At 44.9% G+C, this 230686-nt stretch carries 211 protein-coding genes and 1 riboswitch (1 of these 212 running past the window's edge); of the genes, 176 read left to right on the top strand and 35 right to left on the bottom strand.

What is annotated here, in order from left to right:
* Positions 1 to 8 precede the first annotated feature (8 nt).
* The 4 genes from aroA to ptsP all read left to right on the top strand — a co-directional run bounded on the left by aroA (position 9) and on the right by ptsP (position 5773).
* Entirely contained in the window at positions 9 to 1304 is a 1296-nt protein-coding gene (gene aroA, locus MH215_RS02390) for a 3-phosphoshikimate 1-carboxyvinyltransferase (protein WP_239287678.1), read from the top strand.
* A 36-nt stretch (positions 1305 to 1340) separates the two neighbouring features.
* Entirely contained in the window at positions 1341 to 1775 is a 435-nt protein-coding gene (locus MH215_RS02385) for a CoA-binding protein (RefSeq protein ID WP_145045498.1), read from the top strand.
* A 360-nt stretch (positions 1776 to 2135) separates the two neighbouring features.
* On the top strand, positions 2136 to 4016 hold the full coding sequence (locus MH215_RS02380) for a glucose PTS transporter subunit IIA (RefSeq protein ID WP_056696302.1): 1881 nt from the start codon (positions 2136 to 2138) through the stop codon (positions 4014 to 4016).
* Positions 4013 to 5773, top strand: a complete 1761-nt coding sequence (gene ptsP, locus MH215_RS02375; protein WP_056696304.1) for a phosphoenolpyruvate--protein phosphotransferase — start codon at positions 4013 to 4015, stop codon at positions 5771 to 5773. Before MH215_RS02380 ends, ptsP begins: the two co-directional genes overlap by 4 nt.
* Before the next feature lie 159 nt (positions 5774 to 5932).
* On the opposite strand, the gene MH215_RS02370 is transcribed toward ptsP, so the two are convergent.
* On the bottom strand, positions 5933 to 6466 hold the full coding sequence (locus tag MH215_RS02370; protein ID WP_056696928.1) for a type 1 glutamine amidotransferase domain-containing protein: 534 nt from the start codon (positions 6464 to 6466) through the stop codon (positions 5933 to 5935).
* A 269-nt stretch (positions 6467 to 6735) separates the two neighbouring features.
* Between MH215_RS02370 and MH215_RS02365 the strand changes: the two genes are divergently transcribed.
* The 4 genes from MH215_RS02365 (at position 6736) to MH215_RS02350 (ending at position 9537) form a co-directional block, all read left to right on the top strand.
* A complete protein-coding gene (locus tag MH215_RS02365; protein ID WP_239287676.1) occupies positions 6736 to 7149 on the top strand; it encodes a hypothetical protein in 414 nt (137 codons plus the stop codon).
* Positions 7150 to 7271: 122 nt separating this feature from the next.
* Positions 7272 to 7619, top strand: coding sequence for a bacillithiol system redox-active protein YtxJ (gene ytxJ, locus MH215_RS02360; RefSeq protein WP_056696307.1), 348 nt, complete (start codon positions 7272 to 7274; stop codon positions 7617 to 7619).
* A 92-nt stretch (positions 7620 to 7711) separates the two neighbouring features.
* A complete protein-coding gene (ccpA, locus tag MH215_RS02355; RefSeq protein WP_056696308.1) occupies positions 7712 to 8719 on the top strand; it encodes a catabolite control protein A in 1008 nt (335 codons plus the stop codon).
* A gap of 122 nt (positions 8720 to 8841) precedes the next feature.
* Entirely contained in the window at positions 8842 to 9537 is a 696-nt protein-coding gene (locus tag MH215_RS02350; RefSeq protein ID WP_239287674.1) for a 5'-methylthioadenosine/adenosylhomocysteine nucleosidase, read from the top strand.
* 255 nt (positions 9538 to 9792) lie between these two features.
* On the opposite strand, the gene MH215_RS02345 is transcribed toward MH215_RS02350, so the two are convergent.
* Entirely contained in the window at positions 9793 to 10425 is a 633-nt protein-coding gene (locus MH215_RS02345; RefSeq protein ID WP_239287672.1) for a GNAT family N-acetyltransferase, read from the bottom strand.
* A 239-nt stretch (positions 10426 to 10664) separates the two neighbouring features.
* Between MH215_RS02345 and acsA the strand changes: the two genes are divergently transcribed.
* The gene (gene acsA, locus MH215_RS02340) at positions 10665 to 12389 is read left to right on the top strand and encodes an acetate--CoA ligase (RefSeq protein WP_239287670.1); all 1725 of its coding nucleotides are present in this window, start codon (positions 10665 to 10667) and stop codon (positions 12387 to 12389) included.
* 163 nt (positions 12390 to 12552) lie between these two features.
* Here acsA and MH215_RS02335 read toward each other — a convergent pair whose 3' ends face one another.
* Complete coding sequence (locus MH215_RS02335; RefSeq protein ID WP_239287662.1) at positions 12553 to 15657, bottom strand: penicillin-binding protein 1A; 3105 nt, start codon at positions 15655 to 15657, stop codon at positions 12553 to 12555.
* A 293-nt stretch (positions 15658 to 15950) separates the two neighbouring features.
* Between MH215_RS02335 and MH215_RS02330 the strand changes: the two genes are divergently transcribed.
* Complete coding sequence (locus MH215_RS02330; protein WP_239287651.1) at positions 15951 to 16160, top strand: helix-turn-helix transcriptional regulator; 210 nt, start codon at positions 15951 to 15953, stop codon at positions 16158 to 16160.
* 494 nt (positions 16161 to 16654) lie between these two features.
* On the opposite strand, the gene rpsD is transcribed toward MH215_RS02330, so the two are convergent.
* Positions 16655 to 17254, bottom strand: a complete 600-nt coding sequence (gene rpsD / locus MH215_RS02325; RefSeq protein ID WP_056696322.1) for a 30S ribosomal protein S4 — start codon at positions 17252 to 17254, stop codon at positions 16655 to 16657.
* A 461-nt stretch (positions 17255 to 17715) separates the two neighbouring features.
* Between rpsD and MH215_RS02320 the strand changes: the two genes are divergently transcribed.
* From MH215_RS02320 to MH215_RS02300, 5 genes are all read left to right on the top strand, one after another.
* Positions 17716 to 19695 carry a sensor domain-containing diguanylate cyclase gene (locus tag MH215_RS02320; RefSeq protein WP_239287649.1) on the top strand — a complete coding sequence of 660 codons (1980 nt, stop codon included), beginning with the start codon at positions 17716 to 17718 and terminating at the stop codon, positions 19693 to 19695.
* A 128-nt stretch (positions 19696 to 19823) separates the two neighbouring features.
* Positions 19824 to 20681 carry a hypothetical protein gene (locus MH215_RS02315; protein ID WP_239287639.1) on the top strand — a complete coding sequence of 286 codons (858 nt, stop codon included), beginning with the start codon at positions 19824 to 19826 and terminating at the stop codon, positions 20679 to 20681.
* Positions 20682 to 20949: 268 nt separating this feature from the next.
* Positions 20950 to 22065: an aminopeptidase gene (locus MH215_RS02310; protein WP_056696328.1), complete on the top strand. Its 1116-nt coding sequence runs from the start codon at positions 20950 to 20952 to the stop codon at positions 22063 to 22065.
* A gap of 96 nt (positions 22066 to 22161) precedes the next feature.
* Entirely contained in the window at positions 22162 to 22407 is a 246-nt protein-coding gene (locus MH215_RS02305) for an HPr family phosphocarrier protein (RefSeq protein ID WP_056696330.1), read from the top strand.
* 224 nt (positions 22408 to 22631) lie between these two features.
* Complete coding sequence (locus tag MH215_RS02300) at positions 22632 to 22925, top strand: Fpa/YlaN family protein (RefSeq protein WP_056696331.1); 294 nt, start codon at positions 22632 to 22634, stop codon at positions 22923 to 22925.
* A 287-nt stretch (positions 22926 to 23212) separates the two neighbouring features.
* On the opposite strand, the gene cax is transcribed toward MH215_RS02300, so the two are convergent.
* A complete protein-coding gene (gene cax, locus MH215_RS02295; RefSeq protein WP_239287629.1) occupies positions 23213 to 24283 on the bottom strand; it encodes a calcium/proton exchanger in 1071 nt (356 codons plus the stop codon).
* 238 nt (positions 24284 to 24521) lie between these two features.
* Between cax and MH215_RS02290 the strand changes: the two genes are divergently transcribed.
* Positions 24522 to 24884, top strand: coding sequence for an Asp23/Gls24 family envelope stress response protein (locus MH215_RS02290; RefSeq protein WP_056696336.1), 363 nt, complete (start codon positions 24522 to 24524; stop codon positions 24882 to 24884).
* Positions 24885 to 25006: 122 nt separating this feature from the next.
* Here MH215_RS02290 and ftsW read toward each other — a convergent pair whose 3' ends face one another.
* On the bottom strand, positions 25007 to 26287 hold the full coding sequence (gene ftsW, locus MH215_RS02285) for a putative lipid II flippase FtsW (protein WP_239287619.1): 1281 nt from the start codon (positions 26285 to 26287) through the stop codon (positions 25007 to 25009).
* 13 nt (positions 26288 to 26300) lie between these two features.
* Positions 26301 to 26648, bottom strand: a complete 348-nt coding sequence (locus MH215_RS02280; protein WP_239287608.1) for a YugN family protein — start codon at positions 26646 to 26648, stop codon at positions 26301 to 26303.
* Between the two features lie 209 nt (positions 26649 to 26857).
* Here MH215_RS02280 and MH215_RS02275 point away from each other — a divergent pair, with 209 nt between their 5' ends.
* From MH215_RS02275 to MH215_RS02240, 8 genes are all read left to right on the top strand, one after another.
* Complete coding sequence (locus tag MH215_RS02275) at positions 26858 to 28030, top strand: amidohydrolase (protein ID WP_239287606.1); 1173 nt, start codon at positions 26858 to 26860, stop codon at positions 28028 to 28030.
* Positions 28031 to 28208: 178 nt separating this feature from the next.
* Positions 28209 to 29897, top strand: a complete 1689-nt coding sequence (locus tag MH215_RS02270) for a DNA repair helicase XPB (protein WP_239287594.1) — start codon at positions 28209 to 28211, stop codon at positions 29895 to 29897.
* Positions 29884 to 31683: a helicase-associated domain-containing protein gene (locus MH215_RS02265; protein ID WP_239287584.1), complete on the top strand. Its 1800-nt coding sequence runs from the start codon at positions 29884 to 29886 to the stop codon at positions 31681 to 31683. Before MH215_RS02270 ends, MH215_RS02265 begins: the two co-directional genes overlap by 14 nt.
* A gap of 169 nt (positions 31684 to 31852) precedes the next feature.
* On the top strand, positions 31853 to 32290 hold the full coding sequence (locus MH215_RS02260) for a YlbF/YmcA family competence regulator (protein ID WP_056696347.1): 438 nt from the start codon (positions 31853 to 31855) through the stop codon (positions 32288 to 32290).
* 75 nt (positions 32291 to 32365) lie between these two features.
* Entirely contained in the window at positions 32366 to 32629 is a 264-nt protein-coding gene (locus MH215_RS02255; RefSeq protein WP_056696929.1) for a YlbG family protein, read from the top strand.
* Between the two features lie 214 nt (positions 32630 to 32843).
* Positions 32844 to 33281, top strand: a complete 438-nt coding sequence (locus MH215_RS02250; RefSeq protein WP_056696348.1) for a hypothetical protein — start codon at positions 32844 to 32846, stop codon at positions 33279 to 33281.
* 132 nt (positions 33282 to 33413) lie between these two features.
* Positions 33414 to 34322 carry a selenium metabolism-associated LysR family transcriptional regulator gene (locus tag MH215_RS02245; protein ID WP_239287574.1) on the top strand — a complete coding sequence of 303 codons (909 nt, stop codon included), beginning with the start codon at positions 33414 to 33416 and terminating at the stop codon, positions 34320 to 34322.
* 30 nt (positions 34323 to 34352) lie between these two features.
* A complete protein-coding gene (locus MH215_RS02240; protein WP_239287564.1) occupies positions 34353 to 35222 on the top strand; it encodes a PHP domain-containing protein in 870 nt (289 codons plus the stop codon).
* Positions 35223 to 35369: 147 nt separating this feature from the next.
* On the opposite strand, the gene MH215_RS02235 is transcribed toward MH215_RS02240, so the two are convergent.
* Together MH215_RS02235 and MH215_RS02230 are read right to left on the bottom strand one after the other, a co-directional pair.
* Entirely contained in the window at positions 35370 to 35816 is a 447-nt protein-coding gene (locus MH215_RS02235; RefSeq protein WP_239287555.1) for a GNAT family N-acetyltransferase, read from the bottom strand.
* Positions 35817 to 36016: 200 nt separating this feature from the next.
* Complete coding sequence (locus MH215_RS02230; protein ID WP_239287553.1) at positions 36017 to 37783, bottom strand: Rqc2 family fibronectin-binding protein; 1767 nt, start codon at positions 37781 to 37783, stop codon at positions 36017 to 36019.
* A 390-nt stretch (positions 37784 to 38173) separates the two neighbouring features.
* Here MH215_RS02230 and MH215_RS02225 point away from each other — a divergent pair, with 390 nt between their 5' ends.
* The 19 genes from MH215_RS02225 to spoVM all read left to right on the top strand — a co-directional run bounded on the left by MH215_RS02225 (position 38174) and on the right by spoVM (position 60240).
* Positions 38174 to 40984, top strand: coding sequence for a calcium-translocating P-type ATPase, SERCA-type (locus MH215_RS02225; RefSeq protein ID WP_239287544.1), 2811 nt, complete (start codon positions 38174 to 38176; stop codon positions 40982 to 40984).
* Between the two features lie 207 nt (positions 40985 to 41191).
* Positions 41192 to 42025 carry a diaminopimelate epimerase gene (gene dapF / locus MH215_RS02220; RefSeq protein ID WP_145045452.1) on the top strand — a complete coding sequence of 278 codons (834 nt, stop codon included), beginning with the start codon at positions 41192 to 41194 and terminating at the stop codon, positions 42023 to 42025.
* A gap of 219 nt (positions 42026 to 42244) precedes the next feature.
* On the top strand, positions 42245 to 44134 hold the full coding sequence (locus MH215_RS02215; protein ID WP_239287534.1) for a bifunctional homocysteine S-methyltransferase/methylenetetrahydrofolate reductase: 1890 nt from the start codon (positions 42245 to 42247) through the stop codon (positions 44132 to 44134).
* A 19-nt stretch (positions 44135 to 44153) separates the two neighbouring features.
* On the top strand, positions 44154 to 45053 hold the full coding sequence (locus tag MH215_RS02210) for a YicC/YloC family endoribonuclease (protein ID WP_239287522.1): 900 nt from the start codon (positions 44154 to 44156) through the stop codon (positions 45051 to 45053).
* A gap of 51 nt (positions 45054 to 45104) precedes the next feature.
* On the top strand, positions 45105 to 45365 hold the full coding sequence (remA, locus tag MH215_RS02205) for an extracellular matrix/biofilm regulator RemA (RefSeq protein ID WP_006209218.1): 261 nt from the start codon (positions 45105 to 45107) through the stop codon (positions 45363 to 45365).
* A gap of 13 nt (positions 45366 to 45378) precedes the next feature.
* A complete protein-coding gene (gene gmk, locus MH215_RS02200; protein ID WP_056696363.1) occupies positions 45379 to 45951 on the top strand; it encodes a guanylate kinase in 573 nt (190 codons plus the stop codon).
* Between the two features lie 225 nt (positions 45952 to 46176).
* Complete coding sequence (gene rpoZ, locus MH215_RS02195; RefSeq protein ID WP_056696365.1) at positions 46177 to 46392, top strand: DNA-directed RNA polymerase subunit omega; 216 nt, start codon at positions 46177 to 46179, stop codon at positions 46390 to 46392.
* Between the two features lie 167 nt (positions 46393 to 46559).
* Positions 46560 to 47846 (top strand): bifunctional phosphopantothenoylcysteine decarboxylase/phosphopantothenate--cysteine ligase CoaBC, encoded by a 1287-nt coding sequence (gene coaBC / locus MH215_RS02190; RefSeq protein WP_239287503.1) that lies wholly within the window; start codon positions 46560 to 46562, stop codon positions 47844 to 47846.
* A 1-nt stretch (position 47847) separates the two neighbouring features.
* A complete protein-coding gene (priA, locus tag MH215_RS02185; RefSeq protein ID WP_239287482.1) occupies positions 47848 to 50397 on the top strand; it encodes a primosomal protein N' in 2550 nt (849 codons plus the stop codon).
* A gap of 107 nt (positions 50398 to 50504) precedes the next feature.
* Positions 50505 to 50993: a peptide deformylase gene (gene def / locus MH215_RS02180; RefSeq protein WP_056696370.1), complete on the top strand. Its 489-nt coding sequence runs from the start codon at positions 50505 to 50507 to the stop codon at positions 50991 to 50993.
* 6 nt (positions 50994 to 50999) lie between these two features.
* Positions 51000 to 51956, top strand: coding sequence for a methionyl-tRNA formyltransferase (gene fmt / locus MH215_RS02175; protein WP_239287472.1), 957 nt, complete (start codon positions 51000 to 51002; stop codon positions 51954 to 51956).
* Positions 51953 to 53467, top strand: a complete 1515-nt coding sequence (gene rsmB, locus MH215_RS02170; protein ID WP_239287461.1) for a 16S rRNA (cytosine(967)-C(5))-methyltransferase RsmB — start codon at positions 51953 to 51955, stop codon at positions 53465 to 53467. The genes fmt and rsmB overlap by 4 nt, the downstream gene beginning before the upstream one ends.
* Positions 53468 to 54007: 540 nt before the next feature.
* Positions 54008 to 55048: a dual-specificity RNA methyltransferase RlmN gene (rlmN, locus tag MH215_RS02165; protein WP_056696377.1), complete on the top strand. Its 1041-nt coding sequence runs from the start codon at positions 54008 to 54010 to the stop codon at positions 55046 to 55048.
* Positions 55049 to 55055: 7 nt separating this feature from the next.
* Positions 55056 to 55832 carry a Stp1/IreP family PP2C-type Ser/Thr phosphatase gene (locus tag MH215_RS02160; protein ID WP_056696378.1) on the top strand — a complete coding sequence of 259 codons (777 nt, stop codon included), beginning with the start codon at positions 55056 to 55058 and terminating at the stop codon, positions 55830 to 55832.
* A complete protein-coding gene (pknB, locus tag MH215_RS02155; RefSeq protein WP_239287451.1) occupies positions 55829 to 58045 on the top strand; it encodes a Stk1 family PASTA domain-containing Ser/Thr kinase in 2217 nt (738 codons plus the stop codon). The genes MH215_RS02160 and pknB overlap by 4 nt, the downstream gene beginning before the upstream one ends.
* Positions 58046 to 58161: 116 nt before the next feature.
* On the top strand, positions 58162 to 59079 hold the full coding sequence (rsgA, locus tag MH215_RS02150; RefSeq protein ID WP_056696381.1) for a ribosome small subunit-dependent GTPase A: 918 nt from the start codon (positions 58162 to 58164) through the stop codon (positions 59077 to 59079).
* A 1-nt stretch (position 59080) separates the two neighbouring features.
* Complete coding sequence (gene rpe / locus MH215_RS02145) at positions 59081 to 59740, top strand: ribulose-phosphate 3-epimerase (protein ID WP_056696383.1); 660 nt, start codon at positions 59081 to 59083, stop codon at positions 59738 to 59740.
* Between the two features lie 2 nt (positions 59741 to 59742).
* Positions 59743 to 59994, top strand: coding sequence for a hypothetical protein (locus tag MH215_RS02140; protein WP_056696385.1), 252 nt, complete (start codon positions 59743 to 59745; stop codon positions 59992 to 59994).
* 165 nt (positions 59995 to 60159) lie between these two features.
* Positions 60160 to 60240, top strand: a complete 81-nt coding sequence (gene spoVM, locus MH215_RS02135; RefSeq protein WP_019424875.1) for a stage V sporulation protein SpoVM — start codon at positions 60160 to 60162, stop codon at positions 60238 to 60240.
* 192 nt (positions 60241 to 60432) lie between these two features.
* Here spoVM and rpmB read toward each other — a convergent pair whose 3' ends face one another.
* A complete protein-coding gene (rpmB, locus tag MH215_RS02130) occupies positions 60433 to 60621 on the bottom strand; it encodes a 50S ribosomal protein L28 (RefSeq protein WP_024631107.1) in 189 nt (62 codons plus the stop codon).
* A gap of 638 nt (positions 60622 to 61259) precedes the next feature.
* Here rpmB and MH215_RS02125 point away from each other — a divergent pair.
* The 9 genes from MH215_RS02125 (at position 61260) to glsA (ending at position 73157) form a co-directional block, all read left to right on the top strand.
* Positions 61260 to 63068 (top strand): DAK2 domain-containing protein, encoded by a 1809-nt coding sequence (locus MH215_RS02125; protein WP_239287441.1) that lies wholly within the window; start codon positions 61260 to 61262, stop codon positions 63066 to 63068.
* A gap of 30 nt (positions 63069 to 63098) precedes the next feature.
* Positions 63099 to 63962, top strand: coding sequence for a DegV family protein (locus tag MH215_RS02120; protein WP_056696389.1), 864 nt, complete (start codon positions 63099 to 63101; stop codon positions 63960 to 63962).
* A 10-nt stretch (positions 63963 to 63972) separates the two neighbouring features.
* The gene (gene recG, locus MH215_RS02115) at positions 63973 to 66018 is read left to right on the top strand and encodes an ATP-dependent DNA helicase RecG (RefSeq protein ID WP_239287439.1); all 2046 of its coding nucleotides are present in this window, start codon (positions 63973 to 63975) and stop codon (positions 66016 to 66018) included.
* A 286-nt stretch (positions 66019 to 66304) separates the two neighbouring features.
* Positions 66305 to 66592: a stage VI sporulation protein F gene (locus tag MH215_RS02110; RefSeq protein WP_056696392.1), complete on the top strand. Its 288-nt coding sequence runs from the start codon at positions 66305 to 66307 to the stop codon at positions 66590 to 66592.
* Between the two features lie 811 nt (positions 66593 to 67403).
* Positions 67404 to 69047: a sensor histidine kinase gene (locus MH215_RS02105; protein WP_056696933.1), complete on the top strand. Its 1644-nt coding sequence runs from the start codon at positions 67404 to 67406 to the stop codon at positions 69045 to 69047.
* Positions 69048 to 69062: 15 nt separating this feature from the next.
* Positions 69063 to 69890 (top strand): LytR/AlgR family response regulator transcription factor, encoded by an 828-nt coding sequence (locus MH215_RS02100; protein WP_239287429.1) that lies wholly within the window; start codon positions 69063 to 69065, stop codon positions 69888 to 69890.
* Positions 69891 to 70010: 120 nt separating this feature from the next.
* Positions 70011 to 71306 carry an L-lactate MFS transporter gene (locus MH215_RS02095; RefSeq protein WP_239287427.1) on the top strand — a complete coding sequence of 432 codons (1296 nt, stop codon included), beginning with the start codon at positions 70011 to 70013 and terminating at the stop codon, positions 71304 to 71306.
* A 335-nt stretch (positions 71307 to 71641) separates the two neighbouring features.
* Positions 71642 to 72124 (top strand): GNAT family N-acetyltransferase, encoded by a 483-nt coding sequence (locus MH215_RS02090; RefSeq protein ID WP_056696397.1) that lies wholly within the window; start codon positions 71642 to 71644, stop codon positions 72122 to 72124.
* Between the two features lie 91 nt (positions 72125 to 72215).
* Positions 72216 to 73157 (top strand): glutaminase A, encoded by a 942-nt coding sequence (gene glsA / locus MH215_RS02085; protein ID WP_239287425.1) that lies wholly within the window; start codon positions 72216 to 72218, stop codon positions 73155 to 73157.
* 280 nt (positions 73158 to 73437) lie between these two features.
* Here the strand turns inward: glsA and MH215_RS02080 are convergent, their stop codons facing one another.
* Positions 73438 to 73779, bottom strand: a complete 342-nt coding sequence (locus MH215_RS02080; protein WP_056696401.1) for a YolD-like family protein — start codon at positions 73777 to 73779, stop codon at positions 73438 to 73440.
* The gene (locus tag MH215_RS02075; RefSeq protein ID WP_239287415.1) at positions 73776 to 75020 is read right to left on the bottom strand and encodes a DNA polymerase IV; all 1245 of its coding nucleotides are present in this window, start codon (positions 75018 to 75020) and stop codon (positions 73776 to 73778) included. Before MH215_RS02075 ends, MH215_RS02080 begins: the two co-directional genes overlap by 4 nt.
* An 858-nt stretch (positions 75021 to 75878) precedes the next feature.
* Between MH215_RS02075 and MH215_RS02070 the strand changes: the two genes are divergently transcribed.
* The 6 genes from MH215_RS02070 (at position 75879) to MH215_RS02045 (ending at position 83990) form a co-directional block, all read left to right on the top strand.
* Positions 75879 to 78104, top strand: coding sequence for a hypothetical protein (locus tag MH215_RS02070; protein WP_239287413.1), 2226 nt, complete (start codon positions 75879 to 75881; stop codon positions 78102 to 78104).
* A gap of 26 nt (positions 78105 to 78130) precedes the next feature.
* Positions 78131 to 79339 (top strand): HEAT repeat domain-containing protein, encoded by a 1209-nt coding sequence (locus MH215_RS02065; protein ID WP_239287411.1) that lies wholly within the window; start codon positions 78131 to 78133, stop codon positions 79337 to 79339.
* A 22-nt stretch (positions 79340 to 79361) separates the two neighbouring features.
* A complete protein-coding gene (locus MH215_RS02060) occupies positions 79362 to 80762 on the top strand; it encodes a glycosyltransferase family 2 protein (RefSeq protein ID WP_239287409.1) in 1401 nt (466 codons plus the stop codon).
* Positions 80763 to 80793: 31 nt separating this feature from the next.
* The gene (locus tag MH215_RS02055) at positions 80794 to 81597 is read left to right on the top strand and encodes a response regulator transcription factor (protein WP_056696407.1); all 804 of its coding nucleotides are present in this window, start codon (positions 80794 to 80796) and stop codon (positions 81595 to 81597) included.
* Positions 81598 to 81690: 93 nt separating this feature from the next.
* On the top strand, positions 81691 to 83058 hold the full coding sequence (locus MH215_RS02050) for a nucleotide sugar dehydrogenase (RefSeq protein ID WP_056696409.1): 1368 nt from the start codon (positions 81691 to 81693) through the stop codon (positions 83056 to 83058).
* Between the two features lie 8 nt (positions 83059 to 83066).
* Positions 83067 to 83990, top strand: a complete 924-nt coding sequence (locus MH215_RS02045) for a hypothetical protein (RefSeq protein WP_239287407.1) — start codon at positions 83067 to 83069, stop codon at positions 83988 to 83990.
* 282 nt (positions 83991 to 84272) lie between these two features.
* Here the strand turns inward: MH215_RS02045 and MH215_RS02040 are convergent, their stop codons facing one another.
* Positions 84273 to 85145 carry a helix-turn-helix transcriptional regulator gene (locus MH215_RS02040; protein WP_239287405.1) on the bottom strand — a complete coding sequence of 291 codons (873 nt, stop codon included), beginning with the start codon at positions 85143 to 85145 and terminating at the stop codon, positions 84273 to 84275.
* A gap of 552 nt (positions 85146 to 85697) precedes the next feature.
* Here MH215_RS02040 and MH215_RS02035 point away from each other — a divergent pair.
* The 6 genes from MH215_RS02035 (at position 85698) to MH215_RS02010 (ending at position 92757) form a co-directional block, all read left to right on the top strand.
* Positions 85698 to 86882, top strand: coding sequence for an LLM class flavin-dependent oxidoreductase (locus MH215_RS02035; protein ID WP_481857422.1), 1185 nt, complete (start codon positions 85698 to 85700; stop codon positions 86880 to 86882).
* A 260-nt stretch (positions 86883 to 87142) separates the two neighbouring features.
* On the top strand, positions 87143 to 88417 hold the full coding sequence (locus tag MH215_RS02030) for an ABC transporter substrate-binding protein (RefSeq protein WP_239287401.1): 1275 nt from the start codon (positions 87143 to 87145) through the stop codon (positions 88415 to 88417).
* Between the two features lie 3 nt (positions 88418 to 88420).
* On the top strand, positions 88421 to 89293 hold the full coding sequence (locus MH215_RS02025) for a carbohydrate ABC transporter permease (RefSeq protein WP_239287390.1): 873 nt from the start codon (positions 88421 to 88423) through the stop codon (positions 89291 to 89293).
* A gap of 34 nt (positions 89294 to 89327) precedes the next feature.
* Positions 89328 to 90143 (top strand): carbohydrate ABC transporter permease, encoded by an 816-nt coding sequence (locus MH215_RS02020; RefSeq protein ID WP_056696418.1) that lies wholly within the window; start codon positions 89328 to 89330, stop codon positions 90141 to 90143.
* A gap of 173 nt (positions 90144 to 90316) precedes the next feature.
* The gene (locus MH215_RS02015) at positions 90317 to 91534 is read left to right on the top strand and encodes an MFS transporter (protein ID WP_239287388.1); all 1218 of its coding nucleotides are present in this window, start codon (positions 90317 to 90319) and stop codon (positions 91532 to 91534) included.
* Between the two features lie 437 nt (positions 91535 to 91971).
* Positions 91972 to 92757 (top strand): cell wall hydrolase, encoded by a 786-nt coding sequence (locus tag MH215_RS02010; protein ID WP_239287377.1) that lies wholly within the window; start codon positions 91972 to 91974, stop codon positions 92755 to 92757.
* 107 nt (positions 92758 to 92864) lie between these two features.
* Here the strand turns inward: MH215_RS02010 and solA are convergent, their stop codons facing one another.
* Complete coding sequence (gene solA, locus MH215_RS02005) at positions 92865 to 94022, bottom strand: N-methyl-L-tryptophan oxidase (protein WP_343224515.1); 1158 nt, start codon at positions 94020 to 94022, stop codon at positions 92865 to 92867.
* 186 nt (positions 94023 to 94208) lie between these two features.
* Here solA and yaaA point away from each other — a divergent pair, with 186 nt between their 5' ends.
* From yaaA to cdiI, 9 genes are all read left to right on the top strand, one after another.
* Entirely contained in the window at positions 94209 to 94964 is a 756-nt protein-coding gene (yaaA, locus tag MH215_RS02000) for a peroxide stress protein YaaA (RefSeq protein WP_239287373.1), read from the top strand.
* Positions 94965 to 95387: 423 nt separating this feature from the next.
* Complete coding sequence (locus MH215_RS01995) at positions 95388 to 95546, top strand: hypothetical protein (RefSeq protein WP_239287371.1); 159 nt, start codon at positions 95388 to 95390, stop codon at positions 95544 to 95546.
* A complete protein-coding gene (locus MH215_RS01990) occupies positions 95524 to 96402 on the top strand; it encodes a prohibitin family protein (protein WP_239287369.1) in 879 nt (292 codons plus the stop codon). The genes MH215_RS01995 and MH215_RS01990 overlap by 23 nt, the downstream gene beginning before the upstream one ends.
* A 462-nt stretch (positions 96403 to 96864) precedes the next feature.
* The gene (locus MH215_RS28995) at positions 96865 to 98049 is read left to right on the top strand and encodes a WXG100 family type VII secretion target (RefSeq protein WP_275445941.1); all 1185 of its coding nucleotides are present in this window, start codon (positions 96865 to 96867) and stop codon (positions 98047 to 98049) included.
* Between the two features lie 29 nt (positions 98050 to 98078).
* Complete coding sequence (locus tag MH215_RS01975) at positions 98079 to 98612, top strand: hypothetical protein (RefSeq protein ID WP_239287367.1); 534 nt, start codon at positions 98079 to 98081, stop codon at positions 98610 to 98612.
* Between the two features lie 226 nt (positions 98613 to 98838).
* Positions 98839 to 99426: a hypothetical protein gene (locus tag MH215_RS01970; RefSeq protein WP_239287365.1), complete on the top strand. Its 588-nt coding sequence runs from the start codon at positions 98839 to 98841 to the stop codon at positions 99424 to 99426.
* 120 nt (positions 99427 to 99546) lie between these two features.
* Positions 99547 to 100044, top strand: coding sequence for a hypothetical protein (locus tag MH215_RS01965; RefSeq protein ID WP_239287363.1), 498 nt, complete (start codon positions 99547 to 99549; stop codon positions 100042 to 100044).
* The gene (locus MH215_RS01960) at positions 100028 to 100519 is read left to right on the top strand and encodes a hypothetical protein (RefSeq protein WP_239287361.1); all 492 of its coding nucleotides are present in this window, start codon (positions 100028 to 100030) and stop codon (positions 100517 to 100519) included. Before MH215_RS01965 ends, MH215_RS01960 begins: the two co-directional genes overlap by 17 nt.
* Before the next feature lie 184 nt (positions 100520 to 100703).
* Entirely contained in the window at positions 100704 to 101054 is a 351-nt protein-coding gene (gene cdiI / locus MH215_RS01955) for a ribonuclease toxin immunity protein CdiI (protein WP_239287359.1), read from the top strand.
* 224 nt (positions 101055 to 101278) lie between these two features.
* On the opposite strand, the gene MH215_RS01950 is transcribed toward cdiI, so the two are convergent.
* Both MH215_RS01950 and MH215_RS01945 read right to left on the bottom strand, forming a co-directional pair.
* Positions 101279 to 102643 (bottom strand): right-handed parallel beta-helix repeat-containing protein, encoded by a 1365-nt coding sequence (locus MH215_RS01950; RefSeq protein WP_239287357.1) that lies wholly within the window; start codon positions 102641 to 102643, stop codon positions 101279 to 101281.
* A gap of 779 nt (positions 102644 to 103422) precedes the next feature.
* On the bottom strand, positions 103423 to 105015 hold the full coding sequence (locus MH215_RS01945) for a catalase (protein ID WP_239287355.1): 1593 nt from the start codon (positions 105013 to 105015) through the stop codon (positions 103423 to 103425).
* Between the two features lie 184 nt (positions 105016 to 105199).
* Between MH215_RS01945 and MH215_RS01940 the strand changes: the two genes are divergently transcribed.
* Entirely contained in the window at positions 105200 to 107164 is a 1965-nt protein-coding gene (locus MH215_RS01940) for an ATP-dependent DNA helicase (RefSeq protein ID WP_239287353.1), read from the top strand.
* Positions 107165 to 107970: 806 nt separating this feature from the next.
* Here MH215_RS01940 and cysK read toward each other — a convergent pair.
* The 4 genes from cysK to MH215_RS01920 form a co-directional block, all read right to left on the bottom strand.
* A complete protein-coding gene (gene cysK, locus MH215_RS01935) occupies positions 107971 to 108921 on the bottom strand; it encodes a cysteine synthase A (RefSeq protein ID WP_239287351.1) in 951 nt (316 codons plus the stop codon).
* A gap of 334 nt (positions 108922 to 109255) precedes the next feature.
* Entirely contained in the window at positions 109256 to 109639 is a 384-nt protein-coding gene (locus MH215_RS01930) for a YhjD family protein (RefSeq protein ID WP_239287349.1), read from the bottom strand.
* A 578-nt stretch (positions 109640 to 110217) separates the two neighbouring features.
* Positions 110218 to 110451 (bottom strand): hypothetical protein, encoded by a 234-nt coding sequence (locus tag MH215_RS01925; RefSeq protein ID WP_056696440.1) that lies wholly within the window; start codon positions 110449 to 110451, stop codon positions 110218 to 110220.
* Positions 110448 to 111485, bottom strand: a complete 1038-nt coding sequence (locus MH215_RS01920; protein WP_056696443.1) for a nucleotide-binding protein — start codon at positions 111483 to 111485, stop codon at positions 110448 to 110450. Before MH215_RS01920 ends, MH215_RS01925 begins: the two co-directional genes overlap by 4 nt.
* An 863-nt stretch (positions 111486 to 112348) precedes the next feature.
* Here MH215_RS01920 and MH215_RS01915 point away from each other — a divergent pair.
* On the top strand, positions 112349 to 113077 hold the full coding sequence (locus tag MH215_RS01915; protein ID WP_056696445.1) for a YitT family protein: 729 nt from the start codon (positions 112349 to 112351) through the stop codon (positions 113075 to 113077).
* 113 nt (positions 113078 to 113190) lie between these two features.
* On the opposite strand, the gene MH215_RS01910 is transcribed toward MH215_RS01915, so the two are convergent.
* Positions 113191 to 113658, bottom strand: coding sequence for a DUF2188 domain-containing protein (locus tag MH215_RS01910; RefSeq protein ID WP_239287347.1), 468 nt, complete (start codon positions 113656 to 113658; stop codon positions 113191 to 113193).
* Between the two features lie 198 nt (positions 113659 to 113856).
* Between MH215_RS01910 and MH215_RS01905 the strand changes: the two genes are divergently transcribed.
* The gene (locus MH215_RS01905; RefSeq protein WP_056696449.1) at positions 113857 to 114660 is read left to right on the top strand and encodes a lipid II flippase Amj family protein; all 804 of its coding nucleotides are present in this window, start codon (positions 113857 to 113859) and stop codon (positions 114658 to 114660) included.
* A gap of 166 nt (positions 114661 to 114826) precedes the next feature.
* Here the strand turns inward: MH215_RS01905 and msrA are convergent, their stop codons facing one another.
* Both msrA and MH215_RS01895 read right to left on the bottom strand, forming a co-directional pair.
* Positions 114827 to 115798 (bottom strand): peptide-methionine (S)-S-oxide reductase MsrA, encoded by a 972-nt coding sequence (msrA, locus tag MH215_RS01900; RefSeq protein WP_239287345.1) that lies wholly within the window; start codon positions 115796 to 115798, stop codon positions 114827 to 114829.
* Positions 115799 to 116059: 261 nt separating this feature from the next.
* The gene (locus tag MH215_RS01895; protein WP_239287343.1) at positions 116060 to 116671 is read right to left on the bottom strand and encodes a TVP38/TMEM64 family protein; all 612 of its coding nucleotides are present in this window, start codon (positions 116669 to 116671) and stop codon (positions 116060 to 116062) included.
* Between the two features lie 443 nt (positions 116672 to 117114).
* Here MH215_RS01895 and MH215_RS01890 point away from each other — a divergent pair, with 443 nt between their 5' ends.
* Both MH215_RS01890 and MH215_RS01885 read left to right on the top strand, forming a co-directional pair.
* Positions 117115 to 118053 (top strand): Gfo/Idh/MocA family protein, encoded by a 939-nt coding sequence (locus tag MH215_RS01890; protein ID WP_239287341.1) that lies wholly within the window; start codon positions 117115 to 117117, stop codon positions 118051 to 118053.
* A gap of 34 nt (positions 118054 to 118087) precedes the next feature.
* Entirely contained in the window at positions 118088 to 118402 is a 315-nt protein-coding gene (locus MH215_RS01885; protein WP_239287339.1) for a hypothetical protein, read from the top strand.
* Between the two features lie 49 nt (positions 118403 to 118451).
* Here MH215_RS01885 and MH215_RS01880 read toward each other — a convergent pair whose 3' ends face one another.
* Positions 118452 to 119270, bottom strand: coding sequence for an AraC family transcriptional regulator (locus MH215_RS01880; protein WP_056696458.1), 819 nt, complete (start codon positions 119268 to 119270; stop codon positions 118452 to 118454).
* Positions 119271 to 119439: 169 nt separating this feature from the next.
* On the opposite strand from MH215_RS01880, the gene MH215_RS01875 reads away from it, so the two are divergent.
* The 8 genes from MH215_RS01875 to MH215_RS01840 all read left to right on the top strand — a co-directional run bounded on the left by MH215_RS01875 (position 119440) and on the right by MH215_RS01840 (position 126905).
* Positions 119440 to 120555: a Gfo/Idh/MocA family protein gene (locus tag MH215_RS01875; RefSeq protein WP_239287337.1), complete on the top strand. Its 1116-nt coding sequence runs from the start codon at positions 119440 to 119442 to the stop codon at positions 120553 to 120555.
* 23 nt (positions 120556 to 120578) lie between these two features.
* The gene (locus MH215_RS01870; RefSeq protein WP_239287335.1) at positions 120579 to 121343 is read left to right on the top strand and encodes a sugar phosphate isomerase/epimerase family protein; all 765 of its coding nucleotides are present in this window, start codon (positions 120579 to 120581) and stop codon (positions 121341 to 121343) included.
* Complete coding sequence (locus MH215_RS01865; protein WP_239287333.1) at positions 121336 to 122421, top strand: Gfo/Idh/MocA family protein; 1086 nt, start codon at positions 121336 to 121338, stop codon at positions 122419 to 122421. Before MH215_RS01870 ends, MH215_RS01865 begins: the two co-directional genes overlap by 8 nt.
* A 119-nt stretch (positions 122422 to 122540) precedes the next feature.
* The gene (locus MH215_RS01860; protein WP_056696464.1) at positions 122541 to 123509 is read left to right on the top strand and encodes a sugar phosphate isomerase/epimerase family protein; all 969 of its coding nucleotides are present in this window, start codon (positions 122541 to 122543) and stop codon (positions 123507 to 123509) included.
* 24 nt (positions 123510 to 123533) lie between these two features.
* The gene (locus MH215_RS01855) at positions 123534 to 124262 is read left to right on the top strand and encodes a ThuA domain-containing protein (protein WP_056696951.1); all 729 of its coding nucleotides are present in this window, start codon (positions 123534 to 123536) and stop codon (positions 124260 to 124262) included.
* 321 nt (positions 124263 to 124583) lie between these two features.
* The gene (locus tag MH215_RS01850; protein WP_164848841.1) at positions 124584 to 124880 is read left to right on the top strand and encodes a winged helix-turn-helix transcriptional regulator; all 297 of its coding nucleotides are present in this window, start codon (positions 124584 to 124586) and stop codon (positions 124878 to 124880) included.
* A gap of 313 nt (positions 124881 to 125193) precedes the next feature.
* Complete coding sequence (locus MH215_RS01845; protein WP_239287331.1) at positions 125194 to 125925, top strand: hypothetical protein; 732 nt, start codon at positions 125194 to 125196, stop codon at positions 125923 to 125925.
* Between the two features lie 269 nt (positions 125926 to 126194).
* Positions 126195 to 126905 carry a hypothetical protein gene (locus MH215_RS01840; RefSeq protein ID WP_239287329.1) on the top strand — a complete coding sequence of 237 codons (711 nt, stop codon included), beginning with the start codon at positions 126195 to 126197 and terminating at the stop codon, positions 126903 to 126905.
* 212 nt (positions 126906 to 127117) lie between these two features.
* Here the strand turns inward: MH215_RS01840 and MH215_RS01835 are convergent, their stop codons facing one another.
* Complete coding sequence (locus tag MH215_RS01835) at positions 127118 to 127831, bottom strand: Crp/Fnr family transcriptional regulator (protein ID WP_239287327.1); 714 nt, start codon at positions 127829 to 127831, stop codon at positions 127118 to 127120.
* Positions 127832 to 128256: 425 nt separating this feature from the next.
* Between MH215_RS01835 and adhE the strand changes: the two genes are divergently transcribed.
* The 11 genes from adhE (at position 128257) to MH215_RS01780 (ending at position 144805) form a co-directional block, all read left to right on the top strand.
* On the top strand, positions 128257 to 130869 hold the full coding sequence (adhE, locus tag MH215_RS01830; RefSeq protein ID WP_239287325.1) for a bifunctional acetaldehyde-CoA/alcohol dehydrogenase: 2613 nt from the start codon (positions 128257 to 128259) through the stop codon (positions 130867 to 130869).
* 866 nt (positions 130870 to 131735) lie between these two features.
* Complete coding sequence (pflB, locus tag MH215_RS01825) at positions 131736 to 133994, top strand: formate C-acetyltransferase (RefSeq protein WP_056696476.1); 2259 nt, start codon at positions 131736 to 131738, stop codon at positions 133992 to 133994.
* Positions 133995 to 134086: 92 nt separating this feature from the next.
* Entirely contained in the window at positions 134087 to 134839 is a 753-nt protein-coding gene (pflA, locus tag MH215_RS01820) for a pyruvate formate-lyase-activating protein (RefSeq protein ID WP_239287323.1), read from the top strand.
* Positions 134840 to 135159: 320 nt separating this feature from the next.
* Positions 135160 to 137421: a stalk domain-containing protein gene (locus MH215_RS01815; protein ID WP_239287321.1), complete on the top strand. Its 2262-nt coding sequence runs from the start codon at positions 135160 to 135162 to the stop codon at positions 137419 to 137421.
* Between the two features lie 413 nt (positions 137422 to 137834).
* Entirely contained in the window at positions 137835 to 138299 is a 465-nt protein-coding gene (locus MH215_RS01810) for a Fur family transcriptional regulator (protein WP_056696483.1), read from the top strand.
* A gap of 2 nt (positions 138300 to 138301) precedes the next feature.
* On the top strand, positions 138302 to 138553 hold the full coding sequence (gene yidD, locus MH215_RS01805; RefSeq protein ID WP_082560397.1) for a membrane protein insertion efficiency factor YidD: 252 nt from the start codon (positions 138302 to 138304) through the stop codon (positions 138551 to 138553).
* A 433-nt stretch (positions 138554 to 138986) separates the two neighbouring features.
* Positions 138987 to 141005 carry a methionine--tRNA ligase gene (gene metG / locus MH215_RS01800; protein WP_239287319.1) on the top strand — a complete coding sequence of 673 codons (2019 nt, stop codon included), beginning with the start codon at positions 138987 to 138989 and terminating at the stop codon, positions 141003 to 141005.
* Between the two features lie 334 nt (positions 141006 to 141339).
* Positions 141340 to 142365, top strand: a complete 1026-nt coding sequence (locus MH215_RS01795; RefSeq protein ID WP_239288668.1) for a metal ABC transporter solute-binding protein, Zn/Mn family — start codon at positions 141340 to 141342, stop codon at positions 142363 to 142365.
* Positions 142366 to 142422: 57 nt separating this feature from the next.
* Positions 142423 to 143181, top strand: a complete 759-nt coding sequence (locus MH215_RS01790) for a metal ABC transporter ATP-binding protein (protein WP_056696487.1) — start codon at positions 142423 to 142425, stop codon at positions 143179 to 143181.
* 57 nt (positions 143182 to 143238) lie between these two features.
* Positions 143239 to 144042 (top strand): metal ABC transporter permease, encoded by an 804-nt coding sequence (locus MH215_RS01785; protein ID WP_056696488.1) that lies wholly within the window; start codon positions 143239 to 143241, stop codon positions 144040 to 144042.
* A gap of 49 nt (positions 144043 to 144091) precedes the next feature.
* Positions 144092 to 144805: a cytochrome c biogenesis CcdA family protein gene (locus MH215_RS01780; RefSeq protein ID WP_056696490.1), complete on the top strand. Its 714-nt coding sequence runs from the start codon at positions 144092 to 144094 to the stop codon at positions 144803 to 144805.
* A 170-nt stretch (positions 144806 to 144975) separates the two neighbouring features.
* On the opposite strand, the gene splB is transcribed toward MH215_RS01780, so the two are convergent.
* Positions 144976 to 146046 (bottom strand): spore photoproduct lyase, encoded by a 1071-nt coding sequence (gene splB, locus MH215_RS01775; RefSeq protein WP_239287317.1) that lies wholly within the window; start codon positions 146044 to 146046, stop codon positions 144976 to 144978.
* Between the two features lie 224 nt (positions 146047 to 146270).
* Here splB and mntR point away from each other — a divergent pair, with 224 nt between their 5' ends.
* From mntR to MH215_RS01760, 3 genes are all read left to right on the top strand, one after another.
* Positions 146271 to 146699, top strand: a complete 429-nt coding sequence (mntR, locus tag MH215_RS01770) for a transcriptional regulator MntR (RefSeq protein WP_056696954.1) — start codon at positions 146271 to 146273, stop codon at positions 146697 to 146699.
* A gap of 235 nt (positions 146700 to 146934) precedes the next feature.
* Positions 146935 to 148554: a family 10 glycosylhydrolase gene (locus tag MH215_RS01765; RefSeq protein WP_239287315.1), complete on the top strand. Its 1620-nt coding sequence runs from the start codon at positions 146935 to 146937 to the stop codon at positions 148552 to 148554.
* Between the two features lie 92 nt (positions 148555 to 148646).
* Entirely contained in the window at positions 148647 to 149648 is a 1002-nt protein-coding gene (locus MH215_RS01760) for a patatin-like phospholipase family protein (RefSeq protein ID WP_239287313.1), read from the top strand.
* 90 nt (positions 149649 to 149738) lie between these two features.
* Here MH215_RS01760 and MH215_RS01755 read toward each other — a convergent pair whose 3' ends face one another.
* Positions 149739 to 150074, bottom strand: coding sequence for a hypothetical protein (locus MH215_RS01755; RefSeq protein WP_239287311.1), 336 nt, complete (start codon positions 150072 to 150074; stop codon positions 149739 to 149741).
* Positions 150075 to 150079: 5 nt separating this feature from the next.
* Positions 150080 to 151072, bottom strand: a complete 993-nt coding sequence (locus tag MH215_RS01750) for a DUF1385 domain-containing protein (RefSeq protein WP_056696501.1) — start codon at positions 151070 to 151072, stop codon at positions 150080 to 150082.
* Between the two features lie 237 nt (positions 151073 to 151309).
* On the opposite strand from MH215_RS01750, the gene MH215_RS01745 reads away from it, so the two are divergent.
* The 36 genes from MH215_RS01745 to MH215_RS29180 all read left to right on the top strand — a co-directional run bounded on the left by MH215_RS01745 (position 151310) and on the right by MH215_RS29180 (position 186864).
* Complete coding sequence (locus MH215_RS01745) at positions 151310 to 151885, top strand: YqhR family membrane protein (protein WP_239287309.1); 576 nt, start codon at positions 151310 to 151312, stop codon at positions 151883 to 151885.
* Between the two features lie 77 nt (positions 151886 to 151962).
* On the top strand, positions 151963 to 152406 hold the full coding sequence (gene aroQ, locus MH215_RS01740) for a type II 3-dehydroquinate dehydratase (RefSeq protein ID WP_056696502.1): 444 nt from the start codon (positions 151963 to 151965) through the stop codon (positions 152404 to 152406).
* A 39-nt stretch (positions 152407 to 152445) separates the two neighbouring features.
* Positions 152446 to 153519, top strand: a complete 1074-nt coding sequence (locus MH215_RS01735) for a M24 family metallopeptidase (RefSeq protein WP_239287307.1) — start codon at positions 152446 to 152448, stop codon at positions 153517 to 153519.
* A gap of 312 nt (positions 153520 to 153831) precedes the next feature.
* Positions 153832 to 154389, top strand: a complete 558-nt coding sequence (efp, locus tag MH215_RS01730) for an elongation factor P (RefSeq protein ID WP_056696506.1) — start codon at positions 153832 to 153834, stop codon at positions 154387 to 154389.
* 190 nt (positions 154390 to 154579) lie between these two features.
* A complete protein-coding gene (locus MH215_RS01725; protein WP_239287305.1) occupies positions 154580 to 155833 on the top strand; it encodes an aspartate kinase in 1254 nt (417 codons plus the stop codon).
* A 269-nt stretch (positions 155834 to 156102) separates the two neighbouring features.
* The gene (locus MH215_RS01720) at positions 156103 to 157152 is read left to right on the top strand and encodes a substrate-binding domain-containing protein (RefSeq protein ID WP_239287303.1); all 1050 of its coding nucleotides are present in this window, start codon (positions 156103 to 156105) and stop codon (positions 157150 to 157152) included.
* Positions 157153 to 157401: 249 nt separating this feature from the next.
* Positions 157402 to 158319, top strand: coding sequence for a carbohydrate ABC transporter permease (locus MH215_RS01715; RefSeq protein ID WP_239287301.1), 918 nt, complete (start codon positions 157402 to 157404; stop codon positions 158317 to 158319).
* Positions 158316 to 159149 carry a carbohydrate ABC transporter permease gene (locus MH215_RS01710; RefSeq protein ID WP_239287299.1) on the top strand — a complete coding sequence of 278 codons (834 nt, stop codon included), beginning with the start codon at positions 158316 to 158318 and terminating at the stop codon, positions 159147 to 159149. The genes MH215_RS01715 and MH215_RS01710 overlap by 4 nt, the downstream gene beginning before the upstream one ends.
* Positions 159150 to 159200: 51 nt before the next feature.
* A complete protein-coding gene (locus tag MH215_RS01705; RefSeq protein ID WP_239287297.1) occupies positions 159201 to 160490 on the top strand; it encodes an ABC transporter substrate-binding protein in 1290 nt (429 codons plus the stop codon).
* Positions 160491 to 160539: 49 nt separating this feature from the next.
* Positions 160540 to 163074 carry a beta-mannosidase gene (locus MH215_RS01700; RefSeq protein ID WP_239287295.1) on the top strand — a complete coding sequence of 845 codons (2535 nt, stop codon included), beginning with the start codon at positions 160540 to 160542 and terminating at the stop codon, positions 163072 to 163074.
* A gap of 279 nt (positions 163075 to 163353) precedes the next feature.
* Positions 163354 to 164358 carry a stage III sporulation protein AA gene (spoIIIAA, locus tag MH215_RS01695; protein WP_239287293.1) on the top strand — a complete coding sequence of 335 codons (1005 nt, stop codon included), beginning with the start codon at positions 163354 to 163356 and terminating at the stop codon, positions 164356 to 164358.
* The gene (spoIIIAB, locus tag MH215_RS01690; RefSeq protein ID WP_239287291.1) at positions 164351 to 164869 is read left to right on the top strand and encodes a stage III sporulation protein SpoIIIAB; all 519 of its coding nucleotides are present in this window, start codon (positions 164351 to 164353) and stop codon (positions 164867 to 164869) included. Before spoIIIAA ends, spoIIIAB begins: the two co-directional genes overlap by 8 nt.
* A 29-nt stretch (positions 164870 to 164898) precedes the next feature.
* Positions 164899 to 165102 carry a stage III sporulation protein AC gene (spoIIIAC, locus tag MH215_RS01685; RefSeq protein ID WP_056696521.1) on the top strand — a complete coding sequence of 68 codons (204 nt, stop codon included), beginning with the start codon at positions 164899 to 164901 and terminating at the stop codon, positions 165100 to 165102.
* A 32-nt stretch (positions 165103 to 165134) separates the two neighbouring features.
* Complete coding sequence (gene spoIIIAD, locus MH215_RS01680; protein WP_056696523.1) at positions 165135 to 165524, top strand: stage III sporulation protein AD; 390 nt, start codon at positions 165135 to 165137, stop codon at positions 165522 to 165524.
* A 21-nt stretch (positions 165525 to 165545) separates the two neighbouring features.
* Positions 165546 to 166736 carry a stage III sporulation protein AE gene (spoIIIAE, locus tag MH215_RS01675; RefSeq protein WP_275445988.1) on the top strand — a complete coding sequence of 397 codons (1191 nt, stop codon included), beginning with the start codon at positions 165546 to 165548 and terminating at the stop codon, positions 166734 to 166736.
* Positions 166737 to 166767: 31 nt separating this feature from the next.
* A complete protein-coding gene (spoIIIAF, locus tag MH215_RS01670; protein WP_239287289.1) occupies positions 166768 to 167643 on the top strand; it encodes a stage III sporulation protein AF in 876 nt (291 codons plus the stop codon).
* A 15-nt stretch (positions 167644 to 167658) separates the two neighbouring features.
* Positions 167659 to 168297: a stage III sporulation protein AG gene (gene spoIIIAG / locus MH215_RS01665; protein WP_056696528.1), complete on the top strand. Its 639-nt coding sequence runs from the start codon at positions 167659 to 167661 to the stop codon at positions 168295 to 168297.
* Positions 168298 to 168365: 68 nt separating this feature from the next.
* A complete protein-coding gene (locus tag MH215_RS01660) occupies positions 168366 to 169202 on the top strand; it encodes a SpoIIIAH-like family protein (RefSeq protein ID WP_056696530.1) in 837 nt (278 codons plus the stop codon).
* 138 nt (positions 169203 to 169340) lie between these two features.
* Positions 169341 to 169805 carry an acetyl-CoA carboxylase biotin carboxyl carrier protein gene (gene accB, locus MH215_RS01655; RefSeq protein WP_145045310.1) on the top strand — a complete coding sequence of 155 codons (465 nt, stop codon included), beginning with the start codon at positions 169341 to 169343 and terminating at the stop codon, positions 169803 to 169805.
* A 55-nt stretch (positions 169806 to 169860) separates the two neighbouring features.
* The gene (gene accC / locus MH215_RS01650) at positions 169861 to 171204 is read left to right on the top strand and encodes an acetyl-CoA carboxylase biotin carboxylase subunit (RefSeq protein WP_239287287.1); all 1344 of its coding nucleotides are present in this window, start codon (positions 169861 to 169863) and stop codon (positions 171202 to 171204) included.
* Between the two features lie 220 nt (positions 171205 to 171424).
* The gene (locus MH215_RS01645) at positions 171425 to 171835 is read left to right on the top strand and encodes an Asp23/Gls24 family envelope stress response protein (protein WP_056696536.1); all 411 of its coding nucleotides are present in this window, start codon (positions 171425 to 171427) and stop codon (positions 171833 to 171835) included.
* A 138-nt stretch (positions 171836 to 171973) separates the two neighbouring features.
* A complete protein-coding gene (gene amaP / locus MH215_RS01640; protein ID WP_239287285.1) occupies positions 171974 to 172513 on the top strand; it encodes an alkaline shock response membrane anchor protein AmaP in 540 nt (179 codons plus the stop codon).
* Positions 172514 to 172527: 14 nt separating this feature from the next.
* Positions 172528 to 172761 (top strand): DUF2273 domain-containing protein, encoded by a 234-nt coding sequence (locus tag MH215_RS01635; protein WP_056696540.1) that lies wholly within the window; start codon positions 172528 to 172530, stop codon positions 172759 to 172761.
* A 218-nt stretch (positions 172762 to 172979) separates the two neighbouring features.
* Positions 172980 to 173432: a transcription antitermination factor NusB gene (nusB, locus tag MH215_RS01630; protein ID WP_239287283.1), complete on the top strand. Its 453-nt coding sequence runs from the start codon at positions 172980 to 172982 to the stop codon at positions 173430 to 173432.
* A 44-nt stretch (positions 173433 to 173476) separates the two neighbouring features.
* Positions 173477 to 174334, top strand: coding sequence for a bifunctional methylenetetrahydrofolate dehydrogenase/methenyltetrahydrofolate cyclohydrolase FolD (folD, locus tag MH215_RS01625; protein WP_239287281.1), 858 nt, complete (start codon positions 173477 to 173479; stop codon positions 174332 to 174334).
* A gap of 8 nt (positions 174335 to 174342) precedes the next feature.
* A complete protein-coding gene (gene xseA, locus MH215_RS01620; protein ID WP_343224501.1) occupies positions 174343 to 175704 on the top strand; it encodes an exodeoxyribonuclease VII large subunit in 1362 nt (453 codons plus the stop codon).
* Positions 175694 to 175942, top strand: coding sequence for an exodeoxyribonuclease VII small subunit (gene xseB / locus MH215_RS01615; RefSeq protein ID WP_056696546.1), 249 nt, complete (start codon positions 175694 to 175696; stop codon positions 175940 to 175942). The genes xseA and xseB overlap by 11 nt, the downstream gene beginning before the upstream one ends.
* Positions 175935 to 176840: a polyprenyl synthetase family protein gene (locus MH215_RS01610; protein ID WP_397339169.1), complete on the top strand. Its 906-nt coding sequence runs from the start codon at positions 175935 to 175937 to the stop codon at positions 176838 to 176840. Before xseB ends, MH215_RS01610 begins: the two co-directional genes overlap by 8 nt.
* Before the next feature lie 282 nt (positions 176841 to 177122).
* Positions 177123 to 179030, top strand: a complete 1908-nt coding sequence (dxs, locus tag MH215_RS01605; protein WP_239287277.1) for a 1-deoxy-D-xylulose-5-phosphate synthase — start codon at positions 177123 to 177125, stop codon at positions 179028 to 179030.
* Positions 179031 to 179143: 113 nt separating this feature from the next.
* Complete coding sequence (locus MH215_RS01600; RefSeq protein WP_239287275.1) at positions 179144 to 179989, top strand: TlyA family RNA methyltransferase; 846 nt, start codon at positions 179144 to 179146, stop codon at positions 179987 to 179989.
* A gap of 84 nt (positions 179990 to 180073) precedes the next feature.
* On the top strand, positions 180074 to 180559 hold the full coding sequence (locus MH215_RS01595) for a hypothetical protein (protein WP_239287273.1): 486 nt from the start codon (positions 180074 to 180076) through the stop codon (positions 180557 to 180559).
* 32 nt (positions 180560 to 180591) lie between these two features.
* Complete coding sequence (gene ahrC, locus MH215_RS01590; protein ID WP_056696556.1) at positions 180592 to 181041, top strand: transcriptional regulator AhrC/ArgR; 450 nt, start codon at positions 180592 to 180594, stop codon at positions 181039 to 181041.
* A gap of 53 nt (positions 181042 to 181094) precedes the next feature.
* Positions 181095 to 182831, top strand: coding sequence for a DNA repair protein RecN (recN, locus tag MH215_RS01585; RefSeq protein WP_239287271.1), 1737 nt, complete (start codon positions 181095 to 181097; stop codon positions 182829 to 182831).
* Positions 182832 to 182933: 102 nt separating this feature from the next.
* A complete protein-coding gene (spoIVB, locus tag MH215_RS01580) occupies positions 182934 to 184265 on the top strand; it encodes a SpoIVB peptidase (protein ID WP_239287269.1) in 1332 nt (443 codons plus the stop codon).
* Between the two features lie 192 nt (positions 184266 to 184457).
* Positions 184458 to 185273, top strand: a complete 816-nt coding sequence (gene spo0A, locus MH215_RS01575; RefSeq protein ID WP_239287267.1) for a sporulation transcription factor Spo0A — start codon at positions 184458 to 184460, stop codon at positions 185271 to 185273.
* A 616-nt stretch (positions 185274 to 185889) separates the two neighbouring features.
* On the top strand, positions 185890 to 186864 hold the full coding sequence (locus tag MH215_RS29180) for a diguanylate cyclase domain-containing protein (RefSeq protein ID WP_239287265.1): 975 nt from the start codon (positions 185890 to 185892) through the stop codon (positions 186862 to 186864).
* 179 nt (positions 186865 to 187043) lie between these two features.
* Here MH215_RS29180 and MH215_RS01565 read toward each other — a convergent pair whose 3' ends face one another.
* Positions 187044 to 187847, bottom strand: a complete 804-nt coding sequence (locus MH215_RS01565; protein ID WP_239287263.1) for a hypothetical protein — start codon at positions 187845 to 187847, stop codon at positions 187044 to 187046.
* Positions 187848 to 188039: 192 nt separating this feature from the next.
* Here MH215_RS01565 and MH215_RS01560 point away from each other — a divergent pair, with 192 nt between their 5' ends.
* The 4 genes from MH215_RS01560 (at position 188040) to MH215_RS01545 (ending at position 193092) form a co-directional block, all read left to right on the top strand.
* Positions 188040 to 190016 carry an AraC family transcriptional regulator gene (locus MH215_RS01560; RefSeq protein ID WP_239287261.1) on the top strand — a complete coding sequence of 659 codons (1977 nt, stop codon included), beginning with the start codon at positions 188040 to 188042 and terminating at the stop codon, positions 190014 to 190016.
* Positions 190017 to 190174: 158 nt separating this feature from the next.
* Positions 190175 to 191212 (top strand): NAD(P)/FAD-dependent oxidoreductase, encoded by a 1038-nt coding sequence (locus tag MH215_RS01555; protein ID WP_056696569.1) that lies wholly within the window; start codon positions 190175 to 190177, stop codon positions 191210 to 191212.
* Between the two features lie 229 nt (positions 191213 to 191441).
* Complete coding sequence (locus tag MH215_RS01550; protein ID WP_239287219.1) at positions 191442 to 192086, top strand: hypothetical protein; 645 nt, start codon at positions 191442 to 191444, stop codon at positions 192084 to 192086.
* A gap of 529 nt (positions 192087 to 192615) precedes the next feature.
* A complete protein-coding gene (locus tag MH215_RS01545; protein ID WP_017687614.1) occupies positions 192616 to 193092 on the top strand; it encodes a hypothetical protein in 477 nt (158 codons plus the stop codon).
* 183 nt (positions 193093 to 193275) lie between these two features.
* Here MH215_RS01545 and MH215_RS01540 read toward each other — a convergent pair whose 3' ends face one another.
* A complete protein-coding gene (locus MH215_RS01540; RefSeq protein WP_156395444.1) occupies positions 193276 to 193869 on the bottom strand; it encodes a thymidine kinase in 594 nt (197 codons plus the stop codon).
* A gap of 230 nt (positions 193870 to 194099) precedes the next feature.
* Between MH215_RS01540 and MH215_RS01535 the strand changes: the two genes are divergently transcribed.
* Entirely contained in the window at positions 194100 to 194312 is a 213-nt protein-coding gene (locus MH215_RS01535; protein ID WP_239287217.1) for a hypothetical protein, read from the top strand.
* Between the two features lie 8 nt (positions 194313 to 194320).
* Here the strand turns inward: MH215_RS01535 and MH215_RS01530 are convergent, their stop codons facing one another.
* Together MH215_RS01530 and MH215_RS01525 are read right to left on the bottom strand one after the other, a co-directional pair.
* The gene (locus MH215_RS01530) at positions 194321 to 194668 is read right to left on the bottom strand and encodes a potassium channel family protein (protein ID WP_056696576.1); all 348 of its coding nucleotides are present in this window, start codon (positions 194666 to 194668) and stop codon (positions 194321 to 194323) included.
* A 148-nt stretch (positions 194669 to 194816) separates the two neighbouring features.
* Complete coding sequence (locus MH215_RS01525) at positions 194817 to 195134, bottom strand: DUF2627 domain-containing protein (protein WP_056696578.1); 318 nt, start codon at positions 195132 to 195134, stop codon at positions 194817 to 194819.
* A gap of 245 nt (positions 195135 to 195379) precedes the next feature.
* Here MH215_RS01525 and lpdA point away from each other — a divergent pair, with 245 nt between their 5' ends.
* The 5 genes from lpdA (at position 195380) to lipB (ending at position 201472) form a co-directional block, all read left to right on the top strand.
* A complete protein-coding gene (lpdA, locus tag MH215_RS01520) occupies positions 195380 to 196804 on the top strand; it encodes a dihydrolipoyl dehydrogenase (RefSeq protein WP_239287215.1) in 1425 nt (474 codons plus the stop codon).
* Positions 196805 to 196942: 138 nt separating this feature from the next.
* Positions 196943 to 197971 carry a thiamine pyrophosphate-dependent dehydrogenase E1 component subunit alpha gene (locus MH215_RS01515; RefSeq protein ID WP_239287213.1) on the top strand — a complete coding sequence of 343 codons (1029 nt, stop codon included), beginning with the start codon at positions 196943 to 196945 and terminating at the stop codon, positions 197969 to 197971.
* Positions 197972 to 197973: 2 nt separating this feature from the next.
* Positions 197974 to 198960, top strand: coding sequence for an alpha-ketoacid dehydrogenase subunit beta (locus MH215_RS01510; protein ID WP_056696583.1), 987 nt, complete (start codon positions 197974 to 197976; stop codon positions 198958 to 198960).
* Positions 198961 to 199136: 176 nt separating this feature from the next.
* Positions 199137 to 200594 carry a dihydrolipoamide acetyltransferase family protein gene (locus tag MH215_RS01505; protein ID WP_239287211.1) on the top strand — a complete coding sequence of 486 codons (1458 nt, stop codon included), beginning with the start codon at positions 199137 to 199139 and terminating at the stop codon, positions 200592 to 200594.
* A gap of 170 nt (positions 200595 to 200764) precedes the next feature.
* Positions 200765 to 201472, top strand: coding sequence for a lipoyl(octanoyl) transferase LipB (gene lipB / locus MH215_RS01500; RefSeq protein ID WP_239287209.1), 708 nt, complete (start codon positions 200765 to 200767; stop codon positions 201470 to 201472).
* A 24-nt stretch (positions 201473 to 201496) separates the two neighbouring features.
* Here the strand turns inward: lipB and prli42 are convergent, their stop codons facing one another.
* Positions 201497 to 201598, bottom strand: coding sequence for a stressosome-associated protein Prli42 (gene prli42 / locus MH215_RS01495; protein ID WP_128102605.1), 102 nt, complete (start codon positions 201596 to 201598; stop codon positions 201497 to 201499).
* Positions 201599 to 201680: 82 nt separating this feature from the next.
* On the opposite strand from prli42, the gene MH215_RS01490 reads away from it, so the two are divergent.
* The gene (locus MH215_RS01490; RefSeq protein WP_239287207.1) at positions 201681 to 202817 is read left to right on the top strand and encodes a M20/M25/M40 family metallo-hydrolase; all 1137 of its coding nucleotides are present in this window, start codon (positions 201681 to 201683) and stop codon (positions 202815 to 202817) included.
* Between the two features lie 123 nt (positions 202818 to 202940).
* Here the strand turns inward: MH215_RS01490 and MH215_RS01485 are convergent, their stop codons facing one another.
* A complete protein-coding gene (locus tag MH215_RS01485) occupies positions 202941 to 203075 on the bottom strand; it encodes a Z-ring formation inhibitor MciZ (protein ID WP_239287205.1) in 135 nt (44 codons plus the stop codon).
* A 140-nt stretch (positions 203076 to 203215) separates the two neighbouring features.
* Between MH215_RS01485 and MH215_RS01480 the strand changes: the two genes are divergently transcribed.
* The 14 genes from MH215_RS01480 (at position 203216) to MH215_RS01415 (ending at position 214467) form a co-directional block, all read left to right on the top strand.
* Positions 203216 to 203800 (top strand): NUDIX hydrolase, encoded by a 585-nt coding sequence (locus tag MH215_RS01480; protein WP_239287203.1) that lies wholly within the window; start codon positions 203216 to 203218, stop codon positions 203798 to 203800.
* Between the two features lie 2 nt (positions 203801 to 203802).
* The gene (locus MH215_RS01475) at positions 203803 to 205026 is read left to right on the top strand and encodes an endonuclease Q family protein (protein ID WP_239287201.1); all 1224 of its coding nucleotides are present in this window, start codon (positions 203803 to 203805) and stop codon (positions 205024 to 205026) included.
* 165 nt (positions 205027 to 205191) lie between these two features.
* Entirely contained in the window at positions 205192 to 205821 is a 630-nt protein-coding gene (spoIIM, locus tag MH215_RS01470; protein WP_056696594.1) for a stage II sporulation protein M, read from the top strand.
* A gap of 108 nt (positions 205822 to 205929) precedes the next feature.
* Positions 205930 to 206397, top strand: a complete 468-nt coding sequence (gene fur / locus MH215_RS01465) for a ferric iron uptake transcriptional regulator (protein WP_024630961.1) — start codon at positions 205930 to 205932, stop codon at positions 206395 to 206397.
* Between the two features lie 210 nt (positions 206398 to 206607).
* Positions 206608 to 206850, top strand: coding sequence for a DUF4227 family protein (locus tag MH215_RS01460; RefSeq protein WP_056696595.1), 243 nt, complete (start codon positions 206608 to 206610; stop codon positions 206848 to 206850).
* A gap of 73 nt (positions 206851 to 206923) precedes the next feature.
* Positions 206924 to 207814 carry a tyrosine recombinase gene (locus MH215_RS01455; protein ID WP_239287199.1) on the top strand — a complete coding sequence of 297 codons (891 nt, stop codon included), beginning with the start codon at positions 206924 to 206926 and terminating at the stop codon, positions 207812 to 207814.
* Positions 207815 to 207988: 174 nt separating this feature from the next.
* Complete coding sequence (locus MH215_RS01450) at positions 207989 to 208813, top strand: purine-nucleoside phosphorylase (RefSeq protein WP_239287197.1); 825 nt, start codon at positions 207989 to 207991, stop codon at positions 208811 to 208813.
* Positions 208814 to 209114: 301 nt separating this feature from the next.
* Positions 209115 to 210290, top strand: coding sequence for a D-alanyl-D-alanine carboxypeptidase family protein (locus MH215_RS01445; protein WP_145045256.1), 1176 nt, complete (start codon positions 209115 to 209117; stop codon positions 210288 to 210290).
* A gap of 142 nt (positions 210291 to 210432) precedes the next feature.
* Complete coding sequence (spoIIAA, locus tag MH215_RS01440; RefSeq protein WP_036663380.1) at positions 210433 to 210786, top strand: anti-sigma F factor antagonist; 354 nt, start codon at positions 210433 to 210435, stop codon at positions 210784 to 210786.
* Positions 210783 to 211238: an anti-sigma F factor gene (gene spoIIAB, locus MH215_RS01435; RefSeq protein WP_239287195.1), complete on the top strand. Its 456-nt coding sequence runs from the start codon at positions 210783 to 210785 to the stop codon at positions 211236 to 211238. Before spoIIAA ends, spoIIAB begins: the two co-directional genes overlap by 4 nt.
* An 11-nt stretch (positions 211239 to 211249) precedes the next feature.
* A complete protein-coding gene (gene sigF, locus MH215_RS01430) occupies positions 211250 to 212005 on the top strand; it encodes an RNA polymerase sporulation sigma factor SigF (RefSeq protein ID WP_056696605.1) in 756 nt (251 codons plus the stop codon).
* 316 nt (positions 212006 to 212321) lie between these two features.
* A complete protein-coding gene (locus tag MH215_RS01425; RefSeq protein ID WP_239287194.1) occupies positions 212322 to 212627 on the top strand; it encodes a hypothetical protein in 306 nt (101 codons plus the stop codon).
* Positions 212628 to 213154: 527 nt separating this feature from the next.
* On the top strand, positions 213155 to 213691 hold the full coding sequence (locus MH215_RS01420) for a hypothetical protein (protein WP_239287192.1): 537 nt from the start codon (positions 213155 to 213157) through the stop codon (positions 213689 to 213691).
* Positions 213692 to 213930: 239 nt separating this feature from the next.
* Positions 213931 to 214467, top strand: a complete 537-nt coding sequence (locus tag MH215_RS01415) for a hypothetical protein (RefSeq protein WP_239287190.1) — start codon at positions 213931 to 213933, stop codon at positions 214465 to 214467.
* A gap of 197 nt (positions 214468 to 214664) precedes the next feature.
* On the opposite strand, the gene MH215_RS01410 is transcribed toward MH215_RS01415, so the two are convergent.
* Positions 214665 to 215609, bottom strand: a complete 945-nt coding sequence (locus MH215_RS01410) for an EamA family transporter (RefSeq protein ID WP_239287188.1) — start codon at positions 215607 to 215609, stop codon at positions 214665 to 214667.
* 115 nt (positions 215610 to 215724) lie between these two features.
* On the opposite strand from MH215_RS01410, the gene MH215_RS01405 reads away from it, so the two are divergent.
* The 15 genes from MH215_RS01405 to MH215_RS01335 all read left to right on the top strand — a co-directional run.
* Entirely contained in the window at positions 215725 to 216639 is a 915-nt protein-coding gene (locus MH215_RS01405) for an AraC family transcriptional regulator (RefSeq protein ID WP_239287186.1), read from the top strand.
* A gap of 728 nt (positions 216640 to 217367) precedes the next feature.
* Positions 217368 to 218024 carry a stage V sporulation protein AA gene (locus MH215_RS01400; RefSeq protein ID WP_239287184.1) on the top strand — a complete coding sequence of 219 codons (657 nt, stop codon included), beginning with the start codon at positions 217368 to 217370 and terminating at the stop codon, positions 218022 to 218024.
* Entirely contained in the window at positions 218005 to 218433 is a 429-nt protein-coding gene (locus tag MH215_RS01395) for a stage V sporulation protein AB (RefSeq protein WP_239287182.1), read from the top strand. The genes MH215_RS01400 and MH215_RS01395 overlap by 20 nt, the downstream gene beginning before the upstream one ends.
* Before the next feature lie 26 nt (positions 218434 to 218459).
* Positions 218460 to 220127 (top strand): spore germination protein, encoded by a 1668-nt coding sequence (locus tag MH215_RS01390; protein ID WP_239287180.1) that lies wholly within the window; start codon positions 218460 to 218462, stop codon positions 220125 to 220127.
* A 101-nt stretch (positions 220128 to 220228) separates the two neighbouring features.
* Positions 220229 to 221560: a diaminopimelate decarboxylase gene (lysA, locus tag MH215_RS01385; RefSeq protein ID WP_239287178.1), complete on the top strand. Its 1332-nt coding sequence runs from the start codon at positions 220229 to 220231 to the stop codon at positions 221558 to 221560.
* Between the two features lie 306 nt (positions 221561 to 221866).
* The gene (locus MH215_RS01380; RefSeq protein WP_239287176.1) at positions 221867 to 222298 is read left to right on the top strand and encodes a peptidylprolyl isomerase; all 432 of its coding nucleotides are present in this window, start codon (positions 221867 to 221869) and stop codon (positions 222296 to 222298) included.
* Between the two features lie 256 nt (positions 222299 to 222554).
* A riboswitch (FMN riboswitch) is annotated at positions 222555 to 222715 on the top strand.
* Positions 222716 to 223120: 405 nt separating this feature from the next.
* Positions 223121 to 224224 carry a bifunctional diaminohydroxyphosphoribosylaminopyrimidine deaminase/5-amino-6-(5-phosphoribosylamino)uracil reductase RibD gene (gene ribD, locus MH215_RS01375; RefSeq protein ID WP_056696968.1) on the top strand — a complete coding sequence of 368 codons (1104 nt, stop codon included), beginning with the start codon at positions 223121 to 223123 and terminating at the stop codon, positions 224222 to 224224.
* Between the two features lie 54 nt (positions 224225 to 224278).
* Entirely contained in the window at positions 224279 to 224947 is a 669-nt protein-coding gene (gene ribE / locus MH215_RS01370; protein WP_239287174.1) for a riboflavin synthase, read from the top strand.
* Positions 224948 to 225015: 68 nt separating this feature from the next.
* Positions 225016 to 226248: a bifunctional 3,4-dihydroxy-2-butanone-4-phosphate synthase/GTP cyclohydrolase II gene (locus MH215_RS01365; protein ID WP_275445940.1), complete on the top strand. Its 1233-nt coding sequence runs from the start codon at positions 225016 to 225018 to the stop codon at positions 226246 to 226248.
* Between the two features lie 91 nt (positions 226249 to 226339).
* Positions 226340 to 226807, top strand: coding sequence for a 6,7-dimethyl-8-ribityllumazine synthase (gene ribH, locus MH215_RS01360; RefSeq protein ID WP_056696627.1), 468 nt, complete (start codon positions 226340 to 226342; stop codon positions 226805 to 226807).
* Between the two features lie 102 nt (positions 226808 to 226909).
* Positions 226910 to 227710 (top strand): segregation and condensation protein A, encoded by an 801-nt coding sequence (locus MH215_RS01355; protein ID WP_056696629.1) that lies wholly within the window; start codon positions 226910 to 226912, stop codon positions 227708 to 227710.
* On the top strand, positions 227679 to 228362 hold the full coding sequence (gene scpB, locus MH215_RS01350) for an SMC-Scp complex subunit ScpB (protein WP_239287172.1): 684 nt from the start codon (positions 227679 to 227681) through the stop codon (positions 228360 to 228362). Before MH215_RS01355 ends, scpB begins: the two co-directional genes overlap by 32 nt.
* Before the next feature lie 220 nt (positions 228363 to 228582).
* On the top strand, positions 228583 to 229308 hold the full coding sequence (locus MH215_RS01345) for a DUF2953 domain-containing protein (protein ID WP_239288651.1): 726 nt from the start codon (positions 228583 to 228585) through the stop codon (positions 229306 to 229308).
* A gap of 135 nt (positions 229309 to 229443) precedes the next feature.
* A complete protein-coding gene (gene ytfJ, locus MH215_RS01340) occupies positions 229444 to 229914 on the top strand; it encodes a GerW family sporulation protein (RefSeq protein ID WP_056696635.1) in 471 nt (156 codons plus the stop codon).
* Between the two features lie 136 nt (positions 229915 to 230050).
* Positions 230051 to 230686, top strand: the 5' portion of a protein-coding gene (locus MH215_RS01335; protein ID WP_239287170.1) for a D-alanyl-D-alanine carboxypeptidase family protein. It continues 552 nt past the right edge of the window; 636 of the gene's 1188 nt are visible here — the first part of the coding sequence; its start codon is at positions 230051 to 230053; its stop codon lies beyond the right edge, outside the window.

Raw genomic sequence — 230686 nt, 5'->3', positions numbered from 1 at the left:
ATTCATTCATGGACGTTATCGTAACACCTACTCCCTCCCTGAAAGGGGAAATTGGAGCCTTGTCCTCCAAAAACTACACAACACGTTATTTGCTAGCTGCTGCATTGGCAGAAGGCACAAGCACCATCCATTTCCCTGCGCATAGTGAAGATAGTGACGCGATGCGTAGATGTATTCGTGATCTAGGTGCAGTTCTGGAAGAAGACGATAGCAAAATCGTAATCCAAGGTTTCGGTAGTCGCCCAAGCGATGTACGTGAACTGAATGTAGGTAATGCAGGTGCTGTTTTACGTTTTCTGATGGGTGTAACGGCATTATGTCCTGAGGTTACTTTTGTTAATACGTATCCAGATTCCCTCGGCAAGCGGCCACATGATGATCTGATCGATGCTTTGGGACAACTTGGTGTGGAGGTTCAGCATGAACAAGGACGTCTACCTATTACAATCAAAGGTGGCAAGCCCAAAGGTGGACATATCCGTGTGTCCGGTTCTGTGAGCTCCCAATATCTCAGTGCATTACTCTTTGTAACACCTATGCTAGTAGAAGACAGCACGATTGAAGTGCTGAATGACCTGAAATCCAAGGTCGTGATCGGACAAACGCTGGAGGTTTTGGAGCAAGCAGGAATCGTGATCCATGCGAGCGATGATTATATGTCCTTCCGTGTACCTGGTGGCCAGTCATACCAACCACAGACGTATACCGTTCAAGGAGACTACCCAGGTTCAGCAGCAGTTCTCGCGGCGGCAGCGGTGACACAATCGGATGTGAAAATCTTGCGTTTGATGGAACAGAGCAAACAAGGGGAACGTGCTATCGTGGATGTGCTGCGCATGATGGAAGTGCCTCTGACGCATGAGAACAATGTTGTACACGTGCAAGGTAACGGAAAATTAAAGGCAATTGAATTCGACGGAGATGCTGCAACAGATGCTGTTCTGGCCATGGTAGCAGCGGCTGTATTTGCGGAAGGAACCTCACGGTTTTATAATGTAGAGAACCTACGCTATAAGGAATGTGACCGAATTACGGATTACTTGAATGAGCTCCGTAAGGCGGGGGCGAACGTTGAAGAGCGTCAGGCTGAGATCATCGTGCATGGACGTCCAGAAGGCGTCGAAGGTGGCGTTGAGATTAATGCTCATTATGATCATCGGGTCATCATGGCTCTAACCGTTGTTGGACTTCGTGCCAAGCAACCGCTCCGCATTCGGGATGCACACCATGTAGCCAAGTCTTATCCACAATACTTTGATCACTTGCAGGCGCTTGGTGCCTCTGTACAATGGGTAAAAGAGTAAAATAACACGTTGAGCAGAAAAGGATGGTGCTTGAACATGGAATTTAACAACCCTACTCGTGAAGAAATTGGACAAATTTTGCGTAATGCAGGCAACATCGCAGTCGTTGGTTTGTCAGACAAATCAGATCGCACATCCTACATGGTTGCTGAAGCTATGCAGAGCAGAGGATATCGCATCATTCCTGTGAACCCTCAGGTGCAAGGTGAGATTCTTGGAGAAACGGTGTACGCCACGCTCGCAGATATTCCAGAGCCAGTAGATATCGTTAATGTGTTTCGTCGCGAAGAGTATTGTGCTGATGTAGCACGAGAGGCGGCGGCGATCAAAGCTAACGTATTGTGGCTGCAGCTGGGCATCCATAATGATGAAGCAGTGCAGATTGCGGCTGAGAACGGTCTGAAGGCTGTTACGAATCGTTGTATCAAGGTCGAAGATTCCATCGTTCTGCGCGGTGCTGGACGCGACTAAGTGCTATTTCCGTCGTTTTGTGGCGGTCTTGATATTATGCCAGGTGTTAGGAAAGACCATTCTATAGGATCAGGCTATGCACGTAGAGAATCCCGTTAACGGAAGAATAAGTTAACGGGATATTTCTTTTTTTTATAGCATAACTGCATTAGGTTGATCGGAATATAGCACCAGTGGCTTAGATGAGCATCTTGTCTTTCTAGAGACTATATAACGTTTTGTTATTGTTATGGCCACATCAACATGTGGTCTTTTTGGTATGTGATTGCGGAGTCTAATTAACTTTCCAACAGGTTGCTGTTTTGCTTTGACAAAACGTTTCTTAAAGCTTACCATCAAGGATAGAAAGGAGAGGTCGCCATGAATTGGCTCGGATCCTTGCAGCAGCTCGGAAGAGCGGTAATGCTGCCTACAATGGTCCTGCCCGCCGCCGCAATATTGCTTAGTGTTGGCAGTTTACCCTGGGACGCCTGGGGCATAAAAGTTGTTGGTGAAGTGTCTACCGTGGCTGGACACGGTATTTTTTATTTTTTGCCCTATTTATTTGCGGTCGGTGTAGCGCTGGGACTCTCCAACCAGGCCGGACAAGCGGGACTCGCTGCACTGGCTGGTATCGTCATATATGATCAGGTGACTCGTAATTTCGGTGATGGCACCGTTCAGCCTGCTTCCTTAATCGGAATTATACTCGGCGCACTGGCTGGCGTAATGCATAATCGATTTAAAAGCATTAAGCTGCCAGAGATTTTGCAATTTTTTGGCGGTTCGAGGTTCGTTTTACTCATCGTTGGGCTCTGCTCGGCGTTGTTCTCCTGTTTTATGTTATGGATCGCTCCAATACTACAGCATGGATTGAATGCGGTTGCCACATGGGAATACAGTCTCGGTGGCTTTGGATTGTTCATCTATGGCGTGCTCTACAGGGTATTGGTTGCTTTTGGCTTACATCATCTGCTGAATAATGTATTCTGGTTTCAATTGGGAACGTTCGAAACGCCTGACGGAAACATTGTACAGGGGGATTTGCCCCGTTTCTTTGCAGGTGATCCATCGGCAGGTTTCTTCATGGCCGGGCTGTTCCCAATCATGATGTTCGCTATTCCAGCGATTGCTTTTGCCATTATTCAGGAAGCTCGGGAAGACTTGAAGCCGAAGATTAAGAAAACATTTCTTACTTCAGCATTAGTCTGTTTCCTGACAGGAGTTTCCGAGCAAATTGAGTTTGCTTTTTTATTTGCAGCTCCTTATCTGTTTATTGTGCATGCGGTTATGTCTGGTGTTGCGATGTGGATTAGTTATTGGCTTGATATACGCCATGGGTTCTCGTACTCGGCAGGTATAATTGATTACATACTCAATTTCCATCTATCAGAGAATGCTTGGAAGCTTATCCCGATTGGCATACTATATGGGCTAGTTTATTACTTCTTATTCCGCTGGGCGATTCGTACATTTAAGATTCCTACGCCAGGACGTGAAGAAGGTTCGATGTTAGAGGATTGGGTAGGCAATATTCCTTATCAGGCTCCTTTGATTTTGGAAGCATTGGGTGGCAAGAGTAACATTGTGCAGGTGGAGGCGTGTATCACACGTCTGCGTCTGACGGTGCACGATGATCGCCTGATTGACACGGGGGCGATGAAGAGCATGGGCTCGGCTGGGTTAATTAAGCTGGGTGGAGGCAATGTGCAGGTGGTATTCGGTACCTATTCCGAATTGATCCGTGAGGAGATTGCGAAGCTACTGGAACGAGATCTGCCACAAGTGCTGTTCTGTGCGCCTGTACAAGGGAAAATGCTGCCGATCGAAGAGGTTCCAGATCAGATATTCGCAGCCAAGCTTGTTGGGGATGGGGTAGCCTTTGTCCCAGAGCGGGGAGAGCTGGTTTCTCCTGTCTTCGGTACCATTATGCACCTGTACCCAACGATGCATGCGTTAGGCATTTCCACCCGAGAAGGGCTTGAGGTTCTGCTCCATATCGGGATTGATACTTCACAATTGAAAGGTCATTTTGAAGCTTTTGTTCAGGAAGGCGATACGGTTGAGCCAGGACAATTGCTGATTAAATTCGATCTTGCGGTTTTGCGGGAACAAGCAGCATCATTGACAACGCCGATGGTAATTACCAATCCGGATCGTGTCAAATCATGGAGTTTTGCTCCATTCAAGCAAGTCAAGAAAGGTCAGGCATCCGTTATGTCCGTGGTGCTCTATGACAGGAACGTTGGAGGGGTAGAATGAAGATACAAGGCATCAACGGCGCTGCAGGCATAGCCATCGGCAAAGCATTTGTCCTGCCCAGTTGGGAATGGGATCTGCCGGATCAGAAGATGGATTCGGTGGATCTCGCCCAGGAATTCGAACGGCTGTATGAGGGCATCCGGACTTCACGGGATGAGATAGAGTACATCAAGAATGAATTCAAGGAAGTTGTGGGTCCAGAAGAGTCAAGCATCTTTGATGCGCATCTAGCGATTTTGGAAGACCCTGTGTTTATGAACGAGATTCGAGGCATTATTGAACGGCAATATAAGGCTGCCGAAGTGGCGGTAAAAGAAGCGATTGACCACTTTGTAACGATGTTTGACTTGTTGGATGATGAGTACATGAAGGAGCGGGCGATCGACATCAAGGATGTCGGCAATCGATTGTTGAAGCATCTATTGGGTGCACCAGAGATTACCCTTCCTTCAGATACTCAGCCATATATCCTTGTAGCGAAGGAGCTGTCGCCTTCACAACTGGCGCATCTCAATCCTACGCATGTGCTTGGCATCGTTACTCTAATTGGTGGCAAAACATCTCATTCCGCTATTATGGCTCGTGCCTTGGGTATACCTCTCGTTTCCGGTCTGGAGGCGAGTCTTGGCATGCCAGTTGAGACAGGTGATATGCTTGTAGTAGATGGGGACAACGGACTTGTATTTACTGAGCCGGATCGCAAAACGATTGAGCGTTACACGATGATTCGTAGCAAACAGCTTCAGAAAAAAGAACAATTGCAGGTGCTTGCTACAGTTGATGCCGTGACCAAAGACGGTTCAGTACTTCATCTAGCATCCAATATCAGTTCTGTGAAGGAATTGGATCTCGCTCTGAAGCATGGGGCGAAGGGGGTAGGGTTGTTCCGTACGGAGTTCCTTTATATGGATCGTGCTACGTTCCCTGGTGAGCAGGAACAGTATGAGGTATACAGATTGGTCGCTGAAAAAACTGCTGGTCAGTCTGTCGTCATTCGCACACTGGATATTGGCGGAGATAAGCAACTTGATTATTTCGAGCTACCTGAAGAGGATAATCCGTTTCTTGGATACCGGGCCATCCGCATCAGCTTGGATCGTAAGGATCTATTCAAAACACAGCTTACGGCAATTCTGCGCGCAAGTGCTGCAGGGAATGTGAAGATTATGTACCCTATGATTTCGTCAGTCGAAGAACTTCAACAGGCGAATGAAATCTTGCGTGAAGCTATGGCCGATCTGGATGAGCGTAAATTGCCATATGATCCACATATCCAAGTGGGTATTATGATTGAAGTGCCTGCAGCGGTGATGATTGCAGACTTATTGGCAGAGGAAGCGGATTTCTTCAGCATCGGTACGAATGATCTTGTTCAATACGTCTTGGCTGTCGATCGGATGAACGAACAGATCGCTCATATGTATCATCCATATCACCCAGCCGTGTTGCGTATGCTGAGAGCAACGGTAGAAGCAGCCCACACTGCTGGGATTGAGATTAGTGTATGTGGAGAGATGGCAGGGGACGAGCGTTCGATTCCACTATGGCTTGAGCTAGGCATACGCAATCTAAGTATGTCTCCTCAATCACTTTTGCGTGTGAAGCATAGAGTGTTGAACACAACTGCAGCAGCGGCCAAAGAAATAGCACACGAGTGCTTCACGTTGCGAACAAGCCTAGATATCGAACAACGTTTACAGACGTTTAATGACGGAGCAGGCAGTCCGGATGAACAGAGTGGCTCGAATGCCTCTTAATGGTCTGAATTTAGTAAAAATATCTTAAATGGTTTTAACTAATAGGTTAAACATCAATCCATCCTCACGTATTCTGTTAAGTGGATTGATGAGAAGAGTTCCATCTAAACCATGAAACCCCCACGCCACAGAGCGAGGGGGTTTTTGGTGATTCAATGATTATTCCGTTTTGGCTGTAGCTAGCGCATCACAGAACGCTTTTCCATAAGGGGGAAGGTCTGGAGGACGACGCGCCGATATGATATGTCCATCCACAACAACAGGTTCGTCTTTCCAAATTGCACCTGCATTCTCCATATCGTCTCGAATGCCTGGAGTGGAGGTCACGGTAACACCTTCCAGAATTTTGGCGGAGATCAGCACCCAGCCTGCGTGACAGATTTGTCCGATCGGCTTGCGATCTGCATGCATCTCCTTCACAAGTTCAAGCACTTTAGGATAGCGGCGGAGCTTGTCCGGCGCCCAACCGCCAGGCACAAGAATACCATCATATGCAGAACTGTCCAACTCGTCGAAGCTGTATTCCGCTTCGGCGGGAACACCGTATTTTCCAATGTAGGTTTTACCTTTTTTCTCCCCAGCTAGATGCACCTCGGCACCTTCTTCACGTACACGATGTACGGGATACCATAGCTCCAGATCCTCGAATTCTTCATCAACTAGAGCGATAACTTTTTTACCTGTTAATCTCATATCCATCTCTCCTTTTGAGGTAGCATGAATCGACTCCATTGTAACAGATTCCTAGCCTTGCTTCACGGAACACACCATCTCCAGATCAAGTAACCGATTTCAAAGGTTGTTAGCATACGTGGATAACCTTAACCTGGCGTCAGTGGTAATTTGTGCAACCTTTGGTTTGCAGCAGGATTTAGGCGGAAAAAGGTCGAATGGTAACAGTATACGAGTATAGAACGAATGAGGTGATGAATGTGCGCAAATCGTGCAGATGCGGACATGTAATGGAATTAGAATTAAGAACGGTTGTGTACGCCAAAAAAGTAGAGATTCGTAACGTACCTGTATTTGCATGTACAGATTGTATTTCATACGAAGTGCTTCAACCGGTCAAGCCTGACCTGAAAGAATGTATTAGTAAATTGGGTGAAGAGCCCAATAAGCAGGATGTCTTATTTGGTGAACAAAATGAGCTTGCAGACCTGTTCCACGAGCAATTGCTTGCTAGACCCAATGCAACGGATCAAGAGATGCAGGATCAGATGCAGCAGGCTGTGAAGGAACGGATTAATTTATTGCTTGATATTTTGGGTTATGCTCAAAAGTCGGGTGATGCAGAATGGATTGAGACAACGCAGCGTAGACTGGGTCAGTTATCGGGGTTCGTTTGGCAGGCGCATTTCTCGAATGCTGTCTAATTTTGACGTGTAAAATGCTTGTTTTCATGAAAATTGGCTTTTTCGCGCGCTTTTTGTTAAGATATCGAAGAGTGAAAACGCTCAACATAGCGGTATTCCTGAAAAAGGGGGATGTATATCCAATGGCTGACATGACTAAAATGACAAGTATTGAACAGCTAAACTCCGCAGTGGAGGCTACCGAGGAACAACCTTTGCTTCTGTTTAAGCATAGTACACGTTGCCCAATTAGCGCGAATGCTTATCAGGAGATGAACAACTATTTGCAAAACAATCCGAATGAACAAGTGAAATACGGCATTATTTATGTTGTGGAAGACCGCCCTGTATCAAACGAAGCAGCAGAAAAACTGGGTGTTAAGCATGAATCTCCACAGGCAATTCTAGTTAAAAAGGGAACGCCTATATGGCATACTTCCCATTCTGATATTACTTCGACCACGCTCACGCAGGTTTTAAGTGAGTCCTAGAGCCTATTTTAATTGATTAATGCAAAAATTTGTCGTAATATAATTCTTAATGAAAATGGGTTGAAAATTTACTGGTAATGGAGAGAAGTACTGTGACGGTAACCATTTATGATGTGGCACGCGAAGCTGGGGTGTCCATGGCAACGGTATCACGGGTAGTTAACAATAACCCTAATGTGAAGCCACAAACACGTAAAAAAGTATATGAAGCCATTGATCGGTTGGGATATCGTCCAAATGCTGTAGCCAGAGGTTTGGCTAGCAAAAAGACGACAACAGTCGGTGTGGTAATTCCTGATATTTCGAACTCGACTTTCGCTGAGATTGCTCGCGGAATTGAGGATATTGCTAATATGTATCACTACAATATCATTCTATGTAATGCGGACAAGAAGAAAGAAAAAGAAATTCGTGTTATTAACACGTTGCTAGAAAAGCAAGTTGACGGTTTGCTTTTCATGGGCGGTACAGTAACGGATGAACATATCCAAGCCTTTCAATCCGCAGCAGTACCTATCGTGCTCTGTGCGACAAGTGACGAGAAGGGAACATATCCTTCTGTAGATATCGATCATGAATCTGCAGCATTTGATGCGGTGAATACATTGATTCGTCATGGTCATAAGGAAATTGCGATGATTAGTGGCACGTTACAAGATCCTGCTAACGGCTACGCGCGTTTCCAAGGGTACAAGAAAGCTCTTGAAGCAGCAGGTATGGACTATCAGGAGGATCTGGTGCGCATCGGTAACTATCGTTATGAGTCCGGCGTGGAAGCCATGAAATATTTCCTCGGACTGAAGAAGAAACCAACAGCAATCTTCGCTGCAACAGATGAGATGGCTATTGGCGCGATTCACAGCATTCAGGATGAGGGTCTGAAAGTACCGGATGACTTCTCCATCATTAGTGTGGATAACATTCGTATGGCTTCTATGGTGCGTCCGCAATTGACAACGGTCGCTCAGCCAATGTATGACCTTGGTGCTGTTGCGATGCGTTTGTTGACGAAGCTGATGAAAAAAGAAAATGTGGAGAACCCACGGGTTATTCTACCGCATGAAACGATTCTACGTTTGTCTGTAAGCCATGCTGGATAAGTAAATATAGCATTGGAAATGGTATAGGGCAGGGAGAAGACATTCTCTCTACATATCGAATTAGCAGAAGCTCCGGAGACGGAGCTTTTGTGCTGAATAGAATCTACTGGAGGGCTTAGGACATGCGCGAAACAATCGGTATTATTGGTGCTATGGATGAGGAAGTAGAACTGTTACTTGCGGGTATGAAGCAATTGGAAACGGTCAAACAGACCGGAATAACCTATGTTGCAGGCGAGTGGTTAGGTAAACAAATCGTTGTCTGCAAATCGGGTGTAGGTAAAGTTAATGCGGCAGTAACTACGCAGATTTTGATTGACCGCTTCCAAGTGGATCGAATTATTTTTACAGGTGTTGCAGGTGCAGTTCACCCTGAGCTAAATATCGGAGATATCGTCATTTCTTCGGTATGCGTGCAGCATGATATGGATGTTACTCCACTTGGGTTTGAACGGGGTGTTATCCCGTATCAAGAAACCTCTGCATTTCCTGCCGATGCTTCACTGATTGCTCTTGCTGAAGAAGCATGTAGGGCGCAAGGGGCGAAGTACTTGATCGGAAAAGTTCTGTCTGGAGACCAATTCATCGCGAGCAAAGAAACGGTAAATATGTTATACAACCAAATGGATGGAGCCTGTGCAGAAATGGAAGGTGCGGCTGTTGCGCAGGTAAGTTTCATGAATCGTGTACCCTTTGTTGTTCTGAGAGGCATGTCCGATAAAGCAGATGGTTCCGCGCATGTTAATTTTGCTGAATTTACAGTGCAGTCTTCCCAGCGCTCACATCGCATCGTGGAGCATATGTTGGAGAACATGTAAGTTTTTATCTGATAAATAAAAAAAGCTCACAGTGAGCCGCCTGAACAAAAAAATTAAACTAAACCGCTTCTCACCTAGCTCCTAAAGTATACAGAGCTAGGTGAGAAGCGGTTTTTTAGATGATAGAATGTATAAGTTTTCAGCGGAGCTGAACCATTTGATTATCGTAAGAAAAACTACAATTAAACACAGTCAGTCTCCTGTGGAGGTACGACGATAGGTGTTTTTCTTATGTAAGCATAATTCAAGGTTAACTCAATACATAAACCGATAGCGGAAGCGCACACGATCGAACTGTTCCTCAGACGCGAGTGGTACCTGGCTGCCGATTCTCACCATAAGACAGTTTGCCGGGTGAGAACAGATTTCAGGATCATCGGTCGCGTACCAGGTCATATCTACAGTTTGCATTAACTTCTCCATCATTTTACGATAATCCCACACAGACAGACCGCTGCCCTTCAGATCCCAATGCCAATAATATTCGGTCGTAAAAATGATATATCGCTCCATCTGTTCACCTTCGAACGCAGTGAGTAGCATCTCACGTCCTATGCCTAGAGAGCGATACTCGTCAGCCACCTCGATAGCTCCCAGTTCTATGAGATCCGTCATATTACCTTCAGACCAACGTTCACATTCGTCAGCGTAATGGAACGTAACGTAACCAATAATGATGCTATTTTCATGTGCTAGAATAATACGACCTTCCGGCAGATCGGCAATCTCGGTTAGAGCTTCCTGCTGCTCTGATGGTCTCCGAAAAGCATCGAGATCCGGATGGAAACCTAGCTGTGAAATGGCCTCAGCGGGCATAGGGCCTTCAATCGTGATGTGGTGACCGGATTTGAAGATGGAACGCATATGATGCTTCTTAATATGCTCCATGGTTCATGCTCCTTTCTTCCCCCTAGACGATGATTGAGAAGATTTGCTATAATGGCGTAGACAAAAAATGTTCACAATTCAAGTGCAGCTTAAAATTCATTCAGTAGGTCAAGCAAGTAAATGAAGAGAATGCTCTCTCTATTAATGTAAGCGCTAACTGGAAGTTCAGTCAACACAAGGCAATGAGAAGTCACCCATTTAAGGGAATCGAAATGTCGAGTTGAAGGAGGCTGGCAAGCATGAGTCAAGCATTTGAAGAGATGCTGCAAACGGTTGTGTCTGAATCTAACTTGGGCGATTACGCGGAGGCTCGAAGCCGATTCGATTGGGAATCGGTGGAAAGGCACTTTACGTGGCACGCCAGCGGAAAAGTGAATATGGCTCATGAGGCGATAGATCGCCATGTGCTGGAAGGAAAAGGCGGTAGAACGGCATTGCTATACAGTGATGCTTCACGGGAAGAGGCATACACCTTTGCCGATCTTAGCGAGCAATCCAACCGGTTTGGTAATGTACTTCGGAAATATGGTGTGACCAAGGGGGATCGAGTATTTATTTTTATGCCGAGAAGCCCTGAGCTGTATTTCAGCCTTTTGGGTATCTTGAAAGTGGGTGCAATCGCAGGGCCGCTGTTTGAAGCTTTTATGGAGACCGCCGTCAAAGACCGGTTGGAGGACAGTGAGGCAGTTGCACTTGTAACGACACCTGAGCTTCTTGGACGAATTAAGCGCTCCGAATTACCGGAGCTGAAGCATATATTTGTCGTTGGTGGTGGGGAGCAGACGGAAGATGGACTCATTGATTTTGATGCAGAGATGTCTGTTGCTTCGGATGAGATGGACGTGGAATGGCTCACTCGTGAAGATGGACTCATTATCCATTATACTTCGGGTTCTACTGGTAAACCGAAGGGCGTATATCATGTGCAGAATGCAATGGTTCAGCATTATTATACAGGCAAAGTTGTGCTCGACTTACGCGAGGATGATGTTTATTGGTGCACCGCAGACCCTGGTTGGGTCACAGGCACGTCTTATGGTATTTTTGCACCATGGCTGAACGGGGTAACTAATGTTATTCGTGGAGGTCGTTTCAGTCCACAAGACTGGTATAGCACGATTGAAAAAAATAAAGTGACCGTCTGGTACAGTGCACCAACGGCGTTCCGGATGTTGATGGGTGCAGGAGACGAGACGATCGCTCAGCATGATTTGGGTAGTCTGCGTCACGTCATGTCTGTCGGCGAGCCGCTCAATCCTGAAGTGGTTCGTTGGGGCTGGAAAGCGTATGATCAACGAATTCATGATACATGGTGGATGACGGAAACAGGTGCGCAATTGATCTGTAACTATCCGGGTATGCCGATTAAGCCAGGTTCAATGGGAAGACCTTTGCCCGGAATTGAAGCTGCAATTATCGATGATCGTGGGCAGGAGTTATCTCCGTACAGTATGGGGAATTTGGCAATACGTAGCCCATGGCCGTCGATGATGGCGAAGATCTGGAACAACCCCGCTAAATACGAGGAGTATTTCCGGCTCTCTGGCTGGTACGTATCTGGGGACTCAGCTTATATGGATGAAGACGGCTACTTCTGGTTTCAGGGCAGAATTGATGATGTGATTAATTCATCTGGCGAACGCATCGGCCCTTTCGAGGTAGAGAGTAAGCTCGTAGAGCACCCTGCTGTAGCTGAGGCTGGCGTAATCGGTAAACCGGATGTAACACGGGGGGAGATCATCAAAGCCTTTGTAGCGCTTCGTGATGGGTATGAGGCGACACCGGAGTTGAAGGAAGAGATCTATCGTTTTGTAAAAGAAGGCCTGTCTGCCCACGCTGCACCGCGTGAGATTGAATTCAAGGATAAATTGCCGAAGACACGCTCTGGTAAAATTATGCGTCGTGTCTTGAAAGCCTGGGAGCTCGATTTGCCGACAGGTGACCTGTCCACCATTGAAGACTAAATGTTGAATGTGGTAAGCCACGAGTCGCCGAATTGCAATTGATATAATCATGAAGAAGCCTGATCTGCGATGTCTAAGAGATCAGGCTTTTTGACGTGTTAAACAAAAGACCCCCTAAGATTAAACTTAGGAGGCCGTTCGGAGTAATCGTATTGATCTAACGTTAAGGTTGATAATGTACCGCTACTGAAGGTTCAGATTCTCCTGCACTGTTGTTCGCAGAGACCTTAAACCATCCACTGGTTGTTGCGGGTACGCCGAAGTCAAGCGAGGTACCCGAGGTAGAGCCGATTTTATTAAATGGAGCATTGCCCGTTTCACTGTAATAGACGGAATAGCTCTGTACACCTTCTGCTTCAGCATTTGATCCCCATTGGATACGAATACCCTGGGATAGAGCTGTAACACTTACCTGACTAGGTGTGCTTGGTGCAGTTGCTGCAGTATCGTCTGATCCTTCGCCAGGCGTGATGATCGTTCCAGGAACATTAATAGGTTCCTTCACTTCTTCCTCTGGTGGCGGCTCTACAACGGCAGCACTAGTAGCAATTGCGCTTGGTGCAGACTCTCTGCCAGCTACATCAACTGCTGTAACGTAGAAGGAGAAGTTACCACCTTGTGCATACGCCGTAAATGATCGAGATTCCCCTGTAAGGACGACTTGCCCTTGATTCTGGAATCCTCCGCCATTAACAGAACGATACAACCGGTACCCGACAACATCACTTTCCGGTGTAGCATTAAATGTAATGATAGCTCTGCCATTGGACATAGACAGTCTTACATTTCCTGGAGCATCAGGAGCTTTACCGTTATCTTGTCGTGGATCAATCTGAGTTGGCATGTCTGAATCTGCGTCCTGTGGCAGGTAATAAGCAAGTGACTCATGCCGGCTCATACGAGAAAATGCATTTTGCAACTCTTTAATGAGATCGGAGATTGGTTTTTTACGTTTGATTACGGTTTTTTCTTTTAGCATATCGCTAGGCGTTTCATCACGAGGGATGTAGTTCACACCATTGTAAGTGATGTACTTCGCCTTGGCGACGCCATCATCGCTATCTTTAGGAACAAATTTACTGTTAAAAATATCTGTAACAAAGCGATCTGTCAGCGCCGTAGGCAGTTTGCCGCTATAAGCGGAGACGGTCTTCGTCACTATACCTGACGGCTTCTCGAACTTATCCGTAACAAATAGCTCTTTGTCTGAGGCAATGACCTCATTCATAATTTGAGTCCATAGTTGCTGAGCACGTTTACGTTGAGACTTGGTCTCCAGTGTGTTAACAGGCTGTTTGTATCCAACCCATACACCCAAAGTGACATCTGGGGAGTAACCTTCAAACCAGACATCGGCATAGTTCTGGGTAGAGCCTGTTTTTCCGACAATCGGTACACTCTTCGAATATTTGTAGCTCTCACGTACTTTATCCGCTGTACCCTCTGTCACGACCGTACGAAGCATGTCGGTCATGAGATATGCCGTCTGCTCGGAGAACGCCTGAACAGGGGTAGCTTCGTGTTTATATACGATGTTTCCTTTAGAGTCTACAATTTTACTGATCATATATGAATCGTTGTACACACCGTTATTGGCGATGGCACCATAGGCATTGGTGAGTTCCTCAACGGTTACACCATATTGAAGACCGCCCAGAACACCGGTTTGTGCTTGATAATCGTTTTTCTGAATCGTTGTAATGCCAAGTTTTTTGGCAAAAGCCCATGCTTTATCAATGCCCACGTCTTCATTAAACAACTTAAGTGCCACAGTATTCAGTGAGTAATTCAGTGCTCTACGAGCAGTGATCAGGCCTTGGTAGCGGTTATTTGCGTTTTTTGGAATATGATATCCGCTTGAGCCACCATCTTTAAGGATAATTGGTGAATCATCCACGACGGATCCTGGCTGAACCAAGCCTTCATCCATAGCAGGTAGGTATGCTGCAATTGGTTTCATAGCAGAACCTGGTTGACGCACCATTTGAGTAGCGTAGTTCATCTGCTCATCTTGGAAGCTTCGACCTTCGATCATGCCCAGAATCGCACCAGTCTTATGGTCGATCAACATAGCTGCCGTTTGTTCTTTTCCCTTTTTGGGATCGTCTGCAGCAAAATTACTATCATTTTCAGCAATCGTACGCATGGTTTTATATACACTTTTGTTAATTGTGGTATAAATTCGATATCCACCTGTGCGCAATTGCTGCTGAGCCTCTTCCAATAATGCACCGCTATCTTTAGGTGCTGCATCCTTGTCGGTAGCTTCATCTGTGCCTTTGGTAGCGTCTGCATTCAACTGTGTCATCAAAATTTGAGCAGCTTGTCGTTCAGTTTCCATCATAAGATAAGGATAAGTGTTGTAAGCTTTAATCGTTTTGGGCGCGAGAGAGCTCTTGATGTCAAAAGCAAGCGCTTCGTTATATTCGGTTTGATTGATTTTACCCAGTTCTAACATTCGACGTAATACCAAGTGCTGGCGATTAATTGCACGCTCAAAATTATCCTCAACAAAATCGCCTTTTCCATTAAAAGCAGAGTATGAAGAGGGGAGCTGTGGTAAGCCAGCAAGGTAAGCAGCCTGAGCCGTATTTATTTTCTCTAGATCATTAATATTGAACAAACCTTTGGCAGCAGCCTTAATGCCATAGACATTATATCCACTGGAGCCATTACCGAATGGAACCTTGTTCAAGTACGCAGTCATAATTTCGTCCTTTGTCAAGAAACGTTCCAGACGAAGCGAGAGAAGAATTTCTTTTACTTTCCGATCCTCGGTACGATCTAGATTGAGGAACACACGACGCGCTAATTGCTGTGTAAGTGTGCTTCCGCCTGTTTGGACGGACTCTTTAAGCACTTTCTGTTTTACGGCACGAAGTGTACCGTTCATGTCTACACCTTTATGTTCGTAAAAATGATTGTCTTCAATCGAAATGACTGCATCAATAACCTTCTGTGGGATCTGGTCAATGGTGACTGGACGTCTGTCTTCTTCTGTACGTAATTGACCGATTGGACTGCCATCGGCAAAGTAAGCAAAGCCTGTGATGGAGTTTTCGCTGACTTTCTGTTCAATCAGGGCCCTGGAACGGACAGGCTCGTCTTTCACAATGGAACTGACGTATCCCATTAAAGCGCCGCCTACAAATAGTACCCCCATGATACCCAGGACGACCATCCATTTGACGACACTGCCTAGTCTGCGAATGAAGCTACGTTTGCGGACAGGCTGTTCATCGGGCTTTTTCTTATTAACATCAACCATTCAGTGTCTTCCTCCTTTTAACAGCACTTATTATAGCATAAAAAGGTGGGTTTGCATGCCTGAGAAATACAAGCAATAGTCGAATAATGCCATTATTTTCGAAATTATGTTATTTATTATGCTTGAAAATGTACCATATCATAAGGAGATAAGAATAAGGCCAGAGAAGTTACTTTCTATCAGTCTCTTTTAGAGTGCGGATTTAATGTAAAGTTAGCTTGACATTTTGGGGTTTGAGGGATATATTTTTTGTAAAGTCAGCTTTACAAATAAAGAGTGAGGACACGAAATCCATGAAGAATAAAATTGAGATCTACCGTCGAGAGTTTAACATGACACAACAGGATCTGGCCGAGAAGGTTAACGTATCACGTCAGACCATTATTTCATTGGAGAGAGGGCGCTACAATCCGTCGATCATGCTAGCTTATCTAATAGCCCAGGTATTTCACAAAAACATTGAGCAAGTTTTTATTTTTGAGGAAGAAGGGGATGTTGAGTGAGGAAGTGGACTTTAGTATCTATTGTTATGTGTATTGTCGGGTTACTTGTTTTTTCAATTGCGCTTTACCAGAAGTTTGCGTTAAATAATTCTAACCTCTCGTTTGCTATGCCTTTAGGATTTGGGTTGCTTGGGTGCTCCATTTTAAATTTCAGTATGTTGGCTATGGACAACAAAGGAATTAAACGGGTTGTGGACTCCGAACATGATGAAAGAATAATTTCGCATTTTAAATCGTCACTTTCCATTGGATTTATAGTTATGATTTTAGTCATAATTACAATCCTTGTGATAGATCAGTTCGGAATGGAATTAGAGGTGTTTGAATCAGCAATTATTATTATGTTGAGTGGTGTTTTTTCGTCTTTGTTGTACTTTGTATACAAGTTCTTTAAGTATTAGATCATCACTTCCTGTTAGTGGAACATAGAAAAACAGCTGTCGAGAAAATCTCGACAGCTGTTTTGAATTGATGCTTTAATGTAATTACAACGATTAACGGTTGTAGAACTCGACGATTTGTTTCTCATCGATTTCTTGGGACAATTCCGAACGCTCAGGCAGACGGATGAATTTACCCTCAACTGCTGTATCATTGAATTCAACGTATGCTGGAAGATGCGTACGGTTTTCCAATGCTTCTTTAACAGAAGACAAACCGCGGCTTCTTTCACGCAAGCTGATTACGTCGCCAGTGCTTACTTGGTAAGAAGCGATGTCGACTTTTTTACCGTTTACTGTGATGTGACCATGGGATACCAACTGACGTGCTCCTGCACGGGAGTTAGCAAATCCAAGACGGTAAACGAGGTTGTCAAGGCGGCACTCAAGCAAGAACATGAAGTTTTCACCTGCGATACCTTGCATTTTTTGCGCTCTAGCGAACAGAGTGCGGAATTGTTTTTCGCCCAAACCGTACATGTGACGCAGTTTTTGTTTTTCTTGCAACTGCATACCGTAGTTGCTCATTTTTCTGCGTTGGTTAGCTCCGTGCTGACCTGGAGGGAAAGGACGTTTCAAATCTTTGCCTGTTCCGCTAAGGGAAATGCCGAGGCGACGGCTCAATTTAAATTTAGGACCAGTGTAACGTGCCATGTTTAAAGTAGCTCCTTTTTAGTTAAAGTTCATATAGGGCTCTGTTTGCGCTCCAATTTGTTGATGCGGGCTCAGCCTCGCATAGGACGATCAGGAGAGTTCAGCCGCTGTCCTGAAAGCAACAAAAAGAATGAGGGTGACACAACCGGTAATGCCCAAATTTAAAGACCCATTTAGTAGTCTTCATCAACAATTCATATTACAGTTTAAGAGAAGCAAAGTCAAGGTTAAGATAAAAGAAAAAAACGTCTAAATTTGTCGATAGGTCATTAGGCCTAAAATAATGGGACAATTTTCTGGAATATGGATGCAAAAAAGTTGCAAAGAGAGTAAAATAGATTCTATCTTAACTTTAAATAAACTTATGCTGTAAGGTTATCAGACGAATTTGCAGGTTTGCGATAACCTATGCAGATTAATGCATCTATGAGATGCAAAAACGGTGCAAAGGAGCGCCTGACATGTTAGAACATCTAGGAAGTTTACCAGCCAGTTTGAACTCGCCAAGTTCGGGCGATCCCGCATCTGCTGCATCTCTTCATAACGAGCATGCGCTCTGGATGCAGCAAGTGGATATCACACCTTTTGATTTTTCATATTTGGGGAGTCTGCTACAACAGGCTTTTGCCGATTGGCAACAACAACGTAGCCCCGCACAAGACCATGCAGCGATGATATTTAATGTATGGAATACTGAAGGCGTTAGGGTGGGAGATCCATATGAGGATGCCGTAAGTATGGAAGTGAGTCTCACCGTATTAAGATGTCTGGAAAAGGGACAAGAACAAACCCTGCGTAGCAGTGATCAACATGGTCAGTTTCATTTGCTTGCCCTTCCTCTCTATTCGAGAAGCAATAAGGATATGTTCGCTGTATTCACTGCATTGATCTACGAACCCAATCCATATGAGACGTCAGAAGCCTTGGTTCGGTCTGAGGCATCACATTATCGGACTTGTTTTTACCGCAGGTTTGAATACATATTCATGACGGATCTGTTACATGCTCATGAGCAAACGGCACGTGAAGAACATCGGAGATCAATACTGTTCCAGATTGTTCAACGGATGCACGACAACATGGATGTGGATGCGATATTGGATGAAGTGTTTGGTAGTATGGATTATTTATATCCTACGATGCGAATTACGCTTTTTATGTCTCAGGATCAGAGTAGCACGAATGCCCGGATCAAACCTTTATTGGTTCATGAACGAGGCGAGGATATCTGTGTACGTTCTTTTATGGAAGGACGACTGATTGTTGCTCGCTCGATCGATGGGGAGAACAGAATTACTGAGGTGGGGTTACCTCTCAAAGGCAAACAGGGCATATATGGTGTGTTTTACATTGAAATGAATGATGAACTAATGGAAGAGTCAGATCTGCAATTGATTACGATGATGGCAGATACGGCGGGAACAGCCTTCGAGAATGCGAAATTGCATGAACAATCCAATATGCTTATCCAGGAACTTCGTCTAATTAACGATTTGACACAACGTTTGAATAAAAGTCTTCAACTGATGGAAATTTTTCAATTTGCTGAGCAAGAGATGCTTGGTATATTCCAAGCTGAATCATGCTGTATTCTCCAGTTGAATGCTAGTACGAACCAATTTGAAGTGATGTCCTCTAACGTTCATCAGCTAACGCGCCAATCATTTCCGAATAATTACGGTATTGCCGGTGCGTTGTATCAGTCGGAAGAGCCGCTTATTATGTCTAACTATCGTCAACATGCTCAATTTCCTTCTCAATTTATGGAGCAAACGAAATCGTTATCTCTAATTGCGTCACCAGTTTGGGTGAACGGTGAAGTGAAATGTGTAATCATGCTTGGACATACTCAGGAGCAATTTTTCTCTTACGATAATTATCGTTTGTTGCAGATGTTAGTGATTCATATGGGGCTTGCGCTGACCAATGCAACGCTCCATGCCGAAGTGCGCCGTTTGGCCAATCTGGACATGCTGACAGGGTTATATGTTCGTCATTATCTAGATAATGTTATTCATGAACGGCAGGCGCATGAGTTCTGTGGTTCTCTCATTGTGGTTGACATTGATCAATTCAAGCAAGTGAATGATACATTTGGCCACCAAACGGGGGATCAGGTGCTTAAGCAGGTAAGTGACATCGTCGTCAGTTCAGTTCGTCCAGAGGATATATGTGCCCGTTGGGGTGGTGAAGAGTTGGCGATTTATATGCCTCAATTGGGGATACGACAGGCTCTTGAATATGCCGAGACGATACGTCTCCGGGTGTCGGAAGAGACGAGGCCATCGGTGACTGTCTCAAGCGGCATCGCGGAGTGGAGCTGGATGGATGAAAAGGTGAGTGTTGAGTCGCTGTTTTATCGTGCAGATATGGCTCTCTACCAAGCCAAGCACGGAGGACGTAACCGTATCGTATTAGAAGAACAAGAAGTTACGCGTTAAGGGAGAACAATTCCGAAGTCGGAGTCGTTCTCTCTTTTTTTATGCGAACAGATTGTGGATCACACAGTATAAGTCATTAACGGAGGGGTAGCCTATGGAGAACGTTTGACAAAAAGGTGGGGGTAGACATGTTTAGTTATCGGAACGTACGCGTAATGTTACTGATTTTGAGCTTGATACTGATCTGCACGCCAGGTTGCGGATTTCTACAGAAAGATCAAACGCCAGAGGAGGTTTTTTCGCTTGCTTTATCTGGGCTTGCTGGCAAGGAGAAGCTCAGTTTTGAGGGTCAGGCTGGACTGCGGCGTGAGAGCAACGGCGTGTTTGAGAACCAATTCAAATTTGCAGGCAAATTGGAAGATCATAACCGCCTGACTTTGCAGACTCGGCTTCCCGGTGTAGCCACTTCCGGAGGTACACAGATGAGCGCTACCTCTGTGCCTCCTGCCGGGCAACCTGGGGGTTTCAGTGCATCCTTCCAGCGGAAGAAGGGGCAATGGATGGCTATGTCTAATGATCAGGAGCCATTACGTGGGGCGTTGTCTCGTTATAACCCTATTTCACAGCTAGAGAATATTGATCGTATGAATAAAACGATTAAGGCGGAATATGGCGGAGGACGACGCACACAGATTCTGCGGATTGAGCTTAAGCCTGAGGATGCCAAGGCATGGGCTACGACACAGTTGGATGCTGAGATGGGTGCTATGCGAGAGGAGTACATGCGTAAGGCAAAAGCAATCGGGGGTACGAATCAGGCGAAGCTTGAGCAGGAGCTGGAGCGGGTATGGGAGCAGGGAGAGGTAACGATGGATAAGATGATGGAGCAAGCTAGTGTGCAGACCGTGTACCATCTTACCGTCGATCGCAAAACTAGCTTGCCTCTTCGGCTCTCATCTGAAAGTCAGGTTAGCTATCAGGATATGAATAATAAAAAGAATACAGAAGCTCTCGTTACGGATGTAAACTTTGGAGCTTATGAGTAGACAAGGGTGTGTGCTACAGCTCCAAAAGGAGCGGTTTCGCTAAATTTAGGCTCCAAGTCAGAAACCTTTTCGTAGGCGTACCGGGGGTGCGTTTAGAGAAAGTGAAGCAGTGGAGCGAAAAAAGCGGTTAAGGAAGCCCTTAAGTGTGATGTAAGACACGCCCTAGTTACGGGTTGCTTGCTGACGAGATCACGGTAGCGTGCTACAATAGTATCGTAATTTACCGTTGTTCAATTATGAATGACACATGACAGGAGGAATATACAAGATGAAAGATCCAAGAATTCAGAAGCTGGCGGCTAACTTGGTCGGTTACTCCGTAGATGTACAACCAGGCGAGAACGTCCTGGTCGAGATGATCGGAAGTGAGCGTGACTTAATCAACGCTGTGGTTGAGGAAGTGGGGAAAAAGGGCGGTAACGTATTTGTGCAGTTGACTGACAGAACGGTACAGCGTGCAATGCTCAAGAATGCAACGGAAGAAATGATGAAAACATGGGCAGAGATTGATCTGAACCGGATGAAACAAATGGATTGTTATATCGGGATTCGTGCGGGCGAGAACGTAAACGATCTGTCCGATGTACCTGAAGAGAAGATGAAAATGTATAATTCATTATATTCTCATCCTGTACATAGCGAGCAGCGTGTGAAGCATACCAAATGGGTTGTATTGCGTTACCCGAATGCAAGTATGGCACAACTCGCGAACACGAGCACAGAGGCATTTGAAGACTTCTACTTCGATGTATGTAACCTCGATTATGCCAAAATGGATAAAGCACAAGACGCACTGGCTAACCTAATGAACCGTACGGATAAAGTTCGAATTACAGGACCTGGAACAGACCTTAGTTTCTCCATCAAGGATATCGGTGCTGTGAAGTGCTCTGGTCAAAAAAATATTCCAGACGGAGAAGTGTATAGTGCTCCTGTACGGGATTCTGTTAATGGATCTATCAGCTATAACGCGGCAACACTGTATAACGGTGTTACGTTCGAGAATATTAAGTTCACGTTCAAAGACGGCAAAATTGTTGAGGCGACAAGCAATGATACAGAGCGCCTGAATGATATTTTGGATTCGGATGATGGTGCACGTCATATTGGTGAGTTCGCCATTGGGTTCAATCCATACATTCTTCACCCCATGAAAGATATCTTATTTGATGAGAAAATTGCGGGTAGCTTACATTTTACACCAGGACAGGCATATGAAGAAACAGATAATGGAAACCGTTCATCCATTCACTGGGATCTGGTATTGATTCAACGTCCAGATTACGGCGGTGGAGAGATTTATTTTGACGATGTACTGATCCGTAAAGACGGTATTTTTGTTATTCCTGAACTGGAATGCTTGAATCCAGACCGTTTGAAATAGCATCTGTATTTTGCTGTTGCTAGGAAAGCGGATTCACGGTATCATGTAGTGGTAATTAATAGATGATACCAAAAGTGAAAAGACGGAGGGATTCCTATGTCGAGTAATAATGTGGCTGTAGTGGAAATTGCTCAAACAGCAGGCAAGTTTACTTCTTCAATCGTGCTTCATTCAGACAACAAGTATATTGATGTGAAAAGTATCTTGGGATTGTTTACAACACTGATCAGCACTCATAGCTATGAATTGCATGTTCATGGTCCAGATGCCGATGAGGCTAAAGCAGCCATGTCTGATGTGTTTGCTAAGCATGGACTGAATGTAAAGATCGCATCGGAGTAATGGTTATGAGAAGCACCTTCGCCAATGGCGGCGAGGGTGCTTCTTTTGTATTCTGAGCTCAATCATACGAAAAGCCCCTTGTGCTGTATCTGAAATAAGCAATCCTGAAGACACTCACTTTGTTCGGATATTTTGGTCAGGTTCTTGTATTACCTACTGATTTCGTCTAATATTAGAGATAGAACGTCTTTACGCGATTTTTGGGACATAGGGGGGAAAAATGCATGACTTCATCTGATCTGCAGGACCAGCTGAATTTGAAAGCGATCAGTCTTCTTCAAGAAGATGCAGATAAAATACAGAAGCTTATTGAAGTACAGATGGAGAATCTGGCTACCCGCTACTGCCCTCTCTATGAGGAAGTATTGGATACACAGATGTATGGGTTCTCCAAAGAAGTTGATTTTGCTGTTCGTGCAGGTCTCCTTCCAGAAGGTGCTGGTAAGCAGATGGTTAGCGCGCTTGAGCGGAATCTAGCGATTCTATATGAAGCCTTGAACAAAAAGAATGAGCAATAGCCTGCATATGCGCGGGTCAGAATAGAAGGCATGCAGGTTATTGCATGCTTTTTTTGTGTGCTCTTTCTTGAATTGCTCCTCGCTAATGTGTGCAGTTCCAGCACGTAGTCCTCTGCTCAGCTTGATGCCAAGGGTAGGTTAGTTAACCGCCGGCTGGGAGTGGAGTGGATATTCAGAGTGAATGGATGTAAAAAAAAGTAGCCTGGTGAAACATCACCTAGCTACCTTTTTTTATGAGCTTTATTTATATATGTAATCTGAGCATCTTATGGAGTGACCTGGTTATTTTATACCAGAAAGAATGACACCCCAAGGATGATATAGACCACAAGTAACAGCAAGCCCTCATACCAGTTCGTTGAACCATCCTGCGTGATCGACTTCGCAATAAACACGGATACACCGATCGCGACAAGTTCAATGGTGGTAAATACAATATCCATTGTTCTGCCTGTGAAGTAGCTGACAAAAATCAGCACAGGTGCAACAAATAATGCAATTTGCAAACTACTGCCGACCGCAATCTCTACTGCGGCACCGATTTTATTTTTCATGGCTAACATAATGGCTGCACTGTGTTCCGCTGCATTACCAATGATGGCAACAAGGAACGCACCGACAAATAGCTCACTCAGTCCGAACCGCTCTGTAAATACTTCAAGCGTGCCAACTAGCCACTCACTGACAAAGGCCACCATAACCGTTGCCAATACGAGATAAAGGATTGATTTTTTCTTCGACCATTCAGGTGCATGTTCATGCGGAAGTTCTTCATCCTCATCTACCGTGACATCGGCAAGATACTTCTTATGTGTGACCATAGAGAACAGCAACCAAGCAATGTAGGCCACAATCAACAGTCCCGCAACAATAAGACTGAGTGTATTTGTGTCTTGTTGAGTGATAGAATGGGTGTTAAGGAACACGGCGGGAATGAATAAAGCGATGATAGCTACAATCATCAAGGAGCCGTTTAGGCCTGCAAGCGAAACATTGTAATTCTGGATTTTGAACTTGAGTCCACCCGCGAAAATGCTCAGTCCTAGAACAAGTAACAGGTTTCCGATAATGGAGCCCGTCAGACTGGCCTTGACCATGTCGAACAATCCTTCTTTAACGAGGAAGATCGCAATAATCAGCTCGGCAGCATTGCCGAAGGTAGCATTCAAAAACCCACCCAGCCGCTGTCCGGCATAGTGGGCAACATTTTCAGTAGCTTTGCCTAAAAAACCAGCGACAAAAATAACCGAAATGGCTGAAATCACAAACTGTAGAATCGAATCCCATTTCATGTAGTGGGCAATCGCGCTGAGTACAAAAGTAACAATCAGCAGAATGGATGAAATCCGGTTTCTCACAAACACACACCTCGGTTACATATTATTTGGTTTGCAACACGTGATCACATGTTGGTCATCATAATCATTCGAATCATGCCAAATCTTGTGAAAAGGTGACGAAATGATTATGAGATTATTTTCATATTTCAATATAACCAAATCATAGTAGGTTGTAAACGCAACTTTTTGAGTTTAATTTGCTTTTTGGGGTGGAAAGGATTTAAAATACGATTAACGAAGTGAAGGAGGATGTGGCATGGCAGAACAACTTCAACTAGATGGCGGTAACATCCGGATTGCTGACGACGTGGTGGCGAAAATTGCCGGAATGGCTGCGCTTGAGACACCCGGGATTGCCGCAATGTCTGGAGGATTGTCAGAGGGCTGGGCCAAACGTCTCAGCGGTAAAAACGTACAGAAAGGCGTGGGCGTTGAGGTCGGCCAGCTGGAAACAGCCATTGATCTGCGCATCATCGTCCTGTACGAGACACCGATTCATGAAGTTTCCCGCATGCTTCAACAGAATGTGAGAGAAGCGGTAGAGACCATGACGGGATTACGAGTTGTCGAAGTTAATGTGAAGGTAGAAGGTGTATCTTTCAAAGGCGACGACGTATAAGCTGATCGGCTTCCAGCGTAGAGGGGTCATTCCTAGAGCATGTGCTCACGAAGTGAACCTCACCCAAAAAAAGACTTCCTATCCATGATGGATGGGAAGTCTTTTTTTTTTACGTTCTATGATTATCGAATGCGGCGAATGGATTCTCTTGAACGAAGGGCAGGAGAGGTTCGAGTCTGTACGGTTACGGACTTTGTTCTCTCTTCCTTGATTACGTCCAGATTATTGGTGCGGGAAATACTAAGCAAGATGCCCATAGCGACCATCATGACGAAAAGTGACGTGCCTCCATAGCTAATAAACGGGAGCGTGACACCTGTTACAGGTATGGTCTGAGTAACGCCTCCGATATTAATAAAGGCTTGAATCGCGATGAGTCCCATAATTCCGATGCCGACCAATGTACCGAAAGGATCGGGACAGCGGAGAGAGACAATAATGCCTCGCCAGATAAAGTAGAGATAGACGAGCAGAAACAAGGTGCTTCCTAGGAATCCAAGCTCTTCACCGATGACGGAGAATATAAAATCGTTATACGCATTCGGCAGGTAATGTAATTTAATTGTACCTTGTCCAATACCTGAACCTGTAATCCCACCATCTCCAATCGCTACAAGGGAGCGATAGAGGTTAAGGCTTCCGTCGGTAGGGTCAGAGAGTGGATTAAGGAACGCCTGAATCCGTCCGATCTTATAGTTCGCCTTGGCTTCTGTTATGGTACTTGTTGTATCATCTGGCGAAGACATAGAGGAGAACAAGGCGTTGGCTCCAAAAGCCAGCGCCCCTCCTAGGACAACGAGCAGAATTGAACCCATGATATGCTTCATACTCGCACCACCTGCATAGATCACCAAACCACATGTGGAGACCAGAATGAAGCAGGTACCAAAGTCAGGCTGCAGCATAATGAGTCCGGCAATGAAGCCTACAATGATAAGGACAGGAAAATAACCAGTTTTAAGATCTCTAAAGCGTTCGCCTTTCTTGGTGATTAGCGCAGCGAGATACAGAATAATGGCGATTTTGGCGAATTCGGCTGGTTGAACACTAAAACCAAAAATATGGATCCAGCTTCGAGCACCATTGAGTACCTTACCGGAAACTAAAACAAGCAGCAGCATAACCGTTGTGAAGAGAAAAAAGGGTGCATACAGCTTTTTGTACTTCGTAAAACGAATATTCATAGCAAAAAACATACCAACTACACCAATGATAGCCCACATAAGTTGTTTTTTCGTGAAGAACAGGGGATCATTGTTAAAGCGATCGCTAGCAATTGCAATGCTGGAACTGGAGCTGAATACCATCACCAGTCCAAAGCCCACCAACAATAAAGTGAGGATTAGCAGTTGGAAATCCGGCGTGCCTCTCTTCGTTTTCGTTTGGGCTGTTTGTTGTTTCATCGCTCAGCCCAACCTAAGCTTCCAGCAGTTCTTTGAGCTGCTGTAATTTTTGAGTGGCCAGCTTCACGACTGGCTGTGGAACGGTAGTATCATAATCCAGACCATGCGGGAAAGTAGCTTTTCCAAGATAGACTGCTTCTACAGAAAGAACAGAATCTGGTTTTTCAAGCTTGCCATCCACAACACGAGTATTAATACGTACAAAGTATTCCGATTTAGTAAGTTCATCTTCAATTTTGTAGTCATATGTAGCACGGTAATACTCCCATTGCCACCGGACAAATCCGACTTTCTCGGCGCTCTCATCCAGGTATGCCAAGTCGCTTTTCAAGCCATCTAAGCCTGTATTCTCAAATATCATAAGCGTTTGATCCTCCTCATAAGCTTCCGAGTATAATTTCTCGTTGTTTCTCTAGTTTATGATAGTATGTTTCCCCTTCCCGTGCAAGCTTTCAAGGGCTTGTTCATATCGGTTTTCTTCCAATTCTGCTACAATATACTGCAATAGGTTTGAAGTGAGAGGTTCGGGCTTGATGAAAGTGCCGATCGAGAGCGAAAGGATGAGGAAAAATGACAAATAATATATGGTGGGATGATCTGCAAATCCATATGGTGGAGTGGCGCCGTCATCTTCATCGCAATCCTGAAGTTTCCTTTCATGAGGAGAAGACCTCATCTTTTATAGCAGATATGCTGGAAAGCTTTGGCGTGGAAGTGAAGCGTCATGTGGGGGGGCATGGAGTTATCGGTACGATTTGCGGAGATCAGCCAGGCCCTGTGGTCATGCTTCGAGCTGATATGGACGCTTTGCCTATCCAAGACGAGAAGGATGTAGAATATGCATCTAGAAAAGATGGAGCCATGCACGCATGTGGTCATGATGGACACGTTTCGATTCTGCTGGGAACAGCATTGTATTTCAGTCGTAATAAGGCTGCAATTAAAGGAGAGATTCGTTTTCTGTTCCAACCAGCAGAAGAGTTACTGCCTGGCGGAGCAGTTCACGTCATTGCCGACGGTGGGCTTGATGGCGTAGATGTCATCTATGGAATTCATCTGTGGACACCTCTCCCTGTAGGTGTTGCAGCGAGTACGGCGGGATCAATGATGGCTGCGGCGGATGATTTCTATATTGAGATCACAGGCAAAGGTGGTCATGGCGGGATGCCGCAGTCGACTGTGGACAGCTTGGTGGTAGGTTCAGCACTGGTGATGCAATTACAGACCGTAGTTAGTCGTTCCGTCGATCCATTGCGCCCGGCGGTGCTGACGATTGGTACCATGCAAGCTGGAGCTGCACAGAACGTTATTGCGGAATCCTGTAAAATGAGTGGCACGGTCAGAACGTTTGATGAAGAGACCCGATCCGGGATGAAAGAACGCATCCACACCATGGTGGCTCAGACGGGTGCAGCTTATGGAGCTAAGACGGATATCAAATATATTATGGGTTACCCGCCAGTTGTTAATGATGAGCGGGAAACAGAACGGTTCTTCCAAGAAGCGGTGCATGTGTTTGGCGCGCAAAATGTACAAGCTTCACCGATGATCATGCCTGCAGAGGATTTTGCTTATTATTTACAGCAGATTCCTGGCTGTTTTATGTTTGTTGGTGCAGGCAATCCAGATAAAGGCGCAATCTATCCGCACCATCATCCGAAGTTTGACTTTGATGAAGATGCGATGCAGCATGCAGTTAAGCTGTTTATTGCTATGGCGACAGGTTACACGGCTGAAGTATAGAATGATTAACCAACTCATTGGGCATCCTTAAACATAGGATGCTCTTTTTTTATTTGGTGAGCTAGATCGTTAGTAGGTTCATAAGGTTCATTTTCGGAGCTTACCGGGACTGGGCTTTTTGTCATGCGTGTGATACCCATTCAGCAACGAACAGACCAGCAGTTAGGAGGCGTGTGTAATGGAAATCTCAGGTGCCTGTATTGTCCAACGGGATTTTACCCTATTACTTGAGGTAGGTCATCCCCAATTTGAACAAGCTAGATCACAGATCGGCATGTATGCTGAACTCATTAAAACCCCTGCTGGCTTCCATACGTATCGGATGACTTTCTTATCCCTGTGGAATGCTGCGGCCATTGGTTGGAATGCTGATCGCATCATCCATAGCTTGGAGTCTATTTCGCGTTGGACTGTGCCGGCAGCATTGATACAAGATATTCGGAGAATAGTTGGACAGTATGGCAGGCTGAAGCTGCACTGGGATCAAGATCAGGAGAATATGCGTCTAGTTGGAGACCATGAGCAGCTGTTGAATGAAATATCCATGATGAAAACAGTTGCGGCCTTTCGAATGGAGCGTGCTGCACCTGTGGAATTCATTGTGCGAGGAGAACAGCGTGGGTTGTTGAAGCAGGAACTCACTCGCCTAGGCTATCCGGTTCTTGATTATGCAGGCTATCGTCAAGGAACACATCTTCATTTTGGCTGGAAGAAGACAGACAACGATGATGCGTTTGAGCTACGTTCCTATCAGCAAAGAGCGATAGAAGCATTCGAGGGCAGTGAAGGGATGGGCGGAAGTGGGCTGTTGGTATTACCTTGCGGGGCAGGCAAAACGGTTATTGGCATGGGCGTATTAGAACGGCTGCAATGTGAATGTCTTATTTTGACCTCAAATACAACATCGGTACGACAATGGATTGAAGAGTTACAGCGTAAGACAACAATTACTGGAGAACTCATCGGCGAATACTCAGGTCAGAAAAAGCAGGTGAGGCCAATCACTGTGGCAACGTACCAGATTCTAACTCATAGAAAGTCCAAGGATGCTGATTTTACCCATATCAAACTGCTTAGTGAACGGAAGTGGGGATTGATCATCTATGACGAGGTTCATCTGCTTCCAGCACCTGTATTCCGAGCGACAGCGGATATTCAAGCTACTCGAAGATTGGGATTGACGGCAACATTGGTTCGAGAAGATGGCTGTGAGCAAGATGTTTTTTCGCTGATTGGCCCTAAATTGTACGACATGCCTTGGAAGGAGCTAGAACAGCAGGGCTGGATCGCAGATGTGAAATGTCAGGAAATACGGATTCCGTTGCCTCCAGAATTAAAATTGAACTATTTGGAAGCAGAAGGGAAACATAAGTTTCGCTTAGCCGCTGAGAATCCAGCTAAATTAGATGTGATTAGAAGGCTTTTAGATCATCATCGAGGTCTTCCTGCGCTTGTCATTGGGCAGTATATAGATCAACTGGAGACCATTGCCCGGGAAATTGAGGCTCCTCTCGTATCTGGTGCAATGTCACAACAAGAACGAGTGAAATGGTTTGCTGCATTCCGGCGCGGCGAGATTCAAACGATCGTTGTCTCTAAGGTAGCGAACTTCGCTGTTGACCTGCCTGATGCGGCTGTTGCCTTGGAAATATCGGGTAGTTACGGTTCAAGGCAAGAAGAAGCACAACGTTTGGGACGAATTCTAAGACCTAAGCCAGGGGATAATAAAGCTTATTTTTATGCGCTTGTATCCGAGGATAGCAAAGAACAAGAGTTTGCGCTGCGGCGGCAGATGTTTTTGGTGGAGCAGGGTTATGAATATGCGATTGTTCGTGAAAGGAGTGCACTAACCAATGCGGAATCATAACACACAACAAGTGCAATTGAGTACAGAGCTCCTATCACGTGCGGAGCAAATTGTACTCAGTACCCTTTTTCGGCAGCATGCTGGAGCCTTTTTCTCTCCGAAGTTTTCTTCCGCGGTGTGGGTAACAGAAGGATTGAGTGGTGCCGAAGCCAGGGTGGCTCTGATTGGTCTTAGACAGAAGGGCTGGATCAAAACGACTCGCAAAACCTGGGGGGAGCATCTGTACTACATTCCTAATGTCCTGCTTCCCCAATTGACTGAAGTTTTTGCCATTAAAGTTGGCGCTGGTAACACACATGATGGGTCAGCAGATGCACAGCATGTTGAGCGATCTGAAATGATAGCAAAGGATCGCATGCAGGTGCTTTATGAGGCCGAAGTGGATATAGCTGCTGAGCTTCTTCATCTTATGGCGTGGATCATACATGAGGGTTTGCCATTAACCAGTAAAGGTACAATACATAAAAAATCGATTCGACAATTATGTAACATAACTACGTTGCACGAGAGTCATTTTCAAGCACTGCATATTCGTTATGATGATCCAGAGGTATATCCTGTTCATATCGCCATCGTACTGGATTTGCTTTTGCATTTAGGGTTGCTTGAAAAGAGTGATAAACACGTGTTCATATCCACTGAACAGTTGCAAGCCTGGATTAATCAATCTTGGTCATCTATGTATTGTGAAATTTATAACATTTGCGCAGAACGTTACGGAATGTCCGAACCATATGCTCAGCATTTTCGATCTCGATTGCTCATACTTGCACCCGCAATGAATGAGTGGTTTCCTATAAGACCTTTCCTTCCATGGAGGGACGAGCTACAGGTCGAAGAACAAGATCTATTGAGATGCGAGAATTCCAATCCAAAGAGTTTATCGTCTCTCCATGTTGTTCAAAGCTGGCTACGAGCTCTTGTAGGCTTGGGGTTCGGCGAAGTAGGTCATGATGCGACAGGTGAAGTGGTCTATCGTTGGTTAGTTCCGCCGGCCGATTTATGCTGCTCGGCTCATGCACTACAGGATAAAAGGTTAGAAGAAGAGAAATCAGGACTGTTTATCCAGCCTGATTTTGAGATTCTGCTTCCCCCCGAAGCACCTCCGCATGTCCGCTGGAGACTGGCGCTATGTGCTGAGCTTGTGACTCGAGATCGAATGAGTATTTACCGGCTCACAAAGGAATCGGTAATGAAAGCAGTAAGGATTGGCTTTACGCTGGATCAGATCGTTCTATTCCTGAATAATCATGCCATGACTGGCATTCCAGAACATGTACACTTGGCGATGCAGCAATGGGGACAAGAACCGGAAGAACGTCTAGCTAAACCACCTAACCCAAGTGACCCCGCTCTCGAAGTGGCACATCAGGGCGATGAATCAGCCGTCAATCTAAATGTACGAAGCCAGGGCATCATACACACAGCGGATAAGCTTTACGAGGAAGAAGATGAGCCATACGTGATCACAGAACGAGATAACTTATGGCCTGGCTATAAGGATATTCCCGAAATGTGGCACAGAGAATGGAGGAAGTACCACCTATCAACCACTCGGCAAATTGCCTCCAAAGCGATTGAATGGCAGACAAAGCTAGAGCTGAAACGAAATGAAGATATAGTCTATATCATACCGGATAGAATTGAGGGTCACGATGACTGGACGTTATCGGGTTGGGTGACATCCAGTAACGGGGAGAATGTTCTTGAACGGCAGGTGCTCTCTCCAACAGACTGGGGCAACATACGGTTAATTGTTCCTCAGTATGAACGAAGTGACCCATAGTATGGGACTAAGAGTGAGGTAGATAACACCAATAGACCTTGATCAGCATAACCCTCTGCGTTACCTTGTTTTCTATTTGCAGGAAAAACGCTTCTTAACTAATCGGGGATATGCTATGATAATGTAATCTACATTACGTAGAACTTTATATATAGATAGGATGAATTTCATGAGCGTAGCGGAAATGAACACGGTCGATATGGCCCAAGTGTTAACGGGCGCATATGAATTAGGCGACATGATTAACCAATCTGCCGAAGTATCGGATTATTTATATTGGAAACAGCAAGTTGAGACAAACCCGGAGATTCAAGCCGGTATACGCAAGCTGAATGCCAAGAAAGAGCTATTCGAGGAAACCCAGCGCTTTGGACATTTTCATCCAGACTTCCATGCAGCCAAGGATCAGGTTACAGCGTTGGAATTAGAATTAGAGGGTTTTGAGGCAGTGGCACGTTTTAAGCAGGCTGAGAAATCCCTGGACGACATGCTGCATCAGATGTCAGAGACGATAGCATATGCTGTGTCTACTACGATTAAAGTTCCAAGCAATGATCCGAATCCCAAAGGTGGTTGCGGAAGCGGCGGGAAGTGCAGCTGCGGTTAAAATGACGTTTGATTTAATCCATTAGGCCGGATGCGGGAGCATCCGGTCTCCATGATCGAAAGGCGGGGGAAGAAGATGTTTGCGGAAAGGACAGGATTCATTATTTGGGTAAGTGATTTGAAAGCGGCTCGTAATTTAGAAAAGTATGGCACTGTTCATTACATCTCCCGTCGTATGCATTATGTTGTGATGTATGTTAATGCAGAACGTGCTGAAGATACGATGAAAAATGTGAAACGACTTTCCTATGTGCGCAAAATTGAACGTTCATATCGGAATGAGATCAAAACGGAGTACGCAAGTAAAACGATGGACAAGACAAGTTATTACGGCATCTAAATATCAATGTATGATCGCATAACAAACGATTATCCATGATTCATGGTGCATCAAGTATATAGAGTGACTCCTCGGAGTCGCTCTTTTATTCAATTGACATCGTACATGTCTTGTGAAAAAAATCTTAACATATACCTTGAGCTTACGGGACTTATGTTGTAATATATTTGGTAATAAATAGATAGAAAGTCCTATCTGGTGGAGAGTGATTCCCATGCGTGATAAGGTGATGCAACGTTGGAGCACCTACGAGCCGTTTTTCGTAGCTCTTGGAGACAAAAAAGTGGCAGACATCGTCATTACCCATCATGCCAAGATGCGGTATGCAGATCGCATTGAGCCGACACGTAATGATGATGACCATATTGCGGCATGGTTATGGGAGTGTCTGAAGCAGGATCGTATTACACCATACTACCGTAATGAGCAGGATGTATACCTCATTGATGAAGATTTGGTTGTTGTTGCTGAATTTTCCGAACTTGAAGGGGAATATGATATTGCCGGCAATCCACTTCACAAAATGATTGTGGTTACGTTTTTGGGTCGTATGTCAGAGACCATTGAGCTACGTGATTTGAAATCGTATTATTCGTGGCTAAGACATTCAAGACGAATGACTCTAGTCAAGAACAGTCGGAAGCATAAGTGATATCGGGAGATCTCACATTTTCTTAAATGATAGATTCAGGCTACATGGCATGCAGACAAGCTGCATGCTTTTTTTGTTGGAATTCGCGAAATCGGATACAATGAGGTAAGTGTACAGAAGAGGGGCGAAGATATGAATTTCCATCAATTACACATTTTCTATACAGTTGCCGAGAAGGGAAGCTTCTCTGCGGCTGCTCAGGCGTTACATATGACTCAACCTGCAGTGACGATGCAGATTCAGTCGCTGGAGGATTACTTTGGCACCAAACTACTGCACCGTTCCACCAAAAAAATAGAATTATCTGAGGCGGGAATGACATTACTCCCTCATGCTAAACGAAGTGTTGAATTGGTTAGACATACAGATGAAGCGATGTCTGCGTTCACTAAAAAGCTTCAGGGGAGATTACAGCTCGGAGCTAGCTTGACGATTGGAGAGTATGTGTTACCTCGAATGCTGGGACCTTTTGCTCGTCAATATCCCGATATTTCAATCGTGATGAAAGTCATGAATACATCACAAATTATGGACGAGATTCTGAAGCACCAGCTAAACTTTGGCTTGATTGAAGCGCCTATTCATCATCCAGATATGATCGTAGAGCCTGTTATGCGGGATGAGCTGAAGCTAATCGTTCCAGCGGGTCATGCCCTTGCTCAGCGGGGTGAGGTAGAGTTGGAAGAAGTGATGTCATATCCATTTGTGTTGCGGGAGAAGGGTTCAGGAACAAGGCAAGTGATGGAGGATCAGCTGCAAAAAAGAAAAATAGACCCTCAGGATATGAACGTGGTCATGGAGCTCGGCAGTACAGGTGCGGTAAAATCAGCCGTTGAGGCTGGTGTGGGCATAACGATGTTATCACCGTCATCTGTTCAACACGAAATTGCGCTTGGTCTGGTTCATATCGTCGATATTCGTGGGCTGGAATTCAAACGTCAATTCTATGCGATTCATCTCAAATCTTCGTTGCTGCCCTTATCAGCGGTAGCTTTTCTAAACTATTTGCGTGAGCAGGAGCGGGTCGAGTTACAACAATAATTCAAGCCATATCGAAGGGAGTCGTTCTTGATGAATCAGCCTAACGGACGTTGCGATCTTCATACACATAGCCAAGCTTCTGACGGGATGCAGTCACCCGCCGCGAATGTGGAGCTTGCTAAACAAAAAGGTTTGGCGGCAATGGCACTCACGGATCATGATACGGTGGCCGGTGTTGCTGAAGCACTACGTGCAGGTGAAGAACTGGGAATCGAGGTTGTTGCTGGCGTTGAAATTAGTACTCGTGCGGGTGGAAAAGACATCCACGTGCTTGGCTATTATGTAAATATTGAGGATAAGACGTTTCTGGAACGCTTGCGAAACTTAAGGGAAGCACGTGAGGAGCGCAACCATCGGATTATTACTAAGCTGCAAGAGCTTGGGCTCGCTATTAACTGGCAAGAAGTAATTGAAGGACTCGGACGTCCACTGGAGCCGGATGAGAGCATTGGCAGACCACATATGGCTGATGTACTAGTAAGTAAAGGATATGCGACGGATATGCGAGATGCATTTGATCGTTATCTAGCAGAAGGAAAGCCCGGATTTGTGTCAGTTCCCCGGGTGGCTCCAGAGGAGGCGTGCCGATGGATTCGGGAGGCAGGGGGAGCTGCTGTTATAGCGCATCCTGGTTTGTATGGGAATGACGAGCTTGTTCGAGAGATCATTCAGAACTCGAAACCCGACGGCATTGAGGTGTTCCACGCGGATCATGATTTGGCAGAGGAGCGCAAGTATGCTGATCTTGCCCTAGAATTTGGCTTGATTCAGACCGGAGGGTCGGATTATCACGGTGTGAGACAAGGTGTGGTTTTCCATGGGGATCTTGGCAGCAAGTCGGTCGCAGTTGACGTGCTGCAGAGTCTGCAAATAGCAGCGAGGCGCAATAGGGAGTCTTGATCGTTGGTTAGAGAAGAGAGCCTAAGAACAACGTAGAAATAATTTCTCTTTCCCAAGAAGGGTAGTCAGGTTAAATAATCATTGTAGGGCATGTGAACATGAGGGGGTAACCCATCGTGCTCACATGTTTTTTTTTGAATTATAAAATTATGTGATTGAGTAATTCACCCATGCACCACGCGTTGCTCCAAGACGTTCGAATAATTGCTGCGCGCGTACATTGGTTTCTGCTGTGATCCAGGACATATAAGGGCACCCGTGTTCACGCGTATATTGCTGACACTGTTCAAATAATTTAGTTTCAACTTCGCTGTCTCGGAATGCTTCTACAACAAAAAGATCATTCATAATCGCTACACGTTCTGCTTTCATTGTGCTGTAGGTAAAATATAATGTGGAGAATCCAATCAGTTGATTATCTTGCTCCGCCACGAATTGAACCCCGATCTGATGATTGAGCAGGTTGTTGATCAATAGGTGGATAGCTTCGTCACCAGGCCAAAGGTTGTTATAAAATCCTACTACATATTCATGCATAAGTGCAGTAAGTGGGGTTAAATCCTCAGGTTGGGTAGTTCGAATAATAACAGTCATGTAATCCCCCTCTTTTCTTTTCGATAAGGTAATAAAATATTAGTTGAATTATAATACTGTTTATTGAATAAAAATGCAATACTGCATATGGGGATTGATACGTAAGCCCGTCTATTCCCGAAAAATTAAAATCCCCTAACCATGCGATGGTCAGGGGATTACTTGTCTTTATTTACACTCAGTTTAGGATGAGAAATGATTTATCCATTTTTGATGGTGGAAGGCAGACTCTTGATCAGTTCCTCATTGGGTGTAACAAACAAGGTTTTCTGATGATCATAGATGACAAAACCAGGTTTGGCACCGCTTGGTTTACGCACATGGCGGATAAATGTGTAATCCACAGGTACGCTGCTGGACTCTTTGGCTTGACTGAAATAGGCTGCAAGCTGTGCGGCTTCTTCCAATGTAGCTTCGCCAAAGTCGGTGCTGCGGATGACAACATGTGATCCCGGGATGTCTTTTGTGTGCAGCCACGTATCATTAGCGGATGCAAGGCGGTTCGTTACATATTCATTCTGCAAATTGTTCTTACCTACAAGAATATCAATCCCCTCTGAGGAGGTGAACTGATGCACAGTAGGACGATCATTTTTCTTTTTCTTTTTGCCCTTTTTGTTACGGTCACGAAGGTACCCCTGTTGCACAAGCTCATCTCGAATTTCTTCAATGTCGTTCATGGATGCGATGGATAGCTGTTGCAGCAGGTTGTCGAGATAAGCGATCTCGTCTTTCGTTTTTCCAAGCTGATCATGAATGACAGCTAGACTATTCTTGTACTTGTTATACCGCTTGAAATAACGCTGGGCGTTATCGGACGGCGTAAGTAACGGATCAAGCTGGATCGTGATGGTTGCTTGATCTTCATCATAGAAATTAACAAGCTGAGCCGTTTTGTCGCCTTTGTTAACTTGGTGCAGCGAAGCAAACAGAAGCTCTCCCCACAATCTGAACTTGTCCGCATCATCCGCTTCTAGTAAATCCTTATTCAGGTTGTCCAACTTTTTGATATTTTTACTTCGTTCGTTTTGCAGGAAGCGGAGCAAGTCACTTACTCTTTGCTTTACGGTATCCCGTTCGGCTTTATCTCCGTAGTAATCTTCCATACATTTGCTGATCGTGTCGTACGTCTTCTCGCCATCTTGAATGCTCTGAAGCTGGATGGCAGAGAAGATCATTTTGCCTTTGGTATTCATGCCAGTGACAGGGGTGTAGGCATTGTTCTTAACGAGTCCCATCAGGGATTCAAAAGTATTCCAGAGCGCTTCCGCCTCGATGCGGTGCTCACCCTCAGTTGAAGTTAGCTTTTCGCTGTCAGCAGCAACTGCCCGAGCAGTAATCTCACCTGCAATTAGCGGACTAAGGCCGCTAAACGCGTTCACGAGCCAGCGTGAAGCATCCTCTTCGGCAGTGGTGTAGCTGTTCTGGAACTCCGTTTTACTTATTTCAAGCGGATTGCTCTTATGTTGTTCTGGCGGTGCAGTATACGAGAAACCAGGCATGACCACCCTGTAACTGCTGATGGACGGAGTGACATGATGAATACCGTCTAGAATAGTTTCGGTGATGGGATCAAGCAAAATAATATTACTGTGTCTTCCCATAAGTTCAATGATGATGCGTTTTACTGAAACATCACCCAATTCGTCGCGCTGCCGCACATCGATATGGATGATACGCTCCATGCCGATCTGACGAATGTTCTCTATAATTGCCCCTTCACAATGCTTACGAAGCAACATACAGAACATCGGTGCTTCCGTGGGATTCAGGAATGTCTTTTCTGTATAATGCACGCGGGGATAGGTTGGACTTGCTGATACAAGCAGTTTACTGTTACCGCGCTGAGCACGCAGGGTGAGCACGACATCATGACCATTAGGCTGATGGATCTTACTAATACGTCCACCGATACAACCTTGCAGTTCATGAACAATGGCTCGGGTTACAATGCCGTCGAGTGCCATTTTCTCCACTTCCTCTCTATCGAGCGTCTGACTTCATGCCAGAGGCTACATCTATAAGTGTGTGTTCAAAAAGACCGATTTTTGAACTACTTCTCTAACTGAAACGAGCAACCGGGCTATGTATACAAAAGATAGGGCGGTTGTAGTTTTGCTGTTACTTACCTATGGAACGCTAAACTCGGTTGCGTATATATCCACAGACTTTTATTTTAGCCTATTATGCCCCTTAGGGAAAGGATTCACCTTCCGTGTGCTAATCAAGGTCCTGTCCGAATACATATAGATTAGGTAGTTTGTCCGGCATAGTGTACAGCCTGTCGACCAGCGCGCCGGTGAAGCATGTGAGCTAGTTTTGCAGATGAAATACAGACTGGGAGGGAACCAAGAAGCATGGAACATACCAAGTGGCATCAGCTAAGTGATGAAGAGTTACGTAATACTCTTGGCGTTAGCCCGCAGGAGGGATTAACGGAAGAAGCTGTAACAGAGAAGAGGAAAGTTGCCGGTTCAAACGAACTGAGTGAAGGAAAACGCATATCTCCAATCACATTATTGCTGAATCAGTTTAAGGATTTTATGGTACTGGTGTTGATGGGAGCGACGCTGGTATCCGGACTGCTTGGGGAGTATCTGGACGCGGTAACAATTGTAGCCATTATTGTACTCAACGCTATTCTAGGGTTTGTACAGGAATTTCGGGCAGAGCGATCTCTTCGTGCTTTGAAGCAATTATCAGCTCCTGCCGCTAAAGTACTTCGATCAGGACAAGAGATTCAGGTTGCGGCTAAACTGCTTGTGCCTGGTGATATTGTGCTGGTTGAAAGTGGGGATCGTATTCCTGCCGATGTGCGCTGGCTGGAAACGAACAGCCTGGATGTGGAAGAATCCGCTCTGACTGGTGAATCCGTACCTGTAAGCAAGCATTGTATGCCTATTGCCGCTGATGATGTGCCGCTGGGAGATCAGAAGAACATCGGATTCATGGGAACGATGGTTACGCGCGGAACGGCACGTGGTGTTGTTATTCGTACGGGTATGTATACCGAGATGGGCAAAATCGCTGATCTGATCCAAAATACCGATGAACAAGAAACACCACTACAGCACAGGCTTGAACAGTTGGGGAAAATACTGATTTTCGTCGCACTTGGGCTTACCGTCATGGTTGTCGTTGCAGGTATTCTTCATGGACAACCAGCTGTAGGCATGTTTCTCGCTGGGGTCAGCCTTGCGGTTGCCGCAATTCCAGAAGGATTGCCCGCGATAGTTACCATTGCTTTGGCGTTAGGTGTGCAGCGCATGATCAAGCGAAAAGCCATCGTGCGGAAATTGCCATCTGTCGAAACGTTAGGCTGCGCATCAGTCATATGTTCAGATAAGACAGGTACACTCACCCAAAACAAAATGACGGTGACAGATGTCTGGTTAGAAGGCCGCGGAATTAAGGTAACCGGGGATGGGTATTCGCCAGAAGGACAGATGCTTGAGAATGGACGTCCTGTTGATCTGAAGAGTGACCAGACGTTGCGACGCCTATTGCAGATCAGTGCTCTTTGTAATAACGCCAGTATTGTTGAGAATAGAGGAGAAGAGCTTCGGAATAAGAAAAAAGGCAAAGATTCGAAGAAAGATTCCGACCAAGGTGTGGTTTGGGAACTGAAAGGTGACCCGACAGAGGGCGCACTAGTTACGCTGGCTTCCAAAATGGGACTTACACCTAACGGGCTCAAAGAATTATACGTACGTCAGCAAGAGTTCCCATTCGATTCTGATCGGAAACGTATGTCTGTCCTTGTTCATCATCAGGGAGGACGAATGATCTACACCAAGGGGGCTCCTGATGTCCTGATTGGACAATGTAACTACATTTTATGGGAGGGTAAAGTAGTACCCTTTACAGGAACCTTACGACAGAAGGTCATGGCTGCGAACGAAAATATGGCTGCATCAGCACTTCGAGTGCTTGGGATGGCATATCGTGATGTACGACCAGAAGAAAGAGTCGAAGATGAGAACACTGCGGAGAGCCAGCTTGTGTTTGTAGGCTTAGCAGGCATGATTGATCCACCGCGCCGTGAAGTTAGGGATGCTATTGCAACCTGCCGCAGAGCAGGTATACGAACCGTGATGATTACGGGTGATCATGGCACCACCGCTGAAGCCATTGCACAACAACTCGGCATTCTTCCGCGAGGAGGAAAGTCATTAAGTGGACTTCAGTTAGCGGGCATGGCGGATGAAGAACTGGATAAACACGTTGAGGGGATTTATGTCTTCTCCAGGGTATCTCCTGAGCATAAATTACGAATAGTCAAATCGCTACAAAGGAAAGGACATGTCGTTGCGATGACGGGGGATGGCGTTAATGACGCTCCAGCCATCAAAGCGGCAGATATCGGTATCGCGATGGGGATTACCGGCACCGATGTAACGAAAGAAGCGTCTGCCCTAATTTTGAGTGACGATAACTTCTCAACTATTGTATCTGCTATTGAAGAAGGGCGTAACATCTATGAGAACATTCGTAAATTTATTCGTTACTTACTTGCCTCCAATGTGGGTGAGATATTGACCATGTTCTTCGCAATGATGATGGGCTTGCCTTTGCCACTCGTACCGATCCAGATTTTATGGGTCAATCTCGTGACGGATGGTCTTCCAGCTATGGCGCTGGGCGTGGATCAGCCAGAGAAGGATCTCATGGAGCACAAGCCGCGTGGTGCGAAGGAAAATATTTTTGCCCGTAGATTGGGCTGGAAAATTATAAGTCGTGGTGTCCTGATCGGTTTATGTACGCTGGGCGCTTTCTGGCTTACATTACAAGCGGCTCCGGATCATCCGGGTCAACTGATCAAGGCGCAGTCTGTGGCTTTTGCGACTTTGGTTCTGGCTCAACTGATCCATGTGTTTGACTGCCGGAGTTCACGTTCTATTTTTCATCGGAATCCGCTCCAAAACAAATATTTGGTCCTTGCCGTCATTTCATCTGTCGTGCTGATGCTGATTGTAATGTACGTAGAGCCGTTGCAACCGATCTTCAAAACTGTACCGCTCGGCTTGCGTGAATGGGCGATCTGTATCGTTGCTGCCGGAATTCCTACGTTCCTTATGGGAGCAGGCAGTGTGTGGGGAGGCCGTCGCAACCGTCGCCGTATGGGGCCAGGCCGTTTCGTTCCGAAAAGTACAAAGTTTTCTGCATAAAATCAATACCTTTTACTTCCCATTTTCGTTATGCTATCCTCAAAATGCGTCGAAGCAAACGGCTTCGCCATTTTGCAGGATAGCTTTTTTTTGGAAGCGGAGCTTCATCTCTTCTTCCAGTCATGAGAGCCTGACTTTTCAAAAAAACATAACTTGAAATGAATAAATGCTTTGGCAGCAGACTGCCAAAAGGAGTGGGAAGATCATATGGAATTTACGAAAATGCATGGACTAGGCAACGACTTTATCGTTGTATTTGGAGAAGAGAAGCTTCCCGCAGACGCGCCAGAATTGGCTGTGAAATGGTGTAACCGATTTTTCGGCATTGGTGCGGATGGGCTCGTCTATATACTGCCTTCCGAGAAAGCAGATTTTCAGATGCGCATTATGAATTCAGACGGTTCCGAAGCCGAACAATGTGGTAATGCCATTCGATGTGTCGCAAAATATGTGTATGATCACGGTCATGTATCCGGTGAGAATATTACGATAGAGACGATTGGTGCAGGCGTACAACCGGTTAACCTTAACATTCGTGATGGTAAGGTAGAGACGGTTCGTGTGGATATGGGTGAGCCGATTTTGGACGGGCTTAAGGTTCCAACGACAGTGGATGCAAATCCTGTTGTTGATCATTCCATTGAAGCGAATGGTCAACAATTTAAGTTTACCGCCGTATCCATGGGGAACCCACACGCTGTTATTTATGTAGAAGATGCTGTGAACTTTGATCTCTCAACATGGGGGCCACTGCTAGAGGTACATCCGATGTTCCCGAAAAAAATTAATGTGGAATTCGCCACTGTTCGTGACCGCGGGTATGTAGATATGCGTGTATGGGAACGTGGAGCGGGGCCAACGCTGGCATGTGGAACAGGAGCCTGTGCAACACTCGTATCGTCAGTTCTGAATGGACACACCGACCGTACTGCTGTCGTTAGCCTCAAAGGTGGAGATTTGCACATTGAGTGGAATGAATCAGATAACCATGTTTATATGACAGGGCCTGCGGAAGTTGTTTTCAAAGGGATCACCTCATAAAATGAAGATTTAAGCCAAGAGAGGCCTGTGTGCCTCTCTTTTTGTATTGCAGAAATAGAATTCGGGTATATATGTTCAGTCATACATTCCATGAGAACAGACAGAACAGAACATATATCATCATGATTCCGGGAAAAAACCTGCGTTTTCCTTCGTTTTTTAGCGTTTTTTGTGTTACATTAGTATGAAATTGATCACAGCCAGGCGGGGGGAAATGGGATGAAGGCGGATTTACGGAGCGTAATGCAGGAGCGGGTTCTCGTGGGAGACGGGGCGATGGGAACATTCCTTTATCAAATGGGATTTCCGGTAGGCATTTCCTATGAAGAGTTGAATTTAATTTCACCTGAAGTGGTGGCTGATGTACATCGTCGTTATCGAGATGCAGGGACTGAAATATTCGAGACGAACACATACTCTGCCAATTATGATAAGTTATCCAAGTTTGGCCTGGAGTCTAAGGTTGAGAGTGTGAACCGGGCTGGTGTGCGTATCGCCAAGGAAGTGGCAGGTAGCCAAGGTTATGTGCTTGGTGCTGTAGGTTCAATTCGCGGGGGGAAACGCACGAATGTATCTACAAGTGAGCTGAAACGCTTTTATGAGCAACAGATTTTTGCACTTCTTGACGAAGGAGTAGACGGTATTCTCCTTGAAACCTTCTATGATATCGAGGAGATGGACATTGCCCTTCTGCAGACTCGTAAGCTGAGTGACCTGCCCGTAATTGGACAATTTGCGGTTGAGCATGTTGGTCATACACTGGATGGATATACAATGCCTGAGGCGTTCCGGATTATGCGTGAACAAGGTGCCGATGTGATTGGCTTCAACTGTCGCACAGGTCCTAACGGTATTATGCGTGCGATGGAAACGGTATCTGGCCGAATTGGTATTCCAATGTCCGTCTATCCTAATGCGGGAGCCGCGGATTACGTAGATGGTGAATTCCGTTATGGTGCAACTCCGGAGTACTTCGGTCAGACAGCAGTACAGTTTGCCGACTTGGGTGCTCGGATTATCGGTGGTTGCTGCGGAACAACGCCTGATCATATCGCTGCTATGGCTGGAGCCTTAGCCGACTATCAAGCTGCTCCAATTGTCCAGCCTGACCTAACGGATCCCAAACCACGCATTGTCCTGCATGAACATGTGGATGAGCGTGCTGGTCGTGGAGGACAACCTACGATTGTTGATCTAGTGAAAGAGCGTCATACGGTTATCGTTGAACTTGACCCACCACGTGATCTGGATATCGCTAAATTCATGAAAGGTGCCGAGGTGCTAAAAGCAGCAGGAGCTGACGCATTAACACTCGCTGACAACTCGCTTGCTGTTACCCGGATGAGTAATATGGCTCTGGGACATCTCGTTCAAGATCGCACGGGACTGCGCCCGCTTGTGCATATCGCATGCCGGGATCGTAATCTCATCGGTACGCAATCCCACATGATGGGCTTTGATGCGCTTGGAATTAATCATGTGCTCGCGGTAACCGGAGATCCAGCCCGTTTCGGTGACCTCCCGGGTTCAAGCTCGGTATATGATCTAACCTCCTTCGAAATTATTCGAATGATTAAGCAACTGAACGATGGTGTAGCCTTCTCGGGTAAACCACTCAAGCAAAAAGCGGGGTTCGTTATTGGAGCTGCATTCAATCCAAACGTGAAATATCTGGACAAAGCCGTTCAACGTTTGGAGAAAAAGATTGCCTCCGGGGCCGATTACATCATGACCCAGCCGATTTACGATCCACAATTAATTGTCGCAATGCATGAAGCAACCAAACATCTGGAAATCCCTATTTTCGTTGGCGTAATGCCGCTCGCAAGTGGACGAAATGCGGAATATCTCCATAACGAGGTGCCGGGAATTCAGCTGTCGGATGAGGTGCGTTCACGCATGGCTGGTCTGGAAGGCGAAGAAGGCCGCGCGATGGGCGTGAAAATCGCCAAGGAACTATTGGATGTAGCCACCACGTATTTTAAAGGCATCTATCTAATGACGCCATTTATGTTCTACAACATGACGGCGGAACTTACGCAATATGTGTGGGAGAAGTCAGAGCACCAATGTCCTACTTGTTTCAACCCTAATAATCAATTACAATAGTGTAACGGATGTGATGCCGATGTCATTCAGTATGACCGGATACGGTCAATCCGCTTTTCATTTTGGCGGCTATAAGGTACAGTTGGAAGTCAAATCGGTCAATCATCGTTATTGTGAAGTGATGATGCGTCTACCGAAAGAGTGGACATGTTATGAAGACGGATTGAGGAAAATCGTACAGAGCCGTTTGAAACGTGGGCGGATTGATGTTTATGTAATGAAAGAAAAAGATGAAGACCAGGCTCTTCCTGCCGTGCTCAATGAGCAGGCGGTTAGAGCCTATCTGCAGGCTGCAGAGCAGTTGGAGACCCGGTATGGAATGCAGGGCAAGCCGACCATTATGGACATACTTTCGTTGCCAGATGTCATGGTTCATTCAGAAGGGGTTAATCTCCTGACGGAAGAACAGAAGGATGAATGGGAACGTGTTCTGCAGGAGGGACTTGAAGAAGCTCTGTCCGGTCTGGAACAGATGCGCGCTCGCGAGGGTCTTCATCTGGCCAGTGACCTGGAACGACGAATAAGTCGTCTGGAGTCACTGCATACCGAGATGCTTACTCTTGCACCTACTGTGGTAAGTGATTACCGCAACAAGCTAAGACAAAGGCTTACGGAAATGCAGGAAGAAGGCTCTTTCCCTTTTGATGAGCATAAATTGGGTATGGAAATTGCTGTGTTTGCCGATCGTTCTAACATAGAAGAAGAGCTTACGCGTTTACTCAGTCACTTTGGACAGAGCAGGGAACTGCTGAAGAGTGATGAACCTGTGGGACGCAAGCTGGACTTTCTTATTCAAGAGATGAATCGTGAAGTTAACACGATTGGATCAAAAGCCAACCATTTGGCTCTAGTGAACCGTGTTGTCGAGATGAAGGCGGAACTGGAGAAAATTCGTGAGCAAGCAGCGAATATCGAATGAACGGTCATATTTCGGCAGAAGAGTCGCATGTATAGGGGGAAGAACCTGATTATGGCAATCAAACTCATTAACATTGGATTCGGTAACATCGTATCGGCGAACCGGATTATATCCATCGTAAGCCCGGAATCGGCGCCGATCAAGAGGATTATACAAGAGGCAAGAGACCGTCATATGCTGATTGATGCAACGTATGGAAGACGTACTCGTGCCGTAATTATTACGGATAGTGATCATGTCATTCTGTCTGCGGTACAGCCAGAAACGGTTGCCCATCGTCTTTCTTCGAAAGATGATGATAACGACGAATAAAATGGAGTGTAATATGTCTAAGGGATTACTGATAGTGTTGTCCGGCCCATCTGGGGTCGGGAAGGGTACAGTATGCAGCGCGCTGCGCAAACGGGTGCCGAATTTGACTTATTCCGTATCGGCAACAACCCGCCAGCCTCGTCTGGGTGAAGAACATGGAGTTAACTACTTCTTCCATTCGCATGATGAGTTTCTGAGTATGATTGCTGAAGATCAACTGCTGGAACATGCAGAATATGTTGGCAACTATTATGGAACTCCACGTGATTTTGTGGAGAAAACAATTAACGAAGGCCGCGACATCATTCTTGAGATTGAAGTCCAAGGTGCGTTAAAAGTAAAAGAAAAGTTCCCGGAAGGGATCTTTGTGTTTCTACTTCCTCCTTCGTTGGACGAGCTTAAAGATCGCATTCAAGGCCGCGGTACGGAAAGTCAGGCTACAATTGACCACCGGATGTCCGTTGCTGTGGATGAGATCAGCTTGTTGGAGCAGTATGATTACGCAGTTGTTAATGATGAAATTGATTTGGCGTGTAAACGAATAGAAAGCATCATTATCGCCGAACATTGTAAGATCAATAAATAATCTCTTTTACCGCAGCAATATGCGATATTCCACACGACTACAGTCATAGGATATATAGATAAAGAACGCGTTCGTGTGGATGACGGATACAGACTGGACTGTGTAGGTGCATGTTCAACTTAATCGTTTTGCATTACCGTGAAAATGATCTATCTGAACAGCCTCTTGAAGTTCAGTCTGGCGGTGAAGGGTGATTATACTAATGTGAAGAGGTGTTTTGTAACTATGCTGTATCCTTCTATTGATGAAATGATGAACAAAGTCGACAGCAAGTATTCTCTTGTTGTTGCTGCTTCTCGCCGGGCTAGACAACTTCGTGAAGGCGAAAAATCCGATCTGAGAAATGCAAAATCCAATAAACAGGTTGGCGTTGCGCTTGAAGAGATTTATGGTGACTTGCTCGTTGTCATCAAAGGACAGGACGAAGAAGAGGAAGAGTAAGCCGTCAGCGGCTGCTCTTCAACTGCATACGGCGTAAGCCGGATTTATTTGACAACCGCGAGGTTGTTATTTTTTTCTCTATTGAATTCTATTCATAACGAACTAAAGGGATGACAAGATAGATTCCTATTCATCGTTTATATGTCGCATAGACTGGGGGAAATAACATGTTGAACGGCAAAAAGATCGTGCTTGGAGTCACAGGAGGAATCGCTGCTTACAAAGCAGCAACACTATGCAGTAGACTTGTGCAAAGAGGAGCGGATGTTCATGTCATCATGACGGAATCTGCTAAACAGTTTATTACAGAGTTAACACTGCAAACCTTGACGCGTAATGTTGTATATAGCGATACGTTCGATGAGCGCGAACCATCGGTTGTTTCACATATTCATTTGGCTGATCTCGCCGATCTTGTATTGGTAGCTCCAGCCACCGCGAATGTGATTGCGAAGATGGCACATGGTATGGCGGATGATATGTTAACCACCACGCTCCTAGCTACTACTGCTCCAGTAATGATTGCACCGGCTATGAATGTTCATATGTATGATCACCCGGCTGTGCAACATAATATGAACCTATTAGTCGAGCGTGGAACGTTAATGATTGAGCCAAGCGAAGGGCAATTGGCCTGTGGTTATGTAGGCAAAGGAAGGCTGGAAGAGCCAGACACAATCGTTGATGTCGTGGAACATTTTTTTGCGAATAAAGCGAGCGGCAACAATGCTGGACAGATCTCTTATGTTTCGGCACCAGCAACCAAGCAAACGACTACACAAACGGCTACAGAAGCACGGCTATTAACAGGAAAAAAAGTCGTTGTCACAGCGGGAGGTACCATTGAACGTATTGACCCTGTTCGCTATATTACGAATGACTCTTCAGGCAAGATGGGCTTTGCAGTTGCGGTTATAGCGCAGGAGCTTGGAGCTGAAGTTACACTTATCATGGGCAATACACAGGTCAGCCCACCCGCAAATGTACAGGTGATTCGGGTGCAGTCTGCAAATGAAATGTATGATGCTGTTCTAAGCCAATGGGATGAAGCAGATATTGTAGTGAAGGCAGCTGCTGTGGCTGATTATCGCCCTAAGGAAGTTTATAAGGAAAAGATGAAGAAAACAGGCGATACATTATCGCTTGAACTTATTAAAAATATAGATATTCTCGAAACATTAGGGAAGCAGAAGACCCATCAATTTCTGATCGGTTTTGCAGCAGAGACGAATGATATTGAACGGTATGCACGAGAAAAACTGGAACGGAAAAACTGTGATCTGATCGTAGCCAATGATGTCACCCGTGCAGGTGTAGGATTTGGAACAGATACCAATGCGGTGAATATTTATGACCGTGAGGGTTTGGTAGAAGAGCTTCAGGTAATGGCCAAGGAAGACGTGGCACGCCAGTTGCTTTCAATTGCGGCGGAGCGCATTGCCGGGGGGAATTAATATGGAGATCGCCAAGGTGATTGTCGATGTTCCTGTGAAGGAAACCGACCGACCTTTTGATTATCTTGTGCCAGAATCGATGCGAGAATGGATCGAAATTGGCAGTCGGGTAGGTGTACCTTTTGGACATCGGACGGTGCAGGGATTTGTCGTTGATCTTGTACCTCGCACCGGAAATGAGACATTTAAGCTCAAGCCTGTTCAGGAGCTGCTAGATATTGTTCCGCCTTTGTCCAAAGATCTGGTGGAACTAGCAGAATGGATGAGTGATCGTTATGCGAGCAATCGCATTCTATCTTTGCAGGTGATGGTACCCACAGCTTTAAAAGGAAAAGCAGAGCGTTACATCTCTATTGGAGATGCACTCGATGCTAAGACGGCGAGTTCGTCGCCGAATGAAGAGGTTCTTTTTGTATGGGGAGAAGAATCAACTACGGAGAAGGTACAGCAGGATATCATTCGATTCGTACAAAGCCGTGGACAAGTCCCTCTTCAACAACTAAGTCGAAAGTACCCTAATCATGCACCCTTGATCAAAAAACTGCTTCTAGGTGGCATATTGTTAGAAAGCCAGGCCATCAAGGATAAAATGGGCAAAAAGACGATGAAGTCTGTGGATCTTGCGGTTGATGCCATGGTAGCACAAGAAGCACTTGATGCATTCCCAGCGAAGGCGCAACGTCAGAAGGAAGTATTATCTTTTTTGCTCGAGATGAAAGAACTGTTGCCTATGCCAATGAAGGAATTGTTGTCAACGCTTCAGGTATCTGCGGCCACTGTCAAAGGACTGGAAGAGAAGGGATTACTCGTAACAGAGGACGTTGAAGTCTTTCGTGACCCTTATCAGGGCAGGAAGTTTCGGGCGACCGAACCGCTCTTGCTCACGCCGGAACAGCAACATGTGTATGATAGCATCAACGGTAGATTGATGGAGAGACGCCACGGCGTCTTTTTGCTTCATGGTGTAACAGGAAGTGGCAAAACGGAAGTCTATCTGCAAACGATACAACAGTGTATTGATCAGGATCGGCAAGCCATCGTGCTTGTACCCGAAATTGCTCTGACTCCTCAGATGGTTGAGCGTTTCAAAGGGCGCTTTGGTAACCAGGTTGCGGTCATGCACAGTCGTTTGTCAGGTGGGGAACGTTACGATGAATGGCGTAAAATTAGAGAGGGTCAGGTCAAGGTGGCTATTGGGGCACGATCAGCGGTGTTTGCACCGTTCAGCCGTCTTGGATTAATTATTATGGATGAGGAGCATGAGACCTCCTACAAGCAGGAGGAAACGCCAAAATATCATGCCCGTGATGTTGCGGTGAAAAGAGCCCAGCAGCACCAGGCCGTTGTGGTTCTTGGTTCTGCGACGCCCTCGCTAGAAAGTTATTACGCTGCTCGCTCTCAAAGTAATGATGAATTCGCACCACTCCTGCTGGAAATGCCAACTCGGGCGCTTGGTAATAACTTGCCTGACGTGCGCATTGTTGATATGCGTGAGGAACTCAAGGATGGCAATCGATCGATGTTCAGCCGTGCATTGCACAAAGGTATAGAGGAACGCTTGGAACGTGGAGAACAAACCGTTTTACTTCTAAACCGCCGTGGATACTCTACTTTTGTGATGTGCCGAAGCTGTGGATATGTAGCCGGTTGCCCAGAGTGTGATATTTCCCTGACGTATCACCAACGCTCCAATAATCTTCGTTGTCACTATTGTGGTTATGCGGAAGCGGCTCCGGAAGTGTGCCCGGATTGTGGTAGTGAGCACATTCGATATTTTGGAACAGGGACTCAGCGTGTAGAGGAAGAACTCGCGAAGTTATTCCCGGGTATTCGCGTCATTCGGATGGATGTGGATACAACAACGGAGAAGGGTTCACATGAGAAGCTGCTGAAACAGTTTCGGGAGAAAAAGGCAGATATCTTGCTGGGTACACAGATGGTCGCTAAAGGGCTCGACTTCCCAGATGTGACGCTGGTAGGGGTCATTACGGCCGATTCGGCATTGAATTTACCTGATTTCCGAGCTGCAGAAAAAACATTCCAGCTACTGACCCAAGTTGCCGGGAGGGCAGGACGACATCAGCTTCCAGGTGAAGTTTTTGTGCAATCTTATACGCCAGAGCATTACTCGATCGGTCATGCTAGTCAGCATGATTATGTATCATTTGTACGTGAAGAATTGCTGCATCGACGTAATCTTCAATATCCGCCATACTGTCGACTCATTCTGGTGACTTTCTCACACGAGCAACTACCGGTACTAATCCGGCTTGCTGAAAATTACACGCGAATGTTAAAAGAACGTGCAAACGCAGCAGGGTGGTTAGGAAGTATGGATCGTTTCAGCAACGAAGCCTTTGACGTACTCGGGCCCGTAGCCTCGCCGATTCCTCGGATCAAGAATAGATACAGATTCCAATGTATGATAAAATGGCGTGGGGATGTAGACGCTATTGGGCTCGCTCTAGCGATAGCTCGGCGCATGGACGATGATGTGCAAGCGCAGAAGTTGCTAATTAGTCTTGATGTAGACCCGCAAATGTTAATGTGAACAGGCGGTATAAACATAGATTAGTAAAAACATGCATCATAGCTGAGATATAACTACACAGCTTGATGTCTTGAAATTATGATGAGGATTAGGAAGGTGCTTACAACATGTCGATTCGCATTATCGTGAAAGAACCGGATGAAGTGCTACACAAAAGAGCTAAGGAAGTAACTAAAGTCACACCGAATGTACAAAAGCTGCTGGATGATATGGCAGATACGATGTACGATGCTGAGGGTGTAGGGCTTGCGGCGCCACAAGTAGGTATTTTGAAACGTTTGATCGTTATTGATGCTGGAGATGAACAGGGCCTGATCAAAATGATTAATCCCGAAATTATCTCCAGTGAAGGCGAGCAGTTCGGACCGGAAGGTTGCCTGAGTATTCCTGGAATTAACGGGGATGTACGTCGCTTTGAGACGGTGACCGTTAAAGGGCTGGATCGTGAAGGCAATGAACTGATTATTACGGGCAGCGGTCTGTTGTCCCGCGCATTCCAACATGAAATTGATCATCTGGATGGAGTTCTCTTTACTGATATTGCCGAGAAAGTGTACGAAATTTCTGCGGATCAGACAGGACCTCGACGTAATTAAGGAGTGATGGATTTGAATATTGTTTTTATGGGAACCCCAGATTTTGCTGTTCCTTCTCTAGATATGCTAATTGCGGAAGGATACAATGTGGTCGGTGTCGTAACACAGCCGGATAAACCACAAGGCCGCAAAAAGATACTCACACCAACACCTGTAAAAGCTGCAGCAGAGCGTTATGGCTTGCCTGTATTTCAACCGGTTAAACTTCGTGATCCAGAAGCAGTGGCTCAGCTCGCAGAGTGGAAACCTGATCTCATTGTTACCGCAGCATTTGGGCAGATTCTGCCCAAAGCCGTGTTGGACATGCCTGTTCGTGGCTGTGTGAACGTACATGGATCACTTTTGCCTAAATATCGCGGAGGTGCTCCGATTCAACGCTCCATTATTAATGGGGAGTCGGTTACTGGAGTAACGCTCATGTATATGGCAGAAGGACTGGACACCGGGGACATGATCTCGCGCGTAGAAGTACCGATCACGGATGAAGATACATCAGGCTCGATGTTTATCAAGCTGAGTGAAGCGGGCTCTAAATTGTTACAGGAAGAAATGCCTAGATTAATTGCAGGAGAAACAACGGCTGTCCCTCAGGATGATGCCGAAGCTTCGTATGCCCGCAATCTGACTCGAGAAGATGAGAAACTAGACTGGAGTCGCTCCTCACGAGAGCTGTTTAATCAGATCCGTGGTCTTGTGCCATTCTCTGGAGCATTCACCATGTGGGATGATCAAGTCTTCAAAGTATGGGCAGCGATGAATCCGAATTCAAATGTCCAAGGAACTTCTCAAACAGGTCAAACCGAGCCGGGCACTGTTCTGCAACTGGGTGCTGATGGTATCGAGGTATCAACAGGCAGCGGTTCACTCTGGTTGACCGAAGTTCAGCCCGCAGGTAAAAAAGTGATGAAGGCTGTAGACTTTGGTCGTGGTGGTACCTTGAAACCAGGCACGGTGCTGCGATGAACGGAAATACATCAGGCCGTACATCAAGTCAGGGGAAACAAGCACAACAATCAACGACACGTACCCACTCTAAGAAGGGTCAGAGCAACGGGAAACCTGCTCATACTCAAAACAAAAGCGCTGCTAGACCTTCTTCACGAGGGGCTGAACGCTCGTCTGGTCCCAAAACCTCTGCTCGGAACGTTGCCGTAAAGGTACTTAGTGCAGTTGAACAAGATGGAGCATACAGCAATCTTGAGTTGAATCGCCGATTAAAAGAAGCTGATTTAAGTCCAGCAGACGTAGGTTTAGCGACCGAATTAGTCTATGGAACAATCGCAAGGCTGAACACACTGGATTATTATTTGGAGCGTTATGTAGCCAAAGGTGTGTCTAAGTTACAGCCGTGGGTAAGAAGCTTGTTACGGATTAGTGTGTATCAAATGTTGTATCTGGATCGCATTCCTGAGCATGCAGTTGTCAGTGAAGCGGTGAATCTTGCGAAAAAGCTGGGTCACCAAGGTATCTCTGGTATGGTGAATGGCGTTTTGCGGAATATGATTCGTAATCGCGATGAACTTCGGATACCGGAACATCTGCCTGTTGCTGAACGGATTGCGCTGGAGCATTCACATCCACTGTGGATGGTAGAGCGCTGGATCGCTCAATATGGTGAAGAGACAGCAGAAGACATCTGTCGTGCCAATAATGAGCCTCCTGCGGTCAGTGTTCGTGTGAATACAACGATGACAACACGAGAGAAGCTTATGGGCGAGATGGAGAGCGCGGGAGCAACGGTAGAGCCTTCCCGACTGAGTCCTGATGGTATTCTGGTGCGTAGCGGAGGCAATATGGCTCTTACATCCTGGTATCGTGATGGTCTGTTATCTGTGCAGGATGAGAGTTCCATGCTGGTGGCTGAAGCGGTCGCGCCCGAAGAAGGACAAACCGTGCTGGATTGTTGTGCAGCCCCTGGTGGCAAGACAGCACATATGGCTGAGAAAATGCAAGATCGTGGGCGAATTATAGCGAATGACCTGCATGCTCATAAACGTCAATTGATTATGGATCAGGCGGATCGTCTGGGATTAGGCTGTATTGATGCCGTTACTGGTGATGCACTAGATCTGAATGAACGTTATCCTGCCGCTTCATTTGATCGGATTTTGCTAGATGCGCCATGCTCAGGTCTTGGTGTTATCCGTCGCAAGCCAGATGTCAAATGGACGAAGTCTCCTGAAGATATCGACGACATTTCGGGTTTACAGCGTGAGTTGCTGGATCGTGTAGCGCCACTACTGAAGCCAGGAGGGGTGCTGATATACAGCACATGTACGATCGAACCAGCGGAAAATGAAATGATGGTGTCTGACTTCTTGCAACGTCATCCTGAATTCGAAGCAGCTGATTCGACATGGTCTGATACGGCATTGGCTGAATGGAAATCCGTCAACGGAGGTGTGCAAATTTTGCCGCAATATGCACACAGCGACGGATTTTACATTGCCCGTTTGATCCGCACGGCGAAATGATGAATTGTATAGTGCTTGAGCAAGAGCCGCCGAGGGGAACTTCGGCGGATTTCTTTGTGAGAAGCATGCCTTTTTTATGGGGGCATAATGAAATGTTTGAACACTTTAATATCACATGATTAGGCCATAGAAGTGGGCGATTTTCGTGATTGACGAATGATCTTAGGGTGCGATAGGCGCATAGAGGTGTTATAATGCATGAAGTGTGTGCTTCGAGGGTATACATGGATGTAAAGTGGTCTTTATGATAGAATAGGACGAATGGAACGATAAGCAGAAAGCTATATAGATTGAAATTATACATTTACACGAGAACGGAGAGGACAGAAATAACGTGAAGAAGCGAAGCGTTCGCCTGAAAGCTTTCTGAAAGAAAGCTACGTCGAAAGCATAAGCTATCACCGGATTTTCTCTTTGCAAAAGAGAGTTCAAAAAATCTGGGGATAACAGCGATTGGAAGGTTATTCTGTCATCGGAGTGGAAGTGTAAATATTTATAGTTCAATCTAAATGAAAAGAAGGAATAGGTGTTGAAAACAAAATGAAACCTTTTATATATGATTATTCCCTAGAAGAGCTGCAGCAGTGGGCTGTTAATAATGGGGAGCCTGCGTTTCGTGGGGGTCAGATTTTTGACTGGATCTACGTGAAACGTGTGAATGATTTTAATGAAATGAGTAACTTACCGAAGGCACTACGCGAAAAATTGACAGAGCAATTCGAATTTGTAACGCTCACAGAAATTACGAAATTTGAATCCAAGGATGGAACGGTTAAGTTCCTGTTTGGTCTGCATGATGATCATGCCATTGAAACAGTTATCATGAAGCATAACTACGGGAACAGCATCTGTGTAACGACACAGGTTGGTTGCCGAATTGGTTGCACATTCTGTGCATCAACGCTGGGTGGTCTCAAACGTAACCTTACGGCTGGAGAGATTACTGCTCAAGTGGTACAGGCACAGAAAATCTTGGATGAACGTGGCGAGCGTGTCAGCAGCATTGTTATCATGGGTTCAGGTGAACCATTTGAAAACTATGAAGCTACGATGACCTTCTTGCGCACGATGATTCATGAAAAAGGATTGAATATCGGTCAACGTCATATTACCGTATCTACGAGCGGAATCGTACCGAACATCTACAAATTTGCTGATGAAGATACACAGATTAATCTGGCGATCTCCATTCATGCACCGAACGATGCGCTTCGTTCCAAATTGATGCCGGTCAACCGTCGTTTTCCATTTGAAGACGTTATGGAATCCTTGCGTTATTACTTGGCCAAAACAGGTCGGAGAATTACGTTTGAGTACGCTCTGATTGGCGGAGTTAATGATCAGCCTGAACATGCTGCTGAACTAGCAGGTGTACTCAAGAACATGCTGTGCCACGTTAACTTGATTCCGGTCAACCACGTGCCTGAGCGCAAATACGTAAGAACATCACGAAGCGATATATTTAACTTCCAGAGAATTCTCTCGGAGCAAGGCGTCAATGTAACGATTCGTCGTGAACAGGGACATGATATTGCTGCCGCTTGCGGTCAGCTTCGTGCCAAGCATATGGAGTTGAGGTGAGAACGTTTTGATCAAAACAGTTCATGTGAGCCATATCGGACGTGTACGTTCGGTTAATGAAGATTCAGCTTGGATTCGCAATTTGGAAACAGGTTATATCTTAGGCATTGTTGCCGATGGCATGGGCGGACATCTTGCGGGAGATACCGCAAGTCGGCTTGCGGTGGAGACACTCGTGAGCGATCTCGGTACATTAGAGCCGGGCTTGTCGCATGCCTCTTTGTCTGCTGCTCTCAGCGACGCGATACTGCATGCGAATGAGGTAATATTCCGCACAGCATCTGCAGATGAAAAGTACCATAACATGGGGACGACAGTGGTTGCTGCCTTATTGAATGATGCTGAGGGAGTTATCGGTCATATCGGAGATAGCCGCGCTTACAAAATTGCCAACAAATCATTAACTCAGTTGACGGAAGATCACACACTGGTCAATGACTTGTTAAAGAACGGTATCATTAAAAAGGAAGACGCTTCTCATCATCCACGTCGTAACGTACTGACTCGTGCACTTGGCACAGACGCTGAGGTAAAGGTAGATTTGGATCCCGTTAAGCTGGAAAAGGGCGAAGTCCTTTTGTTATGCAGTGATGGGTTAAGTAACCTTGTCAGCAATGAGCAGCTCATTCAAGTTGCTGGCAATCTGGATCTTCCTCTGGAGGAACGAGCGGATCGTCTACTCCAGCTGGCTCTGCTCGCTGGCGGAGATGATAACATCACCGTTGCGTTGTTTGAGGCTCAAGAGGAAAGTTCCGTAGTTGCGGAAACGGGGTGCGAGTCATGATTGGGCACCAGCTAGGCGGACGCTATGAAGTGATTGAGCGGGTCGGTGGCGGCGGTATGGCGCTTGTATATAAAGCACAGGATCTTCTGCTGAATCGAAATGTCGCGATCAAAGTGTTAAGACAGCAATTCGTCCATGACGAAGAGTTTATTCGACGTTTCCGCAGAGAAGCACAATCTGCTGCATCATTGTCTCATCCTAACGTAGTGAGTATCTATGATGTAGGGCAAGAAGATGATGTGCATTATATTGTTATGGAATACGTCGAAGGCAAAAACTTGAATGAAATTATAAAAGAAAGGGCGCCTCTGCAAGTCGATGAAGCTGTTCGTATCGCTTCTCAGATCGCAGATGCCCTAGATCACGCACATCATAATCAGATTATTCATCGGGATATTAAACCGCATAACATTTTGATTGGACGCAATGGACGTGTGAAGGTGACGGATTTCGGAATTGCTCGTGCCGTAACCTCGACGACAATTACTCAGACTGGTTCTGTGATCGGTTCTGTTCATTATTTCTCGCCTGAGCATGCCAAAGGCATTGTAACAGGCGAAAAATCGGACTTATATTCTCTTGGTATCGTACTCTATCAAATGCTGACTGGGCAGCTTCCGTTTTTGGGAGAGAGTCCAATTAGCGTTGCTTTGAAGCATTTGCAGGAAGAATTCGATGAACCACGCAAATTTAATCCATTGATTCCGCAAAGTGTGGAAAATGTAATTCTGAAATCTATGCGTAAGAATCCTCAAGAGCGGTATCAATCAGCAAAAGAAATGCAGACCGATCTGGAAACTTGTTTGATGCCAGAGCGTCGCAATGAAAACAAGATTGATTTTCCCGATGAGGATGATATTGATCAAACCCGTGTCATGCCTGCAATTAAGCCCGAGCCACGTGGTATTACTTCAACAGGTTCAGTGCCTGTGATGGAGTCTGACGTCGAGGTGGGCAAAGAAAAGGGCAAAACAAAGAATTGGAAAAAGCCAACTCTTCTTATTTCGTTGACGCTTCTAATTCTGATAGCCATGGTTGGCGTGGTATGGTACGTCAAGGGCATGCTTGTTGTTCCTGAAGTGCAGGTTCCTAGTGTCATTAATGAAACTGAGGAAAATGCCCGTAAAATCTTGGAGGATAGTGGCCTTGTGGTAAGTAATGAGGTCATTCGCGCCCCTGAAGAAGGTTTTGATCCAGGTATTGTCTTTGATCAGAGTAGAAAAGAAGGCGATGTCGTCAAAGAGGGCTCTGAGATCCAGCTTAGTGTCAGCATAGAGAAAGAGCCATCTACAATGATTGATGTAAAAGGTTCCTCTTATGATGCTGCTGTGAAGAGTCTGACCGCTTTAGGCATTAAGGAGGATCAGATCCAACGTAAGGATGAATACTCCAATGAAGTCGCATCCGGAAACGTGATCTCCCAGACGCCTGGAGTCAATGAAGAATTCGATCTGGAATCAGTTCAAATTGTTTTAACCGTAAGTAGAGGCGCTGAAACGATTAAGATGCCTGATCTTAAAAATCAAACCCGTAGTGAAGCAGAGCGTTTGCTTAAATCTGCCGGATTAACGCTGGCTCAGGTTCAAGAGGAGTCAAGTTATACCATTGACCGCGGTAAAGTAACCCAACAATGGCCTTTTGAAGCGGGTGCAGAGGTTAGTCCTGGTGACAATATTACCATTTACATCAGTACAGGTTATCCACCAGAAGCGTTAGAATATTCGTTTAATATTAATGTTTCACCAAAAGAAGAGGGCAAAAACAGCAGTATTCGAATTACATTTGAAGATGCACGTGGCAAAAACCAAGAGTGGGGAACACGTACTATTAACAAGTCTAACCAAGCGTTGACGATCCCACTGGTACTTGCACCAAATGAGAATGGCGCTGTGTCCGTTTATCGGGATGGGAAATTCCTTGATACGTACCTTGTTACCTACATTGATGCCAAGAATGGAACGGTTGTTGTACCTTCCATTGAGCCTGAGGGCGGCGTGCAGCCACCACCGGATGAGCAACAACCGGATCCAGGAAATGTGGAAGAGGATAGTACGGAAACCAACCAGGAAGGTGAACCTGAGTCAACACCTGCGGATGGTGAAACTGACAACGAAGAGGGAGACACCTCAGCGATGGATCAAGGGAATGGCAATGGTAACGGTAAGGCTAAGGGTAGAACCAAGGAAGTCGTTAATGCATCAAGCCGTCCTTAAAGGACGGCTTATTGCTGACGTTTAGCCAGTAAAGCTTAGTTCTAACCATTCACTGAAAATCGTACGTCTGGAACTTGCACAATCGTATTGCCAAATTAAAGGAGGGCGACGGAGCTATGCCTGAAGGTATCATCGTTAAAGCGCTAAGCGGTTACTACTATGTCATGCCACTGGAAGATAACGGGGTGCCTTCGGTTGAAGGCTCTGCTGTTCAATGTCGAGCTAGAGGCATCTTTAGGAAGCGGGGCACTTCACCGCTTGTGGGTGACCGTGTTAGCTACATGTTGACTGAGAATGGGGAAGGAACAGTAGATGAAATTAAAAAGCGTGACACGGAACTGATCCGTCCTCCTGTGGCTAATGTCAATCTGGCTGTTCTCCTATTCTCCGTCAAGGAACCGGATATGAATCTGAATCTACTGGACAAGTTCCTTGTTCATATCGAACAGGCAGGGCTGGATGCGCTTATCGTCGTAACGAAGCAAGACTTGGCTAATCCAGGAGCAGATGACAAAGATACTGTCGCTGAAGTAAAGGCGCTCTACGAACAGATTGGTTATGAAGTCATCTCTACCAGTTCGCGAACCGGGGAAGGCAGTGAAATGCTGAAGGAACGGCTTGCAGGTAAGATTAGCGTATTTGCTGGTCAATCTGGCGTAGGTAAGTCTTCCATGCTGAATGCTTTGATGCCAGGTCTTACGTTGGAAACGAGTGAGATCAGCATGCGTCTAGGACGAGGCAGACACACCACTAGGCACGTAGAGTTAATTCCACTGGATAATGGGGGCTTTGTTGCCGATACTCCTGGTTTCAGCCAGCTGGACTTCCTAGAGATTGGTGTAGAGGAGCTCTCTACCTGTTTCCGTGAATTTGCTCAGTATGCAGATCAGTGCAAATTCCGAGGCTGTACACACACCCACGAACCATCATGCAAGGTACTCGAAGCTAAGGAAGAAGGACTAATCGCCGAAAGCCGGTACCGGCACTATGTGTTGTTTCTTACAGAAATGAAAGACAAGAAGCGGAGGTACTAACATGATTAAAATTGCCCCATCCATTTTATCTGCTGACTTTGCCCGTCTTGGTGCAGAAGTAGCGGAAGCTCAAACCGCAGGTGGAGATTGGATTCACGTTGATGTCATGGACGGTCACTTTGTCCCTAATATTACGCTTGGCCCTGCGATTGTAAAAGCCATTGCGCCTCATACGAGCTTGCCGCTTGATGTGCATTTGATGATTGAGAATCCAGAGCGGTATGTTGAGGAGTTTGCCAAAGCAGGAGCGGCGGTCATTACGGTTCATGCCGAAGCTTGTGTGCACCTTCACCGTGTTATTCACTTAATCAAAGAACAAGGTGTAAAAGCAGGCGTTGCTCTGAATCCGGGTACACCTGCAAGTGCGATTCAAGAAGTTCTTGATGATGTGGACTTGGTGCTGGTCATGACGGTTAACCCAGGATTTGGTGGACAAGCCTTCATCTCCGGAACAATGAACAAAATCAAGCAAATTCGCAGTTGGCTGAATGAAAAAGGACGTCATGACGTTCATATTGAAGTGGATGGCGGAATTGCTGCCGATACGGCTCCACTTGTGGTGGAAGCTGGTGCGGATGTGCTCGTTGCAGGAAGTGCAGTATTTGGGCGTGAAGATCGTGCAGCTGCAATTACTGACATTCGCAACAGCTACGGGGGCTAAACATGAATCTGAAAGAGACGCTGTGGACCATGGCTGCAAGTCTCGTTACAGGACTAGTGCTCGCTTTATTTGCGGTAGTACAATCTCCATTTAATGCATTTACCTCTTTACTTGGGGTTGGGATTGTCATCTTATACTTCCGTAAATTTGACCGAACGAGACTTCGGGTTACATTTGTCATTTTTAGCATACTCTACTACTTAATGAGTGTATTCATGATTGCTGTCTATCAATTTGTTCCGACCCAGATGTAAATCCCTTGTTTCAGGCTCGTCATTATGGAATAGGGACAGGTAGTTCCGCATAAATATGGTTACATGAGCAGGTTTCTCATGTAGCCTTTTTTGTCGTGTTTGCGGTAGGGAAGGCATGAAGCATAGGATGCGGCGGATGTATGAGCATGATGGGGAGGGTGAAGTATGAAATTTTACACGTTCAAACTGCCGAAGTTTTTGGGAGGGTTTGTAAAGGCGATTCTTAATACGTTTCAAAAGAACTGATCCATTACAATGCGAATACCGCCGCTTTGTTAGCTTCAGGGCGTCCTGAAAATTAGCTTACGAAGCACGATGCGGCGGCCATTCACATGTCTATGGTGTTTAAGGTGGGGGCTTTCATGTTTAGATACCAAAAAAGCACCTGCGATAGACAAGGTGCTTTTTGCTTATCCGATTTATAGTAGCTTTGCGTGATTATACGCGAGTCACTTTACCGGCTTTCAGTGCACGGGTGCTTACGTATACACGTTTCGGTTTGCCGTTCACGAGAATGCGGACCTTCTGAACGTTTACGCCCCAAGAACGACGGTTACGGTTGTTAGCGTGGGATACGTGGTTACCGGTGCCCGGTTTCTTACCTGTCACATAACATTTGCGAGACATAGATTACACCTCCTATCCTAAAATAACCAGTGCCTTCGGAGAGACGAAAGTCATTCCATAAGGACTAAATTGTTCTACCTGACTAGAAAAAGTCAGTTTCCAGTAGCTAATGGGTTGTTCAAGCCAGCATCGCCGGATCATTTCCATTACTAAACCTGCTTAAAACAATACTTGAATATAATATCATATCTAAAAAAGCTTCGTCAACTGATCCAAAAACTTTATTTATTTCTCCTGTCTAATATAGTACAATGTTGAATAGTCCATAATACAGCGGTGAACAGGCTTTTGCCGCGGGGAAGCCGGAGAAAAGACCGGCCTTAAAGGTCGGGGGTCTGCTTTTTGGCAACGCTGCGCGCTGCGGCATTCCATCATTGGCACCAGTCTCCATGCGGCATTCATGCCGGCTCTCGATACCGGTGCATATCCGTATGCCCCGAACTTGGGGCTGTAATTGGTTGCAGGATATCGGTGGCCAGGCCGCCCAGACCGTTAAACCCGGCTGACATGTTGTATTATATGCCTATGCCGGACAAGGTATGGACGAAGAATAACGCAATAGCGTTAACGCATGAACAGACCAGATAACATCTTGGTGCAAGATGTTCGTGTATCAAGCTAGGAAGGGGAATTCTCACTTGAGTATACGTTCTTTAAATGGAACAGATTTCACCGCAATGGTACTTGCCGGAGCGGAACAACTTGGGCAGCATGCAGAGCACGTCAATTCCCTGAATGTTTTCCCTGTGCCAGATGGCGACACGGGAACGAACATGAATTTGACAATGAGTGCAGGAGTCGCTGAGATTAAACGCAAGAGCTCTGCCTCAATCGGAGAAGCTGCTGGTATTTTATCGAAAGGCCTGCTTATGGGTGCTCGCGGCAATTCCGGAGTTATTTTATCGCAATTGTTCCGAGGATTCAGCCGTTCCGCTGCGCCTTATGAGGAACTGAATACAATCCAATTTGCGGCAGCCCTCCAGAACGGTGTGGATGCAGCATACAAAGCAGTGGTAAAGCCTGTAGAAGGCACCATTCTGACCGTAGCTAAGGAAGCTGCTAAGCATGCCAACTATTACGCTAGACGGACGAATGATATTACAGAATTAATGAATGAAGTATTGTTAAAAGCAAAAGAAGCACTGGCGATGACTCCAGAATTGCTGCCTGTACTGAAACAGGTAGGGGTTGTGGATTCAGGTGGTCAGGGGCTTGTATATATTTACGAAGGTTTCATGGAAGTTCTATTGCAGCAAGATGGAGGAAGCCTGACGACTCTGCCAAAAGAAGTTCAACCTTCGGGATCGTCTTCTGCTCTTAAACCTGCTGCGAAGCCAGAAGTAACACCTGCTAAACCTGCACAACAGGTTATCGCGCCAGAGATGCCTTTATCGGCACAAGCAAGACTTGTTACGGAAGATATTGAATTCCTGTATGATATGGAATTTTTCATTAACCGACAGCTTGGCGACAACGCAGGAGTCGCATTCGATGAGGATGCTTTCCGGAAAGCGTTATCAGTGAACGGAGACTCCATTATCATTATTGCCGATGATGAAGTCATTAAAGTGCATGTGCATTCCAAGACACCTGGCGATGTATTAAACCTGGCTCTACGCTATGGTGAAATTACGCAGATTCACATTCTGAACATGCGTGAACAGCATAGAGACCTGCTTACTGCTGGCATGGATATCGCACCTTCGCCTGAACTGTTCGCAGAGATTCCACCAGAAGTGTCGCGTGGTCACGAGGAAGCTGTGCCGCCTGCGGATGAGATGGCACCATATGGATTTATCGCTGTATCTTCAGGTGATGGTATTGCTGAAATTTTCCGTAGCCTCGGTGTGGATGTCGTTTTGTCTGGTGGACAAACGATGAATCCGAGCACGGAGGATTTTGTAAAAGCGGTGCGTTCCATCGCAGCGGAACAGATTTTTATTTTGCCGAACAATTCTAATATCGTACTTGCTGCAGAGCAGGCACGTGAATTGCTGGAGGATGAACGCCGTATTACTGTAATTCCAAGTAAGACCATTCCACAAGGCATGGCGGCTGCTTTTGCTTTCCAAGAAGATGAATCGGCAGAGGTGAATCGGGATCAGATGCTGGATGCTCTGGCACGGGTGCAATCTGGTCAAGTGACCCATGCGGTGAGAGATACCCAATATGATGAGCTGGATATTAAGGAAGGTCATTATATCGGGATTCACAACTCCAAAATTGTGGCTACGGATGAAGATCTGTTGCTGGCCTGCCAAGCTTTGCTTGCACGCATGTTAGAGAGTGGAGACGAGGTTGTTACCCTGCTTGAAGGGGAAGAGGCGTCTTCTGAGGTTACAACTGCACTGGTTGCTTGGCTCGAAGAGCAGTATCCGGATGCTGAAGTAGAGGTACATGCTGGAGGACAGCCTGTTTATTATTATTTGTTCTCTGTAGAGTCGTAGTGTTCACCTAGCCAAGAAGGAGGGGATCTAGTGAGCCATAAGGTTGCGATCGTAACGGATAGTACAGCAGATATACCGGAAGAACTGATTCGCAAGTATGGGATTCATGTTGTGCCGTTGCGTGTATTGTTTGGTGAAGAAACGTATGCTGACGGAGTTGAACTGACCCCAGAGGAGTTTTATACGAAACTTGGAAAGGCTGCGACATTGCCAACGACGTCACAGCCTTCTCCTACTGAGTTCATGAACGTATATCAATCACTGCTGGACGAAGATCCGGAACGTGCCATCGTATCCATTCACTTGTCGTCTGGCATGAGTGGCACTTATCAATCTGCTCTGCTTGGCAAGTCTCTGTTAGAGCGTGAAGGTGACATCACGGTGCTGGACTCCAAGTCGGCATCTTACGGATATGGATTGCTGGTGGTGCAGGCCGCTGAGCTTGCCTTACAGGGCAAATCAGCAGCCGACATTGCTAGTGCTGTAGAAGGTATGCACCGGACTCGTAAGCTGTTCTTCCTTGTGGATACGCTAGAGTATCTACAGAAAGGCGGTCGAATCGGCAAAGCGGCAGCGATTTTTGGAACCCTTTTGAATATTAAGCCAATTCTATCTATTGATAAAGAAGGCATTATCTATGCCGTTGAGAAGGTCAGAGGTCAAAAAAAGGCCATGGCTCGCATCATTGAGCTGTTTCAGCAGGATTTCGCGGGTAAACGCGTAAATGTGGCAATCGGCCACACCGCAGATCCCGGATCAGCCATTGCTTGTGCAGAGCAGTTACGTGGGCATTTTACACTGAATGAGGTAGTGTATACCAACATCGGCGCTGTCATCGGTAGCCATGTAGGTCCTGGTGTAATAGCTATCTTTATGTGGCCTGTTCCGGAATGAGGGATTAAACATGAAATGGGATGAAATATCCGTAAAACAAATCAACGGCGTGAGTGCTCTCAAAGAGGGAGAGCTTCACGCCTTTGGCATCTCTACTGTAAAAGATTTATTAGAATATTATCCGTTCAGATACGAGGATTATCGTCTGCGTTCTCTCAGTGAAGTGAAGGATGGAGACAAGATTACCGTTCAGGGCAAAATTATGGGCATTCCTGTGCTGCAGAGATACGGGAAAAAATCCAGGCTTACGTGTAAGGTGATGATAGAGGAGTGGATGATTACAGCCACGTGGTTTAATCGACATTTCCTGAAAGACCAGCTAACACCTAACCGTGAGATTGTCATCACAGGCAAATGGGAACAAAAGCGCATGCAGATGACGGTATCCGATTCTGAATTTCCCGATAAAGGGGAAGGACGCTCAGGTACACTTCAACCTGTATATTCAGTAACGGGTAAGCTCACACAAACATGGATGCGCAAAACCATTCAGCAAGGACTCATGCAATATGGGGAGTTAATTCCTGAAATTTTGCCTCGAAGCTTATTAAATAAATACAGTCTCTTGCCTCGCAAACAAGCGATTGCTGGAATTCATCATCCACAGGATAACCAAGAAGGCCAGCGAGCCAGACAACGGATGGTGTATGAAGAGCTCTTCTTATTCCAACTTAAAATGCAGGCATATCGTGCTCTTAACCGAGATCGTATGGACGGGGTCGTGCATACGACGGATAATACGACTATTCGGGAATTTGTACGTAGTTTGCCGTTTGAGCTGACAGATGCACAGAAGAAGGTAGAACTTGAAATTTTGCATGATATGCGCTCGCCATATTCGATGAATCGTCTGCTTCAGGGAGATGTAGGGTCAGGCAAAACCGTCATTGCGGCGATTGCCCTATATACCACGGTGCGGTCTGGGTTTCAGGGAGCTCTCATGGTGCCTACAGAGATTCTGGCAGAGCAGCATATGAGATCATTACAAAAGCTGTTCGAACCGTTTGGGGTGACCGTTGGTTTGCTGACAGGTAGTGTGAACGGCCGCAAACGCAAAGATCTGATTGCTTCTTTACAAATGGGCATGATTGATATCGTAGTAGGGACGCATGCTCTGATTCAGGAGGATGTTTTCTTCCGTGATTTAGGACTCGTGGTAACTGATGAGCAGCACCGTTTCGGTGTGAATCAGCGCAGTGTTCTCCGCCGTAAGGGATATAACCCGGATGTGTTGACGATGACAGCTACGCCGATTCCTAGGACACTGGCGATTACAGCTTTTGGCGATATTGAAGTATCTACGATCTCAGAGCGACCTAAAGGGCGTATTCCGATCTCCACCTACTGGGTGAAGCATGACAAGATGGAGCGGGTTCTGGGCTTTATATCCCGAGAAGTGGATCAGGGGCGGCAAGCATATCTGATCTGTCCACTCATTGAAGAGTCGGAGAAGCTGGACGTTCAGAATGCGATTGATCTGCATATACAGATGCAGCAGAATTTTCCAAACTATCGTGTCGGTTTGCTTCATGGACGAATGACGGCGACGGAAAAAGAGGAAATGATGCGTGACTTTTACAGTAACGATATTCAGCTGCTCGTTTCGACGACGGTCATCGAGGTAGGGGTAGATGTACCTAACGCTACGCTTATGGTGATCATGGATGCGGATCGTTTCGGTCTGTCACAGCTTCACCAGCTTCGAGGCCGAGTTGGCCGTGGGGCTCATGCTTCCTACTGTGTGCTCATTGCTGATCCGAAGTCAGAAGTTGGACAAGAACGCATGAAGGTCATGACGGAAACGGATGACGGCTTCGAGGTGTCTCGGCGCGATCTGGATCTGCGAGGTCCTGGTGATTTCTTCGGCACCAAGCAGAGCGGATTGCCCGAGTTTCGATTGGCAGATATGGTTGCAGACTTTGCGGTATTGGAGCAGGCCAGAGATGACGTCACCAGTTTAATTACAGATGCAAACTTCTGGACGTCCATCGACTACGCACCACTGCGTGAGTATTTACAGGGGCAACAAGTGTTCCAAGGCGACCTCATCGATTAACTTAGAGGTAATTCAAAAAGTCCACTTTTGATTACGAAAGATGCCTGCGGCATCATCAGCGGCGAAGCTGGGACTCAGCCGAAATGTCCGTTGCTCACGTAGCTATATCTACGCTCCGCTACTCCATTTCTAGCTTCATCGCATCTTCCTGGTACTGAAAAAAAGGACTTTAGCGAATAGAGGATATTGCTGCTTTCCGTATTTCCTTGGGAAAAAGGTCAAGTGTACAAGCCCTCCTGTCATATGAATAAGAAGTGAGTTCATTATTCAGGAGGTGCTAAGTCCGTTGGGTTATCAACAATATGGAATTAGTCCGCAGTTAGTGGAGCGGATCAAAACAAAGATGAAAAATCCTGCTGTAAAAGAGCGTATCAAAAAACTGATCGATGGAGTAACTAAGTCGGATCTTCAGGATCGTGCAAAAGTGAGAAGACTTGTGAAGTCTTCAGCAGTCATTATGAATGAGAGCTTCTCGTCTGCTCAAGAGGAGCAATTTGTAGCTTTTGTTATCGCACAGAAGATTGACCCGAATAATACGTTCCATCTGATTAAGCTATGGGGAATGTTTAGATAGGTGTTCGGTGTGATGTCAAATGACATTGAACAATGGTATGTTATAAAGGAGCTGTCCCAATAGTCATGATTATGACGGGACAGCTCCTTTGCTATTTATTATTTCAATGGAATTAGGAGTTTGGTGATGCAATCGATTTATTTATACGAGGGTTATGACAATCCGTCTAATAAATAGATAGTGAAGAATAATGAATAAGTACATATGTAAGTTAGGAAACTGATGCATGCGCGTGGATTCTCACTTCTTGTTTTTGTTATGATGTTGGACATGTGGAGAACCAATAGCTATCAAAGAGACAATTAGAATTAATATTAAAATTGCATTAGAAGGTACGGTTTTATATACGTAGTTCTGAACAATGAGTACGAGAATGGAAATACTTAAGATCACTTTCAACGCATGAACAGAGAATCGCTGAGGGTTTTTGGATCGTGTGGAGATAAAATAGAGGATACCCCCTAATAAACCGAACAAAAGCAGTGAACCTAGGAGCAGTAGTAATACAAGCATGAAATACACCTTTCTTCAACAAAAGTTGTAGCAAATTGGAATAACATTCTAATTATATCACAATGAAATTTATCAGATAAGTGCCGACGAAGTATTCCGCAAATGTAGAATGAATGCTATTGATGGATTACCTATGGATTTTGAATTTTTGGTTAGAGCTTTGCTTTCCTGCAGGGGGAGCGGTAAACTGTTGCATACGAGCATGATGAGTAGGTTCTACACATAGGAGCTTGTACCAACATAGGTACGCTAATGTCTAATAGATATGGAGGAAGTTCGATTGTCTGAAATGTTTATTATGCTGCTTGGTTTGTTTGAACGGGCGGCATTATTAATTATTTTTTTATTCTTTTTGTCCAGAGTACCCCGATTTCGGCAGATCCTGCAGAAGGGCAAATTAAGGTGGCAGGAATATGTAGCAGTTACACTACTATTCTGTGCTTTTGCGATTTTCGGGACATATACGGGGATTAATGTAGAAGGTTCTCTTGTCAATGTACGAATCATCGCCGTGTTATCAGGTGGTATTTTGTTTGGAGCGCCAGTAGGGATTATTACGGGGATTGTATCAGGAGTACACCGTTATTTAATTGATATGGACGGAGTAACGGCTATTCCTTGTCTCATTACAAGTATTATTGCAGGTCTCGGATCTGGTTACATTCACAAGTATACGCCTAAGTCCAAACGCTGGATTATTGGGATTGCTGCTGGAATGATCTGTGAAGCACTTACGATGTTACTCATTTTGTTGTATTCCTATCCAGACCCACTAGGGGCGGATATCGTGTCTCAGATTGCACTACCAATGATTCTAGGTGAGATGAATATTGGTTTGATTGTGCTTCTCGTGCAGAGTGTTGAAGGGGAAAAAGAAATGATCGCAGCTCGCCAGGCGAAGCTCGCATTAGATATTGCCAACAAAACGCTGCCGTATTTCCGTTCCATTGACGAAGACTCTCTTCGTACAATCTGCCGAATTATTCAGGAGGACATCCAGGCAGATGCGGTGGCCATTACCGATACACGAAATGTACTCGCTTATGTGGGATTTGGTGAAGAACGGTATCATATCGGAAATGAGATTATTAGTGAGATGACGAAGAAAACGATCTCCAGCGGAGAGATTACCATTAGTAATGATGTGATTGATGAGAAAACGCCGGATATTCACTCCCTGCTTATTATTCCGCTAGAAGAGCGGGGCGAAGTGACTGGAGCACTAAAAATTTATTATCGAAAAGCGTACAAGATCACGTATCCTCTGCAGACCATGGCAGTAGGGCTATCACAGATTATTTCTACGCAGATGGAGGTATCCCGTGTTGAAGAGATTAAGGCTGCTGCGAACAAAGCAGAGCTTAGGGCTCTGCAAACGACCATCCATCCTCATTTTCTGTTTAATGCGTTAAATGCCATTGCCTCCTCCATTCGTACCAAGCCCGATCGAGCAAGGGAGTTAATTGTGAATTTGTCGGGATATATGCGCTATAATTTGGAGCTGTCAGACGAACTGATCGATATTCATAAAGAATTAGAGCAAGTTCGTAATTATGTGGAAATTGAAAAGGCGCGCTTCGGTAACAGGCTGCAAGTGATCTATGAGATTGATGAGGTGGCTGTGCATATTCCAAGTCTGGTGATTCAGCCGCTTGTTGAAAATGCCATTATCCACGGCATTCTTAAAGTGAAAGGACCGGGAACGGTTCGCATTCGAGTACAGGATTATCCTAATTTTGTGCGAGTGGGTGTCAGTGATACAGGATCAGGTATCCATCCAGACATTATTGAACAGGTGTACCATGACCGGATGCCTGGGAATCAGATCGGATTATATAATGTACACCGGCGTGTGAAACTTATTTATGGACAAGGCTTAACCATTACTCGGTTGGAACAAGGAACAGATATTTTATTTGATGTGCCTAAAGGAGATGCATAACAAGGTGATTGGTCGATGAGAGCCCTTATTGTTGAAGATGAGATCCTGGCGAGTGAGGAGTTGAATTATTTAATTCAGGAGCACAGCCAGATTGAAGTTGTTGCTTGTCTTGAAGATGGACTAGATGTGCTGAAGTTTCTGCAGGAGCAGGAAGTTGACGTTATTTTTCTGGACATTAACATTCCTTCGTTAGACGGCATGACGCTGGCTCATCATATTGGAAAGTTTGCCCGTAAGCCCTACATCGTATTTACGACAGCGTACAAGGAACATGCAGTGGAGGCATTTGAGCTGGAAGCGTTGGATTATATATTGAAGCCTTATGACGAGAAACGGATTGCAGCTATGCTGAACAAGCTTGAATCCACATTCCGCCGGGATCAGGAGCAGGGGAAGCATGAACTTGGTATGGGCGACGGATCAGTTCAGCATACGACTTCTGTACATGACTCCTCGTCTGTATTAAGCTCGTCCTCTGGAACGCAACAGGTGAGGGAAGCGAACAGCCATGATGTGAGGCGGATTAACCTGTTACGGAACGACAACATCATTGTGACGGATACTAACGATATTTATTATGCGGAAGCACAGGAAAAGGTAACGAAGGTATATACGAAAAATGGTGAATTTACGATGCCCGTTAGTATTACGGATTTCCATGGACGTTTACCACAGGAAACCTTCTTCCGCTGCCACCGTTCGTACCTGGTGAATCTGGTTCAAATTCGTGAAATTGTGCCTTGGTTTAACAATACGTATCTGTTACGCCTGCGTGATCTGGAGGCAGAAGTGCCTGTAAGTCGTGGGAAGGTAAAAGAGTTCAGGCAGCTCATGCGCATTTAGAGGCATTTCATTCCCGCTCTGATGCAACTCATGCCAAAATCGATGTAATGAATCCCCTTTCATGTATGATTAGCTTGTGAACGCATTCAAGCATTTGACATCGGCAAGGGGGAGATTACGATGAAAGCAATCATTTCATCAGCACCTAATATGACATCAACGACTGAATCTACATCCATTAATCGCTGGCTTATTGTACTGGGCACCATTATTGTACAGATGGGCCTAGGTACAATTTACACATGGAGCTTGTTCAACCAACCGCTCTCCGATCGATTCGGATGGGACGTGAGCTCTGTAGCGATCACTTTTTCCATAACGAGTTTTGCATTAGCATTTGCTACATTGTTTGCAGGACGTTTGCAGGAACGATGGGGGCTTCAGCGCTTGATCCGTATTGCAGGAATCCTGCTTGGGCTTGGACTTGTTCTTAGTTCTCAAGTTACTTCGTTAACGCTGCTCTATCTTCTGGCTGGATTTGTGGTTGGATTTGCTGACGGTACTGCTTATATCACTTCGTTGTCTAATCTGATTAAGTGGTTTCCCGAGCGCAAAGGTCTGATCTCAGGTATCTCGGTCGGAGCCTTTGGTACAGGCAGTCTTCTGTTCAAATATGTGAATTCTGCACTCATTAGTTCGGTAGGCCCTGCTCAGGCATTTATGTATTGGGGAATTATCGTACTTGTTCTAATCGTGGCAGGCTCGTTCTTGATCCGTGAAGCGGTGGTTCGTAATCAAGCTGCAGCGGGTCAAAAAGAGGGAGGCCAGCCATCGAATGTACGTCAGGATTATACGGTCAAGGAAATGCTGCGTACAAAAGAAGCCTACATGTTATTTGTTATTTTCTTCACGGCATGTATGAGTGGTCTGTACCTTATCGGGATTGTGAAAGACATCGGTGTTCAGCTCGCGGGTCTAAACGTAGCCACGGCTGCTAACGCGGTTGCTATGGTCGCCATATTTAACACGGCTGGTCGTATCATCCTAGGTGCATTGTCGGATAAAGTAGGACGGATGAAGGTTATCGCTGGAGCATTGCTGGTTACGGCGATCGCCGTGATGACACTGAGCCTGGTTCCGCTAAGTTTTGGAGTGTTCTTCGCCTGTGTGGCAGCCATTGCTTTTTGTTTTGGTGGGAATATCACAGTATTTCCAGCCATTGTGGCAGACTATTTCGGATTAAAAAACCAGAGCAAAAACTATGGTGTCATTTATCAAGGGTTTGGTTTTGGTGCACTTGCCGGATCATTTATCAGCGCATTGCTGGGCGGGTTCCATCTTACCTTTATCGTGATTGCCGTTCTCTGTACGATCTCCTTGTTGCTTGCATGTATAATCACACCTCCGGGGCAACAACGTCGTACACGTCAGCGTGAAGGAAAGCTGAGTCTGCATCCTTCATCCCGGGCAAGCTAATATGGAATGGGAATGGACATAAATATTAAATATTAGAATATGTAGTGATTTGGCGACCTCATAGAGGTCGCTTTTTTTGAAGAAAATTGAAAGTTTACGTTTTTAGCGGAGCTAAATCATTCGATTATCGCAAGAAAAAATTCAACCTACACCGGTCTGTCTTCTGTGGAAGTACGTCGATCGACGTTTTTCTTATACGGTTTTGTAAGGGAGAAGAACGGAGGGGTTCGAATCGGGTATGTGGGGGATGTGCATTGCATACTTTGCTTCTGGTATACTCTAGGGGAAATCAAAAAAGCAAGCCCTGATGTTAATTCAGAGGAGGTACGAATATAATGAATTTTATGAAATACACAGAGCCTGATTTTGCAGATTATTATGCGCTTGTCTCCAATAGTGAAGTGATGAAACAGATTACCGAACGTGCATTTCCTGAACAGGAAGCGAAAGAGGAATTCGGAAGCATGCTGGATTACAACCTCAACAATGATACCGGATTCTATCGGGTCTCCAGCAAGGAGGGGAATGGTATTGCCTACGCCAAATTAATTCCGGATGAGACCAATCCAGAGCGCGCGGAGATCGGATATATGATATTGCCTGAACATTGGGGACAAGGTCATGGGACTTCCATTGCCGCTCGGTTAATTATAAAGGCACAGGCAGCAGGAATTAGCGTGCTCTACGCTGTGATTGATCCAACGAATGCAGCCTCACGTCAAATTCTGCTTAGACAGAACTTTGTTTCCACTTGGGTGGGCGATTATGACGGGTTACCAGGGGAGATTCTGGAACTGAGCTTGCGAGCGAAACGCTAAAATGACGTTAACGTATGGTAAAGGATTACCCACTCCGGGTAATCCTTTCTAATACCGTATGATAATAATTAGAGAGATGGAGGAGATGGAGATGAGCAATTCTACGATGGATCAATTGAACTCCCTACTGCCCGAATGGTTGGAAACGAGTCGTTTGCATACAGGGCAAGGTAAGGTGGCTTCCTATATTCCGGAGCTGGTCAAAGCTTCGCAGGATGAGCTTGGCATACATATCATGGACGCTGAGGGTAACCATGTATCAGCCGGTGATTGTGGTGTACCTTTTACGATGCAGAGTATTTCTAAAGTATTTACCTTAATTCTCGCTTTGATGGATCATGGAGAAGAAGCTGTGTTCTTTAATGTAGGAAAAGAACCGACCGGCGACGATTATGACTCCATGATTAAGCTGGAATTAGTTGATCCAGGAATCCCATTTAATCCGTTAATCAATGCTGGTGCAATCACCGTGTCCTCTCTAATTGCAGGAGATTGCAAGGAAGAGAAATCCCGACGTATCCTAGAGTTTTTCCGTAAGCTCGCAAACAATGAACGATTAAACTACAACGAGGCCGTATTTCAGTCTGAGTCAGAGAGCGGTCATCTAAACCGGTCACTTGGATATTTCCTCAAGCACAACGGGGTGCTGAAGGATGATGTTGAAGATGTACTTGCCGTGTATTTCCGTCATTGCTCCATTGAGGTAACCTGTGCGGATCTCGCACGTATGGCATTGGTGCTTGCGTACAACGGGACAGACCCAGTCACCGGAGAAGAGTTAATTCCGCGTCGTTATGTACAGATTGCCAAAACATTTATGACCACCTGCGGAATGTACAATGCATCCGGTGAATTTGCTATCCAGGTTGGACTGTCTGCGAAGAGCGGTGTATCTGGTGGGATTTTGACACTTGTACCAGGTCAATTCGGTATAGGACTGGTGGGGCCAGCTTTAAATCGCAAAGGAAATAGTATTGCCGGGGTGCATCTGCTTGAGCGTCTCTCTAAGGAGTTCGACTGGAGCTTCTTCTAAAGAGGTTGTTCAAAACCGATCTTTTTGAACGCGCACTAAAATAGCGAAATATACCCTTAAGATGATCTTTTGAATCACTTCTGGTTCCTTTTGCTCCTTTAGTACGAGAGGGCAGCCTTCTATATCGTTATTCTTGATACATGAAGTGAGTCCATTTCGTGTAGGAAAGCAGTCCTGTCTCCGTGAATTGAACTGCAACTATCTCCGAAAATCCGCAAATCTGACTTCACGAGCCAATAGTTCCTATTGACGATATCGACGTTAGGTTGTGGGCGATGTATTACTCACCGGCTAGGGTGACGTCTGTGATTAGATTCATCTGAATGTCCCGAGTCCCGTTATTCGTAAGTAGCTTAAGGGTGCGGGCGGGACGGTTCATTCGCAGCACCTGCCCGGTGATACGAATATCGTCATATTCGTCGAACAGGGTAATGGTGATGGCATCTCCTAATACCATCGAATTGCTGAGTAAACGAGACATTTCCTCTGCCGCTTGAGCATCCAGAGAAGGACGAGTGCGTGGAGCTAGATGCTCTTGATGAAGAATGTAAGCTTCTCGGTGTTCAGGGAGCATCATGCGAGAAGATTCAAAGATTCCGTTTTGCTGTAATTTTTTACTCATTTATAATGACCTCCAATTTTATGAGAACGGTCCTGTGCCTGGGCAGATGAGCATAAGGAAGAGGCTCGCATAATCGCGGTGTCTCCGAACTTGCGTTTGATATCATCTGTGGCGCGTTCCAGTTCTCTTTTTCGTTCACGATCGTCGAACCAGGATAGCTGTATGTCGGAATCAGCGACAAGCCCAGTTAAGGATACGCTGATTCGGCGGATGGGTAATCCGTCCCAATGGCGTAAGAAGAGGGCTGCCGCAGCATCGTATACCTCATCCGTAATGTTCGTAGGTTCATTCACCTTCATTTGGCGCGAAAAGCCAGTAGGGCGATCATAATCCTGTCCACGACATCCAACAGATACAACATTCCCCATCAGTGATTTGTCCCGTGCACGCCGGCTAACCAGCTCAGCTAGTTCAAGCAACACAACCTTGATGTCCTCCCAGGACTCATAGTCCCGAGGCAAAGTCATCTGATGTCCGATCCCCTTTTGCTGGTGTGCATATGTTCCCGGCTTCACCGGAGAATCGTCTATGCCACGAGCGATTCGCCACAATACCTCGCCGTTTACGCCCCAACGATCTCGAAGTCGAGAGAGTGGAGTCTGAGCCAGCTCACCAATGGTATGAATCCCCATCTTATAGAGATGATTCGCCATACGAGAACCAACCATAAACATATCTCTGACTGGCATCTGCCATAATGTTTTCTGTACATCCTTACGGGGAAGGGTGTAGATGCCTCCGGGGACTTTTTTAGCGTATAGGTCACAAGCCATTTTGCTTACGACCTTCGTGTCGCTAATACCAATACGGATGTATATGCCGGTCTCCTCCAAGACTCTGGATTGAATGCTCTTAGCGATCACTTCCGGACTGCCGAACAAATCGAGACTTCCGGTGACATCTAGAAACTGTTCATCAATGCTGTAGGGTTCAACGAGATCGGTGTACGTCTGTAGAATGCTCGTAATGTGCAGGGAGACCCGAATATACTCCGCCATTCTTGGGCGAATGACGACAACGTCCGGACATTTTGCTAAGGCTTCGCCTAGTCGCTCAGCAGTAGTAATGCCATAGGATTTGGCCAAAGGGCAGGCTGCCAGAATAATGCCCGAACGTCGTGCGGGATCTCCGGCTACAACGAGTGGACGATCCCTGTATTCAGGGTGTGCAGATTTCTCTACGCTGGCATAGAACGACTGGCAATCGGCTAGCATAATGACACGTGTGGCTTTGCGGGGCATAACAAGTCTCTCCTTTGACTTCTCAATCCATAGGGTTTGAATAAAAATAGGTTCATTCCGGTGATTGTTTTACAGTTTATTTACAGTATGGAACATGTGTTCTTATTTTATAAGCATATCTGACAATTTAAAATGCGGCAAGCGGAATTATTTTGCAAATTGGACACAATTACTAAATAGCTTGCTGAAGACCAGATTGTAGGAAATAAGATGTGGATTTTTACATTTAATGTTAGAGATCTGTGACCTCTGAGCGATGACCGCCTGTTCATTCACTAATTTGTAAAAGGGATATAAATAGGCACAGTCCTACAGTGCAGGACTGATGTCCTTTTTTTATTTTCTGCATTTTTCAGAAAAGCCTGATAGGACGCGGATTTTCACGGATACGTTATCGGACTATAGTATCAATTTTGTAATCTTTATGGTTAATACTGTAAAAAAGGCCGCAACTTTAAAAAACAACCTGCGTTTAATGGGATAAGTGTCTAAGCACACTCAGATGCTGTAATCCGCGTTGCATATAACAATAACAGGCATATACGTCCCTACAGGAACGGATCTTAAATCCTCAGTTCACAGGGGGAAGATACAATGGTGAGCAGAGGATGAAGTTCAGAGGGAAAGCATGCTAGTTGATGGCGTATTTTACGAATAATGGGCAGAATGTTGCAGTTTATGTTTGCTCCCATCAGCCTAGTTACAAATGCAGACGCTTAGCGCTATAGTGAGAACTACACCGCTGACAGCTCTATTCCATGCGGTCATCCCATGCGGAATATGCCGCATGTCTTCATGTTTGATCGATAACACAGGCATAAGACGGGATGCATACTAGAGAGGTGAGCAATCGAGAGCATGAGTAGACGAAGACGAAAACGCTGGATGCTAACGGTGCTGGCTGGAGCCGTAGTATTGACCGGAGGAATATTTGCCGGCATGTACTATATGCAGCCCAAACTGGTCACTTATACAGCGCAGAATGGTACAGAAATGAAGTTCAAAACAGAGGGAGACCGATTCATGGAATACGGATCGGACGGTACGTGGAAGGAGATGTTCGTCAAAGGCGTCAATCTGGGCGCAACGTCACCTGGACACTATCCGGGTGAATTCCCGCTGACTAAAGAGGATTATCAGAGGTGGTTCGAGCAGATTCAGGATCTGGGCGCTAATGTAATCCGGGTATATACGGTTCACGAGCCAATTTTTTATACTGCCTTGGTCGATTATAATCGCGGTAGGCAGCAGCCCTTATATTTTATACAGGGGATATGGTCACCTGAGGAAGAGTTGATTGAGAAGCAGGATGCTTATCTCGACCATATCGAGCAAACATTTAAACAGGAAATTGAAAAAGCAGTATCTGCTGTCTATGGGGATGCGGACATTCCTGATAAACCGGGAGCTTCTAGCGGGAAGTATAAGGTGAATGCAGGGAAATATCTGATGGCGTGGCATGTTGGAACCGAGTGGGATCCTATGATGGTGGATAACACCAATAAGACACATCCTGATGTGCCGCAGTACAAGGGAGTTCATTTTTCGGGAACCCCGGATGCTTCACCATTTGAGAACTGGTTGGCAGAATTGATGGATTACACCGCTGTATTAGAGAAAGAGTACGGTTGGGAGCATCCAATGACGTTTACGAATTGGGTGACGACCGATGTGCTTGATCATCCAGGTGAACCATTGTATGAAGAGGACCTGGTCAGTGTGGATGCCCGTCATATTGAGTCGAAGGACTGGCAAGGAGGATATTTTGCAGCGTATCATGTGTATCCTTACTATCCTGACTTGTTCCACATCGATAAGACGCTTCAAACCATTAAGGATGCCAATGGAGAATACAACACGTACAAAAGCTATCTACGCAAGCTTAAAGCCGAGTTTTCCGATATGCCTGTAATGATTACAGAGTACGGTGTACCTTCCTCGCTTGGTATTTCTCATCTGGGTATGGGAGGAAGGAATCAGGGAGGGCATAACGAGGCAGAGCAAGGTGAGATCGATGCTTCCCTAACTCAAGATATTTACGATGAAGGGTATGCAGGAGCGATCTTGTTCATGTGGCAGGACGAATGGTTCAAGAAAACTTGGAACACGATGCCACTCGAAATTCCAGCAGACCGACGTGCATATTGGTTAAACGTGCTGACCAACGAGAAGATGTTTGGTTTGCTCGCGATGGATCCTGGTAAACAGAAGCAGTTGACCATTGATGGCAGCTTGGATGATTGGGAGCAGCTGAAGGATGATGAGGTAACGGTCTGGCAGGGTAAAGTGGAGGGCATTCAGGAGATGAAGCTAACTCATGACGAAGCTTACCTGTACATTGGCATGACCTTAGATCAGAAGTTTGATCCGAAGCAGACGGTGCTGCACATTGGTACAGACACACTTGCAGGAGGTAATCAGCCCGGCGAGCGACTTCCTGGTAGAACGTTAAGTGATGGACTCGAAACGGTGATCACGCTGGGACAGGATCCTGAATCTCAAGTGGAAATCGCCAAGGATTATGATTTTAATCGTCGTCTGTATGGCAAGGATGGCTATGATATGTTGCCTGAGGATTCAGCGGATTCAGCTAATCCATTCCAGCCGTGGAACCTGGCGGTAAGCCTGAGGATGACACCGCCGGATACCCGATCGGCTCACCCGTTTATGAACGAAAAGGTGGGTGCGCTGAAGCGAGGAACTACAGCTGCAGGGCAGTCTGATACCGATTCATTAACGGCGTGGCAGTATAAAGGGAACCAGGTGGAGATGCGAATTCCTTGGATGTTGCTTGGGTTCGGTGATCCAAGCTCACTGCAAGTCATCAACTATGGAGCACTTCAGGAAGGACGACAATTCCAAACTGAAACAGTAGAGGGCGTTACACTGGTTCCATGGTTAATGGAGCGTTCTACTGGTCAAGTATCATGGCCAGGAGGCGAAGCGAACACACTGGACTTGAAGACATTGCCTATGTACAAGTGGCAACCTTGGGAACAGGTGCAATACAGCGAGCGTTTGAAGCTAAGTTATGAGGAAATGAAGAAACGTTTTGAACAAATACCTAGTTTTCAGACCGAATAAATCAGTATAAAGGAGGACTTTTTCGAATGTTTCCCAATTTGGCACTAGCTTATCTATTTCTATATATCTGTATAGCGCTTGTTGTTGTAGGCGTAATCCTGCTGTTTGCCATGAAAATGTCCCACAATGGCAAACAGCGCAAGATGGCGTGGTACGAATCCAAGCAGCGGGACTACTTTACGTACTTGCAAACTGCACTGACGGAGAATCGTCAACTGAAGCTGCCACCAGGCAAGCTTGCTCCGTTAGAGCGCAGGGTTATCCAGAATAAGTTGATTGAATGGATCGATCAATTCAAGGGAGAGTACCGCGATAAGTTGATTGCCTTGTGCCGTGAGTCGGGGTTTGTAGAGCATGACCTGAAAGAACTGGGCAGACTGCGTTATGGCCGACAGATCGATGCAGCGTATCGCTTAGGGGGCATGCGTTGTCCAGAGGCTGTTCCGGGACTTATGGAATTGCTGAAGGATGAGAAGCCTGGTCCGATGGCGATCATGATTGCTCGCTCCATTGCGAGAAGCACGGTTCGTCAAGGAGAGTTAAAGGAGATGCTTGAGGTGCTGTTAACCAAAGGCAAATCCATCCATCATCTAGCTGCAGATATTCTACTTGAAACAAGCATGGATACGAGTAAGATGTTGATTGAATTATTGGAAGACCCTAATCCCGACTTTGTAAAAGTAGGACTTGTAGCCATGTGGGGACAGGCTGTTCCAGAAGTGATGCCTGCTCTTCACAAACTGGTGGGCGCGGAGCAGCGGGATGTACGTGCTGAGGCAGTGAAGCTGTACCTTAGTGCAAGTCCTGCACTGCGAGATGAGACGATTTTGAAATTAATGCAGGATGCAGATCCCGAGGTACGCGCCGAAGTCGCTCAAGCGCTGGGCTCGAAGCATGCATCAGGCAGTATCCCGTTACTGCGCAAAGCGCTGCGAGATGAAGATTGGAGAGTGCGATACAACACTGCCGAGAGTTTGGCGAAGCTGGGTGAGCCTGGATTCGAAGCACTGTGCCAAGCTGCTGTACAGGGTACAAGTGTAGAGCGTGAAATCGCGATGCAGCAGATTGAGAGCACGATGCAACATACGGGAACGGATCATAGAGCTGTTGAACAGATGATCGCACATAACAAAAAAAGGCTGCTATATGATCGGTATTTTGGCTCACCAATAGACCATCGCACAAGCAAGAAACGCACAGGTGTGGCAACGGTAGGAGGGGATTACACTGCTTAGAGATCTTTTATTAATCTACGGTATGGTGGCTATATATTATGTGGTTTTTGTTAACACACTATATTTCTCCATCTTAGCCCTTTCATTCCGCAACATATGGACTATATTCCGGCGTTCGCACTATTCCAAATATAATACGTTGTCAGGCTCGGAACTGGTGCCTTCGGTTTCCTTGCTGGTACCGGCATACAACGAGGAACTGACGATTATTGAAAATGTAAACTGTCTGATGACGCTGAACTATCCAACGTATGAGGTCATCGTGGTTAACGATGGTTCGAGTGATGATACGTTGAAAAAGTTACTGCAAGAGTACAATCTGAAGCTCGTGACCAACACCAAAATGCATGGCAAAATCGCATGTAAAAACATACGAGGTATCTATCATAATTCGGAATTCCCGGATCTCTATGTCATTGATAAGGAGAACGGTGGTAAGGCGGATTCACTTAATGCAGGAATCAATCTGTCTCACTACCCTCTTATCTCCTCAATCGATGCCGATTCGCTTCTGGAGAAGGATGCTTTGATTCGTATGGCTCGCATGTATATGGAGAACCCAGAAGAGACGGTAGCGATTGGCGGCGACGTTCGTATAGCTAATGGCTGTAAGATTGAAAATGGAGCCGTACAGGATGTATCTCTTCCTCGCAAAATGTGGCCGATGTTCCAGTCCATTGAGTACCTTAAAGCCTTTCTCGGGGGAAGAATTGGCTGGAGCCATATGAATGGCTTAATCATTGTATCAGGTGCCTTCGGTATGTTCCGTAAGGATGCAGTGATTGCCGTCGGAGGCTACCGGGACGGTTATCCTGGGGAGGACATGAACATTATTATCAAGCTTCACCGCTATATGCTGGAAAATAAATTGAAGTATCGCGTGGCGTTCTGTCCTGAAGCGGTATGTTGGACACAGGCGCCGGATTCCTACCGGATCTTGTCCAGTCAGCGCAAGCGTTGGGGACGGGGAAATCTGAAGAACATGCTTGAGAATCGTGGCATGCTGTTCAACCCGAAATACAAAGTAATGGGTATGGTGACGATGCCGTACAATGTCATTTTTGAAGCGCTCAACCCGTATTTCCGGATTACCGGACTTCTGGCACTTGCCGGATACGTGCTGATGGATATGACGCAGTGGCCGGTTCTCGTGTTGTTCGGATTGTTGAACTTTGTGAGTGGTTATCTGCTAAGTGTAGGCGCGCTAGTGCTGGAGGAAATCGCATTTAAGCGTTACAACAAGCTATCCGATCTGGTCAAAATGCTGGTATTCTCTGCCTTAAAATTTGTAGGTTATCATCAGCTCGGTGTGCTCTGGAGATTGCAGGGTCACGTTCAGTTTATGCAAAACAACAATTCATGGGGCACGATGACTCGCCAGAGCTGGTCAGAAGAAGAAAAGGGTGCAAGCAAAGCTGCTTGATCATAACTGAAGGAGAAGGGTGGAAAAGAACATGCCAAATACGGCAACATTGCAGCGTGAGACTGCGGTCAATGTGTATCGAAGTGTAGAGCAAGGGTTGAAGGAAACGGGTGCCGGAACATGCGGTTTAATGTTCATCCACTGTGCAGGGAATATTCAGCCAGAGCAGCAGATCCGAACACATTTGGAGCAGACACATGATTATGATTTCCAGTTGTGGAAAGATGGAGCTACGCAGACGATTGCAGTTCTATTGCCGAGATTAACCTTGGATGAGATTCACTATGCAGGACTTCGGATCAAGCATGAACTACAGGAAACGGTACCCGGTGCCGATCCACAGATTACACTGGCTAGCTTCACGGATAAGGATCGTCCTTCACAAGCGACCATTCAGCATATGGCTGAATCCTCGAAGCTGGTAGACTCATCTGAGATTCATATCTACACGCTGGACAAGACATCAGCAGATCCAGAACGTATTTTGATTGTAGATAATGATCCGACCGTACGTGAGTTTCTGCAATTGCGATTGAAGATGCAAGGCTACGAGACGTATGAAGCTGTAGATGGTCTGGCTGCACTGGAACTTATCGAGAAAGTGGCACCAGATCTGGTACTGACCGAATTGAACCTGTATGGTATTGACGGCTTGCCGTTCATTCACCATATCCAGAAGTTAGAGATAGAGCAGCCACCCAAAATCGTCGTTCTGACGGAGCAGCGTGTTGAGCAAACGATCAGCCAATGCTTCCGTAGCGGGGTGGATGATTATATGACCAAGCCGTTCTCACCTGTAGAGCTGGATGCTCGTATTCGGCGGTGCCTGCACTAGATAGTTGTGAATTTATGCAAATGCCAAAGAAGATAACGATAGACAAAAAGAACAAATTTCACACAAAATCAAATCATTGTTGGAGGGACTATCATGCATAATCAACATTTCCACTCATTATTAAATGCGATTGAGAATAAAGAAGCGGTACTCGGCGTGGTCGGGCTCGGTTATGTAGGGCTTCCACTTGCTGTAGAAATGGTGAATCAAGGCTTCACTGTCATCGGAATTGATCTCGATGCTTCTAAGGTAGAGAGTATCTATCACGGAGATTCATACATTCACGACATCTCATCTGAAGAATTGAAAAAAGTGATGGAGACAGGTCGTTTTCAACCAACGACAGATTATAGTATGCTGCGTGTCATCGATGCGTTGAGCATCTGTGTGCCAACACCACTGAGCGAAAACCAAGATCCAGATACGTCGTACATTGAGACGGTAGTTGATCAGATTAAATTGCATATGAAACCAGGCATGTTGATCACGCTGGAGAGTACAACCTACCCGGGAACTACCGAAGAGCTGATTCAACAGAAGCTGGACAAAATCGGACATGAAGCAGGCAAAGACTACTTCCTCTGTTTCTCGCCAGAGCGGGTTGACCCGTCCAACGGACGATTCACTACGTTTAATACGCCTAAGGTCATTGGAGGCACCACCGAATCTTGCCTTAAGCTAGGAACGGCGTTGTATGGTAAATATGTGCAAACCGTTGTACCCGTATCTTCACCAAAAGTAGCGGAGATGTCTAAATTGCTTGAAAATACATTCCGCAGCGTGAATATCGCCTTCGTGAATGAAATGGCGATGATGTGTGATCGCATGGGCATCGACATCTGGGAAGTCATTGATGCAGCTGCAACCAAACCGTTTGGCTTCATGCCATTCTATCCAGGCCCCGGCATCGGTGGTCACTGCATTCCGCTGGATCCAATGTATCTGTCTTGGAAAGCAAAAGGATTCCGTTTCTACAGTAAATTCATTGAGCTGGCACAATCGACGAATGACAACATGCCATATTATGTTCTGAATAAAACGTCAACCATTCTGAACGAATACGCCAAGTCTGTTCGGAATTCCAATATATTGTTGCTTGGTATGTCATACAAGCCGAATATTGCAGATCTGCGTGAGTCCCCAGGACTGGAAGTATATGAATTGTTCAAGGAAAGTGGAGCTAATGTAAGCTACTACGACCCGTATGCTGATTCATTCTTGGACAAACATGGAGATACCGTACACAGCGAAGTGTTCAATCTGGAACAGTTCAAAACATACGATTGCATCGTGCTGATTACCAATCATAAGGATCTTCCATATCGTGAAATTTCAGAGCTCGGTGTACCGATTCTTGATACACGTAATGCATTCCGCACATATACACAGCCTCATATTTATAAGATTGGTCACTCGGTACAACACCCTGTGCTTGAACCAAGTGAAGCGTTGCTCGTCTGAGGAATCCGATGAAACGATGGAAGCAGGTTCCGGTGAAGGCAAAATGGGTACTTCTGGCGCTGATATTTTGCCTGCTGCTTCTGCCCTGGCTGCTCAAGTGGTTCTCTCATGAGGAACACAAAGCGACTTGGCTGTGGGACGCTTCCATTATTGCAGAGCAGACACCGGAAATTATCTCATTTTCCAAAGAGCAGGGTGTGAATGTGATCTTCCTGCAAATACAGGATGAAGTATCAGATGATACGTACCGTACATTTATTGCCGCTGCGAAGGTGGCGGAGATTGAGGTACACGCCTTGAATGGTCATGCGGATTGGGCTTATACGGAGAAACGAGAAGAAGGACTGGCTTTTATTGAACGAGTGCGAGCATATAATACAGCATCCGCTAAGAATGAACGTTTTGAAGGCGTCCAACTGGATGTGGAGCCGTATCAACTGGAACGCTGGGAGAATGAGGAGAGCCGTGTCATTGCAGAGTGGCAAGATAACATGAAAGCTTGGACGGAAGCGGGAGAGGATGCGGGATTGTACATGAGCGCTGCCATTCCGTTCTGGCTCGATGCCCGTCAGTCATCTGGGAATGAAGGGACGTTCAGCCACTGGGTCATTTCTCACTTCGATGCCGTAGCGATCATGGCGTATCGTGACAGTGGGCAACAGATGTACGATCTGTCCAAGGAGGAACTGGACGAGGCGGACGACCTAGGCAAGAAAGTCTGGATCGGAGCAGAATTGGCAGATACGCATGAGGGAGATCACCTGACCTTTTTCCGTAAACCGATTAGCAATATGGATGAGGAAATGGAGAAGGTGTTCAAACTTGGTTCTACTCATTCTTCCTTTGCAGGTGTTGCCGTACATCATTATGAAGCATGGTATGCGAAAAAAAACGGTATTCCGCTTGCGCGCAAGGATGATGAGCAGAAATAGGGGTCACTTTATGATATGTGGCTTGAGGGTCGGTGCAACTTCACAAGCGACGATGATATAAATTGAATAAGTGAGATAAAAAGAAAGGCAAGTCCTGATATGAATAGGACTTGCCTTTCTTTTTGTTGTGAAAGCGTAAAAGGACGGCGTGATAGATACCATAGTTAATCAAGCGTTTATGCCAAGCAGCAACTCGGTAGCGCAAGAGATCCAGCAACGGTTGCAGAGAAGGAGCAATGAACATCGTAGGCGGATTTAAAGCGTAAGGGAGGATGTACCTTGTTATTCTTTACTGCTCTCGGTTGTCCGATAACGGTTGGGGGGCAGACCGACCTGTTTTTTGAAGGCTTTGGAGAAGGAGAACAAGTCGGGATAACCGACAGAATGAGCCACTTCAGTTAAGCTTAGCGGGGTCTGCACAAGTAAGCGCTTGGCCTGATCCATTTTCAATTGCTGAATATACTGGACGGGAGAGAGACCGTACGCTCTGCGGAACTGTTTGGCAAAGTGGGTACGATCCACGCCCGCATGAGCAGACACGCCTTCCACTGTAATGCCGCCAGCAAAATGGATATCCATATACTCTTTGCCCTTCTGGAGCCAGGGAGTAGCGGAGTCTGGCTGCAGTCCCTTGATTGCCGGAGAACGGGCGATTCGGTCGAAAAGGCTTAGAAACCGAGTAAGTCGTCCCAGATCACTTGCTCCATCCTGCGGTTTGCGAACATCCTCCATAAATGCACGCATTGCACTTGCTGTCTCTGGCGTTAACACGCCTGAACGATAAGGCGAGTCTGGAGTCAGACCAATCCGGGAGAGCAGTTCTGCCGCATGTGAGCCGTCAAAGGCAATAAATATTTTCTGCAATGTGTTCTCAGGGGTGGTCCAGTACTCATGAGTGACATGCGGAAATAGACAGAACGCATCTCGTGCTCGCAAGGCATGATGTTGCCCATCCTGAATGAACGTACCTTCCCCCTCTAACACAAACAGCAAATAATGATAAGGTGTGGTGCGAGGGCCAATATGATAGTTGCTCTTGGCTAGATTGCGGCCGATACGAATCGGCCAGGCGCCACCGGCTTTCTCGAATTCAGATGGAGTGAAGAAAATAATATCCAAAAACTCGTGGTGGTCCTCCTTCATGCTCTCGGTCATCGGGAACACCTCTTTAATATATAAGTATTGTAGATAAGATCGGAAAGGTTCATTTATAACCTATTATACAGGTGGGTTTTATACATATTCAAGATCGACGAGACCTAATTCTGAGAAAAGACCACAAAATGACAAAATAAAGTTGCCGCGAAATGACATTGATCACAGACAAATCAATTGATATGATGTCCATACCTATTAAACCAAGTTAATTAATTGGTATTTGGACTTTCATACTAATAAAATGATCAGAAATTAGGAGCACTTTAAAAATAAGTTTCAAGCGAGTGCCAACGTAGTGGAGGGAACGAAATCGATTCTGAAGAAGCAACGCGTTCACCTGAAAGCTTTCTGAAAGAAAGCTACATCGGAAGCATAAGCTATCTCCGGATTTTCCCTTTGGAAAAGGGGAATTAAAAAAATCTGGGGATAACAGTGATCGAAAGAACGATTCGTACGCGGAACGTCAAGGAAGCACAACGGTAACTTTTTTTAACATGAGACTTTATTTATTCATAGAAGGGAATGACTTTGGTGAGCGAACAGGAAGAGATGAAGTTTGGATGGTTTTTGCCAACAGCAGGGGATGGTAAGTATGTGGGAGTTGAACCAGAGCGAGCGCCGAGTCTAGACTATCTGGTGCAGGTAGCACAGACGGCGGAGACGGCAGGGTTTGAATTCGTACTTATTCCGACAGGGGGAGCCTGTCTGGATGCGTGGGTGGTTGGCTCAGCTGTGATGAGTCATACCAAGACATTGCGTCCCCTTGTCGCTATTCGCCCGGGTCTGGTTACACCGGTTCTTGCTGCACGCATGGGTGCGGCTCTGGATCAGCTCTCGGGAGGCCGAGCCATGATGAATGTCGTTACAGGTAGCTCGGTTCGAGATCTGGAAGAGCTGGGTGATCCGCTGGCACATGCACATGATGAGCGGTATGTACGTGCAAGCGAGTATATGGAAGTCATGAAGCGTTCGTGGACCCAGTCCACAGGACTCAATCTGACTGAATTTGCAGGCAGCGGTGCACAATCAAATGCGGATGCGTCCAGCGATCCATATCCAGCGTTTAACGGGCAACACTATACCTTCAAAGGCCCAGTAGGCATGCCAGAAACGGTACAGAAACCTCATCCACCATTCTATTTGGGAGGAAGCTCTCCGATTGCGAAGCGAGTTGCTGTGGAGCATGCGGATACATTCCTCATGTGGGGTGAACCCCATGACTGGATCCAAGAGCAGATCGAAGAGATCGAGGTCATTCGTGAGCAGGTTAAAGCGGAAACAGGACAAGATCGTCAGATGCGTTACGGCATGCGTGCGCAAGTGCTCATTCGGGATACGGAAGAAGAAGCATGGGCCGCCGCTTGGGAGATTATTAGTAAAGTACCGCCAGAGGCAATCGAGAAGGCCAAAGCAGCCTTTGCCGAGACGGATGCGACCAACCAGCGTAGACAAAACGAGCTGCGGGAACTATCGGAGAAACAACAATTTGTTGTAGGTCCTAACCTGTGGACAGGATTGTCTGTCGTACGCTCCGGCGGAGCCATCCTTATCGTGGGTACAGCAGAACAGGTCGCAGAACGCTTGATGGAATACGGAGATTTGGGTGTGACCACATTCATTCTCTCCGGGTATCCACATCTGGAAGAAGCCGAAATCTTCGGACGGACGGTTATGCCGATCATTCGTGACCGATGGAAAACAAGACAAAAGCAGCACTCCGTTACTACCAACTAAGTAAGTTTCAACTCAGCTTTTTATACAAAAACGAAGAGGACAGAAAAAACGTGAAGAAGTGAAACGTTCGGCTGAAAGCTTTCTACAGAAAGCTACATCGGAAGCATAAGCTATCCCCGGATTTTTCCCTTTGTAAAAGGAATCAAATAAATCTGGGGATAACAGCGATCGGAAGGTTATTCTGTCATCGGAGTGGTCAGTATAAACCATTTAGCAGTTGAACTTATAACACATTAATCATCCTCAGGAGGTCGTCTTTAATGAAAAATAAGAAAAAGTATATCCTGCCCCTTATCAGTATGCTGGTCATGTCCATCGTACTGTCGGCTTGCGGTGGCGGAGATGAGGCGGCATCCGGAGAGAATGGTTCCTCGGGTTCAGGTAAAGTGAAAATCAGCTTCATCCACTGGCGTGGAGAAGATGTAGAAGCGTTGAATAAAACCATCGACGCGTTTGAAAAGGAAAATCCAAACATCGAGGTGGAAATGCAGACATTACCTTCGGATCAGTATCAATCCACCGTACAATCCAAAATCAGTGATGGTTCGGTCGGGGATGTCTTTGCATCCTTCCCGGGTGCACAATTTGAAGCCTTCACCAAAGCTGGGTTGTTCACGGATCTGACGGGATCATCGTTCTTGTCTGCTTTTAATTCGAAGCTGATTGAAGCAGGGCAACATGATGGCAAGCAATATGCAGTTCCGTATCAACTTGTATATAACGATCCCATCTATAATGTGAAGCTGTTTGAACAGTATGGTCTGACGCCACCGACGGATTGGGAAGGTTTCTTGGCGCTATGCCAGAAGCTGAAAGACAATGGCATCATTCCAATTGCCTTTGCCGGAGCGGATATTGGCCCAGGTCAATTCATGAACACGATGGTCATGAATAATGCGCCGAGTGACGACATTTTTACCAAAGTAGAAGCAGGCGAAGCCAAACTGACGGATGAGTTCTGGGTAAAAACGTTGACGCAGATCAAAGAACTGAACGATAAAGGATACTTCCAGCAGGATGCACTGGGTACGAAAGACCCTGCGGCAGGTGCGTTGTTTATTCAAGAAAAAGCAGCGATGCTCGCAAGCGGATCATATCAACTTGCTCAGAACAAGTTACAAAACCCGAATCTGGAGCAAAAATTGCTTGCACCGATTACAGTAAGTGCCGATCAGACGAAGTATGAAGGTGTGCATACAACCACATTTATGCTTGCAGTGAATAGCAAGTCGAAGCATCCGGAAGAAGCGAAGAAGTTTATTGAGTTCTTGAGCAAACCGGAAGTAGCGAGCGAGTATGCCAATCAGACCGGACAGAATGTAACGGTTAATGATGTGAAATACGATACACCTGAGCTTCAAGTTGCCGGAGAATGGGCAAGCAAAAAGACCGTGTTCCAGCCACGGTTCACCATCCTGAATGGAGATAACCAAAAGGCTGTTACGAACTCCATCCAGGCTGTACTAAGCGGTACTGCGCCAGAAGAAGCAGCGCAGCAGGCACAGGCGATCATTGATCAGCATATCGGGAAATAAACGATGAAAAACCATATTCAGCTATCCCTGTTTCTGTTACCTGGGTTGCTGCTGTACGTTGGATTGTTCGTATTTCCTACATTGACGGGGCTGTTCTATTCCTTTACGGATTGGGACGGGGTATCCCCGTCGTATGCATTTGTAGGGCTGGATAATTATAAGGACAGTCTCAGCAGCATCGTATTTCGCAAAGCTTTTGGCAACAACGTAGAATTCATGTTAACGGTAGTTATCGCTCAAACCTTTATTTCACTTGTACTTGCCTTGCTCTTGGTTCGTAATACAAAGACACGTATTGTGCTTCGGGCGTTGTATTTCCTGCCTACCATTCTGTCCTCTGTATCGGTCGGACTAATCTGGGCATTTATGTATGATCCATCGATTGGACTAATCAACTACGGCTTGAATGAGGCGGGCATGAGCAGTATAGCTCGTAACTGGATCGGTGATCCCAAGATTGCGATCTATTCTATCGCTGCAGTACAGGTCTGGGCCCATGCCGGACAGATGATGATTGTGTTCATCGCAGGTCTGCAAGGCATTCCAGCAGAATTGTACGAAGCAGCTCGAATGGATGGAGGCAGCAAGTGGCAGGTATTCCGTACAGTGACTTGGCCGTTGCTTGCTCCTTCAGCAACAATTGTTGTGGCATACACCACCATTCAATCGTTTAAGGCGTTTGACCTCATCTTTACAATGACGGACGGCGGTCCGAACTATGCAACTGAAATTTTGACGACATATATTTATCATACCGCCTTTGGCAGCTATTCATTTGGTCTGGCTTCTGCCGGTTCGATGATCTTCCTCGTATTGCTCGCGCTCTTAACGCTGTTGCAGTTTAAGGCACTGCGCGCTGACCGAGTAAACTATTGAGATTGAAGCAGATCTTAGGCAGAAGGGAGTTCATATGGTTTTAAAATGGTTCAATCGACTAATTCTATTGGTGTACGCGTTACTCATCATTGTACCGCTATACTTTGTATTTGTGTCCTCGTTCAAAACAAGCAGTAATTTCTTCACCAGTCCATTCAGTTGGCCTGACCCATTTACGTGGGACAATGTTATTGGCATGTTTCGTAACCAGCCTATGTGGCAATATTTCGGAAACAGCTTAGTCGTGACGCTAGGTACGGTTGCAATCGAGTTGTTACTGAGCAGTATGATTGCATATGCCATTGTGCGCTGGGGTGGGAGTGTAGGGAAAATCGTATTTGCTCTGTTCGTAGCAGGTCTGATCGTTCCTTCTCAGGTGAGTATGCTGCCGATTTATTCCCTAACACGTACACTGGGATGGTCGGACAGTCTGACTGGTCTGATCATTGTGTCCGCTGCAATGCTGATGCCTGTCTCGGTATTTATGTTGACAGGTTTCATGCGTATGCTTAACGCAGAGATATTGGAAGCAGGCAGCATGGATGGAGCCAGTGAGTGGAGGCTGTACACCAAGATTGCGTTGCCACTTGCTGCACCATCGCTCGCGGCAACAGCAACATTCCTGCTCGTTATGGTGTGGAATGACCTGTTGATTCCCATGCTCATGCTTACAAGTAAATCCAAGCTGACGTTACCGCTCGCGCTTATGCAGTTCCGTGGTGAATACGTGACTAATTATCCGATGATGCTCACGGGTGTGATGATTACAGCTATTCCGATGATCGTGCTGTTCCTTTTGCTCCAGCGTTATTTTGTTGCAGGTCTGACAGCAGGTTCACTCAAAGGGTAAGGTTCTAAGTTCAGATTAATAGTCTGATATAGATTTACGTATTTTGCATTGATTTCTACATCATTCTGCATAATAATGGTTTAGGGCGTGGCTTATAACTCCGAAAGATAAGTGAGATTTAAGGAACGCCCTATGGCAGAATGATTACATAGAGATCAAGGGAGCTATAAGTGATGAGCAAACTGGAAGTATTGCGGAATCCCAAGCAGCGCAAGCTGCTGTTCAGTGCCGGCATGAGCTGGCTGTTTGATGCGATGGAGGTTGGTATGATCTCCTTCATCGTGGCTGCACTTGCCAAGGAATGGAGTCTTAGCCCTGGACAAGTCGGCGTATTAACAAGTGTTAACTCCATCGGTATGGCTTTAGGAGCCCTGCTTGCAGGTGCACTTGCAGACCGTTTTGGACGTAAGGCTATTCTGATGTGGACACTCTTAATCTTCACGATTGCAAGCGGTCTCTCTGCCCTGGCTACCGGATTTGCAGTCCTGTGTGCATTGCGTCTGGTTGCAGGGATTGGACTTGGTGGAGAGCTGCCCGTAGCCTCTACATTGGTATCGGAATCGATGCCTACGGCAGAACGTGGGCGTGCGGTTGTATTATTGGAGAGCTTCTGGGCAGGAGGCTGGATTGTATCGGCACTCATTGCTAACTTTGTTATCCCGGAGTACGGTTGGAGAATTGCCTTTGCCATCGGAGCACTTCCGGCGTTCTATGCATTGTATCTGCGCCGTGCTATTCAAGACCCACCACGGTATAAGAATCATACGAAGCTGCATAAAATCACGTTCCGCGAAAAAGTGGCTACAGTCTGGTCAGCACCTCATCGCCGTACAACGTTGATGCTGTGGATCTTGTGGTTTACCGTTATTTTCTCCTATTATGGTATGTTCTTGTGGTTACCTTCTGTAGTTATGGCTAAAGGATTTACGCTCGTCAAAAGCTTCCAGTACGTGTTAATCATGACGATTGCACAATTGCCAGGATACTTTACCGCCGCGTACTTCATTGAACGTTATGGTCGCAAATTCGTACTTGTCGTATATCTTACCTTGACCGCGATTAGTGCTATTGCGTTTGGACTAGCAACGACGGAAGCCACGATCTTGGCCGCAGGAATCTGTCTCTCATTCTTCAATTTGGGGGCTTGGGGCGGACTGTACGCATACAGCCCGGAATTGTACCCCACTTCGGTTCGTTCAACAGGTGTTGGACTAGCTACATCGGTTGGCCGGATTGGGGGCGTCATTGCACCATTCATGGTCGGTATGCTGGTTCAGCGAGCAGTTCCAATCAGCCTGATCTTCACCATTTTCTTCGTAACGATCCTTATTGGTGCAGCGGCTGTGCTGTTCTGGGGTCGGGAAACGAAGGGACAAGAGCTGGCTGAGTAATTGTCATTAGGGCGTGTCTTAAAACTCCGAAGGATCAATTTTGCCGAATTTTCGTCCCAAGCAAGGAAATTTTCAGCAGGCGTGCCGGGGCACGTCAAGGGAAATTGACGCAGGAGGGGGCGAAAAGGGGGTAAAAGAAGCACTTCAGCGAGTTTTGAGAAACGTCCTAAATTCAAGCGCAACTTTTGTGCGGGTCTGTCTGCCTACGGAAACACAGGTTGGACAAGCGGTACAAGGTTGATACAAGAAGAGGTGTGACCCTGATACGACCATGGGCTCATGCCTCTTTCTGCTATGTTCAAGACTCATTTTTTCATGCTCCATCGGTCCGATAGACGCCCCTTGGGTGATATCCTATAATGACACTCGGGATGTCCAACCGTGAGGATTCAGGGGAAGAAGTGGGATCTGGATTCAGAAAAATGGAGGGTAAAGACATGATAAAGCGTAATTTTGAAAAGAACCATACGAGTGAAATGAATGAAAAGAATATGATAAATCAACAGCATAGCGTGAGTGAAGGTTCTATAACCATAAGTCGTAAAGTAACCCATCAAAGGGGAAGAAAAACGAACAAACGAGCAGGAAAGGTTGGTATGCTTCTTGGTACTTGCGCGATGGCTCTCGGTCTTACAGTGGCAGCCCCTTCTGCGGGAGCGCAGAAACTGGAACAAGGTGTTCGTAGTGAACATGTGCTGCAATTGCAGGAGCAATTAAGCGATCTGGGTTACTTTGACGCAGGAATGACGGGGTATTACGGTACAATTACCAAGAGTGCTGTCCGCGAATTCCAACAGGCGCAGGGACTGAGTGCCGATGGTGTGGCAGGCCCGAAAACGCTGAACAGGCTGAACCATAAGATCAAAGCCGAAGGCAATACACTGCGCCAGCTCGCTAAGCTAATTCATGGGGAAGCGCGAGGGGAATCGTTTGAAGGACAGGTAGCTGTCGGAGCTGTGGTGTTAAACCGGGTACACTCAGGAGAATTCCCTTCGTCGATTCCGAAGGTTATATTCCAGAAAGGTCAGTTTACAGCAATAGACGATGGGCAGTTCAATCAGAAGCCGACGGCAACCTCGTACAAAGCAGCACGTAAGGCATTGAACGGTGCAGATCCAACACATGGTGCGCTCTATTATTACAATCCGAAGATTGCTACATCTGTGTGGAGCAAGAGCAGACCAACGCTGTTGACCATTGGGCAGCATGATTTTACAAGGTGAGAGTGAGTATTACTAGAATCAATTTCTAATATTAAAATCTTCATGAAAAAGACGTGCAAGGACGCCAATCGACAATAATTGATGGTGTCCCTGCACGTCTGTTGGATTTATAGTGATGATGAGATGCCGGTCTTGGCGAATCGGGATAGGGCAAACCTGCTAATATCCTGATCCGTATGCCCTGTCTGGACTAAATCGGACAGGATGTGGCCAACTGCGCTTGCAAATTTGAAGCCGTGACCGGAGAATCCGCCTGCAAGCCAAACATGCTCATGTATCGGGTGATGATCAATAATAAAGTCCTCGTCGGGTGTCATTTCGTATTTGCATACACTGCCGCGCTTCAATTGGCCTGCCGCTAGTGGCATTCGAAGCTCAAGCAGCCTCCGGAGTTCACCCTCGTCTGTTTCTTCCGCTCCGAATGGTGTCTGTTGCTCTCCTGGCATCCAGGTAGGTCCCGTATCATGACGGCCGATCTTCACTCCAGCCCCGCCGATACTGGGAAATCCATAATAGACACCAGCCTCTTCGGATATGGTGAAATCAGGAAAATGTTCTTCCCCGAACAATGCTTCCGGTGCATCAAACCATCCTACCGTTTTGCGAACGGCTCGGATCGGAAGATTCACAAATGGTTTTAATGTCTGAAACCAGGCACCTGTGCTAAGTATGAGCTTACTAGCGTTATATGTATTTCCTCCAGCGGTTTTTACGGATACGGACTGAGACCCGCATTCCACATGTTCCACTAGGGTATGCGTTAGCAGGGTGGCACCTGCTTGTTCTGCGGCTTGCCGATAAGTCTGAACGCAGCGTTCACTGAACAGATAACCAGCATCCGGTTCATACATGCCTTCATAATGTTCAGGTATTGTAATCCCTGACCAGCGCTTCATCACTTCATTTGCACGCAGCATTTCATATCGGACTCCTGCATCATCTGCATGAGTCAACCGGTCGCGAAACGAATGGAATTCTGGATTAACCAGGTTGATAACCCCTGAACGAACAAGCAGGTTGTTGCCCGTTGTATCCTCCAGCTCTTGCCATAAATTCTGAGCAAGAAGCGCCAACGAGATGTAATCAGGCCCTCCGCTGTAAACATGGCGAATTAATCGGGACTCTCCATGATGGCTTCCTTCGGTATGTGGGGGATCAAAAGCATCAATCATCAGGGTTTTTAACCCGCTTCGTGCTAGATAATAACCTGCACTCATCCCCATGGAGCCTGCTCCAACGATAATGACGTCATAGGATTGTGTAATAAGAGCTCCTCCTCTCGCGGATTGATTAGAATCGAATATTCTTCAGGATAATGTAGACTTAAAACCCAGTTTGGTCAAGGGGCAGGAAGACCTGGGTAAAAGTTAATCTGCCTCATCATTGGATTCATCTAGCCAATCCTGTACAATGAATAACGACAAAACAATAGTAGATTAAGGATGATCACCATGATACGAATGATAATTTCACCAGCCAAAAAGATGAAGATTGATACCGATCTGATGGCATCTAAGCAGTTACCCCAATTTATAAACGAAACTGAGCAACTCCTGAGTTTGCTTCAGAAATTAACCTACGACGAACTGAAATCAATGTGGAAGTGTAACGATGCCATCGCCGAGCAGAATGTGGAGCGAATTCAGAATATGAATCTGAAGACAAATCTTACGCCAGCCATCTATGCCTATGAGGGAATTCAGTATCAGTATATGGCGCCTGGTGTTTTTCAACAGGAGGAACTGGCTTATCTGGAGCAGCATTTACGCATTTTATCCGGCTTCTATGGTATGTTACGGCCTTTGGATGGTGTCACTCCATATCGGTTGGAAATGCAGGGCAAGTTGCAAGGTCCAGGTTTTAAGTCGCTCTATCAATTCTGGGGCAGCAAGTTGGCAGATCAGCTTCAAGCGGAAAGTAACTGGATCCTGAATCTAGCTTCCAAAGAGTACAGCAAGAATATCACGCCTTTCCTGAGCGAGGAAACAGAGTTCATCACATGTGTGTTTGGACAGATGGTCGAAGGGAAGCTTGTTGAGAAGGCAACACGTGCCAAGATGGCCAGAGGTGAGATGGTACGTTATATGGCAGAACGTAAGGTTACAGATCTAAAGGACGTTAGAAGCTTTGATCGATTAGACTTTAATTTTTCCGAAGCGTTATCGGATGAGAGAACTTATGTATTCTTACACGTAGAGAGAAATTAGACTAAAATACATGTTGGTTTCTTGTACATATGGTGAGGATTCTGTTATTACGTTTGGATGAAACTAGGACAAAAAAAGATTCGTATTTGAAGATGCCATCAAACGGATGGCTCTTTTTTGTGTACCCACTTTTAAAGCTAAATTGGCCTATAGTAGTTCAATTTTGAATGCTCACAAGCCTTAAAATAAGTTAGATCAGATCCTATTCAATGTTCTAAAGCTACAAGAAGTGCTAGATATTGTGAAACCGAATACGTATTTACAAAGTATATATAAATACGGATATAACTTATAGTTATTAATTAGATGTACGGAGAAGGAACATATAAATGGATGTATTTCATGAGTGTAGATGAAGCGCAGATGAATTAACTAGGGGGTCTTCGTACAGCGCCGCATACATACCAAGAGGGGAGGACAAACATGCCATTTATTGGGGGAATCATTTTAATAATAATCCTAGCATTTATTCTATGGGCATTAATGATCCCGCTATTCAATAAAATAGGTAGTAGAATTCTGAAAAAGTACGATAAATTCAAACAAGAGGAGAATGCAGATGAAAAATTCAAAGACGTTTAGAGCAGGGGCCATTGCGGTTGCATTGGTTATTATTGTGGGCGTATTGCTGGTAACCTTCTTTGTCACACGAATTCCGAATGGTTATGTTGGGGTCGTGTATTCACCAAACGGAGGGGTAAAAGATAGTACACTGAGTCAAGGATGGAAACTCGTTGGAGCGTTTGATAAAGTGACGAAATATCCAATTCGAATTCAAACGGTTGAATACAGAGATATTCAGATTGCAACTTCAGACGGGAAAAACATCACAATCGATTTTGCTTATAACTACCAAGTCGAACCAAGTAAAGTATCTTCGATCTTCAACACATTTGGGCCCATTAGCATTCAAGAAATTGAGGATACATATCTCAAAACACGTTTCCGTGACGCAGCGCGTAAAGGTATTTCCAAATTTACTGTCATTGATGTGTATGGTGAAAAGTCATCCGAGGCAGGCGTAGACGTCCAACAACGTTTTTCTGATGATGTGAAAGAATTAGGCTTTATTGTATCAAACGTTACCGTAGGGGTTCCTCAACCTGATGCTAAAACCCAGGAAGCAATTGATAAGCGTGTCGAGGCTTCGCAAGAACTGGAACGTAAGACAACTGAGCTTGAGATTGCCAAGAAAGAAGCAGAGCGCAAGCGCGTAGAGGCACAAGGTAATGCAGACAAACTATTGATCGAAGCAGAAGGTCAGGCCAAAGCAAATAAAGAGCTTCAACAATCATTATCGAGTCAACTCGTTGAATATGAAACCATCAAGAAATGGGATGGAGCACTGCCATATGTAAGTGGATCTAATACGCCAATGATTCAATTACCTGCTCCAAAAGTCGAACAGAATAGCAACACGGGGAATGTAGCTCCTTAATTTATGGTTTGAAATGTATGTGTTGATTTCCCAACAATTGAATATGATACAAAAAAATGAACTCCACTTGCTTAAAAGCGAGTGGAGTTTGGGCTGTAACGGCATAACATTACAAAGCTATGCTACATAAGGTTTAGAATCAATCATTTTAACTCTTCAGTGTTAAGATGGATAATGAGCGATATAGGCTCCGCAATCGTTTCTTCAGTGAGACTAACGACTCAACTTCAGACAAGATCATACTAAAGAGTGGTTATAGCTATTGGATATAAAGAACTAGGTCTAATTGTCGGTATTTCAGACTCGTACAATTCAAAATTTAACTACATAAGATGAAGTGGGATTCGTACTAGGACTTCAGTATAAGTTTTTAGTGGATAAATTTAGGAGTTGTGCTGGATGAAACAAGATCAAGCTTCTGCTAACATGGGGTAATCCTATTTTAAATGAGTTGAGAATCGTATGAGTACAATTAAAATTACCCCTGAACAGCTACATCACGTATCGACTCAGGTGGAGCAGGCGAGACAACAGTTAGAACAGATACGTGGTGAACTGACAAGGCAGATCATGTTTGTCCGGCTGATGTGGATGGGGGCAACACAAGAGCGGTTTTTCTATGAATTTGAGCGATCAGGTTCTATACTGGATAAGGCGCTAGAGAGTATGGTGAATACCTCTAAGGAGTTAAAGGATATCGCCACACGTTTCGAGGATGCAGATGCTCAGAGTGTTAGTCTGGGTGGTGCAGCTGGAGCTGTTGGCGCAGCGGCTATGATGACTAATTCAAGTGGTACTGGCTCAGGTGATAAAGGCTACCGGATGGCTCATGTTAATTTTTATGGTAGGTGGATGTGGCTGCCTGTCAATGAGAATGGTGTTGCGGATCAGGCCTCTCTACAAGCTTATGAGAAGGATCAAGGACATCTGGATTTTAATAAAATGCAAGCTGTGAATGTCGAACCTCCTGAAGAGGACATATTTGCACTCCAGATTAAGGCATTTGAGCTCGGTATTGATCCATTTTCGGGTAGACCTGTTTCAGAGGATTATGCAAAATGGATGGTTATAAGTCTGAAGGCTGGACAGATTTTTATGGGATTTCAAATGATTCGTGGGAGCATACCTGGCCGCCAGGGGCCTCTCCGTTTGCCATCTTCCCATCCATCCGTAAAGAAGATGAAAGGATATATTGAGGAGGCCGAACAGGCGAAGAGAAAGAGTTCAGACAAGGCAGGGTCGGCTAATGGGGTGACAGGTGATGTTACATTAGGTTTAGGAACTGCACAATCAAGGATAAATATTGCGAACGGAAGAACCAGATTTACTCCATTAAGAGATACAGGTGAACCGGTTTCAGCAGGATTTGATCATACTCTCGAAGGACATTTTAATAGACCATTAGCTAATAGTAGGTCTATTTTCTCAATTGAGCCGGATAAGTTAAAGGAAATACTACAGAGTTCAGACGTTGTCAAATCTACTGTTACAGACATCGGTGGAGGTCAGTTTACTAGAACAGTAAATGTTGGAGAGGTTGTTGGTAATTCAGCCTTGAAATATGGTGGTGGAGATACCACATGGATTAAAATTTTCACAGACAAAGCGGGTAATTTGATTACGACTTATCCAGTACCAGCACCATGAAGCTTGAGATTTAGGAAAGGGTGGTAGAAATGCAAGACTTTGAACAAACATTGGATGCTTTCATTTGGGAAGATTTTAAAAGTTTAATGAACAATCCCTTATTATTTAACAATTATATTGATTATTTTTTAATTTTGGCTGAATGGATAAAAAAGAATAGGCCGGGGTTGGAATACTCAGTATATTGGAATAGACTTAGCCCTATTTTGGAAATTGATATATATGACTATATCTCAAAAGAGCCGGAGATATTGCTTGGTCAAGAATCAAAGAGGATGTTTAATTCAAAGCCAGATACAGTAGATTCTTTTGTCATGAGGTTAAGTGACACACTTTGGGATTTGGTTAAACTTCGTTCAGGAAAAGATTGTCCAAGATGTAAAGATGATGAGTTGAATTATGTTGTCGCTGAAATTTTGGAGACAGCGGAGAAAAAATTAATTTTAGAGTGTGATACGTGCGGCTGCACTTTAAATAGTAATGGAACGGAATGGTCTGATGGAGTGGCTACTATTCATCCAGCAAATAAATCAATTGTAAACAAGTATATAGGTGCTAATTAGGCAAATTCTATACTAACCTTGATTTGCTTCATGCCTTTCAAGGTTTCTTCTTTTGGTGAGGGATGACGAATGAACCCATCATTCAAACATGTAACTCATACAAATAGAAATTATTTCAATTGTAACGCATATCAAAATTTTTAATTTCTATACCCCAAATTATGGTTTTTCAATACGTTGGAAAATAAGATCGAGGAAAATTAGATTAAAAATGAGGAAACTCTTGATGAATGCAGACGATAAAAAAAGTTCTATCCCGTCTGATAAAGTTAAATTGTTTGAAGTTTTAAAGAATCAGACACTCAGCAAGTTGACACGATTTAGCTGGTGGGAAAGTAGTGAAGCAATGGAGCAATGTGAGATAGCACATGAAGACGTCTTCTCTTTAACTGCGGGGCCAGTATTATTATATTTTCAATCAGGGTTAGTAGTAGGAGCAGCGAGTGACCCAGCACAGAATTCTGTTGTTATATGGGTTGAAAGAGATGATACAGGATATGTAACTGAAGAACCTACCGAAAATGATACTGATCTCTATATCATTAGCACTTTGGATAATCAATACAGCAATTCTTACTGGAGTCAAATAGTAGGGCAGAATATAAAGATGATAAACATTATCAAGCGAGACCCACAGAATGCATTGCTTGCTGAATTACAGAATGAAGTTGGTGTCGAGCTGGTTATGGATAATGGAGAAAAATTTATACTGTCCCACGGGCTTCACAACAATTCTGACGACTTCTCAGTGATAACAGAGTCATATATTGACAGAAGACTTTTAGAGAATCTAGAACGGGTCAAATTGATTTAATACATTGTCCAAATTAAACCCTTAAGGGGATTGAAATGAAAGATTATATAGTAACATTGTAATTATTTTTTCAAATAATATTTGATCCATGAAAATCTTAAAGATGGAGCGGAATACTCCATGGAAAATTTTAATCAGGCAGTTAAGCGTATCTCTGCAATAGATTGGAGTTGTATTGGAAACAAACAAGCAAGATCACATGTTCATTTGAGTAAAGAATACTTAAGAAGATCATCAATATTCCTCCAATATTATCCTGGCTCTTGTAGGTACCCTTTTATTATCATTTCAAATTCGATAACTAAGTCACAAGCGAGTGTTGATGATTTACAAACACTAAAGGAGATTGACAATAGTTATGTTAGAGATATTGCAAAAAGTTATTTAGAGTTAAACGCACTCATTGATGAAGGTAATCAAATTGCTATTGATAATAAAGATTTGTTTGAGCCAGCAATAAAGCTATATGAAAGAGGGGGGCATTTCTTTATAAGGTCAGGCTATTTAAATGTAGCTGGTGCTACTGATCTTCTTTCGCTTGCAAATCGAGTTGAAAAGGAGCCACTTGATATAAGCAATGAAACTTTAGATGCACTTGATAATGGAGATATTGATTAATTTTGTGACGGATCTCCATAAAAAAACCATCTGGTGCCGAATGCCTCAGAAAGGAATGATGGAAATGAACTTGGCACGGTATGAATCAATAAATTCATCTATCGTGTTAGACTTTGAGGAGTTTATTCAGGAAGATGGATTAGATGTAGCACAGGTTTCAGCTAAAATTCTTGAAGAAGATTGGCGAATAGTAAACAATAGTTTATTTACGAAAACACTATATTTTGTTTCTATTGCAATAGAGAGTTTGAAATACAAAGAAATTGCTGATTTTATATATTCCAAACTGAATAATTATTTGGAAAATATTGAATTTGAAGAGAATATTGATAAAAGTGACATTGAAATGCTAACGAGAGACATCCAGTTATGTAAAAAATTAATTGAGAGTAGCGGGGGATACAAAATCAGGGAAACTAGTGATTCCGCAAAATCTAGAGTAGAGTATATCTTAGGTTTGAAGGTGGAATGGTAGTATAATTCAAATGATCAAATTATACAATGGGGGAAAGAAGCAATGGCGAATGGAGAAATTGTGGGTAGGGAAATTTGAGGAACATCATCGAATGGTTTTAAATTCACAGGATACATTGATGAAAATGGAAAAGTGACTAATTTCTTTCCTACTATTTCAGAATAATTTCTAGGAAGATGATCTGATGAGTGTCAAATTAACAGAGATGTATTACCGACATCTTGAAGGGAAATATTTTTTAGATGCACTAAAAAACTACTGCAATGGAAATGGGTTTGGTGGTAGTGAGAGTGTTTGGTGTGTTTTTGCTGGTGAGTTAGATGAGTGGGAAGAAGGTTATTTCGGGGATACGGGAGTGTGTTATTTTTTTGACTACCCTGCTGTAGAAGAAAATCAGACAATTGTGTTGGATTACCCAACTTTCTATCAGTATCTAGAGGAAGCAAGCAAGGTATATATAGTACGGAATCCAAGTGTTAAAGAAGAGGTTGAAGCTCGATTAACAGAGATAAAACAAAAGTTTAATATTGCATAATTGGCGAAACCATTGGTCTAATAAAGTCTCAGCCAGTACAGAATGAATAGGGCGGTTAAGTCTAAGAATCACCTATATAAATATTTGTTAATTTCTGTTGTAATCACACATAAAGGCTTTTTAAAAAATAATATGTATACAAACAAAAATCCCCTTGGTCATAACCATGCTACAAACTGGTTTGACGAAGGGGATTTGCAATTCAAACTCAAACCCAATTAAACTTACCGCGCCCCAACATTCGTCCCAGATGGCGTGCCCGAACCAATAAGATCACTGCCATTCGCAAGCTTCAGGAAATCACCCAAGATAGGTGTGCCATCCGCACTACGCGTCACCGAAGGTACGAGGGAGACAAAGTCGGCTGAGCTGGCGAGAAGACCTTTGTCGTTAACACTTTTTTTGTTTTTCCACCAGACATTGGTGCTGCTGACATCGGTTCCGCTTGTTTTGTCGCTTGCGCCGCCTTGGAAGGACAGATTATTGGTGAAGATGTGCGTGCCTTTGTCGAAGGCGAAGTTGCTCTGCCCATTGTTCCATGACGTGTTATTTTTCATCTGGATTGAACCAGGATTGCTGTTATATGTGAAACCATGCTTCTTGTTATTGAAGGCAATGCTATTCTCGACAATGTGGTTCACGGAGATCTTCTCACCGCCCAGTTTGAAGCCGTTGCCATCGCTGTTGGAGGTTGAAGTGCCATCTGCGGTTGCTCCATTCGCGAAAGCGATACTATTACGGATCGTAACCACACCGATGGCGCCAGTATCCGATTTACTATACAGATCCCAACCATCGTCTACGTTATAGGCAGCAATGCAGCCATCGAATACGTTACCCGGGCCAACTGTTAATTTTGCGGCAAAACCATCGGCATCTTCACCATCATCTGGATCGTAGTTATTATGGGAATAGGAACGGATGACTTCGTTATAAGAAGGCCATTCACTTTTGGCTGCAGTGGAAGCATAACGACCAATCTGGATACCTGTATCCCTGTTATGGTGAGCCTCGATTTGTTCTAAACGATTGTAGCTGCCCCCGATGAAAATACCGTTATCTCCCGCACCTTTAACCTCCAGCCCTTTTACGAACCAATAGTCGCCGAACATTTGCAACCCTCGATTCGTGGAGGCAAACGATTGTGCGGAGAAATCAAAAATAGGTTTTTCTGAACCATATGCCACCAGATTTTTACGTTGGGAGGATGTACCGTTGTTACCACGTTCAATGGTAATGGTTTCCGAGAAGCTGTACGTGCCTCCGCGCAGATAGATCGTTTTGCCTGGAGCGATCTGGGTTAGCGCGTTAGCCAGTGAAGTTGGACTGTTGATCGTTCCCGGATTGCTCGCTGAGCCGTTAGGTGACACATATAGATCCCCAGCAGCAAGTGTGATATTGGAATTAGCCACAGCCGAATCAGAAGAAATGGAAGAGCTATTCTCTAGCAGTTCCGCAGCACCAACTGATCCGCCACCTAGCAATAATAGAGGAAATGTGGCACTCAGACAGATATGAGCCATTTTCGATTTCAAGGAACGTTCCGATCGAGCAGATGCATGGGTAGATGTGGAAGGAAATAATTTCATTACGCAGACCTCCTTGGTTAATTGGGATAAATAGATGAGTTGTGAATAATGCGGAATGCCATACAGTTAAAAAGGGATTAAGATAGCAATTCGATGAGTGGATGGCATCCGTGTGGCACAGGTTCATGGTAAATGTTGTAAGCGTTATCATCAATAATCATTTGATCAGATGGAGTTAAATGCAGGCAGGTCAGGCGTGGTTACGTCCCAATGCTCAAGTTTCAAAGGCTACATGTAATCCGGTTATCGGCTAATCGTCTTATTTTAACGGTGAATCGTCCGAAATGAACATAAAATAACCCAGTTTGACTGCTCTTACGGCACAACACTTACTCATGATCCACTCCATTCAACCTCCGCTAAGTGCAACTCAAGACAACAATCCATTCAACCTAAGCACATAAACGATTCTCCTCATCCCAATATACCGAGCGCCAAATAGAGGATAAGCATTGAAAAATAAAAAAAAGCCCAATAGAGGCTGCGAGAGGCAACCATACCATTGGGCATACTTCTAAACAGGTATTCTTCAAAAAAACGTTGCAGATCTGCACATATTCATGCTGAACCAACACAACAAAATACACGTGTGCAAAACAAATGGCTATAGCTCGTGTACTTCCTTGTGCAACCGAACGAGAACATCTATGCAGATTCACCGCTTAAGCTAACTCATGACTTCATTCCAAAGTTCAAGGCAATGAAGCATAACATTTTCATAGCAGCTCATCCAAAAGTAATTCATCCCAAAAGGACATCATCCAAAAGTAAAACAAATCTTAATATCCGTCCGTCTCACGACCGCGTTGCTTCGCTTCCTCCACACTCGGTTCATGCTTGGGTTGTACTGTTGCACTGTCGTCTGTTGTTACAGATGCCAGCCCTTCAGCCACACGTCGCCCGTAATCGTCATCCGCCTGAGTAAAGTGAGAGATCATACGCTCCCGGATATCCGGTTTGCATTTTGCCAACGCGCCGACCATGTTGCTGATCAACTCGTCTCGCTCCCAATCTTCGAAAGCTCTGTAAGTATCACCGGCTTGTCCAAAGTCATTGGTACGCTCAATCTTCTCGTGAACCAGTCTACCTTCCACTAGCGGCTCATGATCTTTACCACGTGGAGTAGCCTCTTTCAGTCCGCCAAGCGAGGAAGGCTCATAGTTTACATGCGGATTTTGACCTGGTGCACGATCCACTTTATATTGCATCTGCCCGCCACTTTGATTGGTCGCAACCCGGTTTTTCGGCGCATTTACAGGTAACTGTAGATAATTTGCACCCACCCGATGACGCTGCGTATCCGAATAGGAGAAGGTACGACCTTGCAGCAGCTTGTCATCCGAGAAATCCAGTCCATCCACCAGAACGCCTGTGCCAAACGCTGCTTGTTCCACTTCATTGAAATAATCTTCTGGATTACGATTCAGCGTCATTTTGCCTACAGGTAAAAAAGGAAATTGATCCTGCGGCCATAGCTTAGTGGGGTCGAGCGGATCGAAGTCCAGCTCGGGATGCTCTCCATCCTCCAATACTTGCACGCACAGCTCCCATTCGGGATAGTCTCCTTGTTCAATGGCATGGTACAGATCCAATGTTGCATGGTTGAAATTCTGACCTTGAATCTCGCTGGCGTCTTTTTGCAGCAGGTTGCGTATACCTTGCTTCAGCGGTTCCCAGTGGTATTTGATAAGCACACCCGTGCCTTCATCATTCACCCACTTGTATGTATTGACACCTGATCCTTGCATTTGCCGGTAATTGGCCGGAATACCCCAGGGGGAGAAGAGAAACGTCACCATATGCGTAGCCTCAGGACTAAGTGACACAAAATCGAAAAAACGTTCCATATCTTGTGCATTGGTCAGTGGATCGGGTTTAAAAGCATGAACCATGTCCGGGAATTTGAGTGGATCCCGAATGAAGAAGATTTTGAGATTGTTACCGACGAGATCCCAGTTTCCATCTTCTGTGTAAAACTTTACAGCAAAGCCGCGCGGATCACGCAGCGTCTCGGGAGAATGCCCGCCGTGGATGACGGTTGAGAAGCGAACGAACACAGGGGTTTCTTTCCCTTTTTCCTGAAATAGGCGTGCACGTGTGTATTTCGATACCGGTTCATTTCCTGCCGTCCCATATGCTTCGAATACACCATGAGCTCCAGCACCGCGGGCATGTACAACCCGTTCCGGGGTACGTTCCCGGTCGAAGTGTGTAATCTTCTCAAGAAAATGATAGTTCTCCAGCGTCGTTGGTCCTCTGCTGCCAACCGTGCGTACATTCTGATTATCTGTGATGGGGTGACCTTGTCGATCTGTTAATGTGTCCGAGGCTTTGTCTGGGGAATGCTCGGATGGTGAAGAATGGTTATTCATGGAGCACCGCCTTTCCTTAAGATGGATTCCTGTATATATTTTCCCTCTTAGCTCGTTCTATGCATCCAACCTGTCAGAAAAAGCTTGTCACTCACCTCACGGTGTGGGATAATTAACTTTTGCCCTATGGACGGTTTTTAGATAAAAATGCACCACCTATATAAGAATGGAGGCTGACCTAGGATTGTCTACACAACGTTATCCTTTTGCGTATGATCCGGCAGAACCTTTTGTATCCCGGCTGGGAGAATGGGTTGCCGATGTTTTCTATGATATTTTGCCTGAGTCCGGTTTCGAGGTGCGGGATGAACAGATTTTTATGGCGTACCAGCTCGAACGGGCCTATGGAGATAAAAAGACAATTATGGCAGAGGCCGGTGTTGGAACAGGGAAGACGTTGGTCTATCTGCTCTATGCGGTCTGTTATGCACGTTATACGGGGAAACCAGCGGTGATTGCTTGTGCCGATGAGTCCTTGATTGAACAACTCGTGAAACCAGGTGGAGATATTGCGAAGCTCGCAGAACACTTGGATCTGCAAGTGGATGCACGTCTAGGTAAATCCCCTGATCAATATGTATGTTTGAACAAATTAAGTGCGGTACGATTCGCGGATGAAGATGCGCAGGTGATCGAAGAAGTGCACGAGAGTCTACCGGACTTTGTGAATTCTCCCGGGACACTTCAAGCATTCCATCCGTATGGGGATCGGAAGCAATATCCACATCTGAATGATCGTCAGTGGAACAAAATCAACTGGGATCCGTTCCAGGATTGTTTTGTATGTCCAAAAAGACAACGTTGCGGCCTGACATTATCTCGTGATCATTACCGTCGTTCCAAAGACATCATTATCTGTTCCCATGATTATTACATGGAGCATGTGTGGACCTATGAAGCGCGCAAGCGTGAAGGACAATTGCCACTGCTACCGGATCATAGCTCGGTAGTATTTGATGAAGGGCATCTGCTGGAAGAAGCGGCTCTGAACGCACTGAGCTACAAATTGAAACATCGCATCTTTGAAGAGTTGGTTACTCGCTTGCTGGAAGGTGAGATTCGTGAATCCCTTGCGGAGCGAGTGGATGAGGCGATTGAGAGCAGTGAGCGATTGTTCAGACTGCTGGATACGTATACGGTGGCGATTCCCGGGTCGGAACGGAAGGAAGTTCGGGTAGAACCGCCATTGCTGCGTGAGATTGAACGACTGACCAATGTGCTGGATGCGATTGGCGAGGAACTGGTATTTGAGAGCGGATTGTTCTCGCTGGATGGTTATCAGATGCGTGTCGTGGAAGAACATCTGGATATGATTCAGACGGCGTTATCTCTATTCCGTAAGGAAGATGGCTACATCTGCTGGGCGGAAGAGAATGAGGATGAGACGACATTGTCCATTATGCCACGTACCGTCAAGGAAATTCTGAATGAGCGTGTGTTTAATACGGGTATCCCGATTGTGTTTTCTTCAGCAACATTATCCGTGGACAATTCATTCCGTTATGTGGCGGACAGTCTGGGTATCGATGATTTTGTGTCATTCTCGGTAGCTTCTCCATATGATTATGCAGATAAAATGCAGATGAAGATTACGGATGAAGCAACATCAGGTCACCCCGAAAATGAAAATCGTTTGCGTGACGCAGTATCCTTGCTCCAAGCAAGCGGGGGACGTGCACTCATTCTATTCCGGACGATGGAAGAGCTGCGAACGTTTAAGCAAGATATCGTTCATGTTCCGGAGGCACAAGGATTGCGGTTCATGTATGAGGGAGACCGGGAGATTAGCGATTTAATCGCAGCATTCCAGCAAGATGAGGAAAGTGTACTTTGTTCGGTTAACCTCTGGGAAGGCTTGGATGTGCCTGGGCCGTCGTTGTCCAACGTGATGATCTGGTCGCTTCCATATCCACCGCAGGATCCTGTGTTCAATGCCAAGCGGAATGCATCCTCTTCCCCTTATGAAGAGATCGATCTTCCGTATATGTTGCTTCGTGTGAAGCAAGGTCTCGGACGTTTGATTCGGACGAGCAGTGACTCTGGTTCGGCGGCGATCCTTGATGAATCACTGTATACCAAAAAGGAAGCCAAAGACCGCATTGCAGCTCTGCTTCCTGAAGGTGTGGAATGGACAACTCTGACCCATTAAATAACGGCTGTTAAATGTGATTAAATGAAGCGTAATTGAGATTAGGTTGTTACACTTACAGATAGGTTTCTTAGCAGTTTCAGTTCTTGTTCTCTGCGGGTTTACAATCCGTGTGAGAGCAAGGACTTTTTTTATTTGTTTCTGGAAGCTTCAATGTTTCTTCTAATCTTTCAGGAAAAGCCAAAGAAGTACCTTGCTTAGCGTCCTCGTTCCTTCAGCTCTGGCTACAAGTCTAACGAATCCACCGCACCTTATTGAGATCATATTGAAGAGATGTGAAATTTAACGAATCTCATTCACGCTATCTTGCTCCCAAATAGCTTTAGAACCTGTAAATCGACTGCATTTCATAAAATAACGACACTGTGATTCGTTAAAAATCAAACCTCCACCAATTGTAGCCAATAACGTGTATCAGGTTCGTTAGACCAGTGAACATAACCAAGGTTACTAGGGGATCAGCTTTAGAGTGGGGAGCGAAAGTACCAACAACATAGGGCTTCTCGGTCACACATATTATGCTCTTTGCCATGACATGACGTAACTAGCCTTTTTGAAGAAAATAGAATTGGTAATCTTTCAGAATTATATGTCATTCTACGTCTTCCACCAATCTGCGTCCACTCTGAAAATTCAGTTATCACCATAAAAAATGCACCCTCTAGACGTTCATTGATTAAACCCTGCTAAAATCAGAGGTTTTCTCAATAACCATTCTTAGGGGTGCATTCCAACACAGTCTGTCTCCTTTCTGTGAAAGTACGTCAATTCGCGTTTTTTTGCTATGTGTACAGATTGTTGATGTGTTAAAAAATACCCATGCTCAAATACCGTTCCCCGGTATCCGGCGCAATGCAGAGCACCCGGTGTCCTTGCCCCAATTCCTTCGCGATGCGAAGGGCAGCCCACACCGAAGCCCCAGATGAAGGGCCAAGCAGTAGCCCTTCACGGGCAGCAAGCTGCCGCATCGTATCCAGTGCGTCCTCATCGGACACTTGGATGATGGCATCCCATATGTCGGTATTGAGAATATCCGGAATGAACCCCGGACTTGTACCGACAAGCTTGTGCGGTCCAGGCTCGCCGCCGGACAGCACGGGTGAACCTTTGGGCTCCACTGCATAGATGCGGATGCCAGGCAATTGTTTACGTAATTCTTCTCCAGTGCCTGTAATTGTACCACCTGTTCCAGCCGTCGCGATGAATGCATCCAACTGCCCGTCCATTTGCTCTATAATCTCAGGAGCGGTGGTGATGCGATGAATATCAGGGTTTGCCTGATTCTCGAATTGTTGTGGAATGAAGCTTCCGGGCAAGCTGGCATGGATCTCTTTCGCTTTGCGAATAGCACCAGGCATCCGCTCGGCAGCTGGAGTAAGCACGACTTCTGCGCCATATGCCTTAAGGATGTTAATACGTTCCTTCGACATATTATCAGGCATGATCAGAATGGCTTTGTAGCCTTTGGCTGCCGCATTCATTGCAAGGCCAATCCCCGTATTGCCGCTGGTTGGTTCAATGATGGTTGCTCCAGGAAGCAACAGCCCGGCTTGTTCAGCCTGGTAAATCAGGTTGTAGGCCGCACGATCTTTAACACTTCCACTTGGATTAAAATACTCCAGTTTAACGTACACCTCGGCAGAATCGCTGCCCGTGAGCCGGCTCAGCTTGACAGCAGGGGTGTTACCGATGAGCTCGGTGACATCGGCGGCAATTCCTGTATATTGTTTTGATGGTTGTATAGAGTTTGAATCCATAAGTACAACTCCTTGATTGATAACGTTAGGATATGTCGAGAAATAAATGTCATTCCACTAGTTAAGTCTGTCCGCCAATAAGCTGCTGGGTTTGTTGTTTTGTACACAAACGATTTGAATTCATGTCTTATTGGAATGGTTGGATATGTTCTATTTCCATCTTAATGAAAGCAACCTTGAGAGGTCAACCTATTTGGTTAAACTAGTTAAGTCGAGCTGAAGCCTCAGGAGGGGGAGAAGCGTATAAGCGGTACGTGTAAAGGGAAAAGAAGAACAGGTGGGCAGATCCCCTGTTATTAAAATGTCCAGAGAATCTACCCTCTGTATGTATTCATCAAGATTGCGTTAGATCCGTTTGTAGATGGCGACTAAGCTCTTTTTTCACTTCATTGCGTGCAAATGTCCATAACATATAGAACCGTTGCCAGTATCCTCTACATAGGTACACAGTTTCGATCCCCTCAGCTTGCCTTTTTTCCTCCAGCACTTTCACTCCGCGTGTTCTCATCTGTTGACGAAGGTGCAGCATTTCTTGAAGTACATTATTCTGAATGTTCGTTAACGAGAGGATGTATACCTCGGGCATCTTCAGCAGTAACGTATCTAGTGTGTGAATATCCCGTTCAAGTACATCAAGAAGCAATGTGCGAACAACGAGACCTTTAATTAGGCGGTGGTCCTCATCCGCAGGGGATGGGGCGGAAGGAGAGGATGACATAAGTTCACTTCCTTATCCTATAATTGGAATTTTTTTATTTACAGAACGTATGTTCTTATATTATAATCAATATATGCAATATAGATACGTATTACAACAGAGAATTATTGGAAGCAGGCAGACACGATGGATAGCTGTTGAGATCTGACTAAATGTGCAAGAGTCCATTAGAAGGTGATTCGGAGATGAGAGAAGGGACAGGCTCACTCCAAAATAAGGTATAATTTTGGCGTGCAGAAGGAAACATAAGGGCATGAGTAACTGAGCCTGATGATGTTTAACGAAGTAAGTTTTTTTAAATTGATGGAGTAGATTATAAAGTGAAATCAGTAATATATGAAATGATATTGCGATATAGAAATGACAATAGGAACATTAGAAACAAATCAATACTTCGAAATAAACAAGGATGATGCGGAGGAATCCCAGATAAGGTGAGATTTTGTTAAGCTTCTGAAGTCGTAGGTAGTAAGCAATAAAAAAGCTCTGCCTTGGGCGGCAGAGCCTGTGAAATACTGCCGATTCAGCGGCAGTCAAATGATATGTTCGGACTTGAATACAATGCTACAAGCGAGAGTTTAAGCAAGATATTGTGGTTTCTCGTAAAGAGCTTCTTTTTCCAAAATGACCTTATAAGGTCGTTCTTTACCCTTCAGAGAAGGACCAATTGTAATGAGTGGCACGGCCGGTTTGTGGAAACGTTCCTCTTCCTTAGGTTCCGGAACCGGTCGTGATGATTCAGGCGCAGAACTGAGGCGTACCTTTTTCTCGCTGCCCCAGCGCTTGCTTATTTTTTTCATTTCCGGTCTCATTCCGGGTCGCCTCCTAACAAATCGTTGATGGCGTTGAACAGTTGACGGTTTTGAAGGTCAATCTGCTGGAATACCGCCTCATCCGCTTCAATATGGCCAATGATATGCACCGTAATGACATACCTCTTGGCTACAGGATAGCATAGCAGATATTCTTTCTCAAGGTAATCGTCGTATAGATTGATTTTGATTTTATTTTCGCGGTAAGAATCAATGACTAGTATTCGTTTTGGATCATCAGGTTGTTTGTCATCATTAGCAGATAAGTCATATTTTCTTCCCGGTTCCCCAACATTACCACATAATTGCTCTATATAACCACGGTCATCTGTACGGTAGATGGCTGTACCTCTAACAGCGAATGGAGATTGAGATACAAAGGCAGTTCGCAATGCGTCGCTCATTCGCTCCAGCATCTTGTCATCTGCTCTGCGGGTGCGCAGCAATTCCCTAAAGAATCGCAGCAGCTTGAGCAGCTGCACCCGAGCCTCTCCTTCGGTTAGTTTGTGTTTCTCAATAATTCGCTCCATCTCAGGATCGCTCCAGCGTCCCTGTTCTTCAATGCTGTCCGCAATTTTGGAACAAGCGACCGAGACGGCGGGAGCCCATTTTCCATCTGATCGAATTTCATATACCAATGGATTTAACCCCAGTAGATCTGTAGGCATACGTAATCCTTCGACTTTTGCAGCGTCCTTGATATCTGTAATATCCTCAGGAAGAATGAAAAAAATACGTTTTCGTCCCAGACGTCCCATAAACAAACCCATTTCCAGCATTGTATTATCACGAACCGAGGCGTAGTACTTTCCGCGGATTTTGGATATATCATCTGGATGGAAGATAAAAATGGCAAAATCGGTTGTACGTACTTCTGCTTCCAAATCATCCATTGTATAACTGCTTGGATTAAAAACCCCAGAGTACCAAGGGGTAACCTCGGCCGAGAAACGCAAGTTTTCGTGTACTGCTGCTGCAATCGGCTTCGCTTCCAGCGAGCAGCCAATAAACACTCTTGGCTTTAACGTTTTCATCAATCCGCCTCGCTTAAACGGTAGTGGGATTCAATTGTTATATTATACCATAAAAAGCAGAGTAAGTCTGGAAAACGTCTGCACCTTTTGCCAAATCATTAAAAATACATTTGCTACAGTGTATGTATGACGAGTGATTGATTCCTTTACTTTTCTCGAAAAGATAAAAAAAAGCCCCAAATTGTCACAGATGGGTGACTGGATAGTTATATTTGAGGCCATCGGTCATAGAATGAAGGAGCAGGTTGCACGATTAGTAAGATAACCTAGTACTGGTGTGGCTGTTTGACGGTTAATCAAGGACAGAGCCTGCTTTATGCACGTTTTTGCTGGGTCGGTTGTTTAGACCCACTCCCGTCGGTGTTATATAATAGAAGAACGAGCAAGTTAGCTTTGGTGTTTAGACTGGAGAATGCAATACACGTTAAACGGAGAAGGCAGAAAAAATCTGGAGAAACGCAGTGCTCGCGTTTATCACCAAGATTTCTCCCTTTAGAGAAGGGATCAAAGAAATCTGGGGGATAACAGCGATCGGAAGATTGTTCTGCCAGCGTAGTTTTTCGTGTATGGGTACTATTCGGTTTAACCAGGCACAGCTAACCAACAAAAGATAGAAAGGATCAGGATACCATGAGTTCCCGAAGGACAATCTCCCCAAGGACGATCTGGAAACGTTACGATCTCTCATACACATAGCGCCCCTTGTAGAGTAAACCAACCGTAGAAAAAAAACGGCTGACTCTGCGAAAGAGGGGATTGGAAATGAAGATTCGAAGGACATATACGATGATTTCTTCCAGGCTTGCCTTTTGCAGGGTACGGTCGGTCTAAAAAACCAACCTACAAACTGCGAGGGAACCTGTATGAAGAGAACATCGTTAACAATGCAACAAGTGAAGACAGAAGCGGGCAAGCTCGCGATTATGCTGCTCGGTACATTTATTTTGGCGTTTGCCTACTATCACATTAATTTTCAGAATCATTTATCGGAGGGCGGATTTGTCGGTCTGGCCCTGTTAGGGAAATACGCAACAGGTTTATCTCCGGCAATTGGCATGCTGCTGCTGGACATTCCTGTCATGATTCTAGCCTGGTACCTTAAGGGTTGGAGATTCATGATTCAGGCGCTACTTGGTGTAGGTGCATTCTCCCTATTCTATGATGGCTTTGAACGATATTCTACACTAGTGATGTCGTTTAATGGGAACCTGTGGATTCCTGCAGTTCTATCCGGTGTGTTGACAGGGGTAGGGGCAGGGATTGTGCTTCGATTTGGCGGAGCGACAGGTGGAGACGATATTCTGGCGGTACTGGTTAGCCGCTGGAAGGGATGGAAACTGGGAACAGTTTTCTTCGTCAGTGATGCATTTGTATTAGGATTGTCGCTTTTCTTTCTTCCGGTAAAAGAAACTTTATATACGATTCTGGCCGTATGGATTGCGAGTAAAGTCATTACGTACGTCGTGAGTATCCCAGCACGCGGAACGGTTGTTACAACTTCTGCTGTTAAATTGCCGATCCCATCGGTAGCGACCAAGGCTGTGAACGTTGCTTCGCAGCGCACTTCGGTAGCAAGAGGGGTAACACATTAACCATACGTTTCAGAACCATAGATGGATGAACGGTACAACAAGATATTTGAATGAACAAAATCCCATTTGCCTGCAAAATCAGAGGCAAATGGGATTTTGTTTTTAAGAACATGTTAGGATTTAATCGATGAAGCTATCTGTCCATCCTGATTATGGATAATGGCTCGAATGTTCTGTTTATGGCTGAGTGCTTTGGCTGCGTCCACGGCCTCTGCTTTTGTATCGAATGTGGACTGATAGGACGATTTTCCTTCCTCCTTAATAGCCCAGCCAGAATCTGTAGGCACAACATGAATGTTATCATGACTCTTCGAAGAGGCTACAGGTTCAGAATGACGACGCTCCGCAGAGTATGAATGGCGATTGTCAGATTTTTTAGGGGAGGAGGAGTCGGGATTAGAATGTGGGGATTCAGGATGATTCTCGCCCCACTCTTCAGCTTTAGCTGTAGCGATAGGAATAGCTCGTCCTTCCTCATAACCATCCTCCAGTAGAGCATTAGCGATCTCAATGGCCTTATGTCGGATACGTGGCTCTAGATTTTTCATTGAGACAGGATAATCATGTTTGTTCCAAGGCATATGAATTCCCTCCTGTGCAATATTGGATTAGTTGTATATTACCCTCTCCAGGAAGGGATAAACGAAAGGATTTTGTTTGAAGAAAAAGGGACTAAGCTGATCTGCATAGAGGAGGCTCCTATACTTTTGAGGGAACGAGGGGTATAATGCTGTTCAGGTATTAATGGACTAATGAGTGGAAATAAAGGAGATTTACATATGTTCAGTCTAAGCTTAGCCATTCCAATGGTATTTACCATGTTAATTCATGCAGCGGATAGTTTATCCTATGCTCTGCGTCTTGGTGGACTTCGTACTCGTAGAATTGCATTAGCAATATCGTTATCTGGGATTTTATTGTTAGTATCACGCACGTCCAATATGGCTCAAGGGCCGATGGTCGGAAATCTGGTAGATACAGCTTCCAATGGGGGAACAACGAATTTTGCAACACAGCTTCATTGGTTAATGGGGGCGGCAACGATTGGAACAGCACTCGCTATTCTTTGTTTTCCAACGATGGTGAAGCTGTCTTCCCGAATGGTCGTACACTTCGAAGCAGCAGGCTCTATTCCAACGATGGTTCGCGGCATGCTGAAGCGTAGCAAGATGAAGAATGCGATGTATTATATTACTCCACCGTCCTGGGTGATGGCGAAGCGATTAGTCCAACACGGCATGCCTAGACGTCTGATGATGTTGAACATTGCCGTGACGGCAATCTATACAACGGGTGTACTTTCAAGTTTGTATGCGGCATACCTGTATCCTAGTCAGGCCATTGCTGCTTCCCAATCCACAGGATTAATCAATGGTATTGCAACCATTTTGCTCACCATCCTGATTGATCCACGCATTTCTCTTCTTAGTGACAAGTCATTACGCGGCGAGATTCGGTTGGATCGCATGAACCAAATCTATGGCTGTATGCTCGTATCCCGTTTGTTCGGTACGTTGCTTGCACAACTGCTGTTGATACCTTTTGCATATTGGATCGGCTGGATCGTAGGTTTAATACACTAATCTCCCCTGATTTTGAGGGGTACAACGTATTTGAGGCGCCGATATGTATAGTTCTGAATCAATCCAAAAAGTTTTATGGCTATAGCCATAATAAAAAGCAACGGCATACTCGCCGTTGCTTTTCTGTGTATCATTCATATTTCATTTCAGTGCGTGCGTCCTACATTTAACGTGCTTCGTTAAAAAGTACGGCATACTCGCCGTAGCCTTCCTTCTGAAGATCTTCTTTGGGTACAAAACGCAGGGCAGCCGAGTTAATGCAATACCGCATACCTCCAGCTTCCGCAGGGCCGTCGTTGAACAGGTGACCCAGATGGGAATCGCCTTCCCGACTTCTCACCTCAGTACGAATCATGAAATGACTAAGATCGGTTTTTTCCTTCACATTGTAGTCGCGCAGAGGGCGTGTGAAGCTTGGCCAGCCGCAACCGGAATCGTATTTGTCTGTAGAACTGAAGAGTGGCTCCCCAGAAACGATATCGACATAAATGCCGTCTCCATGGTGATCCCAGAATTCGTTATGGAAAGCAGGCTCTGTTGCATTGTTCTGCGTAACCTCGAATTGCAGAGAGGTCAGGCGCTCTTTGAGGCTATTTTTGTCCACATTAGTCGACCAGTTATGCTCGATAAAGTCTTGACGACCAGAACCTTTGCTATACCGCTTGTAGTGGGCAGGGTTCTTCCGATGGTAATTTTGGTGATGCTCCTCAGCCTCATAGAACGTTTTTGCTGGCAAAATAGGAGTAAAGATCGGTTTATCGAACCGTCCGCTCTGTTCTAATGCTGCTTTAGATGCTTCCGCAATCTCACGCTGTTCCTCTGTGTGATAGAAGATCGCGGTTTGGTAAGATGATCCACGGTCATGAAATTGTCCGCCTGCATCCGTAGGATCAATCTGCTGCCAGAATAGTTCAACAAGTTTTTCGTAAGGGAAAATCGATGGGTCAAACGTAATTTGAACCGCCTCTACGTGCCCAGTTGTTTCGGAGCATACTTCTTCATAAGTTGGGTTCTCGGTATGTCCACCTGTATAGCCTGATACAATTCCATGAATACCAGGCAATTCCTCAAAGGGGGATACCATACACCAGAAGCACCCACCTGCAAAAGTTGCTTTTTCACTTGTGTGTTGTTCCATACTATAGTCACTCCATTTCTGATGAAGATCTAGGCTCGTGGTCGAATTGTCGTGCCTTCGGTTTGCACATTCGTCCAAAGATAAAGGCCACGTCGTTTCGATCACTACTCCAGCAATCTATCGTTTTATTGAAACTTATTACACAAGAATTTTGTTTACTCCTCTATTATATCCTGAATTGGCAAGCCAACCAAGTCGGAGAGAGAGCAAGATTCTTATGATCCTAACCTAATCCTTAGTCGATCCTCATCTAACAGGCACTCAGACCTTTTTTCGAGAACGAAAACGAAACACGAGTAAAATAACCGTCATGAACAATAAATAAACCCCAAGAACGAGAAGACTCAACCAGATGGACTCGCTTGCTTGGGCTCCGGCGTATGCAAATACAAAAATAGCGGGCATTTTGCCAATTGCCGTAGCAATCATGAACGTCCAGAAGGGAGTATAGGTGATGCCTGCATAAATATTGACAGCTGTCTGAGGAACGATGGGAAGCAATCGAAGAGTCATAACGCCCATAAAAGGATGTGCTTCCATCCAAGAAGTGAATCGGTTAAGTCCTCGTATACGATCTAAGTAGGATCTAGCCTGAGCTCTAAATACATATCGAGCACCTGCATATACTAGCAATGCTGCGAGTGTTGTTCCTGACCAGCTTACCCAGGCAGCCATGGTGGTACCATAACTGTAACCCAGAGCAGCAATTACAAACTTATATGGAATAACAGGGACAAGGGCAAATAACATCGCAATGACAATAAGCATAGGGATGGATTGATGGGAATCCGTCCATTCCAACAGTTCATATCTGTACATAAACATGACTCCGGCAAGCAAAACATATAACAGGAGCCAAAACCATTTTCGCAAAATCTTAGTGCTCCTTTCAGCATCAGAACATCCTGAGCTAGTTTAAGTGCGTGTTCAAAAAGGGGGTGTTCAGTACCGAGAAGATGGGATGAAGATAGAAATGGAGTAGCGGAGCGTAGGCAAAACTACGTGAGCAACTACATTGTTTCTGAAGGAAACAAGCTTCGTAAGCATCCACTTATTTCGGCTGAATCCCATATTCGATGCTGAGATGCCGCTCGCGCATCCTTCGTAATCAAAAGCGGACTTTTTGAACAACCTCTTTAATTAAAAGTAACTTGCCTGAACCATATTGATTAATTGTACCATGTTCGTTCATTGAGCGGTTAGTTGGAAGCTGACCCCGATACCTGCTCAGGAACCTTACTGGCATGTTGCCCTCTGAAGGGTTAAACTATAGGACGTGGAAATAAAGAACTCTCGTTGAAGGTGGAATGCTTATCATGGACACAACTAAGCGAACCCGTGTTGGAATCATTGGTCTCGGGGGAATTGCAAGTAAAGTATATTTACCGTTATTAAGCACGCATTCGAAGGTGGAGATTGCAGGTGTAATGAATCGTTCCATAGAGCGAGTGGAGAACGTGCAACAAGCCTATAGATTAAGTAATGGGACAACGGATATCAAGGAATTGTTATCCTGGGAATTGGATGCCGTATTTGTACATACAGCAACGGAAGCGCATTTTGAAATAGTGATGCAATGTTTGGAACAGGGACTTGCCGTCTATGTGGATAAACCGCTGTCGTATAAGCTCCGTGAATCTGAAGAGATGACCGCTTTTGCAGAAGCACAAGGTTTGCTGCTAGGTGTAGGCTTTAACCGCAGATTCGCTCCCATGTATCAGAAAGCAAAAGAATGGATGCGTGCAGGTGGAGGCTATGATTCCTTAACCGTGACGAAGCATCGGACAGGCATTCAGGATCGTCCCTCGGCGGAAACCATTTATGATGATCTTATTCATATTCTTGATTTGTTATATTGGTATTCAGATGGAGATGTGGAGTTGCTCCAACATTGGATTCGCAAAACCGATACAGACAGGCTACTGCATGCGTCCGGCGCGGTGAAGCTTGGAAGAACAGCCTACGGAAGATATGATATGGTGCGCGAGGCTGGCGCAGATCTAGAGAAGATTGAGCTGCATGGCAGAGGGAGATCTGTGGAAGTCGTTAACATGGAAATTGCCAGATATGCAGAACGTGGTGGACTTGAACAGCAAGAGGTGTTTGGTAGCTGGGATGGTATTTTGGCACGAAGAGGTTTTGCTGGGGCGGTAGATCATTTCCTCGCTTCCATGGAAACACCTGACGATTGTCTAATCAGTGCAAGTCATGTCATGGAGAGTCATGAGCTCGCTGAACAATTGATTCGTAAGTAATCTGGTATAGCGTACACATTAGGAGGAGTAACGTATGGACGAGTATGATAAGGAACGAAACAAGCAGATTGAGGAAGCTGTCATTGAAAGTTATAAACAGGAAGAAGAAATGATGATTCTGGTTTTTGCCCAGTGGTGTGTCAATCAAGGGTTGAACCCGGAAGAGATGTACCGGCAAGCCTACCCAGATCAGCAGAGCAACGAGCGTTTACAGCAGGTGCTAAAACTGGTTGTATCCAAGGAGGAAGCCGGTGATATTCCGGATGATACCGTGCTAGGTGTTCTATCGATGTTTGGCAACGATGATCTGGCTATGGTCGTATCAGAGGCTATTGCTTCAAGAAAGTAAGTTGAGACTTCTTGAACGTGCAGTGTACGTAAACTCAGCACCTTGATTGTTACATCTGCTCCCGATGGATAATGCGGAACTCTTTAGGTGACATGCCAAAACGGGAGCGGAATACACGGTGGAAATACGTATAATTGTTAAAACCGGAGGACTCGGACACATGTTCCAGGGTCATCGGACTGAAGATAATCCGTTCCCTGGCCATGTTCAGCCGCACATCCAGCGTATATTGCATAATGCTTTTGCCAAATGCCTCTTTAAAGAGATGAACACACCGCGAAACACTGATCCCCACAGAAGAAGCAACATCTTCAAGCTTAAACAACGAGGACGCATTCTCCTCAATATAACTTTTAATCTCATAAGCTACATAATTCGTATTCGTAATGGTCGGATGTTCAGATAATAGCCGATCGCTCTCGAGGCATAGGATACGCATATAATAACTTGCGATCTCGGGATAAGGGTTGGAAATTCGGCGTTGCTCTAAGACGAGCTGGCGAAACAGCGTAAGCAGGCTCTCCGAAAGTTCCACTTTAATTCGGTTTGGTCGTTTGTGTCGTTTCCACCATTCATCTACCCAAGAGCCATTGAAGAAGACATGATAATCTCCACTCTCGACGAGACGTTCTCCCATGGGATTAAGCTCATTGTCTATTTTCAATTCATAAGGTTCGTCCGGGCTAAAAACAAGCAGATCGCCCGCATCAACTAGTGACATGGCACCATCTACACGAGCCCTGCAACGTCCATCCGTCTGAAGCCTCATCAAGTAGTTCTTGACCCCATCGGGCTGTACCATAGCGTATGGTTTACGGTGAAATGAGAAGCCTGCCGTGAGAACCTGGCAGGAATGATCGGTCGGCATAGGCATACTCCTTGCAAATCAAAAATTATGATCAGATAGTTCATGTTTCGATCATATTATTCATTTTAATTGAAGCCAAAAAGGAATACCATAGTGTTAGATTTAAGATATAGTAATTACAATTTAATAAAAACAGCTTCTCACGATACGTAAGGAGATGAACGTCAACGTGGACAAAATGAAAGCAGGCATCATAGGGTGCGGCAATATTAGCGCCATTTATCTGGAGAATCTGAAGAACAGTCCCGTCATTGAGGTTGTAGCCGTCGCGGATCTGATCCTTGAACGTGCACAAGAGCGGGCAGATGAATTTAATATCGCAAACGTTTACAATGTAGATGAGTTGCTGCAAAATAAGGAAATTGAGCTTGTCATCAACTTGACTGTTCCTGGAAGTCATGCAATGACGGACATAGCTGCTCTTGAGGCAGGTAAGCATGTGTATGCTGAGAAACCGCTGGCTATTTCTATAGAAGATGGTCGCAAAGTCATTGAACTGGCTGAAGAAAAAGGACTCTATGTTGGCTCGGCACCGGATACATTCCTCGGCTCAGGTATCCAGACGGCTCGTCAAGCGATCGAAGATGGCCTGATTGGTAAGCCAATCGCAGCTACTTCCTTCTTCATGGGTGGTGGACCAGAAGCATGGCATCCGAATCCAGAATTCTTCTATATGGATGGAGGCGGACCTATGTTTGACATGGGACCATATTACCTCACAGCCTTAGTTACATTGCTTGGATCTATTCGTAGAATTAGTTCTTCGGCAGGGATTCAGATTGTAGATCGTACGATTGGTTCTGGTCCTAAGGAAGGTACGGCGTTGCAAGTACAAACACCAACGCATCTTGCGGGAACCATTGATTTTAATGACGGTGCCATTGCAACGATGATTACAAGCTTCGATATTCGAGGCGCTTCAGATCTGCCACGCATTGAAATTTACGGTACAGAAGGCACGCTCAGTGTACCTGACCCGAACTATTTTAATGGAGAAGTGAAGCTTCGCAAATACGGTCAGGATACCTGGGAGACGGTTACACCGAAATTTGAAAGTGGTCAAAATGAGCGTGGCATAGGTGTGAACGAGATGGTTGAATCCATTCGTGCTGGACGTGAGAGCAAAGCAAGTGGCAAACTGGCGTACCATGTACTTGAAGCTATGCATGCATTCCAGCGCTCGTCTCTTGAGGGCAAACACATTTTGCTTGAAAGCAACTATGAATACAATGCTGCAACGAAGACAGATCACAATCAGACGGAGACTGTACCATCCACTAATTGATTTCAGATGAGGTGAAGCAGGAAATGTTGAAGATCGGATTACAGTTATACACCGTGCGGGATGAACTGGAACGCGATTTTAAAGGAACGCTTGCTAAGATTGCGGAACTCGGCTACCAAGGTGTGGAATTCCATAATTTCTATGGACATAGCGCAGAGGAAGTCAGAGCTATCGTAAATGAACTCGGACTGGAAATTGTAGGTACACATGTGCAATATAACAGCTTGAAAGAAGATCTGGATTCGGTTATCGCTTATCACAAAGCACTGGGAAATCGGAATCTAATCGTTCCTTATTTGTCAGAGGAACAACGGCAGTGGGAGGACGTATTCGCTTCGCTGAATGCAATCGGTGAGAAGGTCTCGGCAGAGAATCTGGTGCTGTTCTATCACAATCATGATTTTGAATTTACAGCGCAAGTCGGTGGTCGTCCGGCATTGTACGCGATGTACGAGACCGTTCCTGCTTCTCAACTACAGGTAGAGCTGGACACATGTTGGGCGCATGCTGCTGGCTATCCACCAACGGAAGTGATCGCGAAGTATGCAGGACGTCTGCCGCTGGTGCATTGGAAGGATATGAGTCGCACCGAAGGTCGCGTGTTAACCGTTGAATTTGGCCAGGGGGAAGTAGACTTGGAAGCGGTTGCTGTATCGTCAGACCAAGCTGGAGCTGAATGGCTGGTAGTGGAACAGGATGAATGTCAGAATCCATCATTACTAAGCATTGAGAACAGCATGAACTGGATTCGCCAATATGCTGCTAACGGAGGACCTATCCATGTCTAAAGTACTTAACATAGCTATTGTTGGTTGTGGTGGCATTGCCAAAGGAAAACATATGCCGAGTCTGTCCAAACAATCTCAGGGTCGAATGGTCGCTTTCTGTGACATTGTGAAAGAACGAGCGGAAGAGGCGGCAGCTGAATTTGGAGCAGAGGGCGCCAAAGTGTACACGGATTATCATGAACTACTGAAGGATGAAAGTATCGATGTGGTTCATGTGTGTACGCCGAACGATTCGCACTCCGTCATCACTGTAGCCGCTCTGGAAGCTGGTAAACATGTCATGTGTGAGAAACCGATGGCGAAGACGTCTGAACAGGCCAAAGCGATGCTCGAGGCGGCACAACGTACCGGGAAGAAGTTATCGATTGCGTACCAGAACCGCTTCCGCAGCGATAGTCAGTATTTGAAGCAGATGTGTGAGGATGGCGAGTTAGGGGAGATTTACTTTGGTAAGGCAATTGCCCTTCGCAGACGGGCTGTTCCAACCTGGGGTGTGTTTTTGGATGAAGAGAAACAGGGTGGCGGTCCGTTAATCGATATTGGTACTCACGCCCTGGATCTGACATTATGGCTAATGGACAATTACAAACCGAAGAGTGTTATGGGTTCTACCTTCCACAAGCTTGGTCAGCGTGAAAATGCGGCAAATGCTTTTGGGCCGTGGGATCCAGAACAATTTAAGGTGGAGGATTCGGCATTCGGTTTTATCACCATGCAGAATGGAGCTACGATCATCATCGAGTCAAGTTGGGCATTGAATGTTGCCGAGTTTGGTGAAGCCAAATCATTGCTATGTGGTACCGAAGGCGGTGCTGATATGCAGGATGGTTTGCGAATCAATGGTGAGAAGCGAAGCCGGTTGTTCGAAACGAAGGTTGATCTGGATGCAGGTGGAGTAGCCTTCTACAGCGGCAGTGCTGAAAATGAAGCAGATCGCGAAGCTAGAATGTGGCTTGAAGCGATTATTGAAGACAAAGAACCTGTCGTTAAACCAGAGCAAGCTCTCGTTGTAACTCAGATTCTTGAGGCGATCTATGAATCGGCTCAAACAGGAAAAGCCGTTTATTTTGAATCCTAAAGGGATAGAAATGATCTTCATTTTCCACAATAAACGATACAAGTAAATGATCTGAGCGGTATTTATACAAATGAACGAATTAGCAATTATACGACATCTATTCTAGGGAGGAATCGCACTTGAAACTCGGCGTATTTATGGTACTATTCGGAGGACGTAAATTAGAAGACGCACTTGATTATGTGGCATCTAAAGGGTTAAAAGCCGTTGAGATTGGTACAGGAGGACACCCGGGGAACGCACATTGTAACCCAGCAGAATTGCTTGATAATCCAGCCGCACTGAAAAACTTCAAGAATGCAGTAGAATCACGTGGTTTGATGATCAGCGCACTGAGCTGTCACGGTAACCCATTGCATCCACAAAAGGATATTGCTAAAGGATTCCATGATGACTTCGTCAAAACAGTAGAGCTGGCTGAGAAGCTGGAAGTACCTGTAGTGAATACATTCTCCGGCTGTCCGGGTGATCATGAGGATGCTAAGTATCCGAACTGGCCTGTTGCACCATGGCCGAATGACTTCCAAGAAATTCTGAAGTGGCAATGGGAGAACAAAGTTATTCCTTACTGGACAGAATGGGGTAAATTTGCCGCAGATCGCAATGTTAAAGTAGGTCTGGAGCTACACGGCGGATTCTCAGTACACACACCTGCTACATTGCTCAGACTGCGTGAAGCAGCAGGGGAAGTCATTGGAGCTAACCTTGACCCAAGTCACATGTGGTGGCAAGGAATTGATCCTGTACAGGCAATTCACATTCTCGGACGTGAAGGCGCAATCCATCACTTCCATGCGAAAGATACAACCATTGATCCAATCAACGTGAATAAACACGGTGTAACGGATATGCAAGATTATACAAACATGCTGGATCGAGCTTGGCAGTTCCGCTCGGTTGGTTATGGACATGATAACAAAACGTGGGCAGATATTATGAGCGCTCTGCGTCTTGTCGGATATGATTATGTTGTAAGTATTGAACACGAAGACGGTCTGATGTCGGTTGAAGAAGGATTCTCTAAAGCCGTACAGAATCTCCAGCAGGTATTAATTGAAGAACCGCTGGGCGACATGTGGTGGGTTTAGAGCTACATTAGGGGGAAATCAATGATGATCAACGTCACCATTTGGAATGAATTTGTCCATGAGAAAATTCACGATGAAGTTAGAGAAGTCTACCCAGACGGTCTCCATAGAGCATTGGCTGACGGACTTGGCGGCGAAGGTTTTGTGATTCGTACAGCTACACTGGATCAGCCTGAACACGGGTTAAGTGATGAGGTGCTGAATTCCACGGATGTGCTTATATGGTGGGGACATATGGCACATGATCGCGTAAGTGATGAAGTTTCGCAGAAGGTAACACAGCGAGTATTAAACGGCATGGGTATGATCGTGCTACACTCCGGTCACTTCTCCAAACCGTTTAAAGCGCTGATGGGAACAAGCTGTGATCTGAAATGGCGAGTAGCTGACGAGCAGGAGATCGTATGGTGTGTCAATCCATCCCATCCGATTGCGGATGGCATCCAAGACAAGATTGTATTGGAAAAAGAAGAAATGTACGGAGAATTCTTCGATATTCCAGTACCGGATGAACTGGTATTTGTGAGTAATTTCCAAGGTGGAGAGGTATTCAGGAGCGGATGCACGTTCCGACGCGGCGAAGGTAAGATCTTTTATTTCCGACCAGGTCATGAGACATACCCGACCTATTACAAACCGGAAATCTTAAGAGTGATCAGCAATGCAGTGAAATGGGCATATCCTGCCCGTAGCTTCAAGCCGGAATTCGGTAAGAGCGAACCTGTAAGACCATTTGGTGGCGTGCTGGTCTAAGCCGCAATCTCTCGTGAATGGATAAATGTAGCGGTATACCGAAGAACCCTTCTCCAAGTCTGTATGACTGTGGCAGTAGGGTTCTTTTTGGGTAAATCAGTTGTAAGAACGTGAGACGATATTTCCCATGGTTCTTCAGCCCCATGTAATGGTATACTGTGTAATATCATCATAGAAGATGGAACCGGTTTATCCAATTGAAAGTTTTTAGCGAGAGACGTTTCCTTTAGCTCTCAAATATGTTATTATGAAATATACTAACAAAACGTAAGTGTAGTGATCTCTAAAGAGGTGATTAATGTGGAAGGCCAAGATTTGCGGATGTGTCCGCGTTTTGAAACCGCGTTTTCCTTTTTGGGTAAACGTTGGAACGGTCTAATTATTCAAACGTTGATGAGTGGGTCTAAGCGATTTAAGGATATTTCCAACCTCATTCCATCAATGAGTGACAAGATGTTATCCGAGCGGATGAAGGATCTGGAAAGTGAAGGCATTCTAATCCGTCATGTGTATCCAGAGACGCCGGTTCGTATTGAATACGAGTTGACAGAGAAAGGTAAGGCGCTTCAGCCGGTTATGAATCAAATTCAAGACTGGGCAGAGCATTGGGTTGACTAATTGATGTAATTTGCATCCCAGTTTCGAAGTAGGCAATAGACAAAAGCTCTTGATTTCACTGGAAATCGAGAGCTTTTTGTTTTAAGATACCAGGAAAGCATGTAGAGAAACTTCGTCGGTTCGTTCACTCTCAACTCAATGTAGGTATGTTATGAGCCATAACTATGTATGATATAGGTAATGATATCCCTGACATAATTCTTGTGTGTTCTGCACATGTTGTCATGAGTTGTAGTATAATTGTAAGAATAAGAACAATGTCTATTCCTTACAACTATGGCCGTATACGGTCGGAGCGAGGAGGCCACTTGTCATGAGAGAAGAAAGCTTATCCCGGGAAGTACGATACGGCAAACAAGATATTGCAGAACTTGAGAACGCATCCATTCAGGTACATTTGATTTATAAGAAGGCAGCAGAACTGTTTGTCCGCAATACGTATTCTCAATCGTTTAGAAATCAAGTTTCCGATAAGCAACGGTTGGATCGCAGCAAGGGCTCAGGATTAGCTCCGATTGTGCTGCAGAAATGGATTCAGACCCCAAGAGGCTGGAAATGCATTGGATGCGAATTGAGACATAACGAAGATGTCATCATGCCATTAAATGCAGATGACTTCCTACGTGGGCCTCAATCTACAGCGAATGGGGAAGGGCATGTGTTCAAGCCGGAAATGCTGATTCAAGCGATTGTGTGGGCTCAATATGAGAAGATTCGAATGTTTGCCCCATGGCTTGGTGATGAAGCATTCTACACAGCAGATGAACTGGATACCATTGCTCGCTACATCGTACCTACCTACTTCTCAGAGCGTCCACTCAACGAGCAAGGCAAATTGTTCAAGGTTCATCGTCCTTATGGTCAGATTCCGCTGTATCAGGAATATGTGACAGCACCTTCTTTGTGTGTGCAGCTTGATGGTGAGATGTTAGAGGGACGATTACTTACAGGTGTATATGTTTCCGGGGAGCAATTCTCTGGGCTGAATCCGTACTTAAAAGATGGGGACGGGGGCAGAACGTATATGCAAGCTTGCGTTCAGTAAAGGTAAACAAACAACAACAATTCGTGGTGGGGGCAGTTATGACCACTCTAAATTAAGAGGCGTTACATTTCACTGAGATGTGAATTGTAGCGTCTTTTTGTAATTAAATAGGATTCAATCACAGCAGAAAAATGCATGAACGTTCCACTTTATACACATGCTGTCCAATAAAAGTAACGGCATTGACACTTTTTTTGGCTGGATTCTGTGCCATAATAGAGGGTATGGACAACAGGGTGAATGATTTTACGCAGGGTGGTGTTACCTACATGAATAAGAAGATCCCCGGTTTCATAGGCTTATGCCTACTTATTTTAGTTATTCTCAGCGGATGTACAGAGACACGGCCTTCGGAGCAGCCAGTGGTACAGGAAACCGAACCTACGAATTCCATTACGGTTGCCGTAGACGGCAGTACCTTTTTACCGGATGCAACCAAGTCGATTAAACGGGATTTTAGCGAAGGATTAACGCTCAAGAAGGCACTATCCAACAGTGGGCTTGTTGATTTTACGGCTGATGGAAAACGAATTCAATCCGTCGGAGAGGTCTCGCTTGATTCCTCGTTAATCTGGGCTGTTAAATTGAATGGCAAAGATATTGATCCAGAAGATTGGAATATGGAGCTTCATGCCAAAGATGAAGTGATAATATATGTAAAAGCCGCTGACAGTACAGGAGAGGGCGTAGCGTATCAGACGACTTTACTCAAAGTGAGCGGCGGCAACATTATGCCAAATCTTAATCGGCAATATGCCGGTGTGTATATTCAGGAGTGCACCGTTCGTGATGTATTAAAGTCCAGTGGCGTTGTCAGAATGTCTGAGAATAACAAATATGTGGTTGCTGTTGAAAATGTCATCCCACGAATGAATCAACGCTGGGTTATTAAGGTAAATGATAAGGAATTGATGGATAATGGCTTGGACATGAAGCTCAGTCCACGTGACGCGATTAAACTTGAATTAACGACATCCTAAATACCAAAAGGCCCATCTTCTAAAGCGAGAAGATTGGGCTTTTTTTATATACATATTGAAATTTAGGATTATTGTAGGTGAATCAATTTCATAATACCTTTAGCTGCTTAAATCAAGGCTAGATATAGATCGAAATGGTTTAATTTATCTATAACTAGTTACATAAAACTCGTTTTAATGATTTATGAAATGGATTACGGTGATTAGTCATTTTAGATTCGGCAGATTTCGCTAGGGCATAGTTCACAGTGACAGATGCCTTGCAGCATTTTCAGATCTTTGATGACAATCATGCCATTATCATATTCGATAGCGTCTTTTTTACGTAGATCACTTAACATACGGTTTACACTCTCACGGGTAGCGCCAATCATATTGGACAGATCCGTATGCGTAATTTTTTTGTGGATGATGGTATGATCGCCGTGTGATTCACCATAAGAATTGGACAAACGAATTAAGGTAGAGCAGAGCGCACCAGGTTTGCCATACAGCATTAGATCACGGAACTTGGTCTGGGTGAGTCGATGGTGAATACCCATCCATTTCATAAAATCAATGGCAAAGTCACAATGTTGACAAATCAGCATCTCCAGGTCTTTATGTTCTAGTACACCTATTTCGCTGTCTTCCAGCACTTCTGCCGAGAAGGTATGTTTCGAACCAAAGAAAGGATCAGCCTGCCCAATCATATCTCCAGATTGATACATGTACATGATCAATTCTTTACCTTCATCAGTTGACTTGGTAATCTGGGCACGGCCTCTTTTCATATAATAAAGTTTGTCAGAGACATCGCCCTCCCAATACAGATGAGTTCCTTCGGGATAGGTTCTATCTTTCATCGTTACAAGCAAATGGTTAAAGTTCGCGTCCGAGAAACAGTTTGTATTTCCGCGTTTTTCAATGACTAGTTGGTCTCTCATAAGTCTATCTCCCCTTTGTCTCCAGTCAAAGGCTGCATGTGGCTTACATGACCTTTGTGGTTCGCCGCAAACGGTTGCCGTCCGTTCGGGGTCATCTCGGCCGGGAAGGACGGTACAAATTGCGGTGGTTCAATTTTTAAGTTCAGTATATACCTAATCTTACCGTTTGAGGGGGATAGAAAGGGAACAAAAATGGCGATATTTCAAACATTGTGATTAAATTCACTTTTTGTGGGCTAGTATGTAGCTGAAAGATCCTTGTTGGAAATGCCGTAGTAGTGTACTTGTTAGCAGACATTAAGAAACTAAATTTAAATTCGGAATACTTTGTGAAAAAAATCACATAATTAAATCATGTCCCATGATACGATGTGAATGTAAAGAAGAGAGACAACATAATACGAACCTTTAGGAGGATGAGGGAGATGGCTGTAAAGAACGAGGTCGCCCCAGCAAAAGAACCGACAGCAGGTCAGTATATTCAAACGTTAATTGACAAAGCGAATAAAGCACACGCAGCATTCATGTCCATGGATCAACAGCAGATCGATCGAATTGTGCAAGCAATGGCGCTTGCAGGTCTGGATAAACACATGATGCTCGCCAAAATGGCTGTGGAAGAAACCGGCCGCGGTGTGTATGAAGATAAAATCACTAAAAATATATTTGCTACAGAATATGTGTACCATAGCATCAAATATGACAAAACGGTTGGCGTTATTGAAGATAACGAATATGAGAACTTCCAGAAAATTGCCGAGCCGGTTGGCATCATCATGGGGATTACCCCTGTTACCAACCCAACATCAACGACGATGTTTAAGGCACTGATCTCTATTAAGACTCGTAACCCGATTATCTTCGGTTTCCACCCATCTGCACAGAACTGTAGCCGCGAAGCAGCCCGAATCTTGCTTGAAGCCGCAGTGAAGCATGGTGCTCCAGCCGACTGTATTCAGTGGATTGATGATCCATCCATGGATCGCACCAACGCCTTGATGAACCACAACGATGTGGCACTCATTCTGGCGACAGGTGGATCAGGTATGGTGCGAGCGGCATATAGCTGTGGTAAACCAGCACTCGGCGTAGGGCCAGGTAACGTACCTTGCTTTATTGAGAAAACGGCGGATATCAATCAGGCAGTGACGGATCTGATTTTGTCCAAATCATTTGATAATGGAATGATCTGTGCTTCCGAGCAAGCGGTCATTATTGAAGAGCCTATCTTTGATCAAGTCAAAAAGAAAATGATTGCCAATGGATGTTACTTCGTTAACAAGGATGAAGCTGCCAAACTGACAGCAGGCGCCATTAATGTTGAGAAATGCGCAGTAAACCCGGCGATTGTAGGTCAATCCGCAGTAGCGATTGCTCAAATGTGCGGTATTGAAGTTCCAGCAAGCACCAAAATCTTGGTTGCCGAAATCGAAGGTGTTGGCGTCAAATTCCCATTGTCTGCGGAAAAATTAAGCCCAGTACTGGCTTGTTACAAAGTCAAAACGGCAGCAGAAGGGATTGAACGTGCAGCAGAAGTTGTTGCTTTTGGCGGTATGGGACACTCATCCGTTATTCACTCCAACAATGAAGAAATCATTAACAAATTTGCAGATCGCCTGCAAACAGGACGTATCATCGTCAACTCACCTTCCACACACGGAGCAATCGGCGATATCTACAATACGAATATGCCATCGCTCACACTGGGATGTGGTTCATACGGACGTAACTCGACTTCGTCGAACGTAACTGCTGTCAACTTAATCAATGTGAAAAGGGTGGCTCGCCGTACCGTGAATATGCAATGGTTCAAAGTACCGAACAAGGTCTACTTCGAAAAAGGTGCGACGCAGTATCTCGCCAAAATGCCAGATATCACCCGTGTTGCAATTATTACGGATGCCATGATGGTGAAGCTCGGTTATGTCGAGAAAGTAGAGCATTATCTGCGTCAACGCCAAATGCCTGTAGCCATTGAAGTGTTCTCGGATGTTGAGCCGGATCCATCCACAACGACAGTAGATCGCGGAACCGAAATGATGCGTCGCTTCCAACCGGACTGCATTATCGCTCTCGGTGGCGGATCACCAATGGATGCTGCCAAAGCGATGTGGTTGTTCTATGAATATCCAGATACAGACTTTAACGATCTGAAGCAAAAGTTCATGGATATCCGCAAACGGATCTACAAATATCCAAGACTCGGCGTAAAAGCAAAATTTGTAGCGATCCCAACAACATCGGGTACAGGATCGGAAGTGACATCATTTGCTGTTATCACGGATAAAAATCTAGGAAACACCAAATATCCACTGGCTGACTATGAGCTGACTCCTGACGTGGCAATCGTAGACCCTGAGTTTGTATACTCGCTGCCCAAAACAGCTGTAGCTGACACAGGGATGGACGTACTGACACATGCGATTGAAGCTTATGTATCCGTTATGGCGAATGACTATACAGATGGGTTAGCGATCAAAGCCATTCAACTCGTGTTCCAGTACTTGGAGCAATCAGCATTACAAGGCGACAAACTGGCACGCGAGAAAATGCATAATGCTTCAACGATTGCCGGTATGGCATTTGCCAACGCATTCTTGGGTATTAACCACAGCTTGGCGCACAAATGGGGCGGTCAGTACCATACAGCCCATGGACGTACCAATGCGATTTTGATGCCACACGTTATTCGATACAATGCGAAAAAACCGACCAAATTTGCATCGTTCCCGAAATACTCGCACTTTGTGGCAGATGAACGATATGCCCAAATTGCCCGCATTCTCGGATTGCCTGCTCGCACAACCGAAGAAGGGGTTACCAGCCTAATCAACGCTATTCGTAAAATGAACAAAACATTGGGTATCGAGGAATCATTCCAAGAAATTGGATTCGATGCAAAAGACTTCGAAGCACATGTAGATTACCTGGCTGATCGTGCCTTTGAAGACCAATGTACAACTGCGAATCCTAAACTACCGTTGGTTACAGAACTTGCAGATGTATATCGCAACGCATTCTACGGCAAATTCGAATAATAATAACCTTCCGAAACATGCAACAGCTTGTTGAGGAGGGGCAAATAGGTTCAGGGTTCCCCGCAATGGGGAGCCCCGATTGCCGTATGTTTAGAGGAACACATAATCTGTGCTGTAGCAGGTAGAACCAAAGGTTGGGAGGGAAAGGAGGTGGGCAGAAAAACGGAGGAGCGAAGCCTCCGCTTTTTCAGGAACTTGATCACTTAAAATTTCGGCTCCAGATCGAAGAGGAGCCGCCCCAGCCCTTTAAAGATACAATACGGAATCCGTGATGTGGTAGTTGGATCCAATGGTTCACAAAGAAGAGGAAATGGGCAGAAAAACAGAGGAGCAAAGCCCCTGCTTTTTCAGGAACATAATCACTTCATGTTTCGGCTCCAGATCGAAGAGGAGCCGCCAATCTTTTGAAAAATGCAACACGGAATCCGTGATGTGGCAGTTTGAACCACCCGTTCACACGTTAGCGGAGAGGACAGAAAAAACCTGAAGAAGCGAAGCGCTCGCCTTTATTCCCGGATTTTTACCTTTGAAAAGGTAAATCGTAAAATCCGGGAATAACAGCGATCGGAAGGTTGTTCTGTCAGCGGAGTGGCCAGTGTGAACTATCCCGCGGTTAAACATGACACATTGCAGGTGGAGTGAGTAAGTTCACTGACTTTGTGATAAAAATCACAGATGGTGAAATCGCCACGACGTATACTGAAAATGTAAGAAAAACATTCATTCCGCGGTTCCGGTTCCCAAGTAGAGAGAACGTGTTCCGGTTTATGTGAAACAATTCACATTAATCGCGGCTCTGGACACACAATGATACGAAGACGCAGCATGTTATGTGTCCAGAAATCCAAATTAGTGGAGGGATTACGATGTCGGTGATCGAAAAAGATGTCAAACAACAAACAGGCTGGAGAAACTTTACCAAAGGAACTTGGACTAAAACCGTTAATGTGAATGACTTTTTGGAACACAATTTGTCTCCTTATTATGGAGATGAAGCATTTCTCGAAGGTGCAACCCAGAATACAAAAGAATTGTGGGATATCGTATCTGATCTGACCAAAAAAGAACGGGATAACGGTGGTGTCCTTGACGTAGACGTAAATACGCCTGCGACGATTACTTCTCACCAACCTGGTTATCTGGATCAATCCAAAGAACAAATTGTCGGCGTTCAGACCGATGCTCCATTCAAACGTTCCATTCAGCCATTCGGCGGAATTCGCATGATGATTGATGCATGTGAGGCATATGGCTTCGAAATGCCTCAAGGCGTCATTGATATATTCACAAACATTCGTAAAACACATAACCAAGGTGTATTCGACGCTTATACTTCTGACATGCGTGCAGCGCGTAAAGCAGGGATCATTACAGGTTTACCAGATGCGTATGGTCGTGGCCGGATTATCGGAGACTACCGCCGGGTAGCATTGTACGGAGTGGACTTCCTGATTCGTAACAAAAAAGGCGAATTGAACGCCTTGGAAGTAGATGTTATCGATGAAGATGTTATCCGTCTGCGCGAAGAGTTGTCTGAACAGATTCGTGCTCTGCAAGAACTGAAACAATTGGGCGAAATGCACGGTTTCGATATTTCCTTACCAGCAACAACAGCAAAAGAAGCGTTCCAATGGTTGTACTTCGGTTACCTCGCAGCGATCAAAGAGCAGAATGGTGCTGCAATGTCACTGGGACGTGTATCATCCTTCCTGGATATCTACATTGAACGTGATCTGCAAGAAGGTATTCTGACGGAAGAACAGGCTCAAGAGCTGGTTGACCATTTTGTTATGAAGCTGCGGATCGTGAAATTCTTGCGTACGCCGGACTATAACGAACTGTTCAGTGGAGATCCAACTTGGGTGACTGAGTCCATCGGCGGTATGTCTGTAAATGGTGAGACACGTGTAACGAAAAACAGCTTCCGTTTCCTGCACACGCTGCATAACCTGGGACCTGCACCGGAACCAAACTTGACTGTACTCTGGTCTACTAAACTGCCGGAAGCATTCAAAGAATACTGCAGTAAAGTATCTATCGAAACGAGCTCGATCCAATATGAGAATGACGATCTGATGCGTCCGATCTATGGTGATGATTACGGTATTGCCTGCTGTGTATCTGCAATGAAGATCGGGAAACAAATGCAATTCTTCGGAGCACGTGCGAACCTTGCAAAAGCTCTCTTGTATGCAATCAATGGTGGTCGTGACGAGAAGTCCGGAGCACAAGTAGGGCCTGAATTCCCTGCTATTACAAGCGAAGTGCTGGATTACAATGAAGTTATGAAACGCTTCAAACCGATGATGGAATGGCTGGCGAAGCTGTACATGAACACCCTTAACGTCATCCATTACATGCACGATAAATATAGCTACGAGCGGATCGAAATGGCATTGCATGACCGTGACATTGTTCGCACAATGGCTTGTGGTATTGCAGGTCTCTCCGTTGCAGCGGATTCACTCAGCGCCATCAAATATGCCAAAGTAAAACCGATTCGTAACGAACAAGGCATTGCCGTTGATTTTGAAATTGAAGGAGAATTCCCTTGTTACGGTAACAATGAAGACAGCGTAGATAGTATTGCTGTTGAGCTGGTTGAGAGCTTCATGGGCATGATTCGTAAGCACAAAGCATACCGTAATGCGGTACCAACGCAATCCGTGCTGACCATCACTTCCAACGTAGTTTACGGTAAGAAAACAGGAACTACACCAGATGGCCGTAAAGCAGGCGAACCATTTGCACCAGGTGCGAACCCAATGCATGGACGTGATAAAAAAGGTGCATTGGCATCCCTTGGCTCTGTAGCCAAATTGCCTTATGAACACAGCCTTGATGGTATCTCTAACACCTTTTCCATTGTGCCAAAAGCACTGGGTAAAGAGGAGAATACGCGTAAATCTAATCTGACTGCTATGATGGATGGATACTTTGGTCAGAATGCCCATCACCTAAACGTCAACGTGTTTGATCGTCAGCAATTGATGGATGCGATGGAGCACCCGGAAAATTATCCACAGCTTACTGTACGGGTATCCGGATATGCGGTTAACTTCATCAAGCTGACTCGTGAACAACAACTCGATGTCATTAACCGTACGTTCCATGGCTCCATGTAAACCAAATATTACAGTGTGAAGACAAATCCAGTGGAACATCTGGTCAACAATTAAACGCACAGCGGATGCGGATATAGAAAGGAAGAGGCAGCATGGTTAAAGGACATATTCATTCACTCGAAACTTTCGGGACGGTTGACGGCCCAGGCATCCGCTTCGTGCTCTTTATGCAAGGATGTCTACTCAAGTGTCAGTATTGCCACAATCCCGATACATGGGCACTGGATGGAGGTAAGGAAACGACCGTAGAGGAGGTATTGGCTGAGATCGAGCCTTACCTTTCCTATTATCGTAGTTCAGGCGGGGGACTCACCGTATCCGGTGGAGAACCAACGCTCCAATCTCATTTTGTAGCCCAAGTGTTCAAGGAAGTCAAACGCCGCTGGGGACTTCACACCACGCTAGATAGTAATGGATTCAACGAACCTGAGCGTATTCATGAACTACTGGATAACACAGACTTAGTGTTGCTCGACCTGAAGCACATCGATAATGAGAAACATATCAAGTTGACTGGAAAATCCAATGAAAGAACGCTGAAGACAGCTCAGTGGTTGTCTGAGCAAGGACGTAAAATGTGGATACGCCACGTATATGTGCCTGGCATTCACAATGATGAAGAGGACTTACTTAACCTCGGAAGATTCATTGGTACATTAAATGGGGTCGAGAAGTTCGAAATTCTCCCCTATCACCAGATGGGGATCTACAAATGGGAAGCGCTTGGCAAGGTGTACCCGCTTGAAGGTGTTCCTTCTCCGAGTGAAGAAGAGGTTGAGCGTGCTTATCGATTGATCCAGCAAGGGAGAGAGGAAACATCAGGGGCAGCTTGTTCAAGCCAATGATGAATATACAGAAGCAGCCAAGGCGATGAAGAATCGCAAGGCTGCTTTTTTGTTTGAATAGGTTGAAACCAAAACGTCTGTTCAAACGTTTATACCAGGTGTAAATGTTGATAGATCAGTAGTTTCATAGTATTGAAGAAATTCATGAGCTTGATTAAAGCCTTGTCCGTAAAGTTTTAGCGAGGTTTGTTCACATTATTCAAAGTTTACATTTCTATTAAAATATTTTTAGCAACTTTTCCCGTTTATAAGCGTCTAATAGTATGACTTTTTGAGGGGGATATTTATAAAATGGGAGCAGAAGGAGCCAAAGACAAAGAATGAATCTGAAAAAGAACTTGTCCATACTTACCGCTTTAGCTGTTTTTCAAGCGTTTGCAGTACTTCCGGCTAGCGCACAATCAACTGACCAAAGTGAAACTACACCCGTAAATAAAGCCACAGTTAAATCCGTGGAGGTATTGAAAAAAGAACAAACGATTTCCGAATCGGATGTGAAATCCGGGGCAGAAACACAAGCAACGCAGAATGATGCAACCGAAGAAGTAAGTCCTGAAACAACAGAACCTCCAGCGACGGATGTTACTCCTGTTGAGCCGGTAACGGAAACAGAAACGCCAGAAGCTGAAGCTGAAGAGGGAGAAACGCCTGCACCTGCACCGGTAGAAGTTGAACAGCCGTCCGCTGGCAACCCATCGTTGCAAGGAAGCACAGGTGGTGACCTGACACTGTACATGAACAGCAACAAAATGATGCAAGATGGCAAGACGTACCTTGCAGGACAACCGATGGCTGTCAAAAATGGTGTATCTTATGTTGCAATCCGTGCTCTGGTAGATCGGGTTGGATATGATGTGAAATACGATAATACAACGAAAGAAACCATTATTATTAGTGGTGAAGATGAACTTCGTTTTAAGACAGACAGCACGATCTATACGGTAAATGGTGAATCCAGATCCATGAAGGGTCCTGCTTATCAAGAGAAAAATACGTTTATGGTGCCTTTGACTTCCATTACACAGGCGCTTAACATTACTTATACAGTAAATCAATCTGCGAAGACTGTAGTATTGAACCTGAATACTAAGCCGGCAGCTAGCTTCACTGTTCAAAAAGAAATTTTTGCTGGTGATGTAGTGACATATACAACGAAATCCAGTTCTCCCAAAGGCCTTGCCATTGTGGACGAGCGCTGGACAGGCCGTCAAGACATATTTGACCAACCAGGTACATACACGGTAACCTATGCGGTCCAAGATTCAAGCGGTCAATGGAGTGAGCCATACTCGCTGACAATCAAGGTGGAGAAACCGAACCTTCCGCCAGTAGCGATGTTTACAACGGATAAAGAAGAGTACAAAATGGGTGAAAAAATCACCTATATTGATCAAAGTACGGATGACGAAAATGCGATTGTTAAGACGGAATGGGACAATAATGCCCTCGCATTCTTCGTACCTGGACCAAAGACCATAACGATTACCGTTACGGATAAACATGGTGCAAGCGATAGCTATACCAAAACGATTAGTATTACGGGCGAAACGCTCTACAGTTTGTCCGATTTCAATCAGTTGTTCACACCTGTAGGTGACAAATTCACCTTCAATGGTGGTGAAGTACCTGCGATGGAAAAAGTTCCTTACACGTACCGTGATGAGCCAAGTTTGTTGATTCGTAGTAACAGTCCGGAAACCGTGAATACGGAAGGGATTGTATATAAGGAATCTTCATTTGGACAGACACGCTTCATGATTCACCATGTAAACAACACAGGTAAACGAGTGAAAATGTATGTCATTGCAACAAACAATAACCCTTATACAGCTGTATTTGAGCAGCAAAATATGGGCTTTGCGGGACCAACTCCGTTCGCTACGGTAGCTGGCAGAAAGTCTATAGATGAGTGGTTCACGTCCATTGCATCCGGTGCTGATCAGAAGAGAATTTATATTCAACCAGGAGAAAGTAAACTCATTCTGACAGAACTCAATGCAGTTCCAATGAAGGAAGGTCAGGTCATTTCACTATATTCGGATGCTTTTAGTGACTATATGCTTGACTACAACGTAATTTTGATTGAAGAAAATAAAGATCCTTTCGAAGCATTGCAGACACTACCTGTTCTGGATCGCGACGGTGTTCATAACCGTGGAACGTATCCTAATGCAACCCGGATTATTACGTACGATCAGGAAGTAGGTTCGAAGCCTTCCCGTCTGCCACTCGGAGATAACTCAAGTGATCCGAACTTGGATGGAACTGATCCAATGGCTCATACAATAGCGTCCAACGCTGGTAATTTTGGTGTTCTTTACAAAATTACGCTCAATAATGTGGCTCCACGTACCTTAATCTCTTTTAATCCACGTGGAGGCAAATATTCTGGCGTGGCGCTTGTGAATGGTCAGGTTGTTCAGCTTTCTAGTGGCAACAAGGCTTTGAGTGCTCCTAACGAACAAGGTGTGCTCTACCGTACAGGCTCATATGGCGAGAGTGTAACGATTGTATTCTCGGCTGCACCAGGAAGTAACCTTCCTGTAAATCTTCTGTTCACACCACTTCCACAAGAGAAGTAGTTGAGCCGTAACATGCTACTGTTTCAGCAAAAAGACGGTTTGGAGTGAAGCTTATATCATATATACCCTGTCACCCCAAAAGTCTATGAAGGATTAATTTCTTCTGAACCGTCGGGAAGGACTCCTTGAGTGGAGTCCTTTTTTTTAGATAATAGAATGTATCAGTTTTCAGCGGAGCTGAACCATTCAATTATCGCAAGAAAAACGACAACTAAACGCGGTCTGTCTTCTGTGGAGGTACGACGATAGGAGTTTTTCTTATATAGTCAGTGTGAAAAATAGGCGATTAAGGAGCCTCGTTGACTCTAAACTCAATTTAGGGCATTATGATAAGAGAGTTGTTGAATTTTTTTCATTTTGTTAGACTATTGAACAATCATTGCAGTGCTTGAATGACAGGAGGTGCTTAGGTAATGCTGTCAACAGAACAGATTATTAATACGATGTCCTCGCAGGGACTTCGCATAACGGATCAGCGGAAGACATTGGCTCGTTTGTTTGCGGAATCTCCAGGGTATTTAACGCCTAAGGATGTTTATGAATATATGGGGAAAACTTATAGTGGACTGAGCTTTGATACGGTGTATCGTAATCTTCGTGTCATGCAGGAGTTAGGCGTATTGGAGCAGGTCGTCTTTGAAGATGGTGTGAAGTTCAGAGCTTCTTGTAGTGAGGATCACCACCACCACCACATGATCTGTCTGAAATGTCAGAAGACATATCCAATCGTGTTCTGCCCAATGCAACTCGCAGACGCGCCCGAACAGTTTCAGGTCGTGGATCATAAATTTGAAGTGTTCGGATATTGTAAAGACTGCGCTGAACATGCACCAGCCAAAGTTGCATCGGGACATCAACATTCCCATGGGAAACATTAATAATGAAAATATCTCGTCGAATTATGCAGGCTCCTATACGGGTCTATCGTAATTATATTTCTCCTCTGAAGCCGCCAAGCTGCCGCTTCTATCCAACGTGCTCAGCTTACGCAATGGAAGCGATTGAAGTACATGGGGCGTTGAAAGGCTCATTGCTTGCTGCGAAACGGATCGCTAAATGCCATCCTTTTCACCCAGGAGGAGTCGACTTAGTGCCACCTAAGACTGAGAAATCAATGGTGATTTCGGAGTAAAGGTCTTGAGTGAAGATGAATTTTCTTTCATCTGGGCACGCTAGGTGAATGCCGCTATGAACTTGACAAATAGGGCCGTGTTTCAGTATATTTTTCGTATAATGATTTCCAGTGAAGGGATAAGTACAGACACACCCCCAGTGCAGAGAGCCGGATGAGCTGAGAACCGGTCTGGGAGGAGGATGGAAATGGTCCTGGAGGAACCTCTTTCGAGCGTACACACAGGGATTGAGACCCGTTGTCGTAAGGCTGAGGCGTGATCCAGCGTTAATGGACGGTCGAAGGACCGACAGAGCCTGTGTTTTGCAAAAGATACAGGGAATTTGGGTGGTAACACGTGAGAACAACTCTCGTCCCATAGGGACGGGAGTTTTTTGTGTTCTTTTTCAAGTTCAACTAATCGTGTAACGGATTAAAGGAGGAGAAGTCATTCATGGCTGATCAAAAAACATTTTATTTAACAACACCGATCTATTATCCAAGCGACAAATTGCATATTGGGCATGCGTACACAACGGTAGCTGGTGATGCAATGGTGCGTTACAAGCGTCTACGTGGATACGAGGTTCGCTACTTAACAGGCACGGATGAGCACGGACAGAAGATTGAACGTAAAGCACAGGAAAAAGGTCAATCGCCTCAGTCTTTCGTAGATGACATTGTGGTAGGCATCAAAGAGTTGTGGAACAAGCTGGATATCTCCAATGATGATTTTATCCGTACAACGGAAGAGCGTCATAAAACGGTAGTTCAAGATATTTTTGACCGTTTGCTGAAGCAAGGAGATATCTACAAAGGTGAGTATGAGGGCTGGTACAGTATTCCAGACGAAACGTATTATACGGAGACTCAATTAGTCGATGTAGAGAAGAATGATAAGGGTGAGATCATTTCGGCGAAGAGCCCGGATAGCGGACATCCCGTAGAACTTGTGAAAGAGGAATCTTACTTCTTCCGCATGAGTAAATACGCTGATCGCTTGCTCAAGTATTATGAGGATAACCCAGGGTTCATTCAACCGGAGTCCCGTAAGAACGAGATGATTAACAACTTTATCAAGCCAGGTTTGGAAGATCTCGCTGTTTCACGTACAACATTTGAATGGGGCGTAAAAGTAAAAGGCGATCCGAAGCATGTCGTGTACGTGTGGATCGATGCATTGTCTAACTACATCACAGCATTAGGCTACGGATCATCTGATCCTACACTGTATAATAAATTCTGGCCTGCGGATGTTCATCTTGTAGGTAAAGAGATTGTTCGTTTCCATACGATTTACTGGCCAATCATGCTAATGGCGCTTGATCTGCCATTGCCGAAAAAAGTGTTTGCACATGGTTGGTTGTTGATGAAGGATGGCAAAATGTCCAAATCCAAAGGTAATGTTGTTGATCCGGTAACCTTGATTGATCGTTATGGTCTGGATTCTCTTCGTTATTACTTGCTTCGGGAAGTTCCATTTGGTTCAGATGGCACGTTTACACCGGAAAGCTTCGTCGATCGTGTGAATTCGGATCTTGCCAACGATCTGGGTAATCTGTTGAACCGCACAGTCGCTATGGTTGATAAATACTTCGGAGGCCAAGCGCCTGCGTTTACATCAGGTGTAACCGAGTTTGATGTATCGCTCGAAGAAGCAGGTCAAGCAGCTGTGGATAAAGTCGAAACAGCTATGGAGAATCTGCAATTCTCCGTTGCGTTGACAGCTATCAGCCAATTCGTTAGCCGCAGCAACAAATATATTGATGAGACACAGCCTTGGGCACTAGCTCGTGATGAAGCTAAACGCGATGAACTTGCCTCTGTAATGGCTCACTTAATTGAAAGCTTGCGGATTGCTTCCATCCTGCTACAGCCATTCCTGACACGCGCTCCGCGTAAAATCTGGGAACAGCTAGGTATCCAAGAAGGCGAGCTTACTGCATGGGATACTGCGAAACAATGGGGCGTAATTCCGGCTGGAAATGCTTTGCAGAAGGGTGATCCAATCTTCCCACGTCTTGACTCCGAACAGGAGATTGCTTATATCTCCGAGGCGATGACTGGTGGTAAGAAATCCGAGGAACAGTCTGAAGCTCCACAAGCTGCTTCGGGGGCAACTGAACCTGTTTCTGCGCCAGAAGGCAAAGAAGAGATCGGTATTGATGACTTTGCAAAAGTAGAACTGCGTGTTGCACAAGTTATTGCCTGCGAGCCTGTCAAAAAAGCAGATAAACTGTTGAAGCTTCAACTCGATCTTGGTTATGAGAAACGTCAGGTTGTGTCCGGCATTGCCAAATTTTACTCTCCAGAAGAGATGGTTGGACGCAAAGTCATCTGTGTCACGAACCTGAAGCCTGTAAAGTTACGTGGAGAGCTGTCTCAGGGCATGATTCTAGCTGCATCGCACGGAGATCAGCTTACACTCGCTACTGTACCTGATAGCATGCCTAACGGTGCTCAAGTTAAATAAGAAGCTTTTACACCGAGACTCATATGTAACCGTTCAGTGGGACATATCGAATCAATGACATCATATGGCTATACAGAAGAGGTGACCCGATCATTCGGGTCATCTTCTTTGTATATTCTGTAACTTCTGATCTGATCGTGAGAAAACAAGCATATATTGTTATGAACTCTGTATACCAGGTAAGAATGAATAGGAAAGCTGCTTGACAATGAGAGACAGGTTGCCTATAATTCTTTCAGTAATATTTACGATTAAGAGATACGGAGTGATTATAAACATGCGTTTAATAAACAGGAATAAAGATGGGCAGAATCATGCATCGAAGCATACAGGTATGAACCGGATGAAGTGGGTATGGAGCAGCTTCCTCATTGTTAGCTTGGTTCTCTTAACGGCCTGTGGCCAGAGTACATCGAATAATGCCAAGATTGTGGAAGATAAAGTGAATGTTGTCACGACCTTTTATCCTGTATATGCATTTACAGCGGCCATTGGTGGAGAAGATGCGAATGTAATTAATTTGCTGCCTACGGGTGTTGAACCCCATGAATGGACGCCTAAGAGCCAGGATATTGTTAATACATCCAAAGCTCAATTGTTCCTTTATAATGGTGCAGGTCTTGAGGGTTGGGTTCCTAATTTCCTCAAATCACTGAACAGTGATACACAAGTGAAATCTGTTGCTGTCAGTGAAGGCGTTACGCTGTTAACAGCTGAAGGTGATGACGGACACGGACATGGTGCAGAGCATGATGAAGAGCACGCAGACGAACATACAGATGAGCACGAGGGTGAACATTCTGATGAAGAAACGGCCACTGAAGAAGTTGCGGACCATCATGTTGATCCACACACATGGGTAAGTCCTAAATCGGCTATGATTATGGCAGAGAATATTAAAAATAGTCTCGTTGAAGCAGATCCTGATCACCAAGCCGGGTATGAAGAGCGTTATGAAGAACTGCATGCTAAACTTGTAGCACTTGATCAACGCTTTACGGAACAGTTATCTCAAGTCCCTAATAAAGAAATTGTCGTATCTCATCAGGCATTCGGGTATTTAGCGCGCGATTATGGATTGACTCAACATGCTATTATGGGACTATCTCCTGATGCTGAGCCGACTGGTCAGGACATCGTTAACCTGGCGAAGCTCGTTAAGGATGAAGGTATTAAATATATTTTCTTCGAAGAGCTTGTATCTGATAAACTTGCCAAAACACTCGCGAGTGAAGCAGGCGTAGAGACGATGGTATTAAATCCAGTTGAAGGCTTGACCAAAGAACAGGTGGATAATGGTGATGATTACTTCACTTTGATGGAAAAAAATTTGCAAAATCTATTGATCGCATTAAAATAAGGTAGACTGAAGGATTTTAACTTAGAATCCTCATATATAATGAAGGGCGGCTTTGCAATGCAGCAAATCATGCCACTATGTCATGATCCAATCATCGAGATCGAGAAGCTTTCTTTCTCCTACGGAGATCAGAAAGTGATCAATGATCTTAATTTTATGGTTAAAGAACGAGATTTTGTTGGTATAATCGGTTCGAATGGAGCAGGGAAAACAACATTATTGCGGATGCTGGTAGGACTATTGCCTCCCGCGCAGGGAGATATTAAGTTGTTCGGACAATCCATCCGCCGGTTTAAGGATTGGGAGCGAATCGGTTACGTGCCGCAAAAAAATGCCTTTAATCCACTTTTTCCAGCAACAGTGCGTGAAGTGGTCATGTCTGGCTTGTACAATAACAAAAATATGTTTCGGAGAATGTCGCGTAAAGCGCAGCAACAATGTACAGATGCCTTACAGGTGATGCGCATTGAGGATCTGGCGAACAAGCGGATTGGACAATTATCCGGAGGACAGCAACAGCGTGTGTTTCTCGCAAGAGCACTGATCAATCATCCAGATTTGCTTATTCTGGATGAACCAACGGTTGGAATTGATGCGGAATCGCAGGACAGCTTCTTCGAATTAATTACCCATATGCATGAACACCATCGGATGACGTTTTTGATGGTATCCCATGATATGGATCGGATGGAGAACTATCTGGGTTCGCAGGCGGCTGTAACGAACGGTAAAATTCATTTTCATGTTCGCCATTCTCATGAGATTGAAGACTGTGCGGAAACGAATCTACAGCATACTACTTCCTTAGTAAAATAGATGCAGTGTTGGGTACGTTTGGATTAGAGCAAGGCCGAAGAAGGAGTCGTGTATGTTTTGGAAATATTAATGAGTGATTTTTTTCAGCGGGCACTAGCCGGTGGTTTGTTAATTGGCATCACTGCTCCGCTGATCGGGTTATTTCTGGTATTACGACGTTTGTCGATGATTGGGGACACGCTCTCTCATGTGACGATTGCCGGGGTTGCACTTGGATTCCTAATTGAGGTATATCCGATTGGCGTAGGACTTGTATTTGCAGTACTGGCTTCGTTTGCGATTGAGAAGCTGCGTAAGGCATACAAGAGTTACGCAGAACTATCTATTGCGATTATTATGTCCGGAGGCGTAGCACTGGCGTCACTGTTCTTCACGTTAGGCAAAGGGTACAACACAGATGTTATGAGTTATTTATTCGGAAGTATTTATACTCTGGATGCTACGGACTTGAAACTAGTAGGGGTGGTCACTCTAATTGTGGTCATCGTTGTAGCTCTGTTACATAAGGAATTTTTCCTGCTTAGTTTTGAAGAGGATGCTGCGGCAGTTACGGGCTTACCCGTCCGATTGTTAAACATGTTGATTACAATAATGACTGCGCTCGTGATCAGTACAGCTATTAAAATCGTAGGTGCACTGCTTGTATCAGCACTATTAACGATTCCGGTGGCTGTCAGCCTTCTGATGGCGCGGAGCTTCAAGTCAGCTATTATTTTGTCCGTAGTTATTGGTGAAATTGCTGTTGTTATTGGACTGGTTGTAGCCGGGATTTGGAATCTCGCACCAGGAGCAACCATTGTATTGCTGCTCATCATGATGCTTATTCTGACGATGATTGGAAAAAAAGGGTTCCGTGCCTAACGACTGAACGAGTAAGCAAGCGAGCCCGGAGAAGGGAGACATCCGCATCATGCCTGATGTTAATGTATGGGTGGCTTTTGTTGCAGGAGTAGCTTCGTTTATATCACCATGCTGTCTTCCATTGTATCCGTCATACTTGTCTTATATTACAGGCATGACGGTGCAACGCTTGAAGGATGATCGTAATTTGCGAGAAGTTCGTTTTAAGACGTTGACTCATACGCTGGCGTTTATTTTAGGCTTCTCAGCTGTTTTTTATACACTTGGGCTGGGAGCCGGACTATTTGGTCAGTTTTTCAATGATCATCGAGAATTGATCCGTCAATTGTCCGCTATTTTAATTATATTGATGGGATTGTTTTTGCTCGGGGTGTTCAAACCGCAGTTTCTTATGAAAGAGCGTAAAATGGATATGAAATGGAAACCAGCTGGGTACCTTGGCTCTTTTATTTTCGGTATAGGTTTCTCCGCTGGTTGGTCGCCGTGTATCGGACCGATTCTGGCTACGATTATTGCTATGGCAGCTAGCGAACCAACAACGTGGTTTGCATTGATTACAGGTTATACAGTCGGTTTTGCTTTGCCGTTCTTTGTATTAGCCTTCTTCATCGGTTCAACACGCTGGATCTTGCGTTATTCGAATGTTTTGATGAAGATTGGCGGAACTTTGATGGTCTTTATGGGTATTTTGCTATACACAGGTCAGATGACCAAAATAACGATTTGGTTGCAGAGTATCACACCAGATTGGATGATCATCTGACGAATGGCTTCATGTGTGAACCGGTGAGTTTATAAAGGGATATGAATAAAGGTATAAAAAAGCAGGCTACATGTGAGCCCAGATTAATCTGGAACATGTAACCTGTTTTTTGTTAGTAGGAATCTATATAGAAGTCCGTATCTATATCATATCCTGGATCGTTTGTAATTTTAGGTGAAGTAATCAATATTGGCTAAAGGAAAATGCTCAAAAATACGTTCCGTAATGAATTCGCGCAGAGCGTCTTGTTGATCGTCTTTATACACATACTTATATTGTCCCCAGCGACCCCACTTCATTTTACGTTTTTCCATATCCATCTCAAGTTTCGTTTTGGGATAACGCTTCTCAATGGTCGCTTTCGCTGTTTTGGTAAAACGGTGCTGGATCATCTCAAACGTGAGATCCTTGGTTGCTTCTTCAGGTAATGTATCTGCAAGCTTTTGCAACAATTCCGAATAGCCTTCTTCCCATCCGTCATACCACATTATTGGGGCAATAATGAAACCTAAGGGATAACCGGCATGAGCAATCTTACCGGCAGCTTCGATCCGTTCTTCAAAGCGGGACGTTGCTGGTTCGAAGTTTTTGATGACATAATCGGAATTGACGCTGAAACGGATTCGGGTGTGACCGTTATGTTTCAGGTTTAACAATGGATCAACGTGATGATATTTTGTTACAAATCGCAATCGCCCGTACTCTTCATCAGCCATAAATCGAATTAGATCACTTAAATTTTCTGTGATGTGTTCCAGTCCTACCGGATCTGACGTACAGGCTGCCTCGAATCGTGTGATTTCAGGAGCGCGCTCCTCAATATAACCTTTGGCTGCTTCAATAATCTCTTCCGTATTCACATACACACGTACATAAGGTTTGGCACCTAGTGTGGTTTGTAGATAACAATAATGGCAGTGACCCATGCAACCTGTGGAAATTGGAATAGCGTACTCTGCCGAAGGCTTGGATTGATCAAACTTAAGTGTTTTTCGAACACCTACCACCAGTGTACGCTTAGCCATCCGATACTTTTCTTGCTCCGTCTCACCAGGGAGGTTCGTGATGCGATTATGGGATGTCGTCATCTGGTAAGGGATATCTCTAGAGGTGACCCATTCCATGATTCGTTTTCCTTTATCATAATCCAGCGCACCAGGTTCAAAATACACTAAATCGGGAATAAAGGGTTTAGTACCCTTTGCCTTGCGAACTGGGGGCTGCGCTACACTTGTACTCACATCAACACTCCTTTCGATACGAAACTGTACTTAGTTTGTCTCAAGAAGGGTGATGTCAACCGTGCCAATACTTGCGTGCGGATGGGCTTTTTTAGACATTCAAAACCGCAATACAGGCTCGTACAGATCCAGAGGACTTGCCAATGCGCATTGATAACATGTATCATTATAAGATAGGGATCAGGCAGGAACAGCTGCCGATCAGAGAGAAGAGAGGGAAGCAGATGCCAACGCCCAGTATGGAAGATTATTTGGAGCGTATATACAAATTAATTGATGAAAAGGGCTATGCTCGTGTGTCTGATATAGCTGAAGGATTGGAAGTGCATCCTTCATCGGTGACGAAAATGATCCAGAAGCTGGACAAAGACGAGTACTTGATCTATGAGAAGTACCGCGGCTTGGTACTCACTCCAAAAGGTAAAAAGATGGGGAAACGTTTGATGGAGCGCCATCATCTGCTTGAGCAATTTTTGACAACGATTGGTGTTCAAGAGGAGAATATCTATAAGGACGTAGAAGGAATTGAACACCACTTAAGTTGGGATTCAATTACGTGTATCGAGTCTTTAGTCGAGTATTTCCGTCAAGATGAAAGTCGATTGCGTGACCTCAAAAACCTGCAGGATGTTATGAGTAATACAGAATCGTAATAGATATTCATAACATCGAAATAGGAATGTAAGTAATGAAATGATGCAAAATGAATGCTTTTAAAAGCCTTCTAAAAACCAGCCAACGATGCTTATCGTCATGTGATAAAGCGCGTAAGCTGGTTTTTTTCTACCCAACATTTGGTGATTGATCGCAACTAAACCATCCGTAGGAGCGTCTATTAAACTAGCAGAATTTGCCGCGAGTTTAAAAAATGATGGAGGATTGTTATCGATGAAGTTTCGTAAAGGATTGATCCTGTTGCTTATTTTTGTGCTGGGTTTGCAGACAGCAGGAATGACAGCACAGGCAGCAGGACAGAAGGAAATCGTCATTAACTTGGACGGACAACGCTTAGACTCAGATGTAGCGCCTTACATTATCCCTAAGGTGAATGTAACCATGGTTCCTTTGCGTGTCATTAGTGAAGGGCTGGGGGCTTCTGTATTATGGTCTCAAGCGACACGTACCGTTACAATCAAAAAGGCTGATTCAGTCATCAGCATGACCAGTGGTCGTCAGCAGGCTACCGTGGATAACACAGTGGTTGGTTTGGATGCTTCAGTAGAGCTGAAGCAAGGCCGCGTCATGGTTCCTATTCGTTTTGTCAGTGAGAATCTCGGGATTCGTGTGAATTGGAATCAATCGGAGCAAGTTATCGATTTGACGACAGAAGATGGAACAACGACACCTGCACCAACGCCTACACCTACCCCAGCTGTCCCTGCTGAACCAGGCGGAACTGGACAGACGCCTGCTTCAGAAGAGATGCGTGGGGCTTGGATTGCAACTGTAAACGGTGATTGGCCGTCATCTGGGGCAAGAAACAACATTACGAAGCAAAAACAAGAGTATACACAGCAGCTGGATGCATTAAAGGACATGGGAATCAATGCGGTATTCGTTCAGGTTCGGGCGAATGCTGACGCAATTTATCCATCAGGACTTGTGCCATGGAATACAGTTCTCACGGGAACTCAGGGTAAAGATCCAGGGTATGATCCACTGTCGTTCATGATCGAAGAAGCCCATCAACGTGGAATGGAGTTCCATGCTTGGTTCAATCCGTTCCGTGCTACGAATTCAGCGAGTACCAGCGGATTGGCAGCGAATCATGTTTCGAAATTACATCCAGACTGGATTGTAAATGTATCAGGCAAGCTTTATATCAACCCAGGTATGCCGCAAGCAAGACAACATATTATTGATACAATTATGGAAGTGGTTAATCAGTATGATATTGATGGTGTGCATTTGGATGATTATTTTTATCCGTCTAACGCTACGTTTAATGATGATGCGGCATTCAAGACATATAATACATTGAATACCAAGGATCGTGCAGAGTGGAGACGCGATAATATTAATCAATTTGTGAAACAGCTTGGAGAGAGTGTCCACCGTGTGAAGCCAAACGTTCAATACGGCATTAGTCCTTTTGGCGTGTGGCGTAATAAAGCGGATGACCCAACAGGATCGGATACAAGAGCAGGAGTGCCGGCTTATGACAGCATGCATGCAGATGTTCGCACATGGATCAAGCAAGGGTGGATTGATTATGTCGCACCTCAAGTGTACTGGAGTATGACACTGAGTGCTGCTCGTTATGATAAAGTTGTGGACTGGTGGGTTAACGAGGTAGCGAACACCAACGTTAAACTGTACATTGGCCACGCCCCTTATAAGCTGGGGACATCCGAGATTGGCTGGAATACTTCACAAGAGATTATAGACCAGCTCATTTATAATGAAAAGTATGACCTGATCAAGGGTGATATCTACTTCAGCTCACAGCATTTGACGAAGAATACATTGGGCTTGATTGCCAAACTCAAAGCATATTATGGACTATAGAATTTTTTAGTGTGATATACGTAATATAACCAACCCCTGTTCTCATACAGTTGCAGTAGAAACATGGCTGTCTGGAGAACGGGGGTATTTGCATGTTAATTAATGCGGTGTTTGAAGGTGGAGGCGTTAAAGGGATTTCACTTGCGGGTGCAGTGCAGGCAGCGCAGGATTACGATATGGTGTTTCACCGTGTAGCAGGTACATCCTCTGGTTCCATTGTGGCTGCTCTGATTGCGGCAGGATACCGAGCGGAAGAAATGAAGACCATTATCGAGAATATGCCATTTGCTTCATTGTTGCGTCGTTCTCCTATATTTGATGTACGCTGGATCGGTCCTGCGGCAAGGTTGTTTCTGAAGAAGGGGCTATACTCTGGGGAAGCACTCGAAGAATGGATTCGAAATATGCTGAAGCAAAAAGGAATTCGAACCTTTGCGGATCTTCCAAAAGGCAAATTACTCATTACCGCATCGGATATTACGAACGGCACGATATTGGTTTTACCTGACGACATTGCGCGCTTTGGCATTGATCCTAATAAGCTTGAGGTAGCCAAGGCTGTTCGCATGAGCTGTAGTATTCCTTACTTTTTTGATCCGGTTGTCATTCGAAGATCTCCGATCCTGTCTAAAGGCATGCGTTTTCCCGATCAATTTGTGTATGTGGTGGATGGTGGTTTGCTCAGTAATTTTCCGTTGTGGTTGTTTGATGGGGAACGCTTAGAGCGAAGCGGTGAACCGATTCCGGTCGTTGGATTTAAAATGGTTGGCAAGACAGAAGGGAAGTCAGCACGAATTAGAGGGCCACTCAGCATGCTTCAGGCGTTGGTGGAGACGATGCTTACCGCTCATGATGAGCGATATATCGAACAGATTAATCGTTTCCGTACGATCAAAATACCGACAATAGGAATTAAACCCACACAGTTTCACCTTTCAGCCCAGGATAGCACAGCTTTGTATTTATCCGGGTTAGCTGCAGGCACGGAGTTTTTTAGTGGGTGGAATACAAAATTGTATGACGAACAATTGAATAAGCAGCGCAAAGAACTTCGGAAAAAACAAACCGAATCATTACCTCTGACACCTGTATAGGAAGATTCAAATGTTCAGATGCACTACCCAAAAAAACAGCAATTCTCATGATAGAGAGTTGCTGTTTTTGGTGATTCCCTTTATTCAAAGTTAGTGAAATTTAGGAATATCTTCATCACTTTTACCTTTTTGACCTTGAATGACTTGGAACGGATAATCTTTGCGTTTCTTGGATGATCCGCTAGTACTCTTTTTGGTGCTGCCTTGTTGTGCATTAACTTTGGCCATCGTTCGTGCCGATGGTTTAACCTTAGGCGTTGATTTACGTCTCCAGCGCTGGGGAGGATACTTATACAGCAGGAATATTCCGCCTAACACAATCAGAGGTATGACAATTCGGGAGATTCCACCGCTGCTCAAAAAACCTAATGCTCCAATAGCAGCAAGTGTGATGAACGTCCAAAATAAGATCGCCTGCTTATTCATATCAATCACCCTTTCACAGGATCAAGTGATGCAACAGGAATTTCTGATACTGCAGAAGCATTTGCAAGTTTTGCATCCAACTCACGCATACGGTTAAATGAAGCGATCGATACTTCAACCTGTTCATTCGTAGGCTCTTTCGTCGTTAATAACTGTAGCCACAACCCCGGATATCCGAGATAGCGTAACAGCGGAATATCACGAACGGAATTGGTGATTTTCAGCAATTCGAAGGAAATGCCCAGAACTACAGGTAGCAAAATCAACCGCTGACCCATGCGTTCCCACAGGTTGTCGTAAGTGAAGAGGGAGTATAGGAATACACCAATAATCACCGTCAACATAATAAAGCTACTGCCGCAACGATAATGAAGTCGGCTGTATTTTTGCACATTTTCTGGCGTGAGCTCTTCGCCCGCTTCATGAGCACTGATTACCTTATGCTCCGCACCGTGGTATTGGAACAAACGTTTAATCATAGGTGTCTGTGAGATCAACCAGAGATAAGCAAGCAACAGAATCAGCTTAATGCCGCCTTCCAGTAAATTATGCAGAAACTGATTGTCGAATGCATTCTTGAAAAGAAAATTCTCAATGACCACCGGTAGCAGGGTAAGTACAATCTTCCCGAATAAGAATGAGAGTATGGCTACTGCGGTTACTCCAATAATCATGCTCAGGCTCCAGCCAGAGCCTTCTTTTTCTTTTTGTTTTGCTTTTTCTTCCGGTTCCAGTTCATCATCAGCATACGCGTCAGCAGAGTAATTCAGGTGTTTACTGCCCTTAACGCTCGAATCTATAATGCTGACAATCCCGCGCAGTAACGGAATCCGCCGCAATTTCATGACCCAGGACTTGTCTTGCTTGGGAACTTCCAAATACGTGATCTCGCCGTCTTTTCTTCGCACAGCCGTAACATTGACGTGTTTCCCACCAAACATTACGCCTTCAATGACAGCTTGCCCCCCATAGCTGACAGGCTTGGATTGTTGAGGCAAATTACTCACCTTCCTATTCTGTTCTATGCCTTCATGGTAGAAGGCGGTGTAATAACCCTATTGTATCGAATTTTGAGAGCAATTTCTAGTTTGCAGGACAATCCGTGCTGGATGTTGTTAAGTTTGGTCAGAATGGAACATACTACCCCATAAACAATCCGTGTGTATCGAAGCTTCACAGTGGGAGATACCAACCTTGTACCGATGCAGAAGAGAGAAATGGAAGGAGCTTAACACATGACTGAGCATATAGAAGAACAAGGTCATCGAAAAGACCAAATTTCAGATCGCAATAGATTGGCTGGACAGAGCAGTCGTAGAAAGCAAAAACAAGGAGAAGCACATTACTTGACCAAGCCGTTTCCATTTGCTGTGGAATTAGGTTTTTTTGCAGGATTTATATGGGGGGCAATATATTTACTGTTTTATGTCATCCATTTTACGATTGTACCTTTAGGTTTTTTGGCAGAGCCCTTTTTCAAACATGAATTCGTGTATTCCATGGAAGGGCATCTGACAGGATGGTTGTTTTTTATCGCGTTTTCGATCCTAGCTTCTGTTCTCTATACCTTTACACTTCGCAAGTTAAAAGGGCCGATCCCTGGTATGATCTACGGAATCGTCTGGTGGCTTATTATCTTTGTGCTGGTCGGACCTAAGGTGCATATGATGAAGCCTCAGAATGAATTAACTTGGGATTCAATCATCACTGAGTTCTGTTTCTTCCTGCTGTGGGGACTCTTCATCGGTTATACAGTAGCTATGGAGTACACAGACGAACGTAAGCGTGAGCCAGAGAAAGCAGGAGCATAGCCGCAAAAAAGCTTCTCAATCCGGCAATGGCTGTGTTAAAATAGCAGATGGTTATTTGCAGAGAGGATGGAGCAGCTATGAAACGAATTGTTGTGATCAATGGTCCGAACCTAAACATGCTAGGTGTACGTGAACCTGGCATCTATGGAACGCTTAGTCTGAAGGATATTGAAGACAAAATTCGCAGACAGGCTGAAGAGCTTGGCGTCTCCATCACTTTTTATCAATCTAATCACGAAGGGGACATCATTGATCGTATTCACGCAGCGATGGGGAAAGACGACGGAATCATGCTGAATGCCGGAGCCTTTACTCATTACAGCTACGCTATACGGGATGCGATTAATGCAGTAAAAGTCCCTACAGTGGAAGTTCATCTATCCAACATTCATGCACGCGAAGCGTTCAGACATCATTCAGTAATTGCTGCAGAAACGATCGGGCAGATTGCCGGATTTGGCGAAGTAAGCTACGAACTGGGATTGCTGGCTCTCGTGCGTCATCTGGACAAACAAACCTGAGCCGGGAACCCGGGAATGTGAGAGAAAGAAGGGTTACCGATGGAAAACAAACGAGTGAATAAGTTGCGTGAGGCTATGCGCGAGCGTGAACTCACGGCTATGCTGATTACGAATCCCATTAACCGTCGTTACATGACGAACTTTACGGGTTCAGCGGGATACGTGCTTATTACGGAACAGGAAGCATACTTGCTGACCGATTTCCGCTATATGACACAAGCACCTCTACAAGCCAAAGGATTTACCGTTGTGGAACACGGACCAAAACCAATGGATTCCGTGCGTGAGCTGTTGCTTTCCGCAAACATCAAAGAAGTTGGCTTTGAGCAAGATAGCGTGACATTTGGCACGCATGCATCTTATGCTGAAACACTTCACCCGGTTGAACTTAAAGCTGTATCCGGTATTGTGGAACAACTTCGCATGTTCAAAGACGAAGATGAAATCGCTGTAATGCAAAGAGCAGCAGATTTGGCTGATGCAACGTTCAGCCACGTTTTACAGTTTGCGAAACCGGGCATGACTGAGCGTGAGGTCGATTTGGAGATGGAGTTCTTCATGCGTAAGCATGGTGCGACGTCTTCATCGTTTGATACGATCGTTGCCTCAGGTGAACGTTCCGCAATGCCTCACGGGGTAGCGAGTGAGAAGGTCATTGGACAGAACGAATTGATTACGTTTGACTTTGGTGCGTTGCTGGACGGTTACTGTTCAGATCTGACTCGTACCATTGCAACAGGTATACCGGTACCTGAGCTGCGCAAAATCTATGATATCGTACTGGAAGCCCAGTTACATACGCTGGAGAACCTGAAACCGGGTATGACCGGACGCGAAGCCGATGCACTGGCACGTGATGTCATTGCAGGCTACGGATACGGAGATCAGTTCGGACATAGCACAGGTCATGGCTTGGGTATGGAGGTTCATGAATCTCCTCGTTTGTCCAAGCTTAGCGACGATGTATTGAAACCGGGCATGGTTGTAACTGTTGAGCCGGGTATTTATATCGACGGTCTTGGCGGTGTACGCATCGAGGACGATGTGGTTATCACAGAGACAGGCATTCATATTTTAACAAAATCGGATAAGAAATTTACCGTTATCGGCTAAATAACTATCCACCGGTGATAGAAACGAATTTTTAATTTAAAGATGAATTTTCTCCTCAATCGTAATGTGTAATTAGCGTAGTAGTGAAGGGGAAGGAATCGATTCTGAAGAAGCGTTAGCGTTCGCCTTTGTCTTCCTGTTTATATCCTTATAAAGTCTGATCAAGTAAATAGGAAGACAACAGCGATCATAAGAACGATCCGAACCTGGAACGGTCACGCTGCACATGGTATTGTATTCAGGCAAAGTCATATTTAAAATAACGCATCGTCTTGTATCACCTACTTTTCAACTATACCAGGAGGGATCTTTGTGATTTCAGTAAACGATTTTAAAACAGGCTTGACTGTACAAGTAGATAACGATATCTATACCGTACTTGATTTCCAACACGTTAAACCAGGTAAAGGCGCTGCCTTTGTACGTTCCAAATTAAAAAATTTGCGCAATGGTAACACGGTTGAAAAAACATTCCGTGCAGGCGAAACAATTGGCCGTGCAATCATCGAAAACCGTGGCGTATCTTACCTGTATGCAAGTGGTGCAGAGCACACGTTCATGGATAACGAAACATATGACCAGTTCACTTTGACTAGTGACCAACTGGAATGGGAATTGAACTTCCTGAAAGAAAACATGAACGTAAAAATCGTTAGCTACCAAGGCGAAATCCTCGGAATCGACTTGCCAACAAGCGTTGAGTTGAAAGTTATCGAAACAGAGCCAAGTGTTAAAGGTAACACGGCACAAGGTGCTACCAAAAACGCAAAAGTAGAAACAGGATTGAATGTACAAGTTCCTTTGTTCATCAACGAAGGTGACGTTCTCCTGATCGATACACGTGAAGGTAAATACTCTTCCCGTGCGTAACTTTCAATGACTGTAAGCGAATAAACGGTCAGATCAACCCTTTGCCATTTGTTTGGCAGAGGGTTTTTTCGAAAAAAGATTAGCCTATCAGACGCTTTCGTAATATACTGGGTTAAAGTCATTTTTCGGAGAGAATAATGGCGATGGACATCAATTATGCATACTGCACAAGGTAGGGAGTGGATTTGCGTTGTCATTGTACGTCATGAAATTTGGGGGCAGCTCGGTCGGAGACACGGAGCGTATGAAACGTGTAGCTGGACGTGTTGTAGAGAAAATGGATGAAGGCCATCAGTGTGTAGTTGTCGTTTCGGCAATGGGAGATACAACCGATGATTTGATTGATCAAGCGAAACAATTGAATAGTGAGTTACCAGCACGTGAGATGGATATGCTTCTTACAACTGGAGAACAGATCTCAATCTCTTTGTTATCCATGGCTATTCAAGCACTTGGACGCAAAGCTGTGTCGTTTACAGGCTGGCAAGCTGGTTTCCGCACAGAGCCAGTTCATGGCAAAGCGCGTATTAACGATATTCAGCCTGAGCGAGTGATAAGAGCGCTTGAGGACGGTAATATTGTTATCGTTGCCGGTTTCCAAGGGATGACGGAAGACGGCGAGATCACTACATTAGGTCGGGGCGGCTCGGACACAACGGCCGTAGCGCTGGCAGCAGCTATTCAAGCGGATGCGTGCGAGATCTATACGGATGTGGACGGAATTTATTCTACCGATCCAAGGATCGTGAAGGTTGCACGTAAGCTGAAAGAAATTTCGTATGACGAAATGCTGGAATTAGCAAATCTGGGCGCAGCCGTGTTGCACCCGCGTGCAGTGGAGTACGCGAAGCATTCCGGTGTACCTTTGATTGTAAGATCCAGCTTTAACCATAATGAAGGAACGGTTGTGAAGGAGGAAGCAACGATGGAACAAGGTGTAGTGGTTAGTGGTATTGCCTATGACAAAAACGTAGCTCGCATCAGCATTTTGGGTGTTCCAGATGCCCCAGGAGTTCTGGCAGAGGTGTTTGGTGCTCTGGCGTCTGAGCAGCTTGACGTTGATATCATCGTGCAAAGTGGTGTAATGGACGGAAAAGCAGACTTCTCCTTCTCCGTAGCATTGTCTGATCGTGAGAACGCATTGCGTGTCATTGAGAGCCTCCACAGCCGTTTACCGTATCGTGAAGTGACTTCTGAAGAGAACTTGGTTAAAGTATCGATCGTTGGCGCAGGTATGGTGAGCCATCCAGGTGTGGCTGCGAAGATGTTCCGAGTGATCTCAGGCGAAGGTGTGAGCATCAAAATGGTGAGTACTTCTGAGATCAAAGTCTCCTGTGTCATCGATGGGGAGAAACTGCATGATGTAATCAAGGCATTGCACACAGCGTATGACCTCGATACAGCGGAACAAGCTGTAGTTGGTGGGCCACAAGTTCGTCGATAATTTATCAGTATATCGTCTAGAAGTCTGGTTCGTATCAACATAGACCGAAAGGCATAAGAAGAGGCTAATCGAAGCACATTCGGTTAGCCTTTTTTGGTTCGTTTATATACGTTATGCCGCCTTCAGCGCATTATAGATTCTCGTGGAGTTTTACGAACGAGAACAAGATTCCTATACAGCATGCATCTGTTTTGTTATGATGTAAACGTGTTAGTTTGGTTTACAAAATCGTTTTGTAAACCTCTTTAGAATAGGCGGGTGGAGTTGCGTTGGACAAGAAGAAAAAAGTAACGATGCAAGAAATTGCGGATCGGGTTGGTGTATCCAAATATGCAGTATCAAAAGCGTTATCTGGCAAGGCAGGCATCAGTACGGCAACACGTGAACGAATATTTGAAGTGGCTTCGAATCTAGGTTATTTGGATCAGCAACTATCTAGACGCACGATGGCTCCTAAGACGCAGACAGAGGAAGAAGAGCGCATGATTGGTATACTTTTTCCCAATATCCGTAGTCAGAATCGAGAATCTTTTTATTGGGGGCGCGTGCTTGAAGGGGTGTTTCGCGGTTTAGAAGAGCACGGGATCTCATCGGTACTCATTACGGACGACAGTCCTCATAATTTTAACAAACTTATGCGACCAGAGGCGTTACTGGGTATCATCGGGATCGGACTGATTGATACAGCTATGCTGGTTGAGTTACGTTCACTTGGGATTCCTTTTGTTATCATAGATCACGAGGATGAGTTGGTTGCTTCAGATACGGTGTTTATGAACAATTATGATATTTATCGTAAGCTAACGAAATTTCTGATTGGTAAAGGCCATCGAGATATTCAGTTTGTAGGAGATTGGTCGTATGCTCGTAGTTTTGCCGATCGTTGGAGTGGATTCAAGGCGATTCTTGATGAAAATGGTATACCTTACACCCCACATAAAGAGATGCTACAGATTAGACCGACACATCATCATGAAAATCTAGAGCTGATTCGCATAGCGATGCAACAGTTGATAGAGGCCTCTTCGACTACTGCGATTGTATGTGCTAATGATAAGGTGGCTTCATTATGCATGGCTGAACTGGAGAGACAAGGTAAACGAATCCCTGCCGATATTTCAGTTGTTGCTTTTGACAATGATCCTGACGTTCAGGCGCAATATCCTGAATTGTGTACTGTAAATGCGGAGACTGAGGCGCTTGGAGTGCAGGCGGTAGAAATCATGCAATGGAGGTTGAAGCATATCGCAATGCCTTATGAGAAGAGACTGATTCAAGGTGAGTTGATGATCAAAGGCAGCATTGATAGCTTAGTCTAACATACAACCATATGAGGTTATCCATTACAGGTGAATGTAAAGGATAGCCTATTTGGTATGAAATGAATATCTATCAAACGAGGAATATTCATACTATTTATCTATGTAAACGCTTAAAGTAAACCTATTAAATTTTTGTAAACATAATATTACTGATAAATTAGTTGACAGAACACTTTGGAAATGACTATGATGTACTCAGATACAGCGTTTCACGCTGACAGACTACAATGGAAACGGGGTAATGCTATGTTCGGCAAAAAGCGGGGAATCGGCTGGATCTACCAGCAGAATGTGGCTGGTTATGTGTTTATCTCGCCTTGGCTGATTGGTTTTCTGCTATTAACACTGTGGCCGATTCTGCAATCGTTCTATCTTTCGTTCACAGACTATTCTCTTTTAGATTCGCCAACTTGGGTAGGTACGCGTAACTATAGCGAAATATTACAATCTGACAAATTATTTTTGAAATCGCTTACAGTCACGTTTGTATTTGTGCTACTAGCGGTGCCAATTAAGCTTTTCTTCTCACTCATGGTTGCGATTTTGCTGAACAAAGATATTAAGGGCATGAATGTTTATCGTACTGCGATTTACTTTCCGTCCTTGATTGGAGGCAGCATTGCAGTATCCGCGTTGTGGCGGAACATGTTCGGCATGGATGGTTACATAAACCACATACTTGGCTGGTTTGGGATTACCGGAATCGGTTGGATATCCAATCCGAATACAGCACTAGGTACTTTGATCTTGCTGAATGCCTGGCAGTTTGGGTCAACAATGGTCATTTTTCTAGCTGGATTGAAGCAGATTCCAAAAGATCTATATGAATCCGCCTCTGTGGATGGAGCTAGTAGTATTCGCAAATTTTTCTCTATCACCATCCCGATGCTCTCACCAGTCATGTTCTTCAACCTTGTACTCGGCATAATTAACTCATTTCAAATGTTCACGTCAGCTTTTGTCATTACCGCTGGAGGCCCGGCGAATTCTACGTACATGTATGTATTGTTCCTCTATGATAAGGCGTTCAAGCAGTTTCAAATGGGTTACGCTTCAGCGCTGGCATGGATTCTACTTGTCATTATCGGTGTCTTTACAGCACTGAATTTCATCGTATCTAAATACTGGGTCTTCTATGAATCCGAAGGAGGTAAATCAAAATGATAACTAGCAGTCAGAAGACATGGAAGGCACATCTTATTCTGATTCCATTTTCACTGCTCATGATTTACCCGGTGTTATGGTGGATTGGAGCCTCCTTCAAAAGCACGACTGAGCTATCCTCGCCGTCATTGTGGCCGACGACCTGGTTATGGGAGAACTACAGCAACGGGTGGAACTTTACGTCTGAGTTTACGTTTGCTCGATTTTTTGCCAATACGTTAATGATGGAGTTCTGGAATGTACTGGGCGGCGTAGTAACGGCGGCACTTGTCGGTTATGGGTTCGGTCGGTTAAATTTTCGGTTTCGGAACTTTTGGTTTTCGGTACTGCTTCTAACGATGATGCTGCCTTCACAAGTTACCGTTGTGCCGCAGTACATTCTGTTTAACAAACTTGGTTTGGTGGATAGTTATGTGCCGCTCATATTGCCACATTTCTTCGGGGGCGGTGCATTTTTCATATTCCTGATCGTGCAGTTCATTCGTGGCATTCCACGCGAACTGGATGAAGCGGCACAGATTGATGGAGCCTCCGTTTATGGGATTTTCTTCCGTATCATTGCTCCGCTAATCAAGCCTGCACTCGTGACCGTAGCGATTTTCACTTTTTTGTGGAGCTGGGACGACTTCTTCTCACAATTGCTATATCTCAATTCGGTAGAGAAGTTTACGGTGGGGCTTGGACTTCGGATGTTTATTGATCAGTTTGAAGTACAGTGGGGTCAATTGCTCGCGATGTCATTACTGTCCGTTGTTCCTTCAGCAATCGTCTTTTTTATCGCTCAAAAGCATTTTGTGGAAGGTATCGCGACAACAGGGATCAAGGGTTGATTTTTGAGGAGAGGTATCACATTAACTTCACATACAAGGGAGTGTCATTCAATGGTGATCAAAGGTAAACGTTGGTTGAAGACTTTGACAATCGGTGTGCTGGCTGCGGTCATGGTGACAGGCTGTTCAGGAGGTTCCAATTCGGGCGCAAGTGAAGGCCAAGGCACCGGCACACTCAAAATGATGTGGTGGGGCTCGGATGCCCGGCATGAAGCAACCAAAAAAGCAATCGAGCTATACACATCGAAACATACAGATATCAAACTCACAACAGAATTTACATCATGGGATGGATACTGGCAGAAGCTTCCTACTCTTGCGGCTTCATCCTCTCTCCCAGATATTCTGCAAATGGATGCAGCGTACATTCAAGGCTATGCGAAGCGTGGGCAATTGGCGGACCTATCTGATCTGGACTTGAGTGGCATTGTGGATGAGAAGGTGCTGGAGAACATTAAGATTGATGGCAAGTTGTACGGAGTGCCTTTGAGCTACAATGGTGCAGGATTGGTCTATGATAAAGTGACACTAGAGAAATACGGAATCAAATTACCTTTTAACAACTGGACTTGGGATGATTTCTTTGCTTATGCCAAAGAGGCGCGGAGCAAGCTGCCAGAGGATAAATATCCGATCGACGACATGCGCAACATCTGGGAATTCTATCAATTTTATCAGACTGCCAAAGGTAAAGGGCCTATTTTCCAAGATGGAAAATTCAATCTGGACAAAGATAGCTTTTTTGAATTTAACAACATCTATGCCGATTTTCAAAAAGAAGGTATTGTACCGTCAGCAGATCAGCAGCTAGCTTTTAAAGAGAATGATCCACAGCTCGACTCACTGGGTTCTGGTAAAGTTATGCTTCGTACAGCATCGGTCGGCTCGGCGAGTGCAATTGAAGCACTGAAACCAGGTCAGTTAGCCGTGAACAGCAATCCGATCGGAGAGAGTGGGGGTGGCTGGGCTCAGTCAACGATTTTCTTCTCTGTAAGTGCAAATTCCAAAAATGTTGAGCAGGCGAAAGAGTTTATCAAATGGTTCATATCTGACCCAGAAGCAGGTCAAATTTTGGGGATGACGCGCGGTATTCCAATTGATGATGAAGTCTACGCTTCCCTTGAGCCTAATCTAACGGATGGAGAACGTTTCGGTAAAGAATTGCTTGATGTTGCTAAACCGAAGGCATTACCTTTCTATCCTGCGCCTGCTGGTGCTGAAGATTTTACGGCTACGTATAAGTCGGAGATGGAGAGCGTTATGTTTGGTCAGGTGACATTGGATGCAGCTTATGATGTATTGGTGGAGAAAGGTAAACAGGCCGAAAGTAAAATAAAATAAATAAAACTCATTGGATGGACATTGAATGATATAGATGGAGGCAGAAACCATGCTATTAAGTGATAATTGGAGAATTCAGCAATATGAAGTGGGCGAGAAACCGCCGCTGACCATTGCAGATGCAGACTTGGATGACCGTTTCTGGATCAGTGCGAGTGTACCGGGTGATGTACATTCCACGCTCATTGAACGTAAGCTAATTGATCATCCCTATTATGGACATAACGATATCAATTCGCGCTGGGTGGAGCAGAAGGAGTGGTGGTACCGCACACGCTTTCAGATGGATTCCGATCCAACCAAACAAGAGCGCTGGGAATTGATTTTTGAAGGGTTAGATACCCATGCTACGGTTTATTTAAATGGTCTTGAGATTGGAACGGCCAGCAATATGCACCGAACGTACGTGTATGATGTCTCCCGCGTTATACGCCAAGGCAAAAATACGATTGCTGTCCGCTTTGACCCACTCTACCTTCATCATAGAGACAAAGCATTGATGCAATGGTCGTCGTATACAAAGGAACGTCCATGGATTCGGAAGGCAGCGATGAATTACGGTTGGGATTGGGGACCACGCATCGTAACCGTAGGGATCTGGGGCAAGGTTAGGCTGGAGCGTCATGTGCAAGCCAAGTTGGAAGGGGTATATGCATACACGAAGCGCTGTGACAACCAAGAGGCGGATATTAAAGTTGAGCTTGAAGCGAAAAAGTATCGTGGATGTGGTCATCTGACCTACCGTACTCGTCTACTTGATGAGAATCAGCGGGTTGTGGCTCAAGCAGACGATGAGTTGCTAAGTGGTAAGGTAGGGTTCGATCTGGAAGTATCACAGCCACAATTATGGTGGACGCATGATCTAGGTAAGCCCTACCTCTATCAACTGGAAACTGTCTTGTATGCAGACGGAGTGGAGATAGATCGAAAAGAGCAACGAATTGGAATTCGAACCCTCGAGCTGGTGCTGGAAGATGAGCAGGGACAGCCTGCATTTGCTTTTCATATTAATGGCGTGAAGATGTTTGCCAAAGGCTCAAACTGGATTCCAGTAGATAATCTAATTGGAGCCGCACCTGACTCTCGATATAAACATCTGATTATGCTGGGCGTAGAAGCTAATATGAACATGCTAAGAATCTGGGCAGGAGGCATTTATGAAAAAGATGTCTTTTACGATCTATGTGATGAGCTCGGGTTATTAGTGTGGCAGGACTTTGCTTTTGCCAACGCACTTTTCCCTGAGTACAACGCTGATTTTGTGGAAAATGTACGGCAGGAGGCCATCTGCAACATTCAGAGGCTGCGCAATCATGCATCACTGGCGTTATGGTGCGGCAATAATGAAATTGACTGGCTGTACGATATGAAATCGTCATCTGGCGAAATCACGACACCATTCTACGGTGAGACCATTTATCATGAGATTTTACCAGAATTGCTAGAACAGCTTGATCCTGCACGCCAATATTGGCCTTCATCTCCTTATGGCGGGAATGATGCAAATGATCCGAATCATGGAGATCGTCACAACTGGCAAGTATGGCATGGTTCCGTCTATCCACGTAAATTTGGTGAGGTGCCTTTGCTAGATTACAGTGTAGAGGGCGTCACGTTCAAAAACTATAAAAATGATTTCACGTTATTCAGTAGTGAATTTGGTATGCATGCCTCGGCTACGAAGTATACGTTGGAACGACATATTCCAGAGGATCAATTCTATTGGGGAAGCGTTGAAATGGCTTATCGTAACAAGGATACGAACCATCAGAAGGGCATTTTGCTTATGGAAGGGTTCACAGGAGTACCCCAAGATCTAGATGAATATATCCAGTTCTCAATGCTAACTCAGGCTGAGGGATTGAAATATGGGATTGAGCATTATAGACGTAACAAAGCGCGCACAAGTGGCTCATTAATCTGGCAGCACGGCGACAGTTGGCCTGGAACCAGTTGGTCGTTAATTGATTATGAGTTACTTCCAAAAGCATCCTATTATTATGCACGTAAATTTTATCATCCATTACTATTAAGTCTGAACCATGAACCTGGGGAGTTGTTAGAGTTGTGGGTGATTAATGATCACTTATCTTCTCTTAATGGGCTGGTCATCCTCGAGGTTTATGATATGCAGGGTCATTCGATTCATCGTATGGAGCTGCATGCCGAAGTGGAAGCCAATGGTGTCGTGAAATTAGGAGAGTGGGACGAAAAGCAAGTGTTGCAAGATCTGCCCCCAGAACAGGCGGTACTGAAGTTATCTGCGCCTGCATGGGAGTGCCTAGATAACGTTTATTATTTACGCGATGCAAAAGATGTACAGCTTCGTTCGAGCAGCATTCACGCTTCATATAATGAAGAAACCCAGCAACTGCTTGTGCAAGCAAATGATGCGGTAGCTAGAATGGTTCAGATTCTGATCCCGCAAGGTAATGTGCGCATGAGTGATAACTATTTTGATCTGCTTCCAGGGGAGCAGCGAACCATTGATATACGTCAGGCAGATGGTCAAGCACTTGAATACCAACATATCACCGTATCAGCATTAAATGCCGAAGAGGTACCCGCTACACTAACAAGGTGATGGATGAGTAAGATGCCTCAAGGTATCCTTCATAATCAAAAGTGGACTTTATGAACAACCTCTATACTAATTCGACAAAAGACCGAAACAGGGAAGCATGAACGATGCTTTCCTATTTCGGCTTTTTTGACATGGAGCAAGAAGTGACGTCTCTCATTTTGCAATTAAAAAGAATTGCTAGATTCAGCGTCATAAATTCGATGTACAGGCATAAACATGAGATATGAACAAGCACCAGCAACGCGATCAATTTGATTATAAGGTTGGAGGAGCCTACTCATGAAAGTGAACTGGAAGGAGCTTTTTCCGGAACCGATCCGAACCATTCTAGGAAGAATGCCGCCTGCCGTATTAGAGAAAGTGGAGGAAGTGCGCATCCGGGAAGGGAGACCGCTCGAGATCAATGCAGGAGACACCTATCACTTTCTTACCGCACAGGGCAGTCTGACAGCTAAGCCTGAAGAAGCCTACATTCCTCAGAAAGAAGTAACGCACAGGCTGCTAGATCTGATTAGTAATCACTCTCTCTATACATTGGAAGAAGAACTTCGTAAAGGATTCATTACCATTCCCGGAGGACATCGGATCGGACTTGCTGGTCGAACGGTGCTAAGTGGTGGACGGGTGGAAACCTTACGCGATATCAATGGATTCAATGTAAGGGTTGCCCGAGAAGTTCATGGTGTGGCTGATCGTATTCTGCCTTACCTTCTGGACATGAAAAGCGGACAGGTATTCCATACGTTAATTTTATCCCCTCCACAACAAGGCAAGACGACATTGCTGCGCGACCTAGCAAGACAAATAAGCAATGGTTGCAGACTGGTAGGTGGAAGTGAGTTCGTGCAAGGGCTGCGTCCTCGACTTAAGGTAGGTATTGTGGATGAGCGTTCCGAAATCGCTGGGAGTTATAAAGGGGTACCCGGCTTCGATGTTGGCCCACGCACAGATGTGATGGATGGATGTCCAAAGGCAGAAGGCATGATGATGATGCTTCGCTCCATGTCTCCAGACGTCATCATTGTGGACGAGATTGGTCGTCCAGAGGATGCTGAAGCGGTTATGGAGGCACTGCATTCGGGGGTTTCGGTCATTGCGACAGCACATGGGAGGGATCTGGCAGAGTTATCTTCTAGGCCAGCCCTAAGAACACTCATCGAGGAGCAGATGTTCCAGCGTTATGTACAACTTAAGCGGACGGGCCGAGGGATGAACTTCCGTTTGGCAGATGGGAAAATGCGTGGTTTACATCAGCCGGATGCAGGAGGTGAGGCATTTGGTTAACATGCTGGGTGCTGTCATTATCTTATTCGCAAGCACACTGGCAGGCTTTTACCGTGCACGGCAATTTGCTCTCAGACCACGACAGTTGCGGGAATTAATTGCTGCATTACAACGACTGATGACGGAGATTAATTATGGATTGACCCCGCTTCCTGATGCTATGGGGAAAATGGGAGCTCAAACGAAGGAACCTGTACGATCATTGTTTCTCCATGCAGCAGATCAGATGAATCCGCCATACGGACACACTGCACGTGAAAGTCTTCAGGCTGGCATTGAATACATGTGGAACAAGTCCGCAATGAAGGCTGATGAGCGAGAAGTCATGTTGCAGTTAAGCTTCAGTCTTGGCACCAGCGACCGTCAGGATCAGACCAAACATATCTCGCTAGCCATTCAACAACTCATGCATGAAGAATCCCGTGCACAGGCTGACCAAATGAAATATGAACGGATGAGCCGTAGCCTTGGGATGCTTGTCGGAGCGTTAATCGTCATTCTGATCTTCTGAAATTGCCGGGATAGTGAGGTGCCAAGGTCATGAATCTAGAAGTGAACGCAATTTTCCAAATTGCGGGCATCGGAATCATCATTGCAATGATTCACACGGTGCTGAAACAAATGGGAAAGGAAGATATGGCGCACTGGGTAACTGTGATCGGATTCGTCGTTGTATTATTCATGGTTGTTCGTATGTTAGACGGATTGCTGCAAGAGATCAAATCGATCTTTCTTTTCCAATGAAAACGGTCATGAAGCCAGGATGGTGGTGACCCGTGGAGATTATTCAAGTGGTAGGGCTAGCGTTGATTGCAACAGTCCTCATTCTTGTCATCAAAGAGCAGAAGCCTATGTTTGCATTTCTCATCGCTGCGGCTACAGGCATAGTCATTTTTATGCTACTGATTGGCAAAATTGGTGCAGTCATCGAGGTGTTGAAGCGACTCGCTGAAAACTCAGGTATGGAGAGCATCTATCTGAAAACCGTATTGAAAATTATAGGCATAGCCTACATTGCTGAATTCGGTGCCCAGATTGTAAGAGATGCGGGTCAGGAGAGCATTGCTTCAAAAATAGAGCTTACGGGAAAAGTTCTGATTCTGGTTCTCGCTATACCCATTATTAGCATTATTATCGAAACCGTCATGAAACTAATGCCGGTTTAGAAGGAGGCATGCGGACTTTTGATGAACAACAACCATTTCAAGCCGCAGTGGAGCCTTACTTTTGTACTAATGCTATGTTTTCTGTTTGCGATGGTGGGACATGTTACCGCAAGTGCACCATCCGGAGAATGGATGCAGCAGCAGGCTGACCAGCTTCCGAAGGATCAAGTGGAGAAATACTGGGATCAGCTCATGGGGCAATATGGTGGATTTTTCCCAGAGGGGAAAACACCCTCTTTCATGGATATGTTAATTCCGGGCAATGAAGGATTTAGTCTGAAGTCGGTATTTATAGCAATTGGAACATTCATGCTGCATGAAATCTTGTATAACGGCAAATTGTTAGTAACCATAGTGATGTTAAGCGTACTAAGTATGATTCTGGAGACATTACAGACGGCATTTGAGAAAAACAACATTAGTAAGATCGCCTATTCCATCTGTTATATGGTCATTATCGTCATTGCCATCAACAGTTTCAGCGTAGCCATAGGTTATGCCAAGGATGCCATTGAGGGCATGGTGAGTTTTATGATGGCGATGGTTCCCCTGCTCTTCACGTTACTTGCGTCGATGGGGAATGTGGTGACCGTCTCAGTCACTCATCCGCTGATTATCTTCATGATTCACCTCGTGAGCACATTAATTCACATGCTGGTGTTTCCGCTGCTTTTCTTCTCAGCCGTGTTGCATCTTGTCAGTTCGCTGTCGGATAAGTACAAGCTCACACAGCTTGCAGATCTCCTGCGTAATATCAGCGTGGCCTTACTCGGTATTCTATTAACGATGTTTCTAGGTGTAATTTCGGTGCAGGGTGCATCAGGCTCCGTTGCCGATGGGGTTAGTTTAAAAGCTGCCAAGTATATCGCTGGGAACTTTGTTCCCGTCGTAGGCAGGACATTTGCAGATGCGACAGACACGGTCATTACAGCTTCGCTGCTGGTAAAAAATGCAATTGGTCTTACGGGAGTTATCATCATTCTGTTTTTGTGTGCGTTCCCTGCACTCAAAATTCTAACCCTTGCACTCATATACAACATTACTGGAGCAATCATGCAACCACTAGGTGATACACCAATCGTAGGATGTCTACAAGCGATTGGAAAATCAATGATTTATGTATTCGCAGCATTAGCTGCCGTCGGACTCATGTTTTTCTTGGCAATCACCATCCTGCTCACAGCAGGGAACCTGACTGTCATGATGAGATGATGCAACAATACGTAGAAAGGAGATGAGAAGGATGGGGTGGCTGAGCAACTGGCTCCAGGAATTAATCATGATTGTTTTGCTCGCAACGTTTGTGGATATGCTATTGCCCAATCGTTCAATGGAACGTTACGTCAAGCTTGTGCTGAGCCTCCTTATCCTGCTTACCCTCCTATCACCTATAACTAAATTGCTTAAGAGTGATCCAGTTGCTGAACTTAAGCGGGCAATGACTGCTATGGAATCTCCATCAGAGGGGAATGCCACTTTGGAGCAGATATTGGCACAGGGGAAACGCCTGCAGCTGAATGAGCAGGATCAATCCTTAACGTGGACTGCGAAGGAACTAGCCAAAGTGATGAAAGGCCAGATTGAACAAAGCACGGGGGAACGAGTTCAGTCTGTGGAGGTAAAGCTTCTGATGGATACGGTTCAACCAGAATCCGGAGCTTCTTCTCCAGTACATTTACCAGTGATCCAAAGCGTGATGGTCGAAATGAGTAGTCAGGCGGAGGGGACGAGGATTCGCGATGAACGTAACAAAGCCGAAGTAGGCAGTACCTCTGTGTTTGAAGTTGGCGATGCTCAGACAACAGTTGAACCCTCATCCCGACAAGAACCTATACAAGTTGGTGCCATTCACATTCCTTCTGTTCAGATTAAGGTGAGAACCGATGAGCAACCTCCAGGAAGCTCTCCCTCAGAACAGTCTGATGGTCATGAAGGTAGTGCTGATTCGGAAGCTGAGCCGGGCGCTGACAGTCAGGAAACGCTCACTCAACCTCAAGGCGGTGATACTTCATCCCGTTCGAAGCATGCTGTAGAGATTATCTCGCTGTTGACGGAGAAATGGGATATTGATGCGAGCCAGGTGCAGGTTACAGAACAAAAGAACGCGCAGGCGTTATAAGAAGGAGGGTGTGCGGTGCGGAAGTGGCTTAAAAAAATCGAAGTATGGCTGGGCGGCGGAGAAGATGGAGGTCGACGAAGTCAAACATTCCGATGGCTCATTATTTTGGGGTTAATCGGCGTTGGCATCATGCTATTCAATTCATTTGTTAACGTCAAACAGATTGATACGGAAAATATCGGCCGGGAGCCTCCTGATCCAGCGACATCCATGGCGACGATGCAAAATGACTTGACTGATCCGAACCCTTTTCAGGCGATTGAGATGGCGTTTGAGGACAAGATCAAGAGTGTGTTAGAGAACATCGTTGGTGTAGGGACGGTCGATGTAATGGTTACCGTGGATTCAACAGAGGAGTTAGTGGTTCAGCGCAATGTAAAAGACTCGCAGCAGCTAACAGAAGAGACGGATGCCAATGGGGGCAAGAGGCACATGACCCAATACACCAGGGATGGTGAGATCATTACTTATGAAATTTCAGGGGATCAGACACCGATTGTGACCAAAAAACTGAAACCACAAATTCGTGGAGTGCTTGTTGTAGCCAAAGGCGCAGAGAACAAAGTTGTGAAGGATCTCATTACCGATGCTGTGGAAAAAGGCTTGAATGTGGCCGCTTATCGAATCTCGGTTGTACCGCGTAAGCAGGATTAGCCTGGATCAATGATCCAAGGGCAAAAGAAGTAATTCAAGATTGAAGCTAATTCGAGGAGGAAGTATTAATGAATAACAAACGCCAAACGGTATGGCTTGTGTCTATGCTCAGTCTGATGGTTATTTTGTCTGCATATTACCTCTTTACAGAAGACTCGGGTCCTGTGAATCCACCTGTTGCGGATAGCCAGCAAGTGGATGGAATGAAGCAAGATGAGGCGACGGAGACAGCAGGCATTCTGGATCCAACAGAAGGTTTGGTTGTGAACGAAGTTGTTACTGGCGGAGAAGTGGATGAAACGGATGCGAGTACGGGAACAGAAGGAACGACAGCCGAATCAAATGATCCAGCTGCTGTTGAAGGTAAGGAAACGGCAGAACCAGGCAAAACCCCAGCTGCTGAATCGAATGAGGGCAAGAGTGAGGTTGGCAAGGAATCAGACAAAGGAACAACAACTAGCCCTGAGGCAAGTGGGGCTACAGAGGAGAATGCAACTAAAACCGACGAGGAAGTTTTGAAAGAGATGGAAGAGCAGAACACAGCGGTGTCGGCAAGCAGTCAGTTCCAAAACTATCAATGGCAGAGGGAAGAAAGCAACAATCGCAAATATGAGGAACTCATGACCGTGGCTGGGGATCTTAGCAAAACGCCAGAAGAGAACGCTAAAGCTACGGAGCAGATCCGTGAACTTGAAGAGAGAACAGCTAAGATTAACGGAATTGAAGAGACGCTTTCCCAGCAATTTTCCAATGCGATTATCGAAGAAAATGAAGATAAGTATAAAGTCGTAGTGCTTAGTGACAAACTGGATGTAAAACAAGCGGTTTCCATTGTGGATTTGGTGATGAAGGAACTGGCTGTCGCACAGAATAAAATCAGTGTTCAATACGTGACAGAACAGTAAGGAAAGGGCTTGAATGGAGGCCTGGGAACTTGTTAAAGTCCCGGGCTCTTTCCATTTTTAACGATTATGATATAATACATAAAGCCATATGACCGTCTAAGTGAGACTGGCATGATGCCGAAGGAGTGAATAATGCTAATGTTTAAATTGAGCGAGATCAAAGAACTGATTAAACTGGTAGATGAAAGTTCCGTTCAGGAGTTGGAAATTGAAAATGAGGGATCACGTCTCTCTATACGCAAACCAGGTAAAACGGAATATGTTCAAACAGCTGCTGTGCAACCTCAAGTTGTTGCTGCTCCACAGGTTCAACCTGCTGCAGTAGTCACTGAAACTGCACCACAAGCCGATACTACAAGCCATTTACATAAAATCGTATCTCCAATGGTAGGTACTTTTTACAGAGCTTCTTCTCCGGAAGCAGGTCCATTTGTAAGCGCTGGTGATAAAGTTGCCGAAAAAACAACGGTTTGTATCATCGAAGCGATGAAGCTGATGAACGAGCTTGATGCTGATATCAAGGGAGAAATCGTTGAAGTGTTGGTTGAGAATGGACAACTTGTTGAATACGGACAACCTCTGTTCTTGGTTAAACCGGAATAACGTTTATTGCCCTAGATTGGCAACCGCATGAGCTTCGAAGGAGGACAATAACGAAATGAAATTTCAAAAAATACTGATTGCAAACCGTGGCGAGATTGCGGTTCGTATTATTCGTGCGTGCCGTGAGCTCGGTATTTCGACGGTAGCCGTCTATTCGGAAGCAGATAAAGATTCACTGCATGTACGTCTAGCGGATGAGGCATATTGTATCGGCCCGACGTTGTCTAAGGACAGCTATTTGAATTTTACTAACATCATGAGTGTGGCTACGCTTACCGAGTGTGATGCCGTTCATCCAGGATATGGTTTTTTGGCAGAGAACGCTGACTTTGCAGAAATTTGCGAGTCTTGCAATATTACATTTATCGGCCCATCTCCAGAAGCCATTACCAAAATGGGAGATAAGGCAGTTGCGAAGCAAACGATGAAGGACGCGGGCGTCCCGGTTATCCCTGGATCTGACGGACTTGTCGAAAGCATCGAGGAAGCGGTGATGCTCAGCCGTGATATCGGTTACCCAGTCATTATCAAAGCTACCGCAGGTGGCGGAGGTAAAGGGATTCGTATCGCTGAGGATGAAGAGTCGCTGGTAAAACAAATTACCGCAGCTCAGCAGGAAGCACAGAAGGCGTTTGGTAATGCAGGCGTATATCTCGAAAAATTCTTGACGGGTATGAAACACGTTGAAATTCAGATTATTGCTGACAAACATGGCAATGCAGCTCACCTTGGTGAGCGTGATTGCTCCGTTCAACGTCGCCGTCAGAAATTGGTCGAAGAGGCGCCTTGTCCTGTTCTGAATGAAGAAGTGCGTACGCTGATGGGAGATGCTGCAGTGCGCGCTGCACTTGCAGTAAATTACTCTGGCGCGGGCACGCTGGAATTCCTGCTCAGCCCGAATGGTGAATTCTATTTCATGGAAATGAATACACGTATTCAGGTAGAGCATCCCGTAACAGAAATGGTTACTGGCATCGATTTGATCCGGGAGATGATCTCGGTCGCAGAAGGTAATCCACTTTCATTCCGTCAGGAAGATGTGGTGATCAACGGTTGGTCTATCGAATGCCGGATTAACGCCGAAGATCCTGATCGTAATTTCATGCCTGCTCCAGGCAAGATTGGATTTTATCTGGCACCAGGTGGTCCTGGTGTGCGCGTGGATAGCGCTGCTTACCCAGGCTATACAATCTCCCCGTTCTACGACTCCATGATCGCAAAATTGATCGTGTGGGGTGCAAACCGGGAAGAAGCTATTGCCAAAATGAAACGTGCGCTCGCGGAGTTTGCAATCGAAGGAATTTCCACAACGATCTCGTTCCATCAGAAATTGCTGGAGCACCCAACGTTCATTCGCGGTGACTTCGATATTAAATTTCTTGAAGAAAACGAGATTTAATATGCATATTGGGCTTGTTTGTCATAATGTAGCCCAAATGATATAGTATTTAATAATAAGAGCGCATGTCTCCTGTAAAGGATAAGCCCGCTTTGCGGAGATAAAATGCAGGAGTTCCGGTAAAGCCGGATCGGAACGGTATCTGACGGTCGTAGACCTTGGTACCTGCGCCCTCACGGATTGCCGCAAACTTATCTCGCGAAAGGTGTGTTGAACAGTTATGAGTACATTACCGACAGAATTTGAACGAACGGATATCGGTGAAATCCAGATCGCACCTGAAGTCATTGAAGTCATTGCTGGACTGGCTACAGTCGAAGTAAAAGGAGTAGCTGGCATGAGCGGCGGATTCGCAGGCGGATTTGCTGAATTGCTCGGTCGCAAAAACCTTTCCAAAGGTGTAAAAGTCGAAGTAGGACAGCGCGAAGCTGCTGTAGATGTTTCCGTTATTATTGAGTACGGATACCGCCTTCCACAGGTGGCTACTGAAATTCAGCAAAACGTGAAACGTTCTATTGAGAATATGACAGGACTGAATGTAAACGAAGTTAATGTTCATATTCACGACGTTCAATTCAAGAATGCTGAGAAAGTGGAAGAAATTGACGTGAACACACAACGCGTCAAATAACAAAGGGCAGATTCCCCCGGCATAACTGCCGGGGGTTATCCCGTCTTGGACAAGTCTTGAATTCATCTGAAGTTTGGCTGAAGATGGAACATGCGAAACGGATGTCAATGTTAGTGAGCAAGGGAGGCTGTGCAGTTCGTGGCGAAAATACTGGATCGGCTTCTGTTGTTTATATACAGCATAAGCGTTGGAGCAATATCGGCAGCAGTTATTCTTCTGGTTAGTGGAGTGCTGCCTTACGAATTGAATTACCAGCAGGAACAGAACGTCATTGTTGCAGCCGTTGTTGCAGCAGCGATTTTGTTTATCCTGAGTTTACGTTTCTTCTATATCTCGGTTCGGCGTGAACGTGCTTCATTGCCATCTGTAGATCAGCGTACAGAATACGGTGATGTGCAGATCTCAATGGAGACGATTGAGAATCTCTGTTTGAAGGCGACTTCGCGTTTTCGTGGGGTTCGTGATGTAAAAGCACGAATTCGTGTGGTGGAGTCCGGGTTGGAGATTATGATTCGTGCAGTAGTGGACGGGGAGAGCCCGATCCCTGCACTGACTTCCGATCTACAAAAGGCAATACATGATCATGTACAGGAGATTACGGGTATCCCGGTTTCTTCTGTCACAGTATATATTGCCAATGTTACCCAGTCGCCTAACTACAAGAGTCGAGTGGAATGAGGTGAGTTTCACTGATGCTGTGGAGAGAGATATGGGATAGTCACAGAGGCAGAGTATTAGGTATTGCCTTTGGTATCTTTTTTGGATTTCTTTATGTATGGATCGGTTTTTGGGATATGTTGTTCTTTGCACTTTTGGTGTTCATCGGTTATACGTTAGGCAGACGAAGTGATTCGAAGCTTGGCTCTTTCATTCCCTGGAGGGAATGGGGACAATGGTTGGGAGATCGCTGGCGTATGTTTAAGTAAGACCATCTGAGCCCTGCAATAGGTTTCTTCCGAAAATAGAGCTTAGTTTAATATGCCCGTTTTTTGGAGGAAACGTACTGCAGGTTTTTTTGTGAAAAGAGTTAACACTAATTAGACATCAAGGGCATTTTGTATCTGTTCGTGGATGATGGGATGCCCTGAATGATTATAAAATAAGCAGGATGACGCTTAAGAGTAAGCGTTGCAGGAGGCAGGACATGAAAAGACGTTTAGCAAGGGAAATTGCAGTACAAAGTCTATATCAAATGGAAATGAACGAAGTGAGTGCGGCTGTAGCGGTTAACATGTTGATTAACGAAGCGTCTGAAGAAAACGAAACGGATGTTGTCATTCGTGATGCAGATACCATGCGTACCTATGTTACAGATATTGTGAAAGAAACATGGAACCAAAAAGAAGCCATCGATGGATTGCTTGTGGATTACCTCAAAGGCTGGCAGATTAGTCGTCTGTCCCGTGTAGACCGCCAGATTTTACGTCTTGCGACTTTTGAGATGGTCTTCCGTGAAGATGTTCCAGCTAAAGTTGCAGTCAATGAAGCGATTGAGCTATCAAAACACTTTGGTACGGATGAATCCGGTAAGTTTGTTAACGGTGTGCTAGGTCGTATGATTCAAGAAGTTAACACGCTCAAGGAAAAATTGTCTTAATTCAAGGATTACAAACTATATATTCGCATAAGGGAGAGAGTACAATGACAGCATCTATTATTAACGGTAAAGAAGTGTCCCAAGAGATCCGCGCAGGCATAACAGCAGAAGTAAAGCAGCTTAGCGAACAGGGGGTAGTGCCTGGTCTGGCAGTTGTGCTCGTCGGGGAAGATCCGGCATCCCAAGTTTATGTGCGTAATAAAGAAAAGGCATGTCACGACCTTGGTTACTACTCAGAAGTACATCGTTTAGATAAAAGCACCTCACAAGAGGATCTGCTAGCACTTGTGGACAAGCTGAACAATCAGGCCAACATTAACGGGATTTTGGTTCAACTGCCTCTGCCAAAGCACATTGAAGAGAAAGCAGTTATTGATGCGATTTCTGTTGAAAAGGACGTGGATGGCTTTCATCCCGTTAACGTAGGAAATCTTGTGATCGGTGATGATAGCTTGTTGCCATGTACTCCTGCTGGTGTAATCGAATTGATTAAACGTACAGGTCTTGAAATGTCAGGTAAACATGCTGTTGTTATTGGACGGAGTAATATCGTGGGCAAACCGGTATCGCTTCTTCTTCAACGGGAGAACGCTACTGTGACCATGTGTCATTCCCGTACAGCGAATATGAAAGAAATTACGCGCCAGGCAGATATTTTGGTGGTAGCTATCGGACGAGCTAATTTTGTAGATGCCGATTTTGTGAAGCCGGGTGCAGTCGTTATTGATGTGGGTATGAACCGTTTAGAGAATGGTAAATTGGCTGGTGACGTTGATTTTGAAAGTGTAAAAACTGTATCGGGCCCAATTACTCCAGTTCCAGGCGGTGTAGGTCCTATGACCATTACGATGTTGATGCAAAATACATTGATCGCAGCTAAGCGTGCGCACGGATTGGCATAGGTTCGTCTGTGGCAGAGCAACAGATCTACTCCATTAAAGATCTGAATCGGTACATCCGGATGAAATTGGAGTCCGATCAGATCCTGTCGGACGTTTGGTTACGCGGAGAGATCTCTAACTTCACACATCACTCCAGCGGTCATATGTATTTTACTTTGAAGGATAAGGACAGTCGCATTAAAGCAATTATGTTTGCTTCACATAATCAGAGATTACCTTTTTTACCCAAAGAGGGTGCGAGGGTAATTGCAAGAGGGAACGTATCCGTTTATGAGCGGGATGGACAATATCAATTCTATGCCACCCATATGCAACCTGATGGTATCGGAAGTTTATACCTGGCCTATGAGCAGTTGAAGAAAAAGCTCGAGGAAGAAGGATTATTCTCTCCAACACGCAAAAGGGCGATCCCTCGTTATCCGCACACGATCGGTGTGGTGACCTCCCCAACAGGAGCGGCCGTTCGAGATATTTTAACGACGTTACAACGGAGGTATCCTTCTGCCAAAGTGGTTTTGTATCCTGTATTGGTACAAGGAAAAGGAGCAGCACCTTCGATTGTCAAAGCCATTGGCAATTTGAATCGTCTTGGAGAAGCGGATGTCCTCATTGTCGGACGTGGGGGCGGTTCACTCGAAGAATTATGGGCATTTAACGAAGAGATCGTAGCTAGAGCTATCGTCGCTTCATCAATCCCTGTTATCTCTGCTGTGGGACACGAAACCGACTTTACGATTGCGGACTTTGCGGCTGATTTACGTGCTGCAACACCTACGGCTGCTGCAGAGCTTGCTGTACCTAACCGGGCTGAACTGCTTGATCAGATTCAACGGAGACAGCGTCAGCTCCAGCAAAGCTTGCGTCAACGAGCTCTGCATAACCGTGAGCGTCTTGCAAGACTGCAGCGCTCTCCAGTCCTTGTGCATCCTAGACGGACGTTGTTACAGCACACAGAACGTTTGGACATGCTTCATCAACGTCTGCTTCGAACGGTGGACACGAGGCTTAAGTGGACGGGGGAGAAGCAGGAACGATTGCTCGCAGCGCTTCAGCGTTTTAATCCTCGTGAACAGGTTGCGGTTGCTCAGCGTGAACATGCAGCTGCCAGACGTCAGCTGGAGCTTGCTATGAAGGCGATAACCAGATCCAAGCAACAACACTGGAAAGCCTCAATTCGGCACCTGGATGCGCTCAGTCCGCTAAAAGTCATGTCTCGTGGGTATAGTCTCGTGTATGACGATCAGGAGCAACGTTTAATCAAATCATTGAAGGATGTACAACCAGGTGATTCAATCAAGATTAAATTAACAGACGGGCAGCTGGACTGTCAGGTTTGGGGGATGAAGGAGGACGATGACCATGGCGAATGAACCGGAACTGAATTTTGAAGAAGCGATGGCAGCGTTGGAAGACATCGTAAGTCAGCTGGAGCACGGGGATGTTCCTCTAGAGCAAGCGATTGACTTATTTCAGAGAGGCATGAAGCTTTCGCAACTTTGTGGCTTAAAACTGGAGCAAGTGGAACGTAAGATCGAGATGATCGTAGAAGAAGATGGGGAACTTCGTAAGAAGCCGTTTGCTGATGAGAGTGGTGATGTCAATGAATAATCGCCCTGCATTTGAGTTGTATCTTCAGGAGATCACAGAGCAGATCACCAACGAGTTGAAGGAAATCCTCCCTGCTGAATGGGACGTGCCTCAGTCTCTGCGTGATGCGATGCAGTATTCATTAATGGCCGGAGGCAAGCGCCTTCGACCACTGCTGGTCGTTGCTGCGGCGGAAGCTTTCGGTGCGGAGCGTCAAGCTGCGCTTCCGGTAGCCTGCGCCGTAGAGATGGTTCATACGTACTCCTTGATCCACGATGACCTGCCTGCTATGGATAATGATGACTATCGCAGGGGAAAATTAACGAATCACAAAGTATTTGGCGAAGCTACGGCAATCCTCGCTGGTGATGCATTGTTAACACATGCTTTCTACAGCATCGTTCAAGCAGGACGCAAGAGCGGAGTTTCAGCGGAGTCATTGCTCTCCATCGTAGAGGATCTGTCTGAGTTGGCAGGTGCTCGAGGTATGGTTGGCGGACAGGTAGCTGATATGGAAGGCGAGCAAGGATTGACGAACCTGGAACAGCTACAATACATCCATTTGCACAAGACAGGTGATTTAATTGTGTTTTCCCTTATTGCAGGTGCACGGATTGGCGGAGCAACGCAAGGGCAGCTGGAGGCACTACGAGTTTTCGGTAGAGATTTGGGGCTTGCTTTTCAGATACAGGACGACATTCTTGACTTAACTGGCGATGAACAGAAGATGGGCAAAAAAACACAAAGCGATGTCAACCAACAAAAGGTCACTTATCCTTTCTTTATTGGCTTGGAACAGTCTCAAGAACAGGTTAGCGTGCTGACTCAATCAGCTAAGGATGCACTTGGTAGAGCGGATCTAACCGATTCCTCCAGACTAATGGAGATTGCAGATTACTTAATGCGGAGAGATCATTAATTAATGATTCATCTCAGTTGAGTACTGAAAGTTCTGTTTCAATTGATTAAGAACCGTGTAATTATATTGATGTCCTTTTTGTAGGAATGGAGTCTAGCTAACGAAGGATACATAATGATCCACAGGGTGTCCCTGTTGGCGATAATACGTGCTATGGGTAGTGAAGTACCGTACATTATGATTCCTTTTCATTTATGTTATAATGATTTAATGTCAATTTATGAATTATGCATGAACATATTACACAAAATTCAAACATTCTAGGAAAGCGGGGAGATTCTCGTGCTGCTTCCACAAATTAAACAACCCAGCGATCTGAAGTCGATGTCTCAGGATGACCTTGTTTTATTATCGGCGGAGATCCGGCAGTTTCTCATTGAGAAGTTGTCCGCTACAGGGGGGCATCTTGCACCCAACTTAGGAGTGGTTGAGCTCACGGTTGCCCTGCATTACTGTTATAACAGTCCGGTAGATAAAATGATCTTTGATGTTGGGCATCAGGCTTATGTACACAAAGTCCTTACAGGTCGTATGGATCGATTCGATACTTTACGTCAACACAATGGATTGTGCGGATTCGTTAAACGTAATGAGAGTGAACACGATGTATGGGAAGCCGGTCATAGCAGTACTTCATTGTCTGCAGCGATGGGTATGGCACTTGCTCGTGATCTTAAAGGTGAAGACAATAAAGTTATACCTATTATCGGGGATGGAGCGCTTACAGGCGGTATGGCTTTTGAAGCACTCAATCATATTGGACATGAGCAGAAGAAAATGATGGTCATCCTCAATGATAACGAAATGTCCATTGCTCCAAATGTAGGGGCGATGCATAAATATTTAAGTAAAATCCGTTCGGATCGTCACTATCTGAAAGCAAAAGACGATGTCGAGGGAATGCTGAAAAGAATTCCTGCCATTGGCGACAAACTGGCTAAATCAGCGAGTTGGATCAAGGACAGCGTGAAATATATGATGGTTCCAGGCGTTCTTTTTGAAGAGCTGGGATTCAAGTATTTAGGTCCAATCGACGGACATGATATTCCTAAGCTGATTGAAGCGTTTAAACAGGCGGATAACGTTGAAGGACCTGTGTTAGTTCATGTCCTTACAACCAAAGGTAAAGGTTATCAGCCTGCAGAAGCCGATTCACATAAATGGCATGGAATCTCACCGTACAAGATCGAATCCGGTCAAGTTCTAAAAGCTGTTGGAAAACCAATGTATACTGAAATATTTGGCCAAACGTTAGTTGAACTGGCTAAGGAAGATAAGCGTATTGTAGCGGTCACACCAGCGATGCCTACCGGCTCAGGTCTTATTCCATTTAGTAAGGAATTCCCGGATCGGATGATTGACGTTGGTATTGCAGAGCAACATGCGGCCACGATGTCTGCAGCATTGGCAATGGAAGGTTTGAAACCGATCTTTGCGGTGTACTCGACCTTCATGCAGCGTGCATATGATCAGATTGTGCATGATATTTGCCGTCATAACGCTAACGTCATCTTTGCAATCGACCGTGCTGGATTTGTAGGGCCGGATGGTGAAACGCATCAAGGTGTGTATGATGTGGCGTTCATGCGTCATATTCCTAACATTGTACTGATGATGCCTAAAGATGAAAATGAACTGCGTCATATGATGAAGACTGCAATTGAGTATAATGATGGACCAATCGCATATCGCTACCCAAGGAATAATGTCGTTGGGGTACCGCTTGACGAGCAACTCGTGCCGATTCCGATCGGTACATGGGAGCAGATCAGACCAGCGGAAGGGTACGCTATTATTGCATCAGGCTCTATGTTGCAGATTGCGGAAGAAGCTGCTGAGTTAGTGAAAAGAGAGGGCATTACGGCTGGTGTAATTAATGCTCGATTCCTCAAACCACTGGATGAGCAAATGTTACGTGAGTTGGCTTTACGAGGCACTAAGATTATTGTGCTTGAAGAAGCGTCACAAGCGGGAAGCATGGGTAGTGCTGTGCTGGAGTTCTACGCAGAACAAGGATTACACGATGTCCAGGTGCATTTAATGGGTATTCCTGATCGGTTTATCGAGCATGGAAGTATTAATGAGCAGCGGGCAGAAGTTGGACTTACCGTAGAAAATGTAAGCTCCGAATTGCGTTCGTTGGCAGCACAATCGTCATACAGCATGACACGAACCAAATTCCCTTCTTAATAAATAGCGCTACAAAAGCTTGATCATAAGATCGATTCACAACTAACTTTTGATGTGATCCCTGTGACGCATCGCCTGAATGATTAGCATTAACTTGATGATAGGAGAAATACATGTCACTCCCCAAAGAACGAATTGATGTTCTGCTGGTCGAGCAAGGTTACTACGAGAGCCGTGAGAAAGCAAAAGCGGCGATTATGGCTGGACTAGTGTATGCCAATAATGAACGAATTGAAAAGGCTGGGATGAAGATTCCACGGGAAGCAGAATTAAAAGTTAAAGGTTCTGTTCATCCTTATGTTGGTCGAGGCGGGTTAAAGCTGGAAAAGGCGATCCGTCATTTCAATCTCGATATGAATGAACGGGTTATGCTGGACATTGGTTCGTCTACCGGCGGTTTTACGGACTGTGCCTTGCAGCATGGCGCTTCCCATGTCTACGCCATTGATGTCGGATACAATCAGCTGGATTGGTCTTTGCGTAACGATGAGCGTGTCACGGTCATGGAAAGAACCAATTTTCGTTACGTTACCCCAGAAGATCTGGTAGGACCTGTACCGAACTTTGCGAGTATTGATGTCTCGTTCATCTCGCTGCGCATTATTTTACCGCCACTAATCGCTCTGCTTCATCGACCTGCGGATATCGTAGCTCTGATTAAACCACAGTTCGAAGCTGGACGTGAGAAAGTGGGCAAGTCCGGCGTTGTTCGGGATACTGGGGTGCATAAGGAAGTGTTAGAAACGATGCTTCGTTATGCAAATGAACTCGGATTGAAGCTAAAAGACTTAACCTTCTCACCAATTACTGGTGGGGAAGGCAACATTGAATTTCTTGCACATTGGCGACTGGAAGAACCAGGCGCAACACAACCAGAGAACAATGTAGCTGACCTAGATGCACTGGCACAACAGGTTGCAACTCAAGCTGCGCATACATTTAAGGGAAACTCATCATAAGATGGGTTTCTTTTCGCTGGAAAGGTGATTCTAATAACAGGAGAATGGCTGATCAACCGCGAATAAGTCTTCGAGGTGAAGACAATGGATGGGCAATATGACACAATCGTGATTGGTGTGTTTGCTATCTGTTTGATCGTGTGGTTATTCTATGGGTTACGCAACTGGATTAATCGGCCGCAGCCTGTAAGCTTGACTGGCATTCAATTGAATGTAGATATTCAGGATTCGCCTGCGATTGACCTACTTGAAGCACAGGGGTACGAAGTCATTGGTGGTAAGATGAAGGTGCCGCTGGCTTTTGAAGCGAATGAATCGGTGTTTCACAGTAGATTATTCATTGATTATGTCGCGCAGCAAGATGGATATCGATATCTTGTGAAGACATCTAGACGCAGGCAACCTGTGGAATTTACGGGATCAGGCCTACGTGATCGTTTTCTTCATTATTTATTGTTATATCCCGGCTGTGAGGGCTTGTTATATGTGGATCTTGAGGACTCAAGTGTGAAGTTAATCCGATTGATGGATTATGAGGAAGATGCATACGATGGTGAAGATTTGGACTAAGATTAAGGCAATTACTATAACTGGAGGCTTTTATGAAAGGACAACGACACATTAAGATACGTGAAATTATAAGTCAGAATGAAATTGAGACTCAGGATGATCTCGTTGAAGCATTGCGACTATCTGGTTTTCAAGTAACTCAAGCCACGGTATCCCGTGACATTAAAGAATTGTTATTGATTAAAATTCCTATGGATGATGGGCGATATAAGTATTCTCTTCCAACTGATCAAAGATACAATCCAATCCAAAAGCTGAAACGCGCATTAGTTGATAATTTCCTACACATTGACCATGCGAATAATCTGGTTGTTATGAAATGTTTGCCAGGGACAGCAAACTCCATTGCGGCATTACTTGATAATATCGAATGGACAGAAGTGATGGGAACGATCTGTGGAGACGATACGATACTGATTATTTGCCGTACTGAAGATAGCAGCGTTACTGTGATTGACCGCATAATGGGTTATATTTCCTAGAAGATCATATAAATCGAAGTGCTAAGTTTTGTCATCCGGAGGTGTTTTTGCAGATGTTAGTTACTTTATCGATTCGCAATTTAGCAGTTGTTGAAGAGGTGGACGTTGTATTCCATGCTGGCTTTCATGTGCTTTCAGGAGAAACTGGTGCGGGTAAATCAATTATCATTGATGCCCTTGGTTTGATTGCTGGTGGTCGGAGTTCAGCTGATTTAATCCGTTATGGTTGTGAGAAGGCAGAGATGGAGGCTCTCTTCGAAATGGAGCAAGGGCATCCGGTATGGGAAACGCTTGAGAAACTGGGCATTCACTGTGAACCAGAAGAGCACTTGGTCATTCGTAGGGAATTGAATACGCAAGGTAAGAGTACTTCCCGTATTAACGGCCAATTGGTGAATTTAACGATGCTCCGTGAGGTTGGCGAGAAGTTAATCAATATCCATGGACAGCATGAGCATCAGAGCTTGCTTCGACCAGAGAGCCATCTGGGGCTTCTGGATACGTACGGAGCTACAATTATTGGACCCATTAAATCAGAATATCAGGCTCGTTACAGCCAGTTTATCGCTGCGGAGAAGGAGCTACGTGCTCTCCAAGAGTCAAGTCAGCGTGCATATCAGTTGCTGGACATGTATCGTTTTCAACTTGAAGAGATTGCAGCAGCCAGCCTTACAAGCGGGGAAGATGAATTACTCGGTGAAGAACGGGTCAAACTATCCCATAGTGAGAAAATGATGGACAGTGTTGCAGGTGCATATGATTTGCTTAGTGGGCAACGTGGCTTAGAAGCGATAAGTATCGCTCTCTCACGAATTGAGGATATCTCTGGCTATGATAGCAAAGGACTACAGCCAATTGTGGAGCAGTTGCAATCAGCCTTTTATCAATTGGAGGATGTAACGTTCCAACTAAGGGATTACCGCGAAAAAATTGAATTTAATCCAGAAAGGCTGGAAGAAGTAGAACAGCGACTGAACTTAATTTCTGGACTTCGCCGCAAATATGGAGACAGTGTTGAACTCATTTTGAATTATTACGAACAGATTAGCCACGAGACAGATCAACTTGAAAATAAAGATGAGCGCTTAGAGAAGCTTCGTAATCAGCGTGATGAGCTGCTTGTTCTGGTTATGGAATCGGCTGAGGAATTAAGTCGTGTGCGGAAACAATGTGCGGAAGACCTTGCTGCACAGGTGGAGAGTGAATTGAAGGATCTACAGATGGAACGGACAACGCTACGTGTGCAAATTACTGCCTTTGAAGATCCGAAAGGTATCGAATGGAGTGGGCGACGTATTCGTTTGACTCGTCAGGGTGCAGACAATGCTGAATTCTTAATTTCTCCAAATCCAGGTGAACCACTTCGTCCATTGGGTAAAATCGCTTCAGGCGGTGAATTGTCTAGAATGATGCTGGCGATGAAGAGTATTTTTGCACGTCATGATCGTATTCCTGTACTGATCTTTGACGAAGTGGATACAGGTGTGAGCGGTAGAGCGGCTCAATCCATTGCAGAGAAGTTATTCCGACTGTCGTCGATCTGTCAAGTGTTCTCCATAACGCACCTGCCACAAGTGGCTTGTATGGCTGATCATCAATATTTGATTGAGAAGCACGTCGTGGATGGACGTACGATGACTCAAGTGGAATCGCTGTCAAACGAGGGTAGAGTGAAGGAATTGGCACGTATGCTCGGTGGCGTGGAAATTACAGAAAAAACACTGCATCACGCACAGGAAATGCTGAATTTGGCGGAAGCCAAAAAAGGGGGAAACGAGCGACTGGCGTAATGATTGACAGTAATAAAAGCCTGGGGGCGAGGTTATCTTATAGGTACGCAATTGGCGACCACCTTTCGTCAAGCGAAAGAAGCAAAGGGAGTGTGACAGCCATTGAATTCCCCCCTCAGGAAGAAATTGCTAGGTCTTTTATTTGCCTTCTTTCTCTGTTTAATTAGCCAGGCGATTCAGCCTGTGCAAAGTTATGCCTCTTTGCCTGATGAAGTTCAGGTATTTGCGGGTAGGCAAGCAGAGGTTCGTCTTGCTGTGCCTGCTACTTCAAGTGCAGTTGTGGACCGACCGGATATCGTTGGTCTAGATGGACAAGAACAAGCCGTAAACGTAACCAAGCTGGAGCCTCTTCACCTTCACCCACAACAAACAGGTCATGCTAAATTAACCTTGAAATTGTGGGGCAAAATACCGGTAAAGACGGTTAACGTAAATGTTATTCCAGATTTGCGTGTTGTACCCGGGGGTCAAACCATTGGCGTCAAAGTCAAGTCAGCAGGTATTCTTGTAGTCGGTCATCACTTAATTGGTGCTGGACAAGATCAACGTGTTTCGCCAGGAGAAGATGCAGGAATTAAGCTCGGTGATCTAATCACCCATATGGATGGTAAACGTCTGGAGGGTGTAAGTGGTGTAGCCGAGGCAGTTGAACGAGCAGGCAAGAGTAAAAAAGGAATTGATGTCGTTCTTAAACGCGGCAATGAAACGGTCAAAACCCGTTTAACACCTGCCTATGATGCAGAAGATCAAGCGTGGAGACTTGGGTTGTACATTCGGGATTCTGCTGCTGGAGTTGGCACGCTGACGTTCTATGCTCCTGACCAAGGCGTATATGGGGCACTGGGACATGTGATCACCGATATGAACACTCAAACTTCCATCGTTGTAGGCAGTGGTCAGATCGTGCAGTCTAATGTAACGTCTATTTCTAAAAGTGAATCAGGCGATCCAGGGGAAAAGCGAGCGCATTTCCTGAAGGAAAGTAAAATTTTGGGCAATATTGAGCGTAATACGGCATTTGGCATTTTCGGTAAGATGTCTAACAATCCTGATCACAGCTTGTATTCGAAGGGAATTCCAGTAGCCTTTTCTCGTGAAGTGAAGGAAGGTCCTGCTGAAATTCTAACTGTAGTTGAAGGTCAACAGGTTGAACGATACTCCATTGACATTGTGCATGTAGCAGATCAGTCTGAACCAGCAACTAAAGGGCTTGTCTTGCGGATCACCGATCCAAAGTTAATTGAAAAGACTGGTGGTATTGTTCAAGGGATGAGTGGAAGTCCAATTGTTCAAAATGGCAAGCTGATTGGTGCAGTAACGCACGTATTCGTTAATGATCCTAAATCAGGTTATGGTTGCTTTATTGAGTGGATGTTACAAGATGCAGGAGTCATGCTTAAAAAGGAATCGTCTAAAAATCTTAAGGCAGGTTAATCCGCCTTAAGATTTTTTGTCGAATGAATACATAAATACTCGGATAATGAAATAAATTATTTATTATATAGCAACGAGAAAAAAAAATAAAGAAAAATAATTTTCGACAGAAGGAATTTCCTCTCTCATGTCGAAAATTTAACCTGTAAGGAAATGTACGAAATGATGTTTAAATTAAAGGAGGATACCGTTTTGCAAAAAATTGAGGTATTGCTGGCCGATGATAATCGTGAATTTACGAATTTGCTTGCCGAATATATATCCGAACAGGAAGATATGGAAGTAACCGGAATTGCTTACAACGGAGAAGAAGTTCTGCAATTGCTGGAACAGACTCGTAATGTACCGGATGTCTTGATTCTGGACATTATCATGCCTCACCTGGATGGTCTGGGTGTGCTTGAGCGTCTGCGTAATTTGAATCTGTCTCCACAGCCTAAGGTCATCATGTTAACTGCATTCGGGCAAGAGAATATCACACAGCGTGCCGTGCAACTCGGAGCTTCGTATTACATCTTGAAACCATTTGACATGGAAGTTCTTGCGAATCGTGTGCGTCAGCTTGTAGGCTCGCAAACAACGATGTCCTCGAATAACAACAGCAGCTCATCCATGTTCATGAATAAGTCCAATGTGGTACCTATGGGCAAACACAAAAATTTGGATGCAAGCATTACATCGATCATACATGAAATCGGCGTTCCTGCGCATATTAAAGGATATCAGTATTTGCGTGAGGCCATCACGATGGTGTATAACAATATCGAAATTCTGGGTGCAATCACCAAAACGTTGTACCCAGCCATTGCCGAAAAATTCAAAACTACGCCGTCCCGCGTCGAACGTGCCATCCGTCATGCCATTGAAGTGGCTTGGACTCGCGGCAACATCGACAGCATTAGTCACCTATTTGGTTACACGATCAACATTAGCAAGTCAAAACCAACGAACTCGGAATTCATCGCGATGGTTGCTGATAAGCTGAGAATTGAGCATAAGGTGTCTTGAAAGGATCCGGAACAACACATCTGAGAACTTATTATTGATAGGTGTCATTCGCGACACGATCCACATAAATGAACTTATCTTGACCCAGTAGACTTTTCCAGTTTACTGGGTTTTATTTTTATTGGTGAAAATTGATGAGACAAATGGAAGATCAAATGTCAGATTAAATTGGCAAGAGATAACGACAAATCATCTATCTTCTTTACAATTAAAATTATAATTCATTCCAAAGTGACAGGTTCATGTAACGGGGAGTAACAATCCTTTACATGACGATTTTTTGCTATTTTCTGCTTTTATAAACTTTCAACAGGGTATATAGAAGTATGCGTTTTCTCAGTAGAGATAAAATGATGATTATTCAGTTTTGGCGTAGGATGGATTTATTATGCGAGCAAAGAGGAACATTAGATACTTTAAAATGAAAATATAGGTAGGTCACCTCAAGACCTCAAGACCGAACTCAGATTTAATTTCAAACTTTACGTTAAATTGATTCTTTTTATAGGTGAAGGTGGTACGATATGACTACATATTTTTATAACATTATAGGCATACCGGAGCATATTTGATTTATAGAAGTTTCCGATTCTACATAAAGAGCGATGAGAAGAAGGTGAACGGTATATTTACACATATAGGCGACATCGCAGAAAGTATTCCTGTAATTACGTCTGACACGAAATGTGAAGCTGTATATCGTCTTTTTAGATCCAATCCGAATCTGGAAGGTGTAGCAATTGTAGGAGCAGTAGGTATGCCGTCGTTATTGATGCGAGCCCGTTTTTTTCAACAGATTGGTACGCAATATGGATATAATTTGTACATGGGTCGTCCTGTAGAGCTTGTGATGAACAATAGCCCGCTCGTGGTTGACTATATGGAGCAGATCACGGACGTTAGTATTCAAGCTATGAATCGCTCTGAAGAAGAACTGTATGACCTTGTGCTTGTTACATCCAAGGGGGGATTGAGTGGGGCGATTAGTATTCGTCGTTTGTTACTAGCGGTTGCTGATGTTAGAGCCGAGATGGCAAGCTTCATGAATCCGTTAACGGGTCTTCCAGGAAACCGAATTATTGATGATCGTTTGTGCCAATCCTATCTGCTGGAGCGTTTTAGCGTGCTTTATCTCGATCTCGATTATTTCAAATCATATAATGATAGTTATGGTTTTAAAATGGGGGATGCGCTTATTCAAGCAACCGCTGATTTATTACGTGAGTATTTTACTGTGCCAGAGGCATTTTTAGGTCATATCGGCGGTGATGATTTTATTGTCATCCTGAATCACCATGACTATCTGAAAGATTGTGAGGAAGTTGTTGCAGGTTTTGAAAAGCTCAAAAGAGAGTTCTATAACATCCAAGATCTAGAAAATAATCACGTTGTAGGGGCAGGACGCTCTGGGTTACATGGACAAATCCCACTCGTTACTCTATCTATAGCCGTAGTTACGAATCGATCCAAAAGCTTTGCTCATATTGATGAAGTTATTCATGAAGCTACACGTATTAAGAAAATTTGTAAATCCACGATAGGCAGCATGATTTGTGACAATGAAGAGACAGTGAGAAATCTTAACTCATAATGTGAAGTGTGCTTTCCTTAAAACGATGAAAAAACCGTTACCTGATGATCAGAAGCTCGATCGGTAACGGTTATTCTTGTGTATATATAAATTATGTATTTGGACTGCCTTTCTTTTGTAGTTCGTTACTGTAGTAAGTTTAGGGATTAAATTTTTTATTGAGTTATTAGTCCATCCTTTTAGATGCGGACATCTATAGGCGTGTAGGATTGAACGGTTGCACTATCCTTTGGTGGATGAGCGCTAGATCCTTGATCTTGTGGAAGAGACGAATCTTGGACTGACTTAGGAGTTTCTCCCGTTTGTTTGTCTTTAATAGTGTGCTCTTCGGATGCAGGAGTAGAAGGAGTCGCTGATGTCTTCTGGCTTGACGGCTGATGGATATCCTCAATCAATTCTCCGAGCTTCTGATCTACCTTATGAATTTGGGACTGGATATCTTGTACAGCCTCACGTTTCTTCTGAAAAACGGTGCGTTCCGCATTAGCAAGCATATCTGATTTTCCTGTATCATTCTCCGCATTAATCTCCAAGACCAGCCGATCGAATTTGGTTTCGCCTTCAATCGTTTGAATGGAGCTGTTCATCCGTTCGCGCATCCCAACTAATTTCCCTAACTGATCATAGGTTTGACTATTCTTGATTAGATGATCCATAGAAGGAAGCTGATTCTCTTCATCTGGTTTATTGTTTTGCTGCTGCTGGGTGTTTTCAGGTTGTCTAGACTTATTCTTCTCCTGTAATTCCTCTGCCTTAATCTGAGCAATCTGACTGTCAACCTGGGCGATAGAGCTGGTTAAGGATTTGACTCGTTCCGCTTTTGTTTTGATATCAAGCTCATCATTAGCTCTAATTTTCTGTAAATCTTCATTTAATTTGGTCTTTCGTTGCATCAGTGCTTGAATTTCTTTATCTCGATTGGATTGCATGTGGCTAGAATTGAAACTGTTATTGGATTTGGATGCAGGCGATATTGAACTCATCGTCTTCTCTCCTTATTCGTTATTTTTTAGACTTAATTACATATATCGGATGTTAAGCGAAGGAAGTGAAGATTATCATTGGGATCAATCTTGTATACATAACCAGGTATTGCATCTATACGCATTTTAAATGATAATGGTTATCAATGAAAGGTAGAGAGATAATGACGTAGGTGGATGGGAGAGTCACAGATGCATTTGAATGAACAAATAAAACACTGGAATCAAGCGGCTGTGAAGATTCTCGATATTCGCAGAGTGATACTCAAGGTCGGAGAAGAGGTGGAACCCTATGATTTGCCGGCAAACGGATTTATGTACGCTACTCGTGGCTCTGCATGGATTGTAGTAGACGGACAAGAGCATGAAGTGAATTCATTTTATATGCTCCATGCAGCCAAAGGTTCTCGTCTTCAACTTCAGGTGAGAGAGGAATTTGAATACGTGCTTCTCTTCTATCGAGCATTTCTAGCATTCCCCAATCTTCGAACCACGGGGCGTTGGGAGCAGAGATGGTCTTCTCCTTTTGCCCAGCAATATGCATTTATCCCCCAAGCACCGCTTAGTTTAATGAAGCATTTGGATCATTTGGAGAAGGCATGGTTTCAGCCGGGGAATATGGAGAGGTTATATGTAAAAAGCCTATTTTATCAATTTATCCATGAATTGATGCATCAGTTGTCCACAGAAAAGAGCTCAGTAACGATATCAGATCCGGTGCAGCATACGCTCCGTTATCTTCATGACCACTACAGGGAGCAAGTGACATTGGATGATCTGGCTGAACGCTTCAATTATAGTTCTCGTCATTTATCGATGCAGTTTAAACAGAAAACGGGTTCAAGTCCGATTGACTATTTAATTCAGATCAGACTGGCTGAGGCTCGCAGAATGCTAATCAAATCTAATGTGACACTTAGAGAAATTGCAGTAGAAGTGGGATATACGGATGTTTATTATTTTAGTAGATTGTTCAAAAAACATGTTGGGATCTCCCCGGTTCGCTATCAGCAAAGGGTACGTCAGCAAGAGATTATAGAGGATCGTCCATTAGAGTTCTCCGAATCGTCCATTGGCTGGAAATGGAAGCGAGGATATATTGGTTATGAGAATCATTATCAATATATAGACGGAGGGTCTACACCGATGAGAAGAAAGAAAACAACATCAGGAATGTTTTTAGTCGCCTTGTTAAGCTTAACCATGCTGTTAGCTGCATGTGGGGCGGGTTCAGCCACGCCAATGGCAAGTGAGAGTACGGGAGCGAGTTCCAATAATAACAATACAACAGTAGCTGCAACATCAGAGCCGGGCAATCAGGTGAACACGGATAGTGGAACCCGCACTGTGTCTACGGTTAAAGGTAATGTTGTTGTACCAGCTAATCCTAAAAGAGTCGTTGTACTCTATCTTCAGGGAGATGTAGTGGCACTGGGGATTAAACCGATCGCTACATCAGATGTATATGATGGGGCTGCATACAAAAATGAGCTCGAAGGTGTTAACTCGTTGGGGACCTGGTTTGAACCTAATCCTGAAGCAGTCATCGATCTTGATCCAGATCTGATTATTGTTCCTTCGGAGGAGACATATGATCTATTAAAAGATATTGCGCCTACAGTGTATATTCCCTATGAGAAATTAACTACTGAAGAGAGACTCGTGAATATCGCAACTATATTTGGCAAAGAACCAGAAGCCGAGAAATTGCTTTCCGATCTGAACAGCAAAGTTGACGAAAGTAAGAAAATACTGGCAAATGCAGGTATCCTAGATAAAACAGTTTCCATTGTAGAAGGTGGATTCAAAGGCATGGTTATCGTAGAAAGCAAGCAATTTGGCCGAGGCTCACAAGCGGTTTATGAGTACCTGGGGATGAAGGCCCCTGAGGTTGTTCAACAGAAGATCGATGTGGTTTCGGATGCTGCTGGCTCTACCGTATCCATGGAGGTTCTCCCTGAATACGTAGGAGATTACCTGTTTCGCTCCACATATGAGGGAATGGACAATTTGTCAGATAATCCAATCTGGAGTAGTATCCCAGCAGTCAAAGAAGGACGACTAATAGAAATTGATTTTGATTTCTTTTATTATTCAGATGTATATTCCATCAACAAGCAACTTGATTTCGTTGTTGAACACTTACTGGATGCACCGAAAGTGAAGTAAATAGAGTAGGATGAGATAAATATCATCTTTGTACAAAAAATGTTTGTTAATTATCCATTGTAATTTGATAAGTTTCCCATTACACTAGGTATTGAATGATAATGAGAATCGATATCAAATGGTCGCGTGTTATGGATCGAAATAACGGAGGTAACGTAATGGACCAACCATTGGAATTGTATGATGTAACAATTATTGGCGGAGGCCCAGCCGGGATGTACTCTGCATTTTATAGCGGTATGCGTGACATGAAGACCAAATTAATTGAGGCTCGGGATCAACTTGGAGGACGCATGTTGTTTTATCCTGAGAAGATGATCTGGGATGTGGGCGGTGTTACACCTACATTATGTGCTGATCTGATTAAGCAGTTAGAACAACAGGCTAGAACGTTTGAGCCAACCCTGGTGTTTGAGCAACAGATTGAAGGGTTTGAGCGTCAGCCAGATGGAACTATTATTTTGACTTCCTCCACAGGGGAAAAGCATTGGACTAGAACCGTCATTATGGCCATTGGTTATGGCATCTACAAGATGGCTAAGCTTGAGATTGAAGGTGCTGATCGATTTGAGGTGACTAACCTTCATTATACCGTACAGGAATTGGAACCTTTCCGTGGTAAAAAAGTATTAATCTCTGGCGGGGGAGATTCCGCTGTCGATTGGGCAAACGAGCTTGAACCACTGGCTGAACAGGTGACCGTCGTGCATCGCCGTGAGCGGTTTGGTGGATTGGAGCGTAACGTCCTGCGTATGAAGGAATCTTCGGTGGATGTGCGTACTCCTTATGCTGTGGAAACATTGCATAGTACGAATGGTGAAGTTATTGAGCAAGTAACCATTTCTCACATTGAATCTGGTGAAAGTGAATTGCTCGATGTGGATGCCATTATTGTTAACCACGGTATGAAGAGTGATTTTGGTCCTATCCGTGATTGGGGCTTAGATCTTGGTGAATGGCATGTGAGCGTATCCGAGAAGTTACATACGAATATTCCCGGAGTGTTTGCCGCAGGGGATTTTGTAAACTATGGCAGTAAGCTGCATCTCATTGCAGGTACATTTACGGACGCAGCACTTGCAGTAAATAGTGCGAAGCTGTATATGGATCCAGAGGCTGATAAAGTAGCTTACGTATCTTCCCATAACAGCAGATTTAAAGAGAAAAACAAAGCTCTTGGCGTTACAGAAGAGTAAATGGATTGGATCGAATATGTGGATTTTGAATAAATAAGTCTTCAAAAAAGGAAGCGGCTTTGGGATAAACCCAGAGCTGCTTTTTTACATGGGAATTGTATGAATCTCCCTGATCTGTACATTCTATATAAGCAGTCTAATTGATCGGTTATGCTCCACTGTCTATAATAAGCTTTAGAGAGCGTAACAGCTTGATAAACCAACTCAATCATTGTGGAGGCAGACATTAATGAAGAACGTGATTCGACGTGCATCCACCCAGATCGTACAGTGGCTTAACTTATTAAGGAAAAAGAAAATAAAAGGCTCTGTTATTTATTTGGCGTTAGCAGGTGCATTGCATCGATTGTTGGTGGAACGGAGACGTGAACGTACCGCTGCAAGACGACTGCAGCAGGATCGGCCGATTGCTGATATACGTGAGATTATGCTGGAACCAGGAGACATCGTATATACGCCGAGCTCAGAGTCCACATATTATGCAGGACATATGGGTATTATTGGGCTCGACGGTAAGATATATCATGTGCATCCTTATGGACCTGTATTTGCAGATACGATGGAGTGGTATTTAAATCGGTTTTATGCAGGGGATCGTTTTATTGTTTTTCGTTCTCGGATGAATATGGCAGGTCTAAGAGCTGCAGAATGGGTGCAAGAGTACTATCCACAAGTCAAACTGTATCGTTTACAGACGAATCTGCGTAGCATTGAACGCAATTACTGCTCCAAATTTATATATCAGGCTTATCAGTTTACATCTGGCCTTGATCTATGGGGGAGAAAGTTCAAACGATTGAACATGGGGTATATCTATCCTTTTCGTATTGAAAGATCATCTGCACTTGAAGTACTAGGTACGTATTATAAATAAAGTAACATAACCGACGCAGCTTTTCTTTTTGATGTTAAGAGAAGAGACATGTTTTGTCGGTTTTTTTATATGTATAGCGATAATAAAAACAGGAAATATAATAAAAACGTCGAATAGTTTATGAGATAGCCATGCACAACTTGGTTACGTATACATAAGAGCATAATTGCACAGCCTCAAGAAACAATTCGGAAGAAGTAGACATTAAGGAAGAGTAAGAGAGATGGAGTGATTTGGCTTTTTATGCAGATCCAGATAGTCTCAAAACGCAGTAAAATGATTGAATTAAACTACCCAAGTAGAGAGGAGGTACTTCTGCTCGCTGTACCAGAAAAAAGGTTAAAATTATTGTTTTTTATGAAGACCCACAGGGAAAAGTTGCAGGTGTATGCAGTTCCTGTAAAACGACCCCTGATTGTAAGGAAATGGTTCCCATTTAATTCAAAAAGATGCGCTAAGGAAATAACATTACTTTGATTTATGCGCGTTTTTGTAGTACATTAGCAAATGTATTCGAAGGAGGATTCTAATGTACTCAGGTAGACAAGACGATACTTTATACATCATGACCTACACCTTAAACAGCGGTATCAAGGGTACGGTTCCACTGTCTAACAAGCAAATTATTGAGTGGCTGGATTGCTACAGAAATGAGAAACGCTTCGTGACTGAGATCGGCAAAGAGTTCTTTGGATTAAACGCTGGTCTTGTGGCAGACTTTAAGGTTCAGAATCATTTATCCGATTATCAACAGACGATTATGCCTACACAGCAACAGGATAACCTGGAACGTTTGTCCAGTGCTTATAAATCAACCGAATTATTGATGAAGATTGATTGCAAATGTGGCACGGCTTACGTGACAGAATCTCCTTACAAGCGTACGAAGTGGTATTGCACGAAGTGTAAAGAGATTGTATTTCTGGATGCCAAAAAAGGAATGGTGGAAACGTCTCGAGGTGACGCTTACTACATGACCAACAAATATTTTGTCTCTCGCGATTAGCGAGATTCATCTGTGGAAGCATCGCCAGTGAGCGGTGCTTTTTTTTGTTCTGCTACACGTGAAATTGGGAGGATAATTGGGCAGGACGGTAGAAAAAAAAAGCCCCTAAGGGCTTTGGGAATATATTAGGTTTCAGGAGTAGCAGAACTCGCTGTTAAAAAACCTATATAAATGCAATGGATCCTAACACTCTACCTTATGCGGCGGGATGAAGCAGCTCCGGCAACGTGGCTCATAGGCTTCCGAATCCCCAATCATCACTACGGGGCCAAGGGTTACGGGCTCTCCGTTTACAATTCGCTGCGTAAAAGCAGCGTCGGGGCTTCCACATACTGCGCAGAATGCAGAGAGCTTCTCGATGTCATCAGCCATCGCAAGTAGACCGCCGATATATCCAAACTCTTTGCCGCGGTAATCCATATTAAGTCCATCCACAATGACATGTTTACCGCAATAAGCGAGTTCTGAGACAAGCTCCATAATAGCGCTACTGAAAAATTGAACTTCATCAAATGCAACGACATCTGCATCTTTCGTTTGAGTTATGATCGTCTCCACCAGTTCGTTCGTCAATTGACGGGGAATGGAGTGTGCAGTCAGTCGATAGCCGATCCGGCTAACAATTTCGTCTTGAGCGAAGCGGTCATCTTCAGCGGGTTTATAGGCAACCACCTTTTTACGTCCAAATTGGCTTAACTTTTGGCAGCGGCGAATAAGTTCCCCTGATTTTTCACTAAACATAGGTCCTGTAATAACGGTTATACGTCCTGTTGGCACGATGCTGCTACTCCTCTCACATACAGAATTAACGAACAGCATTCTGCAAAAATATAATCCTATTATTGAAGTTTGCAAAATGCTGACAAAAAAAGCGACCATTACAGAGTACCACAAAATCTTTGTTCAGAGCCAGAACTAATCCTAGCAGCTTTGTGTTACTATATGGAATGTGAAGTGGTTGGCGACGGCAGGTCACCATCCAGTAACGAAAGAGAGAGGTGTTACAATTGAGTGAAGTTTTAACTGAGTTACAGGCGAGATATAATCGCTTGATGGAACAAGTAGTATTGGATGAGACAACGCAGATCTTAATTGCTGATTTATTGTCAGAATTAGAGAAGCTGCAGACGAGCAATGTAGCTTTGCGTCGCACAATTCTTAAATCTTCTTCCAAAGAATCACGCATGTCGACAAAACTTAGGGATGCGTTATACGAATAACCCGGAGACTACTCCGGGTTCTCTTCTGTCTTCTTTTTGCGAGGAAATAGAATACCTGCTGTAATTTTGGCAATCATGGCGAAGGTAAGACCAATACCTGCAAACATGTAGATCACGGTGAACGCTTTACTGAAACCTGTGGACGGCACGAATTCAGGATGTCCTACCGTGGTTAAAGTTACGGCGCAGAAGTAGAGCGCATCTATCCAGTGTAAACCCTCTACACGGCTGTAAAATATAGTGCCTGAAAGTAAGGTAGCCAATGTCAGTGTGAAAAGAGCGATAAACTGCGAGTCTTTAAAGGCGTGGAAAATTCCTTTCAGCAGTCGTTTGAGTGTAAGTAAAAAAGAAATCACGTATATTTCATCCTATCTGTATTAAATGTGAAACAGGGTCTCCAGACGATCCCTGTGGCATAATATCAATGCAAGTGGCTGAATCCATCTCATAACGTACTATAAAGTCGATTTGGCTATATGTAAATACACAGACAAAAAGCCCGGCTTATGAAGTCCCTCCGGGCGTCTCAGTCGCTTCAGGTGTGCTTTTGGAACGAAAACGAGGGCCAACATAATTTCTCTTGCGGTCACGAAACAGAATCCAGCCTCCGAGAAAGCTCATACCTGCTGCAAATAGGACAAGTCCGCCGCCAAAGGACAGCCACTGGAATCCTGGTGAGATCTGCTCATTACCGTGTTCGGCGTAAAAGAGGAAAAGCGCATCTTTCATCATTAGAAAACCCTTCATCGCCATCAATCCGGGTATAACCAGAACCATAATAGCCAAGAAACGCGCAAAGACAAGCCTTGTATTCATCATCATAACCCTTTCTGCCTTATATCGACGTTAAATAAAGGTTGCGCTTACAGGTGATGTCTAATTCCATCATAGCTTGGTTTCGTTGAGCTGTCCATGGCGTTAAGGGGAAACTTTGAGTTGCTAGGTGAAGGAGAGTACAATGGAGTATAGCAGATTATAGCTACAACATAAGAATGATTTAACGAAATTGTATTATTACTCATACAACATGATCGAAATTATTATAACAATAGAGGAGAACAGATAAGATGCCTATTACATGTGATGTTGCCATTCTTGGAGGAGGAACCGGGGGATATGTTGCTGCTATTCGAGCGGCTCAGCTTGGTAAGCAAGTGGTGATTATTGAAAAGGACAAGCTTGGAGGAACCTGCCTGCATCGTGGCTGTATTCCTAGCAAGGCATTGCTCAGAAGTGCGGAAGTATACGCTGAAATTCAAGAGAGCGAAACCTATGGCATAGAAACAACCGGCGCAACGCTTGTATTCCCGAAAGTGCAAGCACGTAAAGATGCGATTGTTGAGCAATTACATCAAGGTGTCCAGTATTTAATGAAAAAGAATAAAATTCAAGTTGTACACGCCAACGGGCGCGTAATCGGACCATCTATCTTCTCCCCGCAAAGTGGAGCGGTTGCTGTCGAGTTTGAAGATGGTGAAATGGACACCGTTGTACCGACCAACCTTATTATTGCTACAGGTTCCCGTCCACGTGTATTGCCTGGTCTGGAGCCGGATGGTCAGTACATTATGAGTAGTGACGAGGCATTGCGGATGGATGAGCTTCCTGCTTCCCTCATTATTGTAGGTGGCGGCGTAATCGGACTAGAATGGGCTTCCATGCTGAATGACTTTGGCGTTGAAATCACGGTGGTGGAAGCGGCCGAACATGTACTTCCAGCAGAGGATGAAGACGTCGCGAAGGAAATGCAACGATTGCTCGGCAAACGTGGTGTTCGTTTCCTCACAGGAAGCAAGATCCTAACAGAAACGTATAGCGCACAGAAGGACGGGATCCAGGTCGATGTTGAGCTGGGAAATAACAAGCAAGAGACATTAACAGCAGAGAAAATGCTCGTATCTGTGGGAAGACAGGCGAATGTTGAGAATATTGGACTGGAGAACACAGATATCAAGTTGGAGCGAGGATTCATTGCGGTGAACAAGCATCTGCAAACTGGTGAAGGACATATCTATGCGATTGGTGATTGTATCGGTGGATTGCAACTGGCACATGCCGCAAGTCATGAAGGCATCCTCGCTGTGAATCATATCGCGGGCGAGCAGGTTCACGCGGTAGAATCTCACCGGATACCACGCTGTGTCTATACACGTCCTGAGGCGGCAAGCATCGGATTTACGGAGAATGAAGCGAAAGAGCGTGGATATGAAGTGAAGACAGGTAAGTTTCCATTTCAAGCAATTGGTAAATCACTCGTCCAGGGTAGCCGGGATGGATTCGTGAAGGTGATTGCTGACGTCAAGACGAATGATATATTGGGTGTACATATGATTGGAACCCATGTGACGGAACTTATTGCCGAGGCTTCTTTGGCACAAATGCTTGATGCTACACCATGGGAAGTTGGACAGACGATCCACCCTCACCCGACATTGTCGGAGATTATGGGTGAAGCGATGCTGGCGGTAGATGGAAAAGCCATTGGCATGTAACTTAGATGAGTTATGAGAAAGGTCCTTTCCTTTTTTGGGCAAAAGGGATTATAATAAGGTTAAGCCAAGTCTTAGTACCAGGTTATAAGATCGGGTGGTAAGACTGGCATAGGCTCTGATTAAAAGGAGGTACCTCATATGAGTTCACAAGGTACTGCAGACGCGGTTCACCGGCATCAACAGCTTGGACTTAGCGATGGAGAAGTATTAGACATGTACAAATATATGCTGCTTGCACGAAAGTTCGACGAGCGTTGCTTGTTGCTTCAGCGGGCCGGCAAAATTAACTTTCACGTATCTGGTGTAGGTCAGGAAGCTGCGCAAGTGGGTGCTGCTTTTGGTTTGGATCGGAATAACGATTATTATTTACCTTATTACCGCGATTACGGATTCGTACTAGCAGTAGGCATGACTCCGCGTGAGTTAATGTTGTCTGCCTTTGCCAAAGCAGAGGATCCGAACAGTGGTGGCCGGCAGATGCCAGGTCACTTCGGTCACAAAAAGCTGCGGATTGTTACAGGCTCCAGCCCAGTGACAACACAGGTTCCACATGCCGTAGGTTTCGCACTCGCAGCCAAAATGAAGAAGAAGGAATTTGTTTCTTTTGTTACCTTTGGTGAAGGATCAAGTAACCAGGGAGACTTCCATGAGGGTGCTAACTTTGCAGGTGTGCATAAGTTACCTGTAATTATCATGTGTGAAAACAACCAATATGCCATTTCGGTACCGATTCACAAGCAGCTTAGTGGTAAAGTTTCGGATCGTGCGTTGGGTTATGGCTTCCCAGGTATTCGTGTGGATGGTAACGATGCATTAGAAGTATATGCTGCTGTTAAGGAAGCACGTCGTCGTGCAATCGCTGGCGAAGGACCTACCCTTATTGAAGCGATGATGTACCGTTTGTCACCGCACTCTACTTCTGATAACGATTTGGCTTACCGAACGAAGGAAGAAGTGGATGAGAACTGGAAAAAGGACGGCGTCCCACGCATGAAAAATTATTTGATCGACTGCGGCATCTGGGATGAAGCCCGGGATGCGGATCTGGCTTCCCAGCTCGCGCTGGAATTGAAGGAAGCGACTGAGTATGCAGACAACGCGCCATATCCAAAACCTGAGGATACTCTGACGCACGTATATGCGGACAGCGAAGAAGGGGGACGGTAAACATGGCGGTTATGGAATATATTGATGCAATCCGTCTTGCGATGAAGGAAGAGATGGAGCGAGACGAGAATGTATTTGTGCTCGGGGAAGACGTTGGAGTAAAAGGCGGCGTATTCACAACGACCAAAGGACTACAAGAACAGTTTGGCGACATGCGAGTAATGGACACACCGTTGTCTGAGTCGGCAATTGCTGGTGTAGCCATTGGTGCGGCAATGTATGGCATGAAGCCGATTGCTGAGATGCAATATTCGGATTTCATGTTGCCGGCAACGAACCAGATCATCAGCGAAGCAGCCAAAATCCGCTATCGCTCTAACAATGACTGGAGTTGTCCTATTGTCATCCGCGCACCAATCGGCGGCGGTATTTTTGGTGGACTGTATCACTCCCAGTGTCCAGAATCAATCTTTTTTGGTACGCCAGGATTGAAAATTGTAGCTCCTTATTCGGCATATGATGCCAAAGGGCTACTCAAGGCGGCTGTTCGTGATCCAGACCCTGTACTCTTTTTTGAGAACAAAAAATGTTACAAACTGATCAAGGAAGATGTGCCAGAGGATGATTACATTGTTCCTATCGGCAAAGCCAACGTGCTTCGCGAAGGTGCGGATATTACGGTGATTGGATACAGTCAACCTTTGCACTTTGTTATGCAGGCTGCGGAAGAACTCGAGCGTGAAGAAGGAATTACAGCCCACGTTCTTGACTTGCGTACATTACAACCGCTTGATCGTGAAGCTATTATTGCATCCGCAAGATTGACGGGCAAAGTGCTGATTGTGCACGAAGATAACAAAACAGGCGGCGTCGGTGCCGAAGTTGCTGCCATTATTAGCGAAGAATGCCTGTTTGAACTTGATGCTCCGATTCAGCGCTTGTGCGGTCCAGATGTTCCGGCTATGCCAATTAGCCCAACCTTGGAGAAGTTTTATATGCTGAGCAAGGATAAAGCGAAGGAAGCTATGCGCACACTCGCCGAGTATTAATGGTCTAGAGAGGTTGTTTAAAGGTACTGAATAACGATCTCTCTGAACATGAACGTATAGATTTGTTTTTCAAGAACGTTGTATGAAATTGTTCTGAAGTATAACTGCTTCCCAAGTTCATGTTATGCTACAATTTCCATATGAGGTTAAATGTAAAGTTTGGAGTGATAAAACCAATGAGTATGAAATGGATCGAGGTCATAATGCCACAACTGGCGGAATCGCTGGTCTCGGCTACCATAGCAAAATGGTTGAAAAAACCGGGCGATCAAGTGGAGCAGTACGAACCGATCTGTGAAGTCATTACTGATAAAGTGAATGCTGAGATTCCATCGACTGTTGATGGAATCATGGGTGATCTTCTCGTAGAGGAAGGCACGACTATTGCTGTAGGTGAAGTCATTTGCCGGATGCAAGTTGAAGCATCTGAACAAGACGTGGCTACACAAGAGACGCAGGCTTCGCAGGATCTACATCAAGAGCCAGCTCGTCAACAGCAAGCTTCGGTTCAATCGGCGATTACAAATGCTGGCGGTGCAATTACACATGATCCGAATCAGCCGATGCGTAACCGCTATTCCCCAGCAGTACAAACACTGGCAGCGGAGCACGGTTTGAATTTACAGAGCATCCAAGGTACAGGTGCGGGTGGACGTATTACACGTAAAGACGTACTGGCAGTCATTGCACAAGGCGGACAAGGAGCATCTACGCAGGCTACACCATCGACTGGGCAGAATGCTTCCGCTGGGGTATCAGCTGCTTCGCCATCACCGTTTAGTGGACTGAATCGGAATGATACTCAAGTCTCTAGTGCTGCTTCAGGTGCAGCTGTTCAGGCTGCTGATGCTGGCATTCCAGTCAGACATTCGGGCATTCACCTGACCGAAAGTCCGAAAATTCCGCAAATTGAAGTGGAAGGCGGCGGACAGGGAAGATCAGAATACTTTATTGATGTTACCCCTGTACGAAATGCAATCGCTCGTAATATGCGGCAAAGTGTATCGGAAATCCCTCATGCCTGGACCATGATTGAGGTAGATGTTACTAATCTGGTTATGTTGCGTAACAAACTCAAGGATGAATTCAAGCGCAAAGAAGGCATCAATCTGACGTACTTATCATTCATGATGAAAGGTGTCGTAAATGCAATTAAGGACTACCCAATTATGAACTCTGTTTGGGCCGTCGATAAAATTATTGTGAAACGCGACATTAACCTATCTATGGCTGTGGGTACAGAAGATTCCGTCTTGACGCCTGTAATTAAACATGCAGATCAGCGTAATATCGCAGGTCTGGCTCGTGAGATTGATGACTTGGCACGGAAAACCCGAGAAGGAACGTTGAAGCTTGATCATATGCAAGGTGGAACGTTCACAGTGAACAATACCGGCTCGTTTGGTTCAATCCTATCTCAACCGATCATCAATTATCCACAAGCGGCTATTCTGACATTTGAATCTATTGTCAAAAAGCCAGTCGTTATTAACGATATGATTGCAGTTCGCTCCATGGCGAATCTCTGTCTGTCCCTAGATCATCGTATTCTGGATGGTGTAATCAGCGGGCGATTCTTGCAACGGGTCAAAGAGAATCTCGAAGGTTATAACATGGAGACCAAAGTATATTAAGTTTTTGTTGATATGCTGTAACTAAATATTCCGAATAGAAACATCGATGTTAGATGTGAAAAGAAGGGTTATGGAGAAGTGTATGGCCGTAGGCCGTGCACTTTTCCCGCTGTATATGGTTGGGCGCTCATGAATAAATTGCACATTGAAGGAAAAGGGTGTGGGAGATCATGAACAAGCCTATGGATGTGGCATACATACCAATGCTTGATTATGAAGAGGCTTGGAACCGGCAAAAAGCGATTGTGCAGCAACTTGATGAAGGCGTCGGAGTGGAACAACTACTTTTGCTTCAGCATCCACCTACGTATACGATTGGTTCTCAAAATCATCCTGAGCATCTGCTTTTAAGTGAGGAGCAATTACGAGAGCAAGGAATCTCCGTGTTTCAAATTGACCGCGGCGGTGATATTACTTATCATGGCCCGGGTCAGCTTGTGGGTTATCCTTTGCTTGTGCTCGGACGAGATGAAGATCTCGATTTACATGCCTATCTGCGCAGATTAGAACAGGTCATCATTGATTATTTAGCAGATCAAGGTGTTGAAGCAGGGCGCAAAGAAGGGTATACAGGAGTCTGGGTCGGGGATATGAAGATCGCTGCAATCGGTGTAAAGTTCAATCGTTGTAAGACGAGGAGAGGTTTTGTAACAAGCCATGGGTTTGCTTTTAATGTTACGTCAGGGATTCAGCATGAAGGATTCCAAGGTATTGTCCCTTGTGGCATTGAGCAATATGGGGTGACCTCACTAGAGGATATGACAGGACAAACCTACGAGATACAGCGGGTTGCGCAAGATATCGTCCCCTATTTCAGCAGGCTGTTCTCCTATGAGATGAATTGGATCTCAGAAAAAGAAGCCCTTCACCGTCTGTAATGGAGACAGTTCAAGACTTCATGTTTAACCGAATAATAATGGTTCGAGAGCAATGAATAGGGTGGAGCCAACCATGGCGATTAGCATGATGTAGACAATGATGCGAAACCATTTTTTTCTTTGCATGATGAGCGAACTCCTTTCAACCAAGAAATAAAAAACCACAGTAATGTTATTGTACCGTATCCACGTAAGGGAGGAAAGTCCTATGATTAATCAAAAGCGTGTTGTAGATCATTTTATGGAACTTGTACAGATTGATAGTGAGACGAAGAACGAACATAATATCTCTAAGGTGTTAAAAGAACAGTTCGCGGCTCTTGGTCTCAGCGTATATGAGGACAATACAATGGAGAAAACGGGGCATGGTGCCGGTAATCTTGTTGTTACATGGGAAGCAGAAGGCACGCAAGGGGTAACCCCAATGTTTTTCACTTGCCATATGGATACTGTCACACCTGGGCAAGGCATTAAGCCTGAACTAGGTGAAGATGGCTGGATTCGCAGTGATGGAACAACGATTCTGGGTGCAGACGATAAGGCTGGTATTGCTGCATTATTCGAAGCGATTCGTGCGATTCAGGAGAACAACGTGCCGCATGGCAAGATTCAGTTTGTTATCACAGTTGGCGAAGAGTCAGGACTTGTTGGAGCGCGTGCCATGAATCCTGATGATATCCAAGCTGAGTTCGGATATGCACTTGATTCCAATGGAGCAGTCGGTACGATCTGTGTTGCTGCACCCGCGAGAGCCGAGATTCAAATGAACATTTACGGTAAGTCTGCACACGCTGGTGTGAATCCGGAAGACGGTATTAGTGCGATTCAGGTAGCTGCCAAAGCGATTGCTGCAATGAAGCTTGGACGTATTGATGATGAGACAACTGCGAATATCGGGAAATTCCAAGGCGGTTCTGCCTTGAATGTCGTATGTGATTTTGTTCAGATTGAAGCAGAAGCGCGTAGTATTGTTCAAGAAAAAGTAGAACTGCAAGTTTCGCAGATGCGTGAAGCGCTGGAGACAACATGTCGCAAATACGGAGCAACGGCTGAATTCCGCAGTGAGATTCTATATCCTGCATTTGGATTCCATGATGAGCATGAGGTCGTTCAGCTTGCACAGCGTGCTATTCGCAGCGTAGGTCTTGAAACGAGTACATTCCCTTCTGGTGGCGGTAGTGATGCCAACATCTTCAACGGTTTCAATATTCCTACAGCGAATCTCGCCGTGGGATATGAAGATATTCATACGACGAAAGAACGCATTCGTGCGCAGGATATCGCGAAGTTGTCCGAAATTGTTGTCGCTATTATTAAAGAAACGGCATCGACGAGTACGAAGTAGGAGAGCCTAGAAAATAAGTTGAAGTTGAAGTTGTAGTTGTAGTGAAAAGTCCGAAAACGGGTTATGTACCGGATTCGGACTTTTTGCAAAATCATGTTATATTTCATGCATACGGATTAGAACTTATTTGCGGCCAGCGAGAAGGTCTGTTAGTTTGGCATCTGGACCCCATTCACGCAACCACTGTCTAAGGATAAGTTGTACTTCTTTTGCTTGTCCCACCAAATGTACGGATTGCGGCGTCAGATAACTGTTCATTGGTATCCCCCTGATTGATCATAATAGGCTAGCTTGCTCTATACGCTCACCATATGCCAAAAATCGAAGATTTATACATCTATATTCTTATATGAATTACAGAGGACAAATTTAAAATCAAAGAAGCGGAGTTGACAACCATGAATCCTACGCATTCTAAACACCAAACACATCCAGCCAATCCTAAATTAGACGAAGAAACAGTATCAACACAGCCCATTTTTGAAGGGAAAGTGATTACACTTCAGGTTGATACGGTGAAGCTGCCTAATGGACAGACAGCAACCCGAGAAATCGTTCGCCATCCAGGAGCTGTAGCTGTGCTTGCATTGAATGGTGACCGGATGTTGGTCGTAGATCAATACCGGCAAGCTATGGGACGAACCGAAGTGGAGATTCCAGCAGGCAAGCTTGATCCAGGAGAAGAGCCAGAAGTTGCAGCTGCGCGTGAGTTGCGCGAGGAGACAGGGTATGTGGCTAAATCACTTCGACTTGTACGTTCTTTCTACACGTCGCCTGGATTCGCAGATGAGATCATACATTTGTATATTGCTGAAGAATTGGAAGCCGGAGATATGGCTCTGGATGAGGATGAATTCTTAGAGGTTAGTGAAATTACGCTGGAAGAGGCTTACGCTTTAATGGATCAGAATCGGATTAGTGATGCCAAAACGATGTTAGCGGTGTACGCATGGGATCTGTACAGAACAACAGGACGGCTATAACAATGAATGATCAGCAGCAAGACGTACGTAATCTGTGGGAGCCATGTTATGCAGACTTGCACATTCATATTGGGCGAACCTCCCGTGGTGAAGCTGTAAAGATTAGTGGGAGTCGGGATCTGACGTTTGCAAACATCGCTCGTGAAGCATCAGATCGCAAAGGTATCCAGTTACTTGGCGTTATTGATTCTCATTCACCTGTTGTGCAGATGGATATTGAGCAGTTACTGGAGGACGGCACAATGTCTGAGCTGGAAGGTGGAGGGATCGCTTATCAGGACACCACTATTTTGCTCGGCACAGAGATTGAACTGCGGGAGCCAGGCATGCGGGAGTTTCATCTGCTTGCTTATTTTCGAGATTTAGCGTCGATGAAGTCGTTTACTGCTTTTATGCAGCGTTATATGAAAAATGTGAATTTAAGTTCACAGCGTGTATACGTGCCAACACTTGAGATACAGTCGGAAATTAAGGCTCGTGGAGGACTTATTGTGCCTGCGCATGCATTTACCCCGCATAAAGGTATCTATGGAAGTACAGCACCACGGATGGCTGATGTGCTTGATACGAGTCTTATTGATGCCGTTGAACTTGGATTAAGCTCAGACTCTACGATGGCCAGTTATATTCGGGAACTGGATCACGTTCCTTTTCTAACGAATTCAGATGCTCATTCACTAGGTAAGATTGGTAGAGAATACAATGAATTAACACTAGCGACGCCTTCTTTTGATGAATTTCGAATGGCACTGCAAAACGAGGGTGGTAGAGGCATAACCGCTAACTATGGATTGAACCCTAGGCTTGGCAAGTATCATCGAACGTATTGTTCAGCATGTGGTCGTATATTGGATGAGCGGGCATTATCGGCAGAACGTTGTCCACATTGTGGCAGTACCAAGCTTGTTCAGGGCGTACTTGACCGAATTCTTGCGATAGCTGATCGAGATAATCCCGAGGTACCTGACAGTAGACCTACCTATCATTATCAGGTGCCATTAGAGTTTATTCCGGGTCTTGGAAAAGCGAAGCTGCGTCAATTACTTGAACGATTTGGTACAGAGATGAATGTGCTGCATCGTACGAGCGAAGACGAACTTGCCACTGTTGTTGGCCCTGTGATGGCGGCTATGATCGTTGCAGCAAGGAATGGTCAGTTAGCTCTGTCCTCTGGTGGCGGTGGAACTTATGGTAAAGTTGCTGGGAATGACCGTGTAGATCACTAATGGAGCTAGAAAACTTTCACAATAAAAAAAATGAATTAGTCTTCAATTGTGGATCACACCTATTCTGGACAAGATGTCATACGTTCTCTTTCCGGTTCATAGAATGACTGTGTGGGTTTCATTCGAAATTCAGCAGCGTGACAACCGGAAAGGAGACTTGTGTCTGTGCGATCTTCCACCTTTATATTCAAAGGTCAAACCTCGTTATATGTATTTGTGGCGGTCCTGTTCCTGGTAGGTGTTATCTTTGGGGCGTTGATGGTTAATGCGTTGTCCCTAGAGCAACGTCAGGATTTGGAAGGATACCTAGGAAACTTTTTCATGACAGTGCAGCATGGGGGACAGGTTGTAGAGACAGGCACCTACTGGGAAATTGCTATACTGCATCTGAAATGGGTCGGTCTGATCTGGATCCTTGGTTTGTCCGTTATAGGACTACCAGGCATACTCGTACTGGATTTTCTAAAAGGTGTGCTGATCGGATTTACTGTCGGATATCTTGTTGGACAATATTCATGGAAAGGGCTGCTGTTTGCACTTGTTTCCGTTGCTCCGCACAATTTATTCGTCATTCCCGTGTTATTAATCTGCAGTGTATCTGCGATAACTTTTTCCTTATATATCATTCGGAATCGGGTTTTGATGCAACGTACTCCCGGTGGTCAAAGACCTTTTGCATCGTATGTATTGTTAACTTTGGCAATGGCAGCACTGCTGCTCGGGGTAGCTTCTTTTGAAACTTGGGTCACACCAGCGATGATGCGTTGGGTCACGCCAATGTTACTACCTGCATAGGTTCAGGCAGTAAAGTGTAAATTGTTGACTTTAATTATACACTCCCCCTATAATGAAAGAAGTGGGTTAAGTTGCAGTGTGCAGTGATTTCCTAGGGGGAGGGAGAAAATGGAAGCACGGATCGATAAAATTAAGCAGCAACTACAGTCCCAAGGATACAAATTAACGCCCCAGCGGGAAGCCACCGTAAGAGTACTTCTTGAGAATGAAGAAGATCATCTGAGCGCAGAAGACGTATTCATGCTCGTTAAGGAAAAGGCTCCCGAAATCGGTCTGGCAACCGTGTACCGTACCCTCGAACTACTAAGTGAGCTGCATGTTGTAGAGAAAATCAACTTCGGCGACGGCGTAGCCCGTTATGATTTGCGCGGAGATACGTCCAAGCATCATCATCATCACTTAATCTGTGTTCAATGTGGTAGTATGGATGAAATACGCGAAGACTGGCTTGGGCCGCTTGAAGAGCGACTGGAGCGAGAATTTAACTTTTCGGTGGTAGACCACCGATTGGATTTCCATGGGATTTGTTATCGTTGCAAAGCAAAAAATGACCAGAAACCCAAAGATGAAGAATAACATAGCATATCTTCAAGCTCTCACCGGCGGTTTTGACGGGAGAGCTTTTTTGGTACCGGATCTGATGTAAGCTTTACCCAATGTCATACTCTTGTGTTTGTCCTCATACCTTGTCTATAGACGCTTCTCTGCGCATTCATTTGGTGCAGGGAATGAGGTTCCGGCTTCGTAGAACTGGAGCTAGGATCGAGACTAGGAGGCGGACAAACGATGATCATATCACTACGGAGAGGGCTCCGTTTTATTCGTTTTATAATCTTTTTTTCAGCATTAGTTTATTTGTTCTATAATGTTCTGGATCTGTTCAACGGCTGGATCTCACCTGTAGATCAGTATCAGATTCCTTCAGGTAATGCGGTCAAAGTATTTCAGGAAACGGATTGGACAGTTCATGGAGAAGGGCGACCTTCACTTGCCGAACGGCTACGTTTGTTCTACTGGTATGGGGAGTAGTTGGAGCATCTAGGAATGCAAATACGGTAACAGGCTGCACGCGGGGCAGTTCTGGAGATGAGGAGCGTTGTACATGAAACAGACGATACACGCCTATGCCATTTACTTGGAAGAAGACAAAGGGATGTCAAGCAGCACACTGGAGTCGTATCTTCGCGATGTGGACAAGTTCATCGAATTTGCAGAGAAAGAATATGATATACGTGATGCCGGTCAGGTGCGGCGTACGCACGTTATTTTATTTGTAGGTAAGTTAAAGCAGTCCGGGCGCGCTAATGCTACGATTGCTCGGAGTATTGTATCCTTACGTTCCTACTTTCATTTTCTAATGCGTAGGGGAGATATTCTTCAAGACCCTACATTTGATGTGGAGGCTCCTAAGGCAGATAAAACCCCACCTCAAGTATTGACCATCGATGAAATTGAGTTGCTGCTTAATGCACCGGATACGCGTTCACCCCAAGGAATTCGGGATCGTGCGATGCTGGAGTTATTGTATGCCACAGGCATTCGTGTCTCAGAATTGATTGCACTGGATGTCCGAGATGTTCAGCCGAGTATGAAGTTTATCCGTTGCGGCGGGGCAGGGAAAGAACGGATTCTTCCGATCGGTGCTCCTGCAGCTCATTGGATCGATGTGTATCTGGATGAGAAACGCAGCCGATTGCTCAAAGCAAGTTCGGACGAGCAGGCGCTCTTTGTCAATGTCTCGGGGAGACGTCTGACACGCCAAGGATTCTGGAAATTACTCAAAAAAGCTGCGGTGGATGCAGGAATACCAGGCGAAATTACGCCACATACGTTAAGGCACTCGTTTGCTGCTCACCTTATTGCTAGCGGAGCCGACACAAGAGCCGTTCAGGACATGTTAGGTCATGTTGAACAGCCAGGTCAGCAGTATGGTAATCATGGTCGTAAAACGATGAAGGAAATCTACGAAACACATCATCCACGAGCTAAATAGGTTGGACGTGAATGTTTTTGCAAAAAAATGCAGAACATGTTGCCTATTTAGGATAGAATAAATTGAATACACTAAACGCCGTATACATAAGCATATGCTTCCGTCTAGTGGGACTAGCCTGGAGCTGATCTGCATACATGAACGGATCGTTTCAACTCAAGGAGGAACATCGTAATGACAGCATTAACTCAACACATGATTTTGGAAGCAGCATCTTATATTCAAAGCAAAAGCCCCGTTAAGCCTGAAGTAGGCTTGATTCTTGGCTCAGGTCTTGGCATTTTGGCTGAACTCATTGAAGATGGTGTGAGTATCGCTTATCAAGACATTCCCCATTTCCCTGTATCTACGGTAGAAGGACATGAGGGTGAGCTGCTGGTTGGAACAATCAAAGGTCGTCCTGTTGTCATGATGAAAGGACGTTTCCATATGTATGAGGGCTACGGTCCGGAGCTTACTGCTTTTCCGGTTCGTGTCATGAAAGAACTTGGAGTTACATCGGTACTTGTAACGAACGCAGCAGGTGGAGTAAACACATCGTACGAACCAGGTGACTTGATGTTGATCTCCGACCATCTGAATCTTACAGGCAAAAACCCACTCATCGGTCCTAATGATTCAGCACTGGGTGTGCGTTTCCCGGATCTGTCTGAAGCTTATAGTCGCCGCTTGCGTGCGTTGGCGAAAGATACCGCAGCATCCCAAGGGTTCAATGTACGTGAGGGTGTCTATGCAGGTCTGCTTGGTCCAAACTATGAGACACCAGCTGAGATTGTTATGCTCCGTACTCTGGGTGCAGATGCTGTCGGTATGTCCACTGTGTCCGAAGTTATTGTGGCTCGCCATGCAGGTCTGGAAGTACTCGGTATCTCTTGTATCAGCAACATGGCAGCGGGTATTCTGGATCAACCGCTCTCCCATGATGAGGTTATGGAGACAACAGAGCGGGTGCGTGAGTCTTTCCTTGCGCTGGTTGTAGCCGTTATTCCACAAATGTAACAGATTACAGAGCCGGGTTAGTAATCTAACCATATAACTGGGCTACTGAAGACCAGAAGGATAGTCCCTTCCTAGACTTACAGCTCCATAGGATACTATTGCATTTTGAAGAGACATGCCTCTATCACATTCAGTGAGTAGGGGCATGTTTTTTTGCGTTTCTGTTCGACGATACATTTTACAAAAAAAATTTCGGAAAATCATGCTTTGCATGGAATAATTTACTGTAAACGAACCGACAATGATTAGCAGTACATGCATGGAAATGCATTAAGCAAGTCATTTGAGGAGGTTTCCGATCGTGAAGAAACGTATAATGGCATCGTTCATGACCCTTTGTATTTTGCTGTCTCTGATGGCATCCACAGCACTTGCTGAAGAAAAACCTACCCCAACAGGTGGAACGGATTTGGCACCTTCAGCACGTTCAGCAATATTGATGGATGCAGACACAGGAACTGTGATCTACGAGAAAAACAGTCATGATCAACTGCCTCCGGCAAGTATTACGAAGATTATGACCATGCTTTTAACGATTGAAGCGATTGATTCAGGTAAGTTGAAGCTGACCGACAAAGTGAGAACAAGTGAGTATGCTGCTTCTATGGGTGGATCACAGATCTTCCTTGAACCGGGTGAAGAGATGACAGTAGACGATATGCTCAAAGGGATCGCTATGGCCTCAGGGAATGATGCGTCTGTAGCTATGGCTGAGAAAATTGCCGGCTCTGAGGAAGCTTTTGTACAGATGATGAACGAACGTGCAAAAGAGCTGGGCATGAAGGATACCAATTTTGCCAATTGTAATGGGCTCCCGGTTGATAATCATTATTCGTCGGCACATGATATTGCGCTCATGAGTAGGGAATTACTGAAACATTCGGGCATTACCAAATATACTGGCGCATATCAGGACTACCTTCGGAAAGATACGGAGAAGCCTTTCTGGTTAGTGAATACCAATAAGCTCGTTCGTTTCTACACAGGTGCAGATGGTTTAAAAACAGGTTACACTTCGGAAGCGAAATTCTGTTTATCAGCAACAGCGATGAAGGATGGATTGCGTACAGTTGCTGTTGTGCTGGGAGAACCAAACACGAAAACACGTAATGCTGAGGTTTCCTCCATGTTCGACTATGCCTTTAGTCAATACACGATGAAACCTTTATACAAAGCAGGCGATCTGCTCGGTAGTCTGAAAGTTGAAAAAGGCGAGGTTGCCGAATTGCCACTGAACGCTACGCAAAATTATAGTGTGCTCATGCGCAAAGGTGCCAAGTCGAACGATATTCGACATGAATTGTTGATGACAAAAGAATTGAAAGCTCCGATTAAAGCAGGTCAAAGTGTAGGTAAGCTCGTGGTTTATCAGGGTGATGAGGTTATTAAGGAGTTCGACATTCAGGCTCCGCAGGATGTAAACAAAGCAGGCTGGTGGAAGCTGTTCAAACGCACCACTTCCAATCTTTTTGATTAAGCGTCAATTTACGTGTGCTACCTACATCCTTGAACGTATTTTGTAGTTAATTAGGGGTTTTCTTCTAGTTTTGTCGGGGTGCAGGAAATGCTTTGGGCAACGTAGAAATCCTTGTTCAAGACAGGGAGGAGAGTGAGCAAACGTGAACTTGCATGTGGAAATGGAACATCACCGTGGGATTCTGATTGTGCGACTATCGGGAGAACTGGATCATCACACTGCGGATATGGTACGGATGCAGATGGATGAAGCGATCCAGCGGAGACAATGCGAGCACTTGGTGCTCAGCCTGAAGGATCTGCAATTTATGGACAGCTCAGGCTTGGGTGTCATTTTGGGAAGATATAAGCTCATTAAGAATAAAGGCGGTAAGATGGTTGTATGTGATGTTAATCCGCCAGTATACCGTTTGCTGGAGATGTCGGGTTTGTTCAAGATTATGCCGATTTACGAAAATGAGGGAACTGCTCTCTCGGGTCTGGAGGTCGTCTCATGAATGAAGGAACAGGGAGAAATTTCATGAATCTGCAATTCGCGGCCAAGTCGGAGAACGAATCGTTCGCGCGTGTAACGGTTGCGGCCTTTATCTCGCAGCTTGATCCTACGATGGACGAGCTCAGCGATCTGAAGACGGTTATTTCCGAAGCGGTAACCAACAGTATTATTCATGGGTATAACAATAACCCAGAAGGGGTTGTATCCATTCAGGCGGAGATTCGTGAAGACATGATTACGATCATCGTGGAAGATTGTGGCGAAGGTATTGAAGACCTGGAGCTTGCCAAGCAGCCGCTATATACATCCAAACCCGAACTTGAGCGCTCGGGTATGGGCTTTACCATTATGGAAAACTTCATGGATGAATTCGAAGTCAGCAGTGAGCCCGGCAGAGGCACCTCCATCAAGATGAAGAAGAGGATTGAATCCAAGAAAGCATTGTATAATTAGGGGTTGGTCTTATGGATGCTGAAGTGAAACCATCTTCACAGACCTATTTGGATGATGCCGAGGTCAAACGATTGATTGCGCTCAGTCAATCGGGTGACCATGATGCACGAGACACGCTGGTAAACTGCAACATCAGACTTGTCTGGTCTGTTGTACAGCGTTTTATGAACAGAGGCTATGAACCAGAGGATCTGTTCCAAATCGGCTGTATCGGACTACTCAAGTCGGTGGACAAATTCGATCTCAGCTATGATGTGAAATTTTCGACCTATGCTGTACCGATGATAATCGGAGAAATCCAGCGTTTCCTACGTGACGACGGCACACTAAAGGTCAGTCGCTCACTTAAGGAGATGGCGAATAAAGTTCGCAAAAAAAGAGATGAATTGTCCAAACATCTTGATCGTCTGCCAACGATTAAGGAAGTGGCTGAACAACTGGGGGTGACTCCAGAGGAAGTTGTATTTGCTCAAGAAGCCAACAAACCGCCTACGTCGATCCATGAGACGGTGTTCGAGAACGATGGTGATCCAATTACGCTAATGGATCAGATTGCTGACGAATCACAGGAACGTTGGTTTGACAAACTGGCATTGAACGAAGCTATTGGTGGTCTGAGTGAACGAGAACGACTAATCGTATACCTTCGTTATTACCGGGATCAGACACAATCTGAGGTTGCAAGCAGACTTGGAATATCACAGGTTCAGGTATCCCGTCTGGAGAAAAAAATTCTACAATCCATTCGTGACCAGATCGCACAGTGATTGGTGATTGAATGACTTACATGGTGATGTGAAACGTGGTTTATCACCAATATACGACAACTAACAACCTTCTTTCGCGCGATGTAATGCGAGGAAGGTTATTTGTCGTTGATAAGGTTGTTTCATTATTATTTTTGTAATATAATTACATGTAAAATATATGAATAAATGGTAAATGTTAAGGTTTTAAATTAGTGTCTTTTTCTTTTATTATAAATTTATAGTAATTACACCAATTTATTCTTTTTCTGCTGATGATACAGCACAAGATGATATCTATCCTGCAGATTCTAGAGAAGAGAACATCAAGAATCTTATGTCTGAAAGAGCGCTGTTACAATTTAAATTAAATGATCTTCAGGAGAATAATAACAACGATAGCAATACTACTGAACTTTCTATTCCAAGTGATCTAAAGAAAATTAAAGAGTATAAGAAATTAAGCACTAAAATCGAACAGATCGATAATCAACTTTACGATTTAGGTGTAAGAGATTTATCTGAGGATGAGTTAGCTGAGAAGTTAAAGTTGTCAGATGAAGGTGCATTGGCAGTGGTTCCAGGTGGTTATGGCAATGTTAACTGGCAAACCTATAGATCTATTTGGGTAAAAATTCAGTAAGATATGAAGTTCAACATATCGTTGCTAGCCCAGCAGGGACAGCTTCAAGTAGCATAAGTCAAAGTGGAACAGTAGTACAGACAACGAATGGGGGAATTAGAGCTGCTGCAACAGGTCTTGTAAAATCTACAGCGAAAGAAGGACAATCTGACATTTCTCAAGTTTTATCTTTTAGGTCTTCAGAAGTATTCGGTGCCGTTTCGTGGAGTATAAGAAACGTAGGGTATAAAAAGGGTACGAATATTGTGACTTCATCTCATTTCATAACAGATAGTAGACAGTACCACTATACTCCTTCGAATCACGGAATTGGTTCAAACGCGGTTACAGCATATTTAAACCCTGGATCAGCCAGTACGGCTTTTGTAAGTAATGTAGATTTCACTGGCATTGATGGGAAGGTTTTTAAATCAGTTTCTTTACCTCGATTTAGTTTTCCTTCTCAAATTCAGGATAAATAATTTTAGAAATTTATTTTGAACATTCCTAGCATAACATAACAACGGCATGTCGAAAGGGCGATGTTCATGAAAAGAAGAATTATTTTAGGTTGTGTAGCATTAGTACTAGTCTTCATGATCCTGTTTGTATGGTTGTATCCATTCCCTCAAAAAATGAACAGGCAGAGTGATGTTGTCGTTTTAAACGAAGACCATGTTGTACTTGGGAACACGACGTTAGTTATGGAGGGTACTGTACACCGACCTTTATTCAGAGAGCATTACTTTGAGGGGAAGATCGAGCTTTCAGATCTGGATTTTACCAGAGAATACAGAATGTTTCCGCTCTACCCGGTTCAAGAAGGTAATATTTTTAGTTCATTCATTACGTATTCTGGTTCATCGCAACAATTGGAGAGCGTGACGGGTGTTATGTTTCACGATGACTCATTCTTGAAATTAAACTTATTTCTGAAAGAAGCCCCTTACAAAGGAACGACACATAATTTGATTCAGATTGTTTCTCCAGCTTCTGATCTCATGACTGCCGAGAAGATTGTGAACGAATTAAAACTAGGTTTTCCAGATATGCCGGATGCCAAGAAATTACTTCCTCCGCAATGAGATTACGAAATTACGTGTTGAATTAAAACAGGCGATAGAATTTGTATCGCCTGTTTATCATGGTAATACTATATTCTATAGTGAATGTTCACAACCGGCTTGTAACTGATTTGTCGTACATATGTTGTGAACTCCAATCGAGCCTAAATCTAGCATGCTGATGTGGTGATAATGTAGAAGGAAGGTTTTTGCTCTTACACGGAGTAGATATGATGCTAGTGTACAACAAGGAGAAACTTATGTTCAAAAGGAAAATGATCATTTCGCTTTTTGTAGTGTTGCTTGCTAGTATGACGGGAATTTTAATTCTATTGTTTGCTAATCCATTCTCTAAAGAGATCAACCTGAGTAAAGAAGCTTTCATTTTGATTACAGATGAATCTGTTGAATCCTCAACAACTATTAATATTAGAGGAACCGTACACAATCCACTTCTTAAAGCATCTTATTTCGAAGGTGAGATTGAGATTGAAAGTTTGGATTCTACAATGAATAACTCAGTGGTCATGTTGGTTCAGGAAAAAGTGAAAGGATTAAACTACTCTTCATTTTTTTATGGTCAAACTTTTGATCAAGGTAACGTATTAATGTTTTTTACAGACGATTTTTCGGAAATAAACTTGCTTATGAGAGATGTCAAGATAAGCAATAATACAATTGATTTCATTCAAGTTGTAGCGCCAGCTTCGGATGAAGTTTCAGCACAATCTGTATTTGAACGTATGCAAGCGTTATATCCTGATATACCGTCTTTGAAGGATTTAGACAACCTATAAAAAGAGTAAGTGCACTGTTTAGAACAAGCCGGAAAGTCTGCAGCGGCTTGTTTTTTTGTACTTCAAACCAAAATGGTGATATTAATGCAGGTAACTTCTGTTCATCATCCTTTTGTTCAATAGTTAATAGATTTGGTGAGAAAGTAAGGTTTTGGACAGCTATCTTTCGAGCTTTCAAAAGTTAGCATAATGGAAGTTTATGCAGGGGAGTCGAGAGGTGCTTCCTTTCCTTTATTCATTTGCATCAAAATCACAAGGGTAACAATACATGCTGTACCTAGCCATTGAAATAGTCCAAAAGGTTCCTGAAGCCATATGACCGTTGTAGCAACTGCGGCAAGTGGTTCTGCACTTCCCAGTAAGCTGGTTTCTTTAGCGGAGAGACTTTGCAAACTTTCGACGTAAAACCAGAAAGCGATCATGGTTCCAAAAATAATAGTAAATATAAGATATGCGTACGCTTCAAGGGGTACGCTCGCAAATTCAAATTCCCATGGAGAATGAATGAAACTAAGGGCAGTACCGCCTATAATCATAGCCCAACCGACAATGACTAATGAATCGAACTGTCGAATTAATTTTGCAGCATACAAAGTATAAAAGGCAGCGGAAACACCAGATAAAAGCCCCCAAATGATAGCGATAAAGGGTACGGATAACTGGGAAATGGAACCATTAGTTAACAGGAGATAACAGCCGCCAAGAGCTAGACTAATGGATATCAGATCTTTGGAGCCCAGTACCGCCTGTTTCCGCCAGATTAGGTAGAGCATGATCATAACCGGGGACAGATATTGCAAAAGAGTAGCTACTGCAGAATTACCATGTTGAATGGAGGCCATGTACGTATACTGTACAGAGAGCATTCCGAACAAACCAAAAATAATTAATTGGATAGCTGTAGCCTTGTTTCTCCATACGTCTAGAATTTGTGAGCGCTTAGGTCTGAAATATTGAACGGTTAGAAGCAGAATGCCTGCAATTAACAATCGAACAGTAACAAACCAGTTGACCTCAATGCCATAATGCTGAAACAGCTTTTGTGATACGGTTCCGCCCACTCCCCAACAGATCGCTCCGGTCAAAACCAACAATAATCCTCTTTTTCTCGAATTAAAATGTGCAAATGATTTTTTACTCATGTAATAACACCTTCGTCCTAAAATATAAGAATAGTGTTATATTAGAATGGAATAGTATATATTGATATCAATATTAGATAGAAAAATATAAATATATTGAGGATGAATGGTGAGCATGGTAGATAAAACGGAATTTCATATCGATCAAAATCTGAAGGAACTGACGGAGCATCGGACCGTTTCGTTGCCAATCGCTTGTTATGAAACGACAATTATTCATAATGTACATGGTCATATACCACTTCACTGGCATGATGAGCTACAGTTTGTTTTTGTGATGCAGGGGGAGGTACTCTTTCGAGTAAATCAGGAGGAGATTGGTGTGCCCGAAGGCAATGGAATATTTATCAATAGTGGTTCCATGCATATGGCGGAGGACATTGGAGAGGGGAATGTGTGCAAATATATCTGTTTGAATCTTAGTCCGCAATTTATTCTGCCAGCAGAGCTATATATGAAATTTGTACACCCGTATGTTACGGCGACCAATGTGCCCTATTTGATGATCCCAGGGGACCAGAGCTGGGGATTGAATATTCTTGAAGCCATGCAAGCTATTAAGCAGAACCTGCGAACTCAGCCTGTACATTATGAAATAGATGTCTCTGCTCAACTACTCACCATCTGGAAACAATTTATTTCAAACGGATGTTTACTGGAGTACGATCCGAACGAGGTTACACGCAATCAGCGCATGAAAGGTATGCTGGAATGGATTCATCTGCATTATGCTGAACCGGTCAAGCTAGAGGATATTGCAAAGGCAGGACAACTAAGTCGCTCAGAAACCTGTCGTTACTTTAAACAAATATTAAGAACAACGCCGATTCATTATGTGATGGATTATCGAATTCAGAAGAGTCTAGAATTACTTCAGCTTCCCGAAATGAGTATAACTGAGATCGCATATCAGGTTGGATTTAATAGCACAAGCTATTTCATTAATCAATTCGGTAAAATAATGAACACGACCCCTTTGAAATTCAGAAGGGAGATGGAGTTAAAGAGTCGAGTAGAGATGAATGGTTAACTGTAATTCTAGGTCTGGTTGTTGGTGCAGTGCTCTTCCTTACAAAGGTTTACGCTCAGGGTTAACACATTTTATGTCTACTCCATATAAGAAAATGTATAAGTAGCATTCTAAAATTCGTCGCCAATAGGGTGACTTTTTTTGTTTTTAGCCTGTGTCTCCGAATTTCTAACCGATTAGAAATACATGATAAGAATTTGGAGACAACAGCGATCGGAAGGTTGGTCTGCCACAGGAACGCCCGCGTGTATCTCATTTATCCTTCGCCATAACAGCGACCGGCAATTCGGTCTCCCCTCAGCGCAACGCATTCAATATCTTTCCACCTACCACCTCCCAGCAAATTTCTTTCAAGCGTTTGGATAAAGGGGAGCTGATGCAGAGGAGGGATGGAATTGGTTAGAGGAGCGGAGCGTGAAGGTTTGATTTTGATACACAAGCAGTGGAGGTGGCAGAAAAAACCTGTAGAAGCGAAGCGCTCGCCTTTGTCTCCGAATTTCTAACCGATTAGAAATACATGATAAGAATTTGGAGACAACAGCGATCGGAAGGTTGGTCTGCCACAGGAACGCCCGCGTGTATCTCATTTATCCTTCGCTATAACAGCGACCGGCAACCAATCCATCCTGCAGCTCTGCCAAGCTCCCAATCTTTTTCCAACCCCCATGTAATAAATTTGCACATTCTTCAAATACTAACCTAAATTACGCAGTAAAGGAGTGTTTCGGATGTCCCTGACACCCACTCCAACGGTCTACATTCGTTTGCGCAGCCGCGTCCGTATCCAACGGGGAAAAGAAGTCAGGCTTCGGGATATTGCCCATGTGCTGACCTCTTCAGAAGAACAGGAGCGAAGGCTGATTGAGCTTGAACTGCTACGCCCTGGACCGGAAGATGGCAATCTGATTCTCATTGATATTCTGCAGATTATTCCCCAGATCCGAGGTGTGCTTCCCGATGTCAGTGTAGAGTTAATCGGCTCGGGACATACGCTGGTTGAGGTCGTCGAGGGAAATGGCAAACCGTCCAAATCGTTGTTTATTCTGGTATGGCTACTGCTTTTTTTTGGCTCAGCATTAACCATTATGAATTTTCATGCGGACGTGAGTATGCAGGAAGTTCAAATTCGAATTGTGGAGATGATTACAGGCCGCCGAGATGAGCATCCCTATTTATTTCAGGTGGCATATTCCATCGGGATTGGATTCGGTATGGCAGTGTTCTTCAATCATTTATTTAAGAAGAAGTGGAATGAAGAACCGACACCTCTTGAAGTGGAAATGTTTTTATATCAGCAGAATGTCGACAAGTATGTCGTTATTGAAGAAACTGAACGTATGCATGACCAGGAACGTGGGGAGATGAATGCAGATGAGCGTTCTTAATGGAGCGATCAGCATCGTACTCGGCATTGCTGGAGGAATCGCAGTAGGAAGTGGCGTGATTGCGCTTATCTTGGTACTGGATATGATTCCACGGCTGGCTCAATTGACCCAATCCTATGACAAAACACATTGGTATGAAGGTGCACTTATCGGAGGCTCGTTAGTAGGTACGGTTGCAGATTTCTGGCACTGGAAAGTACATGGGGTGCTGTTACTTAGTCCAATCATTGGGCTGTTCTGCGGTGTGTTTATCGGCTTGCTTGCGGCAGCACTGACGGAAGTGTTAAACGTATTGCCTGTACTTGCCAAAAGGCTAGGAATGAAGCCGTATCTTTTTGGATTGTTGCTTGCCATGATTCTGGGTAAGATGACGGGTTCGTTATTCGATTTTTTTGTATACCAGCGTTAGAGAGCAATGGTTGAAGGAGGATGGACATGGATGTGAGATCAGATCACGGTGAACAGGAGAATGGTGAGGGAGTACCCGAAGAGTTTGTGAATAAGTCACCGTATGAGATTCAGAAGGAAGAAGAAGAGAAGGCTTATCAAGAGAAAAAACAAAATGAGATGTCTGACAGCGTGGAAGAATCCGTTCATTACTGGCAGGAAAATGATGAGATCTCTCCACGTATGAGTGACAACAAAAATACAATGAAACAAATTTTAGGGCTCGGAGAGTCCTTCGACGTAGATCTGCGGGAAATGGTTCTGGGAGGCAAGCATGTTGGGATACTGCTGTTGACTGGGTTTGCCAAAGATGAAATTTTACTTGAAGTGTTAAAAAGATTAACCTATCTCACTCCAGAACAAGTGTCGGAACATGCGCTGAAATCTTACTTTGAATGCTACATTCCTCATATTCAGGTGGAAAAAGTAGATAGCATGAGCGCTGTAATTAAAAAGGTTCTTATGGGTATGAGTGCGATGTTTGTTGAAGGAGATCGCTCCGTCCTTATTATGGATACAAGGAGTTACCCGGTTCGATCACCTGAAGAACCTTCTTTAGAGCGGGTGGTAAGGGGATCGAGAGACGGATTTACAGAGACGCTTTTGACGAATGTGGCCTTAGTTCGACGGAGAATTCGTGACCCTGGATTGAAGTTCGAGCTCATGCAAGTGGGTCGAAGAACACAAACGGATGTATGTGTAGTCTACATTGATGATATCGTGGACAAGGTTCAAGTGGATTCTGTTCGCGAAAAAATAAAACGGGTCGATATCGATGGTATTCCCGCTGCCGATAAGCAGTTGGAGGAAGCGATTATCAACAAAGGGTGGAATCCATTTCCACTCGTCCGATATTCGGAAAGACCCGATGTTACAGCATCTCATCTGCTTGAAGGCAGAGTTGTTATTTTTGTAGATACCTCACCAAGTGTGATGATTTTGCCAACAACCTTTTTTGATCTCTGCGAGCATGCAGAAGAAAATAGGCAAACGGCCTTCATGGGAACCTACCTACGTTGGGTACGGTTCGCAGGTATTCTAATCTCGCTGTTTGTTCTTCCGTTGTGGCTTCTCATGGTGATTGATCCTGCTATTAAACCGATGGGGTTTGATTTTATCGGCCCGCAGGAGAATGTTAAACTTCCACTTATTCTTCAGTTTCTGCTGATAGAACTCGGTGTCGATCTCTTACGGATGGCAGCGGTGCATACACCTACACCACTTGCCTCGGCGATGGGTTTAATAGCAGCTATACTCGTCGGGGATATTGCCGTCAAAACAGGATATTTCGTTAATGAGGTTGTGCTCTATATGGCTATTGCTGCGATAGGGATGTTTGCAACGCCGAGTTATGAACTTGGACTAGCCAACAGGCTGGTACGATTGTTCCTTCTGATTGCAGTGGCAATTTTCAAAGTACCCGGATTCGTGATCGGTACCACCTTATTGGTCATTGCGCTGACAATCCATCGTTCCTACAATTCATCTTATCTGTGGCCGTTCATACCGTTTAATGCAAAGGCGCTTGGAAACTTTTTATTCCGATTGCCATTGCTTGAAAATAAAAAACGTCCATCGTTCAACAAAACTCGTGATAATACCAAAATGCCTGATGATCCAGACGGAGAATCACGAAAAAGTAAAAAACACAAATGATCTGCTGAAAAATCCATTCTTCTTGATGCCTAATTTGGTATACTGGTGTAAAATCATTGGAATAGATAAAATTCCAGTATATAAAGTGAGGAATGCAGATTATGTATTTACATGGTACAAGTAAAATAAATGCACAAGGACATCTAGAAATTGGTGGAGTAGACGCAACAGATTTGAAAGAACAGTTTGGTACACCGCTGTATGTGGTGGACGAGCAATTAGTGCGTGATCGTTGCAGAGAGTATATGGATGCATTCCGCGCTTCGGGTCTGGGCTTCCAAGTTGCATACGCAAGTAAAGCATTCTGCGTAATGGCGATGTGTGCTTTGGCTGCAGAAGAAGGACTTTCACTAGACGTTGTATCTGATGGTGAGCTGTTCACAGCATTGCAAGCAGGATTCCCTGCTGAACGTATTCACTTTCACGGCAACAATAAAACGCTGGAAGAAATCGAGATGGCACTGGATGCAGAGATCGGTTGCTTCGTAGTAGATAACTTTAATGAACTTCACTTGTTGCAAGCTGTGGCTGCGGACAAAAACCGCAAAGTTAACATCTTGCTACGTGTAACGCCTGGCGTTGAGGCGCATACACATGAATATATTTCTACAGGTCAGACAGATTCGAAATTCGGTTTTGATATCGGTAATGGAACGGCGTTCGAAGCAATCGAACTGGCTTCCAAACAACCGAACCTGGTTCTGCTCGGCGTTCACTCTCACATTGGTTCCCAAATCTTTGAGGTTGAAGGGTTCCAGATGGCTGTTCAGCGTGTTGCTGAATTTGCGACAAGTGTGTATGAGCGTCTAAATGTTGCATTCAAAGTGGTTAACCTTGGCGGAGGATTCGGAATCCGTTATATCGATGGAGATACACCGCTTGAAGTTTCACAATACGTGAAGGCTATTACAGATGCGGTTAAAAATCACTTTGCTACCATTGGCTATGCTGTACCTGAGATCTGGGTTGAGCCAGGTCGCAGTATCGTGGGTGAAGCTGGAACTACACTATACACAGTGGGTACGAGCAAAGACATCCCAGGCGTACGTAAATACGTTGCTGTAGATGGTGGTATGACAGATAACCCACGTCCTGCACTTTATGAGTCCAAGTATGAAGCAGTGCTTGCAAACCGTGCTAACGAAGCAGCTCAAGAGACTGTTTCCGTTGCCGGTAAATGCTGCGAGAGTGGCGACATGTTGATCTGGGATCTGGAATTGCCAAAAGTACAAAGCGGTGACTTGCTTGCCGTAGCGTGCACAGGGGCATATAACTATTCCATGGCGAGTAACTACAACCGGATTCGTCGTCCGGCGGTTGTATTTGTCAAAGACGGTCAAGGTGATGTAGTCGTTCGTCGTGAGACATATCAGGACATCATTCAGAATGACTTGGTACCTGAGCGTATCGCTAAACAGCCAGTAATTCGCTAATTTAATAGATGCGTGGGTGGCATGTGCAATAGCATTGTATATCAGTAACTCATTTAGGAAGAAGGCAAAGGGGCGTTGCTCTTTTGTCTTCTTTCATATGTTACAGCAGATCCGAGCAACTTGAAGACGAGAACATATCGGACAGAAGTCACCCTTTTTAGCTGTATTGTGCGAAAAAAAGTTGCTGATTATTTTGCGGTTGAACGCATTTCGGTGTACACTATGAAAAGTGCTATTAAGCTTGACCTAGGGTCATGCGCTTCTGGCACCACTAATGATGGTCAATACGAAAGGAGTCATTTACATATGGCGAAACAAGCGAAAATCAAAATGGCAAACGGCGGAGAAGTTCTGATCGACCTATTCGATCAAGAAGCTCCAAACACAGTAGCAAACTTTGAGAAACTGGCAAACTCCGGCTTCTACAACGGTTTGACTTTCCACCGTGTTATCCCTGGCTTCGTAGCTCAAGGTGGATGCCCAACTGGAAACGGTACAGGCGGTCCTGGTTACACAATCAACTGTGAAATTAACCCGAACAAACATGAGCGTGGAACATTGGCTATGGCGCATGCTGGCCGTAACACAGGTGGAAGCCAGTTCTACATCTGCTATCAACCACAACCACATTTGGATGGACAACATACTGTATTTGGTAAAGTAACCAAAGGTATGGAGTTCGTTGACGCTTTCGAAGGAAACGACAAAATGGAAACTGTTGAAGTTGTTGAAGCGTAAGTTTTACTAAATCACTTATGTTTTACAGGAAACCCTTAATGCTTCTGTTGCAGGAGCATTAAGGTTTTTTTGCATATCTGGCTTTTCTAGAAATGGGCATATCGATTATGAAGAATTCCTCAAATGTGTGATATTCTTCGTTCAGGAAGCGGTTTGTGGTATTTCTTTCGCTTATTAAAAGTTAGTATGTGACAAAAAGGAACAAAAAACAATTGATTTTTTAACGTTAAAGTGCTAACATCCAATTAATAACGCAACAATCCTTCGGGGAGGGTGAGATTCCCTACCGGCGGTGATGCACATGTTCGTGAATCATTTATGTCTATGTGCAAAGTCCGTGACCTGTCTGCTGCGGCAGATGGCTGATCTGGTGCAATTCCAGAACCGACAGTATAGTCTGGATGGGAGAAGGAGAGAGTGTAGCTTCTGGCTGCATTCGCAGATGTGTTGGTGTGCAGTGAGTTTGTGACTGTACATGGAGAAAGCGGGTGTTTCCCATTGCCTCCATACATAGGTTATGTCTTAGAAGCGCTTTACCTAGAATGAATTTCATTAGGGTATGTGTTTGTTTTCACTTACCTGAATCGAATCAAGGTAGTGATTCTGTGCGCTATATGACCAGTGTATCAACGCTGTCTTGCGACGACGTAGTGTCTCTTCTCCCCATCGAACGGACTGTTCGACGGGGATTTTTTATTTTCTTAACGGAATCCTTTAAACATTCGGTAGTGAATTGAAAATCATTTTATGATGAAGATGCACATCATTTTCTCCACTAGGAGAAGATAATAACAAAATAGATTAGACCGTGGGGTGACGGACTTGGAAATGATCAATGATGAATTTTATATGGGACTCGCATTGGATATGGCAGAACGGGCACAAGGACAGACTGGAATTAATCCCGTTGTAGGTTGTGTTGTGGTCAAGGAAGGCCGCGTAGTTGGGCTGGGATCACATCTTAAACGTGGTACAGGTCATGCTGAGGTACATGCATTGAACATGGCGGGTAGTGATGCCGAAGGAAGTACGGTATATGTTACGTTGGAGCCTTGTAGTCACTATGGCAAAACACCTCCATGTAGCGAACGTCTGATTCATGAGAAAGTAAAGCGCGTAGTAGTGTGTTGTGAAGACCCTAATCCTCAAGTATCGGGCAGAGGGATCAGCATGCTTCGCCAACAAGGAATTGAAGTTGAAGTTGGCATATTGCGCGAACGTGGGAGACGCCTGAACGAAAAATTCATTAAATACATCACCACAGGATTACCGTTTGTGACCCTCAAAACGGCCTCGACATTAGATGGCAAAATTGCTACCCGTAGTGGAGATAGTAAATGGATTTCCAATGAACCTGCTCGTGAGATCGTGCATGCCCTTCGTCATCGTCACCAGGGAATTATGGTCGGCGTTGAGACTGTCATTGCTGACAATCCTGAATTGACGACTCGATTGCAAGTGGAAGGCATTCATCCGGTTCGAATCGTAGTGGATTCCAAGCTGCGCCTACCTGTAGGCTCGAAAATGGTCAAGGATGGCATTGCACCGACCTGGGTGCTTACGACGGATGATGCAAGCCCTGAAGCGGCTGAGCGCCTTGAGGCATATGGTGTAGAGGTTATCCGCTGTGGACCAGGACCACGTGTCGATCTACTTAATGCACTCAGTAAACTGGGTGAGCGTGAGATTGGATCTATTTTGCTTGAAGGTGGAGGTACGTTGAACGGCGCAATGCTGGAAGCCAGACTCGTGGATCGTATGCTTATGTTCATTGCTCCCAAAATCGTGGGTGGGTATGATACGCCGGGAAGTTTCCGTTTCGAAGGTGTTGAGCGTATGAGTCAGGCCATTCAATTGAATCAACTGGAAATCGAGCAAGTTGGAGATAATATTAGCATTGGCGGTATCCCGGTCTGGCCAGAATAAGGGAGATCGATGAAGCGTGAGTGCTAAGAAGATGTACAAGAAGGAGGCGGTAGCATGTTTACCGGTCTAGTGGAAGAAGTCGGTCACATTCGGCGCATCGGTCGAAAGGGCGAAGCATTGGTTCTAAACATCGGAGCTTCCGCCATCATGGATGATTTGAAAATTGGTGATAGCGTGGCTGTAAATGGAGTATGTCTAACGGCAACTACGCTGGAAGGCGGAGGTTTTACCGCTGACGTTATGCCAGAAACGTATCGACATACGAATTTGAATCACCTGCAATCAGGAAGCAAAGTGAACTTAGAGCGTGCAATGCTATCTGGTGGCCGGTTTGGTGGACATATTGTACAGGGGCATGTGGATGGCACGGGAGTGATTGGCAGTATTACTCGTGACCAGAATGCGGTTGTTTTCGAAATTAAACCGGATGATCATGATCTTTTTAAATATTTGATTCCAAAAGGGTCTGTCACCTTAGACGGCATCAGTCTTACCGTTGTGAACACCGCTTCCGGATCATTCACGGTTTCTATTATTCCTCATACCATTGGAGAGACTGTGCTGAATTTCAAGAAAACTGGAGATACCATCAATATTGAATGTGACATCTTGGGTAAATACGTGGATCATTTACTTCAATACGGGAACGGCCACTCCAGCACGAAAGAGACGAAGCCCAAGAGTATAAGTGAAGAGTTTCTAGCCAATCACGGCTTTGCGTAAAATATAGGTTTGAATAAACTTTTTACACGAAAACGGAGAAGACAGATAAAAGAATTGGAGGGAGACGTATGACAGAGCAATCCATTCTCGATCCAATCGAGGAAGCTATCTATGATCTGATGCGAGGAAAACCCGTGATCGTTGTGGATGATGAAGACCGGGAGAATGAAGGTGATTTCATCGCTTTGGCAGATAAGGCTACGCCTGAAGTCATTAATTTCATGATCACCGAGGGCAGAGGTCTAGTCTGCGTACCGATTACACAGCAACGTGCAGACGAACTCAATCTCAAACCGATGGTTCAACAGAACACAGACTTTCATGGGACAGCATTCACCGTGTCAGTAGATCACAAAGATACAACAACTGGAATTTCCGCGTTTGAACGCTCCATTACGGTGAAAGGTTTAATTGATCCTGATGCGAAAAGCACGGATTTCCGCAAACCGGGTCACATGTTCCCGCTCATCGCTAAAGACGGCGGAGTACTGCGTCGTGCTGGACATACGGAAGCCGCAGTCGATCTGGCAATTATGTGTGGTTCATACCCTGCAGGCGTGATCTGTGAGGTCATCAAGGAAGATGGTACGATGGCGAGATTACCTGATCTACAGGAAATCGCACGTAAGCATGATCTGAAGTTGATTAGCATTCAGGACATGATTCGGTACCGCAATGAGAAGGAACAATTAGTACAGCGCGAGGTGGCTGTGCGTATGCCTACGGATTTTGGTGAATTCCAGGCAGTTGCATACACCAATGCGGTGGATAATAAGGAACATGTCGCACTGGTTAAGGGTGAGATTGACGGTTCCAAGCCTGTATTGGTGCGTGTTCACTCGGAGTGTCTCACAGGGGATGTATTCCACTCTCATCGTTGTGACTGCGGACCTCAATTCGATGCGGCACTCAGACAGATTGATGAAGAGGGCAATGGAATCCTGCTCTATATGAGACAGGAAGGCCGGGGCATCGGCTTAATCAACAAGCTCAAAGCCTATAAGTTGCAGGAGGAAGGGCTAGACACCGTAGATGCTAACTTGAAGCTTGGATTCGCTGCAGATCTTCGTGATTATGGGATTGGAGCCCAGATCCTCAAAGACCTTGGTGTTCGCCAGATTCGTCTGTTAACCAATAATCCACGCAAGATCAAAGGGTTAGAAGGCTACGGCCTTGAGGTGGTTGAACGGGTATCGATTCAGATCCAAGAGAATGAGGATAATACGCTGTACCTGCATACCAAACAAGCGAAGCTTGGACACATGCTGAAGTTTGATGAAATCGAGCAAAATGAAAAATAATTGAACTTCGATTCATATATGTAATTTGTGGAAAAAGAAACAACAAGATCATTCGATTATATCTCATACTAATTATAGGAGTTGACTAACAATGCCAAACTTTTTTGAAGGACATTTAGTGTCAGAAGGATTAAAATATGGAGTAGTCGTTGGACGTTTCAACGAATTTATTACGAGTAAATTGCTCAGCGGTGCACTGGATGCTTTCAAACGTCATGGCGTTCAGGACAATGAAGTTGATGTAGCGTGGGTTCCAGGAGCCTTCGAAATCCCGCTTATTGCACAGAAAATGGCCGAGAGTGGCAAGTATGACGCGGTTATTACACTAGGAACAGTCATTCGTGGATCAACAACTCACTATGACTATGTATGTAATGAAATGGCAAAAGGTGTTGCGGCAATTAACCTCAAAACAGGCGTGCCAACGATCTTTGGTCTCGTGACTACAGAGAACATTGAGCAAGCGATTGAACGCGCTGGGACGAAGGCGGGCAACAAAGGTTGGGATGCAGCTACGGCCGCAATTGAAATGGCAAACTTGACGAAACAGCTAAAATAGTGCTTATTTAATGTAGTGCCCTGCTCTGCGCAGACGAAAACGGGAGACTGAATTCGGCGGCTTAGCAGGGTTTTGTATTTTTCTGGCGGGAGGATTCGTCTAGTGACGGTAGTTACATACAAACTGGAGACTTTTGAAGGGCCTTTGGATCTTCTGCTTCACTTGATCGACAAGGCAGAGATTCAAATCCAGGATATTCCCATCAGCGATATTACCGATCAATATATGGCGTATCTGCATTCGATGCAAGAATTGGAGCTCGATATTACAAGTGAATTTCTCGTGATGGCTGCAACACTTTTATCGATCAAAAGCAAACTATTACTGCCCAAACCACCGGTAATTGAGGATTTTGAGGATTATGATTATATCGAAGATGAAGATTATGATCCACGTGCTGAACTGATTGCACGTCTGATTGAATATCGCAAATACAAAGGGATTGCACGGCATCTGCATGAGCGGGAGTGGGAGCGGAGCCTCATCTTTTCCAAAGAGCCTGAAGATCTTAGACCTTATATGCCTGTGGAGACGCAATCGAATCCGGTGCAGGGGCTTCATACCTCCGATCTCATCGCTGCTTTTCAGAAGGCGCTACGTAAGGCTGAGAAACGAACGACCGTTGCTCGTATTCAACGAGATGAAATATCGGTTAAAGATCGTATTCGTGATGTCATTGGTGCACTGGAGCGTATAGGGCCAGGTGGTAAGTTGTTGTTTTCTAAGCTGTTAGATGAACAGATCTATCGGCATGAAATTGTCGTTACCTTTCTTGCGATCTTAGAGCTAATGAAGATGAAGCAGATCGTCTGTTATCAGGAGCGGATGTTTGAGGATATTGTTATGGAGTGGAGAGGGGAAGCAAGGAATCATGGATTTTCCGAAATTGAAGTCGATTATTGAAGGCCTGCTGTTTTTGTCCGGAGAAGAAGGTCTAAGTATCAAACAAATTGCCGAAATCGTAGATCAACATCCGGAACGGGTGTCCGATGCGGTGGAGGAAATGGTTGCTGATTTTGCAAATCAGGGAAGAGGGGTTCAGATTCTCAAGCTGGCCGGCGTGGTGCAACTCGGAACATTGCCGGAACATGCCTCTTATTTTGAGAAACTTGCCTATTCTCCAGCGCGTACATCGTTATCCCAAGCGGCTCTGGAGACGCTTGCTATTGTGGCCTATCGCCAGCCGATTACTCGGGTGGAGATTGAAGAGATTCGCGGTGTGAAGTCTGAACGTGCCATTCATACGTTAGTGAACAAAGATCTGATTCATGAAGTGGGACGAGCAGAGGCTATCGGGCGCCCGATCCTGTATGGCACAACCAAGTCGTTCTTAGATTATTTTGGCCTGGCTACAATTAAGGATCTTCCTGAGCCAGGGTTGTTCGAAGATACGGAAAACCTAGAGGAAGAAACACAGCTCTTATTTGATAAGTTAGATGTGCAGCAAGTAAGCTTGGATGGAAGTGATCAGACAGATTCATTTGATGAGGTAATCGATGATCATGGATTAGACATTGCTGAAGACTTGGATGATGGAGATCACGAAAATAGGTAAATGATATATGATATACCATTTGTCATCGCGTTACTGCGTATGTAGGCCGATTCCTTTTGTACATAAAGGTTTCGGTCTATTTGCGTTTTCGTGATGCGTAAGGGCAATGACTGAATTGTGTAAGTTCAACGGTTTTTCGATGAGCCATGAATTTTTTCCAATATATAGTGTCATACTATTCAGGAAGAGAATTGTAGCCTTGGAGGTAAGGCCTGTGTGGATGTGGCTTGGGGGAATCGTGCTGTTTGCCATTCTGTTACTTGCCATTGTTCTCATCTCGAATATTCATATACACTTTACGTTTCGTAAACATAGAAGTGATGATTATGCTCTTATCAATCTTCGTCTTCTCTACGGCCTGGTTCGAATCAAATATGAAATTCCGAGTATCGTCTTCAAAAATATGAAAGAAGGATTTCTTGTGAAGACGCAGCAACGAACGAACCATTCGCGGGGGGAAGCAGAGGGCAACGAGCGTGTGAACAAACGCAAAGTTAAGAAATGGGCAAAAGAAGTAAAAGTAATGCTTAGAGCGACGGATGCACTCAAAATTTGGGTCAAACAAACGCTCACCCGTGTACATATGACTGATTTATCCTGGTCTACCCGGATTGGAGTAGCAGATGCGGCCTATACGGCCATCGTTACAGGCTGGGTATGGACAATGAAGTCCATCATGATTGGATTTTTATCCTATCAGGTACAGTTTAAACGCACACCTTGTCTGGAAGTCATTCCAGTGTGGGAGGATGAAATGGAATTTCAGACAGAACTGGAGTTGCATATGCGCATTCGATTTGGTGCGGTCTTCACCGCAGGGCTCCGTCTGATGACGCGTGTTCTCAAAGTAGAAGGGGGCTGGCGGATGTGGTTTCGACTTCTACAGGAGCAGCGGCGCAAACACAAGCAGAAGCTCAAGGAACAACATCATAATTCTCACATTTAATTGTGAGCCTTGCCAAATGATGGTTTAAACGAATTCAGGATGTATCCAGGTACGCACTGGTACATAACTCCCTTGAAATTGGGGATGATATGGTTTAGATCAAACCTAGTTAAAATGAAACTGGAGGGAACTTACATGTCAGATCATCCAATACAAGGCTTAATGGAAACTGCTATGGAAAATATCAAGGCCATGGTAGATGTCAATACAATCGTTGGCGATGCAGTTGAAACACCGGACGGTACGGTTATTTTGCCGATCAGTAAAGTGGGCTTTGGTTTTGCAGCGGGCGGCAGTGACTTTAATGTGAATGTTGAAAAGAAAGAAAGCGGTTCTGCTTCAACTGCGGAACATGCAAAATCAGCCAAGGTTGCTTCTCCATTCGGTGGAGGTAGCGGGGGGGGCGTGTCCATCCGTCCGATTGCCTTCCTCGTCGTAGGAAAACAAGGTGTTCATATCGTACCACTTGATAATTCAACACACTTATTTGAGAAATTAATCGATTCGACGCCATACGTTATGGATCGAATTCAGGAGATGTTCCGTCGTAACCCTTCTAAAGATGAACCGGAGATCCGAACTCCTGATCCATCGACTTACAGCTAAAATAATGGATGTATTGAATCCCTCCCGTTGCACATGCGAGAGGGATTTTTAGGTTGTTTTGTATCACTAGGACATACTTCGGGTTGTCCAGACATAAAGTAGTACAAGATTCCAAGTGACCCGGAGGAATGGTTGAATGAAAATGTTAACGAAAATGATTGCGAGTTTCCTGATTCCGTTATTATTGTTGTCTTCAGTTGGAATTGCCGGTGCATCTGGAACGATTCCAAGCCCCTCAACTCATGCTCAGAGCGCAGCTCTCATTGATGTCACGTCTGGGCGGATTTTGTACAGCAAGTCTGGAGATCAAGAATTGCGTATCGCCAGCTTGACCAAGATCATGACCGCGATTGTCGCCATTGAACATGGGAAACTACAAGATAAGGTGAAGGTGACAGCCTCTTCATTTGCAAAGGAAGGATCGTCGCTTTATCTCAAACTTGGCGAAGAGATGACGCTTGAGAACATGCTGTATGGACTTATGTTGCGTTCTGGTAATGATGCAGCTTCGGCTATTGCCGAGCATGTTGGTGGCTCAGAGGAAGGCTTTGTGCTTCTGATGAATAAGAAAGCAGAGGAGATCGGGTTAACCCGTTCCCACTTCATGAATCCTCATGGCTTGGATGCCGAGGGACATTATTCTACAGCGAATGATCTGGCACGTTTAACGGCTTATGCGCTACATAATCCCGTGTTCAAACGCATCGTGGCAACGGAGAATAAATCGGCACCGAATCCTAATGAAAGCTGGGAATACTCCTGGCACAACAAA

This window comes from Paenibacillus sp. ACRSA, from assembly GCF_022346845.1.
Taxonomy (GTDB): domain Bacteria; phylum Bacillota; class Bacilli; order Paenibacillales; family Paenibacillaceae; genus Paenibacillus.
The sequence above is the reverse complement of the archived record's forward strand: the minus strand, read 5'-3'. Positions and strand labels throughout refer to the sequence as shown.

Excerpts from the sequence above, each read along its gene's own strand:
- MH215_RS01345 (WP_239288651.1), top strand. The coding sequence starts at position 228,583 with ATGTGGCTTGGGGGAATCGTGCTGTTTGCCATTCTGTTACTTGCCATT.
- MH215_RS02380 (WP_056696302.1), top strand. The coding sequence starts at position 2,136 with ATGAATTGGCTCGGATCCTTGCAGCAGCTCGGAAGAGCGGTAATGCTG.
- MH215_RS01970 (WP_239287365.1), top strand. The coding sequence starts at position 98,839 with ATGAATGCAGACGATAAAAAAAGTTCTATCCCGTCTGATAAAGTTAAA.
- MH215_RS01810 (WP_056696483.1), top strand. The coding sequence starts at position 137,835 with ATGCTGTCAACAGAACAGATTATTAATACGATGTCCTCGCAGGGACTT.
- MH215_RS02040 (WP_239287405.1), bottom strand. The coding sequence starts at position 85,145 with ATGACCGAGAGCATGAAGGAGGACCACCACGAGTTTTTGGATATTATT.
- MH215_RS02315 (WP_239287639.1), top strand. The coding sequence starts at position 19,824 with ATGTTTAGTTATCGGAACGTACGCGTAATGTTACTGATTTTGAGCTTG.
- MH215_RS01905 (WP_056696449.1), top strand. The coding sequence starts at position 113,857 with ATGTTCAGTCTAAGCTTAGCCATTCCAATGGTATTTACCATGTTAATT.
- MH215_RS01990 (WP_239287369.1), top strand. The coding sequence starts at position 95,524 with ATGAAAAATTCAAAGACGTTTAGAGCAGGGGCCATTGCGGTTGCATTG.
- rpoZ (WP_056696365.1), top strand. The coding sequence starts at position 46,177 with ATGCTGTATCCTTCTATTGATGAAATGATGAACAAAGTCGACAGCAAG.
- MH215_RS02060 (WP_239287409.1), top strand. The coding sequence starts at position 79,362 with ATGGTGGCTATATATTATGTGGTTTTTGTTAACACACTATATTTCTCC.
- MH215_RS01715 (WP_239287301.1), top strand. The coding sequence starts at position 157,402 with ATGTTCGGCAAAAAGCGGGGAATCGGCTGGATCTACCAGCAGAATGTG.
- def (WP_056696370.1), top strand. The coding sequence starts at position 50,505 with ATGTCGATTCGCATTATCGTGAAAGAACCGGATGAAGTGCTACACAAA.
- MH215_RS02055 (WP_056696407.1), top strand. The coding sequence starts at position 80,794 with ATGCCAAATACGGCAACATTGCAGCGTGAGACTGCGGTCAATGTGTAT.
- sigF (WP_056696605.1), top strand. The coding sequence starts at position 211,250 with ATGGATGCTGAAGTGAAACCATCTTCACAGACCTATTTGGATGATGCC.
- MH215_RS02370 (WP_056696928.1), bottom strand. The coding sequence starts at position 6,466 with ATGAGATTAACAGGTAAAAAAGTTATCGCTCTAGTTGATGAAGAATTC.
- MH215_RS01850 (WP_164848841.1), top strand. The coding sequence starts at position 124,584 with ATGTGTCCGCGTTTTGAAACCGCGTTTTCCTTTTTGGGTAAACGTTGG.
- MH215_RS01515 (WP_239287213.1), top strand. The coding sequence starts at position 196,943 with ATGAGTTCACAAGGTACTGCAGACGCGGTTCACCGGCATCAACAGCTT.
- MH215_RS01950 (WP_239287357.1), bottom strand. The coding sequence starts at position 102,643 with ATGAAATTATTTCCTTCCACATCTACCCATGCATCTGCTCGATCGGAA.
- spoVM (WP_019424875.1), top strand. The coding sequence starts at position 60,160 with ATGAAATTTTACACGTTCAAACTGCCGAAGTTTTTGGGAGGGTTTGTA.
- rlmN (WP_056696377.1), top strand. The coding sequence starts at position 54,008 with ATGAAACCTTTTATATATGATTATTCCCTAGAAGAGCTGCAGCAGTGG.
- MH215_RS01885 (WP_239287339.1), top strand. The coding sequence starts at position 118,088 with ATGGACGAGTATGATAAGGAACGAAACAAGCAGATTGAGGAAGCTGTC.
- MH215_RS01415 (WP_239287190.1), top strand. The coding sequence starts at position 213,931 with ATGTTCAAAAGGAAAATGATCATTTCGCTTTTTGTAGTGTTGCTTGCT.
- MH215_RS01890 (WP_239287341.1), top strand. The coding sequence starts at position 117,115 with ATGGACACAACTAAGCGAACCCGTGTTGGAATCATTGGTCTCGGGGGA.
- MH215_RS01460 (WP_056696595.1), top strand. The coding sequence starts at position 206,608 with ATGATCATATCACTACGGAGAGGGCTCCGTTTTATTCGTTTTATAATC.
- MH215_RS02225 (WP_239287544.1), top strand. The coding sequence starts at position 38,174 with ATGGAACATACCAAGTGGCATCAGCTAAGTGATGAAGAGTTACGTAAT.
- MH215_RS02335 (WP_239287662.1), bottom strand. The coding sequence starts at position 15,657 with ATGGTTGATGTTAATAAGAAAAAGCCCGATGAACAGCCTGTCCGCAAA.
- pflB (WP_056696476.1), top strand. The coding sequence starts at position 131,736 with ATGTCGGTGATCGAAAAAGATGTCAAACAACAAACAGGCTGGAGAAAC.
- MH215_RS02330 (WP_239287651.1), top strand. The coding sequence starts at position 15,951 with ATGAAGAATAAAATTGAGATCTACCGTCGAGAGTTTAACATGACACAA.
- accB (WP_145045310.1), top strand. The coding sequence starts at position 169,341 with ATGTTTAAATTGAGCGAGATCAAAGAACTGATTAAACTGGTAGATGAA.
- MH215_RS02080 (WP_056696401.1), bottom strand. The coding sequence starts at position 73,779 with ATGAGTAAAAAATTACAGCAAAACGGAATCTTTGAATCTTCTCGCATG.
- MH215_RS02320 (WP_239287649.1), top strand. The coding sequence starts at position 17,716 with ATGTTAGAACATCTAGGAAGTTTACCAGCCAGTTTGAACTCGCCAAGT.
- recG (WP_239287439.1), top strand. The coding sequence starts at position 63,973 with ATGAAATGGGATGAAATATCCGTAAAACAAATCAACGGCGTGAGTGCT.
- MH215_RS01395 (WP_239287182.1), top strand. The coding sequence starts at position 218,005 with ATGCAGATGAGCGTTCTTAATGGAGCGATCAGCATCGTACTCGGCATT.
- MH215_RS01920 (WP_056696443.1), bottom strand. The coding sequence starts at position 111,485 with ATGAAAACGTTAAAGCCAAGAGTGTTTATTGGCTGCTCGCTGGAAGCG.
- MH215_RS01745 (WP_239287309.1), top strand. The coding sequence starts at position 151,310 with ATGACTGAGCATATAGAAGAACAAGGTCATCGAAAAGACCAAATTTCA.
- MH215_RS02345 (WP_239287672.1), bottom strand. The coding sequence starts at position 10,425 with ATGGAGCATATTAAGAAGCATCATATGCGTTCCATCTTCAAATCCGGT.
- MH215_RS02210 (WP_239287522.1), top strand. The coding sequence starts at position 44,154 with ATGTCATTCAGTATGACCGGATACGGTCAATCCGCTTTTCATTTTGGC.
- MH215_RS02305 (WP_056696330.1), top strand. The coding sequence starts at position 22,162 with ATGTCGAGTAATAATGTGGCTGTAGTGGAAATTGCTCAAACAGCAGGC.
- MH215_RS02100 (WP_239287429.1), top strand. The coding sequence starts at position 69,063 with ATGAGAGCCCTTATTGTTGAAGATGAGATCCTGGCGAGTGAGGAGTTG.
- aroQ (WP_056696502.1), top strand. The coding sequence starts at position 151,963 with ATGAAACGAATTGTTGTGATCAATGGTCCGAACCTAAACATGCTAGGT.
- dapF (WP_145045452.1), top strand. The coding sequence starts at position 41,192 with ATGGAATTTACGAAAATGCATGGACTAGGCAACGACTTTATCGTTGTA.
- gmk (WP_056696363.1), top strand. The coding sequence starts at position 45,379 with ATGTCTAAGGGATTACTGATAGTGTTGTCCGGCCCATCTGGGGTCGGG.
- MH215_RS02025 (WP_239287390.1), top strand. The coding sequence starts at position 88,421 with ATGAAAAACCATATTCAGCTATCCCTGTTTCTGTTACCTGGGTTGCTG.
- MH215_RS01780 (WP_056696490.1), top strand. The coding sequence starts at position 144,092 with ATGCCTGATGTTAATGTATGGGTGGCTTTTGTTGCAGGAGTAGCTTCG.
- MH215_RS01400 (WP_239287184.1), top strand. The coding sequence starts at position 217,368 with ATGTCCCTGACACCCACTCCAACGGTCTACATTCGTTTGCGCAGCCGC.
- rsgA (WP_056696381.1), top strand. The coding sequence starts at position 58,162 with ATGCCTGAAGGTATCATCGTTAAAGCGCTAAGCGGTTACTACTATGTC.
- cysK (WP_239287351.1), bottom strand. The coding sequence starts at position 108,921 with ATGGATTCAAACTCTATACAACCATCAAAACAATATACAGGAATTGCC.
- MH215_RS02265 (WP_239287584.1), top strand. The coding sequence starts at position 29,884 with ATGCGGAATCATAACACACAACAAGTGCAATTGAGTACAGAGCTCCTA.
- MH215_RS01405 (WP_239287186.1), top strand. The coding sequence starts at position 215,725 with ATGGTAGATAAAACGGAATTTCATATCGATCAAAATCTGAAGGAACTG.
- MH215_RS01450 (WP_239287197.1), top strand. The coding sequence starts at position 207,989 with ATGACAGCATTAACTCAACACATGATTTTGGAAGCAGCATCTTATATT.
- MH215_RS02365 (WP_239287676.1), top strand. The coding sequence starts at position 6,736 with ATGGAATTAGAATTAAGAACGGTTGTGTACGCCAAAAAAGTAGAGATT.
- acsA (WP_239287670.1), top strand. The coding sequence starts at position 10,665 with ATGAGTCAAGCATTTGAAGAGATGCTGCAAACGGTTGTGTCTGAATCT.
- MH215_RS02235 (WP_239287555.1), bottom strand. The coding sequence starts at position 35,816 with ATGACTGTTATTATTCGAACTACCCAACCTGAGGATTTAACCCCACTT.
- MH215_RS02270 (WP_239287594.1), top strand. The coding sequence starts at position 28,209 with ATGGAAATCTCAGGTGCCTGTATTGTCCAACGGGATTTTACCCTATTA.
- MH215_RS02350 (WP_239287674.1), top strand. The coding sequence starts at position 8,842 with ATGCGCGAAACAATCGGTATTATTGGTGCTATGGATGAGGAAGTAGAA.
- prli42 (WP_128102605.1), bottom strand. The coding sequence starts at position 201,598 with ATGCAAAGAAAAAAATGGTTTCGCATCATTGTCTACATCATGCTAATC.
- MH215_RS01710 (WP_239287299.1), top strand. The coding sequence starts at position 158,316 with ATGATAACTAGCAGTCAGAAGACATGGAAGGCACATCTTATTCTGATT.
- MH215_RS02290 (WP_056696336.1), top strand. The coding sequence starts at position 24,522 with ATGGCAGAACAACTTCAACTAGATGGCGGTAACATCCGGATTGCTGAC.
- aroA (WP_239287678.1), top strand. The coding sequence starts at position 9 with ATGGACGTTATCGTAACACCTACTCCCTCCCTGAAAGGGGAAATTGGA.
- coaBC (WP_239287503.1), top strand. The coding sequence starts at position 46,560 with ATGTTGAACGGCAAAAAGATCGTGCTTGGAGTCACAGGAGGAATCGCT.
- spoIIIAF (WP_239287289.1), top strand. The coding sequence starts at position 166,768 with ATGGGGTGGCTGAGCAACTGGCTCCAGGAATTAATCATGATTGTTTTG.
- fmt (WP_239287472.1), top strand. The coding sequence starts at position 51,000 with ATGGATTTGAATATTGTTTTTATGGGAACCCCAGATTTTGCTGTTCCT.
- MH215_RS01910 (WP_239287347.1), bottom strand. The coding sequence starts at position 113,658 with ATGCCTTGGAACAAACATGATTATCCTGTCTCAATGAAAAATCTAGAG.
- pflA (WP_239287323.1), top strand. The coding sequence starts at position 134,087 with ATGGTTAAAGGACATATTCATTCACTCGAAACTTTCGGGACGGTTGAC.
- adhE (WP_239287325.1), top strand. The coding sequence starts at position 128,257 with ATGGCTGTAAAGAACGAGGTCGCCCCAGCAAAAGAACCGACAGCAGGT.
- MH215_RS02250 (WP_056696348.1), top strand. The coding sequence starts at position 32,844 with ATGCGTGATAAGGTGATGCAACGTTGGAGCACCTACGAGCCGTTTTTC.
- MH215_RS01880 (WP_056696458.1), bottom strand. The coding sequence starts at position 119,270 with ATGCCGACCGATCATTCCTGCCAGGTTCTCACGGCAGGCTTCTCATTT.
- msrA (WP_239287345.1), bottom strand. The coding sequence starts at position 115,798 with ATGGAACAACACACAAGTGAAAAAGCAACTTTTGCAGGTGGGTGCTTC.
- MH215_RS28995 (WP_275445941.1), top strand. The coding sequence starts at position 96,865 with ATGAGTACAATTAAAATTACCCCTGAACAGCTACATCACGTATCGACT.
- MH215_RS01705 (WP_239287297.1), top strand. The coding sequence starts at position 159,201 with ATGGTGATCAAAGGTAAACGTTGGTTGAAGACTTTGACAATCGGTGTG.
- MH215_RS01365 (WP_275445940.1), top strand. The coding sequence starts at position 225,016 with ATGACAGAGCAATCCATTCTCGATCCAATCGAGGAAGCTATCTATGAT.
- MH215_RS01855 (WP_056696951.1), top strand. The coding sequence starts at position 123,534 with ATGATCAACGTCACCATTTGGAATGAATTTGTCCATGAGAAAATTCAC.
- spoIIIAC (WP_056696521.1), top strand. The coding sequence starts at position 164,899 with ATGAATCTAGAAGTGAACGCAATTTTCCAAATTGCGGGCATCGGAATC.
- cdiI (WP_239287359.1), top strand. The coding sequence starts at position 100,704 with ATGAGTGTCAAATTAACAGAGATGTATTACCGACATCTTGAAGGGAAA.
- MH215_RS02020 (WP_056696418.1), top strand. The coding sequence starts at position 89,328 with ATGGTTTTAAAATGGTTCAATCGACTAATTCTATTGGTGTACGCGTTA.
- MH215_RS01840 (WP_239287329.1), top strand. The coding sequence starts at position 126,195 with ATGAATAAGAAGATCCCCGGTTTCATAGGCTTATGCCTACTTATTTTA.
- MH215_RS01915 (WP_056696445.1), top strand. The coding sequence starts at position 112,349 with ATGAAGAGAACATCGTTAACAATGCAACAAGTGAAGACAGAAGCGGGC.
- MH215_RS01485 (WP_239287205.1), bottom strand. The coding sequence starts at position 203,075 with ATGAACAGTTATCTGACGCCGCAATCCGTACATTTGGTGGGACAAGCA.
- ahrC (WP_056696556.1), top strand. The coding sequence starts at position 180,592 with ATGAAAGGACAACGACACATTAAGATACGTGAAATTATAAGTCAGAAT.
- MH215_RS01545 (WP_017687614.1), top strand. The coding sequence starts at position 192,616 with ATGTACTCAGGTAGACAAGACGATACTTTATACATCATGACCTACACC.
- MH215_RS01755 (WP_239287311.1), bottom strand. The coding sequence starts at position 150,074 with ATGAATAAGCAGGCGATCTTATTTTGGACGTTCATCACACTTGCTGCT.
- yaaA (WP_239287373.1), top strand. The coding sequence starts at position 94,209 with ATGATACGAATGATAATTTCACCAGCCAAAAAGATGAAGATTGATACC.
- ptsP (WP_056696304.1), top strand. The coding sequence starts at position 4,013 with ATGAAGATACAAGGCATCAACGGCGCTGCAGGCATAGCCATCGGCAAA.
- ytxJ (WP_056696307.1), top strand. The coding sequence starts at position 7,272 with ATGGCTGACATGACTAAAATGACAAGTATTGAACAGCTAAACTCCGCA.
- lipB (WP_239287209.1), top strand. The coding sequence starts at position 200,765 with ATGAACAAGCCTATGGATGTGGCATACATACCAATGCTTGATTATGAA.
- MH215_RS01965 (WP_239287363.1), top strand. The coding sequence starts at position 99,547 with ATGGAAAATTTTAATCAGGCAGTTAAGCGTATCTCTGCAATAGATTGG.
- MH215_RS02015 (WP_239287388.1), top strand. The coding sequence starts at position 90,317 with ATGAGCAAACTGGAAGTATTGCGGAATCCCAAGCAGCGCAAGCTGCTG.
- MH215_RS01735 (WP_239287307.1), top strand. The coding sequence starts at position 152,446 with ATGGAAAACAAACGAGTGAATAAGTTGCGTGAGGCTATGCGCGAGCGT.
- MH215_RS02275 (WP_239287606.1), top strand. The coding sequence starts at position 26,858 with ATGACAAATAATATATGGTGGGATGATCTGCAAATCCATATGGTGGAG.
- MH215_RS01645 (WP_056696536.1), top strand. The coding sequence starts at position 171,425 with ATGAGTACATTACCGACAGAATTTGAACGAACGGATATCGGTGAAATC.
- MH215_RS01595 (WP_239287273.1), top strand. The coding sequence starts at position 180,074 with ATGGATGGGCAATATGACACAATCGTGATTGGTGTGTTTGCTATCTGT.
- MH215_RS02240 (WP_239287564.1), top strand. The coding sequence starts at position 34,353 with ATGAATCAGCCTAACGGACGTTGCGATCTTCATACACATAGCCAAGCT.
- MH215_RS02070 (WP_239287413.1), top strand. The coding sequence starts at position 75,879 with ATGAGTAGACGAAGACGAAAACGCTGGATGCTAACGGTGCTGGCTGGA.
- yidD (WP_082560397.1), top strand. The coding sequence starts at position 138,302 with ATGAAAATATCTCGTCGAATTATGCAGGCTCCTATACGGGTCTATCGT.
- pknB (WP_239287451.1), top strand. The coding sequence starts at position 55,829 with ATGATTGGGCACCAGCTAGGCGGACGCTATGAAGTGATTGAGCGGGTC.
- MH215_RS01490 (WP_239287207.1), top strand. The coding sequence starts at position 201,681 with ATGATTAATCAAAAGCGTGTTGTAGATCATTTTATGGAACTTGTACAG.
- MH215_RS02105 (WP_056696933.1), top strand. The coding sequence starts at position 67,404 with ATGCTGCTTGGTTTGTTTGAACGGGCGGCATTATTAATTATTTTTTTA.
- MH215_RS01930 (WP_239287349.1), bottom strand. The coding sequence starts at position 109,639 with ATGTCATCCTCTCCTTCCGCCCCATCCCCTGCGGATGAGGACCACCGC.
- MH215_RS02075 (WP_239287415.1), bottom strand. The coding sequence starts at position 75,020 with ATGCCCCGCAAAGCCACACGTGTCATTATGCTAGCCGATTGCCAGTCG.
- MH215_RS01945 (WP_239287355.1), bottom strand. The coding sequence starts at position 105,015 with ATGAATAACCATTCTTCACCATCCGAGCATTCCCCAGACAAAGCCTCG.
- MH215_RS02010 (WP_239287377.1), top strand. The coding sequence starts at position 91,972 with ATGATAAAGCGTAATTTTGAAAAGAACCATACGAGTGAAATGAATGAA.
- MH215_RS02260 (WP_056696347.1), top strand. The coding sequence starts at position 31,853 with ATGAGCGTAGCGGAAATGAACACGGTCGATATGGCCCAAGTGTTAACG.
- MH215_RS01835 (WP_239287327.1), bottom strand. The coding sequence starts at position 127,831 with ATGAGAGACCAACTAGTCATTGAAAAACGCGGAAATACAAACTGTTTC.
- MH215_RS01475 (WP_239287201.1), top strand. The coding sequence starts at position 203,803 with ATGAATGATCAGCAGCAAGACGTACGTAATCTGTGGGAGCCATGTTAT.
- MH215_RS01600 (WP_239287275.1), top strand. The coding sequence starts at position 179,144 with ATGTCACTCCCCAAAGAACGAATTGATGTTCTGCTGGTCGAGCAAGGT.
- lpdA (WP_239287215.1), top strand. The coding sequence starts at position 195,380 with ATGCCTATTACATGTGATGTTGCCATTCTTGGAGGAGGAACCGGGGGA.
- MH215_RS01390 (WP_239287180.1), top strand. The coding sequence starts at position 218,460 with ATGGATGTGAGATCAGATCACGGTGAACAGGAGAATGGTGAGGGAGTA.
- spoIIIAE (WP_275445988.1), top strand. The coding sequence starts at position 165,546 with ATGAACAACAACCATTTCAAGCCGCAGTGGAGCCTTACTTTTGTACTA.
- ftsW (WP_239287619.1), bottom strand. The coding sequence starts at position 26,287 with ATGAAACAACAAACAGCCCAAACGAAAACGAAGAGAGGCACGCCGGAT.
- MH215_RS02050 (WP_056696409.1), top strand. The coding sequence starts at position 81,691 with ATGCATAATCAACATTTCCACTCATTATTAAATGCGATTGAGAATAAA.
- rsmB (WP_239287461.1), top strand. The coding sequence starts at position 51,953 with ATGAACGGAAATACATCAGGCCGTACATCAAGTCAGGGGAAACAAGCA.
- MH215_RS01380 (WP_239287176.1), top strand. The coding sequence starts at position 221,867 with ATGGCGAAACAAGCGAAAATCAAAATGGCAAACGGCGGAGAAGTTCTG.
- MH215_RS01525 (WP_056696578.1), bottom strand. The coding sequence starts at position 195,134 with ATGATGATGAATACAAGGCTTGTCTTTGCGCGTTTCTTGGCTATTATG.
- MH215_RS01870 (WP_239287335.1), top strand. The coding sequence starts at position 120,579 with ATGTTGAAGATCGGATTACAGTTATACACCGTGCGGGATGAACTGGAA.
- MH215_RS01865 (WP_239287333.1), top strand. The coding sequence starts at position 121,336 with ATGTCTAAAGTACTTAACATAGCTATTGTTGGTTGTGGTGGCATTGCC.
- MH215_RS01845 (WP_239287331.1), top strand. The coding sequence starts at position 125,194 with ATGAGAGAAGAAAGCTTATCCCGGGAAGTACGATACGGCAAACAAGAT.
- MH215_RS01425 (WP_239287194.1), top strand. The coding sequence starts at position 212,322 with ATGTCTGAAAGAGCGCTGTTACAATTTAAATTAAATGATCTTCAGGAG.
- metG (WP_239287319.1), top strand. The coding sequence starts at position 138,987 with ATGGCTGATCAAAAAACATTTTATTTAACAACACCGATCTATTATCCA.
- MH215_RS01560 (WP_239287261.1), top strand. The coding sequence starts at position 188,040 with ATGCATTTGAATGAACAAATAAAACACTGGAATCAAGCGGCTGTGAAG.
- ribE (WP_239287174.1), top strand. The coding sequence starts at position 224,279 with ATGTTTACCGGTCTAGTGGAAGAAGTCGGTCACATTCGGCGCATCGGT.
- MH215_RS01765 (WP_239287315.1), top strand. The coding sequence starts at position 146,935 with ATGAAGTTTCGTAAAGGATTGATCCTGTTGCTTATTTTTGTGCTGGGT.
- MH215_RS01815 (WP_239287321.1), top strand. The coding sequence starts at position 135,160 with ATGAATCTGAAAAAGAACTTGTCCATACTTACCGCTTTAGCTGTTTTT.
- spoIIIAA (WP_239287293.1), top strand. The coding sequence starts at position 163,354 with ATGAAAGTGAACTGGAAGGAGCTTTTTCCGGAACCGATCCGAACCATT.
- MH215_RS02310 (WP_056696328.1), top strand. The coding sequence starts at position 20,950 with ATGAAAGATCCAAGAATTCAGAAGCTGGCGGCTAACTTGGTCGGTTAC.
- scpB (WP_239287172.1), top strand. The coding sequence starts at position 227,679 with ATGGATTTTCCGAAATTGAAGTCGATTATTGAAGGCCTGCTGTTTTTG.
- MH215_RS01480 (WP_239287203.1), top strand. The coding sequence starts at position 203,216 with ATGAATCCTACGCATTCTAAACACCAAACACATCCAGCCAATCCTAAA.
- rpmB (WP_024631107.1), bottom strand. The coding sequence starts at position 60,621 with ATGTCTCGCAAATGTTATGTGACAGGTAAGAAACCGGGCACCGGTAAC.
- MH215_RS01610 (WP_397339169.1), top strand. The coding sequence starts at position 175,935 with ATGAATAATCGCCCTGCATTTGAGTTGTATCTTCAGGAGATCACAGAG.
- mntR (WP_056696954.1), top strand. The coding sequence starts at position 146,271 with ATGCCAACGCCCAGTATGGAAGATTATTTGGAGCGTATATACAAATTA.
- MH215_RS02245 (WP_239287574.1), top strand. The coding sequence starts at position 33,414 with ATGAATTTCCATCAATTACACATTTTCTATACAGTTGCCGAGAAGGGA.
- glsA (WP_239287425.1), top strand. The coding sequence starts at position 72,216 with ATGAGCAATTCTACGATGGATCAATTGAACTCCCTACTGCCCGAATGG.
- MH215_RS01410 (WP_239287188.1), bottom strand. The coding sequence starts at position 215,609 with ATGAGTAAAAAATCATTTGCACATTTTAATTCGAGAAAAAGAGGATTA.
- MH215_RS01565 (WP_239287263.1), bottom strand. The coding sequence starts at position 187,847 with ATGAGTTCAATATCGCCTGCATCCAAATCCAATAACAGTTTCAATTCT.
- MH215_RS02140 (WP_056696385.1), top strand. The coding sequence starts at position 59,743 with ATGAATCTGAAAGAGACGCTGTGGACCATGGCTGCAAGTCTCGTTACA.
- folD (WP_239287281.1), top strand. The coding sequence starts at position 173,477 with ATGACAGCATCTATTATTAACGGTAAAGAAGTGTCCCAAGAGATCCGC.
- remA (WP_006209218.1), top strand. The coding sequence starts at position 45,105 with ATGGCAATCAAACTCATTAACATTGGATTCGGTAACATCGTATCGGCG.
- MH215_RS02230 (WP_239287553.1), bottom strand. The coding sequence starts at position 37,783 with ATGGCACTCGACGGCATTGTAACCCGAGCCATTGTTCATGAACTGCAA.
- xseB (WP_056696546.1), top strand. The coding sequence starts at position 175,694 with ATGGCGAATGAACCGGAACTGAATTTTGAAGAAGCGATGGCAGCGTTG.
- MH215_RS01550 (WP_239287219.1), top strand. The coding sequence starts at position 191,442 with ATGAAGAACGTGATTCGACGTGCATCCACCCAGATCGTACAGTGGCTT.
- MH215_RS01700 (WP_239287295.1), top strand. The coding sequence starts at position 160,540 with ATGCTATTAAGTGATAATTGGAGAATTCAGCAATATGAAGTGGGCGAG.
- MH215_RS02035 (WP_481857422.1), top strand. The coding sequence starts at position 85,698 with ATGAAGTTTGGATGGTTTTTGCCAACAGCAGGGGATGGTAAGTATGTG.
- MH215_RS01660 (WP_056696530.1), top strand. The coding sequence starts at position 168,366 with ATGAATAACAAACGCCAAACGGTATGGCTTGTGTCTATGCTCAGTCTG.
- MH215_RS01420 (WP_239287192.1), top strand. The coding sequence starts at position 213,155 with ATGAAAAGAAGAATTATTTTAGGTTGTGTAGCATTAGTACTAGTCTTC.
- MH215_RS01960 (WP_239287361.1), top strand. The coding sequence starts at position 100,028 with ATGGAGATATTGATTAATTTTGTGACGGATCTCCATAAAAAAACCATC.
- MH215_RS02385 (WP_145045498.1), top strand. The coding sequence starts at position 1,341 with ATGGAATTTAACAACCCTACTCGTGAAGAAATTGGACAAATTTTGCGT.
- priA (WP_239287482.1), top strand. The coding sequence starts at position 47,848 with ATGGAGATCGCCAAGGTGATTGTCGATGTTCCTGTGAAGGAAACCGAC.
- lysA (WP_239287178.1), top strand. The coding sequence starts at position 220,229 with ATGTATTTACATGGTACAAGTAAAATAAATGCACAAGGACATCTAGAA.
- MH215_RS01510 (WP_056696583.1), top strand. The coding sequence starts at position 197,974 with ATGGCGGTTATGGAATATATTGATGCAATCCGTCTTGCGATGAAGGAA.
- ytfJ (WP_056696635.1), top strand. The coding sequence starts at position 229,444 with ATGTCAGATCATCCAATACAAGGCTTAATGGAAACTGCTATGGAAAAT.
- spoIIAB (WP_239287195.1), top strand. The coding sequence starts at position 210,783 with ATGAATGAAGGAACAGGGAGAAATTTCATGAATCTGCAATTCGCGGCC.
- MH215_RS02090 (WP_056696397.1), top strand. The coding sequence starts at position 71,642 with ATGAATTTTATGAAATACACAGAGCCTGATTTTGCAGATTATTATGCG.
- MH215_RS02280 (WP_239287608.1), bottom strand. The coding sequence starts at position 26,648 with ATGATATTTGAGAATACAGGCTTAGATGGCTTGAAAAGCGACTTGGCA.
- MH215_RS02300 (WP_056696331.1), top strand. The coding sequence starts at position 22,632 with ATGACTTCATCTGATCTGCAGGACCAGCTGAATTTGAAAGCGATCAGT.
- recN (WP_239287271.1), top strand. The coding sequence starts at position 181,095 with ATGTTAGTTACTTTATCGATTCGCAATTTAGCAGTTGTTGAAGAGGTG.
- MH215_RS01555 (WP_056696569.1), top strand. The coding sequence starts at position 190,175 with ATGGACCAACCATTGGAATTGTATGATGTAACAATTATTGGCGGAGGC.
- accC (WP_239287287.1), top strand. The coding sequence starts at position 169,861 with ATGAAATTTCAAAAAATACTGATTGCAAACCGTGGCGAGATTGCGGTT.
- MH215_RS02215 (WP_239287534.1), top strand. The coding sequence starts at position 42,245 with ATGAAGGCGGATTTACGGAGCGTAATGCAGGAGCGGGTTCTCGTGGGA.
- MH215_RS01975 (WP_239287367.1), top strand. The coding sequence starts at position 98,079 with ATGCAAGACTTTGAACAAACATTGGATGCTTTCATTTGGGAAGATTTT.
- MH215_RS01760 (WP_239287313.1), top strand. The coding sequence starts at position 148,647 with ATGTTAATTAATGCGGTGTTTGAAGGTGGAGGCGTTAAAGGGATTTCA.
- ribH (WP_056696627.1), top strand. The coding sequence starts at position 226,340 with ATGCCAAACTTTTTTGAAGGACATTTAGTGTCAGAAGGATTAAAATAT.
- fur (WP_024630961.1), top strand. The coding sequence starts at position 205,930 with ATGGAAGCACGGATCGATAAAATTAAGCAGCAACTACAGTCCCAAGGA.
- MH215_RS01795 (WP_239288668.1), top strand. The coding sequence starts at position 141,340 with ATGAACCGGATGAAGTGGGTATGGAGCAGCTTCCTCATTGTTAGCTTG.
- MH215_RS01925 (WP_056696440.1), bottom strand. The coding sequence starts at position 110,451 with ATGAGACCGGAAATGAAAAAAATAAGCAAGCGCTGGGGCAGCGAGAAA.
- MH215_RS02095 (WP_239287427.1), top strand. The coding sequence starts at position 70,011 with ATGAAAGCAATCATTTCATCAGCACCTAATATGACATCAACGACTGAA.
- MH215_RS02065 (WP_239287411.1), top strand. The coding sequence starts at position 78,131 with ATGTTTCCCAATTTGGCACTAGCTTATCTATTTCTATATATCTGTATA.
- MH215_RS02255 (WP_056696929.1), top strand. The coding sequence starts at position 32,366 with ATGTTTGCGGAAAGGACAGGATTCATTATTTGGGTAAGTGATTTGAAA.
- MH215_RS01635 (WP_056696540.1), top strand. The coding sequence starts at position 172,528 with ATGCTGTGGAGAGAGATATGGGATAGTCACAGAGGCAGAGTATTAGGT.
- MH215_RS02030 (WP_239287401.1), top strand. The coding sequence starts at position 87,143 with ATGAAAAATAAGAAAAAGTATATCCTGCCCCTTATCAGTATGCTGGTC.
- rpsD (WP_056696322.1), bottom strand. The coding sequence starts at position 17,254 with ATGGCACGTTACACTGGTCCTAAATTTAAATTGAGCCGTCGCCTCGGC.
- MH215_RS02045 (WP_239287407.1), top strand. The coding sequence starts at position 83,067 with ATGAAACGATGGAAGCAGGTTCCGGTGAAGGCAAAATGGGTACTTCTG.
- MH215_RS01455 (WP_239287199.1), top strand. The coding sequence starts at position 206,924 with ATGAAACAGACGATACACGCCTATGCCATTTACTTGGAAGAAGACAAA.
- nusB (WP_239287283.1), top strand. The coding sequence starts at position 172,980 with ATGAAAAGACGTTTAGCAAGGGAAATTGCAGTACAAAGTCTATATCAA.
- MH215_RS01790 (WP_056696487.1), top strand. The coding sequence starts at position 142,423 with ATGCAGCAAATCATGCCACTATGTCATGATCCAATCATCGAGATCGAG.
- MH215_RS01995 (WP_239287371.1), top strand. The coding sequence starts at position 95,388 with ATGCCATTTATTGGGGGAATCATTTTAATAATAATCCTAGCATTTATT.
- rpe (WP_056696383.1), top strand. The coding sequence starts at position 59,081 with ATGATTAAAATTGCCCCATCCATTTTATCTGCTGACTTTGCCCGTCTT.
- MH215_RS01505 (WP_239287211.1), top strand. The coding sequence starts at position 199,137 with ATGAGTATGAAATGGATCGAGGTCATAATGCCACAACTGGCGGAATCG.